Below are 230686 nucleotides of genomic sequence, written 5' to 3' on the forward strand. Positions count from 1 at the left end.
AAATCTTCAATTTCACGAGTGGTTAGCTTCTCTTCTTTCTTTTTCTTATGTTTCTTCTTTACTTCCTTAGATTGCTTTTTCCATTCACGTATTTGATCTTTTAAGTTCTTCATTCTCTACATCCCCTTTCAAAAATAAAGAGGACACCATTTCTTAAAACAGCTTGATTGCTGCTCTAAAAATTGGTGTCCTCTAGTTTTCTAGCCGGACTATATTCAGTTTCTTTTCACTTTAAAATACCAGCTTGTACAAAAATATTTCTCCAAGCGTTTTTAACTCTATATTTTTCAAAGGATTTCGCACGTCGAGCAATAGCTTTTCTGGTTTTCTTTTTCTTTAATTTAGACATTTCTCCTAACCTCACTTTCTATTCCATTTGTTCTTTACATTCTTCAAGGAAATCGATAGCTTCCTGAACATGCTCCCTTTTTGTCATACTTTCCAATACGTATCCTTCATCGTCATACACATTGACCTTATTCCCTTTAAACTCCATTCCCCACATTCCATCTGCGCCTAATAGCTTTAAGTTTTCTTCCATTCTTTTAACCTCACTTTCTATTCAAAGGATTATTTTGTTTAAATTTTGCTTAATTCTCACCAATAATTATCTAAAAATTTAAAAATCGTTATATAATGAATTTAATTTGAAATTAGGAGTGGTTAAAATGCCAGATACAATAAGACTCGTTCTTTTCATCCTTATAGCAATAAGTGCTGTTTTCTCTTTAATAAAAGAGTTTAAAAAACCTGAGAAAAAAGCACTTTGGATTACAATAGAATTTTTAGTTCTATTCTGGGCGATATGGGTAATAGCGAATATCGTAATCTAATTTGTAGATTATAAGCTCCACTGAATAAAAATCAATATTCCGTCAATACTGTAGATAACCCATCTTTAATGTGCTGTAACCATTTAGATCTTCTTTAAGACTGAGCAGCTAGCAAAAGCTAACTGCTCTTTTGTGATTCATCGTCACATTATGATGAAATAGTCATATATTATCTCGAAGTAAAAAACCCTAATTTACTTTTCAACATCTCACTTTTCCCTTAAAGAGCACTATTCAAAGGTGCTCTTTAAGGTTTGCTTGAATAAAACCCAATATTACGTCAATACTATAGATAACCTAGTTGAGACAAGACCTCCATTAGGTGAGCAGTTAGCTTTTGCTAGCTGCTCTTTTAAGTGCGAACAAAGAATGATAAAAATTCAGTGTAACTAAAATGTTCAAAAGTTCCTTTATCATTTTTAACAGCTATACCGACCTCATCTGGTGTTCTGAACATCTTGAAGTCTTCATGATTGAAAAAATATTCTTTATCAGTACTAAATCCTCTTTGATTAGTATGCGGTACTACATACATCCAATTTCTGCACTCTGTCATCAATGAATCTAGTGCGTCCTGTAAAACATCTAAGGTTGCTGCTTTTTTATTTTCAATAATCTTGTCACACCATTTACAAAAAGCTTTTAATATTGGATCTACATTGGAATCACTAAGTTCTCCACCAAATCCAATAAATCCAGTACTGCTAAATGTTATAGCCTCTCTTCTTTTAAAGTAACTACCATCTATTTGAATTCGCGCATACTGCAAACCTTTTTTCAACACTTTTACGTCTTTAAGCCTTAACTTACTCAATTTCATATTCATTTGTTGAGCATATTCCCCTCCGTGCTCAAGATAAGAGGATAATTCTGAAGATATAATTTCTAGCAAACAATTGATATCTTCTTTGTTGATTTTTTCATAACTTAAACCTAAATTTTTAAAATGTGCCCTTGCCATCTCCCTGTCCATTTCAAACATTCCCCTTTTCTACAAAATGAAGTTTTTGTTTAGTTTTTTACTAACTCTGGATTTTCGTAGATATTACCTAAAATCTCTATATTAGTTCCACTTTCATTTCCAAATAACCATCCGCTATTTCCGTTGCATGCTTGATATGTAGCGAAATTTTCATTGTATTTGACAATCCCTAAAGCCACTACATTTCCGCTAAATTTCAAAATATACCCTTCATAAATCTCCTTGCCGTTCTTGTCTTTTAAACCTGTATATTGCATTAAATCAATGCGACTTGTTATATTCAATCCTTCGTAATAAATTTGACCGTTATTCGGGTTAAATGAATATCCGTTGTTATGGAGACTGATCCAACATTTCTTTTCTTTATGCCAAGCGCGAAATTTATTCGTTTTCATTCCCGTTCCCCTTTTCTTATAAAATAGCGTTTTGGTTTAGTTTTCACACAGCAACAACAAGTCATAATTTGATTCAATAAACTTCATGCATAATTTTCTATTCACGTCATTTCCTAAACGATCATAAATCAATAGCATTTCGTGTTTTGTAAAGCCTGTCCCTAATAACTGATTAAAACTTTTTAATATTTTTCTAGCCTTATAATCACTTAAACCTTTGCTTATTGGTCTTGATAACCAAGCAAACATTTTACATTTAAAATCAAGAACTGTTTTTACATCTTCCAATCTAAAATAAAGATTGCTTCTAATATCGAATATCAATTCATTACTACTATTTACAAAAGCCTTTTGGAAAAACATTTTTGTTTGTTCAACTAAACTTTGTACCTCTTTATTCATTTTCCGTTCCCCTCCAAATAACGATTTTATTGAGATTTAAACTAATAACTAATGCCCTATAGTAGTTATTCGCTGTTTCCAAAATAAATTGAATTAATAGTATAAAAATGAGGTATTAATAAAAAATTAAATTTACTATTTTTCTAAACACACAAGTGAGGTGATTTTGATAGATTACAAAAACAAAGATATATTCAATAAATTTCCGCTTATGGATATTAACCATATTATTCTCCCACATTATCCAACTGGTGCTACCGGACCAACACTGGATCGACTGGTGTTACCGGACCAACTGGTGTTACTGGACCGACTGGTGCTACCGGACCAACTGGTGCTACTGGATCCACGGGGTCAACCGGAGAACTTGGTTGTCATCGACTNCACAACTTGTATTACAGGAGCGACTGGTGCTACTGGATCGACTGGTGTTACCGGACCAACTGGTGTTACCGGACCAACTGGTGTTACCGGATCGACTGGTGCTACCGGACCAACTGGTGTTACCGGATCGACTGGTGCTACCGGATCGACTGGACCCGCTGGCGTAGGATTAACAAACTATCTATATGCTTTTGATACTACCAACCAGTCAATTGTAGTAGGAGGTAATGTTACTTTTAATACAAATGGACCTATAATAGGAACCGCCCTTACCCACATAGCAAGTACTGGAAATATTATAATTAATACACTAGGAACATATGTAGCAGAATTTCAATTAGAATCTTCTCGTGAAAACCAATTTTCCTTTGCACTAAACGGTACACCAATTCCAGGCGGACGGTTTGGGACAGGGTCACCCCATTCCTTAAATCAAGGTACTGTTGCTTTTACAGTAACAGTTGTTCCTTCAACATTAACTTTAATAAATAATACTTCTTTAGCGGGTACTATCACTCTCTCAAATAGTGATGGTGGCTCTTTAATAAATGTATCTGCAAATGTAAGTATTTTTCAGGTAGGATGATTAATTAGGTTAGAAACGTGATTCATAAAGCGACTCTACTTAACCTTTATGAATCACGTAGATTAAGATAACTTTTAACCTTCTTACTTTAATTAAAATAACTATTTTGTGGAATTTTCATTGATTCATTTTTCTTATAAACCTTACAAATCTGTAATACTAATGTCACCTAAAAGAATGTTTTCCTGGTTACTAATGGTTTAATATATAGATTGTTAACTTGATTAAACAAAACACCATTGGTAGGTGACAGTTTGTGGAAAGAAAATTATTACGTTATGGCATTGTATGTATAGCTTTTATTACTATCCCCATTTTATTTATACACTTTGTTTCATCTCAATTCGTTCCAAAAGAATACAGTGAAGAATGGCCGGAAGTAAGTAAAACTGCTGAACTAGTAACTATCGGTTACTTTAAAAAAGAAAAGGATCTTGATATTATAATTAAAAAAGTTGAACCTTCAGAAGAATATAAAACACATGAAATCCACCTATACGGACATGTGGCAGATAATAAAAAGCAAAAAGTTTCTGCTGTTGTAAATTTTCGTGATAACTATTCAATTAGAGACACACCTGAAGTTAAAATCAAAGAGCCTTTAAATAAAGGTTGGATGCTCTTTCAGTTAAAATAACGCTTATGTTAAGATCCATGAATCCAATTCTTAGGTGAAAAACTTTTATAGAAGCACCTTTTTTGGACAAATTTACCGGATGAATTAACTGAAATTTCATGTTATTCTTAACGTGTTGAATATCCCAATACATTCAACAATGCTCTTGATTGCATACTTAGTATGCATCCATCCATCCAGATACCTTAGCTAATACGTCCCCCTAATCGTCGTTATTGCTAAGGTATCTTTTAGATGCCCTGTGTGCAGGGCTTTTTTATTTCAGTGATGATGCTCTTTTTCCCATCTAGTTATCAATGCTTTTAGTCCACTTTCTTAATAAAATTCAAATTTGATTAAAGTAAACGTGTTTTTCGTTCTTCCAGACGAATTACTTTTCCACTTTGATATACAAATGATTGTTCACCAAATCCACCTTGGGGTGGTTCTATTAGTTGGACCTGACCATTTTTAACAACATATATTCCGTTTATTTTCAAATCTATTTCAGCTGTCATTTCTACAAGATTTTCTTTTCTAATTCCCACCAAGATCACTCCCATATGTTATAATTACTTTGTCGAAGCAAGTCGGGAGCAATCTCGGCTTTTTTTGTTTGTCTACAAATATCGCACAACATTTTCTGGAACAAATGATTGTTCAAGAGATAAATGAAGCCGTATTGGAATCGGCTCTTTGCTATCCCTTGCTCGCTTACATATCTCTTCAGCTTCTTCCCATACAAATTGTTTATCCTCCACTCGCTTATAACGCCAAATCCCAATTGTATAATCCTCAAATAATTCATAACGCTCATCAGGCGCTGTCGTTGCTTTTAATTCATCAATCGCTTTGGCTTGACGTGGTATTTGTACAACTACATCTGCATACCGTAGTTTTGAATTCAACCGATGTATCTGAGCTTTCTTAGAATCAAATGATACAACTGGTTCCACATCAAAGATTGTTAGTTGCTTTGGCATCATGTGTTCCCTCCAATACCTGCAAGCTTGCGATTAATACTCCCTCTAGCTGCGTTAGTGTTAGTTGATCTAATGTTCGTCCATTAATTTCTGATAATCCAAATCCCAATAATTTACGAATGATTGCTAATTTTCTACGTTCTACTTCCTGACGTAACAACATAATTAAGCCTCCTGTTGATGATTGAACTTTCTCTCTAAATTTACAAACTTACTAAATTCTTTAATAAATGCTAGTTCAACAACACCAACTGGACCATTTCTCTGTTTCGCTAAAATGATTTCCGTTATGTTTTTATTTTCTGTTTCACGATCGTAATAATCTTCGCGATATAAGAATGCGATCAAGTCCGCATCTTGCTCAATTTGACCATTCTCACGTAAATCTGATAGTAATGGGCGTTTATCCTGTCTGCTTTCAACAGCTCGGCTTAACTGTGATAATGCTACCACGCATACATTTAGCTCTCTTGCCATAAGTTTCAACTTGCGACTAATCTCCCCAATCTCCTGCATGCGGTTTCCTCTATGCTTCGAATCACCTACAATAAGCTGCAAGTAATCAATTGCGACTAGCACCTTTTTATCAGGATACTTACGCTTTAATTTCCTAGTCTTTGCGTAAATCTCTTGCATCGTTACATTTGCTTTATCGTAAATTTCTAATGGTAAATCATTTATCAAGCCCATAGCCTGACTAATCTTTTCCCAATCCTTTAAATTACATAGCTTTTTAGGGTTCTTTAATTTCGTAGCATCTATATTTCCAGTACTTGAGATCATACGCTTAAGTAACTGTTCTTCGCCCATCTCTAGAGAAAAGACCCCTGTTGCTGTATGAGCGCTTGCTGCATGGAATGCAATGTTTAATACAAATGCTGTTTTCCCCATCGAAGGGCGGGCACCGATAATAATTAAATCACCTTCTTGCAATCCTGCGGTCATTCTGTTTAAGTCGTCATAACCAGTTGGTATACCGGTTAAATCCCCTACATCAATTTGCATGTTCTTATACAGATCGACTAGGGTTTCCTTTAGGTTAAATTCATCTGAATAACCCGTCTCCTCAATGGCGCTTAATTCATCAATCGATGTACTAATAGCGCTCATATCTCTTTCATGCTGAAGACGATTATATAAATTACCAGCAACCTCTTGAGCATGTCGCATCTTCCAAGCTTCAATCACTAAACCTTCATGATACGAGAAGTTTTTAGTTGTTGTTACAACTTCTGTCAGGTTTACAAAGAATTCAATTCCGCCAATCAGATTCATAAAACTTTCATCGAATTTCCCCATGAGAGCGACAAGGTCTATTGGAACCTCAGCATCTTCTAGCTCTCTCATCGCCTTAAAAATCACTTGGTGCGTTGGTAAAGAAAACTGTTTTGCCTTTAGCTGACAATCTTTAATTAAATCGCCTTCTTGGATAATGCTACCTAAAACACTTTGTTCAGCTTCTACATTACGAATCATAGCGTTACTCATTGGGCCAACCACGCATTTTGTTGGTTAAGTACTGCAAGTTCTTCTTCTGTTGGAATGTTCTGCTCCCATGCTTGTTGCTGCTGTATTACATTTTTAGTAGATGCTGATAGACCTTTATTTTGATAAGGTGCTTGAGTTTGCTGCTGTCCCTTTACTAATCGTTGATTACGAAATGCTTTATCAGCTGCTTCAACGTCCGCTATTGTTTTCAATCCCTTAAGATGCCAATCTCTTAAAATTGTGTTTACGTAATTCATGTTTCTTGTATTTTTCTCTAAAGCAATCTCCATAGCCTTAATAACTAGCTCTGCATTTAAATCATCTATCCAAACATGAATACCATCTGCGATAAAAGGTGTAATGAATCCGAAGTTTTGCTCGTAAAAAGAAATTGGATTAACTTCAACAACTTCTTCCGCGCCTGCGCGTTCTTCTTGTTGTTGTTCTTTTTCTTTTTCTTTTTCTTTTTCTTCTTCCTTCCTAGGGTCTTGGAAGCCCCTTATAAGCCCCTCTAAACGGACTGATAAATACTCCTTAATACGAGGGATTTTAAAATCTTGCTCTCGCTCTAATTGCAAACAAGTTTCATAGAAATCGACTAAAAAATCCTGGTCCTTCACAGATTGAATCTCTTTTAAAACACACTTTTCAATGTTTACATTTTTAATCGGATTGAATTTCAACCAGTTGATTAAGAACAACTCTTTTGTTTTTTGGTTGTAATTAATTTTCCCGTACTCTGCAAAACGTTCTAATAGCTTCATAACAGTTTCGCGGTTGTACCCTGTATCCGTTTCAATGATACGAAGTGGAAGCTCATAGATTCCTGATTGAGACGTCTTACTGTTTGTCATCAAATATAAGTAGAAATACTTTTCCTCCGGTGTAAGATCTAAAACAAATGAATCCTGCCAAAATGAAACATGTACTGGTCTATAAACTGCCATATTATTCATCCTCCCGTTTACATATCGCGAATCCGCCCTCTACACGTAATAAGCGATAATTCTTGTATCCTGTTTTGAGATATTGGTTTACTAAGTAAATTAAGTGTTGCGTTGATGTTGCTCGTTGAAACACTTTAGGATTCAGCAACACTCTATGTGATGATTTGTCTAAAAGCATGCGGCACACTCCGTTGTTATACGAATGCTAATTTGATATAATTAATCCTAAGATCTTTGCAAGACCATTTATCTATCACTCTGCCAAGTGATAGACTTTTTTATTTTCTACGTGTTACCAATGAAGCGTTAACTCCTCTTGCTCTTAAATCTTTAATCACTACACGATAACTCATCGATGCCTCATGTTCCTCTTTTGTATCACGAAGCATTTTAAATTCCCTCATACATCGCTCCAGCTCTTCTTCCCAGTGATTTGATTCTTCGGTTGATTCTGCATTAAACATGTTATAAATACATTCACTCATACAGTTACGAAGTTTATTTGCAAACGAAAAATCCCCAGGAAGAACTAGATCATGAAGATGATTGTTTTTATCGTTCATGAATTACATCTCCTTTCTAATTAAATTGATGCTGTACACATCGTTACAACCAGAAAGGAACATTGTAGGGGTATGGGAGGAACAATCCCTTTCTGGTCATAACGACAAGCACAGTGGCTTGTCCAAATGATTTATATAATGTTATAATTGCTTTACGATATTTTTCAGAGCTACTGTTGTCTAGGCGGTAGCTTTTTCTTTTGCCCATTTATGTTTCAAAATGAATGATGCTTCAATAATTTTGATGCGAATCCCCACTAACTTTTTCTCTTGCTTTAACTCAACTGACTTTGAATCCTCACCAAGTGTTTTTGCTATTTTAATTTCACCAGTTAGTTTTGCATCATAGCGTATTAGTTCCTTATATTCTCTTAAACTTGGTTTCTTATAATCTACTGTCATTTTTCTTCCTCCTTTACAGCATCTTTGTTAAAGTCATTAAGCTATCCACCGATTGAACAATAACGTTCTCCGCCATAGCCTTTTGCAACCAACTTCTTTGTATTTGTTCCATAATGCCGAAATGAACTTGCTCAAGAGCTTGTACTACACATTGAGTAGCTTGGATTGTATCGAAAATTTCTTTTGCATGAACTACGTATTCATGTTTCTTCTTTTCATCAAATTTCCATGATCTTGTTACAACTTGTAGGTTCATGATTTCCTTCGCTGCCGCAATCCCCTCTTCAGCTTGTTTAATGTAGTTCATCAATTGTAGATTTACATCTTGAATTAAACGTGGATCTGTAGGCGGTAATCCAACATCATAAATATGTTTAATCGCTTGTTGATTCAACTTTGCTCCTGTTGCATGGCACCAATCCATCGCAAGCTCAAATTCTGGTTTAGAAAGTCCAGATTCAATACGGGTTAATCTTTCATGTGTAATACCAAGGTACTTAGATAACCCTTTCTTCGTTTTCAGCTGAACATTATCACAACATTCTCTAGCATTCTGTAATAATTCCCCTATTGCTGAATTGCAGTATATGCTTGTTCCCATATCTGTTCGCCTCCATATTTAGTTTTCAAATGGTTACAATGAATTTAGTACATATGTAACTTGTCTATTTTTCATGTAAAAAGAGAGGAACTATTCCTCAATGTTTTCTTTCACTTGCATTTCTTTGATGATGGCCCAACCAGCCTTGTAATATGCTTGAAGGAGTTTATCAATATCTTTTTGCGATTTTGGCTCAGGAGCCACAACATGGACTTTCGTTTTTCCAAATTCATAAGTCGCTGCATATTCTTCTTGTTGGCTCATGGTGTCACCTCTTGAAGTGCTTTTTATATGTTTATGCGACGAATCTGTTGGTACTGCCATGTTAGTTGATGGCATTTTCTCACCTCCCAGAAACATTTCGTTTCCTTTTTAACTAAAAAAAAAGATTATCAATTGTAGTTTTATAAAAATCAGCTATTCTTTTAGCTAATTCTAATGAAGGCGTCCTATCGCCACGTTCAATTGCCCCTAGCATTTGAGGAGTAATTTTCAAATTCTTTGCTACGATTAATCTTGATTGATTACTTCTAAATTCAATCATTTTATTTCTTTTTTTATTCAAAATGCCACCTCCAAAAGAAACATTTTGTTTCCTCATATCTCCAATATATAGAAACGAAATGTTTCTGTCAATATTTATTAGAAACTTTTCGTTTCCTTTGTGGATTTAGAAACTAAACGTTTCTATAATTAATAAAAAGCGCCTATTCTTATTTAGAAAGAAGGAAGAATTTATGCTTGGAAAAAAGATTTCGGAACTTAGAAAAAAACAAAAACTAAGTCAATATGAACTTGCTGATCGCTTGGGCTTTTCAAGAGGAAAATTGGCTAATTATGAGCAAGGTCAGCGTGAACCAGATTATGATACTTTAAAGAAAATCGCAGACTTTTTTGAGGTGTCAACAGATTATTTATTAGATAGAACACAAACAAAAGAAATGATATCGAATAATCCATCTAAATTATCGATTAAGGAAGAACGTGATATCGCACGTGATTTAGAAAAAACCTTAGAAGAGCTAGAAAACAGCGATGAAGCGTTAATGTTTGACGGAGAACCAATAGACGAACATACAAAAGAAATGATTCGTATTTCTCTGGAGAACTCCATGCGTATGGCAAAACAATTAGCAAAACAAAAATTCACTCCAAACAAGTACAAAAAGGATTGAACGGAGCGAGAGATGGAAATTAAAGAATACGCACTCAAAATCGCAGAAAAACATGCAACAACAAATCCATTTGAAATTGCTAGACGAAAAAATATTATAGTGTTGTTTGAAGACCTTGGGAATACTCTTGGTTTTTACAACACATATAAACGCTTTAAATTCATTCATATTAATAATCAAATCGACGAAACTACTCAACGCTTTGTGTGTGCTCATGAACTTGGACATGCCCTATTACACCCAAAAGCAAATACTCCATTTTTAAGAAATAAAACTCTGTATTCTGTAGATCGGTTAGAGATTGAAGCAAATACATTTGCAGTCGAGCTCTTATTAACTGATGAAATGATTTCTGAATATCAAGATACTAATCTATCAATTCAAGAAGTAGCTGAAATCTATGGGATTCCAGAAAATTTTGCTCGTTTAAAAACCTATTAATATGAATTTAAAATACAACTTTATACGTTAGGAGTTACATAGATGAAAATATTTTTCTCATTTCTATTTGCAATAGCAATGATAGCCACGTTCATTTTACTAATTACATCATTGGTATTTCGTTTAAAAAAGAAACCAACCACTAAGAAATACTTTAAGCTTACTGGTATAGCTTTTGTTTTATCTATCATTTCATTAATTGTAGTTAACATGAACATGACACCACAAGAAAAACAAGAAATTCTCGCTAAACAAAAAGCTGAAGAAAAGCTAAAAGCTGAAGAAAAACAAAAAGATAAAGAACAAAAAGAGGCTGATGAAAAGCTAAAGACAGAAGAAAAACAAAAAAATAAAGAACAAAAAGAAGCTAACTAAAAGCCGAAAAGAAACAAAAAGATAAAAAACAAAAAGAACAAAAAGAAGCTGAGGATAAACTAAAAGCCGAAGAGAAACAAAAAGCTAAAGAACAAAAAGAAGCTGAGGAAAAGCTAAAAGCCGAAGAGAAACAAAAAGCTAAAGAACAAAAAGAAGCTGAAGACAAACAAAAAGCTGAAGAGAAGAAATTAGCTGAGGAACAAAAAAAGGCTGAAGAAAAACAAAAAGAATTTACTTCCTATGCCCAAAACATCAGAGGTGGCAATTTTATTAAAGATATGAAACTTAACAATAATGAGGCTGAAATTACATTCCATGATTCATTTGCATCATATAAATCAGCTAACCCTACTAGCTCTAATACAGAAGATCAATATAAACAATATTTTTCAACTGGAGATGCTATTGAAAAAATGTTTGTAAGCGAACCTGCTAGATTACTAAAACAGTTTCCAGATTTAAATACGGTGAAAATGACTCTTCCATTCGATGGGAAAACATATAGCACTAGCTTGGATAGAAATTCTTTGAATTCATATCTTGGATTTAAGATTGAAGATTTAAAAGTTGAAGACAAGTCTTGGGTTAAAAAGTTTAACGATCCATACGTGTATGATAAGGCAAAGCGTAAGGCATTCTTTACGAAATTTGTTACTGTCCAATAATGTATAACGTTTATTACTGATTCTTTACAGCAATAAACGTTTTATTAAATTATCAAAAGGAGTTATGATTTTTATGAGTGATATATCCAATGTACTCAAAGGGTTAGGAGGATTAGCCGCTACCCTTACTTTTCTTGTAGTTATATATCAATTTGTCCTTAAATATAGGACTACAAATGAATTTGATAAACTTTTTATAAGTAAAGCTGAACGAGAGAAACAAAATGATTTTAAATTTATAATGGAGGCCTTATTAATATTTTTTGCTTTTTATCTTTATCCATTGATTACTATTTCACAATTTATTTCCTTATCTAAATCTACTGTTAATGCTATGACTGGTTGGATAAGTATCCTTTTAATCCTTTCAACCATAATGTTTATGTTTACTGTTTATTATGCCAGTAGAAAAACAATTCCTACAGAAAAATACACTCTTGTTAAGAGAATAGGCCTAGTAAATGTAATACTTAGCCTACTTTGGTACATACCTTCATTACTAATTGTAACAACATATAAATCTTGGTCGGCATTATTCATTATAATTCCACTGGTTTTATTATATAGTCTAATTCTAATGAAATCCCTTTATAAGACTAGAAACACACCTCAGAGTAAGTATATCGTAACTACTATAGATGAAGAGGAATTCAGCAAGCTCGAGCTTATCCATGCATATATTATTGATGAAGATCGAACTGTTCTTTATGAAACTTCTGCAACTTCAGAAGAAACATTCTATGTATGCGATTTTTCTTCTGAAGTTTATTTAAAGTATAAAAAATTTGATATGCCAACCGATCAAATTATTGAAGAAAATATAAGCCTAAATGTAAATTCAAATCAACAAAGTAATGAAAGTACCAACACCGAAACAAATGCACGCATAGATATCAATGTAAATATAAATTCAAAATAAATTTATTATAGCTCCTTTTCAGGAGCTTTCTTTTTACTTCTTCCATCTGCCCATTTTTCGTATATTAGATATTAACAAGGAGGTCTAACGATGAAAACCGCAATCTACTTAAGAAAATCCCGTGCCGATCTCGAAGCTGAGGATCGCGGCGAAGGCGAAACTTTAGCAAAACACCGCTCTGCCCTGCTGAAAATTGCCAAGGAAATGAACTTAAATGTTTTATCTGTCCGTGAGGAAATTGTTTCTGGCGAGAGCTTAGTGAAACGTCCTGAAATGTTAGCACTACTTGAAGAAATTGAAGACAATAAATATGATGTTGTTCTTTGTATGGATATGGACCGTTTAGGTCGTGGTGGTATGAAAGAGCAAGGAATCATTTTAGAGACGTTTAAACGCTCGAATACGAAGATTATGACACCTAGGAAGACTTATGACCTTAATGATGAGTGGGACGAAGAATATAGCGAATTTGAAGCATTTATGGCACGTAAGGAGTTAAAGATTATTACACGTCGTATGCAACGCGGCCGTATTGCAAGTGTAGAGGCTGGAAATTACCTTGGTACACATGCACCATTCGGATATGATATACACCGTTTAAATAAGCGAGAGCGCACTTTAACAATTAATTCAGAAGAAGCTTCTGTTATAAGAATGATATTTGATTGGTATGCAAATGAGGATATGGGTGCGAGTGCAATTAGGAACAAGTTAAACGATCTTGGCTATAAGAGTAAGTTAGGGAATGAATGGAATCCTTATAGCATCTTGGATATATTAAAAAACAATGTGTATATCGGAAAAGTCACGTGGCAAAAACGAAAAGAAGTAAAACGTCCTGACGCTGTGAAACGTAGCTGTGCGAGACAAGATAAATCAGATTGGATTATTGCTGATGGTAAACATGATCCTATTATCCCAGAAAGTTTGTTTGAGCAAGTACAAGAAAAATTAAATTCGAGGTACCACGTTCCTTACAATACGAACGGAATAAAGAATCCATTGGCTGGTATTATTAAATGCGCTAAGTGTAGTTATAGTATGGTCCAACGTTATCCGAAAAACCGAAAGGAAACTATGGATTGTAAACACCGTGGTTGTGAAAATAAATCAAGTTATACTGAGTTAATTGAGAAGCGTTTACTCGAGGCTTTAAAAGAATGGTACATCAATTATAAAGCTGATTTTGAAAAACATAAGCAAGATGATAAATTGAAAGAAACGCAAGTTATTCAAATGAATGAGGTTGCATTACGAAAGCTTGAAAAAGAATTGGTGGATGTCCAAAAACAAAAAAATAATTTGCATGATTTATTAGAGCGTGGTGTTTACACTGTCGATATGTTTTTAGAACGTTCGAATGTAGTTTCTGATCGTATTAATGAAATTACTACAACGATGGAAAAATTAAAGAAAGAAATTAAAACAGAAATCAAAAAGGAAAAGGTGAAGAAAGATACAATACCTCAAGTGGAGCATGTTCTTGATCTGTACCTCAAAACAGATGATCCGAAAAAGAAAAACAGCCTCCTAAAATCGGTTTTAGAAAAGGCTGTTTATAAGAAAGAAAAGTGGCAAAGACTTGATGATTTCGAACTTGTGCTTTACCCTAAGCTCCCTCAAGATGGCGACATATAAGCGTTCGTGCTTTGTCGTCACCTTGTTGGTGTAATTAGATTTACTCCATTAAGCCCCAACGCATCATTCGTCGAAACAGCTAACACAACAGGCTTCCCATTTCTAAGCGTCGCTTTTGCTGCCATTAATACTGGAGAGTCTGTCATTGCATTTGCAAATTTACTCATCGAATTCCCTGTTAGTGGTGCGATCACCATGCAATCTAGTGGAATTTTCGGTCCTAGTGGCTCTGCGCCAACGATTGAATTAATTGCCTTAAAACCGGTTATTTCTTCGATCTTTTTAATCCATTCTTCCCCTTCGCCAAATCTAGTATTTGTTGATTGGACAGTATAAGAAACAACGGGACGTACTTCTGCACCTTCTGCAATTAACTTCTCTAAATGTGGCATAACTTCTTCATACGTACAATGTGACCCTGTAAATCCGAAACCAATTCGTTTTCCCTTCAAACTCATTTCTCATCATCCTCCTTTGCGATTGCATCCGCTATTAATAACTGAGAAAGAACATTCGCTAATATTTGTCCTGCTGTTTTCGGTGCAACAATCCCAGGAAGACCAGGTGCTAATAATGCCTTCACTCCACGCTTCTCCGCATAGCGAAAGTCCGTGCCACCTGGCTTAGAAGCTAAATCAATAACTAGCGTATGAGCTGGCATTTTTGAAATAACATTCGCTGTCACAACGAGATGCGGAATTGTATTAATAACAATATCGATATTACCTACTTCTTTCTCTATGTCTTGCATATGAAAAGGAGAAAACATCATTTCTGTAATACGAGCAATATGTTCCGAACGTCTCGCTCCAACTTTGACATGTGCTCCTAATGATTGAAAGGCTCTTGCAACACTCATACCAGTTCTACCAAATCCTAAAACCATTACATTCGATCCATGAATTGTGTAATCAGTATGTTGAATAACCATCATTAGTGTACCTTCTACGGTCGGAATAGAGTTATAGATTGCAACATCATCACGATCAAATAATTTTACAAGTTTGCGATTTGTAGTAGCTACGAGATTTTCCAAGTAAGGTGTACCAATACCTGAATATATAGTGAAGTTTTCTGGTGTCTTTTCAATTTGTTCTTTCGTTATGGAAACTTTCTCATTTGAAAAAATAGTATCTACTTCTCCTCTGGCATTCGTCCCTGCAACCGGCAAAATAATTGCATCTAAAGAAGTGAAATTTAAATCTTGTATACTTTCCTTTGCTGCCCCTGTGAAGCCATGATCTAACTGTTCAAACCCTATTAATGAAAGTTTCGCGTCCAGTTCGACTAGCTTGCGAATTACTTCTAGCTGCCGTGCATCTCCTCCTATGACAGCAATATGCATCTCAGTCAACATTCCCTAATTCACCTTCTTTTTCTTTCATTTATAAGAAAAATGCCTACTTTTTCTTTTTCCTCCACATCATATGTAATGTACGAGTTTGAGGTGATTGAAAAACAAAAAGCACACGTGATTTATCTTCTTTATATAAAGATAAAAAAAAGACAACCAAAATGGTCATCTTTCACTATGATCTTGAATGGTTCGTAAGATCGCAAAGTATCATATCATTTCCAACCTTCTTTATTTTTCTCCATTCTACTCTCACTTCTTGCTGTTCTCTTTTAAAGCCTCCCCATTTCCCAGCAGGTATAATAAGCGCTTGTATTTTTCCATCTCTCTCATCAATTTCTAAATCTGCATGACCTAAAACTCCCATTTTTTCTGCTCTTTCTAAATCCACAATCTCTTTGCCACTTAATTCACTTAAACGCATTAAATCTCCCCCTATCCTACTTTTTATGAAGGTTATCCTATAATAAGTACTTATTCTGCATATATAAAAAAAATAACCGTATCTCATATAAAAGAGATACGGTTATTTCCGAAAGCGAATGAATTACAAGATCGATTAAAGTTTCATTCCTTTTGGCAGTTTTCCATCTGGACTAATAAGTGCCGCAGAGAATTCATCGGTAAACATATTGCGAATTAACTCGTCTACATTTTGCTTTGTTACAGTGTTTACACTTTCAATAATCTCATCAAGAGAACGATGTTTACGAAGAAGCAATTCGTTTTTACCATTACGGCTCATACGACTATTCGTACTTTCTAAACTTAACATTAAGTTTCCTTTTAATTGTTCTTTACTGTTAACAAGCTCTTTTTCTGTAATACCTGTATTTTTCAACGTATTTAACGTTTCTTGCATTGTTTCATACAGTGTATCTAATTGTTTACTACCTGTTCCACCGTAAAGTGTTAACATTCCTGTATCTTCATAAGAAGAGTGATAAGAGAATACTGAGTACGCCAATCCACGTTGCTCACGTACTTCTTGGAATAAACGGCTACTCATACTACCGCCTAAAACATTATTTAATACAATTAAATTATAAATATCTTCGTGTCCCATTTGCAAGCCTTTATATCCTAAACATAAATGAGCTTGTTCTGTTTCCTTCTTACGTGCTACTTTATTGAAATGGAAAATTGGGCTATGTACTTGTTCACGATTTGTTGTCCCTTCGTAACTACCGAAATATTGCTCTACAGTTTGTAAAAATGCTTCATCAATATTCCCTGCAATTGATACAACAACATTTTCAGGTGTGTAATGATCTTTCATATATTGACGTAACGTATCACCTGTAAATGTTTCAAGCGTTTCTTCTGTTCCTAAAATAGGATATCCAAGCGGATGCGTTTCATATGTTGCTTTCGTTAACATATCATGCACAATATCATCTGGCGCATCTTCGTACATTTTTATTTCTTCACATACAACATTCTTCTCTTTTTTCAGTTCTTCCTCATCAAATGTTGAATTAAAGAACATATCTGCTAAAACATCTAATGCATATTTAGCATGCTCATCTAGCACTTTCGCATAGTAACATGTATATTCTTTTGAAGTAAAAGCATTTACTTGTCCACCAATGCTATCAAATGATTCTGCAATCTCTCTTGCACTTCGCGTTTCTGTCCCTTTAAAGAACATATGTTCCAAAAAGTGCGAAACCCCATTATTTTTTTCATTTTCATTTCTTGAACCTGCGTGGATCCATATACCAATCGCAACCGAGCGTACAGTTGGTATATTCTCCATAACAATTCTTACACCATTTTTACACGTATATTTTTTAATCAAAAACTTTCCTCCTAATGCCAGTTTCTCTAAATAATTGCTATTATTTAATGATAACAAGTTTAGAGATGAATGTCATGCAAATGTATTTAATCCACACGTTTTTCATCTAGTAATTCTGTAATATTCCCCACTTTATATCCTTGTTCCTTTAAATTTTTAATCATAGTATCTAGCGCTTCTGTTGTAGATGAAGTAGGATGCATTAGCACAATAGCACCTGGATGTATTTTTCGCATTACTCTCTGCAATAGCACACCCGGTTCTGGCCGCTTCCAATCAATTGTATCTACAGTCCACATAATCGTCCCCATTTGGAAATCATCCGCTATTTTTACTACCTCATCCCGAAAGCTTCCACTTGGCGGAGCAAACCATCTCACTTTCTGATTTGTAGCTGCTTCTATCATTCGATTTGTTTTTTGTAATTGATCTCGTATTTCATCTGTAGACAGCGTTTTCATATTAGGGTGTGTGTAAGAATGATTTCCTACTTCTTGATTTGCATCGACAATCATTTTGGCAAATCGTAAGTTTTCTTTCACCCAGCGTCCTTCTAAAAAGAAAGTCGCCTTCACATCATGTTTTTTCAATATCTCTAATATACGTGGCAAATACTCATTACCCCAGGCCACATTAATTGTTAATCCCACCATCTTTTTATTTGGATGTCCTCGATAAATGGGAGCTGGTGGTAAATCTTCTAAGTGAACACTCGGTGATACTTCCTTAAATTCAAGTTGTTTTTGATCAAACTTCTTGATTTTCTTCATATTATTATAGGACGCTTCTATATCCACTTGTTTTCCATTATACCCAGGCGTCGCCTTCCAAATCTTATCAATCATCGCATTTTGCGGCATAATCTCGTACTGTTTTACATGCTTTTGAATCTCTTCATACAAGTTATCCTGCGCAAAAACGGAATAAGAGCCACAACCCATATATAAAGAAAATATAAATATGTACGCTAATATACGAGCTTTCATATAAACCCTCCCATTAACTATAAAAAAGAAACCATTTTCTTCTTATCTTTGTTAATTTGAGCGTTATGATGAAAACTATACCTATACTCACATAAAAATCTAAATGAATCACATTTTTTACATAACAAAAAAAGCCAGCTATACTGGCTTTCACTTATTGTTGCTCTTGTGCGTTTTCTTCTTTAGCTGCTTCTTCTTTAGCTGCTTCTTTTTCTTGCTCTTCTTTTAGCAATACTTTTCTAGATAAGTTTACACGACCTTGTTTGTCAATCTCGATAACTTTAACTGAAATCTCATCACCGATTTTCACAACGTCTTCTACCTTACCTACACGCTCAAGTGCAAGTTCAGAAATGTGAACAAGTCCATCTTTACCGCTAAATAATTCAACGAACGCACCGAATTTTTCAACGCGTTTAACTTTTCCTAAGTAGATTTCGCCTACTTGTACTTCGCGAACGATATCTTCGATAATTTTCTTCGCTTTTTCATTCATCTCTTGATTAATTGATGAAATGAATACTGTACCATCTTGCTCGATGTCAATTTTAACGCCAGTTTCTTCAATGATTTTATTGATCTGTTTACCACTTGGTCCAATAACATCACGAATTTTATCTGGGTTAATTGCCATTGTAATAATCTTCGGAGCATACGCAGATAACTCAATGCGAGGTTCAGCGATAACAGATAACATGTGATTTAGAATGTGCATACGACCAACTTTCGCTTGTTGTAATGCTTCTTCTAAAATCTCACGAGATAAACCATCGATTTTAATGTCCATTTGTAGTGCAGTTACACCTTTTGCAGTACCTGCTACTTTAAAGTCCATATCACCTAAATGGTCTTCCATTCCTTGAATATCTGTTAAAATTGTATAATGCTCACCAGATTTCACTAGACCCATTGCAATACCAGCAACTGGTGCTTTAAGTGGTACACCCGCATCCATCATCGCTAATGTACTACCGCAAATACTCGCTTGTGAAGTAGAACCATTGGACTCTAATACTTCAGATACAAGACGAACTGTATATGGGAAATCCTTTTCAGATGGAAGTACAGGTTCAAGAGCACGTTCTCCTAGTGCTCCGTGACCAATTTCACGACGACCTGGTCCACGCATTGGTCTTGTTTCACCAACACTAAATGAAGGGAAATTATAATGGTGCATAAAGCGTTTTGACTCTTCTACACCTAGACCATCTAAAATTTGCACATCGCCTAATGCACCTAATGTACAAATACTTAATGCTTGCGTTTGTCCACGTGTGAATAGACCAGAACCATGTGTACGAGATAAAATGCCAACCTCTGATGCTAAAGGACGAATTTCGTCACCTTTACGACCATCTGGGCGGATTTTTTCAACTGTAATAAGACGACGTACTTCTTCTTTTACAATTTTATATAAAATCTCACTTACTTGTCCTAATGTATCAGCATCAGCTTCCTCAGCTTCGTAATGCTCAATTACACGCTTTTTCACTACGCTAATTGCATCTTCACGTGCATGTTTTTCGTGCACTTGAATTGCAGAATGCATATCTGTCTCAGCCATTTCACGTACAGCTTGGTTCAAATCAGCATCCACTTCATAAAGTTTCACTGCTGTTTTCTCTTTACCGACAGCTTGTACAATCTCTTCTTGGAATGCAATTAGACGTTTAATTTCATCGTGTCCAAACATAATTGCTTCTAACATTGTTTCTTCAGGTACTTGATCCGCTCCTGCTTCAACCATGTTAATTGCATCTTTCGTACCAGCTACAACAAGGTGCATATCACTTTGTTCTTGCTGTTCTACTGTTGGATTAATAACGAACTCGCCATTAATACGACCAACTGTCGCACCTGCGATTGGACCTTCAAATGGAATATCTGAAATAGATAATGCTAATGAAGAACCAAGCATAGCTGCCATTTCAGAAGAACAGTCTTGATCAACACTCATTACGATGCTGACAACTTGTACTTCATTACGGAAACCATCTGCGAAAAGTGGACGGATTGGACGGTCAATTAAACGACTTGCTAAAATTGCTTTTTCACTTGGACGGCCTTCGCGCTTAATAAAACCGCCTGGGATTTTTCCAACTGCATATAAACGCTCTTCATAGTTTACTGTAAGCGGGAAGAAATCTACATTTTTTGGCTCTTTTGATGCAGTTGCTGTAGATAGAACTGCTGTGTCGCCGTATCTTACTAATACTGCTCCGTTTGCTTGTTTTGCAAGCTGACTTGTTTCAATTGTTAGCTGACGACCAGCTAAATCTATCGAGAAGACTTGCTTTTCCTGACTCATTTAAGTACCCCTCTCAATTTAAAATATTCAATTCTTCTATGTAAATGGATAGTATATCACAATATTCTTTCCTCTAGTATTGCCGAAAATTAAGTAAGCTATAAAGAGTAGAAGATATATTTTTACCTAACAAAAAAGCGGGAATATTCCCGCTTCTTTGACTATCGACGTAAGCCAAGCTTTGTGATTAATTCACGGTAACGTGTGATATCGCTATTACGAAGGTAAGTAAGTAAGTTACGACGTTTACCAACCATCTTTAATAGACCACGACGTGAATGATGATCCTTCTTGTGAGTACGTAAGTGCTCGTTTAGAGTGTTAATTTGCTCCGTTAGGACAGCAATTTGAACCTCTGGAGAACCAGTATCAGTCTCATGAGTTCTAAATTGTGCAATGATTTCATTTTTACGCTCTTGTGTTAAAGCCATCCTATTTCACCTCCTAATAATTAAACCCCCAGTTACCTAGCAAGCATCGGTGAGTCGCAATGCCAAGTAATGGTTGTCATAAAGTACATAACATAGAATACTACTTTTCATTTGAAAAAGCAAGTATATTCTTTACGCTCGCAAAATATTCTTGGGCAACCTTTTTATCTTGAGCGATTTGAGCAACTAACTCATCAATTCCATTAAACTTTTTTTCTTCTCTTATACGCATGTGCCATTCCACTGTAACACTTTGATCGTATATGTCTTTATTAAATTCAAATAGATGCACTTCAATAGATAATTGACGCTCATTCTCTTTGAAAGTTGGTTTATATCCGATATTACATACACCATCATGCCATTCATCATGAACCTTCAATCTTACCGCATATACACCTACAGGTGGCAACAAATATTCATCACTTAAACCTACATTTGCAGTTGGGAAACCAATTTGACGTCCACGCTTATCACCGTGTACAACTGTTCCTTCTACCGTGTAAGCTCTCCCTAAAATAGATGGAATTTGTTCCATTTCACCGTTTCGAATTAACTTTCGTAATGAAGTAGAACTTACTTTTTCTTCTTGATATTCAACTTTTTCGATCACGGTCTGTGTAAACTCCCCTCTTGCATGAAATGGTAAAGTCTCCATCTTCCCTTTTCCTAAACGTCCATATGAATAATCAAAGCCTGCTACTACATGCTTTACATTTAAACCAATAATATACTCATCGACAAACTGCTGTGGTAATAATCCAGCAAATGGCTCATCGAATTTCACCACATATAAGATATCAATTCCTAAACTTGCGATGATTTCTTCTTTAAGGCGCATCGGTGTAATATACTCCACATGCGCTTCTTTTTTTCCTAATACAACAGATGGGTGTGGATGGAACGTCATGACAGCACTTTTACATCCTCTTTCATCCGCTATTTTTTTCGCTGTTCGAATCACACGTTGATGTCCTAAATGAATGCCATCAAAATATCCTAATGCCATTACAGTAGGTGGTAATTCTATTTTATTTTGTTCATGTGGATGAGTTAAATGAATAAGTTTCACGCTTGAATTCACCTTTTTCTGTAATAATCCTTCCAATAATTCATTATAGCTTTAGTTCTTGATTATTCACAAGTACTTTCATTGGCTTTAGCATTCCAGGGTGTTTTGGGTGATGCTCATAAATTGCTAAGCAACGATCATTTTTATCAAATACTGTAATAAATGGTGCTGTTGTTTCTAATTCATTGTTTAAGAACATACCGTTCTTTATTTTTTCAGCTTGCTTTTCATCTACAACCATTTTTGGAAACTTACTTAGCGCCTCATCAATTGAGATGAAAATAGACTCTACTGTTCCATTTTGCACGTTTTCTTCAATTTCTTCAAATGATATGCAATCTTCTAGTAAAAATTCACCAGATGCTGTTCTTACAAGGTGAGACATATGTGATGGAAATCCAAGTTTTTCACCTATCATTACTGCTAGTGTTCTTACATATGTTCCTTTACTACACGTTACACGGAAACGAAATGAAATATTTTCCCCTTCAAAAACTTCACGTTCATCAAGTAATACAAATTCATGAATTGTAATTGTACGAACTGGACGTTCAACTTCTTGTCCTGCCCTTGCATATTCGTATAGTTTTTTTCCGTTAACTTTTACAGCTGAGAACATCGGCGGCATTTGTTCAATTGTCCCTGTTAATTCCGCTAGTACCTCTTCTACTTCTTTACGTGTAATGACACGATTTACATCTTGTTTCTCCACAACTTCACCAGAAGCATCTTCTGTTGTTGTTGAAAATCCTAATGTCACTTCACCTTCGTATGTTTTTGTTTCACTTGTTAAAAATTGCGCAATTTTTGTTGCACGCCCAACGCAAATAGGTAATACTCCTGTTACATCTGGATCCAGTGTCCCTGTATGACCAATTCGTTTCTCACGCAATATCTTTCTTAATTTGAACACACAATCATGTGATGTCATTCCCTTTGGCTTATGTAATAATACTACACCTTCCATATACTCACCTCATCATTATTCTTTTGTAGTAATTGCAATTATGCAAAACTTATTTTACATTGAAAAAATGGATAGACAAATGTCTATCCATTATTCTTCACGTTTACCGTCTTTATTAATTTCATGTAAAAGTGTATCAATTCGATGACCATATCCGATAGACTCATCAAACTCAAAGGTAATTTCTGGTGTTTTACGAAGACGAATACGTTGGCCAATTTCTGAACGAATAAAGCCTTTTGCCTTCGCTAAACCTTTTAATGTATTTTCTTTCTGTTCTTCGTCACCTAAAACAGAAATGTATACTTTAGCAATTTGTAAATCTCCACTCACTTGTACATCTGTTACTGTAACAAATCCAATACGTGGGTCTTTAATTTTACGACTGATAATGTCGCCTAATTCTTTTTTCATTTGCTCGCCCACACGGTTCGCACGTAATTTCATAACTCTTCACCTCATTCAATACCATTCCAAATGTGTTATCGTACGTTCAATTTCAGGAAATGAATCGATATACTCAAGTACACGATTCATTTCTTTTTCACAGACAACACGATTTGAGGATACGGAAACAATTGCAATTTCTGTACGTTGCCATACATCTTGATGCCCAACTTCAGAAACAGCTACATTATAGCGCTGTTTCACACGAGTTAACACACGTTGCAAAATTGCTCGTTTCTCTTTTAAAGAATGCACATCGTAAATCATACACTCGAATGAGAGTGAAGCGATAATCATCGCTTCACTTCTTCCATAACGTATGCTTCAATGATGTCCCCTTCTTTAAGATCATTATATCTCTCAATTGTAATACCACACTCATAGTTTTGTGCAACTTCTTTTACATCGTCTTTGAAACGTTTTAACGTATCAAGTTTTCCTTCGAAGACTACTACGCCATCACGGATAATACGAACGCCACTATCACGTGTAATTTTACCGTCTATTACGTAACAACCTGCGATTGTTCCAACTTTTGTTACTTTGAATGTTTGACGAACTTCCGCTTGACCGATTACTTTTTCTTCGAATTCTGGATCCAGCATACCTTGCATTGCTGATTCAATTTCTTCGATTACTTTATAGATAATACGGTGTAAACGAACATCAACTTTCTCTAATTCAGCTGTACGCTTCGCATTCACATCAGGGCGTACGTTAAATCCAATTACAATTGCATTAGATGCAGAAGCTAAAATAATATCAGATTCTGTAATCGCACCTACGCCTGTATGGATAATTTTCACTTTTACGCCTTCAACATCAATTTTACGAAGTGATGCTGCCATTGCTTCTACAGAACCTTGTACGTCTGCTTTCACAATTAAGTTAATTTCTTTTACATCGCCCTCTTGGATTTGTTGGAATAAATCTTCCAGGCTGAATTTAGATTTCTCACCACGTTGTGCAACTAATGCTTCTTGTGCACGTGATTCACCGATTTGACGAGCTTTCTTCTCATCAGCGAATGCCATGAAACGATCTCCCGCTTGTGGCACTTCATTTAAACCTGTAATTTCAACAGGAGTTGATGGACCAGCAACTTTTACACGACGACCAATATCACTTACCATTGCACGAACACGACCGAATGATGTTCCAACAACAATTGGATCTCCAACTCGAAGTGTACCATTTTGAACAAGTAATGTCGCGATAGTTCCTTTACCTTTATCAAGCTGTGCTTCAATTACAGTACCAGCTGCATAGCGATTTGGATTTGCTTTATATTCTTCTACTTCACTCACAAGAAGGATCATTTCTAGTAAGTTGTCAATTCCCTCGCCTTGAATCGCAGAAATTGGTACGAAAATCGTGTCTCCGCCCCAAGCTTCTGGAACTAATTCATATTCTGTTAATTCTTGCATTACACGATCAGGATTTGCCGCTGGTTTATCCATTTTATTCACAGCAACAATAATTGGTACTCCAGCTGCTTTCGCATGGCTAATCGCTTCAACTGTTTGTGGCATAACACCGTCATCAGCTGCAACAACAAGAATTGTAATATCTGTTACTTGTGCACCACGAGCACGCATTGTTGTAAATGCCGCGTGACCTGGTGTATCTAAGAACGTAATTTTCTTATCATTTACATCAACTTGGTATGCACCGATATGCTGAGTAATTCCACCAGCTTCGCCAGCAGTTACTTTTGAATTACGGATAGAGTCAAGCAATGTTGTTTTACCATGGTCAACGTGTCCCATAATTGTAACAACAGCTGGACGTTCTTTTAAGTTTTCTTCATCATCTTGCTCATCGATGAATGTTTCAAATTCAGTTTCACTTACAACTACTTCTTCTTCTACTTCAATACCGTAATCAGTAGCAATTAACTCAATTGTATCTTTATCTAAGTCTTGGTTAATTGTCGCCATAATTCCTAGCATGAAGAGCTTTTTAATAATTTCAGATGGCTCTTTGCTTAACTTTTTAGCAAGGTCACCTACTGTAAGGCTTCCAGAGAAAGTGATTTTATCTGGTGTTTCTACTATTGGTGTTTGTTGTCTTCCAGCAAAGTTATCTTGACGTTTATCTTCATTTGCTTTGCCTTTTTTCTTATTCTTATTGCTGTTCTTTTTACTGCGAACAACTTTCTCTTCTACTTCAAACTCATCTGCAACAGAAGGTTTTTCCGCTCCAGCGCTATATTGATTATCTAATTTGTTTACTACTTCATCTTCTAACATTGTCATATGATTCGAAACCTCGATATTCATCTCTTTTAGTTTTGTCATAAGATCTTTACTTGAGATATTATTTTTTTTTGCATATTCATGTACTCGAATTTTACTCATACCTTCACCCCCGGTAATTTGTATCGAGCATGCTACGTAGCTTTTTCGCAAAGCCTTCATCTAAAACAGCTACAACGACTCGCTCGTCTCTCCCAATCGCATGCCCTAATTGTTGTCGATTTTCGACTTTTCTCATTGGTATGTTGTAGTACGTGGTTTTATCAATGATACGTTTTGTAGTGTTCGCTGACGCATCTTCAGAAAGCAATACTAGCTTTGCTTTGCCACTTCGTACTTCTTTTAAAACGAGTTCTTCACCCGAAATAATTTTTCGAGCGCGGTTTGCTAGTCCTAAAAATGATTTCCAATCAGACACTTATTTCGACTCCTTCTCAACAAGCTCAAGAAGCTCTTCGTACAGAGAACTGTCGATTTTCGCTTTTAGATGATGTTCCAAAATGTTTTTCTTTTGGGCTTGAATAATGCTTTCTTTATCTTTTGATAAATATGCACCTCGTCCTGATTTTTTTCCTGATAAATCAATAGACACTTCGCCCTCTTTGGAACGAACAATGCGAACTAGCTCTCGTTTTGATTTCATCTCTTGCGTCGCAATACATTTTCGTAACGGAACTTTTCGATTGCTCATACTCATCACCTCTATTCGATTTCGTCTTCAGCTGAATCGAATCCGAATGCGATTACGCTATCTTCTTCTGTCACAATACCAAGTTGTTTCGCATCAGACTCACTTTTAATATCAATTTTCCAGCCTGTTAATTTAGCTGCAAGACGCGCATTTTGTCCACGCTTACCAATCGCTAATGAAAGCTGGTGGTCTGGAACAACAACAGTTGTTGCTTTCTCTACTTCATCTACAAGTACTTTAACAACCTGTGATGGACTTAAAGCATTTGCAACATATTCAACTGGGTCATTCGACCAGCGAACGATGTCAATCTTTTCACCTTTTAGTTCATCTACAACGCGTTGTACACGTTGTCCTTTCGGTCCTACACAAGAACCTACTGGATCAACATCGATATTCTCTGCATATACAGAAATTTTAGAACGGTCGCCTGCTTCACGTGCTACAGAGCGAATTTCTACAGTTCCATCATAAATTTCTGGAACTTCCATTTCGAATAAACGTTTTAAAAGACCAGGATGTGTACGTGATACGTAAATTTGTGGTCCTTTTGTTGTCTTTTCTACTTTTGTAATAAATACGCGAATACGATCATGTGGTTTATATTGCTCATTTGGCATTTGCTCACTTACAGGTAATAAAGCTTCTACTTTACCTAAGCTTACATAGATGAAACGAGCATCTTGGCGCTGTACAATACCAACCATAATGTCTTCTTCACGATCACTAAATTCTGAATAAATTACACCACGTTCCGCCTCACGAACTCGTTGTGTTACAACTTGTTTTGCAGTTTGCGCTGCAATACGACCAAAATCTTTTGGCGTTACTTCAATTTCTAGTACGTCACCATCTTGGTAGTTTGGATTAATTTGTCTTGCCTCTTCTACAGAGATTTCAAGACGTGGATCAAACACATTATCTACAACGTCCTTACGTGCTAAAACTTGAATTGTTCCCACTTCTGGGTTAAAGCTCACACGAACGTTTTGTGCTTGGTTAAAATTGCGTTTATAAGCAGAGATTAATGCTGCTTCAATCGCATCAATAATAATATCTTTGCTAATACCTTTTTCTGACTCTAATACGAGCAAAGCATCTAACAACTCAGTGCTCATGAAGATCCCCCTTCTTACTAAAACGTAACAGCAAGTCGCGCATTTGCAACTTTATCCATTGGAATTTGGATTTCTTTTTTACGTGTTTTAATTGTTAATAGTAGTGTAATTGTATTACCGTCGTAGGAAAGTAGCTTTCCTTCAAACATCTTCTCACCATCAATCGGCTTATATGTTTTAATTGCCACTTGTTTTCCTACCGCTTGCTGGAAGTCTTTCTCTTTCTTTAATGGACGTTCCGCTCCAGGAGATGATACATCCAAAAAGTAAAGATGAGGAATTGGATCCTCTTTATCTAAAGCTTCGCTTAAACGTTCACTTACCGCACCGCATTCTTCAATTTCGACTCCCTTTTCAGAATCGATGAATACGCGTAAGAACCAGTCTTGTCCTTCTTGCACATACTCTACATCTACAAGTTCAAGATTTAACTCTTCAACGATTGGCTGCGCAAATGCTTCTACAATTTCTGTGACTTTCTTATCCATAAACAGCCTCCTTCCTGCCGCCATGTACCATTTACAAGAAAAGATCCCGTTCATAAAGACGGTCTATCTTATTCTTTCTCGTTAGCTAACAAAAGCCCCTGCCGTTAAGCAGGGAATATCTGTCTTAGTATTACCAAATTTAAGAAGTAAAACTTGTAACAAAATATGTATATACGACAGAAATATCTTTACTATCTACATAAGCAAAATGTAGATAGTAACACGAAAGAGTGGGTTTCCCCACTCTCTTTTTCACAAAATATACATGACATGGTTATCTCGGTTTATAGTATACCATAGCAAATGTTGATTTGCAAAGATTTTTCCTACCTATTAGAACAGTGACAATTGGTTTTGATCCGGTAAATCTCCTAGACAACCTTGACCATCTAAATACTCAATAATCGTTTTAGAAACCTTACTGCGCTGCTGTAAGTCTTCTTTTGATAAGAAATCACCATTTTTACGAGCTTCAACAATACTGAAAGCTGCGTTTGTACCAAGACCGGGAACTGCATTAAATGGAGGAATTAAAGTATCCCCATCAATTATAAATTCGGTTGCATGCGAGCGGTATAAATCAACCTTTTGGAATGAATAACCACGCTCACACATTTCAAGTGTCATTTCTAGTACCGTTAATAAACTCTTCTCTTTCGGTGCTGCATCCAATCCTTTTTGTGCAATTTCATCAATTTTTACACGTATGGATGCTGAACCTTTCGCCATCGCCTCTACATCAAAGTCATCTGCACGAACTGTAAAATATGCCGCATAGAATAAAAGTGCGAAATGTACTTTAAAGTATGCAATACGTACAGCCATAAGTACGTAAGCAGCCGCATGGGCTTTAGGGAACATGTACTTAATCTTCTTACATGAATCAATATACCAACCTGGTACATTGTTATTTCTCATTTCCTCTTCCCATTCTTCTGGTACACCTTTACCTTTACGCACCGACTCCATGATTTTGAAGGCTAATGATGGATCCAAGCCTTGATAAATTAAATATACCATGATGTCATCACGACAACCGATAACTTCACTCAGTGTACACGTACCGTTATAAATTAATTCATTCGCATTACCTAACCATACATCTGTACCATGGGACAGTCCAGAAATTTGGACAAGCTCTGAAAACGTCGTTGGTTTCGTTTCTTCTAACATTTGTCTTACGAATTTCGTACCAAACTCTGGTATACCAAGTGTACCTGTTTTACAGTTAATTTGTTCTTCCGTTACCCCTAAAGACTCTGGACCAGAGAAAATTTTCATTACTTCTGGATCATCCGTTGGGATTGTTTTCGGGTCAATACCACTTAAATCTTGAAGCATACGAATAACAGTCGGATCATCGTGTCCTAATATATCAAGTTTCAATAAATTATCATGAATTGAGTGGAAGTCAAAGTGCGTTGTTCTCCACTCAGCACCTATTGAATCAGCCGGAAACTGAATTGGTGAAAAGTCAAAAATATCCATGTAATCTGGTACAACGATAATACCACCTGGATGCTGTCCGGTCGTACGCTTTACACCTGTACATCCCGCAACTAAGCGATCAATCTCTGCATTTCGAATTGTTAAGTTATGATCATTAGCATAACCTTTCACATACCCATAAGCGGTTTTTTCCGCAACCGTACCAATTGTTCCTGCGCGGTATACATAATCTTCACCGAACAGTAATTTCGTATAGTTATGGGCGCGTGGTTGGTATTCTCCGGAGAAATTCAAATCGATATCCGGTACCTTATCCCCTTTAAATCCAAGGAACGTTTCGAAAGGAATGTCATGCCCATCTTTCACATATGGAACATTGCATGTTGGGCATTCTTTATCTGGTAAATCAAAACCAGAACCTACAGAACCGTCATTAAAGAACTCTGATTGTTTACACTTTGGACATACATAGTGCGGTGGTAATGGGTTTACTTCTGTAATTTCCATCATCGTTGCAACAAATGATGAACCTACCGATCCACGCGAACCTACTAGATAACCGTCCACTAACGATTTTTTCACAAGCTTATGTGAAATTAAATAAATAACGGCGAATCCATGTCCAATAATACTTTTCAATTCTTTTTCCAAACGAGCTTCTACAATTTCCGGTAGTTCATCTCCATAGATACTTCTTGCCATTATATAGCTCATATCACGTGTTTCATCATCAGCACCTTCAATTTTCGGTGTGTATAAATCATCTTTTACTGGACGAACATCACCAATTAATGACGCGATCTTGTGTGTATTTGTCACAACAATTTCTTTTGCTTTGTCTTCACCTAAGAATGAAAAACAATCTAGCATTTCATTTGTTGTACGGAAATGTACAGGCGGTAATGAATGGCGATTTAACGGATTAGCTCCTCCCTGCGAACTGACTAAAATTTTCCGATATATCGCGTCCTCTGGATCTAAATAATGCACATTCCCAGTAGCAACAACTGGCTTATCTAACGTCTCACCTAGTTTTACTAAGTTAGAAATTATTGTTTTTAACTGCCCTTCATCTCGAACGAGTTCACGTTCCACTAAATGACGTAACACTTCTGGAGGCATAACCTCAATGTAATCGTAAAACTGTGCAATTTCTTCTACTTCTTCAGGCGCTTTTTGCATCATAGCTTCAAATACTTCACCTTTGTCACAAGCTGTTCCTACTAAAATGCCTTCGCGATATTTTTTTAATAGTGATCGTGGTACACGTGGTACACGATAAAAGTAATTCAAGTGAGAATATGAAACAAGTTTATATAAGTTTTTCAACCCAACATCTGATGTGGCAAGTAACGTCAGATGACTTGGACGCCCACGTTTATACGCATCCCCTTGTCCCATACTATCGTTTAGTTGATCGTGATATTCAAATCCCTTTTCAATCACATCTTTTAACATCTTCACAAGTAAATATCCCGTTGCTTCTGTATCATAAATCGCACGGTGATGTTGCGTTAATTCAATATCAAGCTTTTTACACATCGTATTTAATCGATGATTTTTCATTTCTGGGAATAAGAACCGTGCAAGTTCTAACGTATCAATAACTGGATTTTTCGTTTTTTCTATCCCAGCCTTTTTAAAACCTACGTTAATAAAGCCCATATCGAAGCTTGCGTTATGAGCAACAAGTGTATGGTCACCCATCCATTCCTCAAACTTTTTAAACACTTCGTCCACTTCTGGTGCATCAGTTAACATATCATCTGTAATACCTGTTAATTCAATAATCGTCGCCGATAATGGTTGATGAGGATTTGCGAAAGATTCAAAGCGATCAATAATTTCTCCACCTTTTACCTTTACAGCAGCTAACTCAATGACTGTATCATATACAGCAGATAACCCTGTTGTCTCAACGTCAAAGACAACATATGTTTCTTCTGCAAGTAGACGATGTGCTTCGTTATATGCTATCGGCACACCATCATTAACTAAATTTGCTTCTACACCATATAGAACTTTAACTCCAGCCTTTTTACCAGCAGAATATGCTTCTGGGAACGACTGTGCAACAGCATGGTCTGTAACTGCAATAGCCTCATGCCCCCATTTTCCGGCTTGGGCAACGAGCTTAGACACAGAAGTAACAGCATCCATTTGACTCATTGGAGTATGAAGATGAAGTTCTACTCTTTTTTCCCCTTCTTTTGCTTTATCTTTACGAGAAGGTCCCGTTATTTCATTTATATCATTTGCGATCATAACTAAATCACGCACGAATGTATCATTTTGAACTGAACCACGCGCTTTTACCCAAGTTCCTTTTTTCAAGGATTGTAACATCGGGATATCTTCTTTATCACGTGAGAACATCTTAATCATAATAGAGTCCGTATAGTCAGTTATCTTTAAAGTTAATAATGTACGTCCACTACGAAGTTCTTTCGTCTCTACATGGAAAACATACCCTTGAACGGTTTTTCTTCTTTCTTCATCTTGAATTTCACGCAGCGGCGTAATCTCTTCATCTGGCTTAATAAGATAACCAAGCACAACTGGTCCTTCATGAACAACATCACTTTCTTCAGCTTGCCTTTTAGCCATCTCTTCCATAGCCTGTATAACTCGTTGACGATCTTCTTCCTGTGTTTGCTCACGAAACTTTTGCATTTCTTCTGCATTTTGCTTTATATGTGTGTCTAACTGAAAACGCGGGAATCCAAAAGCTTCGTATTGATCACCTACTGGTTTCGCAACGTTTTTCTTTAAAGTAGTAGATTCCAGCTCATTATTCACATTTAATAGCAACTTCACGCCATTGACCTGCGGAAGTTGCTTCTTTAAGTACGCGAACATAGGTGAAAATGTAATTCGTTCTGTACAAAGCGGCCAATATGCCCTCACTTCTTCTTCTGTAAATTGTTTATTCTCTGCTTCTAATGCAAATGTTGTTCTTGCAATATGAGAAAATGATTGCTTAAGCTTTGTTTCTAGCAACTCATATAATTCTGTCGGCAAAATACGTGGCACTTGTAAGTCAAAATGCCAACTTTTATTCGCTTTATCAATAACTAGCTTTTCAATACCACCGCCATGTAAATATTGATTTATAAGGTCTTCTGGTATTTGCAACTGTTGGAGCAAAATTTGAAATCGCTCTTGTTGTTCATTTGTTAATGACATAAGCACTCTCCTTCCATTTGCTATTATAAATTGAAACGTACTACAAAGAAAGATTTCTTCCTTCTTCTTTTACAAAATACGTTTACAAAGAAAGAGAAGGTACCTCATTACGAGGTACCTCTTCTTATTTTAAAATATTAGCAATATATGTTTGAAGTTCTTCTACTTTCACTTCTTCAGACTCGCCTGTAGCACGTACTTTCACTTCTACAATACCTTCATCTGCTTTTTTACCAACTGTAACACGAACTGGAAGGCCGAATAAATCTGCATCTGCAAATTTAACACCTACACGTTCTGCACGATCATCTAGTAATACTTCGTATCCTTGCTCTTGTAATGAGTTATAGATATTTCCACCCATTTCACGTTGTGCATCAGATTTCATATTTACTGGAATTACATGCACATGGAACGGTGCAACAGATTTTGGCCAAACTAAACCATTCTCATCATTAAACTGCTCTGCAATTGCTGCCACTGTACGAGATACACCGATACCGTAACAACCCATAATAAGTGGTTTTGTTTTTCCGTTTTCATCTAGGAACGTTGCGTTCATTGCTTCACTATAACGGGTTCCTAATTTGAATACATGACCAACTTCAATTCCACGTGCGAAAAGAATTGTTCCATTTCCATCTGGAGATTGGTCTCCTTCTTGGATGAAGCGTAAATCTGTATATTGATTTACTTTAAAGTCACGTTCTGGATTTACATTTACATAATGGAATCCTTCTTCGTTCGCTCCTGAACATCCGTTGACAATTGATGCTACAGCATGGTCAGCGATAATTTCGATATCCCCTGTAACACCAATCGGTCCTAAAGAACCCACTTCACAGTTTAATAACTCTTTTATTTCTTCATGTGAAGCAAGCTCAACGACTGAAGCTCCGTATACATTCTTCACTTTTACATCATTGACTTCATGATCGCCACGAACAAGTACTACTACTAATTTCGCATCTACTTTAAACACCATAGATTTAATGCATTTTTCCGCTGCGATATTTAAGAATGCAGATACTTCTTCAATAGCTTTTTGATCTGGAGTTGCTACTTTTTCAAGTGCTTTTTCGGCTTCATCACTCTTCGTATACGTAGCAACAACAGGAGCCATTTCAATATTTGCCGCATAATCAGATGTATCAGAATACGCAATTGTATCTTCACCTACATCAGATAACACCATAAATTCGTGTGTATCTTTTCCACCCATTGCTCCAGAATCAGCGATAACTGCACGGAAATTCAAACCACAACGAGCAAAGATATTAGAATACGCTTTGTATAAACCGCTATATACTTCATCCAAACTTTCTTGTGTTGCATGGAAAGAATACGCATCTTTCATTAAAAATTCTCTTCCGCGCAATAAACCGAAACGTGGTCTTTGCTCATCACGGAATTTTGTTTGAATTTGATATAATGTTAATGGTAGTTTTTTGTATGATTTAATTTCATCACGTACAAGATCTGTAATTACTTCCTCATGAGTTGCCCCTAGCGCAAACTCGCGAGCATTACGATCTTTCATACGCATTAATTCTGATCCGTAAGAATACCAACGACCTGATTCTTGCCATAATTCAGAAGCTTGCATAGCTGGCATTAATAGTTCTACTGCCCCTGCGCGCTCCATTTCTTCACGAACAATACGTTCTACTTTGTGTAACACTTTTAAACCAAATGGTAGAAAACTATAAATACCAGAAGCATTTTGACGCATAAACCCTGCGCGAAGTAATAATTGATGACTCTTAATTTCAGCATCTGCTGGAACTTCACGTAATGTAGGACTGAATACCATACTTTGTTTCATTTATTCGCACCTCTTCATTTTACTCTTACACGCAATAAAACCCCTCACCTCGAGTTAGGTGAGGGATTTTATTCTATGAGCTCTATTTCATTATAAACTTCTTCTTATTTTACAAGAAAAACTTACGGATGTCATTCCATGTTACAACTAACATAAGCAACATTAATAATGCAAACCCAATAAAGTGAACCATTCCTTCTTTTTGACGATCAATTGGTTTTCCTCGTAATGCTTCAATTAAGAAGAAGAACAAACGTCCACCGTCTAAAGCTGGGACTGGTAATAAATTAAATAAACCAAGGTTAATACTTAAAACTGCCGCTAAACTTAGTACACGCGTAAATCCATAATCTACAACTTGATCTGTTAGATTATAAATTCCTACTGGACCTGACAACTCATTAATAGAAAATTGACCCGTTACTAATTTCACAAGAGAATCAAAAATTAGTTTCGTCCATTCGTATGTTTGTTCAAACCCTGATTTAATAGAACCCATCACTGTTTTCTCTACAGGAGAATAAACACCAATTCTACCAACTTCGTCTTTTCCTTCTTTATCAAGCGTTGGTGTTACTTTCACATTAAATTGCTCACTATCACGCTTTACATGTAACGTAATTTCTTTATTTGGGTTTTCACGTACAATCGTTACAACATCTTTCCATGTACTAGTGTTCTTCCCATTGATTGCTTGAATCGTATCGTTTTCTTTTAATCCAGCTTGTTCTGCAGCACTATTCTCCATTACTTTTCCGACCATTGGTTTGTCAACAGGAACTCCTTGTACAAATCCAAGAATCACAAAAATAACAAATGCTAGAATAAAGTTCATTGCAGGACCTGCAAAGATTGTTAGAGCACGTTGGCCCAATTTTTTAGAGCCAAATTGTCTATTGTACGGAGCGATTTGAATTTCTTCTCCCGCAGAAATGATACGAGCTTTTTCATTTACTCGGAATGTTTGCAGCTCTTCCTCGTACTCTTCATAACCCAAAATTGTAAGATTATGCTCTAAATCAGCTTGTTCGACTTCAATGACACGAACATTTGGATATTTTTCATGTCCGTCAAAAACTAATTTCACAACTTCGTCTTTTTCATTTAATACAAGTCCAACCTTTTTTCCAGGTTTTAACTCAACTGTGTCCGCATCCTCGCCAGCCATTCTTACATAGCCACCAAGGGGCAGTAATCGAATCGTATACACCGTTTCATTCTTTTCAAATGAGAATATTTTCGGACCAAAACCAATCGCGAACTCGCGGCACAAAATACCTGCTCTTTTTGCGAAATATAGATGCCCTAGCTCATGGAAAAATACGAGTGCACCGAAAATTAATATAAAGGCAATCGCTGTATTCAATTCCATAACCACCTTTGCTAAATTTGTTCCATCACAAACCGTCTTGTGGCTGCGTCAATTTCCTGAATTTCCTCTAAGCTCGGACGTGCAATGACAGTGTGATGGTGCATTGCTTTTTCAATGAGGTCTTCCACTGTTAAGAAACCAATTCTCTTTTGTAAAAAAGCTTCAACAGCTACTTCATTTGCCGCGTTCATTACAGCCGGCATACTTCCACCTGTCTTTCCAGCTTCATACGCAAAACGTAGACAACGGAAACGCTCTTGATTCATTTTCTCAAAATGCAATGTTCCCATTTCCCATAAATTTAACTGTTTCGTGTCTGAAAGAGGCAATCTATCAGGATATGTAAGCGCGTATTGAATCGGTACTCGCATATCAGGTGAGCCAAGCTGTGCCATTACACTACGATCTTCAAATTCAACCATAGAATGAATAATACTTTCTTTATGTAGAACAACATCGATTTGCTCATAAGGGATACCAAAAAGCCAGTGTGCTTCAATTACTTCTAGCCCCTTATTCATCATTGTAGCAGAATCAATTGTAATTTTCGAACCCATTGACCAGTTTGGATGACGAAGTGCATCTTCTACGGTCACTTGATGCAATTCATCTCTCGTTTTATCACGAAAACTTCCGCCTGAAGCAGTTATAATTAAGCGAGAGATTCTTTTTTCATTTTCACCATTCAAGCATTGAAAAATAGCTGAATGTTCACTGTCTACTGGAAGTAACGATACATTATGTTTTCGTGCTGCTTCCATTACAAGATGCCCTGCAGTTACTAACGTTTCTTTATTTGCAATTCCAATTGTTTTTTTCGCCTCAATTGCGCGGAGTGTCGGTAACAACCCTACGCTACCTACAACAGCATTCACTACAATTTCTGTATCTGGGTGCAGCGCTACTTCTAATAAGCCTTCGCTACCATATACTACTTTTGTATTACCAGAAACAGCTTGTAATTTTAAAACATCTTCCTCTCTTTGCACAGAGACAATTTGCGGGGAAAATTCTTGAATTACCTTTACTGCATAATCAACATTTTTCCCTACAGAAAAAGCAACGAGACGGAATTGGTCTGGGTGCGAGCGTAACACATCTAATGTTTGTGTACCGATTGATCCGCTTGCACCTAGTAAACTAATGTTTTTCATGACTCCAACCCCTCGTTCATTTATTAATTGTATTGTAATAAGAAGTATAGAATTGGTAACACAAATAACCAACTATCTGTTCGATCTAAAATACCACCATGTCCAGGTAAAATTGTACCTGAATCCTTTACACCATAATGGCGTTTAAATGCAGATTGCACTAAATCACCAATTTGTCCAAAAATAGAAATGATAATCGTCAGAACGATTAAAACTCCTACATTCGCTTCAACTGGGAAGAACATATTGTAAACAAGTGCAACAACAATTCCACAAACAATACCGCCTAATGAACCTTCAATCGTTTTATTCGGACTAATTTCTGGCCATAATTTTCTTTTTCCAAATGCTTTTCCTATGAAATATGCACCTGAATCAGTTGCCCATATGACAAATAGTGCACAGAACACATATTTGATTCCTAATATTCTCGTTTCATTTAAATATAAGAATCCCATTCCAACATATGTCGTTGCCATAAGTAAAAATGAAGCATTGTCAAAAGTAAATGTATTCTTAGAAAGGACTGTATATGATAAAAGTAATAAAACAATCACAAATGTGATTTCTAATTTACCTAACCCAATCCACGTAAACAGTTCTGATGCACTACTCGGAATTAAAATAATCCACAATAATACTGCAGCTAAAACTGTTGGTACCGAAATAAGCGTAAGCTTGTTCATACGAATTAATTCATATAAACCTATAGAAGCAAGTGCATACACTAAAACTGTAAAAGGCACGCCACCGTAAATTACGATGGGAATGAATAGCGCGGCAGCAATCACTCCAGTAATAATTCTCTGTTTCACTACCAAACCCTCTCTTTCTACACGCCTCCGAATCTGCGCCCTCTATGTTGAAAGTCTGTAATCGCATTTAGCAAATGTTCCTCGGTAAAATCTGGCCAATACACATCTGTAAACCAAAATTCCGAATAAGCAATTTGCCATAACATGAAATTACTAATACGTAGCTCTCCGCTCGTACGGATTAACAACTCTGGATCAGGTAAAGAACTCGTCATTAAGTAAGAAGAAATCTTTTCTTCACTTATTTCTTCCGAACGAATTTTTCCTTCCTCACTATCTTTCATCATATGTTGCACAGCAGAAACGATTTCATCTCGACTTCCATAGTTTAACGCGAAATTAAGAATTAATCCCGTATTCTCTTTCGTATCTTCCATGGCTTTTTCCATCGCTCTGCGCGTATGCGTAGGAAGACGATCTTTTTGCCCTATTACTCGGACTTGTACGTTTTCTTCAATCAACTCTGGTAAAAATGCACCTAAAAATTCTTCTGGAAGCTTCATCAAATAATCAACTTCTTTTTTCGGTCTTTTCCAGTTCTCAGTCGAAAAAGCATAAAGAGTTAATACTTTCACATCAAGCTTACTTGCAAATTTTGTGATTTTCTTCACAACTTGCATACCTTCATGATGACCAGCAATGCGAGGCATGGCTCTTCTCTTTGCCCATCTTCCATTACCATCCATAATAATAGCAATATGTTCTGGGATATATCCTTTTTTCACTTTTTCAATGAGATGATCAAACGATGTGACCTTTTTACTTTTAAAAAAAGGAAACTTTTTAAACATCATTCATACCCTCCAACAAGCAGACGTATGCCTAAAAGTGTAAAAAGACCCCCTTAAGAAGAGGGTCATATTTGCGAAATTATCGCTATTACACTTCCATAATTTCTTTTTCTTTGTTTTTTGCGATTTCGTCAACTTTTGCAATATATTTATCTGTTTCTTTTTGGATATCTTCAGTATATCCTCTTAAATCATCTTCTGTAATGTCGCCAGCTTTTTCAAGCTTCTTAAGGTCATCATTACTGTCACGACGTACGTTACGAACAGCAACTTTTGCTTCCTCAGCATATTTCTTCACAACTTTTACAAGATCGCGACGACGCTCTTCTGTTAATGCAGGGAATGCAATACGAATTACAGTTCCATCATTAGAAGGGTTTAAGCCTAAATCTGCTTTTAAAATTGCTTTTTCAATATCACCGATAGAAGTTTTATCATAAGGTTGAATTACAAGCAAACGTGCTTCTGGAACTGTAATGTTCGCTAATTGCACAACTGGTGTTGGTGCACCATAGTAATCAACTTGTACCTTATCTAATACAGACGAGCTTGCACGACCAGCGCGAACTGTTGCTAATTCACGAGAATAAGCAGCAACTGCTTTTTCCATTTTTTCATTTGAAGACTTCAATACTTGTTGTCCCATAATTTATTTCCCCCTTACAACTGTTCCAATATTTTCGCCTAAAACGGCACGTTTAATGTTACCTTTTTCCATAACCGAGAATACAATTAATGAAATATCATTATCCATACATAAAGAAGAAGCTGTAGAATCCATTACACCTAAACCTGCTTTTAATACATCTAAGTAAGTAAGTGTTTCGTATTTCGTAGCTGTTGGGTCAATAGATGGATCTGCACTATATACGCCATCCACATTATTTTTCGCCATTAAAATAACGTCCGCTTCGATTTCAGCTGCACGTAATGCTGCTGTTGTATCTGTAGAGAAGTATGGGTTACCTGTACCTGCAGCAAAGATAACAACACGTTTTTTCTCTAAGTGACGAATTGCTTTACGACGAATGTAAGGCTCTGCCACTTGACGCATCTCAATTGAAGTTTGTACGCGAGTTTGAATTCCGATATTCTCTAAGCTATCTTGAAGAGCTAATGAATTCATAACTGTTGCTAACATGCCCATGTAATCTGCTCCTGCACGATCCATGCCCATTTCGCTTCCAATTTTCCCACGCCAAATGTTACCGCCACCAACAACAACTGCAACCTCTACATCAAGTTCTGCAATTTCTTTCACTTGTTCCGCAACTGACTTAATAACAGCTGGGTTAATTCCAAATCCTTGCTCGCCAGCTAAAGCTTCTCCGCTCAGCTTTAAAACGACACGATTATATTTCGGTTTACTCATAATGAACCTCCAATTGCTTACATCTTTATTTTAAAAAAGGGAACACAATGTGTTCCCTAATCTGTATTAGTTGTTACCTTTTACTTGGTTCATTACTTCTTCAGCAAAGTTGTCTTCGCGTTTTTCGATACCTTCACCAACAGCGTAGCGAACGAATCCTTTTAATGTTCCGCCTTTAGACTCAACGAATTGACGAACTTTCATGTCAGGATTCTTAACGAATGTTTGGTCAAGTAAGCAAATCTCTTCAAAGAATTTGCCAAGACGGCCTTCTACCATTTTCGCAACGATTTTTTCAGGCTTGCCTTCGTTTAAAGCTTGTTGTGTTAATACTTGACGCTCATGCTCAACTTCTTCAGCTGTTACAGCATCGCGGTCGATGTATTTAGGGTTAACTGCCGCGATGTGCATTGCTACATCTTTAGCAGCTGCTTCATCAGTAGAACCTTCAAGAACTGTTAATACACCAATACGTCCACCCATGTGTAGGTAAGCGCCGAATGCATCAGCATCAGTTTTTGATACGATTTCGAAACGACGAAGTGTAAGTTTTTCACCAATTTTAGCGATTGCTTCGTTGATGTGCTCTTCTACTGTTTTGCCGCCTTCGATTGTTTGAGCCATAGCTTCTTCAACGTTAGCAGGTTTGTTAGCTAATAAGTGAGCAGCTAATTCTTTAATTAACGCTTGGAAACCTTCGTTTTTCGCAACGAAATCAGTCTCAGAGTTTAATTCTAAGATTAAACCTTCGTTACCGTTTGTTTCGATGAAAGTTAAACCTTCAGCAGCGATGCGGTCTGCTTTTTTAGCAGCTTTCGCAATACCTTTTTCACGTAAGAAGTCAATTGCTTTCTCCATGTCGCCGTTAGTTTCTGTTAAAGCTTTTTTGCAGTCCATCATACCTGCGCCAGTTTTTTCACGAAGTTCTTTTACCATTTGTGCAGTGATTGCCATGTTTTTCATCCTCCTAAAATATGTATTTATACCTTAAAAAAGGTGATAAAAGGCCGAACCCCTTATCACCTTTCCAAATTTGTTACGCAGTAACAGTTTCTTCACCTTGTTTTGATTCAAGGATCGCGTCTGCCATTTTAGATGTAAGAAGTTTTACAGCACGAATTGCATCATCGTTTGCTGGGATAACGTGATCGATTTCGTCTGGATCACAGTTTGTATCAACGATACCGATGATTGGAATGTGTAATTTGCGCGCTTCAGCAACTGCAATACGCTCTTTACGAGGGTCTACTACGAATAATGCACTTGGAAGACCTTTCATATCTTTAATACCGCCTAAGAATTTCTCAAGACGCTCTAACTCTTTTTTAAGTTGAACAACTTCTTTCTTAGGAAGTACTTCGAAAGTACCATCTTCTTGCATTCTTTCGATATCTTTAAGACGCTTGATACGCTTTTGGATTGTTTGGAAGTTTGTTAAAGTTCCACCTAACCAACGTTGGTTAACGAAGTACATACCAGCACGAGTTGCTTCTTCTTTAATAGCTTCTTGTGCTTGTTTTTTAGTACCTACGAATAAAATGTCTCCACCTTCAGCAGCGATGTCACGCATCGTTCTGTAAGCTTCCTCAACTTTTTTCACAGTTTTTTGTAAGTCGATGATGTAGATACCGTTACGCTCTGTGAAGATGTAACGCTTCATTTTTGGGTTCCAACGACGAGTTTGATGTCCGAAATGAACACCAGCTTCAAGCAATTGTTTCATAGAAATTACTGACATAATTTAGTTCCTCCTAAATGGTTTTTTGATATCCTCCGTTTACTTCATCTCTAAGCGAAACTACGAACGTAGCACCAACACTTAAATCAGTAAACGTGTGTACTTTGTACTGACACCACTGCTTACTATATCATACTGAAATATTACAATCAAGTCGAAAATGCGAACAATGTAAAACTTTCTTTTTTTCACGCTCAAATTCTAGTATTACCAACCTTCAATTCCTTTAAGCAAGGAATTGAAGGTTAATTAATAGTTTTCTAATGAATGTTGTCATGACGCCTTACGTAAGCAAAATCATTCACTTAAAAAAACAAAAAACTCTCCTCAAGCGAGGAGAGTTTTTTTATAAATTAGTTTGTTTTTAATTTAGCAAGTTCCTGTAGAAACTTGTCGTTTAGCACTTTAATGTATGTTCCTTTCATACCTAAAGAGCGAGACTCAATAACACCAGCACTTTCTAATTTACGTAGTGCATTTACGATTACCGAACGAGTAATTCCCACGCGATCAGCAATTTTACTTGCAACAAGTAAACCTTCTGTTCCATTTAATTCTTCGAAGATATGCTCGATTGCTTCTAACTCACTGTAAGATAATGAGCTAATCGCCATTTGAACAACAGCTTTACTACGTGCTTCCTCTTCGATTTCTTCTGCTTTTTCACGTAAGATTTCCATACCTACAACAGTTGAGCTGTATTCAGCAAGAATTAAATCATCGTCTAAGAACTCTTGACCAAGACGAGCTAATACTAGTGTACCTAGACGCTCACCGCCACCAACGATTGGTACGATTGTAGTTAAACCTTGACCGAATAATTCTCTATTTTCTACCGGGAATGCTGTGTAGTCACTATCCACACCTAAATTTGAAGATGTTTCTGTAACATTGAATAAACTTTGCGTATACTCTTCTGGGAATTGACGCTCTGCAAGCATGTGCTTCATACGTTCGTTTTCGATTTGTTGGTGAATCGCATATCCTAATAATTTACCGCGACGACTTACAACGAACACGTTCGCTTCAATTACTTCACACATTGTGTCAGACATCTCTCTAAAGTTTACAGGCTTTCCTGCTGCGCTCTGTAATAACGCATTTAATTTTCTCGTTTTTGCTAATAATTCCATTTCAAAATTTCCTCCTACATGTTACTTACATATTTTTTCATCACTTGGAAACTAGGGCGAGTCACCTGATGACACTATTACAAAATAAACTGGCTCACATCTTTATTTTTAGCTATTGTCGCTAATTTTTCCTCAACATATTGAGGTGTTATCGTTATTTTCTCTAACGTAATTTCAGATGCCTCAAACGATAAATCTTCAAGGAGCTTCTCCATAACAGTATGAAGTCTTCTCGCTCCAATATTATCTGTATCCTGATTAACTTGATAAGCAATCTCAGCAATCTTACGAATAGCTTCGTCTGAAAATTCAATTTCTATACCTTCAGTCGCTAATAACGCCGTGTACTGTTTAATTAGCGCATTGTCAGGCTCGATTAATATTTTAACAAAATCATCCGCCGATAATTTTGTTAATTCTACTCGAATCGGAAATCTCCCTTGCAATTCCGGAATTAAATCCGACGGTTTAGACATATGGAACGCTCCAGCTGCAACAAATAAAATATAATCCGTTTTTACTGATCCGTATTTCGTTGCTACATTCGACCCTTCTACAATCGGTAAAATGTCACGTTGCACACCTTCACGCGATACATCTACGCTATTCGACTGCTTACCAGCAATTTTGTCAATTTCATCGATAAAAATAATCCCGAGCTGTTCAGCACGATAAACAGCCTCTTGTGTAACTTCATCCATATCAATTAAGCGCTGTGCCTCTTCATTTGTCAAGAGTTTTCTTGCTTCTTTTACAGAAAGTTTACGTTTTTTCGTTTTTTTCGGCATGATACTTCCTAGTGCATCTTGGAAATTCATTCCCATTTGCTCCATGCCAGTTCCTTGCAACATATCAAACATAGAAGACTGTTGTTCCGTCACTTCGATCGATATCACTTCATCTTCAAGAAGGCCTGCCGCAAGCTTTCTTTCCACATCTTGACGTTTCTTTTCGATTTCATCATCTTCCTGTGCATCAGATGTTTGGTTTGAATTTTGATTACCACCAAAAAGCATTTCTAATGGATTTTTAAATCCAGATTGTTTCTCCGGACTCGGCACTAAAATTTCAACAAGACGTTGATTCGCTTGCTCTTCTGCTTTATCTTGAACTTTAACTACCATTTCCTCTTTCACAATGCGAACAGACGTTTCAACAAGGTCGCGGACCATCGACTCTACATCTCGACCCACATATCCAACTTCTGTAAATTTCGTCGCTTCAACCTTAATAAAAGGTGCTCCAACGAGTTTCGCCATTCGCCGTGCTACCTCTGTTTTACCAACACCTGTCGGTCCAATCATTAAAATGTTTTTAGGTGCAATTTCATCACGTAAATTTTCAACTAATTTACTGCGACGGTATCGATTTCGTAGAGCTACAGCAACCGCTTTCTTTGCATCTTTTTGACCGATGATGTATTGATCTAATTTTTCCACAATTTGACGCGGAGTAAAATGTAAATGCATATAAAATGCCTCCCTTACGATTCTACAATTCTTCAACAATTATGTTGTGGTTCGTATAAACACAAATATCGCCTGCAATTTCTAAACTGGCCTTCGCAATTTGTTTCGCTGTTAAATGTTCACTTGCATGTTGCTTTAAAGCACGACCAGCAGCAAGTGCATAATGTCCGCCTGAACCAATTGCTAAAATACCATCATCTGGTTCAATCACTTCTCCTGTACCTGAAACAAGGAGCATCGTTGTTTTATCCATGACAATGAGCATTGCTTCTAGCTGACGTAGCATTTTATCACCACGCCATTGTTTCGCCATCTCAACTGCAGCGCGCTGCAAATTGCCATTATACTCTTCTAATTTTCCTTCAAACATTTCAAAAAGAGTAAATGCATCAGCAACTGATCCTGCAAAACCAGCTAAAACTTTCCCTTGGAAAAGTTTGCGAACTTTGCGAGCTGTATGTTTCATTACAACAGCATTCCCCATCGTTACCTGACCATCTCCAGCCATTGCACATTCTCCATTATGATGAACTGCAAATATCGTTGTAGCGTGGAAATTTCCCATAGAAAAAACTCCTTTATATGTTTTTATAGCCTTAAAAGCAATTTATGCCCGCGGGTGATGCTTCATGTACACAGAACGCAATCTTTCTTTAGAGACATGCGTATAAATTTGTGTGGTTGACAAATTCTCATGACCTAATAGCTCCTGCACAGTACGTAAATCCGCTCCTTCATCCAACATATGTGTAGCAAATGTATGCCTTAACATATGGGGACTTATCCGCATTGTAAGTGAAGCTTTCTTAATGAGTTCGTTCAAAACATAACGTACACCCTGATCTGTTAACGGCTTACCTTTCGCATTTAAAAATACCATATGAGATTGTTCTTCAGTCTTTTGAGCTAACTGTTTTCTCCCGTTCTCTATATAAGTAATTAAAGCATCTTGTGCATAGCTTCCGAACGGAATATATCTTTGTTTTTTCCCTTTTCCCATCACTAAAATTGTTCCCACTGCAAAGTCAATGTCGGTAAGTTGCAAATTAACGCATTCGCTTACACGAATCCCAGTTGCATACATCAACTCTAATAAAGCTTGATTCCTTTGACCTAATGGTGCCCCTGTATCAGAAACTTCAAACAATTCCTCTAACTCTTCAGCATATAAAAACTTTGGGATTGACAATTCTTTCTTGGGAAGTGACGCAAGTGCAAACGGATTATCTTTTTGATAACCTTCACGCATCAAAAAACGATATAAACTTCGTAAGCTTGATACTTTCCTTGCGACAGATTTACGGGCTAACTTCTGATCGTGCAACGTCGTCAAGTATAAACGAACATCCGCGTATGTAACATCTAAAAAAGAGGATATGCCTTCTCGCTCCATAAATTGCACAAAATGTTCTAAATCATTTTGATAACTTGCAATTGTATATTTTGAATAATTTCTTTCAATTTGTAAATATCCAACGAATAATTGTAACAATTTCTTCACATTCACATCCATATAATTCACCTCAATAAAGGCTACTAAATCGTATCACAACTTAGTAGCCTTTGCAAGAAATTTAATTAAATATTTACAAAATTTTGAATTGTTTCCAAAGCGCGTGTAGCATATGCTTCATTTCGCTCTTGTTTCTTTTTAATTTTCTTCTCTAACGGTGTAAATAAACCGAAGTTTGCATTCATTGGCTGGAAGTTTTTCGCATTTGTCGCAGTAATATAATTTGCCATACTTCCCATTGCAGTTACAGGTGGTAATACAACTGGCTCTTCACCTTGTACAAGTCGAGCAGCGTTAATACCCGCTAATAATCCTGATGCTGCTGATTCAACATAACCCTCTACACCAGTCATTTGACCAGCGAAGAATAAATCATCACGTTGTTTATATTGATATGTTGGACGAAGCAAATTAGGCGAATTAATAAACGTATTACGATGCATTACACCATAACGTACAATCTCTGCGTTTTCTAGTCCTGGAATTAGCTGTAACACTTCTTTTTGTGGCCCCCACTTTAAATGTGTTTGGAAGCCTACAATATTGTATAATGTTCCTGCTGCATCATCTTGACGTAACTGAACAACCGCATACGGTGTTTTCCCTGTTTTCGGATCTTCTAACCCAACAGGCTTCATCGGCCCAAATACTAACGTCTGTCTTCCTCTACTTGCCATAACTTCTACTGGCATACAACCTTCAAAGAAAATTTCTTTTTCAAATTCTTTTAAAGGCACTGTCTCAGCAGCAATTAAAGCCTCATAAAAACGATCAAACTCTTCTTCTGTCATTGGACAGTTTAAATATGCCGCTTCACCTTTATCATAACGGGATTTTAAATATACTTTATTCATGTCAATGCTGTCTTTCTCAACGATTGGCGCGGCAGCATCATAGAAATAAAAATAATCTTCACCTGTTAGTTTTTTTAATTGTGCAGAAAGATCAGGAGACGTAAGTGGACCTGTCGCAATAACAGTTGGTCCCTCTGGAATTTCAGTGATTTCCTCATTCATTACAGTTACGTTCGGATGATTTTTCACATATTCAGTCACTTTCGCCGCGAATTCATGACGGTCTACAGCTAAAGCACCTCCTGCTGGTACAGAGCACTCATCGGCTGCACGAATAATGACAGAATCCATTAGACGCATTTCTTCTTTAATAACACCAACAGCATTTGTTAATGTGTTTGCGCGAAGTGAGTTACTACATACTAATTCAGCAAATTTATCTGTATGATGAGCTGGTGTTTGCCTTACTGGTCTCATTTCATATAATTTTACTTGGACACCACGCTTTGCAATTTGGTAAGCTGCTTCGCTTCCTGCAAGACCTGCGCCAATGACGTTTACTACTTGTGTTGTCATATATATCACCTTTCCTTTTCTTCCCGAAAAAAATGTGAGCAGTTACGCTCACATTTGTTGTTCTTCTTCATAATCACACGAAATACATTGTACTTGCACGCCTTTTTTTAACTTTTTCTCTACGAGCATACCTTCACACTTCGGACATTTACGACCAATCGGCTTATCCCAAGATACAAAGTCACATTCTGGATACGTACCGCATCCGTAGAAAAGGCGTTTCTTTTTATTACTACGGCGTTCAATAATTTGCCCTTTATCACACTTCGGACAAGTAACACCGATTTCTTTTACAATCGGTTTTGTATTACGACATTCCGGGAAATTTGAACAAGCCATAAACTTCCCATATTTACCCATTTTAAAGACCATCGGGTGACTACATAATTCACAGTCTTCCCCAGCTGGTTCATCTTTAATTTCCACTTCACGCATTTCTTTTTCCGCTTTTTCTAAGCGCGGTTCAAATCCTACGTAGAAATCATCAACAATTTTCACCCAATTCGCATTTCCTTCTTCTACTTCATCAAGGCTTTGCTCCATATTGGCAGTAAATTCAATGTTAATAATTTCTGGGAAAAACTCTAAAATAAGTTCGATTACTATTCCACCAAGCTCAGTCGGAACGAAGCGTTTATTATCTAAAGCAACGTATCCTCGTTTTTGGATTGTTTCAAGTGTCGGTACATAAGTAGACGGTCTCCCAATTCCAAGCTCTTCAAGTGTTCTTACTAGACGAGCCTCTGTATAACGCGGCGGAGGCTGTGTGTAATGTTGCTTTGGTTCTATATCTTTTGAAAATACAGTTTCACCTACTTCTAACGGTGGCAACATCTTATCCTTTTCTTCCGCACCATCATCTTTCGACTCTACGTACACTTTCATAAATCCTGGGAACTTTACAACTGATCCACTTGCACGGAACTGAACATTGTTATTAATGAGTTTCGCTGTAACAGTATCCATTATAGCAGATGCCATTTGACTTGCAACAAATCGCTCCCAAATCAGTTTATACAAACGGAGTTGATCACGACTTAAGAAACTTTTTAGTTCCTCTGGCTTTCTCATTACCGAAGTAGGACGAATCGCCTCATGCGCATCTTGTGCTTTCGACTTTTTCGTTTCTTTCCTCTTCTCTGTTCCTATGTATTCCGCACCAAACGCCTCAGTAATGTAATCACGAGCCTCTGTTTGAGCTGTTTCTGAGATACGTGTTGAATCAGTTCTCATATACGTAATAAGACCTACAGTCCCTTGTTTTCCAAGATCTATCCCTTCATACAGCTGCTGTGCAAGCATCATTGTTTTCTTTGCTCGCATATTTAACTTACGCGCTGCCTCTTGTTGCAAGGAAGATGTTGTAAACGGTAATGCAGGGTTACGCTTTCGCTCTTTTCGCGTTACATTTTCAACCGAAAACGCATTGTCTTTCATCTTTTCGATTATTTCGTTCACTTGTGCTTCGTTCGTTAATTGAACTTTTTCACCATCTACACCGTAAAAGCTTGCTTCAAATGTGTCTTTCCCTTTCACAAATTCTGTTTTAATTGTCCAGAATTCTTCAGGTTCAAAACTTTGAATTTCTTTTTCACGTTCGATGATTAAACGAACTGCTACAGATTGTACGCGTCCTGCACTTAATCCTTTTTTTACTTTCTTCCATAATAAAGGACTAATATTGTAACCAACAAGACGATCGAGTATACGTCTTGCCTGTTGTGCATCTACTAAATCCATATTAATTGCACGAGGATATTTAAATGATTCTTTTATTGCATCTTTTGTAATCTCATTAAATACAACTCGGCAATCTGATTCAACGTCCACATTTAACGTATTTGCTAAATGCCAAGCAATTGCTTCTCCTTCACGATCCGGATCGGCCGCGAGATAGACTTTCTTTGCTTTTTTTGCCGCTGATTTTAAATCTTTTAAAACGGGACCCTTACCACGAATGGTAATATACTTCGGGGTGAAGTTATTCTTTACTTCTATCCCCATTTGGCTTTTAGGTAAATCGCGGACATGTCCCATGGACGCGACGACTTTGTATTTTTTCCCTAAATATTTTTCAATGGTCTTCGCCTTAGAAGGCGACTCCACGATTACGAGGTAATCTGACATGCTAGTGCCTCCTTAAGAGGTGGATTCAAGTCTTCATCAATCTTATTGATTTCTCTTGTTTTTGTCAATCAAGAATGAATATACCATACAGCGACAATCTACCATTTGTCAATAATTGTTTAATAAAAACATAAAAATATATGGTTAATTTAAAATTTCTTCAAGGATATCCTCCGCATTTCTTACTAGCTTTGCGCCTTGTTGAATTAGATGATTCGTTCCCGCTGCACTCTCTATAAATATCGGTCCAGGAAGCGCAAACACCTCTCTATTTTGTTCTAGCGCAAGGTCTGCAGTAATAAGGGATCCACTTCTCGTTTTTGCTTCTACAACTAAAACACCTTTACTTATACCGCTAATAATTCGATTTCTTTTTGGGAAATACCATTTTTTCGGCACATAATGAGGCGGATACTCTGTCAATAACAATATATAATCTTTCCACGTGTCATACAAACCTCTATTCTCCTTTGGATACATATAAGATAATCCGTGTCCTAATATTGCAATGGTCGGGCAATGCTGCCTTACTGTAACTTCATGAGCAATTGTATCTATCCCTCTTGCAAACCCACTAACAATAAGCCATTCTTTTTCAAGTAAAGGTTGTAAAATAAACTTCATACTCTCCTTTCCATATAAAGACGGTTCTCTCGTTCCAACAATCGCTAATTTATTTACTTTATTTAGAAAATCTCTTTCTCCTTTTCCGTATAAAACAAAAGGGGGATCTTGTATTTCTCGCAGTAATTGTGGATAGTCCTTATCCCATATTGTTATATAAAATATTCTCTTTTTTTCTAACTGGGATACATATTGTTGGAGATTTGAAATTTGAAGAAAATTTACTAGTTCTAAAGATTTTTCCGAGGATATTCCAGCGTAATATTCAAATTGTTCCGGACTAAAAGTGTATATTCCCTTCAGTTCTGGATCAACATATAGTAGTCTCTCCATCGCCTTCCAATGATCCGCCAACATGTAATGAAGGTGCAATAAACGTTCTCTTTTCATCTCAATTCTCCTTACCCATAATTTTTATTATGTAAACAAAAAATGTGTAAAAAGACACCCTCTAATAAGAAGGTGTCTTTCAAAAAGATTAGTAGTTTTTACAAGTCTCAAATAATCCCTTTTCTTTTAAAACAGAGATTAATGTTTCACCCATAACAGCTGGTGTTTCCGCTACTTTAATACCACAAGCTTCCATTGTTTTAATCTTTTCAGCAGCAGTTCCTTTGCCGCCAGAAATGATCGCCCCAGCATGACCCATACGTTTGCCTTCAGGCGCTGTTTGACCACCAATGAAGCCTACAACTGGTTTTGTCATATTAGCTTGTACCCATTCTGCTGCTTCTTCTTCTGCCGTACCGCCGATTTCACCAATCATAATTACAGCATGCGTTTCTTCATCTTCATTAAATGCTTTTAACGCATCAATAAAGTCCGTACCGTTAACAGGGTCTCCCCCGATACCTACAGCAGTAGATTGGCCAATACCTTCTTGCGTTAACTGATGTACAGCTTCATACGTTAATGTACCAGAGCGAGATACGATACCAACATGACCTTTTTTGTGAATATATCCTGGCATAATACCAATTTTACATTCGTCAGGTGTAATGACACCAGGGCAGTTTGGTCCAAGTAAACGTGTATGTTTACCCGCCATATATCTCTTTACGTTTACCATATCTAATACAGGGATTCCTTCGGTAATACATACTACTAAATCAACCTTTGCATCAACAGCTTCCATAATTGCATCAGCCGCAAAAGCGGGTGGAACGTATACAACTGAAGCGTTTGCGCCTGTTGCTTTCACAGCATCTTCTACTGTATCAAATACTGGTACGCCTTCAATATCAGTGCCACCTTTACCTGGTGTTACACCACCTACAATTTTCGTACCGTATTCAATCATTTGCTTTGTATGGAATAACCCTTGAGAACCTGTAATACCTTGAACAATAACTTTTGTATCTTTATTAACTAATACGCTCATTTTTCTCCCCCGCTTTCTATTAGCCCACTAGTGAAACAATTTTTTGTGCACCGTCTGCCATAGATTCTGCTGCAACAATATTTAAACCAGACTCATTTAAAATTTTCTTTCCTAGCTCTACGTTTGTACCTTCAAGACGTACAACTAAAGGCAACTCAAGACCTACCTGCTTCGTCGCTTCAATAACACCTTCTGCGATAACATCACACTTCATAATGCCACCAAAAATGTTAACGAAGATACCTTTTACATTTTTGTCAGAAAGGATAATTTTGAATGCTTCTGTAACTTTTTCAGCTGTTGCGCCGCCACCAACATCTAAGAAGTTAGCTGGGTCACCATGGTAATGTTTAATGATATCCATTGTAGCCATTGCTAAACCTGCACCATTAACCATACAACCGATATTTCCATCTAAAGGAATGTAGTTTAAGTCATATTTAGAAGCTTCAATTTCTTTTGAATCTTCTTCTTCAAGATCACGAAGTTCTAAAATATCTTTATTGCGATATAACGCATTAGAATCAAAGTTTAATTTTGCATCTAACGCCATAACTTTACCGTCACCTGTTGTAACAAGTGGATTAATCTCAGCGATAGAGCAATCTTTTTCGATAAACGCACTGTATAAGCCCATCATAAACTTCACAGCTTGTCCTACAAGTTCTTTTGGAATATTGATGTTAAACGCGATTCTACGCGCTTGGAAACCTTGTAAACCTACTGCTGGATCAATATATTCTTTAAAGATTTTTTCAGGCGTTTTTTCTGCTACTTCTTCAATTTCTGTTCCACCTTCTTCAGATGCCATTAAAACAACTTGAGAAGTTGCACGATCTAATACAAGACCTACATAATATTCTTTTTTAATATCGCAACCTTCTTCGATAAGTAAGCGTTTTACTTCCTTACCTTCAGGACCTGTTTGATGCGTCACAAGTGTAGTTCCTAAAATGCTTTCTGCATATGTACGAACTTCTTCTAAATTTTTCGCAACTTTTACACCGCCAGCTTTGCCGCGTCCACCAGCGTGAATTTGCGCTTTAACTACACATACTTCCGTTCCTAATTCTTTCGCTGCTTCTACAGCTTCTTCTACTGTAAATGCAACCTTCCCGTTCGGAACGCTAACCCCATAGCTTCTAAGGACTGCCTTACCTTGGTACTCATGGATATTCATGGTCCCATCCTCCCCTGTTTTCCTGTTTTACTCGAAAAGTTTTTTAATGTTTAAAAAACATTACATTGCCATTGTATAAGATGATTGGCACGCTGTCTACAATAAAGTGTCAGAAAACTGAAATCGCTTTATTCTTTTTCGAAAATAATAATGTTTATATACCAAAATAAAAAATAAGCTGTGAATATACAGCTTATTTTTGAATCATATCTTTAATTGGCGCGAATGATTTTCGATGTTCCTCTAATACTCCATGTACTTCAATCGCTTCTAAATGCTGTTTCGTCCCATATCCCATATGTTGTTCGAATCCATATGCAGGATACTTTCCTCCTAACTCTTTCATCATGCGGTCTCTCGTCACTTTCGCAATAATAGATGCAGCTGAAATAGAGACACTTTTCGCATCACCTTTAATGATTGATGTTTGCGGAATTGATGTAGGAAGCTTCATCGCATCGATTAATAAATATTCTGGTGTACATGATAAATTAGCAACGGCATCTAACATCGCTTGCTTCGTCGCTTGATAAATATTTATTTCATCAATAACTTGTGGTGATATAATTCCAACTCCAATCGCAATTGCATGATCTTTAATTTCATCATAAAAACGCTCACGTTTCGCTTCACTTAATTTTTTCGAGTCATTTAATCCTGGAATATAAAAGTCTTCCGGAAGGACGACTGCCGCCGTCACAACCGGTCCCGCTAACGGCCCACGACCCACTTCATCAATACCAGCAATGTATGTGAGCCCTTTTTCACGTAACTCATTTTCGTACTTTGACATTTCTAGAAATTTTTCTCTTTCTTTTTGCGCTAACTCTTTTTGTTTATACCACTTCAAAATTAATTTTTGAACACCTTTTCGCTCATCTTTCACTAACATTTGAAAACGCTCGTCTTCTTCATTCATAATTTCTTGCAGCAAACATTCCGCTTCATGAATAGTCATTTTTTGCATCTATTTACACTCCTTTTAAACGTAACCAAAAAGAAAAGACGTACAAACGCACGTCTTATACTTCTTCTACTTTTTCCGCATCTTCTACCTGCTCTGCAAACTCTTCTGGTGTTTCAAATGTCATTTTTCCAAATCTTCCACCACGAAGCTCACGAAGTATAAGCTCAGATGTTTTATCATAATCAATCATTCCGCCGCCCATTAAGCAACCTCTATTTTTTCCAATTGCATCAAATAACTCCACAATTTCTTCTGGAATGTCATTTAAATTATATCGCTCTTTTAAACGTTCTGGATAATGTTTTTCCATAAAACGTAACGCATAAATAGCTACATCCTGTAGATTTAATATAGAATCTTTAATTGCACCAGTCGTCGCTAAACGAAGACCAACTAATTCATCTTCAAATTTAGGCCACAAAATACCTGGTGTATCTAATAATTCCATTTCTTTCCCAACTTTAATCCACTGCTGGGCCGTTGTCACACCAGGACGATCTCCTGTTTTTGCTATATTCTTCTTCGCTAATTTATTAATTAGTGTAGATTTACCAACGTTTGGAATACCTACAATTAAAGCACGAATTGCTCTTGGTCTAATGCCTTTAGCAACCATTTTATCGAATTTTTCTTTGACAAGAACTTTACAAGCTGCTGCAATTTCTTTCATACCTTGTCCAGCTTGCGCATTAATTGAAATTGCCTTTTGACCTCTTTCATCAAAATATGCAATCCACTGCTTTGTAAGACGATCATCCGCCATATCCGCTTTATTTAAAACAACAAGCCTTGGTTTATGTGTAATAATTTCATCAATCATTGGATTACGAGAAGATAAAGGTAATCGAGCATCTACAAGCTCAATTACAACATCAATTAACTTTAATTTTTCTGTTACTTGGCGTCTAGCCTTTGCCATATGTCCTGGGAACCATTGAATTACCATGTTGCCACCTTCTTTTTCTTTTATTTCACAATACGTGCATCTTTTAAAGGCCAATATAGCATATTTGCTTTACCAATCACTTGGTCCATTGAAATTGTACCAATCGAACGGCTATCTTTACTAAAACGACGATTATCGCCTAAAACAAATAATTGACCTTCTGGAACAGTTTTCTTTCCTGTCATTTCTTCAAGAGTAAAATCATATGTAAGCGGTCCGTCAGCAAGTTGTTTTTTCTGCTTATCTAAATACGGCTCCTCATAAGGTTTCCCGTTAACATATAGTTTATCATTACGGTATTCGATTTCGTCGCCTGGCAGACCAATAATACGCTTAATATAATCTTTTTCTTCCGTCGCTCGGAATACAATAATATCAAAGCGTTTCGGATCACCTATGTGATAGCCAATTTTATTAACAATCATTCGATCACGGTCATGTAAAGTCGGCGACATCGATACACCGTCTACGAGAATTGGGGCAAAGAAAAACTGTCTAATTACGCCCGCTAATACAACAGCAATCAAAATTGCTTTGATCCATTCCCAAAGTGAGCTCTTCTCTTTCTTCATGCTTTCCCCTCCACTGTTATGTAAGCTGCTCGTATTATACCAAAATTTCATATAGATTGGAAAAAGGGAGCTTGTGTATTTACAAGCTCCCATACATGTCTTATCGAATTTCTTTAATACGTGCTTTTTTACCGCGAAGGTTACGTAAGTAGTATAACTTAGCACGACGTACTTTACCACGGCGAAGTACTTCGATGTTCGCGATTCTTGGCGTGTGAACTGGGAATGTACGCTCAACACCTACACCGTAAGAAATCTTACGAACTGTGAATGTTTCACTGATTCCGCCACCACGACGTTTAATTACAACACCTTCGAAAAGCTGAATTCTTTCACGAGTTCCCTCAACTACTTTTACGTGTACACGTAAAGTGTCTCCAGGACGGAATGAAGGAAGGTCAGTTTTCAATTGGCCTTTTGTGATTTCTGTGATTAATTGTTGCATATTAAATTCTCTCCTTTAAACAGATGCTCTTATAAAGTCTTATTAAATTACAGCGGAACATCGTTAATACGGCTACTGATTTCAGTAGCACAAATGTTATAATAGCATATTGCTAGGACTGTTGCAATAGAAAATATATCAAGCCCTTATCGGTCTTCTTTAATCTGTTCCAGCCATTTCTCTTCTTGCTTAGATAATTCTCGTTCTTCCAGTAAATCCGGTCTACGTGTGTACGTACGACGTAGTGACTCTTTATGGCGCCATTCATCAATGTTTTTATGATTTCCTGACATTAGTACATCCGGTACCTTCATACCACGAAAATCAGCAGGACGTGTATAATGTGGGTGTTCTAACAAACCTGTGCTAAAAGAGTCTTCCACTTGTGACGTTTGATTCCCAAGCACTCCTGGCAAAAGACGTACAACACTGTCAGTGACTACCATAGAAGCCAATTCTCCACCCGTTAATACGTAATCCCCAATAGAAATCTCATCTGTTACAAGATGCTCACGAATTCGTTCATCGTATCCTTCATAATGGCCACATACAAAAATAACATGCTCTTCTCCAGCAAGCTCTTCTGCCTTCTTCTGCGTGAAACGCTCTCCTTGTGGACACATTAAGACGATTCTCGGCTTACGGTCTGTTTCCTTCGTTAACTCTTCTACTGCGTCAAAGATAGGCTGTGGGGTTAATACCATACCAGCGCCCCCACCATACGGATAATCATCTACACTATTATGCTTACTAGTTGTATACTCACGAAAATTGACAACACGAAGCTCTACCGCTTCTTTTTCTTGTGCTTTCTTTAAAATTGAAGAACCAAATACACCCGTAAACATATCTGGAAACAATGTTAAAATGTCAATTTTCATTATAGTAGCCCTTCCATTACATGAATGGTTACTAATTTATTTTCAATGTTAACTTGAAGTACAACGTCATCAATATAAGGAATTAACAAATCTTGACCCTTTGGACGTTTAATCACCCAAACGTCATTCGCACCAGGAGATAGAATCTCTTTGATTGTCCCTAACACTTCTCCTTCTTCCGTTACAACGTTGCAACCAATAATTTCATGGTAGTAGTATTCACCTTCAGCTAGTTCGCCTAACTGCTCTTCTGGTACTTTTATTAAAGAACCTTTTAACTTCTCTACTTCATCTACATTGTTGTATCCTTCAAGTGTTAATAAATCAAATGTCTTATGTTGACGATGAGAAGTTACCTTCACTGTAAGATAGTCTGTACCTTTCTCATCCCATATGTATAACGTGTTCCCTACTTTATATCGCTCTTCTGGAAAATCAGTACGAGAAATAACACGAATTTCTCCTTTTACGCCATGAGTATTTACAATTTTCCCTACATTAAACCATTTTGTCATAAATAGTATGTCACCCCTGGTTTCTATATAAATTAAGCATTTCCATTTTATATATGGAACATGCAATTTCTCTTTAAATGTTAAAAAAGGGAGAGGAAATAACTCCTCGCCCTTTTTACGTTTATTGAATTTCCAGTGTGACGTTCTCATCATTATGATGTCCCACTGAATACAAGAGCATTCTAATCGCTTTCGCAACTTTCCCTTGCTTTCCAATGACTTTTCCAACATCCTCAGGATGTACAGTTAATCGATACTTTATTTCTCCGTTGCAAAGTTCCTGTGTAACTTTTACATCTCCAGGATGATCCACAAGAGGTTTAACAATTGTCTCGACTAACATTTTCATTGTCATTGCCTCAATTACTTACCTTGTTTAGATAAGTGGAATTTCTCCATGATACCTTGGTTAGAGAAAAGGTTACGAACTGTATCAGATGGTTTAGCACCATTTCCTAACCATTTTAATGCTGCTTCTTCGTTGATCTTAACTTCCGCTGGTTGAGCAACCGGATTGTAAGTACCGATTTCCTCAATGAAACGTCCGTCACGAGGAGAACGAGAATCTGCAACAACTACACGATAGAAAGGAGTTTTTTTAGCTCCCATACGTTTTAAACGAATTTTAACTGCCATTTATAAAGCACCTCCGAATTTATTTCACACAGATAATTATATTAGCAAAAAGACTATTGCTTTGTAAAGTATTTTTTCTTAACAGAGCCATCTTTTTTCCTTACATGAATGGAAACTTCAATCCACCTAGTCCTTTTTTCTTACCTTTTTGCATTCCCGTCATCGTCTTCATCATTTTTTTCATATCATCAAATTGCTTGATTAGACGATTGATTTCTTGTACCGTTGTACCGCTACCTTTGGCAATGCGCTTTTTACGACTAGCATTGATTATTTCCGGTTGTTCTCGTTCTACTTTAGTCATAGAACGAATAATTGCCTCAATATGCCCAATTTGTTTTTCATCAACTTGTGCATTTTTCAGCCCTTTAATTTTATTTGCACCAGGAAGCATTCCTAACAATTCGTCAAGCGGTCCAAGTTGACGCACTTGTCCAAGTTGTTCTAGGAAATCGTCAAGCGTAAACGAAAGCGTACGCATTTTTTGCTCAAGTTCTTTTGCTTTCTCTTCATCAACTGTAGCTTGCGCTTTTTCAATTAATGTTAAGACGTCGCCCATCCCTAAAATACGGGATGCCATACGTTCTGGATGGAACGCTTCAATTGCATCTAGTTTTTCACCCATACCAGCAAATTTAATTGGTGTATTTGTTACAGCCTTAATAGATAATGCCGCACCACCGCGCGTATCACCATCTAATTTCGTTAATACAACACCTGTTAATCCTAACTGTTCATGGAAACTTTGTGCTACATTTACCGCGTCTTGTCCTGTCATCGCATCGACAACAAGGAAAATTTCATCCGGTTTCGCAACTTCTTTGACTTTCGCTAATTCACCCATTAGTTCTTCATCAATATGCAGGCGACCCGCTGTATCGATTAAAACGTAATCGTGATGATCTTCTTTTGCTTTCGCAATCGCTTGTTTCGCAATTTCAACCGGACTTACTTGATCTCCTAAGGAGAAAACAGGCATGTCCAATTGCTTCCCTAATGTTTCAAGCTGTTTAATCGCTGCTGGACGGTAAATATCCGCTGCAACAAGCATCGGTTTACGATTATGCTTTTTACGAAGCAAATTTGCAAGCTTACCTGTCGTCGTTGTTTTACCCGCACCTTGCAGACCAACCATCATTATAACAGTAGGTGGCTTATTAGCAACAGCAATTTTGCTTTGCTCTCCGCCCATAAGTTCTGTAAGTTCTTCCTGTACGATTTTAATTACTTGTTGTCCAGGTGTCAAACTTTTCATTACATCTTGTCCGACAGCACGCTCAGACACACGCTTTATAAAATCTTTTACTACTTTAAAGTTAACATCCGCTTCTAAAAGAGCTAGACGAACTTCTCTCATCATTTCTTTTACATCGGCTTCAGAAACTTTTCCTTTGCCGCGGATTTTTTGCATTGTCTGTTGAAGTCGGTCGGCTAATCCTTCAAATGCCATATTGCCGCCCTCCTAATCTAATTTTTCGATAGCTTCAACAACTTGTTTCATTTCTTCATTTACATGCTCTTCTTCGCTGATTAGCTGTTTTAGCTTTGCAACAAGTCGCTGTCGCTCTTGAAACTTTTGAAGTAATACTAATTTATCTTCATATTCTTCAAGCATCGCTTCAGTCCGTTTAATGTTATCATACACGGCTTGGCGACTTACATCAAATTCTTCCGCAATTTCACCAAGAGATAAATCATCTAGATAATAAAGCGACATATAACTTCTTTGTTTTTGCGTTAACAACGATTGATAAAAATCAAATAAATAGTTCATTCTCGTTGTTTTCTCGAGCATGTTGGATCATCCTTTGTTAAGTGATTTCCCTTTACATGACTTAGTTTACATGGAGTACAAAAGAGTGTCAAGTTTTTTTCTTAACATCACATATTTTTATAAAAAAAGAAGCGGAAATACCGCTTCTTTCACTTACACTTCTTCTGTTTCTACTACGTTCGCAAACAAACCATAAACATATTGTTCTGGATCAAACTGTTGCAGATCATCCATTTGCTCTCCTAGCCCAACAAATTTCACCGGAACATCCATTTCGTTACGAATCGCTAAGACGATACCACCTTTAGCAGTTCCATCTAACTTCGTTAAAACAATACCAGTAACATTCGTGGCTTCACGGAATGTTTTCGCTTGACTTAAACCATTTTGCCCTGTTGTTGCATCAATAACAAGTAATACTTCATGAGGAGCCCCTGGTACTTCACGCTCAATTACGCGCTTCACTTTCTCTAACTCATTCATTAAGTTTACTTTATTTTGTAAGCGTCCCGCTGTATCACATAGCAATACATCCACTTTACGGGCCTTTGCCGCTTGTACAGCATCATACATAACAGCCGCTGGATCAGATCCTGACCCTTGTTTAATTACTTCTACACCAACACGATCGCCCCATACTTCTAATTGCTCAATCGCCCCAGCACGGAATGTATCTCCTGCCGCCAATAGGACAGACTTACCTTCTGATTTAAATTTATGTGCAAGCTTACCAATCGTCGTCGTTTTCCCCACACCATTCACACCAACAAATAAAACTACTGTTAATTGATCCTCTTGTATATTAACTTCATTACTAAAATCGCTGTCACCTTTGTAAATGCCCACTAGCTTTTCAGAAATAACAGCCTGTACTTCTTTCGGATCTTGAATGTTACGACGTTGCACTTCTTCTTTCAACTGATCAATTAATTCCATCACTGTCGAAACTCCGACATCCGCACTAATTAAAATTTCTTCTAATTCTTCAAAGAAATCTTCGTCTATTTTGCGGTAACGGTACACTAAGTCATTTACTTTATCAGCAAATGAATTTCTCGTTTTTTCTAATCCTTGTTTAAACTTCTCTGTTACCGTATCCGTTTGTTTTGAAATTTTTTCTTTTAATTTTTTTAAAAAGCTCATACTTCCCATCCTTCCTATCTACTTGCAACAAGTTCTTCGCCATCATCTAAACGAACAGAAACAAGCTTCGACACCCCTGACTCTTGCATTGTTACACCGTACAATACATCAGACTCTTCCATTGTACCTTTTCGGTGTGTAATTACAATAAACTGCGTTTCATCACTAAATTTCTTTAAATACTGCGCAAAACGAGCAACGTTTGCCTCATCAAGAGCTGCTTCCACTTCATCTAGAACACAGAATGGAACTGGGCGTACTTTTAAAATACCAAATAAGAGCGCAATTGCCGTTAAAGCACGCTCTCCCCCTGAAAGTAAACCTAAATTTTGTAGTTTCTTCCCTGGTGGTTGCGCTACAATATCAATACCCGTATTTAGTAAATCTTCTGGGTTTGTCATTACTAAATCCGCTCTTCCACCTCCGAATAATTCAGAGAATACAGATTGAAACTCTGTTCGAATCCCTTCGAATGTAGTAGAAAAGCGTTTTTTCATCTCTTCATCCATTTCCGTAATAAGTTGATGCAATGTCGATTTCGCTTCTTCTAGGTCATCTCTTTGCTCTAATAAGAATGTATGGCGCTCTGCTACACGTTCATACTCATCAATTGCCCCTAAATTTACTGCGCCTAACTCTTCAATGGATAGTTTAATTAGTTTCACCTTTTTACGTGCATCTTCTGCAGGCATCATCATTGTATACTTAAGTTTTGCTGCTTCAAATGAAATAGTATATGTTTCACGTAAATGTTGCAATCTATTTTCCAGCTCTACATCAAGTCGGTTAATTTTCACTTCTTGATCTTTCAGCATCTCAAGAATATATTTATGTTTACCTATTGTTTCTTTCACACCGCGCTCTAAATGCTCGACTCTTTCTTGCAATGATACGCGTTGTTCACGACGAGAACGAATTAACTCCGAAGTTTGATTACGATCATACGCTTTCTTCTCAATCATATTCGTAATTTGTTCTTCGCCACTTGAATTAGATGTCATCTCTTGCTTTAAGAACGCTAAATCTTCTTTCGTTTTTACAAGCGTCGCATCAGTCTCTTCTTTTTCCTTCGTCAATCGTTCGACTTTTTCTTTTTGATTAGACAAACGTTGTTGTTGTTCAGCAGCTTGTACTTTTAGCTCCGTCATTTCCTTCTGAACTTTTTCTTTTGAAGAATATTGTTCACTTTTTTGTTTCGTTAAAACGACGATTTTGCTATCTAATTCCCCAATCTCAGCTTGAAGAGTCGCTAAAATCTTTTCTAACTCTTCTTTGCGCCCTTGCATTTTTACTTGATCTTGTAAAAATCCTTCAATCTCTAAATCGTAAATCGATAAACGATCATTAATACGATGTTCATCTAATTCTAAACGATTAATTTCTTCTCTTAGCTTCTGTTCATCTACACGTTCGGTCTCTACACCTTGGCGTAACTCTCGTATTTGTACTTCTTTTTCTTGAATCTCTTGCTTTACTGCTTTAACAAAGTTTTCTAGCTTCGTTGTTTTTTCTTCCATGTCAGTTAGTTTTTTAGTCCACTCTTCAAGTTCACGTTGACGTCCCAATAAAGAGGATTTCGCCTGTTTTACAGCTCCACCCGTCATAGAACCACCCGGGTTCACTACGTCACCTTCGAGTGTTACAATACGATAGCGGTATTGCAGTTGTTTCGCTAACTCATTTGCTCCGCGTAAATCTTTCGCAACAACAACTGTACCTAATAAACTTGAAACTACATTCTCATATTTATTATTGTACTGCACAAGTTCTGCCGCTACACCGACAAACGATGGATGCTGATTCACAATGCGTAATTGATCAAATGATAGCGATCGGCTTTTAATAACAGCTTGAGGTAAAAACGTTGCACGGCCATGTTTATTTTGCTTTAAAAATGCAATTGCATTACGAGCATGCTCTTCTGTTTGTACTACGATATGTTGCATCGCTGCCCCAAGGGCGATTTCCATTGCGATTTCATATTCTTTCGGCACAGTCAGAAGTTCTGCAACAGCTCCCTCAATACCTTGTAGTCTATTTTCTCTAGCCTTTAATACTTCACGTACCCCTTGATAGAAGCCAGAGTAGTCCTCTTGCATCTCTTCTAACATTTCTTTCCGAGAGCGCGCCTGTTGCACAAATTGATACGCTTGATACAGTTTCGTTTCATTTTCACTATACTGTGACTTACATTTCCCAAGTGCCGTTTCTGTCTTCTGTATGTTAGAAATAATGCCAGCTATTTTCTCTCTCGCTTGCTCATAACTGTCTACAAGTTTCGCCTTTTTCGCTGTAATTTCCACACGCATCTGTACATACTTTTCATTTTCTTCATCAAGTCGTTCGTTTTTAGAGTTTTGCTGTTTTGATTGTTCTTCAATCATAGATAATTCATTACGAAGACTTGCTTGTTGATTTAAAAGTTCAATATAGTCACCTTTTAAATTCTCAATTTGTTCCTCTAAATTCTCAGCAAAAGTCGCAAGTAATTGCTCGTTATCATGCAATTTCTTCTCCAATTCTTTTACTTGATTCACAAATTGCATTAAAGCTTCTGTACTTGTTTCAATTTGGCCATCATAACTTGTAGTTTTCTCTGTTAACTCAACAATTAGCTTTTCAAGCTGCGCACAATGTGTCGTTGCATTTTGCTTTCTTTCCTTTAACAGCTCGCGTTGCCCTTCTAGTTTTTCTAGTTCTTTACTAGACAGAAGTAGAACTTCTTGTAAGGAATTTACAGATTCATCAACGGCTTGTAATTGCCCGCGTAATTCCTCAAGCTCTTCTTCACTTTTTTGTAAGTTCGCCGACATTTTAGCTTCTTCATCTTTATTATGTCCAAATTGATTTCGAAGCGCTTCCCACTTTTCATGTAATTCTTCAATTTCATGTACAATAAGCGCAGCTTCTACTTTCTCTAATTCTTCTTTTTTCTCAAGATAATCTTTCGCAATAGAAGCTTGTCTTTCTAGTGGTTCTACTTGACTACTTAATTCGTGAATAATATCTTGTACACGATTTAAGTTTTCTTGTGTTTCCGCCAATTTCCCTTCAGCTTTCTTTTTACGAAGTTTATATTTCAGCACACCCGCAGCTTCTTCAAATACACCACGACGTTCTTCTGATTTACTACTCAAAATCTCTTCGACTTTCCCCTGGCTAATAATCGAAAAAGCTTCCCTTCCCATACCAGAGTCCATAAATAAATCAATAATATCTTTTAATCTACAAGATTGTTTATTAATATAAAAATCACTATCACCCGAACGAGATACACGACGCGTTACACACACCTCGTTATACTCAATCGGTAAGCGTTGGTCTTCATTATTTAAAGTTAATGTAACTTCAGCAACATTAACCGCTCTTCTCGTATCACTTCCGGCAAAAATAATATCCTCCATCTTTGCACCGCGTAATGACTTTGCAGATTGTTCACCAAGTACCCAGCGAATTGCATCAGTAATATTACTTTTCCCGCTCCCGTTAGGTCCTACTACAGAAGTTACACCTGGAACAAAATCGACAGATACACGCTCAGCAAAAGACTTAAATCCTGCTATTTCTAATCTTTTTAAAAACACGAAAGGCCTTCCTCCTATTCTCCGTTGTTGTAAACGTTGTCTGTACGAAAACAAACTACTATACGGATTTCCCACTCCTTTTATTTATAAATAAAAGGAAAGTTTCATTCTATGCATAAGGAACCCCCCTTATTCAAAGGGGGATTCCTCATGATTGTTCTTTTAATTTTTTCAATGCTTCTGCAGCAGCTTGTTGCTCTGCCTCTTTTTTTGACTTACCACTTCCAAGACCTAATGCCTCATTATTTAAAGTTACACGGGACACAAATTCTCGGTTGTGGGCCGGTCCTTTTTCTTGCAAAATTTGATACTCAACATTGCCACTACCATCACGCTGAATCAATTCTTGCAATTGACTCTTATAATCCATCACATGAGAAAAAGCACCTTCATTAATTTTTGGATATACAACTTCTTTTAAGTATCCCCAAACTGTTTCTAGCCCTTGATCAAGATAAAGGGCACCAATAAACGCTTCAAAGACATCCGCTAATAAAGCTGGTCGTTCACGTCCACCCGTCATTTCCTCACCTTTCCCTAATAAAACAAGGCTACCAAATGACATTTCGTTTGCAAAACGAACAAGAGATGGCTCACATACAATAGCTGCACGTAGTTTTGTTAACTCTCCTTCGCTCATTGTCGGATATTTTTGAAACAGATACTGTGATACAGTGAGTTCCAATACAGCATCGCCAAGAAACTCAAGACGCTCATTGTCCTCATGCGGTTTTTTTCGATGCTCATTCACATACGATGAATGCGTAAACGCTTGAATCAATAATTTTTCATCTGTAAACGTAATACCTATCTCTTCTTGAAATACTTTAAAAGCTTCACGATATTTTGCTTCGTATTTTTTTTCTCTATGTTTTCGGTACGGCATAGGTCCCTCCAGATATAAGCCGAGAAGCCCCGTTAAAAAACGGGACTTCACTTAAGCATTATAGATGACTCTCTATGTAAGTCACAGCATCGCCAACAGTAGCAATCTTTTCAGCATCTTCATCAGAAATTTCCATTTCGAATTCATCTTCTAATTGCATTACAAGTTCTACTACATCTAGGGAGTCTGCGCCTAAATCTTCTTTGAAGCTTGCAGCTGGTACTACTTCAGTTTCTTCTACTCCTAAACGATCAACGACAATTTTGGTTACACGCTCTAAAACATCTGCCATTCTATTCACCTCCCCTCAAATATTATATAAAATATTGTCCAAAAAAACTAGTTGAAATCGATTCTTTTATTACATTACCATACCGCCATCAACATTTAACGTTTGACCTGTAACATATTTACTTTGATCAGAAGCAAAAAACGTTACAGTATTTGCGATATCTTGTGCTTCTCCAAACTGAGCTGCAGGAATTAATTTTAACATTTCGGCTTTTATATTTTCATCTAATACATCCGTCATATCAGTTGCAATAAACCCTGGAGCAATTGCATTTACAGTAATATTTCGGCTCGCTAATTCTTTTGCTGATGTTTTTGTTAATCCAATTACACCAGCTTTAGCAGCAACATAATTTGCTTGTCCTGGGTTTCCTGTTACACCAACAACAGAAGCGATATTAATAATACGTCCATGACGTTGACGCATCATATAGCGCGATACTGCTTTCGTACATAAGAAAACACCTTTTAAGTTTGTATTAATAACTGTATCCCATTCTTCTTCTTTCATACGCATTAATAAATTATCTTTTGTTACACCAGCGTTATTTACAAGAATATCAACTTGTCCAAACGTATCTACAGTTTGTTTCACCATTGCAGTAACATCATCAGCATTTGCAACATCTGCTCTTACTGCAATGGCATCTGAACCTAATTTCTTTATTTCATCAACTACTTCATTCGCCTTTTGCTCATTACCAGCATAATTTACTACAACATTTGCCCCTTGTTTCGCTAAATCAATAGCAATCGCACGACCAATCCCACGTGAAGCACCAGTTACTAATGCTACTTTCCCTTTTAACATCAGCTTTCTCCTCTCAAATTTGAAATGGTATCTTTTAATGTCTCTTCATCATATACCGCATATGCTTTCACTGAAGAATCAATCGACTTCATAAGACCAGCAAGTACTTTTCCAGGTCCGATTTCAATAAATGTATCTACCCCTTGATTCACCATATACTCAATAGATGGGTACCATAATACAGGCGAATAGAGCTGTTCAATTAGCTTTGCTTGAATATCTGTACCACGCGTAATAACATCTGCCGTAACATTTGCAATAACAGGAATATTCGTGTCTTGAATTGTAATTTCATTTAAAACACTTTGGAATTTCTCAGCAGCTGGTTTCATAAGCGAGGAATGAAACGGTCCACTTACTTTGAGCGGAATTGCTCTTTTAGCACCATTTTCTTTCGCTCTTTGAGAAGCAAGTTCTACTCCTTGCTTTGTTCCAGAAATAACAATTTGCTTCGTACTATTCATATTAGCAATTTGTACTGCATATCCTTCACTTGTTACTTCTTCTGTAACTCGTTTCAGCATATCCGGATCCGCACCTAAAATAGCTGCCATTGCACCTTCCCCGCCTGGAACAGCTTCTTCCATATATTCCCCGCGTTTCCTTACAGCATATACAGCGTCTTCGAATGTTAATGCACCAGCAGCTACAAGAGCGCTATATTCACCTAAACTATGTCCTGCGACAAAATCAGGTGTAATATCATACTCCTTCAAAGCTGTTAAAATTGCAAAGCTCGTTGTTAATAGTGCCGGCTGCGCATTTGTCGTTAATGTTAACTTTTCTTGCGGTCCTTCAAAAATCACTTCTGAAAGAGAATCATGCAAAACCTCATCCGCTTTTGCAAACACTTTCGCAACCTCTTTATTATTCTCCGCTAACTGTCTACCCATTCCAACTGCCTGTGAACCTTGGCCCGGAAAAAGAAATGCTATTTTTCCCATTTCAAATCCTCCTCTTATTGAAGCGGCTCCTTCTCCATTACACTTGAAATTGTAGGAATTACTTCTTTCGCTACCATTTCTCTCGTTTGACGAATCGCACTAAATATCGATTGGTCATTAGAAGAACCGTGAGCCTTAATGACAGGAGCTTTCAATCCAAACAACGCCGCTCCCCCATACTCCGAATAATCCATTTTATCTTTCAATACCATAAGTTTTGGTTTTAATACCGCTGCTGCTAATTTGCTCGTAAACGAACTCATTAATTGTTCTTTTAACATAGAGAATAACGCAAGTGCTGTTCCTTCTAATGATTTTAGCGCTACATTACCCGTAAAACCATCACATACAACAACGTCTGCTACACCTTGCAATAAATCTCTTGATTCAACGTTTCCAACGAAATTAATTGGTGCATCCTTGAGCATAGCAAAGACTTGTTTTGAAAGCTCGTTTCCTTTACCATCCTCTGTTCCAACGTTTAAAAGTCCAACGCGTGGATTTTTAATTCCTCTTACCTTCTCTGCGTAAACAGAGCCCATTACTGCATATTGATATAAATGAATTGGTTTTGCATCAACGTTGGCTCCAACATCTAACATAACAAAACCTTCTCCATCAACAGTTGGCATTGTAGGTGATAAAGCTGGTCGTTCAATTCCTTCCATACGACCAACAACAAACAATCCAGCTGCCATCAAAGCTCCTGTACTACCTGCTGATATACAAGCATCCGCTACGCCGTCTTTTACTTGCTGCGCCGCTAGTACCATTGAAGCTTGTTTTTTTCGACGAACCGCTCTTACTGGTTCGTCTGTCGATTCAATTTTTTCGTCCGTATGAAGTATAGTAATTCGCTCTTCACTCGTTAAATATTGACGAATTCCCTCTTCTTTCCCTACTAACGTAATATGTAAATCTGAGTATTCCTTAATAGCTTTCATTGCTCCTAATACTACAGCCTTTGGTGCATGATCGCCGCCCATTGCATCTATTGCGATTTTCATAAGTTGTTACCTTCCTCACTATAATTACTAGATCGATACATTTCAAAAGTGCCTGTAAAGACAAGTTCTTCTCCAACAAAACTACGCACTTTGACAACCGTCCGTCCTTTATCATTCTCTACATCTTCAACACGTACTTTTGCAACAACACGCTCTCCTAATTTTACAGGACGAATATATCGAATGGTGGACTTTGCAGTTAAAGCTAATTCTTCATCAATAACCGCAACAGCTAGTGAGTTTGCTTGTGCAAACAAATGATGCCCACGAGCAATTTGATTTCTTTTAAATACATGTTCTACCTTTACTTCAAAGATAGAAATCGCATGTCTATCTAATTCTATATCAATAATTTCTCCGACAACCTCTTCTAACGGTAAAGATTTCACATCTTCTTCATGTTGTTTTGTAGCCACATGCTTAATTCGTTCTCTTAATTCAGGAATAGATAATTCCATACGATCAAGACGAACAGTTTGTATGCTCACTTGAAATTTTTCCGCTAAATCTTCATCCGTTATAAAAGGATTCGTTTCTATTGTTTGTTGTAATAATTCTTGTCTTTCTTTTTTACTTCTTCTTTTTTTCATACCGCACCATCCATTTTTATGACTAGGTACTAAAAGTAGTATATAATCATTAAAAGTAGAATGCAACAAAAACTTTTGCAGACTACTTTTAATCGAGCTTCTCTCCCTGGAACACACCTGTCCCATCAAGATAAGTACGCAGCGAAGCATACTGATCATTATGCCAAAACGCTTCTGAATCAACTAGTATCGCTGCATCTTGTCTTGCTGTTTCTAACGCCCGATAATCATGTACCATATCAGCAACCTTAAATTCTGGTAGACCACTTTGCTTACTTCCAAAGAAATCCCCAGGACCTCGTAACTCTAAATCTTTTTCTGACAATACAAATCCATCATTTGTTTCAGTCATAATGCGCATTCTTTCTTTTCCCGTTTCTGATTTCGGGTCCGCAATTAATAAACAATATGATTGTTCACTACCACGCCCAACACGCCCCCTCAGCTGATGGAGCTGTGATAAACCGAAACGTTCCGCGTCATAAATAACCATAACAGTCGCATTTGGTACATTCACGCCTACTTCAACAACTGTTGTCGACACAAGAATTTGCACTTTATTTTCACTAAACTGTCCCATTATCTCTTCTTTTTCTTGAGATGATAGTCTCCCATGCATTAATCCAACTTGGCATTTCCCTTGATAATGATGAGTCAGCATACTATGTAAGTCGATAGCATTTTGTACATCAAGCTTCTCAGACTCTTCAATAAGAGGGCAAATAACATATGCCTGTCTTCCTTTTTTTATCTCTTTCTCCACAAAGCCGAGGACACGATCTAACATATCATGTTTTGCCCAGTACGTTTCGATTACCTTTCTACCAGCTGGCATTTCGTCGATAATAGAAACGTCCATCTCTCCAAATGCAGTGATAGCTAACGTACGCGGGATTGGGGTCGCCGTCATAAACAATACATCTGGACTTTCACCTTTCTCACGTAAAACCCGGCGCTGCGCCACACCAAATCGATGCTGTTCATCGGTAATAACGAGACCTAACCTATGAAATATAACTTCGTCTTGAATTAAAGCGTGCGTTCCAACAAGGATGTCTACTTCTCCCTGTTCTAATCTCGACAAAATTTCTCGACGTCTCGCACCTTTAACAGAACTTGTTAGCAATTCAACCTTCATACCGAAATGTGAAAACGTCTCCGCGAGCGACTGATAATGTTGCTCGGCTAAAATTTCTGTAGGAACCATCAAAGCACCTTGATAATGAGCCAATTTCGCCGCATAAAGAGCAATCGCAGCAACAACTGTTTTCCCAGAACCTACATCCCCTTGCAATAATCGATTCATTCGGTACGGAGATATCATATCTTTCATTATTTCATCTACAACCCGGCGTTGTGCACCAGTTAATGGAAACGGAAGCGCATCAGTAAACTCTTGCAATTCTACTAATGAAATTTCCTTTTTCGTCCCTTTCGAGTTTTCCCTTTCCATTTTCCGTAATGTTTGCATTTTCAACTGAAACAAGAAAAACTCCTCATATACAAAACGGCGACGCGCTTGCTTTAAGTCTTCCTGTCCCACTGGAAAATGTAACCCTCTGAGCGCTTCATAGCGTGATAATAATTTATATCGACTTAACAAACCATCTGGTAACACTTCGACTATAGAATCTCCATACTCCTTAAATGCTTGTGCAACAAACCGGCGCATCTGTTTTACTGTCAGTTTTCCTTTCACTGAATATACAGGTTCTACTTCTTGTTGTCGTACAACCGGTCCAAAATTCAGTTCTGATACAGCAATTGTTTGGCGATGCTGATCCCATTTACCAGTAATCGTTACCGTTTCATCTAAATTTAACTTTTGTTTATAGTATGGTCTATTAAAACATACAGCTGTAATTAAATAACGACCGACGAGAACACGAACTGTAAGACGTGACTTCTTCTTCCCATAATATTGCAGTAAAGGAGCACTATGAACTTTCCCCTCAACCGTTACACGCTCGTCATGCTTTACTTCAGCAAGATCTTTCATCGCATAGTCTTCATAGCGGTACGGAAAATGTTCTAATAGATGAGAAACTGTATAAATTCCCATCTCGTGTAACAACTCAGATGTTTCTCCTCCGATTCCCTTTACATCCGTAACAGGAACTTGTACAACTTCATTCAAGATTCTCACGCTCCGTCACATTATTTTCTTTGATTCATTCTATTGATTATCCATTATTATCATTGACATCTGTAATCGCTCTCTTTCACCTTATATATTCTATCATAGGCATTCTAAGAGAAACTACTCTAATCCCTCTATATAAAGTGAAACTATAATCAGTGGGCGTTTACGGGCAGTTAATCTCCCACTTAACTTCTTTGCTCCAGCCGAATATAGGGGGTGGAAGTTTTACTGCCCACAAATAGCGGGATAAAACAAAGTTGTACAATACGTAAGAAAAGAGCCTCACTATTAGCAGCAAGGCTCTTTTCTATCATCAATATGCTAGCCTTTTGAATAAAAACTAGTAATAAACTTCATATCACTATTTCTTATCCATTAGCAAGTAAGTAACCCATTTATTTTCAAATCGAATCTTTTCTTATTCTACAGAGAAGATGAAAGAATACACCGGTTGGTTCCCTGCATGTACTTCTACTTCTGCATCTTCAAAGTTCTCTTCTACAAACGCAACTAATTTAGCCACTTCTTCATCTGTTGCATCTTCACCTTGTAGAATCGTTACGATTTCAGAATCCTCATCAATTAGCGCTTCTAGTAATTGCTTTGCAGCTCCTACTTTCTCAGCATTTGTAGATACAATTTTCCCATCTGCAATACACATGAAATCATCTTTTTGAATCGCTACACCGTCAATTTCCGTATCACGAACAGCATACGTAATCTGACCTGTTTTCACATGAGTTAAAGCTTCTTTCATGTTTTCTTCATTCTCTTCTAGCGTTCCAACTGGATTAAATGCTAACATTGCAGCCATACCTTGAGGAACTGTTTTTGAACGAATAACAATAACTTCTTGTTCTACAACTGACGCTGCTTGTTCTGCTGCCATCACGATATTCCCGTTATTTGGTAAGATAATGATTTTTTCAGCATTTGCCTCTTCAATCGCCTTCACAATATCCTCCGTACTCGGATTCATCGTTTGGCCACCTTCGATAACTTTCGTTGCACCAATGCTCTCAAATAGAGTTTTAATACCCGATCCCATAGCTACAGTTACAATACCATACGGTTGTTTCTCTATTGGCTGATTCGTTTGTTCAGGTACCATGGTAGGTTCATCTAATAAAGCAGTATGCTGTTCACGCATATTTTCTACTTTAATCTTAATTAGACTACCGTAACGTTGTCCATAGTTCATAGGATCTCCAGGATGTTCCGCATGAATATGAACCTTTACAACCTCATCATCCGATACAACAAGTAGTGAATCTCCGTACACACTAATATCTTCACGGAATTTTTGTTCAGAGAAATTATGTTCCTTCATTTTTCCAGGCTCTAATTTCACCATAAATTCCGTACAATATCCATACTTAATATCTTCTGTACTCAATTGGCTTTGTACACTACGGTGATGTTCTGCACGTACCATGTCATTCATAGATGGTTGGGCAGGCATATTAGAAGAAATCGTTTCTCCTTTTAAGTCAGCTAAAAATCCTTCATATACAACAACAAGACCTTTACCACCGCTATCTACAACGCCAACTTGTTTTAATACAGGTAATAAATCTGGCGTACGATTTAACGATGCGTTTGCTTCTTTTACAACGTCTTCCATAAACAAAACAAAGTCGCGCTGTTTTTTCGCAACTGTCACTGCATATTTACCCGTTTCTCTTGCAACCGTTAAAATCGTTCCTTCAATTGGTTTCATAACCGCTTTGTAAGCTGCCTCTACTCCAGCTTCTAAAGCTGCAGCAAAATCAACTGTCGTTAATTCTTCTTTTTGTTCAATGGATTTAGAGAAACCACGGAATAACTGAGATAAAATAACCCCAGAGTTACCACGAGCTCCCATTAATAATCCTTTGGCTAAACTTACACCGACTTTACCAGCATGCTGCGAAGGATTTGCTTTCACTTCACGTGCGCCTGAAGTCATTGATAAGTTCATGTTTGTACCGGTATCGCCATCTGGAACTGGGAATACGTTTAATGCATCAACAAGCTGAACATTATTTGTTAAATTATTGGCTCCTTGAATGATCATTTGTGATAAACGTTTTCCATCAATTTTTTGAATTGACACAGATTTTCCTCCTTAATGCACATTACAAGTTTATTACTTTAACTCCTTGTACGTAGATGTTTACAGAATCTACTGCTAGTCCTACAGTTTGATCTAATGTATATTTCACTTTAGTCTGCACGTTATGTGCTACTTCTGAAATTTTCGTACCATAGCTCACAATAATATACATATCAATATGTACTTCATCTTCATTTTTACGAACAATAACGCCTCTAGTGAAGTTTTCTTTTCGTAAAATTTCTGTTAATCCATCTTTTAACTGATTTTTTGATGCCATACCTACGATACCGTAGCAATCTACTGCGGCACCTCCAGCAATTGTTGCAATTACATCTGTACTAATATCAATTTGACCGTACTTCGTTTTAATTTCAATTGACATCTCGTTTCCCCCTTCATAAATGGTGAAAGTGAGCTAGACTACTTTAGTTACTATCATATAATCTTTTTAAAGAAAATTCCATCGTTCTTTCTTTTTCACTCTCATATTTTATGTTTTAAATTACATTTTTTTATGATGAGCAAAATAGTCCATTGTTATTATACAACATGTACCACTATAATATGTCAAGCAATTTTTCTTGATTTCACCTTTTCTTCATTGACATATAGTGTCAAGTATTTTTTCTTGATTTCTTTTTCCTACGGTGTTGCATTCTCTTTTTAGTTGTGTTAAATTATAGTAGTGTTTTTAGCATCGCATAAAAGACTAATATTGAAAAATTACGTATGTTACGGTAGTTAAGGGAGGGAAATATAAATGGCTCGTGTTTGTGCTATCACTGGAAGAAAAGCTCGTTCTGGTAACTCTCGTTCTCACGCAATGAACGCTACAAAACGTAAATGGGGCGCTAACCTTCAAAAAGTTCGCGTACGCATCGACGGAAAAGTTCAACGTGTTTACGTTTCTGCTAGAGCATTAAAATCTGGCAAAATCGAACGTGTTTAATAATAAAAAAAAGAGCCGCTAGGCTCTTTTTTTATTATACCATTGGAAAAAGCACCGGTAATAGGTGCTTTTTTTAGTCTTTTTTGAAGGTATTTAACATCGCACGAACAATTCCACCAAGAAATTTAGGTAACTTAATTGTATAAAATCTCATGGTTTCCCTCCTAATCCCCATTACTCCACTTGTTCACTATATGATGCAAGGAGCAAAATTGTTTCTTCAATCAGTGCTTCTTATCATCATTAATATGCCAGAAGTGAATGAAAAAGTACCTTTTTCCTCAACGAGTTCATTACTAATACAAAGTGTCGATCCCCACTCTATTGTTTTATTAGTAAGGGGATACTTAAAACCGTGAAGTGTAATACCTTCTACCCTTTCAGTAACTGGTACAAATGATACGTATGGAAAATGTTCGTTTCCTTCAATTATATACATACCAAACTTTTTCACCATTATTTCATTTTTATTGTCCACAATACACATTTCTATATTTACTTCTAATCCCTTTAAAAGCATCTGAATATTTGCTAAACCATGATCAAGTCTTCCACCAGTAGCACCAAAAATACGAATTAATTTTGGTTTCTGTTCTAAAGCCCAGCTAATTGCAATTTCTAAATCTGTTTGATCTTTTTCTCGCGGGACGATATGTAATTCATTTGTTTGTTGCCTCATCCATGCTAATTCCTCATCAGTAACTGAATCATAATCCCCAAACGCAACAGCCGGAGTGATTCCTCTTTTCAACAAACGGTACACTCCTCTATCAACGGCCGCCCAAACTACTTCTTCATTTTCATACCGCGAAAAATCTGCGCAGTATTCTGCAGGTCCTCCCGCTAAAATATGAATAATCATTTTTCCTTCCCCTTCTATTGTAAAAAGGCAATCTGCCATTCGGTAGATTGCCTTTCTCCTTATTTGCCACTCTAACATGTATAAATAGTGAAGTCTTAATGAACTAGAAGCTTCACTAGGATAAAGGTTCGTTCATTCTTTATCCGCGAATTACACGAATTGCTTCACCGCGGTCTTTTTGATTGTATACTGCTGATCCCGCTACAAGAACATTCGCTCCTGCTTCAATACAAAGTCTTGCCGTTTCAGCGTTGACACCACCATCAACTTCAATTTCCACTTCTAGATTTCGCTCTTTAACCATTTCTGCAACTTGTTTGATTTTCGGTAATACAGAATGAATAAACTTCTGCCCGCCAAATCCAGGATTTACTGTCATAAGTAATACCATGTCTATATCTTCTAATACATGCTCAATCGTTGAAACTGGAGTATGCGGATTTAATACAACCCCTGCTTTAATGTCATGAGATTTAATTAACTGAATTGTACGATGTAAATGAGGACACGCTTCTATATGAACAGTAATAATATCCGCTCCCGCTTTTGCGAAAGTTGGGATATAGTTATCAGGATTTTCAATCATTAAATGTACATCTAACGGTAATGATGTAATCGGACGGATTGCTTCTACAATTAATGGTCCAATCGTAATATTTGGTACGAAATGCCCATCCATTACATCGACGTGAATGTAGTCAGCTCCGCCTTTTTCTACATCTTTAATCTCTTCCCCTAATCTTGAAAAATCTGCTGATAAAATCGATGGTGCAATTTTAATCATGACTAATACCTCGGCTTTCTCTCTCTAATTTCTTCTACGAATTGTTTGTAATTCTTATAACGATATTCGGTAATCTTTCCTTCTTCAACCGCAGCTTTCACCGCACATTTCGGTTCAGCAAGGTGTGTACACCCTCTAAATTTACAGTATTGGCTCGCTTCTTTCAACTCTGGAAAACAATATGTAAGATCTTCTACCTCTATATCTATGAAATCAAGCGAACTAAAACCAGGTGTATCCGCAACAAGTCCGCTTCCAACTGTAATTAATTCTACGTGTCTTGTCGTATGCTTTCCACGTCCTAAATGTGAAGAAATATCATTAGTTTTCAATTCTAAATCTGGACGTAATACGTTTAGCATTGAAGATTTCCCAACACCAGATTGGCCTGCAACGACGGAAATACAACCTTCTAAGAATGGTTTCAGAATATCAATACTTTCCGATGTATTTATTGAAGTAAACAACACATCATAACCCATTTCACGATAATCATTTGCATAAGATTCAACAGTTTCTCTCATTTTTTCATCTACTAAATCCATCTTACTAATACAAATAATTGGTTTAATGTTATGATATTCAATTAATACTAAAAATCGATCTAACAGTCCTGGATTAAAATCTGGTTCTACCGCAGAGAAAACAAGAATAGCTTGATCAACATTAGCAATAGGAGGTCTAACAAGTTCATTTTTCCGATCAAATACTTCTAACACATAACCTTCATTCGGATTATCCGCTTGAAAAACAACTTGGTCTCCTACAAGTGGCGTAATTTTATTCTTCCTAAATACACCACGCCCACGACATTGTGTAATCCCTTCCTCATTCTGCACATAATAAAACCCACTTAGAGCTTTTACAATTTTTCCTTCTGGCATATAATTCTCCTTTATTTTGTATAAAATGAAACTGCAATTAAATATGAATAGACTAGCGTTCTTTAAACAATTAGTTCAAAGCCCACCAAATATATATCCAGGTTCATATATTTAATCTACCATCAAATTTGAAATATTATTTACAACAGTATCACTTTTACAGCTTTTTGAATCATATATTTTTGCCTGTTATACAGTCCACGATGTAGACAGCATAACAGGCAAGAGTAATAAATTCCATCTTCTATATAAGGACGATGGAATTCACTATTATTGAGCTGGATATGGTACTTCCTTGTCCATAATCGTTACTCCATCTCGGACAATTTTATAGTGTCCCTTTGCACCTTCTTGAATTACAAATTCTAAAGAAATAATCGCTGACTCAGTAATTGTTCTCGTTTCAACTGGTTTATCCATTTTTTGCTGCATATCTTCTTTATAAATTTCTATTGTTTGCGGCTTTTTCTCACCTGTTGCAGAAGCTTCATATGGGATAGAAATGTTATCCACTTTTACCGTTTTCGTCACTTTAGGCTTCGGACCATCGGAGATAACAATCGATACTTTATCTCCTTCTTTTAAAGGTGTCCCAGGCTTTGGTAACTGTGAAATAACAAGACCTTTATCAACCGTATCTGAATACTCTCTTTTTATATCAGAAACAAGCTTTCTTTCATTTAAATAACCTTTTACACTATTTTCAGTCCATCCTGAAAAATCACCTGGTCTTATTTGATAAGGTCCTTTACTTACCCAAATTTTCAGTTCTTGTTCTGTCTCTATAACCATTTGATCAGGCGTTGGTATTTGCTCTACAATTTCACCTTTCGGCTTATCATTTTCAATATAATTTATTGTAACTTGTTTATATTCTTCTTCTAACTCAGCTCTTATACTCTCGAAATCTTTTCCTGTCAAATCACGCATCTTACTTTTCTTTTTCCCACCTGATTGATAGATAGTAATTTTAGAGTTTTCTTTCACTACTCTTCCTGCTATAGGATCTGTTTTTATCACTTTTCCGGCTTCAACATCATCTGTATATACAAGATTAGGTTCAGTAACTTCAAAACCTTTTTCAACTAATGTATTTACAGCTGTCGTATATTTCATACCAGCCACATCAGGAACCTTCACATCTTTCGGAATAAAGAAGCCTGGAATAACAGTAAGTGCTAATGTTATCCCTATCGCTAAAAGTAAAAATGTTGTAATTAAAACTTTCAGCCATTTATTATTTCGCTTTTTCTTCTTACCTGATTTGGTCTCTTCTTTTCTTACTTGTTCATCCACTTTACTTCCTTTTAATACAATCGTTTCATCACTTACATTTTGAAATAGTTGTTCTTGTTGAATAATTGGAATCGCTTTCGTTGCTTCCATATCTTCTGGTATGTAAAATGGTTGTTCATTTATTCGTTCTGGGTATAGTGCTGTTTCAATATCTCGTTTCATCGCGTTAGCAGATTGATATCGATGGAACGGATCTTTCGCAGTTGCCTTTAATATAATATTTTCAACACTTTGTGGAATATTGTCATTCCATCTTTTTGGAGATGGCATTTCATTTTGTAAATGTTTTAACGCAATTGCAACAGCAGATTCACCAGAAAACGGTTGTCTTCCTGTTAACAATTCAAACATAACAATCCCAAGTGAATAAATATCTGATTGTTTATTCGCTATACCGCCGCGCGCTTGTTCTGGTGATAAATAATGCACCGAACCGAGCACCGAATTTGTATGTGTAATTGTTGCTGCACTTGTAGCTGTCGCAATTCCAAAGTCTGTTACTTTGACCACTCCGTCATCTCGAATCAAAATATTGTGCGGTTTAATATCACGATGTACAATCTCAAAATGATGGGCGTGTGCCATAGCGGACGTTAACTGCTCCATTATATCAAGAGCCTCTCCTATCGGTAACATCCCTCGATCAATTATGTATTGCTTCAATGTTCGTCCAGGTACATATTCCATTACAAGATAATATATATCATCCTCTTCCCCAACATCATACATATTCACAATATTTGGATGCGACAACGTTGTAACAGATTGCGCTTCTCGATGGAAACGTTTAATAAACTCTTCATTATTTGAATAGTCGAGTCTTAATATTTTTACCGCTACATCTCGGCCGAGTATATCATCATGAGCTAAATATACATTGGCCATTCCTCCACCGCCAATCATTTTCAGCAGCTTATAACGGTCATTTAAGCGTTTTCCAATCAGCACGTTGCACTTCACCTACTTTCGTTTGTCGAATCCGTATAATCAATAATAACGAGGGTAATATTATCTTCTCCACCACGATCATTTGCTAATTGAATGAGATGCTCTCCCTTCGCCTCGAGCTGTTCATTCAATTGTAAAATTTGTTGCATATCAGCAATAGAAACTTTGTTAGACAATCCATCCGAGCAAAGAAGTAATTGATCATCTTCTTCAAGCACCAATGTTTTAACATCTAATCCAACTGTTTCTTCATTTCCTAATGCTCTTAACAAAACATTCTTTTTCGGGTGATATTCTGCATCTTCCTTTGAAATTTCGCCATGTCTTACAAGTTCATTTACAAGCGAATGATCTTCCGTTACAAGCGTCATTTTCCCCTCTGATACCATATAACAACGACTATCTCCTATATGACCTATCGTCACAAAATTCGATGTACAAATGGCTATTATAAGTGTTGTTCCCATGCCATTACATTCTGCATGCTGCTGAGAGTAAGCATATATGCGCTCATTAATAATTCCAACGTTAGTATGTAACCACTTTTCTACCTTTTTAGGCTCATTCATATTATGCGTTTGCTTCCAATAATCATGGAATAATTGAATAGCCATCGAGCTAGCTACATCGCCAGCTCGATGACCTCCCATTCCATCTGCTACTACCGCTAAAATATTTCCATCTAAATTGCGAAAAACTCCTGCACTATCTTCATTATGTTGACGAACTTTTCCTTTATCCGATAGAAACACGGCTTTCATCTAGTCACCTCGTCTCTTCTTTGCGCTCCTTTGCACGCAACTGACCACAGGCTGCATCAATATCATGACCTTGTTCACGGCGAATGGTTACATTCACTCCACGATCTTTTAGCGTCTTTTCAAATAAGAAAATTTGCTCTCGTGGCGTACGTACATAATCACGTTCTGGCACGTAGTTTACCGGAATTAAGTTTACATGACATTTTACACCTTTTAAGAGCGCAGCAAGTTCTTCAGCGTGCTCAACTTGGTCATTTTCTCCTCCAAATAAGCCATATTCAAATGTAATACGACGCCCTGTTCTATTTACATAGTATTTAACAGCTTCCATTAAATCAGGTAGCTTATAAGCACGGTTGATCGGCATTAATTTTGAACGTATCTCTGTATTTGCAGCATGCAATGAAATCGCAAAATTAATTTGCATATCTTCTTCAGCGAACTTATAAATTTTTGGAACAATTCCACTTGTTGAAACTGTCATATGTCTTGCACCAATATGAATTCCTTTTTCATGATTTACAATGCGTAAGAATGACATTAAGTTATCATAATTATCAAATGGCTCTCCAATTCCCATAACAACAAGAGAACTTACACGTTCTTCTGTTTCATCAAGCGCACGCTGAACTTCTACTACTTGCGCTACAATTTCTCCAGCCTCTAAGTTTCGTTTTAACCCACCAAGTGTAGAAGCACAGAACGTACAGCCAATGCGGCAACCCACCTGTGTTGTTACACAAATGGAATTTCCATATTCATGTCGCATTAGTACAGTTTCAATAGAGTATCCATCGTATAACTGGAATAGGAATTTAATCGTTCCATCCGAAGACGTTTGTTTTACTAAAGTGTTTAAAGTAGTAATATCAAAGGAATTCGACAATTTATCGCGCAATCCTTTAGCAAGGTTTGACATATCCTCATAATTTTTTACACGTTTTTTATATAGCCAATCAAAAATTTGTCCTGCACGGAACTTAGGTTCTCCCTGTTCCTTTAACCAATCTTGCATTTCATGAAGTTGTAAAGAATAAATTGATGGTTTCTTTGTTTCTAGATTTTTCTTTTGTTTTTTTACAGTCGTTTCCATGATGCTACACCTTCTTTCTTAAACAAGCAATATAAAAGCCATCTGTTGCAAAATAATGCGGTAAAATTCGTACTTGACCTTCATCAATATACGGATTTAACTTTTCTGGCATGCGATCTTTTATCGTAGTATCCCATTCAAATTCAGGATGCTCTTGTAAAAATTGCTTTATTACTTGTTCATTTTCTATTTTTTCAATTGTGCACGTACTATAAACAAGGCGACCACCTTGTTTTAACAATGGTGCTATTTTTTCTAGTATCGCAAGTTGAATCGTTGATAACCTTTCACTATCGCCCTTATCTTTACCTAACTTAATATCAGGTTTACGTCTAATAACACCAAATCCAGAACATGGTGCATCTACTAATATTTTGTCAAAAGATTCATTTGCAAAATGCTCTTGAACTTTTCTAGCATCTAAAGCCATCGTTTCTACATTTTCTAAACCAAGTCTCTTCGCCTGTTGTTCAATTAAACGTACTTTATGTGCGTGTAAATCAAGCGACATTACCTTACCAGTTCCGTCCAAACGCTCTGCAATATGAGTTGTTTTTCCGCCAGGAGCAGCACAACTATCTAGAACTGTATCTCCTTTATTCGGTTCTAAAGCACGTGCTACAAGCATTGAGCTTTCATCTTGAATAGAAAGGAAACCTTTTTTGAACGCTTCTGTATGTGCGACATTTCCTCTTTCAATTTGAATTGCATCCTCTGACAATTCACCACGTTTTGCTTCTATACCCTCATCAGCTAATAACGCAACCGCTTCTTCTACCGTTACTTTATCAACATTTACACGTGCTGTTGGTACAGGTGGCAACATATTTACTTCACACATTTTCTCTGCTGTCTCTAAACCATATTCGGATGCCCATTCTTGTACAAGCCACATTGGATGACTCGTTGCAATCGCAAGACGTTCTACTGGATTTTCGATTTCTTCTAACGAAGGTACACCTTCTCGCTGAATTGAACGCAATACTCCGTTCACCATGCCTGAAATCCCTTTATGCCCACGACGCTTTGCAATCTCAACTGCTTCATGAATAGCCGCTCTTTCTGGAACTCGGTCTAAATATAGCATTTGATATAGAGATAGGCGAAGCAACACTCTTACCCACGCTTCAACCTTTTTTCTTAAAAATGGTTGTAAATAATAATCTAGTGTGTCACGACGTTGAATTGTTCCATATACCATTTCAGTTAATAAACCAATATCTTTTCTGTCAATTGTATTTTTTTCAATCAAATTATTTAAAAGTAAGTTGCTATATGCACCACTTTTTTCTACTTGAATTAAGCCATCCAGAGCTAACTCACGAACATTTTGTCTCATGCATTTTCTCCTAACTTCGTACCAATTTCAGGTTTTGTTCCACGTAAAAATTGTGAACAACTCATACGCTTTTTACCAGATGGTTGCAATTCAGTGATTTTAACGCCTGTCTCGTTCCCTGTTGCAACAACAAATCCATCTTCTTCAAGAGCTACTATTGTACCTGGTTCAGCTTTCTCTGTAATAGAGACCTTCTCTCCCCACCATACTTTAATAACTTGTCCTGCCAAAGTCGTATAAGCAACTGGCCATGGATTCAATCCGCGAATGTGATTGTATACTTCTTCACCTGTTTTTGTCCAATCAATTATCTCTTGCTCACGTTTTATATTATATGCAAACGTCACTTCAGCTTCACTTTGTTTAATTGGTTCTAGTTTACCCTGAATTAGTAAAGGAACCGTTTTAGATAAAAGGTGTGCTCCTGCTTCGCTTAACTTATCAAATAATGAACCTGTTGTTTCACGCTCTTCAATTTCTACTTCTACTTGCGTTAATATATCGCCCGCATCTAATTTTTCTACCATATACATAATTGTAATACCTGTTTTCTCTTTACCTTCCATGATCGCATAATGAATTGGTGCACCACCGCGAAGTTCTGGAAGTAATGATGCGTGGACATTAATACATCCATACTTTGGCGCTTCTAAAATTTCATTCGGTACGATTTGTCCAAATGCTGCTGTTACAATTAAGTCTGGCTCTAGTGCTAATACTTTTTCATATTCGTCTTTTTCACGAATTTTTAACGGCTGTACTACTGGAATACCATGTTTCTCCGCTTCTACTTTAACAGGAGTAGGTGTTAAAACCTTTTTTCTACCAACTGGACGATCAGGTTGCGTTACAACACCAACTACGTCATATCCGTCCTCGATAAGACGACGAAGCACCGGCACAGAAAAGTCCGGTGTCCCCATAAATACTACTTTCATCATTCAAAAACCGCTCCTTTTAAACCTATTCTAATTCGCCTGCTTCATAATACCTTTTCACTTTAGATGTAAATAAAACACCGTGTAAATGATCGATTTCATGCTGAATTGCACGCGCTAAGAAGTCATCCGCTTCTAATAAAAATATTTTACCGCGACGATTTTGTGCACGTACTTTAATGTAATCTGCACGCTCCACTTCACCATAAAGTCCCGGAAAGCTTAAGCAGCCTTCGGGACCTACTTGTTCACCACGTTTTTCTAAAATAACAGGATTAATTAATTCAATTTTACCTGTATCATCACCTATATCAACAACAGCAACTTGTAAGCTTACACCCACTTGTGGCGCAGCTAAACCAACTCCGTCTGCAATTAACATTGTTTCATGCATATCTTTTAACAATTTCACTAACTTTTTATCAAAGTTAATTACTCTTTCGCATGGTGTTTCTAACACTTCATTTGGATGCTTTACAATTTCTAAAACTGCCATATTTCCCTCCGCTACATTAACATTGTTGGATTAAAATCAATTGAGATTTGTAGCTCTTTTTGCATTTCTGCTTGATAATGTTCATTTACCATTTTGAGCACGTTCTTTAAGTTTGGTTCCCGTTTGTATTTTATCATGCATTGGTAACGATATCTATCTTTTATCCTTGGAATTGCTGAAGCAACCGGCCCTAACACCATTGTTTGCCTTGAACAATGCGTTCGTAAATGACCGACAATTTTTTCCGTCACTTGGACTGCCTTTAATAACTCCGGATGAGATACAGTTACAAGTACAACGTAGTAATATGGCGGATATTGTCTCATTTGCCTCATTTGCATTTCGTGCTCATAAAATACATCATATTGTTGATTCTTTGCTAATTCTACACTGTAATGTTCCGGCGTATACGTTTGAATTACAACTTCACCTGGCAATTCATGTCTTCCTGCACGTCCACTCACTTGTGTCAATAGCTGATACGTCTTTTCACTCGCCCGAAAATCAGGTAGATGAAGCATCGTATCCGCCGTTAAAACGCCAACAAGCGTCACCTTCGGAAAATCAAGCCCTTTTGCAATCATTTGTGTTCCAAGTAATATATCTGCTTTCTCTTCACCAAACGCCTTTAATAATTTTTCATGCATTCCTTTACGGCTTGTTGTATCCACATCCATTCGAATGACCCGCGCCTCAGGGAATAGTTTTGTGATTTCTTCTTCAACCTTTTGCGTCCCTGTACCAAAGAAACGAATATACGTACTATTACAAGCAGGACACTCCGTTGGCATATTTTCCTCATGACTACAATAATGACACTTTAAACGATGGTTCATTTTGTGATATGTCAACGAAATATCACAATGCGGACATTGTACGACATACCCACAATCACGACACATCACAAACGTAGAATGACCCCTTCTATTTAAAAAGAGAACCATTTGTTCTTTCTTTTCTAATCGATCTGCTATTTTTTCATGCAGTGCCTTTGAAAACATTGAGCGATTTCCATCACGAAGCTCTTCACGCATATCAACAATTTCTACAGTCGGCAAAGCTTGTTTGTTCATACGTTTTTCCATTGTAAGCAACCCATAGACACCTTTTTTCGCTCTAGCAAACGATTCAAGTGTCGGCGTTGCACTTCCGAGAACGATTGGACACTTATGGTATTGTCCTCTCCACACTGCTACATCTCTTGCATGATACTTTGGGTTATCCTCTTGCTTATAACTTGATTCATGCTCTTCATCAATAATAATGATTCCTAAATTTTCGAATGGAGCAAAAATAGCTGAACGCGCACCAACTACAACTTTCACTTCTTTTCTTAATATCTTTCGCCATTCATCATATTTCTCGCCAACAGAAAGCGCACTGTGAAGAACTGCAACTTGCGAACCGAACCTACCTTTAAAGCGATCTACCATCTGGGGCGTTAGCGCAATTTCAGGAACAAGCACAATTGCTTCTTTTCCTTTCTCGAGCACCGCTGCTATAGATTGTAAATACACTTCAGTCTTACCACTTCCTGTAACACCATATAGTAAAAATGGATTGTAAGTTTCATTTGTAATTGATGACAAAATCGGTGTAATTACTTGTTTTTGTTCCTCAGTAAGCGGAAATGGTTTCGTTTGTTCAAAATCATCATCGTCATACGGACTCCGGTATACCTCTACATACTTTTCTGAGATTAGACCCTTTTTAACAAGTGCTTTTATTGGAGCATCTGTTATTTGTAATTCTTCTGTTAAATTTTTTAACGGTACACTTTTGTAGTTTTCTACAAAATAATAGAGTACATCTTGTTGTTTTTTACTTTTCAGTTCAAATGCTGCTAATTCCAATTTATCTGCCGGCAACTCCGGTTGAACTACTCTTTGTTTCTTCTTCTGCACTTTATCCTTTACTTGATAAACCACTTCAGTCGTACCATTTTTAATTTCTTGTTGAATAGTGCGATATAGGTGCGGCTGTGCTTCGATAACTTCCCAATCTATCGTTTCCTTCCCTTGAAATAAAGAAAGAATTTCTGGTGCTACTTCTTCTCGGTTACGAAGTTGCAGACGCTTTTTATATGTTGCTTTAATCGCCGTCGGAAGCATCACCTGAAAAGCTGAAATCATATAACATAACGTTTCACTTGTAAGCCAATACCCAAGTTTTAATAATTCATCATTTAAAACCGGAGTGACATCTAATATTTCATACAACGCTTTTAACTTTTTACTTTCTAGTTCAACCGAATCCTTTATGCCAATAATAAAACCTTGCAATTTCCTCGGACCGAATGGGACTACTACACGCATTCCTTTTTGCACGATATCTTCCCATTTTTTAGGGATAATATAATCAAACGGTCGATCTGTTTGACGTGCAGGTACATCAACAATTACACTTGCAAACTTCATACATAATCATCTTCTAACATCATTTCTATTTGCTTTAATATTTCACGAGCCACTTCTTTCTTCGTTAAAAGTGGCAGCTCAATGATTTCTCCATCTTTTCTATACATTGTCACAATATTTGTATCCGTACCAAACCCAGCTCCTTGCGCTTTCACGTCATTCGCAACAATCATATTTGCATTTTTCTCACGTAATTTTCTCGTTGCGTATTCCTCTATGTTTGTCGTTTCAGCTGCGAAACCGATAAGTAACTGTCGGTCCTTCTTCTCACCTAACGTTTTTAAAATATCCACTGTTCTTTCTAATTCAATTACAGCATCGCCATTTTTCTTTTTCATTTTATTATCATGAACATATTTCGGACGGTAATCTGCAACGGCTGCTGTTTTGATGACAACATCCACACTCTGATAATGCTGAAGGACTGCCTCTAACATATCTTGTGCAGATTCCACTTGTATTGTTGTGACATGTAATGGTGACTCTAATGCTGTCGGTCCTGACACAAGTATGACATCAGCACCTAAGCCTGCTGCAACTTCTGCGATCGCATACCCCATCTTTCCAGAAGAAAAATTCGTCATAAAACGAACCGGATCAATCTTTTCACGTGTCGGTCCAGCTGTTATTAATATTCGTTTTCCTTGCAATGGTTGTTGTTCCGAGAAAGCCTCTTCTAATCGTCCAATAATTGCTTCAGGTTCTTCCAGTCTTCCTTTTGCTACATAACCACATGCTAAAAAACCTTCCCCAGGCTCAATAAATGTATATCCTAATGTTTTTAACGTCATCATGTTTTTTTGAACAATTTTATTTTCATACATATGCACATTCATAGCAGGTGCAATCCACACCGGAGCTGTAGTAGCTAACAAAGTAGTTGTAATCATATCATCAGCAATACCGCCAGCTAACTTTCCAATGCAATTAGCTGTAGCAGGTGCAACAAGTACAACATCTGCCCAATCCGCTAAATCAATATGAGCAATAACAGCGGAGTCTCTCTCATCAAACGTATCCGTATATACATCATGGCGAGAAAGTGCTTGAAATGTAAGAGGCGTAACAAACTTCATTGCCGACTCACTCATCATTACTTTTACAAGAGCGCCAGCTTGTGTCAATTTACTTGTTAACGCAGCCGCTTTAAAAACTGCAATGCCTCCTGTTACACATAGAAGTATCTTTTTCCCTTTTAGCATATGACTCGTCCTCTTTCTTTTTCAAACTTATTCTACTGAAATAGAATTTCCAGCTCGTCAGTACCAGTATTTCGTTCCGTCTTTTTCGATTCCTTTTCATCCCTATCGTAAAAAAATAACAACCTACTTGTAAATAGGTTGTTACCGTTACATAGAAAATTATAAAGTCTATGTTTTAATTTGTCGAAAAGAATGTCTTAATCAATTATTGTGTCATCGCTTGGTACATATTTTAATACTTCTAAATCGATTTCTTCTAATGCTTTACCTACACATTTATAAGAAACAGGCTTTTCAATAACACAATTGTCAGCAATTTGCATTTCACGTGCACGCTTTGCAGCTACTGTTACAAGTGTATATTTAGAATCGATTTTTGTTAATAATGAGTCAATTGATGGATTTAACATAATTATAGACCCTCCGTCATTTCTTTATAGTATTTTGCCACTCTTTCGCGGCGGCAATGTTCACCAACCACAATTGCTTTAATTCGGTCGCAAGCTAATTCAACTTGATCGTTTTCTACAACATAGTCATAAGCGTCCATCATTTCGATTTCTTCTTTCGCTACAGTTAAACGATTTTCAATAACATCTTCAGTTTCTGTACCACGGCCGACAATTCGGTTCTTTAGTTCAGATAAACTTGGAGGTGCTAAGAAAATAAATACACCTGCTGGGAAGGCTTTCTTAACTTGAATTGCTCCTTGCACTTCAATTTCTAAGAACACATCTTTTCCTTCTTGTAACGTTTTTTCAACATAATCAATCGGTGTTCCGTAATAATTACCAACGAACTCAGCCCATTCAAGTAACTTTTCATTACGAATCATTTCTTCAAATTCTTCTCTCTCTTTAAAGAAATAATCCACACCATCTACTTCACCTTCACGCGGTTTACGTGTCGTTACTGAAATAGAGTACTGAAAACGTGTGTCTTCATGGCTAAACAGCTCTTTTCGAACCGTTCCTTTCCCGACACCAGAAGGTCCCGAAAGAACGATGAGCAATCCTCTTCTACTTCTCATAAATATGTAAAACCTACCCTTCCTCACTTAAATCTTCTTTATTATTCAAACGATGTGCAATCGTCTCTGGCTGAATTGGACTTAATACTACATGCCCATCATCCATAACAATAACCGCCCTTGTTTTTCTCCCATACGTAGCATCAAGCAAAGCATTATGTTCACGCGCTTCCTGTACTGTCCGTTTAATAGGAGCTGACTCCGGACTTACAATAGCAATAATTCGATGAGCAGATACAATATTTCCGTATCCAATATTTAAAAACCGCATGGCCATAGTTTGCGCCTCCTAGTAAGTCTATCCGATTTCTCCACCACGTATAACTTTATATATTTTTTGAAAGCTACTCAATATTTTGTACTTGTTCACGAATTTTTTCAAGGTTATTTTTCATTTCTACGACATATTTTGAAATTGTTAAGTCATTTGCCTTAGAACCTATCGTATTAACTTCCCTATGCATCTCTTGCACGATGAAGTCCATTTTCCTTCCAACAGGCTCTGTAATTTGCAGTGCTTCACGAAATTGATCTAAATGACTTTGTAATCGAACTAATTCTTCGTGAATATCTGAACGCTCTGCAAATATTGCTACTTCTGTCAGCAATCGTTGTTCATCTAAATCTTGGTTATGTAATTCTTTTAAGCGATTTTCTAATCGTTCACGATATTTTTGTGTAACAATTGGTGCATGTGGAATAATTGCATTTACACAATTATGAATCTCTTGCAAACGATATGCTATATCTTTATGTAATCGTTCTCCTTCGCCATCTCTCATCGTTTTCAACATATGAGCAGCTTGACGAACAGCTTCATATAAACCGGTTTCAAATTGTTCATTTACATTTTCTATTTCTTCAACTGCCGTTACTTCTGGCATTCCCATTAGTTGCCCGAGTGTAATAGAATCTTGTAATTGAAATTTCCCTTTTATATCTTCCATAATGGATTGGTACTGCTTGAGAAGTTCCCAATTCACAGTTAGTTTTCTTTCAACAAGCCCTTCGCCTGTTATACTAATAGACACTTCAATACGTCCACGGCGAACTTGCTTTGCAATTATTTTACGAATCTTGTCTTCAAACGCCATCATTTGCTTCGGAAGCCGAATACTCATTTCTAAAAAACGATGGTTCACCGACTTCATTTCTACTGTTATTTGAAAAGTATCGTTTTCTACCTTCGATCTTCCAAATCCTGTCATACTACAAATCATCTTTATCACATCCAAGCCATGAAATAACTCAATGAAAAAGGCAATAGAGATGCGACTCTACTACCTTCTGTAAATTATATCATATTTTCATATCATTGACTATTTCAAGTTTAATCCCTTCTTATATAACAGCGGCTTTTTCTTTTTCCCCTTTTTTCTTGTTAATAAGGATCCTACTAATAAGAAGGTCGGAATAGATGATAATCCTCCAATTAACAACCAATCTCGTGCTTGTATCGGCATTGTGCTAAAAATCGGCTGTAATGGTGGATAATATATAACTACAAGCATTAACAGTAAAGAAATAATAACCGCCCCTACTAAATATATATTTCCAAACGGGTTGCGGTGAAATATAGAATGTTCACTACGACAATCAAATACATGAATAAGCTGAGCCAGTACTAATGTTGCGAAGGCTACCGTTTGTGCATACTTCAATTCATTCGGATGCTGGTTAAATGCAATAATAAACGCTACTAATGTCACTGCTCCGATTAAAAAACCACGACTTATAATTTTCCACGCAAGCCCTCTAGCGAACACCCCTTCTTTCGGATGGCGTGGTGTTCTCTTCATCACATCTCCTTCAGCCTTATCCAAACCTAATGCCATCGCTGGTAAACCGTCAGTAACTAAGTTCACCCATAAAATTTGAATTGGAACCATCGGCAATGGCAGTGCAAGTAACATCGCAAATAACATAACTAAAATTTCACCAACGTTAGATGCTAACAAATACCGAATAAACTTCCGAATATTTTCATATATGTTTCTACCTTCTTTAATCGCCGATTTAATCGTAGCAAAGTTATCATCTAACAACACAAGTGAAGAAGCTTCTTTTGCAACATCTGTCCCTGTAATTCCCATCGCAATCCCTATATCAGCTGTTTTAATAGCTGGAGCATCGTTCACTCCATCACCTGTCATAGCTACTATATGTCCCTTATTTTGCAGCGCCTTAACGATTTTCAATTTATGCTCAGGAGACACACGAGCGAATACATACGTATCTTCTACAATATCTTCTAATGCCTCTACATCCATATTCGCAAGTTCTACACCTTCAACAACGCGTCCACCCGCCGGTAAAACCCCTAGCTGTTCCGCAATTGCCATTGCCGTCACTTTATGATCTCCCGTAATCATTACCGTTCTAATACCAGCTTCCTTACACTCTTTCACCGCTTGCGCCACTTCTAGTCTTGGCGGATCTATCATTCCTTGTATTCCAACAAGCATAAAATCCTGCTCGACTTCTCTTTCATGTTCAATTGAATCTGTAGCTTTTAACGGTTTAAATGCCACCGCAATCGTTCGTAAAGCTTGACTTCCTAAACTATGAATCGCTGCCTGCACTTCTTTTCGATACATTTCACTTAAAGGCTGCTGCTTATTTCCCCACAAAATTGTTTGACTCATCTGCAAAAGAACATCTGGTGCTCCTTTTGTAATAACAAATTTTTTACCTTCACGATCACGAACGATAACGCTCATCATTTTTCTAGTTGAATCAAAAGGAAATTCACGAATGACTTCAAACTTTCCTTTAAGAGCTTCACGTGATATTCCCGCCTTCATTGCAGCAGCAACGAGAGCTCCCTCTGTTGGATCTCCATCTAACACATACGTCTTTTTCTTTTGAATAACATTCGCATTATTACATAAACAGCCAAATGTAAGTAGTTGATACAGTGATTTCGTCTTAGTAGGGTCAATTACTTCTTCACCTTTCATAAACGAACCTGTTGGCTCATAGCCTTGACCTGTTACTTTCCACAATTCTCCGCCTGACCACATATGTGTTACCATCATTTTATTTTGTGTCATTGTTCCTGTTTTATCTGAGCAAATAACAGAAGCACAGCCTAACGTTTCTACAGCTGGCAACTTTCGCACAATTGCCCTCTTTTTAATCATACGCTGTACACCAAGTGATAGCGCAACCGTAACGATAGCTGGCAATCCTTCTGGAATAGCTGCAACAGCAAGCGAAACCCCAGCCAAAAACATGTGATACACTTCATTCCCTTGATATACACCAGCTAGTACAACAAGAGCCGTCAAAATAAGAGCAACAATAATTAAAATTTTCCCAAGCTGTTCTAATCTTCTTTGTAATGGCGTTTCCATTTGCTCAGCATTTTGCAACATATTTGCAATTTGCCCCATAGCTGTATTCATTCCAGTTGCTACGACTACCCCTGTTCCAGCACCTCTCGTTATCATCGTCCCCATAAATGCCATGTTTTTTTGATCACCAATTGAAACATCTTGACCTTGTAACGCATCTACCTTCTTTTGTACAGGCAATGACTCTCCTGTAAGAGCCGATTCTTCAATATATAAACTTGAAGATTCCACAAGGCGAACATCCGCGCCAATACGGTCACCACTAGAAAATTTAATAATATCACCCAGTACAAGCGCTTTTGACGGTGCTTTTATCCACTTCCCATTTCTTAGTACAGTAACTTGAGGAGCTGCCAATTCTTTTAAAGCTTCCAACGATTTTTCAGCTTTCCTCTCTTGGAAGAAACCGAGGACACCATTAATAATAACAATTGCAACAATTGCAATCGAGTCAATATACTCTCCTAAAAAAGCTGAAATAATTGTAGCACCAAATAAAACAAGTACCATAAAATCTTTAAATTGCGCTAAAAACACCATAAGCGCAGAAGGCCGCTTTGCTTCTTGCAATTCATTTGTGCCAAATTTCTTTAATCGGCCCTCTGCTTCTTGCTCTGTAAGACCTACCTCCACATTCGTATTCGTTCTTTCCTCCACTTCATGTGCTCGCATTTCATACCAGTTCATCCTGCCATCGACCTCCTGATTCCAGACATACTCTAATGAAAGCTTATTCAGCCTCGTCCAAAAAAATGCTATAATTAACTTTTAGTTAGAAAGGAGTGTTCATTCATGGCATTCGATGGATTATTTACAAGAGCAATTACACATGAAATTGCAAATTCTCTTCAAACAGGAAGAATTTCAAAAATATATCAACCCTCAAAATATGAAGTTTTATTACATATTCGAGCAAACGGAAAAAACCAAAAACTAATTCTTTCATCTCACCCTACATATGCGCGTATGCACTTAACAAATCAAAACTACAATTCACCAGCGCTACCGCCGATGTTTTGTATGCTTCTTCGCAAACATTTAGAAGGTGGATTTATTGAAAAAATTGAACAAATTGACTTAGAACGTATTATTCAAATTACAGTCCGCAGTCGCAATGAAATCGGTGACGAATCAGTAAAAACATTAGTAATCGAAATAATGGGACGACACAGTAATATTATCTTAGTAGATACGAAAACAAATGTTATTTTAGATAGCTTAAAACACGTTTCTTTAGCGGTAAACCGACATCGTACTGTATATGCTGGAGCTGAATATGTTGCCCCACCGACACAACATAAAGTTAATCCGCTTCTTATCGAAACAGAAGATGATTTTATTAAACCGCTAGACTTTTTATCTGGCAACATGGACAAACAACTTGTCGGAGCATTCATGGGAATTTCCCCATTATTTGCAAAAGAAGTTGTAAAAAAAGCAGGTATGGCAAATGAAAAAGCATTATCTGAAGCTTTCTTCAGCTTGCAAAAACCTTTGCTAACACATCAGTACGTGCCAGCAATGATAACAGCAAATGGAAAAGAGTTCTTTTACCTATTCCCTCTTTCTCACTTACAAGGAAACGAAAAAACATTTTCATCTGTTAGTGAATTATTAGATCGTTTCTTCTTTGGTAAAGCAGAGCGCGATCGTGTAAAACAACAAGCTCACGATTTAGAACGCTTTATGCAAAATGAAAAAACAAAAAATGAAAAGAAGCTAATTAAACTAGAAAAAACATTACAAGATGCCGGAAAAGCAGATAAATATCAACTATTTGGAGAGCTACTTACAGCCAATATGTACGCTTTGAAAAAAGGTGATAAAGAGATAGAAGTCGTTAACTATTACGACGAAAATGGTGGGACTGTAAAAATCACATTAAATCCTTTAAAAACACCATCTGAAAATGCACAACGCTATTTCCAAAAGTACCAAAAAGCGAAAAATTCAGTTGCTATTGTAGAAGAACAAATCGTAAAAACAAATGAAGAAATTCTTTATTTCGATAGCTTACTTCAACAAATGGAGGTTGCTTCTTCAAAAGATATTGAAGAGATTCGTGAAGAACTGACCGAAGAAGGTTATGTACGTAATCGTAAGAAGAAAAACTCAAAGAAAAAACCGACAAAACCAGTATTGGACAAATATTTAGCTAGTGATGGCACAGAAATTTTCGTCGGTAAAAACAATAAGCAAAATGATTATTTAACAACGAAATTCTCCCGTCGTGATGAAATTTGGTTACATACGAAAGACATACCTGGGTCCCACGTTGTCATTCGTTCTCTTGAACCTACGGAAGAGACTTTACAAGAGGCCGCTAAAATCGCTGCTTATTACAGTAAAGCAAAAGATTCTAGTTCTGTTCCTGTAGATTTCACAAAGGTACGCCATGTCAAAAAACCGAGCGGTGCAAAACTTGGATTTGTTACATATGACAATCAACAAACATTATATGTAACACCAGATGCTGATACAGTAATGAAATTAAAAGCGTAAATATTAAAAAATGCGTTGCTTGCAAGCGACGCATTTTTTATATGGTTTCAATTCAGTTCATATATCCATTCACTCATTCATAACATCTTTCTTCCCTTCAATATTGTCAAAAAAATTGACAGTGTCATTTCACATCTGTATAAATTTTTTTACAGTATGTATATAAAGTGCACCTCCAATCAATATTTTTTCATCCCCCCACTGATTATTGAAGTAATCTTGATTTTATGAACAAACCGCCTCTCACAAATAGCGGGCTAATTTTTCATCTCCCCTAAAACATATGTAGTTCCTACTATCTTTTTTCCTCAAATATATATTTTGGCACGCTATTTGCTTTATTCAATACTGTGAAAAGGGGGAAATTAACATGACTTTAAGAATTAATAAAATCCAAAATCAACTACAAAAATATGAAATTGACGGATTACTTATTACAAAAAAAGAAAATCGCCAATATGCAACAGGCTTTACAGGCAGCGCTGGCGTCGTCTTAATCTCTGCGGATAAAGCGGTTTTTATAACTGATTTTCGCTACGTAGATCAAGCGAAATCACAAATAAAAGACGCTGAAATTGTTATGCATAAAGGAAATTTAGAGAAAGAAGTTGCAAATCAAGTATCGAAATTAAACATTCAAAAACTTGGAATTGAAGAAAATAACATGACATTACAACAATATAAAAACTTACAAAAATACGTACATGCGGAAATGGTTCAAGTGTGCGAAATCATCGAAAATATTCGTATTATTAAAGACATGCCTGAAATAGAAACAATGAAAATCGCAGCTAATATTGCTGACGAAGCATTTCACCACATCCTTACGTTTCTAAAACCAGGAATAAGTGAAAATGATGTACGAGATGAGTTAGAATTTTTCATGCGAAAAAAAGGGGCTACATCCTCTTCATTTCAAATCATTGTAGCTTCTGGTGTTCGTTCTTCACTTCCTCATGGAGTTGCATCAAATAAAATAATCGAACGAGGCGACGTCGTTACATTAGATTTCGGTGCACTTTACGATGGATATTGTTCCGATATAACACGTACTGTAGCAATTGGGGAACCATCAGAAGAATTCAAAAAGATATACAATGTTGTACGAGAAGCGTTAAAACGTGGGACGGAAGCAATTAAACCTGGGGAAACTGCGAAAAGTATCGATGATATAACGAGAGATTACATTACAGAACATGGATACGGTCAATATTTTGGACACTCTACCGGTCATGGTCTTGGGTTAGAAATACATGAACCTCTTCGCCTATCCCAAGAAAGTAAGGCTACTTTAGAAGAAGGTATGGTTGTTACCGTTGAACCTGGTATTTACATACCGAACTGGGGCGGTTGTAGAATTGAAGATGATATCGTCATTACAAAAGACGGATATGAAGTTATTACAAAATCAAATCGGGAACTAATTGTTATCCCTTGTTAAAATCATAGAAAAAAATGCCACCGAATAAGGTGGCATTTTCTTTTATTCATTAGCGAATAGCTTTTCGTTTACTTTTTTAGCGATTACCGCTACCGACATTAATATACATATTAAATATAGCAATTTCGCAATAAATAACCACCCTTGAAACATTACAATTCCATCTATTATCTCATTTCCTTTCAATAACAAAAACGGAATTGTGCTAATTATAATGACAAACTCGATACTGAAAACAATTTTCTTTTTTCGGCTATATGCTTTCCATTCCTTCCAGCGATACATAGGTGCAAAAATCAATACTCCTATACATAATATAACTGGCACCCATTCACTTTTAAGAAATTGCCCTGAAATAACTGATAATAGTAAACAAACGAGCACACCATAATACCGATACGATAAACTTAACTAAATCTATGCAATTCAATCAAATTTACACAAGTTAGTGCTTCATCGTGTTCTCGCAACCCCGAAGGGACGAGGGGTATAACACTCCACACGAGGCAGTATCGTTACCTCCTATTATCAAGCTTTTATTTTACCCATCTTGATAAATTTATCGAAGCATTTAAATCTCTATCATGATGGCTATTGCACCCAACACAACGCCACTCACGTATTTTTAAACTCCACTGTCCTTCTGGTTGAACTGAATGGTCGTATTTTACTCCGCAACATGAGCAAATCTTGCTTGAGGCGAACCATTTATCAGCTTTTACATACTCAATGCCATACTTCTCGCACTTGTATGACAAACATTGAAAGAAGAAGTTTAATTTTTGAAATAAAAATGCTTTCGATAGTTTTTTGTTTTTTAACAGGTTTGAGATAGGTAAGTCTTCCACAACAATTCTCATTGGTTTGGTTTTCACCAATTTAGCTGTTGCTTGATGGATATGGTTATTTCGGATATTCGTAATTTTCCTAGATAACCGCAGGTGCTCAGTTTTAGCTTTTTCATATCCGGCAGATTGAATTTTTACACCTTTTTTAAATCTCCTAGACATATCTCTTTGCGCTGACTTTTTCCTTTTCAAAAGTTTTTTAACCTTAGCATCTTTGTTTATATTTCGTTCTTTCGTACCATTAGAAGCTACAAACAGCTCTTTTAAACCAACATCCACACCAATCGACTCATTGGTTAGTTCTTGAGATTCAAAATCTTCTTGGAACCCTACACTAATCCACCAGTGACGACCATCAAATGTAACTCTTGGATTGGATGGTTTTTTGTTTCTTGGTAGTTGTTGGCTTGTTTTCACTTCTCCAATGGACTGAATATGAACTACTTTCTTTCCTATAATCAGTCTTTCATAATTGGCATAAAATCCTTGGATTAAATCTTTTTTAGATTTATAAGAAGTGTGATAACTATTTTTGTACTTTTTGAACGAATGTTTCCTCGCCGTATCAAAATCTTTTGAAGCCTGTTTGGGAACTTGTGCGTTGATGTCATTTAACCACTCATATCTCTTTCGCTTCTTGATCTTTGTAAATCGTTTCTGTAAAGCTAACTGTGAAACAGATTTTCCAAATAGCTTATAATATCTATCACTCATTCTTTTACAATAGTTATAAGCGAATCTTGCAGCACCAGCATGGTTTCTAAGCACTTTTTCTTGTTCAGGCGTTGGAATCAATCTAACTTTCTTCGCCAATATCATCAGAAGCCTACTCCTTTACTGTGCGATTATTCGAGCACTCACCTTTTAGATAACGAAAGATTGATCCTTCTGAATAGTAGCGTGTTCCATCAGCATTCTCCTAAGACTACTAGGATACAAACCTGTTAATTCCGATACTTGACTAACTCGTGAAAATTTCATTATTATTCTCACCTCATTGAACCTAACACAGAACGTACGTTTGTTATTTTCAATAAAGTTTGATAGATTCAATAAAATTTATCTTGTTCAACTAAGGGCGCAATTCCTTAGCCAGTTCTCTTATGAACTTCTCATGTTTTCACATGAGCGCAGACTATATGTTTATCTACTTAAAGATAGAGGATTTTTCCACCACCATAGGCTTGTGATGTACTCTCGTCAGTTATACGAGATAGTCGTTGAACGTTCATCTTATCCATTTTGACTTAGATGGTTCGAGGCGGAAGACCCATTGTTCTAATGTTTAGGATTTAACCTTGCACGATCTGATTGATTTTTTCTGCTTTCGCGACATTCACGCTCGCTATTTCTAGCCACGTTGTAGTTCAATCAGCTTTAGAGATTGCCCGCAGTTAACCCTCACTACTAGCCAATCACTTGACTAGCAGGGCTTACTGATATATTTAATTAGCTTTGGTTATAATTGGTTAAATAAATCGTAACAGTTAGTTACCCTATTTTCTCTCTCATTCGTACTCCCCCATTCTACTTCTTCTTTAATATGTAACTTGCTATACTTATAACAATTCTTAGCAAAATAACAACTACAATTACAAGATAAAGAGCTTTTGCAGACGACAACCATTGTTGAAAAATAGACATTTTCTCCATTTGCTTCTGACCTTCTATTAAAATAAAACCTACGACAAACGAACTAACAACAATGATACCTATCATAATTCCAATACTTTTCTTGCTATATTGTTTCATATCATCCCAGTTATATAAAAGTACAAATACAAACCCGAAAACAGGTATGATACTGATCCATTCATTGTTTGTGAACAGATTTAAAATGATTAATAGACTACAAGAGAGGATGAATCCCCAAAATCCAATTTGTTTGCGCATATGCCCCCTCAAATTCCATTTTTAGGATTAATTGTATTGTAACATCCATTTACTATTCTTACCATTACAGTACATGAAATTTCACTTTTTCTTTTTCCTATACTCACATACTTTCACTGCTTTCATACAATAAACTACACGAATGCCTAAAGGATGTGAATGTTATGGGAGTTGAATTAACGCTGTTGCATACTCTCTATATTCTTTGTTTACTCACTATTATTACCTTTTTTATTCTCCGGAAAGATACGACGATTATTTGTATCGTTTTTATCTTTTTATTAGCATTAACCGCTACAAGCTCTATCCCTCTTGCTATTAGCGGTATTTTTCACAGTTTCATTTACGCCATTACTGAGCTATTACCAACTATATTAATCATCTCCATTATCGTATCAATGAGCAATCTACTCGTTCATACCGGCATAAATGATACGATGATTTCACCATTTACAAAAATGATTCGTACACCTACCCTCGCCTATTGGATTATCGGACTTTTAATGATGACAATTTCTTTCTTCTTTTGGCCTTCTCCAGCTGTCGCCTTAATGGGGGCTATTTTATTACCCGTCGCTGTACGCGTTGGCCTTCCGCCAATTGGTGTTGCCATTGCTATGAACTTATTCGGACACGGCATCGCCTTATCTGGTGACTTCGTAATTCAAGGTGCACCGAAATTAACTGCAGACGCTGCTGGTCTTCCTGTTTCCAGCGTTGTTTCAGCCAGTGTTCCCCTCGTTATTGTTATGGGTATTGTAACAACTTCCGTTGCATTTTTCTTCTTACGAAAAGAATTTCATATAGGCTTATCTATACAAGAATCTACTCCATCAACTGAGTCTTCTAAAACGCTCACTTCATTATCTCCTCAGACAAAAAAATGGCTCGCTATTTGTATTCCGATCGTATATGCCATAGATATTCTTTGCATGATTCAATTTAAACTACAAGGAAGCGACGCAACTGCACTTATCGGCGGGACGACTGTTATTATGATTATCATCATTTCTCTCATCGCCTACAAAGGTAATGGACTAAATAAAACGACCGATTATTTTATAGAAGGGCTCCAATTTGGATTTAAAATCTTTGGTCCAGTTATCCCAATTGCTGCACTCTTTTATTTAGGAGATAGCGGCTTTGTGAAAATTATCGGGGACTATTTACCGAAAGGTTCACATGGAATCATTAACGACTTAGGAATCGCCTTATCTCAAACTGTTCCTTTAAACCAATATGTATCGGCAGGAACATTAACTATTGTTGGTGTCATAACAGGCTTAGATGGATCTGGCTTTTCCGGTATATCACTTGCTGGTTCGATTGCCAATCTTTTCGGAACAGCACTTGGGCATGGAACAGCTACATTAACAGCACTCGGGCAAATTGCAGCAATCTGGACCGGGGGCGGGACTTTAATTCCTTGGGCGCTTATTCCTGCCGCTGCGATATGCAAAGTAGATCCGTTTGAGCTTGCACGCCGAAACTTTTTACCGGTTGTGATTGGCTTAATCGTCACCACTATCGTTGCGATGTTTATTCTATAACGTAAGCAAGTGTTCTCTTGCTTACGTTTTTTATTGTGAAATCCATCATTTATTACTGACTTTCAAAAGGGGTTATTTATATGTTAGCGAAGTTATATTAGGAGAGTATTTATTTCAAAACGTTTACGAGCAACAGATTACTTCAATTAGAAAAGGGGACATAACTATGAATGAATTGATTTTCGTCTTATTAATTTGTCCATTACTTATCTTTATCGTTTCTGTTATTGGAACACGTAGAACGAAAACGTATTACGTAATGCCGATTGTAACGTTTGCTAGTTTTTTAATAATAGGTGTTTTCGCCTTTACCCCAAAGTTTTTCTTTTGGATTGGTATGTACAGCATCTTCTCATTTATTGTTTCTTATATGACTCTCTTGTTTGTGAGAGGATATGAAGTTGTAGAAAACGCTAAGTAGTTACTAGTAAGGAGATTTTACTATGATTTTCTTTGATATCGATGGAACTTTACTTGATTACGACACTGCTGAGAAAAATGGTATCTCACATTTCTTCCAAAAGTATAATGATATTTTCTCAGGAAACGAATTAGAGGCTACGAAACTATGGCATGAATTATCCGAACAATATTTCAATAAATTTTTATCCAAAGAATTATCTTTTCAAGACCAACAAAGGTTGCGAATGTCTCATTTATTTAAAGTATATGAAGTAAACTTATCACTCGAGGAATCTCAGCACAGATTCAATCAATATATAGAACTATATAAGAAGAACTGGACCACGTTTGAAGATGTCCTCTATACATTGCAAACTTTGCAGCAAAGAGGATACTCGTTAGGTATCATTAGTAATGGTGACTATGAACAACAAATCGAAAAATTAACAGCTCTAAACATTCTACAATATTTCAAATATATTTTTACTTCTAGTGAAATTGGTATATCGAAACCAGACCCTGAAATATTTCACAGAGCCGTATTACAATCGAATCTTGAAATGCAAGACTGCTATTATATTGGCGATCGATTAGAAACTGATGCAATTAGTAGTACAGCAGCTGGAATGCAAGGGATATGGTTAAATCGGGATAACTCGCAACTCAAGTGCGCTGTTCCTACTATATGTTCTTTACATGAATTTTTAACAATGATATAAAAAAAACGACCGCGTTTCCCCCCGCAGTCGTCTTTTTTCGTATTACGCTGTAACCCAAGCTTCGTCAGCTGGATTTTTGCGCCACTCTTGTAATTTTTTCGTTTCAGCTTGTCCGATCATACCTTTTTCTGCTGCAACTTCAGTTAATGCACTGTAATCACTTAAAGAATATGATGCTACGTTTGCTGCTTCTAGTTTCTCTTTTCCTGACTCAAGCTCGTACGTGAAGATTGATACGATTCCTAATACTTCACAGCCAGCTTCGCGAAGTGCTTCTACACATGTAATTGCACTACCGCCAGTTGAAATTAAGTCTTCTACTACTACTACTTTTTGACCTTTTTCAGCTTTTCCTTCGATTTGGTTCCCTTTACCGTGACCTTTTGCTTTACTACGTACGTAGCACATTGGTAAATCCATACGATCGCTTACCCATGCAGCGTGCGCAATACCAGCAGTTGCTGTTCCTGCAATAACTTCTACAGTTGGGAAGTGCTCTTTAATTAACTCTTCTAATCCAGCTGCAATCGCTTGGCGTACTTTTGGATAAGATAAAGTTAAACGATTATCACAATAAATTGGTGATTTCATACCAGAAGACCAAGTAAATGGATCATTCGGTTGTAAAAATACTGCTCCAATTTCTAATAAATGCGATGCGATTTCTTTTTTCATACTGTTACACCTTCCCACTGTTGTTTTACTGTTTTATACGCTTCAAGCGGATTTTCTGCTTTTGTAATACTACGTCCAACTACGATGTAGCTTGAGCCAAGTTCCCTCGCACGTTTCGGTGTTGCTACGCGCACCTGGTCATTTACATCATCGCTTGCAAGACGAATCCCCGGTGTTACTGTTACAAATTCATTTCCGCATACTTCACGTAATTTTGGTACTTCAAGTGTTGAACAAACAACGCCATCAAGTCCACTTTCTTTCGTTAATTTTGCATAATGAGCAACCGCTTCTTCTAACGTTTTCTCAATACCAATCTCTTTTTTCATCATAGCTTCCGAAGTGCTTGTTAGTTGTGTAACTGCAATACAAATCGGTCTCTCTTTTCCTTCTTGCTTACCTTCCTCTAATCCCTCAATCGCAGCTTTCATCATACTACTTCCCCCAGCAGCATGAACATTTACCATATCTACATCTAGACTAGCTAGGCTACGCATAGCGCTTTTTACCGTATTCGGAATATCATGAAGTTTTAAATCTAGAAAAATCTTATGTCCTTTTTCTTTTAAGTACGTAATAATTGCAGGACCCTCTTTGTAAAATAACTCCATACCCACTTTGACAAATAACTCTTCCCCTTCAAAGTGGTGTAAGAATTGTTCTACCTCTTGTTTCCCTGGAAAATCTAGTGCAACGATTAACGACTGTGACATGTTTGCTTCCAGCTCCTTCCTTGACATTCCGAAATATGATCAAATCCTAATTCATCTAGTAATGCTGGTAATTCTTCAATAATTGTCGGACATACAAACGGATCGATAAAGTTCGCCGTTCCAACTGCGACCGCGCTTGCGCCCGCATAGAAGAATTCAATTACATCTTCCGCTGTTTCAATACCACCCATTCCGATAATCGGAATGTTAACCGCTTGACTTACTTCATGTACCATACGAATTGCTACTGGCTTAATCGCAGGCCCTGATAGTCCGCCCGTACGGTTTGCTAAAATTGGTTTTGCAGTTTTTAAATCTAGACGCATACCAAGCAATGTATTAATCATCGTTAAACCGTCCGCACCCGCATTTTCAATTGCTTTTGCAATTTCCACAATGTTTGCCACGTTCGGTGACAATTTCACATATACCGGTACTTCAGAAACCTCTTTTACTCGCTTCGTTAAATCAGCAGCAATTTCAGGATTTGTACCAAAAGCGATACCACCCGTTTTTACGTTTGGACAAGAAATATTTAATTCTAGCGCATGAACATTAGGTGCCTTTGAAATCGCCTTCGCAACCGCTACGTAATCCTCAGCTTGTGAACCCGCAACGTTTGCAATAATCGGAAGATCAAATTGCTCGAGAAAAGGTAATTCAGAATTCATTACCTTTTCTAATCCAGGATTTTGAAGCCCGATTGCATTTAGCATTCCGCCTGGTGTTTCAGCAACACGAGGCGTTGGGTTTCCATAACGAGGTTGTTCTGTTGTCGCTTTAATCATAATTGATCCAAGTACACTTAAATCATAGAACTGTGCATACTCACGACCAAATCCGAAGCAACCAGATGCTGGGATGATTGGATTTTTTAATGATAACCCTGGTAATTCAACTTGCAATCTGTTCATAGTACAACCTCCCCGATTGGAAATACTGGTCCGTCGCTACACACCTTCTTGTAAGAATGCCCACTCGGATCTGCTTGCAAATGGCATACACATGCGAAACATGCTCCGATACCACAGCCCATACGTTCTTCTAATGAAATGTAGGCTTTTCTCTCCTTATAGCGTCCTTCTAATGCACGAAGCATCGCTAAAGGTCCACATGAGTAGAGAATGTCAAAGTCAATTCCATAGCTATCGATTACATCTGTTACAAACCCTTTTGTACCATGTGTACCATCAACTGTTGCAACATACGTATCACCAAGTTCTGCGAATTTCTCTTCATAGAAGACAACATCTTTCGTTTGGAAACCTAAGATGTGAATAACGCGTACTCCTTTTGCTACAAGACGCTGTGACAATTCATATAGTGGTGGTACACCAATTCCCCCACCAACTAATAGAGCCGTTTGTCCAGATTCCGCTTCTTCTACAGGAAATCCATGACCAAGTGGTCCTAACACATCTACAAGTTCACCTTGTTTTCTTTTCGCTAATGTTTTTGTCCCTTGTCCTTCCGCACGATATAGCATTGTAAATTCGTTCTTGTCTTGATCGACATTACAAATACTAATTGGGCGGCGCAGAAGAGGCGTAATGCCCTCTGCTACCTTAATGTGTACAAACTGCCCTGGATCGTTCATTTGCTGCACTAAATCCCCTTGAAGCACTAATTCGTAAATGTTTTTTGCGATTTCTTTTTGGTTAACGACGATCATATTTTGCTTTTGCATCATGCATGTACCACCTCGTGACGCTTCGTTTGCGTAATTTCTTTCATTGAATGAGCTGAGAATGTCATAGATTCTAATACTCTCAAGATTGCTCTCGTTGTATCAAGTGATGTTAAGCAAGCCACACCATTTTCTACTGATTCACGGCGAATGCGGAAACCATCACGCGCTGGTTGTTTTCCTTTTGTTAATGTATTGATTACAAACTGCGCTTTCCCTTGACGGATAATATCAAGTAAGTTGTAGTCTTCAGAATCAATTTTGTTTACAACTTGCACCGGAATGTTTTGTTCTGTTAGCGATTGTGCTGTTCCTGCTGTTGCTAATAAGTTATAGCCGATTTCATGGAAGCGTTTTGCAATTTCCAGCGCTTCTTCTTTATCTTTATCCGCTACAGTGATGATTACTGATCCGTGCGTTGGAATGTTAATTCCTGAAGCAACAAGTCCTTTATATAATGCTTTTTCAAGCGTTAAATCTTTACCCATTACTTCCCCTGTTGATTTCATTTCAGGCCCTAATGTTGTATCAACTGAGCGTAGTTTCGCAAATGAGAATACCGGTGCTTTTACATACACTTCCTTCTCTTCTGGGTGATAGCCAGTTCCATATCCTTGTTCTACAAGGTTTTGACCTAAAATAACTTTCGTTGCGATATTTGCCATCGGTACGCCTGTAATTTTACTTAAGAATGGTACTGTACGGCTCGCACGTGGATTTACTTCAATTACATACACTTCATCTTTGAATACTACAAACTGAATGTTTAGTAATCCAACAATGTTTAAACCTTTTCCAAGCCCAATTGTATGTTCAATAATTTGTTCTTTTAGTTTTTCAGATAAGCTCTGTGGTGGATATACTCCAATTGAATCCCCAGAGTGAACTCCAGCGCGTTCGATATGTTCCATAATACCTGGAATGAATACATTCTCACCGTCTGAAATTGCATCTACTTCAATTTCTTTACCAACCATATAACGGTCGATTAATACTGGGTGATCTGCGTGAACTTTAACCGCATTTTTCATGTAGTGCAGTAATTCTTCTTGACGATATACGATTTCCATCGCACGTCCACCTAGTACGTAAGATGGTCTTACTAATACTGGGTAACCAATTTTGTCAGCGATCGCTACTGCTTGCTCTACAGTCGTTGCTGTTTTACCAACTGGTTGCGGGATACCAAGCTTTGTTAAAGCTGCTTCAAACTTATCACGATCTTCTGCACGGTCTAAATCTTCAAGTGATGTTCCTAAGATTTTTACACCGTGTGCTTCTAATTTAGCCGCTAAGTTAATTGCCGTTTGTCCACCGAATTGGACGATAACACCTTCTGGCTTTTCTAAATCGATAATGTGCATTACATCTTCGATTGTTAATGGTTCAAAGTATAATTTGTCAGAAATACTGAAGTCTGTTGAAACTGTTTCTGGGTTGTTATTAACAATGATTGCCTCATATCCAGCTTCTTTTATTGCCCATACAGAGTGAACTGTTGCATAATCAAACTCAACACCTTGACCAATACGGATTGGACCAGATCCTAGTACAACTACACTCTTACGATCTGTTACAATCGATTCATTCTCGTCACCATATGTGCTGTAGTAGTATGGTGTTGCAGATTCAAACTCTGCCGCACAAGTATCTACCATCTTATAAACAGGAGTCATATTGCTTTCTTTACGCATATCGTAAATTTCACGCTCTGTTTTGTTCCAAGCATTGGCGATGTAATGGTCACTGAAGCCCATTTCTTTAGCAGATTGTAACACTTCCATATTTCCTACATTCGCTTTTACTTCGCGTTCCATGTTTACGATATTTTCAATTTTTTGTAAGAAGAAGAAGTCCATTTCACACCATTCGTTGATTTCTTCTTTCGTTACACCTTGACGGATTGCTTCTGCTACAACGAACAGACGCTCGTCATCAGCTTTTATAATACGCTTTTTCATCGTTTCTTTATCAAGCTCTTTTAAGTGGTCTAACTCTAGGTGATAAACGCCAAGCTCTAAAGAACGAATCGCTTTTAATAATGATTGTTCTAAGTTACGTCCGATTGACATAACTTCACCAGTTGCCTTCATTTGTGTACCAAGTGTTCTGTTTGCTGATTCAAACTTATCAAATGGCCAACGTGGAATTTTTGAAACAACATAGTCTAATGCTGGCTCGAAGCAAGCATATGTTTTTTGTGTTACTGGGTTTATAATTTCATCTAATGTTAAACCGACTGCAATTTTCGCCGCTAGCTTCGCAATTGGATATCCAGTTGCTTTAGATGCTAGTGCAGACGAACGACTCACACGCGGGTTTACTTCGATTACATAGTATTGGAAGCTATGTGGATCAAGTGCAAGCTGAACGTTACATCCACCTTCAATTCCTAATGCACGAATAATTCTTAATGAAGTGTTTCGTAACATTTGATACTCACGGTCACTTAATGTTTGGCTCGGTGCTACAACGATAGAATCACCTGTGTGAACCCCAACCGGATCGATATTTTCCATGTTACATACTACAATCGCGTTATCATTCGAATCACGCATTACTTCATATTCAATTTCCTTACAACCGGCAATACTCTTTTCTAATAAACATTGTGTTACTGGACTATGTTTTAATCCACCTGATACGATTTCAATTAGTTCTTCTTCATTATTACAGATTCCGCCACCTGTTCCCCCCATTGTAAATGCTGGGCGAACAATAACTGGATAACCAATTTCTTTTACAAATTCATGTGCTTCTTCCAGCGTATGAATAATCGTGCTAGATGGAATTGGTTCATTTAATTCCTGCATTAATGTACGGAATAAATCACGATCCTCGGCTTGCTCGATTGCTGATAATTTTGTTCCTAAAATTTCAACTCCGCACTCTTCAAGTATGCCTGATTTCGCAAGTTCAACAGCCATGTTTAGGCCTGTTTGACCACCTAATGTTGGTAGGAGTGCATCTGGACGTTCTTTACGAATGATACGGCTTACGAATTCTAATGTTAATGGTTCTATATATACTTTATCTGCTGTTGCAGTATCTGTCATAATTGTTGCTGGGTTAGAGTTAACAAGGATTACTTTGTAACCTTCTTCTCTAAGAGATTGACAAGCTTGTGTACCAGAGTAATCAAACTCTGCTGCTTGCCCAATTACAATTGGTCCTGATCCGATTACTAAAATTGTGTTAATGTCTAGGCGTTTTGGCATAACTCTTCCCCTTCTTTCTTGAAGTTTTCAATCATTGCTAAGAAATCTTCGAATAAATCATTTGCATCTTCTGGTCCTGCAGAAGCTTCTGGATGGTATTGCACTGTAAATGCTGGGAACTTCGTATGACGAAGACCTTCTACTGTTCCATCATTTAAAGCAACATGTGTAATTTCCAGTTCTGTATTTCCAACTGATTCTTCTTCTACTGCGTAACCATGGTTTTGAGATGTAATTGCTACTTTTCCAGTTGCAAGATTTTTTACTGGATGATTTAAACCACGGTGACCGAATTTTAACTTACTTGTATTCGCACCAGATGCCAGGGCGAACAATTGATGTCCTAGGCAAATCCCGAATAAAGGAACTTTACCAATAATTTCTTTTAACATTTCAATTGCTTCTGGTACATCTTTTGGGTCCCCAGGTCCATTACTTAACATAATTCCATCTGGGCTAAGGCGTAGAATTTCTTCTGCTGTTGTATTGTAAGGTACAACAATTACATCACAATCACGCTTATTTAATTCTCGTAAAATACCATGTTTCATTCCGAAGTCTACAAGTACAACTCGGTGTCCACGGCCTGGACTTGGATATGGATCTTTTGTTGATACGCGTTTCACATGATCTGTAAAGACAGTTGCTTTCAATTGGCTAACGATGTCCTCTACATCCACATCCATATTGCAAAGACGTCCGCGTAAAGTTCCATATTGACGAATTTTTCTTGTTAATTTTCTCGTATCAATTCCTGCTAATCCTGGGATATTTCTTTCTTTCAAGTAATCATTTAGCGAAATTTCATTACGAAAGTTTGATGGGTGATCACAAATTTCGTTTACGATTAAACCATTTACAGATGGGTGAATTGATTCAAAATCATCACGGTTAATGCCGTAGTTTCCGATTAATGGATACGTAAATGTTACGATTTGACCGCAGTATGATGGATCAGATAAAGTTTCTTGATATCCAGTCATCCCAGTTGTAAATACAACCTCACCTGACTTTTCTATTTCTCCTCCGAAACCTTTTCCAATTAATACTGTTCCATCTTCTAAGATAAGTTGTCTTTTCATACTAATGCACTCTCCTTTTGCCATGCGATCTTACCACCAACGATTGTCATAACCGGCCAACCTTGGCATTTCCAACCTGCGAATGGTGTGTTTTTTCCTTTTGATAAGAATGTTGTTGGATCAATTTCTTCTTCTTGTTCTAAATCGATAATTGTAATATCAGCTGTTCTACCTTCTGTTAGGCGCCCTGCTTCTAAACCGAATGTGTCAGCTGGTTTTTCTGTTAAGAATTGAATCAGTTGCTCTAATGTAATGATTCCTTTTTTCACAAGGTTCGTATATAAAAGCGGGAATGCTGTTTCAAAACCAGTAATTCCGAACGGTGCTCTTTCAATCCCTTGCGCTTTCTCTTCTGCAGTATGCGGTGCATGGTCAGTTGCGATCATATCAATTGTTCCATCTAATAGTCCTTCAATTAACGCTGCATGATCTTCTTTTCCTCGAAGCGGTGGATTCATTTTAAAGTTAGGATCAGCCGATGGGATATCATCTTCACATAATACTAAGTGATGCGGTGTTACTTCTGCTGTCACCTTAATTCCAGCACGTTTCGCGTCACGGATTACACGTACAGATCCTTTTGTACTTACATGACATACGTGGTAGTGACAATTTGCAGCTTCCGCAAGTAAGATGTCCCGGGCAATATGTACGGATTCACATACTGATGGGATACCGTTTAATCCGTGTTTCTCAGAAAACTTCCCTTCATGTACACATCCTTTATTAATAAGTGTGTTCTCTTCACAGTGTGCAACAACTGCCATATTTAATTTCGATGCACGCTTCATTGCAGCTAACATCATGCTTGCATCTTGCACGCCTACGCCATCATCAGTGAAAGCAAACGCTCCAAGTTCTTTTAACGTTTCAAAATCGGTCATTTCAGAACCTGCTTGACGTACTGTAATTGCTCCATATGGTAATACATTTACATGTGCTTTTTCTTTAATACGCTTTTGCAGGTCTTCCATATGTTCTTTACAATCTGGTACTGGGCGTGTGTTTGGCATTGCGCAAATTGTAGTAAATCCACCTTTTGCTGCTGCAAGTGTTCCTGTTTCAATTGTTTCTTTATGTTCACCACCTGGTTCACGAAGATGAACGTGTACATCTACTAATCCAGGTGCGATTAACTTTCCATTTACATCGATTACTTCAGCATTATCTGCCGTAATATTTTCTGCTACCTTCGCAATTTTACCGTCTTGTACGAGAAGATCTGTTGCTACGATTGTTCCTTCTGCATTCATATAACGACCATTTTTAAACAAATAATTCATGTTTCATTCCTCCTAATACATTTGGTAATGCGCGTTTTAGTACAGCCATTCTTACGTAGACCCCGTTTTCCATTTGCTTGAATATGCGTGAGCGTTCACACTCGACAAGTTCACTCGCAATTTCAACATCACGGTTTACAGGGGCTGGATGCATAATAATGCTTCCTTCTTTCATACGTTTTTCTCTTTCAACTGTTAACCCATGTTGCTCGTGATACTCTTTCATAATGTCTGTTTCATAATGGTCATGACGCTCATGTTGTACACGAAGTAACATCATCACATCCACTTCTGGAACAAGTTCATCTAAACTCTTGTACGTTCCAAATGTGTTCTCTTCATCTTTCCACTCTTCTGGGCTTGCAAAGTAAATTGTCGCGCCCAGTTTCGTTAATGCTTCTGCATTAGAACGTGCTACTCGGCTATGACGAACATCCCCAACTATTGCAATCTTCAAACCTTCAAATCTTCCAAACTCTTGTTTAATTGTTAGAAGATCGAGTAGACATTGCGTTGGATGATTTCCACATCCATCTCCAGCGTTCAAGATTGGGATATTCACCTGATCTTTTAATTCATCGAAGTAACGATCTTGCTCATGGCGGATGACTACCGCTTTTGTTCCGATTGATTCTAGTGTTCTTATCGTATCGTATAAAGTTTCTCCTTTTTGTACGCTAGATGCATCTGCGGAAAAGTCTAATACTTCAAGTCCTAATCTCTTCTCAGCAACTTCAAAGCTAAATCTCGTCCTCGTACTATTCTCAAAGAACAAGTTCGCAACAAATGTTTGCTCTGTCGTTTTTCTCTCTTTTCCATTCGCGAAATTTTCTGCGTCTTTTAGGATTTCTGAAATTTCTTGTTCCGATAATTCACTCATCGTTAACAAATGGCTCATCGTCATCCCTCATCTTTCTGTTTTTTATGATAACACCATTGAATTTATATAACAATAACTGTATAAAAATACCCTAGTCTTTGAGACTAGGGTGCGTTAAAGTAGCCACCCTTTTCTATCTCACAGGACTGAATTAAAAGGTTATTTTTATGAAGCAATCTGCTTAGATTGTTTTGTTTTATTTGTTTGTTTTGTCTCTGGTAGTAGTAGATTTAATAGTACACCTACAATTGCTGCTAACGCCATTCCTTCTACTTGGAACGATTCACCTACGTGCAGTACCGCTCCGCCAATACCGATTACTAGTATAACTGATGCAATCATTAAGTTTCGTTTGTCACCTAAGTCTGTTTTATCGTCTACCATCATACGTAAACCACTTGATGCGATTACACCGAAGAGTAAGATTGATACACCACCCATAACTGGTGTTGGAATCGAATGAATCAGTGCTGAAATCTTCCCGATAAATCCAAACATGATTGCGAACACTGCTGAACCGATGAATAAGTATACACTGTATGCTCTCGTAATTGCTAGCACACCGATGTTTTCACCGTACGTTGTATTCGGTGGTCCTCCTATTAGTGATGCGATCAATGTTGCTATCCCATCACCGAAGATTGAACGATGTAAACCTGGTTTTTCAATTAAATCTCTTTTAATAACATTTCCAAGTACAATTTGATGTCCAATATGTTCTGAAATTGTTACAAGTGCAACTGGCACCATTAAGAGTACAATTTTCCATGAAAACTCCGGAGTATATGTTACAAACGGTACTGTGAAGTCTGGTATGACAAACCATTTTGCCTCAGCTACTGGCTTTAAATCTACTAGCCCTTGGAAGTAAGCGAATATATACCCGCCGATGATTCCAAGTAGCACTGGTATGATACTGAAAAATCCTCTCCCGAATATGGAGCAAATGATTGTAATTGCTAATGTTACTAATGCTACTGAAAAGTGTGTAATGCTATACTTACCATCCGCACCGTTCATCGCCATGTTCACTGCTGTATGTGCTAAAGATAAACCGATTACCATTACGACTGGCCCAACTACGATTGGCGGAAGTAATTTCATAATCCATTCTGACCCAGATTTCTTAATTCCGAGTGAGATTAAGATGTAAACAAGTCCCGCAAGCATTCCTCCAAGCATCGCTGCTCCAGGTCCACCTGCTGTTTTCGCTGTAATAATTGGTGCAATAAAGGCGAATGATGATCCTAAATATGCTGGTACTTGACCTTTCGTTATTAGAAGAAACGCTAGCGTTCCTAATCCACTTGATATTAAAGCTACTGATGGATTCAGTCCTGTTAAAAACGGAACAAGCACTGTTGATCCAAACATCGCGAACAAATGTTGTATACTTAATAATAACCATTTTCCCGGTTTCGGTACTTCATGAATGTCTAACACTGGCTTTTGCTCCATTGTTACATCCTCCTTCAGTTTTAATTTTTGCAATAAAAAAACTCTTTGTGCCTGTGCACAAAGAGTCCTACACTTTCGTATGCCAAATTTGACATATGAAAGCCAAGACCCTTTGGCAGCCTCACAGGACTACATTTAAAAGGGCTTTACTTATCGTATATGCTTACTCGATCTTGTTGATCTGTCTCTTGCAAATCAACTTCGATACGCTCTTCACTAGATGTTGGAATGTTCTTTCCTACATAATCAGCGCGAATTGGTAATTCACGATGACCTCTATCAACAAGAACAGCCAATTGGATTTGTGATGGTCTACCTAAATCCATAAGAGCATCCATTGCTGCTCGAACTGTTCTACCTGTATATAACACATCATCCACAAGGATAACTTTTTTCTTCGTAATATCTACAGGAATATCAGAACCTTTTACAAGTGGTTCTTTATGTTTCGATTGTAGTGTTAAATCATCACGATATAACGTAATATCTAACTCTCCTACTTCCATCTCTTTTCCTTCAATTTGACCAATTCGTTCTGCCAAACGTTGTGCAATAAAAATTCCACGTGTTTTTATTCCGACAAGAACACAATTATCGACACCTTTATTTCGTTCCACGATTTCATGACTAATTCGTGTTAAAGCGCGGCGAATCATTTGGTCATCTAAAACGACAGCTTTCTCTTGCATGCTCTACACCTCCAAGCTTTTTTTCTTGCGTGAGAGTAATGGTATAAAAAAAGTCCTCTCAGCGTGTGCGAGAGGACTTTTGAAAAAAGGGTACAACATACCCTAAGTATTTCAAACCGTTACCTTCTCAACCTCACGGGGCTGTGTTAAAGGATCATTATTTAACTGTTGTCATTATCTCAGTTTTCTTATGATTTGTCAATACTATTTCCGTAAAACATTTAGCGCTTCTTCAAACACTTCTGGAATCGGTGCCTCAAACTCAATATATTCACCAGTACGAGGGTGATCGAAACCTAAAATCCCTGCATGAAGTGCTTGTCCATTCATATCTAATGTTTTCTTCGGACCATACTTTGGATCTCCTGCAAGTGGATAACCAATATATTTCATATGAACACGAATTTGGTGTGTACGTCCCGTTTCTAAGCGGCATTCTACAAGTGTGAAATCCTTAAATCGCTCTAACACTTGGAAATGTGTAACTGCATTCTTACCATTTTCATCAACAGTCATACTTTGACGTTCTTTTTTATCACGACCAATTGGAGCGTCAATTATTCCTTTATCATGTGGAATTACACCATGTACAATCGCTTTATAACGTCTTGTTACCGTTTTTGCTACAAGTTGATTTACAAGTGATTCATGCGCCATATCATTTTTAGCAACCATTAATAATCCAGATGTATCCTTATCAATACGGTGTACTATACCAGGACGCATTACACCGTTAATACCTGATAGGTCTGTACAATGATGCATAAGTCCGTTTACAAGCGTACCCTTCGTATGCCCTGGTGCTGGATGTACTACCATGCCACGCGGCTTATTTACAACTAGTACATCGGCATCTTCATAATAAACTTCTAAATTCATATCTTCCGGTTGAATATCTAACTCTTCTGGCTCGGGAATTGTTACTGTAATTTCATCATTTCCTTTTACTTTATAATTCCCTTTAACTGATTTCCCATTTACTGTCACAACAGCATCTTTAATCCATTGCTGCACTTGTGAACGTGACCATTCACTGTTTATTTCTGCAACGAATTTATCAATTCGCTCGCTTTTTTGTTCTTCTGCAACTGTTACTTGTACTACTTCACTCATTCAATTACTCCTTCGCTTTCTTTCCTTCTAATACTGTTTGAATAATAATTAATACAACTCCAATACATAATGCTGAGTCAGCTATATTGAATACCGGATAGTTGTACGAGAAAATATACACGTGAATGAAATCCACTACTTCTTGTCTAAATACACGATCAATAAAATTGCCAATTGCTCCGCCTAAAATTAGACCTAATGAAATACCTAGAAGCTTGTCCGTTTTCGCATATTTTTTCATATAAAATACGATAAATGCTACGAAAATGACTGTAATAATGTAGAAAAACCACATTTTATTTTCTAAAATACCCCAGGCAGCTCCTCTATTTCGATGAGATGTTATGTATAATACATTATCGATAATCGGAATGCTCGTACCCAATTCCATGTTCTTTACAATTAGCCACTTCGATATTTGATCGATGGCAATGACAAATAACGCTATTACATAATATATCATTTTCATTTCCCCCACAAAGACAGTGTACCTCAAAATTTTAGCATAGCTGCTACCTTTTCACAATGAACCTTTGTAGAAGAATAAAATAAATTAAAAAAAGGTAACATAATATCGTTGTGCGTATTTCATACATTTACCTTTTCATAGAAAAATTCATGAATAGTACGAGCAGTCGGCATTGTTTTCATTTGTTTTGTAGAAATCGCTCTTCCAGTTTCTTCACAAATACCGTACATATCTATTTCCATTTTAAACAATGCACGTTCTACATCTTTTAAATCCTCTTTTATATCATGTAATAGCAATTTTTTCTTTGTCTCTTCCTTTATTTCGTATCCAAGTTCTTGCCCAAATTCCATATAGTATGTGTGCATTACTTCTTTCGCCAATCTATCTTGCAACTCTTTTCTCATCAATTGCAATTCTTCTTTTATTTCCATATAAATTTCATTCACGTGTACATTCCTCCCAGCTGCAATGTACAATTAGTGTGTCCGAAATTTCCACGCTTACCTCACACACATTTTTCCTTCGTAGGAAAGAGAGTGAAAGTTATTTCGATATATCATCAACAAAAAACTGACTGCTATTATGAGCAGTCAGCTTTTTTTCATTATTTTACATAATTTTCTTTAACAACCGTTGCACAACGCTCACATAATGTTTCATGTTCTGCATCTTTACCAATTGTTTCTGAAACAACCCAACAACGTTCACACGTCTCACCTGTCGCCTGTGCTACAACTACAGCTGTATACTCATACTTTGGTGCTTCTGTTGGCGCTTCTTCAATTGTACCACCAAGTTTATACTCAGAGACGATGAATAATTGCTTTAAGTCTTCGCTAATAGACTCTAACATAGCCTTCATTTCTGCAGTCGGATATAGCGTAATGCTCGCATTTAATGACTTACCAATTACTTTCTCATTACGAGCTACTTCTAACGCTTTTAAAACGTCATCACGTAATGTCATAAATGCATCCCATTTTGCTCTTAACGCTTCTGAACCCTCTACTTCTGTAGCTTCCGGCATATTAGTTAACTGTACGCTTTCTTCTTCTGCACCAGGAACATATGGCCATACTTCATCAGCTGTATGAGGTAAGATTGGCGTTACAAGTTTCGTTAATGCAACAAGAACATCATATAATACAGTTTGAATTGCACGACGATCCGCGTGATCTGCACCTTCAATGTATAAAATGTCTTTTGCAAAGTCTAAGTAGAATGAACTTAGATCAATTGTACAGAAGTTGTGAATTGCATGATATACAGCAGCAAAGTCATATGTTTCATATGCATCTTTTACTTTTGTAATTAAGTCATTTAACTTCACTAACATGTAACGATCTACTTCACGAAGTTCAGCTACCGCTACTGTATTTTCACTTGGATTAAAATCATCTAAGTTTCCTAATAAGAAACGGAATGTGTTACGGATTTTACGATACACTTCTGCTACTTGTTTTAAAATATCATCTGAAATACGTACATCAGATTGATAGTCAACAGAAGATACCCATAAGCGTAAAATGTCTCCGCCTAATTGATCCATAATTTTCTTCGGTACGACGATGTTTCCAATCGACTTACTCATTTTACGTCCTTCACCATCTAGTACGAAACCATGGCTTAGTACGCCTTTATATGGAGCTTTACCAGTTACAGCAACTGCTGTTGATAATGAAGAGTTAAACCAACCACGATACTGGTCAGATCCTTCTAAATATAAATCAGCTGGACGTTGTAAGTCTTCGCGCTCTTCTAATACCGCTTGGTGAGAAGAACCTGAATCGAACCATACATCCATGATGTCTGTTTCTTTACGGAATTCACCATTTGGGCTACCTGTATGTGTAAATCCTTCTGGTAATAAATCTTTCGCTTCACGCTCGAACCATACGTTAGAACCGTGCTCACGGAATAAATCTGCTACATGATTAATTGTTTCATCTGTAATAATTGGATCACCATTTTCTGCATAGAATACAGGAATTGGCACACCCCATGCGCGCTGACGAGAAATACACCAGTCACCACGGTCACGAACCATATTATGAAGACGAGTTTCTCCCCATGCTGGTACCCATTTTGTTTCCGCAACAGCTTCTAATAATTCTTTACGGAACGCTTCAATAGATGCAAACCACTGCGCTGTCGCACGGAAAATAATTGGTTTTTTCGTTCTCCAATCATGTGGGTATGAATGCGTAATGAATGTTAGTTTCAGTAACGCGCCTACTTCTTCTAATTTTTCCGTAATTGGCTTGTTAGCTTTATCATAGAATAAGCCTTCAAATCCAGGTGCTTCATTTGTTAATACACCTTTATCATCAACTGGGCAAAGTACTTCTAAGCCATACTTTTTACCAACAACGAAGTCATCTTCCCCGTGTCCTGGTGCTGTATGAACACAACCTGTACCTGCATCTGTTGTTACGTGCTCTCCTAGCATAACTAATGAGTCACGATCGTAGAATGGATGTTTTGCAACTGTATACTCAAGTTCGCTACCTTTTACCGTTTTCACAACTTCAGCATTTTCCCACTCTAACGTTTTTGCAACTGTCTCAAATAGTTCAGAAGCGATGATATATTTCTCATCATTTACTTTCACAATAGCATATTCAAGTTCTGGGTGAACAGAAATACCTAAGTTTGCAGGTAACGTCCAAGGCGTTGTTGTCCAAATAATGTATTTCTCATCACCTTCTAATACGTTCTTTCCATCTTTTACAGGGAATGCTACGTAAATAGATGCTGATTTTTTATCTTGATATTCAATTTCAGCTTCTGCTAAAGCTGATTCACTTGTTGGAGACCAGTAAACTGGTTTTTGTCCTTTATAGATATAACCTTTTTTCGCCATGTCACCAAACACTTTAATTTGTTGTGCTTCATAAGCTGGCTCTAAAGTAATATATGGATTATCCCAATCTGCACGTACACCTAAACGCTTAAATTGTTCACGTTGACGTTCCACTTGCTCATATGCATACTCTGCACATAACTTACGGAACTCAGCAACTGTCATTTCTTTACGCTTTACACCTTTATTTGTTAAAGCTTGCTCAATTGGTAAACCGTGTGTATCCCAACCTGGTACATATGGTGCACAGTATCCAGTCATTGATTTAAAACGAACAATAAAGTCTTTTAACACTTTATTTAGTGCGTGTCCCATATGGATGTCACCATTTGCATATGGAGGTCCATCATGTAGTACAAATAAAGGACGGCCTTTCGTATGTTCTTGTACCTTTTCATAAATATTCATTTCAGCCCATTTTTCTTGCATTGCAGGCTCACGTTTCGGTAAATTCCCACGCATCGGGAATTCTGTTTTTGGCATTAGTAATGTATTTTTGTACTCCATGCTCAATTCCTCCTTAAATATATAAACGACAGACCTTAAAAAAGGGAATAAAAAAGAGACCTCTCATCCCCAAAAAGGGACGAGAAAGTCTCCCGCGGTACCACCCTAGTAGACCATATACAAATGCATAAGGTCCTCTTTATATTCTTAACGCGAATATACGCCTACGCTTACTAAATTTGTTCAGCGCGGAACTCCAGGGTGATATTCCCATTATCTCCTTATCCTGAGCTTACACCATCCTCAGTTCGCTATATAAGGTATGAAAAAGGTACTTATCCCTATCTTCGTTTTTCTTAATAAATATGCTGTTTAAAATTATATGTAATAATGAGAAAAACGTCAAGCTTACACTGTTTCTTCTTTTTTCAACAGTTCGTCCACTTCGTCTTCTAATTCAATTAGTTTATCCCAATCATCGTTGTTTAACATTTCAAGTTGTGTTTCTAATAACATACGGAAACGAGTTCGGAATACTTTCGCTTGTTTCTTCAACTCTTCAATATCAAAAGCAACTTTTCTTGATTTCACTAACGCTTCATTAATGATACGATCTGCATTTTTTTCTGCTTCACGTACAATTAATTTTGCTTCTTTTTGTGCATTACGCTTCACTTCTTCAGCAGCTTCTTGTGCGACAATGATAGATTTGTTCAGCGTATCTTCAATATTAGAAAAATGATCTAACTTTCCTTCTAATTGTGCAACCTTTTCTTCTAAAGCTTTTTTCTCACGAATGACTAATTCATAATCTTTGATGATTTGATCAAGAAACTCATTTACTTGATCTTCATCGTAGCCACGAAACCCGCGACCAAATTCTTTGTTATGAATATCTAATGGTGTTAACGGCACAACGCCACCTCCAAGTAGTTATCTAAATTTCCTCTTTCAATTATATCTTTTCTTCGACAAAATAAGAGAATTTCCTTCTAAAAAACCAATCATTTTAGTATACCATACAAAACTCTCCATTTGTCGCGCTTCGTTTTACCTTCTACAGAAAATAATTTACTTCGTCCATACCCTCTAACCGAGAAAACATCCCCTGGAAAACATTCATACGAAGTTTGCTCTACTGTTTTCCAATTGACTTTTACTAAGCCACCTTTTATAAGAGGCTGTACCTTCTGCCTAGATATATGTAGCATTTCAGCTAATAAAACATCTAGACGAAGTGACGAAACAGTCCCAGATTTTTCTCCCCATTTTTCACCTACACGCAAAATTTTCTCTACTTGTATAGGAGAGAGTGTGACTTTCATTTTCCCTATTGATTGTAAGTTCATTTCAATATACGATACAACTTCTTTGGCAACTGCAATTTGGGCACGGTCTTCTTGAAGCAAAATATCACCACATTTTTCCCTTGTTAAACCAAGCGACATGAATGCACCTAATATTTGCCTATGTTCTAGCGTAAAAAACTTGGAAGGATAGTCAATTTCTAATACTTCTACTTGAAATTCCTCTTCATTTAATTCTAGATAATCTGGATAAATTAGTGCTCTTTTCCGTTCGGCTTCAGGCATCGCACCATCAAACCGTACAGCTACATCTCCTTGCCCTATTACCATAGAAACAATTTGTTGCTGTCTTGGATCAAGAAAATCTGTTAACTTGACTTGATGGTACTCAGCAGCCTGTTTCCACTCTAATACTTTATCCACAAAGACCTCTTCATCAGGTCTAAAATGCTCATAGATGCTCATGTATTTAACCTCACACTATAAAAAATAGTTGAATAAACTCACTAAACCACCTCTAGCAAGTTTCAAGGCAACAATAGCAACAAGTGGAGAAATATCAATCATACCAAATGGTGGAATAAACCTCCTAAACGGCTCTAAATACGGTTCGCAAATACGCGCAAGAAAATCTCCAAAAGCTGATTCCTTTGCGCCAGGAAACCATGATAGGAGAATGTAAATAATTAGTGCCCACGAGTAAATCTCGATAGCAGTAAGTAACACTGTTAAAACTGTTGTCATGGCGTATTACCACCTCTTTATATTTGTCTCTTCTTCTTCACCGAATAACTCTGAAATCGCACCAACGATATCAACATTTTCAGGTGTACACATAAATGTTTTCGGGCCTATTTTTTGAATATCCCCGCCTATAGCGTATACAGTACCACTTAAAAAGTCAACGATACGTACAGCTTGATCTGTAGACATTCTTTGCAAATTAATTACAACAGCTCGTCTACCTTTTAAGTGATCCGAAATGCCTTGCGCTTCCGAATATGTACGTGGTTCTAGTAAAACAACTTTTGAAGATTGCTTCGCTGTTTCAATACTCACTACATTTTGCTTCGGTTGCACTTTCGCAAACGGAACATCTTGTTGTTCTGGGGGATCTTGTTGCTTTTTCATGTCTGTTTGCTCCTTTTCATAACTATATTGAGCTGCTTCTTTTTCTTCCGGTGTGTCAAAAAAGAAGTATTTTACTTTTGACCAACTCATAATAACTTTCTCCTTCCTCCTACGCTTTTCCTACTAAAACCGTTCCCAAACGAATATATGTAGCGCCTTCCTCAATTGCAATCGTGTAATCATTTGACATTCCCATTGATAATTCTTTACATGGTGCATGTAATAATTCTAGCTCCTGCACCTCTGTTTGTAGCATGCGCAATTCCTTAAAGCAGCGACGAATCTCTTCCTCTTCTCCTGTAAACGGAGCCATTGTCATTAATCCTACCACTTCAATCTTATCCAATTCTTGCAAACTTTGAATAAAAGAAATTGTTTCTTCTATCGCCAATCCTTGCTTTGATTCTTCAGATGATGTTTTCACTTGAATAAAGCATTTAACTTTCTTATCAGCACGTTTTTGAATTTCTTTTGCAAGCGAAAGACGATCTAATGAATGTAAATAATCAATCTCATTAATGATTTCTTTTACTTTTCTCGTTTGCAATGATCCAATAAAATGCCAATTCACTTTTGAACCGAAATGCTCGTATTTTTGTAAGAAACCTTCATTTCTATTTTCACCTAAATCAATAATTCCTGTTTCAATTACTTCGCTTGTTTTTTCAATCCCTACAGTTTTTGTAACTGCAACGAGCTTAATATCTTTCATCGAACGTCCAGCTCGTACACAAGATTCTTTAATTACTTCGTTTACATCTGCTAAATTCCCTTGCACTGTCACTTACTTCACTCCTCCTTAAAACCTATGAAACTCAACATTCTCCCCGTCTTACCTTGATCACGACGATGAGAGAAAAATAATTGTTCTTCACAGCTTGTACAAAGAGATGACATTACAATATGTTCTTCTTTTATGCCTGCTTGTACACATAATATACGATTAACTTCTTTTAAATTAATTGCATACTGACCATCAGAAATTACTTTATGAGGAACAGATCCGTTTACTACTTGCTGTGCTGCTGTTAATACACGATTATCAACAACATAACAACATGATCCGATTGCAGGACCAATTGCGACATGAATTTCATCACTTGAAACACCTTCTGCATTCCACTTTTGAATCATTTCTTTCGCAATCTCTGTTACAGTCCCTTTCCACCCAGCATGCGCAAGTCCTATCATATCATGTGATGGTGCATAAAAATAGAGCGGAACACAATCAGCGTAACAAGATGTTAAGAGAACATCTTTGTTAGTCGTATAAATGCCATCCGTTTTTGGAATACCGTCTTCATATGAATAAACGCCTTTCCCTTTTTCTTGCAGTCCTACTTTCTCAACATGATGGTCATGAACTTGTTCAGAGCAAATCCATTTTTCTAATGGTTTTTGTAACTTATTAGCTAAAATGCGTCTGTTTTCATGAACATTCTCCACGATATCATTCACATGTAATCCTAAATTCATCGCATGAAAGGAGCCTGTACTTACTCCACCATCTTTTGTCGTAAATCCAACAGTAATGTTTCCAAGTTCTTTCCACGCTTGTAAATACAGTATACCGTCCGCATATTTAAATGGTTCTCTCATAAAGCGACTCCTTTTAATTAAAATAACAGAAAAAAGTATGGTACTTCCTGTCTATTTTACCATACTTTTATTTTTTCATAATGACAACAGAAAAAAAAGAGGAATTTGTAATATTCTTTATGAAATTGTCGGTGTTTGTATTGATTCTGTTACAGAATTAACATGATCTACTTTTACAAGTATGACATCTTCTCCAATTTTCATAATTTGCTCCCAAGGAATCACAAATTCTACTTCCTTCCCAAAGAGTCCAAGCATTCGTGCCTGCTTAGAAATAATAACCGCCCTAATCTTTCCTGTGTCTATATCAATATCAATATCTCCAATATTCCCAAGCCTCTTTCCATCTGAAACATTTACAACATCCTTCATTTGAAACTCCGAAATCCGTATCATATTCATCCTCTCCCTTATATCATGAATCGTAAGTACGCTCTCAAATAAAGTGGAACCTTAATCAGTGAGATTATCCCCATCCCTACTGATTATTAACCCATGCCAATCGGACTTTTACGGGCAGTCCCGCTTCCATCTAACTTTTTACTTCAGCCTAATTTCGAAGCGGATAAACAGTATATAACCGCTACTAATAGAACATCCATTTTATTTTCATTATATGAACCTACCCAATCTACTATGAGCGCAAAATATTATATATAAAAAAGACCTCACCATAACTGGTGAGGACCTTATCCTTGAATCGTCTTATTCATTTGCTTAATAGCAGACTTCTCCAAACGTGATACTTGCGCTTGAGAAATCCCAATTTCTTCGGCAACTTCCATCTGTGTCTTTCCTTGAAAGAAACGTTTTCGAATAATCATTTTTTCACGATCATTTAAACGCTTCATTCCTTCTTTCAACGCCAGTTCTTCAACCCACTGCTCGTCCTTTTGTTTTTCATCCTTTAATTGATCCATAACAAAGATAGGATCTCCTCCATCGTTATAAATCGGTTCAAATAATGAAACCGGATCTTGAATCGCATCTAGTGCAAAAACAATCTCTTCATGTGTCACTTCAAGAACTTTCGCAATATCCATTGCTGTTGGTTCTTTTGAATTTTCAGCAATCAATTTTTCTCTTACTTGCAACGCTTTATACGCAATATCTCGTAATGAGCGAGATACACGAATTGGATTGTTATCACGCAAATATCTGCGTATTTCTCCAATAATCATCGGCACAGCATACGTTGAAAACTTTACATTTTGGCCTAAATCAAAGTTATCAATGGATTTCATAAGTCCAATGCAACCAACTTGAAATAAATCATCAACATATTCTCCTCTGTTATTAAATCTTTGGATGACGCTCAGTACAAGACGTAAGTTTCCATTCACTAATTTCTCTCTGGCGCTTATCTCTCCACTTTGCATTTCACGAAATAATTTACGCATCTCTTCATTTTTTAGTACTGGAAGTTTAGCTGTATCAACACCGCAAATTTCTACTTTGTTTCTCGTCAAAGTGTTCCCTCCTATCGGGAGTTGCTGTACAGTGTAAAGTATTTCCTTTGAAGGGGATTTTATGCATACGGTTTTTCCATCATTTTTCACAAATATCATATTTCCTCATGCACAAAAAAAGAATAAGACCAGTCTAGATACCGACTGGTCTTATTCTTCACACCATTTTATTAAATTCTTTTCGTAATCTTTTTATAATTCTTTTTTCCAAACGAGAAATATAAGACTGTGAAATTCCAAGCATATCAGCCACATCTTTTTGTGTCTTCTCTTCGCCACCAGCGAGTCCAAACCGAAGCTCCATAATTTGTTTTTCACGGTCATTTAATTGATGCAATGCTTTCATTAAAAGATGACGATCTACAGTAGCTTCTAAATCTTTTGTAATAATGTCATCATCTGTACCTAAAACATCTGATAGTAACAGTTCATTTCCGTCCCAATCAATGTTAAGCGGTTCATCAAAAGAAACTTCCGAACGATTTTTATTATTTCGACGCAAATGCATTAAAATTTCATTTTCTATACAACGAGATGCATATGTTGCTAATTTAATTTTCTTTTCTGGATTAAATGTATTCACTGCCTTAATAAGACCAATTGTTCCTATACTAATCAAATCCTCAATATTGATCCCTGTATTTTCAAATTTTCTTGCTATATATACAACAAGCCTTAGATTACGTTCAATAAGCATCGACCTCGCAGCTTGATCTCCATTTGGCAATTTATTCAAAAGAACTGCCTCTTCTTCTTTCGTTAACGGCGGTGGCAACGCTTCACTTCCACCAATATAATAAATTTCATCGGTCTTAATTCCTAATTTCAGCAATACTTTATACCAAAGGTATACCAAATAAAATTTAAATTTCACCATATTATCCCGCCTCTCATAATTAAGCAATTACCATCTTTTGCGAAATCAACATTTTCGGATGTACAATGCATTGATACTCTCCATTAGTAGATAATTGTTGTGTATTTAATCCAATCAGTACTTTGTTTACAACAACCGAACTACCTTCATGATAAACTCGCACACAATCTGGCTTAATTGCCCATAAAAATTGATTCTCTACTCCTACTGCTCGGAAAGGAATTAAACGTAGTTTCGTCGCCCATCCAGAATCATTTTCTGGTATTTGAGGAATTTCTGTTTTGGAATAAATTTGTTCTGTTAACCAAGCTGGCAAACAATGTTCTAATGATGAAATATGCATAATCATAACGGGTGTTTTCGTTAACGGGTCATAAAGTTGGTTCCCACTATCAATTAGACCTGCTAATTCTAGTTCCTCTCCAGCTAATTGAATTTCCACTTTCACGATTTGATCATAGTGTATCTTTGTGACCTCTACGCTTTCTATACGCTTTTTAGAAAAATAATAAATTACTGGAAAACCAAAAATAACAAATACCCAACTAATTGGATCACCGTAAGAAACTGATTTAGATTGAACTAATCCATTTACCATTTCGTTCGTTTGCAAAAAGTAATGCGTTCCAATTAATCCTCCACCAACCATAAAGGTTACAAAATAGAAAGTAAAAACAGTTTGTGTATAATTTCTAAATGTCGAAAACCCAAATGCTGTATACACAATAAGTAACGAGTACAATAGTTTCATAATTGGATGTGTCATCATAGAAGCAAAAGGCGTAAAGGCGAAAATAACAATAGTTGAACCTATAAATGCCCCTAACACAAGCCTCCATCTTTTGATTCTCTTTTTTAACACGGTGGCTGTTAATAAAAGTAAAAGAAAATCAATGCAGGCGTTTAACAACCAAACGATGTCGGCGTAAACAACCAAACAATTCACCTCTTTTTTTAAGTTGAGACTAGTATAATGCATATCCAATAGGAAAGTGTGTCAATTGGTGGAGGGATTTTTTTGTTATTTTGTGATTTCTAGACATAATCTGTCGGTAAAAAATAAAAGTGTATTTTTCATAGAATAATATAAATTTTTTACTTGTATACATAATAATTGAATTATATATATACAAAGTTTATCTTGCTATTTGCGGGCAGTAAGACCCTGCCTCAAAATTCAGCTATAAAAAAGTACAGAAGTTAAGTGGGCGTCGGGCTAACAATCATTTTTGGATGAACACCCCCGACTAATTAAAGTTTCAATTTATTTATCACAGCTTATGGTTTAAAAATAGGACTGGGCTCTCCATATGCAAAATAATAAAAAAAGATCTGCTTAGCAGATCTTTTCCATTTAGACAACAAAAAAAAGGAGCATGAAAGCTCCTTTTCTTTTATCGTCTACGACGGTTACGTAAGAATGCTGGAATATCGATGTCATCTGAATCAGTATGACGATCATGCACAACCGGCTCTTCACGTTTCATTTCACGCTTAACTTCACGTTGTTTTGAAGGTTGAGCTACTGGTTGTTGTTGCTGTTGCGTGTGATTCGCAGTCGGACGGATAATTGGTTTTGGTGGTTGTGTCGAAGCACTATCATCAAAACCAGTTGCAATTACAGTGACAACGATATCATCTTTTAATCCTTCATTAATAACAGAACCGAAGATCATATTTACTTCTGGATCCGAAGCTGAAGCTACAATGTCCGCTGCTTCTTGTACTTCATATAAACTTAAGTTTGCGCCGCCCGTAATGTTCATAATAACACCTTGAGCTCCATCAATAGATGTTTCTAGTAATGGACTAGAAATCGCTTTTTTCGCAGCTTCAGCAGCACGATTTTCACCATTACCAGAACCGATACCCATTAAAGCAGAACCTCTATTAGACATAATTGTTTTTACGTCTGCAAAGTCTAAGTTAATTAGACCTGGTGTAGCAATTAAATCAGAAATACCTTGAACACCTTGACGTAATACGTTATCTGCTTCACGGAACGCTTCTAACATTGGCGTATTTTTATCAACAATCTCTAATAAGCGATCATTTGGAATTACGATAAGTGTATCTACATTTTCTTTAAATGACGCAATACCAGATGCAGCTTGAGTTGCACGCTTACGCCCTTCAAATGTAAATGGACGTGTTACAACACCAACTGTTAACGCGCCTAGTTCTTTTGCAACTTGAGCAACAACTGGAGCTGCACCAGTTCCAGTTCCGCCGCCCATACCAGCAGTTACGAAGACCATATCTGCGCCACGAAGCGCTTCTTGAATCTGTTCTTTACTTTCTTCTGCAGCTTTTTTCCCTACTTCAGGGTTTGCGCCTGCACCAAGTCCACGCGTTAATTTTCCACCAATTTGCATTTTCGTTTCAGCTTTTGATAGATTTAATGCTTGTGCATCAGTATTCACAGCGATAAAGTCTACACCTTGTACACCGTGTTCAATCATACGGTTTACAGCATTGTTTCCGCCACCGCCGACACCGATAACTTTTATATTCGCTAATTGATCTTGAGTAGTATCAAACTCTAACATGTCGAAATCCCCCTAGAACCTCATTTTTCGTGTCCAATTTTAATCCCATAAATAACGGAATGCACGTTTTACTTTTGACATCATGCGGTCATCATTTTGATTAGTATTGTTTTGATTACGAGTTTTTTGTTTCGCAGGTTGCTGTTGTACCGGCATTGGTGCTGGTACTGGTTCAAAATGTTCTTGCTTTTCCTGCACATTTTTCCCACGTAATTTAGCTTTTTGATAAGAATGTTTAATTAATCCAACTCCACTTGTATATTGAGGCTCACGAACACCAATATAATCAGGAGTTGCTATACGAACATTTTCATGTAAAATATCGTATGCAAGATCAAGAACACCTGACATAGAAGCTATCCCACCAGTTAGTACATATCCAGAAGCAGCTTGCTTTACTCCTAACTTATGCACTTCATCTTGAACAAACATTAAAATTTCCTCTACACGAGCCTCTATTATATCCGATAATTCCAACTGAGAATATTGTTCTGTTTGATCGCTTCCCATAATAGGAACCGTAAACATCTCTTCTTCAGATGCTGTATCATAAAAAGCATGTCCATATTTCAGCTTAATTTGATCTGCATTTTCTGTTGAAGTTTTCAGCCCAATCGCTATATCCTTCGTTATATGATCTCCACCTAATGGCAATACGCTCGTTGCTTGCAACTCTCCATCTTTAAAAATAGATAAGGTTGTAGATCCTCCACCCATATCAACAAGGGCTACCCCTCTATTTCTTTCATCCGAAGATAACGCAACTGTCGCTGCCGCTAAAGGTTGCAGACAAATATCAACAATTTCAAGACCTGCTTTTTCTACACAACGAAGTAGGTTATGTAGTAAAGTTCTCGAGCCTGTAATAAGTGTACCTTCCATTTCTAATCTTACACCGATCATCCCGCGTGGATCGTTAATCTCGTCAAGACCGTCTACAATGAACTGTCGAGGTACCACATCAATAAATTCACGTTCAGGAGCAATTGACACAACTTGCGCTGCATCTAGAACGCGTAAGACATCTTCATTCCCGATTTCACGATCTTCATTTGAAACAGCGACTACTCCGTGACACGGGAGCAACTGTACCTGGTTTGCATTGACACCTACTACAACTTGCTCAATGTGGATACCCACCATGCGCTCGGCTTGTTCAATTGCTTTTTTAATTGATCGAACAGTTTCATCTATATCAACTATCGATCCCTTTTTCAAACCATTTGATTTTACGTTTCCAACACCAATAATGTTTAAGCTATCATTAACCATTTCACCAATGATGACTTTAACATTGGATGTACCGATGTCAAGACTAACATATATTTCATTGCTGTTCATTCTTTGGCACCTCCTTCTTTATTTATACCATACAACTCAATATATGGAACAACAATCGCAACTTTACTATTTATAAGAAAAATATTCAACGTCTTTGTACGTTTCCCTTTTTTAACCCTATATTTTTCTTATTTTTATTTAACATTCATTTAAGAATATCGCAGTAACCTGTGAATAACTGCTCTATCTTGAAATAATTATATTTCAAGTGTAAAGATTACCGCCAAGTATAAGTCTACACTAAGATGTACTTGTAGAAAAGTGAAACTTGTACCAATCCTAGTATGAATCTAAGAAAATTTACATTTTTTTCATCAAATTAAGCATTCTTGCAAATTAGCATCCATATAAAAGAACGTTTGTTTCATTTCATACGTAATAACGCAGTAAAAACTATCATTCTATTCTTTCTTTTCTTCAGCACCTAGTTCCTTCGTATATGCACCCACTTCTAAGTCAATTAAAACCTTCTTACCAGGTTCAATTGTTTTTAAAATAAGTGGATAAGCTTCCATTCGCTTTGCGAAATTTTGAATAGTGGTGCTCACTTCATATCCTTCATTCATATATAAAGTAAGATGATCTTCATTTGCGTTCGTTGGTGTATAACGAATTTCAGAAATAGACCTTAAAATAGTTGGCGTTAATTTTTCTAGTTCTGCAATTAATTCCTTCATTTTTTCCTCTTTAAATGGTTCAAAAATTGGTGCTGCAACTGGAAGCTTTCCGTTCGGAAGTACATCGAGTGTTTTCCCATTTTCTAATAACGGTTGTAATTTCCCATCTTTGTTTATATAGCCAATTGTTAAATATTCTTCGATATGAACATCAATTTTGTTTGGGAAACGTTTTTTTACATTTACCTCTTTAATTTCTTTTCGTTTCGTTAAGTTTTCTTCTGCTTTATGAGCTGTTACTCGGAAATAACTCGTATCATATGTCACACCTGATTCCTTCATAACTTGTTCATCTGTCATATAATGATTTCCAAAGACACTTATCTTTTTTATATTACTAAGCGGAGACCGAAAATAAATTAAAAAGAGTACTAATAAAAATAAAATCGATATGTATAAAATTAACCGATGATTAACAGGTTTCTTATTTTTTTTATTTTGATTCTTTAATTTTGGTACACGATCTTGTAGTTTAATCACTTTACTATTTTTCATGTACGATCCCCCTATGTAACATAAAGAACGGCATGTTCCTCATGCCGTTCTTATCTTCTTATTATAACATAAATGATAATGAGCGGAACGAACAACCGTTATCTTCCAATTATTTCTACTTCTGTATGCATATCAACACCAAATTTATCTTTAATTGTACGCTTTACCAATGCGATTAAGTCTAATACATCTTGCGCTGAGGCCACACCAGTATTAACAATAAAATTCCCATGCATTTCAGAAATTTGAGCTCCACCTATTGTATAACCACGAAGCCCTGATTTTTCTATTAAATCTCCTGCAAAATAGGGGACTGGATTTCGAAATATACTTCCTGCACAAGGGTGATTCCAAGGCTGCGTTTCACGGCGATACTCTTTATTCTTTTGCATGCTTCTTACAATTCCCTCGCGTTCGCCTACCTCCAATTGGAATTCAGCTTCCAAAACAATACCAGGGCGTTTCATTTGCAATACAGATGTGCGATAAGAAAAGCCCATTTCGGTATTCGTCAACCAATTAATTGTTCCATTGTCAAACAAAATACGAGCTTTCGTTAATACACTCGATATATCGGACTTATGAGCGCCTGCATTCATATACACTGCACCGCCAACACTTCCTGGAATACCACTTGCAAATTCCAGGCCCGCTAATCCCTGTCGACTAAGTAAAGTTGACAATTTAATAAGGGGATATCCAGCACCGACTCTTACTCTATGTTTTTCGACTTCTAAATGGTCTAATCCTTCTCCTAAACGAATAACCACACCTTCTATACCTTGATCAGATACGAGAAGATTTGAACCACGACCAATTGCAGTCCACCCTGTCTTGTACTTCTTTACTAACTCTAGAGTCTTCTCAATACCAGCAACATGCTTTGGTACAATTAAAATATCAGCTGGTCCGCCTATTTTCATAGTCGTGTAACGCGCTAACGGTTCATTAACTAACACGCGACCAACATTTGCTTCTAAAAGCTCTTTTACTAATTGTTCCATAGACAATCTCCCCCATATCAAGTCTCCTTATTACAGTAATATGCAGGGCGTTCACCTAATGTTATTTTTTAATAAGCTTGTTCATTACTTCATATAGCTTATTTGCTGCATCTGGAATACCAAGTTGCTTAGTAGCCAGTTTCATATTTTGTAATGTTTGTGTATCCAATAAAATCTCATCAATGTCACGAATAAGCGTTTCAGATGTTAAATCTTTTTCAAGTAGCATTTTAGCTGCTCCTTTATCAACAACTGATCGTGCATTTTTTTCTTGATGGTTATTTGTTACGTACGGACTTGGAATTAATACACTCGGCTTTCCTAACGCTGTTAATTCTGCAAGCGTTGTAGCCCCTGCCCTTGAAACAACAAGATCTACACCCGTCAGTACCTCTGGCATATTATGAATAAAAGGTTTAATAATAACATTATTCGGATTCCCTTTTTGTTTCACGGCTTCCATAACTTTATCATAATGTACTTCGCCTGTTACATATAATACTTCGTAACTTTTATTCCCAAATTGTTCAATCGCTTCTACAAAAGCATCGTTAATCGGTCTAGCCCCGCGGCTCCCACCAAAAATAAGCACGGATTTTTTAGAAAGGGATAGTCCTACCGAACGTTTTCCTTTCATTCCATTTTGGTCCATTACTTCTGATGCACGTGGATTACCTGTCATAACCACTTTTGACTGTGGAAAATGTTCTGCAGCTGCTTCAAAACAAACTGCAACTTTATCGACATAACGACTTAAAAATTTATTCGTTACACCAGGTACACTATTTTGTTCATGGACAATAGTCGGAATACCTAATTTAGCCGCAGCATATACAACTGGCCCACATACGTATCCACCCGTACCAATCACAATATCAGGGTTAAAACGACGAATATATCGTTTACTATCTTGAACACCTTTTAGGAAACGCATCACTGTTTTTACATTATCAAGAGATATTTTTCGTTTAAATCCACTTATAACAATAGATTGGAACGGAATACCCGCTTTCGGTACGATGGTACTCTCTAATCCATTCTCTGTACCAATGTATAAAAATCTTGCTTCAGGATTTAGTTTTTTTATTTCTCTAATTAAAGCAAGAGCTGGATAAATATGTCCTCCAGTACCCCCACCACTTACTAATACTCGCACTACTGATTCCTCCACTTCCCTGTTCTTATTCAATCGTATTTATTTCTATATACATATTGTATTTTCACACACACACGAAAAACCCTGTCTTTTAAACAGGGTTTAATAGCGAGAATGGCGACTTATATTCAATAATACACCTACCGCCATTAACATTAAGGTCAAACTTGATCCACCATAACTTAAAAATGGCAAAGTAATACCGGTAACAGGCATCAGTCCTGTTACAACACCAACATTAATCATTACTTGAATCGCAATCATCGCCACAATACCTACTGCTAAAAACGTACCATATAAATCTGGCGCTCCTAATGCTATACGAATCCCACGCCATAATAATAGACTAAATAATAATAACACAAATGAACCACCAATAAAACCTAATTCCTCGGATAAGATTGCAAATATAAAGTCTGTTTGTGGTTCAGGTAAATAGAGAAATTTTTGTCTACTTTGTCCAAGTCCAAGCCCAAATAAACCACCAGGTCCAATTGCGAGTAACGATTGGATAATTTGAAATCCACTTCCGAGCGGATCCGACCACGGATCTAAATATGATGTGATGCGTTTCATTCGATATGGCGCTGATGCAATTAACCCTACAAATCCCGCTGCACCAAGCAAACCAAACATTGCAAAGTGAAAGACCCTTGCTCCCGAAATAAATATCATAATAATACATGTCCCAATCATTACCGTTCCCGTACCAAGATCTGGCTGTAACATAATTATCCCAAAAGCAAGAAATACAAAACTAAGAGCCGGTAGTAAACCTCGTTTAAAAGATGTAATTAATTTTTGTCGTTCCGCTAAAAATTTTGCTAAGAAAATAATCATCGCGAATTTCATAAACTCTGACGGTTGGATAGAAAATGCCCCGATTCCAATCCAACTTCGCGCCCCTCCACGAACGAGACCTACTCCAGGAATAAGAACGAGAATAAGAAGAACGAAACAAACTAGTAAAATTACTTTTGAATACGTACGCCATACCCAATAATCAATTTTCATCAGAAAAAACATAGCTACTACCCCAAGACTTGCAAATAACAATTGTCTTTTTGCAAAAAAGAATGAATCCCCCATTTTATAAGAGGCCCAAACCGCACTCGCACTATAAACCATAATCATTCCGATTGTTAACAACGCAAGTGTAACGATGATGAGAATAAAATCAGGCGTTTTCTTCATTACCCATGAACACCACCTCTTTGGGCAGAACCTTTTGCCCTATGTAACAAAACATCAGTAGGTGTTAGCCTACTGATGTTTTGATTTACTTTATATAAGTTTATGCACAGCTTGTATAAAAATGTCTCCTCTTTCTTCAAATGTTTTAAATTGATCCCAGCTTGCACATGCTGGTGAAAGAAGAATAACATCACCATCGGTAGAATGAGCATAAGCCTTCACTACTGCATCATCTAAAGTTTCGACACTTTCAATTACATCTAATCCTGCTTTTTCTGCCGCTCTTACTAATTTTGGTGCAGTTTGTCCAAATGTCACAATCGCTTTGACATGTTTAAAATATGGAATTAAATCATCAAATTCATTACCACGATCAAGTCCACCAGCCAATAATACAATCGGTTGTGTAAATGCAGATAATGCTTTTTCTGTCGCTAGCATATTCGTCGCTTTTGAATCATTATAAAATTTACGATTATTAATCGTTGTTACATATTCTAAGCGATGTTTTACACCTGTAAAACTTTTTAACACAGCAGTAATTGCTTCATTAGAAACACCTAGTAATTTAGCAATACTCATTGCTGCTAAAATATTTTCTAAATTGTGCTTACCAGGTAAAACAATATCACTTACTTTAACTACTTTTTCGCCTTTAAAATAAAGAGCGTTATCTTTTATATACGCACCATCTTCAATTTCTTTCGTCGTCGAAAATAATACTTTCTGTCCTTTACTATATGCCGATAACGCCATGACATCTGCATCATCTGCGTTAATTATACTATAATCTGCTTCAGTTTGGTTTTTGAAAATATTCGCTTTCGCCAAACCATACTCTTTCTTCGTCCCGTGATAATCTAAATGCGCTTCAAATAAATTTAAAAAGGCTGCAATTTTTGGTTGGAACGATTCCACTCCCATCAATTGAAACGATGAAAGTTCCGTAACGACAACTTCATTTTCCTTCGCCAATTGTGCAACTTCACAAGCTACAGTACCTATATTCCCCGCAATAACTGGGTGCTTTTGTCCTTCTTTTAACATTTCAAACGTTAACATTGTCGTTGTTGTTTTACCGTTAGATCCCGTAATCCCAACAAACGGTGCTGCTGAAATGGAATATGCTAATTCAACCTCAGTTACAATTGGAATTTGTTTTTCTTTCGCCGCCACTAAGAGTGGATTAGAATATGGAATTCCTGGATTCTTTACGACAAGTGAAATGTTTCTCTCCAGCAATTCTAATGGATGCCCACCACACACAACATCCATTCCTTCCGCTTGTAACTCAGCTGCAAGCACATTACCCGCTAATGGTTTCCCATCATTTACAATGACGTTTGCCCCTAACTTTTTTAATAAAGTAGCTGCTGCATAACCACTTTTAGCAATACCTAATACAAGAATATTTTTATTTTGATATTCAGTTACAGTTTTCAATTACATCCACACCCCGATATAAATTCCTAGCACAGCTAATAAAAATCCTACAGACCAAAACGTTACAACAACGCGCCACTCTGACCAACCACATAATTCATAATGATGATGTAATGGACTCATTTTAAAGACACGCTTTCCTGTTGTTTTGAACGAAATAACTTGGATAATAACAGATAAAGTTTCCGCTACGAATACACCGCCAATAATAACGAGTAACAATTCTTGTTTTAACAAAATCGCTACAGCTGCGATAGCACCACCTAAAGCTAGAGAACCAGTATCCCCCATAAATACTTTCGCTGGATTCGCATTGAATACTAAAAAGCCAAGTACAGCTCCTACGACTGCCATACAGAAAATCGCTACCCCAAATTGTTCTTGAGCTACAGCAATAATACTAAATGCTCCGAATGCAATAGCAGCTGTTCCTGATAATAAACCATCTAAACCATCTGTTAAATTAACCGCATTTGATCCACCAATAAGCATAAATAATACGAGAACAAAATACGCCCAGCCTAATTCAAATTTAACATCAGTTCCTGGAATCATGATATACGTGTGAAATGCTTGCCCTTTTCCAATTAAAAAGAACGCAATAGCAATTACAAGCTGACCAATCAATTTTTGTTTTGATGTTAAACCAAGATTTCTTTTCTTTACTACTTTTATGTAGTCATCTAAAAATCCGATTAATCCGTACCCAAATGTAACTAATAATAACAATGATACTTCTGCACCTAAATTGTTAAATTTAATCGCCATAATAAGCGTAGTCACCATCATAGATACATATATGACAATACCACCCATCGTTGGTGTCCCTGATTTCTTTTGGTGTGACTTCGGTCCTTCGTCACGAATACTCTGTCCGAACTTTAACTTTCTTAAAAATGGAATAAATAATGGCGAAAGGGCAACAGAAATTAAAAATGCTACCCCAGCCGTTACTAATAAACCTTGTTCAAGCACATGTAGTCCTCCTCTCATGCTGTTACACTTCGTTGTTTAAACGCTCCGTGATTGCTTCTTTAGCAACTTCACGATCGTCAAAATGATGAACTTCTTTACCAATAATTTGATACGTTTCATGCCCTTTACCAGCAATAATAATAATATCTTCTGCTTTTACTTTCGAGATAGCGGAACGTATCGCTTCTTTTCGATCGACAATTACTTCATAATTATTCCCATTCACATCATTTACCATATCATCTAAAATAGCCTTCGGATCTTCACTTCTTGGATTATCTGATGTATAAATTGCATGAGTTGCATATTCGGTTGCGACACTTGCCATTATTGGTCTTTTCGTTCTATCTCTATCACCACCGCAACCAACGATACAATATACATCGCCTTTTGCAAACTGTTTTGCTGTTTTTAGTACGTTCTCTAAGCTATCAGGTGTATGCGCATAGTCAACAATAACTGTGTAATTTTGTCCACCATCTACAACTTCAAAACGTCCAGGAACGCCAGCAAGCTCTTTAATTACATCAATAATTGTTTGTAAGCTCACTCCTGAAACAAGACCTGCTGCTGTAGCAGCTAACACGTTGTATACATTAAACTTACCAATTAATTTCATCGTAACATTTACAGTTTCGTACGGTGTTACAAGTGTAAATGTTGTACCGCCACTCGTCATTACGATATCTCGTGCCATAATGTCGCTTGCAACATCTATACCGTATGTTACAACAGTAGCTGCTGTACTTCTCATATACTCTTCTGCTACTGGATCATCACTGTTTAATATAGCGTATTTTTCACGATTATGATGATAACTATTGCCAAGCTGTGCGAAAAGCAACCCTTTCGCATGTTTATATTCTTCCATCGTTTTATGATAGTCTAAATGATCTTGTGTTAAATTCGTAAATACTGCAACATCATAATCGCACCCGTGTACACGGCCAAGATCTAAAGCATGAGACGAAACTTCCATTACTGTGCTATCCACACCTTGTTCAACCATTTTTGAAAATGTCTGTTGAAGTGTTAGTGCATCTGGTGTTGTATTTTTCACCTCAAATGTTTCATCACCGATTTTCATATTAATCGTTCCAATTAGCCCTGTTTTATGACCATGTGCGCGCATAATTTCATCCATAATATGCGATGTTGTTGTCTTTCCATTTGTACCTGTAATACCGATTAAATGTAACTTGTGTGTTGGTTGGCCATAAAAATAATCAGCTAAAACCGCTAGCGAACGAAAAGTATTTTTCACAAGTACAACTGGAACGTCAACATCAATTGGTCTTTCCGCAACAATAGCAGCCGCTCCTTGTGCGGCTGCTTGCTTAGCAAAGTCATGGCTATCAACCGTATATCCTTTCATACATATAAATAAGCTTCCCTCTTTCACTTTACGTGAATCCGCTTCAATAGATGTTATTTCTGGATTTTCTGTTGGAACAACTGGAAAATCATGCAAACATGATACAAGTGTATGCAACTTCATTTCACTAAACCCTCTCTACATTGTTTATTTATCTCTTATTTTAGCAAGTAACACGTTACCTCCTAGTTATATAAAAATAGGAGGTAAGTGCTACTATAGTCTAATCAATAGATTTATTTATTAATGAGACACTTATCGTCTCAAGTAAAGCAATTTTTCTATAAAGAACTCACTTCCACCAATTGTACCATAAAACACAATCAGTTACCTTTAATTCCCGAAGTAAATTCTAACTTTTGAACCCTCTTTTACTTTAGCTCCTGCTTCTGGTGATTGTTTAATTACTTTCCCACCATCACCACTTATATCAAGCTTCAAGTCTACAAGTTGCGTTTGTAAATCTTTCTTTTTCATACCAATTAAATTCGGAACTTCCACAGTTGGTGTATCGCCCCATTTATATTCTTTCTCAACTTGCTCTTTTCTCGGTTCCACTCCCATTACAGGAAGTGCGTCACGAAGAATATTCCCAACAATAGGTGCTGCTACAACTCCACCAAATTGAGTGACTCCTTTTGGATTATCCACTGCTACATAAACAACAATTTGCGGATCGTCAGCTGGAGCAAAACCGATAAATGATACAATATAGTTATTATCTAAATATTTTCCATCTTTCACCTTTTGAGCAGTTCCAGTTTTTCCACCTACACGATATCCATCAATATAAGCCCCTTTACCCGAACCTTTCGCTACAACATTCTCTAATGCGTAACGAACTTTCTCTGAAGTTTCCTTGGAAATAACTTCCCTTTTCGCAACAGGTGTCTTTTTGCTGACAACTTGATTATTCTTCGGATCAATAAATTCCTTCGCTATATATGGCTGATACAAAGTTCCACCATTTACAGCGGCCGCTACAGCTGCTACTTGTTGAATCGGTGTAACAGAAACACCTTGCCCAAATGAAGTCGTCGCTTGCTCGACTGGACCAACTTTATCTAAATTAAATAAAATCCCGCTACCTTCACCTTGTAAATCAATTCCGGTCTTCTGTCCAAACCCGAAATTGCGAATGTATTTAAACAATCGATCTTTACCAAGACGATCACCGAGTTCAATAAATCCTGGGTTACAAGAGTTTTGAACTACCTCTAAAAACGTTTGGCTACCATGGCCTCCAGCTTTCCAACACCGCAATCTAGCTCCACCAACTTCAGCTGCCCCATCATCATAAAATGTATCTTTCTCTAAGTCTACTAAATTTTCATTCAAGGCTGCAGCTAATGTAATAATCTTAAATGTTGACCCCGGCTCATACGTACTCCATACAGGTAAGTTTCTGTTATATACTTCCGGAGAAACACTTTGGAAATCTGCTGGATCAAAACTTGGTCGACTTGACATACCTAAAATTTCACCATTTTTCGGATTCATTGCAATTGCTATCATACCGTCAGGATTATACGTTGATTCCGCAATATTCATTTCTCTTTCCATAATCCTCGTAATGCGTGAATCAATTGTTAATCCTAAATTCAAGCCGGCTTCTGGTTTTTTGAAATCATCTCCAACGTTAGGCATTCTCTGTCCTTTCGCGTCTGCAAAAAATCGCACATGACCTTTATCACCATTTAGCTCTTTATCATAATATTTCTCTAGTCCCATAAGCCCTTGATTATCACTGCCCGCAAATCCTAATACGTGTGATAAAAAATTACCGAATGGATAGTACCGGATAGAATCCTCTGCGATGTACACACCCTTTAAACTTAATCCGCGTACTTCTTTCGCTTTGTCATGCGATATTTTCCTTCCGCCTTTATCAAGCCTTACAATCGATTCTTTTTTTGTAATCCGCTTATAAACATCATCTTTTTCCACACCTAATACTGCAGCTAACTTCTCTGCAGTCTCTGCTGGTTTTTCAATTTGCCTCGGCACAACAAAGACGGTCGGTGCACTTTTATTCGTAGCAAGCTCCACACCATTTCGATCTAAAATTTTCCCTCGCTCTGGTTCAAAAGTAATATTACGACTCCATGAATCCTTCGCACGATCCGTTAACATATTTCCAAGAAAAAATTGCACATATCCAAGACGAATATCGATAATGGTGAAAATGAGTATACCCGATATAAGTATAAAAATAAGTCGTTTTCTAACTGTTACATTTGATACACGCATATTGGAACAAGCCTCCCTTACGCCTAGCTTGTTCCAATATATGCTTGTACTTATTTAATTAGAACTTCTTCCCTATTACCATTATGGCTTTTCTGCTTCTTGCTGCGGTTCAAGTGGTGGTACGAGTGTTACACCTAATTCTGTACCAGGTTGCAACAATGTCCCTTCCGCTACACTTTGCTCAGTTACATATCCTGTACCAGAAGGTTTTAAGTTAAGCTTTAATGTTTTTGCTAAATTCATAACATCACGCAGTGCCCATCCCTGTATATTTGGCATTGTAGGTTTATCTCCTACTAAGAAGACTCGATCACCCTTTAATGTTTGTTCAGTTGCTTTTGGCACTTGCTGCTGCACTTTACCTTCACCTAATACGATTGGACGAAGTTTTGCTTTATCAATTGTTTTTTTCGCTTCTTCCATCGTTTTTCCGGTTACATCTGGAACGACAGTTTGTTGTTCTTTCACATATTTTTTCGGGTCTTTTACTTCATTCGGCTTAATCTTTAAGTACTCTAAGCTATTTTTCGTTACATATTTAAAGATATCAGCTAAAGGCTTAGCCCCGTTTTCATCATCTTTTAATTTTGGTTGTTTAACTGCCACATACACAACAAGTTGCGGATCGTCCATCGGTGCCATACCTAAGAATGAGAATATATAATTCTCTCTTCCCGTCATATAGCCACCTTTCCCGTCAGGAATTTGTGCTGTACCTGTTTTCCCCCCAACTGAGTACCCATCAATTTTATATGCAGTTCCTGTTCCTTTCGGTGATGTAACAACACGTTCTAGTAATTGCCTTACTTGCGCTGCTGTATCTTTGGAAACAGGTTTCCCTACTTCTTTTGGTTTATGCTCTAGCTGTACTTTACCTGTTATTGGATCCACAATTTTATCAATTGTATAAGGTTTCATCATTTTCCCATCATTTGCAATCGCTGTTGCAGCTTGTACAAGTTGAATTGGTGTAACTGTAGAACCTTGTCCAAACGCTGTTGTTACTTGTTGTATTTGTTGATCAAATAAAATTGTATTTGACCCTTCACTAGGTAAATCAATGTTTGTTTTTTCATCTAATCCAAAATTATGAATATATTTCCGGAAACGATCTGGACCAAGTTTTTGATCACCTAAAATTGCAAACGCTACGTTTGAAGAGCGCTCTACCCCTTCATCAAAAGTAATAGAACCCCATCCAGCGCCGCCGTTGTGATCTTTTATTTTGCGATTACCAACTTGATATGTACCAGACTGATAAAAGTCTTGTCCATTGTATACACCTTCATTAATGGCCGCCGCTAATGTGAAAATCTTCATTGTTGATCCCGGTTCAAATGCATTTGCAATTGCATCGTTATAATAATAATCCATCTTTCCCTGGTTCGGATCATAACCAGGTTTACTAGACATCGCTAATATTTTCCCCGTCTTTGGATCCGCAACAATTCCAATTAAATTTTCTGGTTCATAATGTTTACTCGCTTCTTTCATTGCGTCTTCTAAATAACTTTGAATACGTTGGTCAAGCGTTAAATACACATTATCTCCATTTTTAGGTGCCTTTACATTCACTTTCCCACCGTCAAGAGATACTCCTTTACGGTCCCCTGTATAAGCTACCTCACCATTAGAAGCACCTAAATACTTATCCAAACTCTTTTCTAAGCCAAATTGACCTACTGCGATTCCATTCTCATCAGGGCTGGCATGCCCTATGACGTAAGATGCGAAATCACCGTTTGGATACACTCTCGCATTTTCGGTGATAAAAGAGATTCCTGGCAATTTCAACGCTTCTATTTGTTCTTTCTTTTCTTTCGTCAAGCCCCTACCTAATGTTCCAAATTCCACTTGACTTCTATCTTTATTTAAAGCGGCTAAGATCGCATCTTCGCCCGTTCCGAGTACTCCAGCGATTTTCTTTGCAGTATCCTCTTTATCCTCAACAGGCCTAGCACCTTTTAATTCCGCTACCATTTTATAGGAATTTGCGTCTTGTGCTAGCACATGACCATTTTGGTCATAAATTGTTCCTCGATTCGCTTCGAGAACTCCTTTTTTACTATGTTTCTGTTCAGCAAGTTTCTTCAAATCATGATTGTCCACTGTTCCTGTTGCTTGTATGTAAAAAAATCGGGCTAATAACAGCAAAAAGAGCAGGAGGAAAAATATCATAAAATAACCTGCTCCCTTATTGGTATGAAATTTGGTCATATTTCTCTTCATCTTTTCTTCACACCTATTTGCCTTACTTTAGGCCTTTCACATTATTCGCATTAATTTCTAGCCCGTGTTTTTTTGCAACTTCAGCGATACGTTCATAACGACTTAACTTTTCTACTTCAGCCTGCAATTCTTGATTTTCCTTTTGTTTTTTCACAATTTGTTCTTCTATCGTCGCTGCTTCTACATTAACTTGATATAGACCCGCTTTATTCCCAATAAAAGCTACACAAGCATATAATAAAAATCCAATAAACGTTACGTACAATAGCTTTTCAATTCTTGTAATTTTCGTTTTAACTTTTGGCTTAACCATCTGCTGTGGCGGCGCTTGAATTTGTACCTCTTCTTGCGCCTGTTGTTTATACTTTACAGCTAAATTAGTCATACCTCTCTCTCCTTTTTATCGTTTTTCAGCGATTCTCAACTTCGCAGAACGCGCTCGATTATTTTCTTCTAATTCAATGTCAGAAGGTAAAATCGGTTTCCTTGTAATAAGCTTTAATTTCGGCTTAAATTCATCCGGAATAATCGGTAGTCCCTGTGGTAATTGCGGCGTTGTGCTATTTCGCTTAAACGTCGTTTTACAAATACGATCTTCTAAAGAATGGAATGTTATAACACTAACTCTTCCACCAGGCTTGACCATATCAATTGCAGATTCCAACGCTTCTTCAAATACTTTTAATTCATCATTTACAGCAATACGAATCGCTTGAAATACTCGCTTCGCAGGATGTCCACCTGTTCTACGTGCCGGAGCTGGAATACCTTCTTTAATTAATTCCACTAATTCTCCTGTCGTTTCAATAGCCTTATTCTCGCGATAAGCTTCAATTTTCCTTGTTATTTGCTTTGAAAATTTTTCTTCTCCGTATTGGAAGAAAATTCTTACGAGTTGTTCATATGACCAGCTGTTCACAACATCATATGCTGTTAATGGGGCATCTTGATCCATCCGCATATCTAACGGTGCATCATGATGATAACTAAAGCCACGCTCTGGTGTATCTAATTGTGGGGATGAAACACCTAAATCGAATAAAATCCCGTCTACTTCTGTGATACCTAATTCATGTAGTTTTTCAGATAAATAACGGAAGTTGCTCTTCACTGTTACAAATTGTTCACCATAAGAAGAAAATTTTTCCTTCGCATTTTGAATCGCTATTTCATCTTGATCAAATGCTATTAACTTTCCACCATCTGTTAGCTGAGATAATAAATAAGAACTATGTCCTCCTCCACCCAGTGTACAATCTACATATGTACCACTCGGTTTTATATCTAAGCCATCTACTGTTTCTTTCAAAAGTACTGTTACGTGTTTGAACATTGCTGCACCTACTCTTTTTCCAATTAATTATGTTAAATACATTTCTCACTCTACAAACACAATTTACTACTAGAGGATGAAATGCTACTAAAGAACGACTCATTTAACTTCCAACAAGGTAGTACGCTATACAAATCGCTATTTTATTTTATTATATACTAAATTTTATCATTTTTTGCGGGAATTTAAACAAAAACCTGTCGAAAAAGATATTAATCCGTTTACATTTTGTGCTATTTTGTCATATATATATACCTGATACATAGCGATTCATTACATTAACATAAGATGGATAATTCAGAAATATTTCACTTCACAGTTAATTCAACAGAATAAAAATAAAATCCTGCTCAAAAGAGCAAGATTTTATAGTTTTATTACATGATGTTTTCCATCCCACGAAAAAGATTGTTCCATTACCCGGTCAACAAAATCAAGGCCGAACTGATTTAAATAATAACACACATTCCACACACGTTCTTGCGGTGCTCCTAATGGACGAAGCGCGAATTGTAAACGGCGGAATTTATTCAGTTGAACCTCATGTTTCTTCTCAACATTTCTTTTCAACATTTTTTCTAACAGTTCAATTTGCTCATTAATTTTCAGTTCATTTTTCCCCGCAAACTCATTTAACCCTGGATCTATTTTTTTCACGAATTGTTGTAATGATGTATGAATATCCATTATTTCTTTTTTCGCTTCTATAAATCGCTCGTCTATCGGTTCCTCTATTTGATTAGAAAGCCAATTGTCACGCAGATTATCTATATTATTTAGAAATGGATCAATTTCTTGCAAATCTAAATCATATAAATCTGTCGCTATATCTCGCTCCATATAAGTAATTGTAAGCCGCGGAACAACAGGTGGCATTTGGAAACCTACCGTATGAAACACTTGTTGCAATTCACTCCAATAAGCTAACTCCCCTGGACCGCCAATAAACGCTAACGTAGGAAACACATATTCTTGCATAAGAGGGCGCGTTACAACATTATTACTAAAACGTTCTGGACTTCTTTCCATCTCTTCCATCAATTCTTCATACGAAAATGAATGCACTCCATCTTTTCCAATAAACTTCCCTTGATTCTCTTCAAGCAATACTCGCTCATTATCAATTTCCATAAATATATGCACTGCATTTGTCTTCGTTTCAATAATCGGTTTAAATCCTAATTCCTTAAGTACTTCCTGTTGATTACGAAGCCCTACTTGAATTTCTTTATATTTACTTATAATTTGTTGTAAAAACGGCACTTCTAATTTTCTTAATGCAGGATGATGTGAATCTACAAGAATTAAACCAGAATTTGCGAACATTTTCGTAATAAGGTGCGCAAAGAAATCTACATATGTATGCGATTTACCTAAAGCATCATCAACAAATTGTAATACATCCTTTGTAAAATTCGTTTCCGGATATGTTTTAAAAATCTCTTCGACCCATTTTCTACAGTCTTCAATAGCAAACTCAGACTCAGAAGCACTCGCCTTTTTCGGATAACGATCATGAAAAATGGTCTTTTTTATTTTTTTATTTTTCGTTACAAATGTATGATTAATTTCATCCATATCATGGTCTTCACCAGCAATCCAAAAGACAGGAACAACCCGAACCCCTAAGCTCTCTTCTTTTTCTTTTGCAAGCTGTAAAATTGAAATGATCTTATGAACTGTATAAAGCGGACCAGTTAATAAACCAGCTTGTTGTCCAGCTATAACTACATATGTATTTTCATCTTCAAGCGCTTTTATATTTTGAATTGTAAATTCTCCCGCTTGCAATTGTGTATTATATTCTAATAAATGCGTTACTAAATCTTGACGGAAAAACTCTCTCTCACGTAAATCATGTAAACGCTGTTTAAAAGCATCCTCTGTTAACAGATAATCAAAACATGACTGTATCTCTTTTTTACCGTTCATATAGTCCGCTACAACACCTTGTAGTGGAACAGAGATTTCTTTTATCTCCATATAATTCTTCCTTTCGTATCCTGTTCTCTCACCAACCCACATTGTATTCAATGTTTCACGTAAAAGCAAAGAAAAACACTTATAATTCCATTCCTTTTATTGCATTGAACAAAAATCGAAGTGTCGGAACAGATTGTTGTTGTTCCTTAGCTTCTTCTAATACATATCCAACAATCGCGTTAACTTCCGTTTGTCTATTCGCTCTTACGTCCGCTAACATAGATGAAGTATTATGGGATGTTTTTTCACATACTTGGCATACCATTTTCCATAGCATTTCCTTATCTTCTTCTTTAACAAGAAATGCAACTTCCTGAAATACTTGCTCCATCATTTGATAAAAAAGCGGGTTTGAAATTAACTCCCCGTTCTCAACCCGCAATAATGCCGTCAACGGATTAATACATACATTGACTACTAATTTATTACGCATAATCCCCTTCCAATCATCTTCTATCTGAATCGGAAAATAATCAAAAGGAAAACAATTAAATACCTTTTTAAAACAACTAGATTGACCACGCACTACACCAAACTTTGTAACACCTATTCCAGTATGACGAACTGTATGTCCACCCTCTTTTTTTGCACCATGCTCCACAATCCCGACTGCTATACGTTCATTTCCTATTTTTTGCATAACGTGAAGATGTGACATTCCATTTTGCAAAAAGATTAATGACGATTCTCCCTGCACAAAAGGTAATATATCAGTTACATGATATTGCTTTACAGCAATAAATGTATAATCTAACTGTTTATCCAGCATACTTTCTATCGGCAAAATAGATGGAAATACCGTTTCACGTTCTCCATTCCTAATACAAGTTACACCCGTTAAGTTTAATTCTTCTGCTTGCTTATCGTTTCTTGTAAACAACGTAACATCTTGATTACTTTTTTGTAAATAAAATGTATATAGGAGACCAATAGCTCCCGGTCCAACAATTCCAATTTTCATCTTCACACAAAGAACTCATATTAACAAGTGATATAAGTTCTCTTGCCTTTCCCCCTTTATATCTTATTAAATTACAATTACATAGTTGAGGATTCAATTATCTTTTAACAAATGCAACCTCTTCTTTCACTACGTATATACTACCTATATACATAGTTCTATTCTTAGTTTAGCAAATCCTCAAAAAAATAATGAAAGAAATATTCTATCTTCTTCATAAAAATTTAAAAATGAGTTATAATATTATTATAAATATTTTAACTTTTCTGCATTCAACAAGATAAGAAAAGGACGTGATGTAATGGGATTCCCAAAAGTTGAACGCTTGCTCATCAATTATAAAACATTAGATGAATTTAAAAAATTTAAAGGGTGCGGAGCTCAAGAACTATCCATGTTGGAAGAATTACAAGCAAACATTATTGAAAATGATAGTGAGTCTCCATTTTACGGTATTTATTATGGTGGATCGCTAATCGCACGTATGAGTCTATATATGAAAAGGAACGGTGGAGAACCATTTGAAATTACAGGTACTTACCTAGAACTTTATAAACTTGAAGTATTGCCGACTTTTCAAAAACAAGGATTCGGACAAATGCTTGTTAATTATGCGAAACAACTACAATTCCCAATTAAAACGATAGCACGTATCCAGTCATCTGGTTTTTGGGATAAATTAAGTTTCCAGCCAGTATCAGTAACTGATGGTGATTTTTATATTTGGCATCCAGAAACAAATTCGAATGCGATTACAAACGAAGAATCTGCATAAGAAACAAAAAAAACAGCTGTTACGCAGCTGTTTTTATTTCTTTAATTTTTCTAATTCTCCATTCGAGCGAGCGCCATTTCTTTCCGCTACCATTACACTTCTTTTTTGATCGATATAATCAAGTAATGTTCTATATTCTTCCTCATATACTGATAATCGCTCCAGAAGACGTTCTTTCTCTGTTTGTAACGATTCAATTTGTTGTTGCAACACCATTAAAGAGCTTTCATCTTTATAATTTCGCAAGAATTCAATAACATCATTCAATGTAATTGATGTAGGCTCTACTACCTTTGTCTCTTTCACTTCATAATTTTCTACTTTACGAAGTTGCTTTGCTTCTTCAATACGTTCTTTGTATTGCTTTCTAACATAAGAATTCCATCTAAATCCACATGCTGCTGGTGTGCGAGACAAATGTCTCCCCACTTCTTTAAAGGCAGAAAGTTGCGTTCCACCTTCTTGAATATGCCGGAGTACTACTTCTGCCAGAAGCAAATCTTCATCATCAGTCCAAGCATCTTGTCTTGTTGTCGCCATCTCTCTAGTCCTCCCTATGCATTTTTTATTAAGCATATGCAGTTACTAGAAAAGATAGAATACAACAAATAAAGAATAAGACAAAAAAAATAAACGTAGAAGATATCTTCTACGTTTATTTTCCTGCAATTACTTGCTGATTACTTCTTTACCTTTGTAAGTACCGCATGCTTTACATACACGGTGAGCTAATTTCGCTTCACCACAGCTTGGGCACTCTACCATACCAGGTACTGATAATTTGAAATGCGTACGACGCTTTCTTTTTACTGTTTTAGAAGTTCTTCTAAAAGGTACAGCCATTCTTCCCACCTCCTTAAAAGAAATAGTTATTTTCATATGAAGGCCTAAACCAGTCTTCCGATTATTTGTCAAAAAACTTTGCAAGTCCTGCTAATCGTGGATCAACAGTCTTTTCTTTGTTTTCTTCCGAAATCACTTGCCAGTCTTGACCTTGCATCGGTGCTCCACCAGAAACATCATCACTGAAAATTTGCATTGGAATCTCCAAAAGTATATTTTCCTTGATTACGGGCAGTAAGTCAAGTACTTCTCCTTCTAAACAATGAATTTCAGCTTCTGTTTCAAATTCTTCTTCCGAAGTTTGGAACACCTCAGTTGTTTTAATGTCAAATGGTAATGTCACATCTACTAAAGAGCGAGAACATGGTAAAACCATGCTTCCAGTTATATGTAGATGAAACGTAAACTTACCGGAGCCAAAATCAACTCTTCCTGTTACATGAGCAGGATTAATTTCACGAATATCTTTCTCGACCTCTTTTAGTTCACTTACATCTACCATTTCATTTAATGTCAATCCTTTATTTCTCAATTTATTCAATTGATGGATGGACCATTTCATATCATATCACCTCAAGGCAACAAACAAAATTATAGCTAGCCATTTTATATTTGTCAATGTTTTTTCTTTACACTATAATGAAGTCATCATAGGAAATAATATATAGACTATCACGTTTTCCAAAAAGATGCTACATCGAAAGGAGAGATTACCATAAAATCCAGTGGTATTGTTGTTGAATATAACCCTTTTCATAACGGTCATGCTTATCATGTGCAACAAACAAAAAAGTTAACACAGTCTGATATTATTATCGCCGTTATGAGTGGTCCTTTTTTGCAGCGTGGTGAGCCCGCACTCATCTCCAAATGGTATCGTACCAAAATGGCCTTAACAAACGGCGTAGACCTCGTTGTAGAGCTTCCATATGCATTCGCAACACAAAAGGCCGAAACTTTCGCAAATGGCGCAATTTCGATTTTAAACGCCCTTGGTGTTTCTGAAATTTGTTTCGGTAGTGAAGATGGACAAGCTGAAAATTTCTACAATACCATCGCTATACAAAAAAATGAAGAAGAGACTTTTAATCGTCTTGTGAAGCGATTTATGAATGCAGGTAATAGTTATGCCAAAGCTACATCTGAAGCCTTTCTACACATCTTACCACCCGAAAAAAACGTAGATATGTCACAACCAAATAACATTTTAGGCTTACAGTACATTAAAGCAATTCTCTTACAAAACAGTTCGATGCAAGCACAAACTATAAAAAGATTCGCCTCTCATTATCATGATGAAACATTTCACGATCAACATATTGCAAGTGCAACAAGTATTCGCAAACAGCTATTTAATGAAAACAGTTCCTCTACAACTATTGAGCCTTTTATCCCGAAGATGACTGCTTCTCTTTTAGAAAACTACAAGCAAAACTACGGGACGTTACATAACTGGGAAAAATACTTTTCATTTTTTAAATACAAACTTATGACGATGTCTTCAGAGGACTTACAACATATATATGAAATGGAAGAAGGTTTAGAGCATCGTATTTTATCAAAAATACAAAACAGTTCATCTTTCTATTCATTCATGGAAGCATTAAAAACAAAACGTTATACATGGACTAGATTGCAAAGAGCTTGTACACATATTTTAACAAATACAACGAAGGAAGAAATACACAAAGCAAATATAGAGCAACATGCGCCGTATATCCGTCTTCTCGGAATGTCACAAAAAGGACAAACTTATCTTTCTAGAAATAAGAAAAAAATAGAACTCCCAATCCTTACTCATACAAAAACATTCGAACATCCAACTTTAGACATAGAACGAAAATCAAATGCTGTATATTTCTCCATAATGCAAGAACCTTTGCGGACACAACTGCTAAAACAAGACGCAACGCATCATCCAATTCGTTATGATGAAATAACGAAAAAATTCCTATAAGAAAAACCTCTCTTCTTCAGAGAGGTTTACTTTGTTTTACCCATTTTTTCCAAATAAGTTAATGCATCATCCAGTGTGTCCACCGGTACAATTTTCATCTTCGTTTTAATATCTTTCGCAGCTTCAAGAGCATCTTTATAATTCGATTTCTCTACACCTTTTTCATTTGGCGCAAAAAACACTTCAGCTCCCGCATCACTAGCAGCTACTACTTTTTGCTGAATACCACCAATTGGACCAATTTCTCCTTTATCATTGATTGTACCTGTTCCAGCTATTTCATGTCCGTTTGTTAAATCTTCTTCAACGAGCTGATTATAAATTTCTAGTGTAAACATTAACCCCGCTGATGGACCGCCTATTTCATGGGAATCGATTTTCACTTTCGGATCTACTACTAACTCTCTTTCTGTAACGATAGAGACCCCTATACCGACGCGTCCATTCCCATTAGGGATCGTCTTTACATTTAAATTTTCTTTAAACTGTTTTCCGCCCCGCTTGTATTCAATATTTACTGTGTCCCCTTCTTTTTTCCCTGTCATATACTCAATAAATTGTTCCGTCTTGTCGAATATTTTTCCATCGACAGCTATAATAACATCTCCAAGCTTAAGCTTTCCCTCTGACGGCATACCCTTTGCTACACCAGCAACCAGTACACCTTTATTTTCAAAAGAAACAGAGCGATTTGCACGTTTATAAGCATTATAGATTGCTGCATTTTGCGAATCTTTCATTGCATAATTTTGGCGAAATTGATATTCTTCATCACTCTCGCCTTTTTGCAATATTTCTTCCGCCTTCGAAACGTGTGTATATTTATTAAATTGCGCGGCTATTAAGTTCACCACATTAGCAGGTCCCATTGAGACAGTGACAAGCATGAAATCGCCAGACTCTTTAGTTCCACCGTCAACTTGCACGTACGGCGCTAATTTCGCGGCCATACCTGGTTTTGTCACATAATACGGCAAGCGCACATAAACAAGTAGCATCGCCAATATAACCCCTATTAAAATTGCATATATAAACCGAAAACGCTTAAACATTATGTTTCTCCTTCCACTGCTCAATTAGTAAATAAATGTTTGAAATATGTTTTTCCGCTTCCACTTCTCCGACCCTAATAATGTCTTCAATATGTGTAAAAGCACGCGAACTAAATTGTTCCACTGCTGGCCGCATCATTAAATCTGATGCTATTTGCCGATTCATCACAAGTTCATGTTGCATAATTTCAATACTTTGCATAATTACATCATAAATCGATGTAACCTCTCCATTCACCTTAATTGGAGATACATCAACAGCAATAACAATATCAGCACCTAAATCTTTTACAACCGATACTGGAATACGGTCAATTACCCCTCCATCCACTAATAAGCGGCCATCTATTTTTTCTGGAACAAACACCCCTGGTACAGATATACTAGCTCGAACCGCCTCCGCAATCGGACCACTTGTAAAAACAACTTTCTCCCCCTTCAAAATGTCAGTAGCCACAACAGCTGTCGGGATATCTAACTCTTCTAAATTTTTATTATATGTAAACATTTTAATCATATCTTTAATACGTTTTCCAGCAATAAATCCCATTTTAGGAACTGTAAAATCCAAATAATATTTCCTTTTGAAAACAGCTGCCAATTTATACAGTCTTTCAACGTTACAACTCGCTGCATAAAATGTACCAATTAATGCCCCTATACTACTACCTGCTATCATGTGAATAGGGATGCCAGCTTCCCTCAACACTTTTATTACCCCTATGTGAGCAAAACCTTTTGCACCTCCGGATCCAAGCGCTAAACCGATTTTTGGTTCCTTCATTTTTCTCACCCTTTAATTTTTTTCATTCCTTTTTCATACTTATGGTCTAAATTCACCACATATCCACGTATACTGAAATGAACGTTTTTGGGACAAAGGGGGATTTTCTTACATGTACGAAAAATGGAAAACTGCTTTTCTTACCATATCAATGTTGTTTTTAACCTTTTCTCTTGTACTTCACCCCCAAGATGCTTTGCAAGCTTCAATTCGCGGGTTAAATATATGGTGGGAAGTTGTATTCCCTTCACTACTACCGTTTTTCATCATTGCGGAACTTCTAATCAGTATTGGTATTGTAAAATTTATCGGTGTTATATTAGAACCACTAATGCGTCCACTGTTTCGTGTTCCAGGGGTAGGCGGATTTGTTTGGGCAATGGGAATGGCTTCAGGATTCCCCGCTGGCGCCAAATTAAGCGCTAGACTACGCAAGAGCAATCAACTAACACAAATTGAAGCGGAACGACTCGTATCTTTCACAAATTCTTCTAATCCACTTTTTATTTTCGGAGCGGTTTCTATTGGTTTTTTCAATAATCCGAAATTAGGACTCGTATTAGCAGCAGCACATTATATAAGTAACTTTATCGTCGGATTACTTATGCGCTTTTATGGTAATAACGATACTTACATAAAAGACAAACATACGAATCAAAAGCGTGCCTTTCAAAACCCTTTTTCCATCCTCCACCAAACACGTATGCAAGAAAAAAGACCAATCGGAAAACTACTCGGTGACGCTATCGTTTCTTCTATTCAAACATTGCTCATGATTGGTGGGTTTATTATTTTATTCTCTGTTTTAAATAAAATGATTACTGTTTTCAAAATTACAGAAGCGCTTTCTTTTATTATGCAACATATTTTATCATTCTTCCAACTTACATCCCAATTTAGTATTCCGATATTATCCGGTATTTTTGAAATGACGCTTGGAAGCCAAATGATTAGTCAAATTAATGAATCAACACTTCTTCAACAAGCGATGGTAACAAGCTTCATTTTAGCATTTAGCGGTCTTTCTATTCAGGCACAAGTAGCAAGTATATTAGCGGAGACAGATATCCGCTTTAAACCATATTTTTTAGCTCGAATTATCCAAAGTATTCTCGCTCCTATTTTCACTTTTATATTTTGGGGACCATTTTATGAAAAAGTTCATTCTTTCTCGCCTACGCAAGAAGATCTTCCCGTATTTTTATTGAATCATTCTTATACACTAACTGATATTTGGACATCATTTATACACTACGGACCAATCTTCACCTTATTTTGTTTATATTTGTATGTCATCTTATTGCTTTTACGCATTCATAAAGAAAAACCCCGTTCACTTTAACGGGGTTTTAAACTTTTCTTTTAAAGCACGCTCTACAATCGGAGGAACAAGGTCTACTACACTCCCACCATATCTCGCAACTTCTTTCACAATACTTGAACTTAAAAATGAATATTGATTATTTGTCATAATGAAGAAAGTTTCGATATTTTCGTCTAATTTTCGATTCATTGAAGTAACTTGCATCTCATATTCAAAATCAGAAACTGCTCGCAAACCACGTAATATTGCATTTGCATTACGCATTTTTGCATATTCCACCAATAATCCACTATGTGAATCAACTTTTACATTCGGAATATCCTTTGTCGCCTCTCGAATTAACTCTAGGCGTTCTTCTACCGAAAAGAATGGTTTTTTTGATGAATTGTTTAAAACAACTACATATACTTCATCAAATACTTTTGCTCCCCTTTTAATAATATCCAAATGTCCAAGGGTAATTGGATCAAAACTCCCTGAAGAAATAGCTATACTTGTCATTCTGTCCCCTCACCTTCATACTTATAAATCGAAATTGCTGTAATCCCGTAGTTTTCTGCCCGTACTTTTACAAGCTCTCCTATAGAATCAGGTAAAACCACGTCATCCCCATGCTCTGCCATAATGATGCCATCTTTATTTAACAATCCATGTTGATCCATTACACTAACTAAAGACACAATTTTTTGAGCTTTATATGGAGGGTCTATTAGTATAAGATCGAATGATATTTCACGCTTTATAAGCGCCTTTACCGCACGCTCTGCATCATTTCGGTACACTTCAGCTTGTTCTTGTAGTCTACAGCTTTCTAAATTTTGATGAATGACTTTTATTGCTTTACTATCTCGGTCAACAAAAATCGCTTTATCAATCCCTCTACTTATGGCCTCAATTCCAAGACCACCGCTACCACCAAATAAATCAAGAGCGATACCACCATCATAATAAGGACCTATCATATTAAAAATAGATTCTTTCACTTTATCTGTCGTTGGACGCGTTGTATTACCAGGTACCGCTTTAAGTGGGTGCCCTTTACATTTTCCTGAAACTACTCTCATCTGTTGTCACTACCTTTATTTCAATCTATAGAGCGATTACAGCAAATTCATTTCAATTCGGTAACCGCTACCGATTCATACTATTTCATACATTTTTTCATTAATCTGTTATTTAACTAATTGAAAACCTCAGTTAAAATAATCGCTCGCTATTTCTTTCATATCCATTTCACTATTTGCAAGCAACAACCCTCTATGTACATCAGTTCCACTTTACCTTTTTTATCCTATCATAAAATAAAAAAAAGAAAAATAAAAAGCCTAACATAAATTTTAATTTCATTATGTATATCTTCATTTTAGATTGGACATAAATAAATATAACAACATCATTTTCGATGTTGTTGCCAACCGCGGAGAAGACTTACGTTTCCCCATAAGTTCTTCCTCCGGTTTCTCCTCTCCCTTTGCCTTCTTACTAGTAGTACATACTAGTATTAGAAGGGCCCTGCTTTGCAGGGTTTTTTTATTTGTCTACTTTTCATTTAAAAAGTCAGGTGGTACAGTAAAAGAAAGAGGAGGAAAAAATATGATTCAACGCTTTATAGAACTCGGAGAAGGCTACTCTGACTTATATGAATTACTTGAAATTGCCAAAACAAACCAAGAACGTGTAACACATATGTTACAATTCGAAACTGTAAAAAACGAAAAAAAAGTGTGTTCACTTGTTGTAATACTAAAACCGACAACTACTGGTGATTTCCAACCATTATACATATGTCGTGAAGGCATTCCTGTACTTGAAAATAAAAAAAGTAAACGTGTCGTTTTATTTGAAGAAATGGCGGAACAAATAGGGAAAAAAGTTACTCCCTTTACTGTAAAACCATCAACAACTTTCCCTGAAAAAGAACTATTTTTTAATCATCTAATTGGTATTTTACGAATGAACAATTTCATTCCTCCAATGAAATAACACGTTATTTCAAGTAAAAAAATCCCCTGCTAAATTTAGCAGGGGATTTTTTTACTTAGCTATAATCGTATTCTTTTGCCCGATCAGGACGCGAATTTTCGAATTCCGTTTTTAAAAATGGGCGATACGACTGTTCTACTTTTTTTACAAAAGGAAGTTTATTCAATTTTTGCATCATATGCTCAATTTGTTCCATATCACAATATACAACGGCATATTTCAAACGTTTTGATATGTAATGAATGTTACCATATTTCCTTAAAATCTTGGCATGTTTCAATGAATGTAAATAAACAATCATACTTTGTCGTTGCCCGAACATAATCTTCTCCATCTTCTCCTTTTAAAAACTTATATTCTTATATTTTATGAAAACCAATCATAAATTTATGACATTAAAGAACAAACTCTGTATACGTTTTCTTCTATATTCTAAAAAACGGGGTAAATTACCCCGTTTTTTTACAACCACAACCGCCTCCGGTACCACAACCACCGCCACAGCCACCCGCATCAAAAAACGGATTTCCTGTTGGAACTTTAACGGAAGAAGACACCTCAGAACCAATTGCTACACTAACTTCATCTAATAACTTCTGTAAAGTTGTTTCTGCTCTTTTAAAGGTCGCAACCTTATCATGCATATCTACAGAACGCTTTAATTCCCTCATTTTCGTCGAAACGAAAGTATAATCAGGATGATATTTACCAAAACGTTGCACTTCTTCGTATCGCTCTTTCATCGCTGTAAATTGCTGAATTAGCGTCTGAACTTCTATATCTTCTTGTAAATCCTTATAATACTTACGGTAATCTTCTGCTATATCTGAACAGATGATCGCTTTTGCAAGCTGCTCTGCCTTATCTAAAATCAATACGCTTTCCAGCGTCGCTACAATCATGAGAGACACCTCCGAGTATTCATCATAACACATTTGGAACAGAACTACTAATTGAAGTGTCTCACCTAAAAGAAAGATATGATTCTAATTACTTTTCATACAATCTCCTTGCACTCTTATACACTAATATGCTCCGCAATATTATATTTAAGAACATCCCATTTCCCGCTATTCTCTTTCACGTAGCTAATACATGCGTTTTTTAACGGCGTTTTAAATGTAATTTCATTTGGTGCAATTGCGTGTAAAATAGCTTTTATTGCATGTGAATGCGCAACAATGATAATACGTTTATCTCCATGTGTTGCTGCAACCTGTTGTAAAGCCGTAAAACAGCGCTCTACAATTTCTTCATCCTGCTCCATTCCTTCTACATTACCTTCTGTAATTAACTCTCTAACGGCCGCAACTGGTTTCCCAGAAGCTTCGCCAAAATTACGTTCCATAAATCGCTCATCTAATAAAATAGATGGTAATCCAATAGCCCCAGCAATTTCCTTAGCTGTTTCTTGCGCTCTAATTAACGGGCTACTTATAATTATATCCCACGATTCCGCTTGCAAGGCAGCTGCACTTTGACTCGCTTGCTTCTTCCCAACTTCATTGAGTGGAATATCTTCGCGCCCTTGAATAATCTCTTGAAAGTTCCAATCAGTTTGTCCATGTCGTACTAAACAAATTTCCGTCATGCTGCAACTCCTTTTTTAAATAATCCGATTCTATTGTAACAAAAGTTTTGCATAACGGACATAGTTTTCCCTTCCAATTACGTCGTATTTTGCTGCTTCATATACTGGAACATATCAATCATAATTGAAGCAACGGCCAATTGATTTTGAAATTTTTCCACTTTATCTGGTATCGTTTTTTTGAAATGCTGCATGGCAGCTAACTCGAAAGCTTCTTTTTCTTCTGGGTTACGCGTCAATTTCCGGTACCAGTATGGCTGTTCCCGAATATAGCGAGCTAAATCCTCATCAGCTTTTATAAACTCCATAAGCTCTGCTCTCATTCTCTTTCCCCCTAATCCTTTTGAAAGAAAAAAGGATTATTTTCAGAAGTACTTTGTTCTTGCTGCGCACGGTTTCCTTGAAATTGTTGAATAACTTGTTGCACGCTACCAATCGCACTCGTTACATTTGCTAAATGATGTTGCATTTGTTCTACGTCTAGCTTTTTAAAGAAAGAAAGCATTTGCCCCATCACATCAGCAGTTTTTTCCTCTTCTGTTCGATTTTCTTTTTCTTCTTTATTTTCTTTTACCGAAGAAAAAGCAGGTGCTCCATCAGGTCTATATGCTGTCCATATTTGATCTTCTTCACCAAGTAAGTACCATTCTTCATAAAATTGCTGCCAAGTTTTTTGACCACTTCTAACCTCATGAACCATTTTAGGGTGATGGTTTACAAACTCTTTAAATTGTTGAACCGATGGATGTAACGGCCCTTTTGTTGTTGGCATAATCCTCACCTCTTCATGTATATCTACTATATTGTAAGAAAAAAAAGGCACATGGTTCGCCTATTTTTAGACGATTCATGCACCTTTTTATCTTCCTATTTGTGGACAGTTAAAGCCCGATTGGTGAAGGCTAATAATCATTGAAGGATGTCCCCCACTGATTAAAGTTTCATTTTATTTTCGGATAAAGTTTTGAGTATAAAATTTATCATATACCCCAACACCTAATCCAGTAAATTGCTCATTTAATAAATTCTTTCTGTGACCCTCACTATTTAACCAACCTTGTACCGCCGCAATTCCATCGCTATGTTGCGCCGCTATATTCTCACCAGCAAGTTGAAAAGCCACTTGCCCACGTTGCAAGCGATCTCCTAACGTACCAAAAGTAGGTGAATCGTGTGAAAAATAATTATTATCCTTCATATCTTTACTATGGCCAAATGCAACATCTGCAGTTTGTTGATCCAACGTTAACAACGGTAATTGATGACGACTCCGAATAATATTTGTTAAATCGAGAATTTGTTGCATATTTCCATTTTCTACTTGCTTCATTTTTTCTGGCGTCAGCGGCTGTTCCGCTATTAATTCACCTGAATAAACAAGTTGATATGGTCTTTGTCGTAATAGCGTTTCATCATCCATATAACGAAGACCAACAAGCTCATGTGTAAAGTGATCAAAGTATAATTGTGCCCATCCATCTTCTACAGGTACTAGCGGTTGTTCCATTACTTCCGTATCAGATAACTCAAATTGATAACTATTCTTTCCTCTTTTTAATGAAATCTCATGTGAAAGTGGATTCTTTTTATATACCTCTTCATACTTTTCATTTATATAATAGGGAGCCACCTTAACTTGCTCACCAGCAACATACGCCGTTACAACTTTACGTTCAGCAACTCCAAATTGAACATACTGAGCTAAATCTTGATTATACACCCACCATTCATATCCATAAGCAGACGGCTCTATTCGAGATGGTTCGCCCCACTTCGCTAATAAATTCTCAGAGTCCCCACCGATCATATTTAAAACAGTGTCTGTGGATTCTTCATTTACTTGCTTCTTCTTTTTCACAATTTTATTTTCTTGCTTAGAGTGAGATGGGGTTAATATATATTGTGACACGAGTAACTTCCCGTATAAATCAACAGCTAAAATTAAAAATGTAATCATTACGATACGCAATAATTTCTTCAAACGATATACCTCCTGAACAAAGCATAAAATCGAGATATACACAAATCCTTTTTTTTCCTTTTTTGTGTGTACCGTACTCTTTTCACTATATCATATTTTCACGAAAAAAGTCTGGATTATCCCTTTTCTCGCAATACGAATTGCACTTTCTTATTATTCGTACTATTATAAAAATAATGAACTAACATTAAAACAAGGAGGTATTTTATGCAATTTACAAATACAAACTTTACTGATGCAGTCGTTGATCTAACTCTTTTAACTGAGATTATGGAAAACAATCATTTTGTACTTGCCGGACAATGGGATTACGAACGCGTTACATATGATTATAAATTTGAAATATTAAAGGATATTTATTATTTACGTGTACAAGGATTTGCTGTTGAAGGTGACATCGGCGGCAGACACGCTCAAGTAAAACTATTGCCACCCTTATTAGGAAAACATTATTATCCTCATGGCGTTGAATATGGCGATGATGAGATTTTTCCAACGAATGTACTTCAAAAAAGCGAACAACTCCTACAAAATATTGAAAAAGAGTTAAAAGAATTTCAAATTATTGAATAACAAAAAAACTAGCGCATTAACACGATGCGCTAGTTTTTATTTCGTCTGCAAATAAGGAGGTAACTCTTGCAGCTGCTCTTTATCCTTTTCACGCTCTCTACGTGCCCATTTAAAGAACACATAACCGATAATCGTACCGTACACTATTTCCTGGACAATTTTCATAATAATACCACCTGTTTGCTGGTCTTGTACTACCGGCATCCAATGTAAAAATTCTGGTCCAGTTATATTTAAATCTGATAAAGTACCCGCCGGTACACAGAGTTCCATTGCCTTCATCCAAGCGGCCGGATCTGTATATGTTGCAAATAATGGTGCAGTCGCAAAAATTATTAACGCACAAGCTGGCGTTAATAAAATACCATTAGCAAACATGTAACCAAGCTTCTTAATATCACTTAAAGTTTGATATTCTGGCAGTGGATTTAACATTGGCCACCACATCATCATTGCTGCAAAAAACAATATAGCAAGGCAAATAGGATGCGCTATTTGACTTTGTTTTACTGCATCAAAAACAATTGGCAAATGATAAAAGGAAAACAGGCCATTAAATACAAACAACGCAATAAGCGGCTTAGCAAAAAACTTTATCACAATTTGAACGAACTTAAAAGAAGTAATATAACGATATAACCAAACAGGTATACCAAGCAGTAATAACGGAGGCACCGCAATATACATTACTGCCATCTCAAACATATGTGCACTAAATATGATATGACCAATTAAATCAATAGGTCCTCCCTTTACAACATACAAAAGAACAATCCCGGTCGTAAAATAAAAAATTTGCTTCTTACTTACCTTCGTCGCATTTTCAAATCGCGTTCTATACGGTCCAATAATTAAAAAATAACTAATAAGAATCGAGATCATAAATAATAAAAAAATTGGACTCCATAAAGCTTGAAAACCAAATACCCATAAGTTTTCCATTTCCACACCTACCTTTTCAAAATTCTTATATTTCATATAAAAAGAGGGCTTTGATATATCAGAGCCCCCTACTATCACTGTTTAAATCCACACAATTGTCATAAAGGCTAATATTGTTAATAAACCAATTAACAATCCAGAGTACAAGAAGAAACTCGCCGCTTCATGCCCTTTATGACTCATATGCATGAAATAATATAACTGAAATATAACTTGAATGACTGCTAACAATAATATAAATGGAACCGAAAAAATCGGGCTAAATGTTTTCGGATATGCCACCGCTGCAAATGCAACTAATGTTAAAAAAATCATTAGTGAAAATGTAACAACTTGGTGCTTCATTTCCTCTGCACTTTTTCTCTTCCGATAAACAAGATCCACCTTAGGATTATTCGTTTGCTTAACCGCCATTGTTTATCCCACCATTCCCATCAAATATACTACAGTGAAAATAAACACCCAAACTACGTCAATAAAGTGCCAATAAATTGATGCAACATAAAACTTTGGTGCGTTGTATAAATTTAAGCCTCTCTTCGCGTTTCTAAAGATTAATGTTAAAATCCAACATAATCCAAACAACACGTGGAGCCCGTGTGTACCAACAAGAGCATAAAATGCAGAACCAAATGCACTACTTCTCATAGTATGCTTAAATTCATGCGTATAATGATAAAACTCATATATTTCAAACCCCAAAAATCCTAAGCCAAGCAACACTGTTACAAGTAACCAAAGTTGCATTTTCTTAAAGTTAAAATTTTTCATATGATACATTGCGTATACACTCGTTAAACTACTTGTTAACAAAAGCATCGTCATAATGAAAACGAGTGGCATTTGAAACATCTCTTGAGATGTTGGTCCACCATTTGTAGAGTTCTTTAACGCTAAATATGTGCCAAATAAGGAAGCGAACAACACTGTTTCGCCTCCAAGAAATAACCAAAAACCAACAAACTTATTTTTCCCCTCAAGGGTTGCTTTTTCAGGCTCTGCTGGAAATGTTTCATTCGTTAATTTCTCATCTACATGCATTACGCCTTGCCCCCCTTATCATCTAAATCTTCCTTATGAATATGATATCCATGATCATCAATTACTGAACGAAGGAACATTGTACCAAACGTAATGATTAAACCGATAATCGCTACTAATAACCAAAATTTATCTTTGCCACCCTGCATATACATCGCACCGAATGCTGCTATGAATAAGCCTAGAGAAATGATAAATGGTGAAAATGAAGCATTTGGCATATGAATATCACCAACTGGTTCCGCTGCTGTCATCTCTTTATTACCTTCACGTTTTTCAATCCAAAACGGATCTAACCCGCGAACAAATGGCAATTGTTTAAAATTGTATTCCGGTGTTGGTGCTGGCATTGTCCATTCTAATGTACGTCCATCCCATGGATCACGGCCAGCCTTCTCTTTTGATACCGTTGTTTTTATTACATTGAATAAAAGAACAATCGTTCCAAGAGCCATAAACACAGCTCCGATAGAACTAATCATATTCCCCATTTCCAACCCTTGGCCCTCAAGATATGTGTAGTAACGACGTGGCATACCAATCAATCCAAGGAAATGCTGAATAAAGAATGTTAAATGGAAACCGATAAAGAATAACCAAAATGTTATCTTACCTAATGTTTCATTTAATACTTTATTAAACATAAGTGGCCAATAATAATGCGCACCTGCAAGTAAACCAAATACAACACCACCAACAATTACATAATGAAAGTGTGCTACTACGAAATAATTATCATGAAACTGATAATCAGCTGGTGCAGAAGCAAGCATAACACCTGTAACTCCACCCATAACGAAGGATGGAATAAAAGCTACCGCCCACATCATTGGTGTTGTAAACCTAATACTTCCACCCCACATTGTAAAGAGCCAGTTAAATATTTTAATACCCGTTGGAACTGCAATCGCCATTGTTGCAACCGAGAAGATAGCATTTGCAACAGGCCCAAGACCAACAGTAAACATATGATGCGCCCATACCATAAATCCTAAAAACCCTATTAATACTGTCGCGAACACCATAGAGGAATAACCGAATAATCGTTTTTTCGAAAATGTGGCGAAGATTTCTGAGAATATTCCGAAAGCTGGGAGTATAAGAATGTATACTTCCGGATGACCGAAGATCCAGAATAAATGCTCCCATATAATCGTGTTCCCACCTAGTGCCGGATTAAAGAAACTTGTGCCAAATAAACGATCTAACATTAAAAGTCCTAATCCTACAGTTAATGGTGGAAATGCAAATAAAATAAGTGAAGATGTTACAAATGTTGTCCATGTAAACATCGGCATGCGCATGTACGTCATCCCTGGCGCGCGCATATTAATAATTGTAACAAGGAAGTTAATACCTCCAATTAATGTACCAATACCTGATATTTGCAAGCCGAGTACATAAAAATCAACACCATGTCCTTTAGAGGCTAAAGCTAAAGATGCATACGATGTCCACCCTGCATCAGGCGCTCCTCCTAAAAACCAACTTAAATTTAAAAATAATCCACCAAAGAAAAATAACCAAAATCCGAGCGAATTCAAAAACGGGAACGCCACATCACGTGCTCCAATTTGAAGTGGTACAGCGGCGTTCATAAATGCAAACACGAGTGGCATAGCTGCGAGGAAAATCATTGTTGTACCGTGCATCGTTAATACTTGATTATAAGCATCCCCAACAAGAAAAGCATTGTTAGGAATCGCTAACTGCAGGCGAATAAATAGTGCTTCTATTCCACCTATTACAAAAAACAATCCACCTGCAATTAAATAGAGAATGGCAATCTTTTTATGGTCTACTGTCGTTAAATAATCCCATATGACAGCACCCATCCCCTGTTTTTTTGCTACAGAACTCACGTTTTCAACCTCCCCTTCGCAAATGATCCCTCTTTATTTTTCAATCTTTAACGTTTGTAAATATGCATTTAATGCATTAATTTGATCATCCGTTAAGTTGCCATATTTACCAGTCATTTTATTACCTGGTTTCATATTTTCAGGATCTTTGAGCCATTTTTTTAAGTTCTCTTCATTATTTTCGGCAATACCAGCAACCATATCGCGATCTGCGAAGTTTGCTAAGTTCGGTGCGATACGAGCAGAAGGTGGTCTACTATCATTTGATCCAACTGCATGACAACCAATACAGCTTTTATTAAATATTTCTTGACCCTCTTGCGCCTTTGTAGAAGCTACTTCTTTTTTTCCATCAATCTTCTTCATGTCAGCAAGCCACTTTTTGTACTCGCTTTCATCCAGAGCTTTCACTTTGAACTGCATTAAAGAATGTGATGGGCCACAAAATTCTGTACAAAAACCATTATAAGTGCCCGATTTATCTGCCTTTAACCACATTTTGTTTACATTATCTGTATTTGTATCCATTTTCCCAGCTAAAGATGGAACCCAAAACGAATGTTTAATATCGGCACCCTTCAAATTCAAATACACTTTCTTACCTGTGGGGATAACTAAATCTTGAGAAGTTACTATTTTTTCTGATTTATAAGAAAATTCCCACCAATAAAGATTCGCTGTTACATCAACAACGATAGTATCTTTATCAATATTCTTTTTCTCCATCGCACTTACATCAGCAAGCTTGAATGTATATGTAACAGTCGGAACAGCCAAGATTAACAAAAGAATAATCGGAATGACTGTCCATATAATTTCTAGTTTGTGATTTCCTTCAACTTGCTCTGGAATATAATCTTCCTCACCCTTTTTTTGTCGGAAACGCACAATTACATATAAGAAAATAATAGTAACTACAAGTACTACTCCTACCATGATTGCACTCGCTAGTAAGAGCAAATCATATTGCATTTTTGCTACTTCCCCTTGCGGAATTAAAGTAGACTGAAAAGCTTTACCGCATCCCCCTAACAGTAAAGCCAGCAGTGAAACGAACGAAAGCAGTCGCCACTGTTTCTTCATACAAACAACCCCCACTTTCTTTGTGAATTAGATTGTACTTTATAGTTAAGTAAAGTAAATCTCAACGTAAAGAAATCCAATCATGTCGTTGTCTTAGAAGAATGTAACTACAATCATTGACACAAATAAGATTGTTAAGTAATTCAGGGAATAAACAAACATTTTTACGGACCACTTGATGTCATCTTGCTGACGGAAGCCATAAAGCCCTAATGCGATCCATCCGATGTTAAGCAATGTTGCAATTACCATGAATGTTATTCCAAGTCCACTCATATAAAATGGTAGTGGTAATAAACATACTGTCCAAATCATAATCTGACGTTTCGTAATATCAAATCCCTGTACAACAGGAAGCATTGGGATTCCTGCATTTCGATATTCATCAACACGCTTCATCGCTAATGCGAGGAAATGTGGGATTTGCCAAATAAACATAATTAAAAATAACATCCAAGCAATTGGATGATTTAAAGACGGATCAATTGCCGCCCATCCAATTAAAGGTGGAACTGCTCCTGATATACTACCTACAACAGTATTTAACGTATATTTTCTCTTCGTCCATAACGTATATAAAACAACATATGTGAAGGCACCAATAAATGAGATTAACACTGCCATCGGTGTAGTAAGTAATAAAAATGCAAAGCCCAGAAGTAAAATTACAAGTCCAAATGCAAGTGCAAAGCCAGGTTTATATTTACCTGTTACCGTTGGACGGTTTTTTGTTCTTTCCATTAATGGATCGATATCTCGGTCAATGTAGTTATTTAAACAACATACCCCTGCCATAATTAATGCCGAACCAACGATTGTGAAAAATAACTTATCTAGATTGTCCATAACACTCAATCCATTAAAATGTAAAGCCAACCAAAATCCTGTAAATACAGTAAGTGTATTTGAGTTTACAATCCCCATTTTAACGAGCGCTGATAAATCTTGTAACCGAGTTGTTTCCGGTACAATTGAAACAGCTGACTCATCATGCAGCTCACTTGTTGCATGGTTCATCACTTTAACCCCCTCTTAAACCTATCATCTTTCTAAGCATATATTTCATGTGAAATATTTCGCTTCTATATAGCAATATTATTACAGTAGAAATATTGTTAACCCATTCTACTACTAATCTACGCCCATACTCCAATATATTAAATCACATTTCCCGAACATTTTGTGAAGAAAACATGAACTTTTTGTGTCGAACATTAAAAAACTTTATTCTAATTTATCCTTATCATAACATGATGTTATCTTCTATAATAAACTATTTTGTCATATTTAGCATGTATTCTCCCCATTTCTTTTCAAAATAGCCTAAATTCCTCCTAAAATATGTATTTTAAATCCCATTTTTTTCTTTATAATACGTACGTTGTCCTCGCCCTCCATTTCTTTGCTATTTTATTATTTTTTATATATCATAGGACTGTAGCACGTTTTATTCTATACATAATGGAATGAAAATATTTCGCAATAACTTCATAGCAGAAAGATGGTGAAAGAGATTGCAACGCTTTATTAAATGGTTAGCAGTCATTACAAGTCTCGATTTATTAGTAGTTTTACTAGGAGGCGCTTTAGTTACAAAAACGGGTTCAGGCCAAGGATGCGGCAAATCATGGCCTCTTTGTAACGGTGAATTTGTTCCATCTAATTTATCAATGGAGACTATTATTGAGCTAAGTCACCGCTTAACATCTGGATCAGCAGGAATCCTTGTTACTCTTCTTTGTATCTTGTCCTGGAAATATTATAAACATGTGCGCGAAACAAAGACGTTAGCAATTTTATCCTTCGTATTTTTAGTTGCACAAGCATTAATGGGGGCGGCGGCGGTTGTTTGGGGTCAAATGCCTGCTGTATTAGCTATTCATTTCGGTATTTCCTTAATTTCATTTGCTTCTGTCATCTTGTTAACGTGTCTTATTTTTGAAATTGATCAGAAATTTGATGCACGTTCACTCATTATGGACAAAAAAATGAAATTTCATATTTATGGTGTAACAATTTACAGTTATATCGTTGTCTACACAGGAGCTTTAGTACGTCACGAACGAGCTACCTTAGCCTGTCCAGACTTCCCTTTATGTAGCAAAAATAGACCTATGCCAACTCAACTACATGAGTGGGTTCAAATGGGACATAGAGTTGCAGCGATGTTAATTTTCGCTTGGATACTATATGCGATGATTATCGCTATTCGCCATTACAAGCAGCAGCGTGTAGTATACTGGGGATGGATTATTTCATTTATCCTTGTTACACTTCAAGCTATAGTAGGGATTTTAGTCGTATTTACAAATGCTAGTTTAGCAATGGCATTATTACATTCGCTCTTCATTTCTTGCCTGTTTGCTGTACTATGCTATTTAGTTATGATAGGTACAAGAAGTACAGTCAATGCAAAAGAAACTGAATCAACTTCTAAGCAAACAAAATAAAGTAAAACTTTAATACCTTGCCAATTCGGCAAGGTATTATTTACACACAAAAAAGAGCTGCTTTCGCACAGCTCTTTTTCTTTATTTTAATGATCTAATTCAATGAGTAAATCTCCCGTTTGAATTGCATCCCCATCATTTACATATACTTTTTTCACTTTACCACTAAATGGCGCTTGAACCGTCGTTTCCATTTTCATAGCTTCTGTAATTGCCATGGAATCACCTTTTTTCACTTCATCGCCTTCTTTTACAACTACTTTAATAACAGTTCCCGGCATCGTTGCGCTAATATGATTTGGATTTTCACGATTCCCCTTCACACGCTGTGCAACAGTTGATTTCACGCTTTCATCTTTCACTACGATTTCACGCGGTTGTCCATTAAACTCCAGGTAAAGCACACGATTTCCATCTGGCTGTGGCTCCCCAATGGAAACTAGTTTAACCATCAATGTTTTACCTTGCTCGATTTCCACATCAATTTCTTCACCAAGTCTCATACCATAGAAGAATGTCGGTGTATCAAGCACAGATACATTTCCATAAATCCCAGCAACTTTTTCGTAGTCCATAAATACTTTTGGATACGATGCATATGCGACTACATCAAAAATTGTTACTTCGCGTCCAAGTTTGTGGAATAACTCTTCTTTTAAAGCATCAAAATCTACTGGTTCTAATAATTCACCCGGTCTTACTGTTAATGGCTCTTTCCCTTTTAAAATAATTTTTTGTAATTCTTTCGGGAAACCACCATATGGTTGTCCTAAATCTCCAGAGAACATTTCAACAACAGATCCTGGGAAGTCCATAGCATGTCCACGTTCTAAAATATCTTGTTCTGTTAGGTGATTTTGAACCATAAATAATGCCATATCACCGACAACTTTAGATGATGGTGTTACTTTTACAATATCGCCAAACATATCATTAACACGGCGATACATCACTTTAACTTCATCAAAGCGATCTCCTAAACCAACCGCTTTTGCTTGTTGTTGAAGATTACTATACTGTCCACCCGGCATTTCATGCATATATACCTCTGTGTGAGGAGCATTCATACCACTTTCAAATGGAGCATAGTATTTTCGTACATCTTCCCAATAATGAGATAGTTTTTCTAATGAGTCTATATTAACATCTGGTTGTCTTTCGTTTCCACCTAACGCATAGTATAATGTATTCGCACTCGGCTGTGACGTTTGACCAGCCATAGAACTCACCGCTACATCGACAATATCAACACCTGCTTCAATCGCCTTCGTATACGTTAAAATACCATTTCCGCTCGTATCGTGTGTATGCAGGTGAATTGGAATCGACACCGTCTCTTTTAGTGCTGAAACTAAATCATATGCTGCGTTTGGCTTTAGTAAGCCCGCCATATCTTTAATTCCTAAAATGTGAGCTCCTGATGCTTCCAACTCTTTTGCTAAATTTTTATAATAATTTAAATCATATTTACTGCGTAACGGATCATGAATGTCTCCTGTGTAACACATTGTTGCTTCTGCAATCTTACCAGTATCTCGTACAGCATCAATTGCAACTCTCATGCCTTCTACCCAGTTTAAGCTATCAAAAATACGGAACACATCAATTCCGGCTTGCGCGGAACATTCTACAAATTTTTGAATTAAATTATCTGGATAGTTTTTGTATCCAACTGCGTTTGAAGAACGAAGTAACATTTGGAATAAAACGTTTGGCATTTTTTCACGAAGATCTAGTAATCGTTCCCATGGATCTTCTTTCAAGAAACGATATGCAACATCAAACGTTGCACCGCCCCACATTTCTGCTGAGAATAAGTTTGGTAACATTCTCGCTGTCGGCTCTGCAATGTGATGTAAATCTTTTGTACGAACACGAGTTGCAAGTAATGACTGATGTGCATCACGGAATGTTGTATCAGTTAAAAGTACACGCTTTTGATCTTGTACCCACTTTACTAATCCATCCGCTCCACGCTCATCCAAAATTTGTTTCGTTCCATTTTGCATTGGCTCTGAGTGTATCACATTTGGTATACGAGCATCTGGGAAAATTGGTTTCTCTTTTTTCCCTACTCCCGGGAAGCCATTTACTGTTACTGTACCAATATAATTTAACATTTTTGTTCCGCGGTCTTTACGTTTCGGGAACAAGAATAGTTCAGGTGACGCGTCAATAAATGAAGTGTCATATTCTCCTGATAAGAAGTTTTTATGTTTTACTACATTCTCTAGGAATGGAATATTTGTTTTAATACCACGAATACGGAATTCTTTTAAGTTACGTTCCATTTTTGCAGCGGCTTGTTCAAAAGTAAGTGCCCAAGTAGTAACTTTTACAAGTAAAGAATCGTAGTACGGTGTAATAACTGCACCTTGGAAACTATTACCTGTATCAAGACGAACACCAAAACCACCACCTGATCGGTACGCCATAATCTTTCCTGTATCAGGCATAAAGTTATTAAGTGGGTCTTCTGTTGTTACACGAGATTGGATTGCAAATCCATGCACAACCACTTCCTCTTGCTTAGGAACACCTACCATTTTGCTATGTAATGCATGTCCATCAGCTATTAAAATTTGCGATTGAACGATATCCACTCCTGTAATCATCTCTGTAATCGTATGTTCAACTTGAACACGTGGGTTTACTTCAATGAAGTAAAACTCATCACCTTTTACAAGGAATTCTACCGTTCCAGCATTTAAATAATTTACATTTTTCGTTAACTTTACTGCAGCATCACAAATACGCTGACGCAAATCATCTGAAAGCGACACGCTCGGTGCAATTTCAACTACTTTTTGATGGCGTCGTTGTACAGAGCAATCACGCTCATACAAATGAACAACATTACCTTCTTCATCTGCTAAAATTTGTACTTCTATATGTTTAGGTTTTTCAACGAATTTTTCAACGTACACTTCATCATTACCAAAGGCTGCTTTTGCTTCTGATTTCGCGCGATTATACGATTCTCTTAATTCTTCACTAGCACGTACAATACGCATACCGCGACCGCCGCCACCAAGGGATGCTTTAATAATAATCGGGTAATCATACTTTTCAGCAAATTCTTCAACTTCTTCTATTGAATTTACTGGACCATCACTACCAGGAATAATTGGAATTTGTGCTAGCTGCGCTTGTGTTCTTGCTTTAACTTTATCTCCAAACATGTCTAAATGCTTACTTTTTGGACCGATAAAGATAATCCCTTCTTCTTCACAACGTTTTGCAAATTGAATATTTTCTGACAAGAAACCATATCCAGGGTGGATTGCATCTACATGATTACTTTTCGCAATCTCAATAATGCCTTCAATATCTAGATAAGCATCAATTGGCTTTTTCCCTTCCCCAACTAAATAGGACTCATCGGCTTTATAGCGATGATAAGAACCGCTATCCTCTTTAGAATAGATCGCAACTGTGTTTAATCCAAGTTCTGAACATGCTCGGAACACACGAATTGCTATCTCTCCACGGTTAGCTACCAATACTTTTTGAATACGTTGCAGCTTTGTCATGATTTTCCCCCTCTATTTTCCTACCACTCTAGAGATAAAATACATACACACTCTAAAGAGCGTGAAGTTCTTCACTTTCTACATTATATTATACTTAGAAAGCTTCACTTTATTTTTATCCATCATACCTTATTTTTCAACAAATGATAAGTTTTCTGATCGATTTGTTTCACAAAAATAGTATAGCATACCTCTTCCTTTTCTAACAACAATATTGTATATCACATTCACTTAAATGTAATATACTTTTCGTTTTATAACAATCAATATTGTATCACATTTAAAATCTAACAAAATAAAAAACACATTGAACTCTAGAGCTCAATGTGTTTTTTATTTTACAACAACAAGATGCGGTCCACCTTGTTCTATTTCGTTAGTCAATTTGTTTTGTTGTTTCTCTTGTCGTTTTACATAACTAGCAATATTTAACAGTATACCCATTGCAAGCAGATTAGCTAACAAAGAACTCCCACCATAACTAACAAATGGTAATGGCACCCCTGTAAGCGGTATTAACCCAGACATACCACCGACATTAACAAAAGTTTGAACTCCAAACAAACTTGCAATTCCAATTGCTATTAAACTTCCAAATGGATCTTTACACTTTTGTGCAATTCTAAATGCCCGAATAATAATAAGTAATAAACAAATTAAAATGACAGCTACACCTATAAAACCAAGCTCTTCAGATATAATTGCCATAATAAAATCTGTTTGCGGTTCCGGTAAGTATCCATATTTTTGCACACTGTTCCCTAATCCTCGACCATTTAGCCCTCCTGAAGCAATTCCAATAAAAGAATTTATTAATTGGAATCCATCATTCTGAGGATCATTAAATGGATCAAGAAAAACGGAAAAACGTGCCTTTTGATACTTGCTTAATGCATAATTCCCGAGAAAATATAGTGCCGGAATCCACACTATGGCAGTTAAAACGATTCGTTTTATCCATAAATTAATCCGTACCCCCGAGCAAAGAAACATAATTCCAACCGTTCCCGCAATTAATAAATCGGTACCTAAGTCATTTTGCTTTAAAATTAAAAACATTGCCAATCCAACAAAACCAAGCGTAAGTCCCGATCCTTTAAAAACAGGAGTATCTGTCTCTTGTCTTCTCGCAAAAAAACGAGCTAATATAATAATAATCGATATTTTAACAAATTCAGCGGGCTGTATACCTAATATCCACCCTTTTGCACCGTTTACTTCCTTACCGAAAAACAAGGCTGCTGCTAATAAACCAACACTACCTATTCCCATTGCTATTAAAACTATACGCTTCCTCCAAAGTTTATAAGGAATAGCAATGATAATTGCTAACATTATCGCTCCAACAGCTAGAATTAATACTTGCCTATTAAAAAAGAAATCCGCTGGTTTCCCATGCTTCGAAATCGCAACAATGGAACTAGAACTATATACCATTATTACTCCCAGCACACATAAGATAACAAGAGGAAGTAATAAGGAATAATCCATCGATTTCCATACTTTTTTCATTTCATTTCCTCTTTCTGTTTCAATTTAATTATTGTTGTATTCCATATGTATATAGGTTCTTCCTTCTTTATTATACAAATAAAAAGCCCAAACTATTTCAGTTTGAGCCCCCTTATTTGAACCCGTTATTGTTGTTTGTTTGTAAATGCTTCATGAAGTGCAGACAACTCACGTTCGAGCTCTCCTAACATTGCTTTCCCTTGTTCTTCTGCAATAAGACCAAGGCGAACCGCAAAATCGACCTCGCGGGATAGTCCAAACATTTGTGTGTCTAAAACTTCTTCATATAATGGACATTGCGGCATTGTAAGATTGTCCATTTGTACCTTAATAAGTCTTAAAATCTTCTCTGCATCCGCTTGTAGAAGGGCTAGTGCCTTTTCCTGATGATTTGATACTGTCTCAGACGCCAAATTGATTCCCTCCGTTTCCGTCCTACTCTCTCATATCTATTAATATTAGCGATAGTTTTAATAAATTGCAATAGAAACATTTTTTGTGACAACAGTGTCTAATACTATTATACTGAAAAGTGGGAGTATAATACAAATGGGGGAACAACAATGAGCGAAATTTTATTTATTAATGGAAAAGTTCGTTTTCCAATCACTATCGATCCAACTGTATGGATTTTCGATGATCGAAAAATAGATTTGACAACCTACTTTGATGAAACTAGAGAAGAATCATCCGAATTAGAAACATACTTAAAACATACTTCAGAGCATTGGGATCGCGAAATCCGTGATGGTGCTGCCTTCCCGCCAATACAACAAAGTGTAAAGAAATATAAAAAAGAACAGCTTATTAACGGGACCTTTGGCATACCACTTCATCCATTTCTAAAAAATGCTGAAATTTTAGAAGATGCTACTCATGTCGAAATTGAAACCACAGACAATACAATTACACTTCCGTTAGAAACAGCCCATAAAGCTATTCTCGGTTTTTCAAAAGAAGGTAAACCATTACGAGAAGACGGGCCTGTTCATCTATATTTCCATGATGGATCTAATAGACAAAATCCGATTCGTAACATCCGTAAATTTACAATCATTTAAATTGTATAATTAAAAGGCAAAAAAGGAGTGAGCTTAAGCTCACTCCTTTTTATAATAAATCCGCTGCTAGTTGTGCTAAATTAGAACGCTCTCCTTTAACAAACTTTACATGACCACTAATACGTTGTTCTTTAAACTTCTCTACAACATATGTTAAACCGTTATTATATTCATCTAAATACGGGTGATCAATTTGCTGAGGATCCCCCATTAATACAATCTTACTTTTTTCGCCTACCCTTGTTAGTATCGTCTTTACTTCATGCTTCGTTAAATTTTGTGCCTCGTCAATTATAATGAACTGGTCTGGAATACTTCTCCCGCGTATATAGGTAAGCGCTTCTACTTCAATCGAACCCATTCCAGCTAAAATAGCATCTAGCTCCCCAGGCTTTTTCGTATTGAATAAATACTCTAGATTATCAAAAATCGGCTGCATCCACGGTCTTAATTTTTCCTCTTTCTCTCCTGGTAAATAGCCTATATCTTTCCCTACCGGTACAATTGGTCTCGCGACAAGTAGTTTTTTATATAACCCTAAATCTTCCGTTTGCATTAGTCCCGAAGCTAATGCAAGTAACGTTTTTCCTGTACCTGCTTTCCCTGTTAACGTTACAAGTGGAATATCTTCCCGAAGTAGCAATTCTAATCCCATAATTTGCTGCACGTTTCGTGGGCGTATCCCCCACACTTGTTCATTGTGAAAAATAAGTTTTTTTACCTTCTTACCTAAATGATCCACAATCCCAAGTGCAGAACTAGAACCCCCTAGTGCATCTTTCATTACAACAAACTGATTTGGATAAAAAGGATGATTTGCGATTTCAGATAAAGGTAGTTCACCTTTTTCATAAAAATAATCTAACTGTTCTTTTGATATATACCCTTCTAAAAATCCTGAATATATATTTTCCACTTCGATTACTCGGTCACTTAAATAATCTTCGGCCTGCAATCCGATTGCATCAGCTTTTACCCTTACGAGTACATCTTTACTTACTAAAATAACTGATTTCCCGTCCTCTTTTTCTTGTTCTTCTAAAGAGAGGTTTTTCGCTACCGCTAAAATTCGATTATCATTTGTTTTTTCTACAAAAATATCTTGCAGTTGAACAAATGAGCGATGATTTAATTCAATACGAAATGTACCGCCGTTTTCTAACGGAATACTTTCATGCAGCTTTCCTATTTCGCGAAATTTGTCGATTAACTTAGATACATAGCGAGCATTTCGTCCTACTTCATCCATATAACGTTTTTTCGAATCAACCTCTTCTAATACAACTGCTGGAATCACTACTTCATTTGTTGCAAATGAAAAAATAGATAAAGGATCCTGCAAAAGTACATTCGTATCTAACACATAAATTTTATCCAACCTGTTACCCCCTGACTCCACTTTTAAATTTGTAGAACAAGGGTTTCATCCATAAAATATGGACGAACCATTGTTATAATTATATGTACCGTAAAAACGAGGTAGAATCGAAATTCATAGAAATTAAACCTTTTCTTTATTTTTTATTCATTTCTATTCAATATATTACTTTTTATTATAATTTTTCACATTAAATCACAATACTCACTTGTAAAAGTTTATGAACGATGTTCCTATTCATCTTCTTTATAATTCTTTCATTCCTACTAATACTTGGTTATCAAGCTTTTTAGCTGCTCGAAGATCATATGTTTTTTCATATGTTGGTTCAGTAGCAAGTTTCGCACCATAAAACATAACATCACGAACTTCTTGTACATTCACTTCTACTACCGTTAATTTTAGAGGAATCCCTTCCATTCTATCTGTTAAAATTTCACTTTCACCACTTATGGAAAATACGGATTCATTCGCCATTATAGTCAATACAACCCCTGCACTATGCCGTATATTCCCCACAATACGTGAGCGTTGATCTACCGCAAATCGAATACTAGTTTCACTCACTGCATATACCCAAGAAATAGCACTTACGTTAGGAATTTGTTTTTCGAAATCTGTTGTTGCTATCATAACGATACACTCTTTACGCAAAGATTGTACTAAATCACCTGTCAATGTAGGCTCAACTACATTCGCCATATTTCCACCTCCAAATATTATTTATATATCCTTATCATAACCTATTTTTCGAATTGCGAAAATATTATTTTTTCCCGCTATTATTCAAAAACATTATGCTTCCATGATATACTTATACTGATAGAATTCGTATTGAGGTGACGAAATGAGAGTCAGATGTATGATTTGTGATAAAAAAGATATGTTAGATGACGAAAATCCTATGGCAAAAAAACTGCGTAATCGCCCTATTCATACATATATGTGCATGGAATGTACGGAACGAATTGCAGAGCGTACTATGGAACGCCATGCGAGTGGTAATTTCCGATTATATCGTGATAAAAAAGTAGAAGACGATTGGTAAACCGGAAATAAGTCCTTAATCATATAGATAAGGACTTATTTGTATTTTTCTGGTTCACGATTCATCTGATCCAAAAAACAATCAATGGCTTCTACCGGAAATCTTGCACACCTTATTTCTCCATCAATTTCATATGTAATCAAATACATTTCCTCGTTCTTTTCAACTTCTACATTTCGTAATTTATGCTCTTCATATATCATATTTTGAAATAATACATACGTTTCTTGTGCAGCTCTATCATCTGGACGTGCTTCCGCAACCGTTTTAATTGTTAACCAATTATATAATGCATCTTGTACTGAGCGCATGAAAGCCCCTCCTTTTTTCACCCTGTTTTTTGTTGTTTAGCTTGACGTAAACGCAGTCTATAAATTCCAAGTACAATTGCCGCTACAACGAGCCCCTCTCCAACGGGTAAAAAAACTGCAAAAAAAGTTAATACCGTGCATCCAATTGCTAAAGAAATATATATCACTATATTTTTTAGTACCGATAGCTTCCTTGCAAATCCTAAATTATATACAAGTGCACTTAATAAAATTATTGTTCCATAAAGTAACCACATCCCTAACTCTGGATTTTCATCAACTTTACAAAGTTTCGCGAAAAATGACATTCTTTCTAACACTATCTTTCACCCCTTCTCATGAAACAAATTCTCTTTATGTACTTAATACAAGAGTAACTCGCAAAAAAAATACTGTCTACAAAAAAGAGTAAATATTCTAAAAAAATAAACATAAAACAAAAAAACAGCTACCTTTATAAAAGGTAGCTGTTCTATTATTTTATGCTTCAACAGATTTCTTTTTCTTAGCAGCTCTTTCGCGCTCACTCTTATCAAGAATCTTTTTACGTAGACGAATTGATTCTGGAGTTACTTCACAGAACTCGTCATCGTTTAAGTACTCTAATGACTCTTCTAAAGTCATTAAGCGTGGTTTTTTCATTGTTGAAGTTTGATCTTTCGTCGCAGAACGAATGTTAGTTTGTTGTTTCATTTTTACAACGTTAACTGTTAAATCATTCTCACGTGTATGTTCTCCAACGATCATACCAGCATATACTTCTGTACCTGGTTCAACGAAGATTACACCACGGTCTTCAACTTGCATAATACCGTATTGTGATGCTTTTCCTGCTTCAAGTGAAACTAGAACACCTTGACGACGTCCACCCACTTGTCCAGCATGTACTGGTTGGTAGCAATCAAATGTGTGGTTTAAAATACCATAACCACGAGTTAATGTTAGGAATTCTGTTGTGTAACCAATTAACCCACGTGCTGGAACCATGAAAGTAAGGCGAACTTGACCGTTTCCGTTATTCACCATATCTAACATTTCACCTTTACGTGCGCCCATTGATTCCATAATAGAACCAGTGTATTCTTCAGGAACATCGATTTGTACGCGCTCTACAGGCTCACTTCTTACGCCATCGACATCTTTAATAATTACTTCAGGCTTAGATACTTGTAGTTCATAACCTTCACGACGCATGTTTTCAATTAAGATTGATAAATGTAACTCTCCGCGTCCAGATACGATCCATGCATCAGGAGAATCTGTATTATCTACACGTAAACTTACATCTGTCTCTAATTGTGAACGAAGACGCTCTTCAATTTTACGAGAAGTAATGAATTTACCTTCACGACCTGCAAATGGGCTGTTATTTACAAGGAATGTCATTTGTAATGTTGGCTCATCAATACGTAATAATGGTAAAGCCTCTTCATGCTCAACCGGACATACCGTTTCACCTACGTTAATGTCTTCCATACCTGAAACAGCTACTAAATCTCCAGCTTTTGCTTCTTCAATTTCTTGACGTTTTAATCCAATGTAACCAAATAATTTAGTTACACGGAATTGTTTTACACTTCCGTCAACTTTCATTAATGCAACTTGTTGTCCTACTTTCATTGTACCGCGGAATACGCGTCCAACCCCAATACGACCAACATAGTCATTGTAATCAAGAAGTGCTACTTGGAATTGAAGTGGCTCTTCGCTGTTATCAATTGGTGCTGGAATATGTTCAATGATTGTGTCAAACAATGATTTCATATTCTCTTCTTGATTTGCTGGATTTGAATCTAAGCTTGCTGTTCCGTTCATTGCTGATGCAAATACAACTGGGAACTCTAATTGATCTTCGTTTGCACCAAGTTCGATGAATAAGTCAACTACTTCATCAACTACTTCATCAGGGCGAGCGAAGTCACGGTCAATTTTGTTTACAACAACGATTGGAGTTAAGTTTTGCTCAAGAGCTTTCTTTAAAACAAATCGTGTTTGTGGCATACAACCTTCATATGCATCAACTACAAGTAGAACACCATCAACCATTTTCATGATACGTTCTACTTCTCCACCGAAGTCAGCGTGACCAGGTGTATCTAAAATGTTAATTCTTTTATCTTCATAGTGAATCGCAGTATTCTTCGCTAAAATTGTAATACCACGTTCTCTTTCTAGATCATTTGAGTCCATTGCGCGTTCTTCAATATGTTCATTCGCACGGAACGTCCCCGCTTGACGTAATAACTGGTCAACAAGTGTTGTTTTACCATGGTCAACGTGGGCAATAATTGCTATATTTCGTAAATCTTGTCGTTTTTTCAACATGTCCAACTCCTAATGTCTTTTTAATCCTTCTCTATTATAAGAGCGAAGGGGATACAATGGCAATCAAAATAAAATCAAGAATGAAAATATAGTTGTATTCTTACTTTTGTGAAAGTAAAATAAGATTGGAGGGTGAAGAAATGGAACACATTCAATATCGCTTTTTATTAACAGCAATTATCGGTGTTATCTTCTTAATTGGTATCGGAATTATGATTGCTGAAAATAGTCCCATCGGCATTATTATTTGCATTATCGGCACATTTGTTACAGTTGGATACGGTTTTGTAACAAAAAGAAAAATGCGTAAATCGCAATAACATTAAAAAGTAAGAAGCTTCTTTATGCCTCTTACTTTTTTCATTATTGCGATACAAATGGTAATAATTCTTCGTATACTCCTGGTTTTGCAACTAACACACTGCTTTTCTCTACAATAGAAAGAGGCGTTCCCAAGAACGTTGTCACTTTACCGCCAACTTCCTCTACAATAATCTGTCCCCCGCCAAAGTCCCATGGCGATAAGCGCGGTGTTACATATGCGTCTAATCTTCCCGTGGCAACATATACCATTTCTAACGCTGCACAACCATATGACCTCGTACCTCTCGCCTTCTTAACGAGCATCATCATTTTTTCCATATTAAGCAATGGATTATCAGTAAGCCATATCGCATTCAAAGCTATAACTCCATGCTCTACCGTTCCTTTTTCCAACATGGGAATAGCTAAATCATTGCAAAAAGCCCCTTCTCCCTTTACCGCATGATATAGTTCGTCATGAACTGGATCATAAATAAGACCAATCTTTCCGATACCGTTCTCATAAATCCCGATTGAGATTGCGAAATTTCTTTTTTGATGAACAAAGTTCATCGTGCCATCAATTGGATCAATTAACCAAACAACCCCATTAGAAGAGGTAATCTCATCTCCATAGCCTTCTTCTCCTAAAATGTTATGAGCCGGGAATGTTTCTTTAATTTTCCCAATTAAAAACTGCTCCGTTTCTCGGTCCATATTTGTTACTAGATCAGCTGCATTTGACTTTGTTTCTATAATAAGTGTTTTTTTCAGTGACGCCATTAATTGTTCTCCGGCTTCTCGAATCCACTGTTTCGCGTGTGTATCGATGTCTTTCCATACTTCTTGCATGTTTAAACACTCCGATCTATACTGTTCACAGAAAAAACGAACCCTTTATAAGGTTCGCACCAACTAATTATTTATACATATACTATTATTACGCTTCTAAACGGATCATTTCAAGTCTTAACACTTCTAATTTTTGTACGCACTCTTCTTTTTTCTGTTTGTCGTTATCCATCATCGCATCATATAAAGTTGCTAATTCATAATCTAGCTCCAAACGTAGCACCGGAATTCTCTTTTCAGCATCTGTTCTCTTTAACGCATTAATCACCTGTCTCATTTTTTTGCCTCCTCCCAATATTCGTCTGCCCTCGGACTAGAATTGATTCAATTTTCTGATTTTTTGTTTTATACTATACTATGTTGGATAAATCATCTATGCAACAAAATTATATTTTTTTATTTAAATTTTTTTGTGCTGTTTTTTTTATGAATAGTACAAGCTATGCTAAAATTAAAACAAAATAGGAGTTGGAGGAACAATCATGACACTACAAACATTCACATCAACTGATTTTGAAGTCTTTACTGTTGATGGTCTTGAAGAACGAATGAGCGCAATTAAAACGAATATTCATCCTAAGCTAGACGCTTTAGGGGAACAGTTTGCAGAATATTTATCACAACAAACTGACGAAAACTTTTTCTACCATGTAGCAAAACATGCACGCCGCAAAGTCAATCCACCAAACGATACTTGGGTTGCTTTTTCAACAAATAAACGTGGATATAAAATGTTACCACACTTCCAAATTGGTTTATGGGGTACTCATGCCTTCATATACTTTGGTTTAATCTATGAGTGTCCACAAAAAGTGGAGACGGCTCACGCCTTCTTAGAACATTTAAATGATTTAAAAACAAATATTCCAAATGACTTCGTTTGGTCCATTGACCATACTAAACCAGGTGTAAAATTACATGAAACGCTTGAAACGGAAGACTTACAAAAGATGATTGAACGTTTAGCTACTGTGAAAAAAGCAGAATTATTAGTCGGTATTCATATATCACCAGAGGAGTTTTCAGCAATGACCAACGAACAATTCCTTGCTAAGATTGAATCTACGATGCAACCACTCCTTCCTTTATATGCACTTTGTAATCGATAGTAGAAAACGGACAATTTATATTGTCCGTTTTTAGTTGTTATCACATTATAGCACTTTGCATTTTAATTTTCAAAATATTTTTACATTTTTACAATCTTTTTTTCTGCTACTTCTTTTGCTCTTTGAATCGTACGATATATAGAATATCCACTTACTTCTTGAAATTCTTTATCAATTTTTTTCTCCGCTGCCTTCGATGGCACAATCTCTTTAAAACGACGATATAATTCCATCAAATCTTCTCTCAAAACTCCTTTTTCATATACCTTTTCAATCGCTTCATAAAACTTTACAACTGCTACCATTTCTTCATTTGACCAATCGTAATCAAGTGGATATTGATATTCCATTTTTGCACCTCATTCAGTATTCTTTCTTTTTCCATTATGCTACCTTTAAAAGAACCTTTTATTCTTCACTATAGCCACTCTGCATTATACACCATTTATCCATTTCAATGGAATTGTCTTCCTCTTTGCAGCATTTAAAATATAACTATTAAACATACTCACCTTGAAAATGAGATTTTTCTATACATCTATAATTATTGGTGATATAATGCTTTTGTTTTATAGAAAATAAAGTGAGACTACCATCCCCAAAAAGGCTTTTGCGAATGGCAGAAAAACAAGTCAAGTTCTAAAAGTTTGTCATCTTAATTTCCTTTTAGAATGAGATGAAATCATATAAAACAAACTCTAATAAATATTACGAAGAAGAAGGGGTGTATAGATTGTCCCAATACGAAACACCATTGTTTACCGCTTTAGTTGAGCACAGTAAGCGAAATCCAGTTCAATTCCATATTCCTGGTCATAAAAAAGGACAGGGCATGGATCCTACATTTCGCGAATTTATTGGGCATAATGCATTAGCAATTGATTTAATTAATATTGCGCCGCTCGATGATTTACATCATCCAAAAGGTATGATTAAAGAAGCACAGGATTTAGCAGCCGCTGCTTTCGGTGCAGATCATACGTTCTTTTCTATTCAAGGTACAAGTGGTGCAATTATGACAATGGTGATGAGCGTGTGCGGTCCTGGGGATAAAATCCTCGTGCCACGGAATGTGCATAAATCAGTAATGTCAGCTATTATTTTCTCAGGTGCAAAACCAATTTTCATGCATCCTGAGATTGATCCGAAGCTCGGTATTTCACATGGGATCACAATTCAATCTGTCAAAAAGGCTCTTGAAGAGCACTCAGATGCGAAAGGCTTACTTGTTATAAATCCAACATATTTTGGGTTTGCTGCAGATTTAGAGCAGATTGTAGAATTAGCTCATTCTTACGATATTCCTGTACTTGTTGATGAAGCTCACGGTGTTCATATCCATTTTCATGATGAACTACCAATATCAGCTATGCAAGCAGGTGCAGATATGGCAGCAACAAGTGTTCACAAATTAGGTGGGTCTTTAACCCAAAGCTCTATTCTTAATGTAAAAGAAGGTCTTGTGAACGTAAAGCATGTCCAATCCATTATTAGCATGCTTACGACTACATCAACTTCTTACATTTTGTTAGCATCCCTTGATGTTGCTAGAAAACGTCTTGCTACAGAAGGAACAGCTCTCATAGAACAAACAATACAATTAGCTGAGCATGTTCGTGATGCTATTAATGCTATTGAGCATCTTTATTGTCCCGGAAAAGAAATGCTAGGAACAGATGCTACTTTTAACTATGATCCTACAAAGATAATTGTATCTGTAAAAGATTTAGGTATTACAGGCCATCAGGCTGAAGTATGGCTTAGAGAACATTACAACATTGAAGTAGAACTCTCTGATTTATATAACATACTTTGTCTTATCACATTTGGAGATACAGAAAGTGAAACAGATACACTTATTACAGCATTACAAGATTTAGCAGCAACATATAGAAATAGAGCAGACAAAGGTGTTCAAGTACAAGTAGAAATACCAGAAATACCTGTGCTAGCACTTTCTCCTAGAGATGCTTTTTATTCAGAAACAGAAGTCATTCCATTTGAAAACGCAGCAGGTCGTATTATAGCTGATTTTGTTATGGTTTATCCGCCAGGGATTCCAATCTTTACTCCGGGGGAAATTATTACACAAGATAACTTAGAGTATATTCTTAAAAATTTAGAAGCTGGGTTACCTGTACAAGGTCCTGAAGATATGACATTACAAACATTACGTGTTATTAAAGAGTACAAGCCTATCAGTTGATAGGCTTTTCTTTCACCTTTTTTCTCTTTTTTTCATACGATACTAAAGAATTTGACATTCCCACCCTAATGGGGCAAGCTGACTAACATCAGTGGAATTCTTGCTACCTAAGGCGAAGTCCATTTCTGGTATCGCTGACGTGCAAGATTGCGGTGTGCCATCACCACTCTCACAACAAATCGTATAGGTTCGTGAGCTACGGTACTTATACCATACCGTACAGATTCGTGTTCAGGTGTTTTAGCGTCTTGTTCTTGACGACACATATCATTTTACCGATAGCTTGAATTCGGCTATCGAACTCCCTATGCTATCTTTTTTCAAAGAACACATTGGCGTTTTAAAGACTTGTACTTGTCTGTAGTTAAAGTCTACCAAAATATAAAGTGAAACTTTAATCAGTGGGATTTTGTTCATCCCCACTGATTATTAGCCTTCACCAATCGGGCGTTTACGGGTAGCAGGGCTCCAGCCGAATTTTGAGGTGGAATTCTTACTGCCCGCAAATAGCGGGATAAATGTTTTTCTATGAAAAAGCGATACTTTCATCCTATGTCTAAAGTCCAATATAGGCTTTCCCGTATCGCGAAATCTGTAACGTATAGGTGGGGATACCATTATGATTGTGATAGGCCGTTCTATTGTACACCCTTATATCACAAATGAATATGAGCCATTTGCAGCTGAAAAACAACAGATTTTATCCATAATGGCGGGAAATCAAGAAGTTTATTCCTTCCGAACAGCCGATGAACTCAGCTTTGATCTTAATTTACGAGTTAATATTATTACTTCCGCGCTAGAACTTTTTCAAAGTGGATTTCAGTTTCGTACGTTTCAACAATCTTTTTGCAATCCTCAGTTTTGGGAAAGAACATCACTTGGCGGATTTCAACTACTTCCAAACATAGCCCCTTCCATTGCCATCCAAGATATTTTTAAAAACGGAAAACTATATGGAACTGAATGTGCCACCGCAATGATTATCATTTTTTACAAAGCATTACTATCATTATATGAGGAAAAAACTTTCAACCGTCTATTCGCAAACCTCTTACTTTATACATGGGACTACGATCGCGACTTAAAGCTCATAACAAAAACGAGTGGCGATATCGTTCCAGGTGACCTCGTTTACTTTAAAAACCCACAAGTTAATCCAGCTACGATTGAGTGGCAAGGAGAAAATACAATCTATCTAGGAAACTTCTTTTTTTACGGACATGGCGTAGGCGTAAAAACGAAAGAGGAAATTATTTATTCATTAAATGAACGAAGGATCCCTTATGCTTTTATTTCAGCTTATTTAACCGATTTTATTACTCGTATTGATAGCCGTATGATGAGTCAATATGCCCCTCCTAACACGCCACAAACATCAATTGGATTTATTCCTATTAGAGATGATGCAATTGTTGCAACAGTCGGACATACAACTACAATCTATTAAAAAAACGCCTACATGTGTAGGCGTTTTTTCTTAATTATTAAGCTTTTGTATGTTCTTTATGGTCACATTCGCAATGAGATCCACATTTCCCATAAAGTACTGTTGATTTTTCATCTTCAAAATGTGCGATTGTTCCTTCACAAACTTGGCATACGATTGTTCCCATCTTCATTTCCCCCTGATTTTTAAGAATAATCTACTTATATATGATTAAGCTTTCGCATTGTCTCTACTAGCACAGTCACAATTGGAACCACATTTCCCATAAAGTACTGTCGTTTTCTCATCCTCAAAATGTCCGATTGTTCCTTCGCAAACTTGACATACGATTGTTCCCATTTTTCATTTCCCCCTAAGTTTATGGTCCTAAAAACTTTTAGCTGTCAATTTCCTATCAATTATTGGGCTTTTGTATGTTCTGTGTGATCACATCCGCAAGATCCACATTTCCCGTAAAGTACCGTTACTTTCTCATCCTCGAAGTGTGCAATTGTACCTTCACAATCTTGACATACGATTGTTCCCATTTTTCATTTCCCCCTAAGTTTATAATCCCAAAAACTTTTGTAACCGCTTAACTTTCTGTCTTTATTTTAATATGTTATACTTTTTACGTCAATAGGTTTTTAGTATAACACATTAAATATTTTAAAATTAAATTAGTATGCGATATTAACACAAAAAAACAGCCATATCTCATACGTACGACTGTTTCTTGTTAATTATTCTTCATACTCCGCATGCAAAGAAGTAGACGGAACAAGAAATTTAAAAAATTGAGCTAACTCCTCCGCCTCCTCTTCCGATCCTAACTTAAAAGTTTCCTGTATATATGGAACATTTTCTACATCATCTCTCCCAAGCAAAGTAGATCTCCCTGTTTGCATACAAACAATAAGTGGCTTTCCAAAAAACATATTTGTATAAATAACTCCAAAATCATAACGTGTATCATGCGTCATAAATCCTAAAAATCGTACCTTCACACTTTCATGCTCATCATACAATTTTTCAAACATGAGTTTCCACCTTTCTAAATAACACTTCCTACTCATTAATATATTAAACAAAAAAAGTAATACTCCTTTTAATTGTCAAAAAATTCAGTAGGATGTAGAATGATATTATTCTACTAAGCTAAGGGGGAATTTGTATGCAACACGCCTTTATCACACTTGTACCTAAATCCAATCAACAATCTGTTTCAATAGAAGATGTTAAACACCTTTTTCATAACTATAAAACCGTTACTTCCAAGACTGGTAATCAAATTAATTATGCTTATACAAATACAGCTTTTCCTTATGAAATATTAGATACATCAGCAACAACATTAAAACTCCAATCGAGTCACGATCGATATGATTCTATTTATGTTGGGATTGGAATAGAAAAGGAACAATCTTTTATTCAGGTTTCTTTGCCTACTACAGCAACATTTGGTGATAAAGGAAAAGCAAATGAATTTAGCCGTTTTCTAGCGAAGAAATTAGAAGGAGAGTTACAACTATTTAATGGAAGAACAATGTATTTCTATAAACGTTAATTTAAAAAATAGAGAATATGATTAAAAAAAGTATGCAATTTGAACACGTAAGGAATAATGCCTGCTTTCTTACGTGTAATACAAAACATGCAATCACATATGCCAAATAAAGAAATACGAAAAAGAGAATTACTTTATAATGAAACTTATCACCATTCGATAATGTTAATACAATGGAAAAACCACTCCATAATAGAAAATGATAAAATATAACATGTAATATTCTCATGGAACCTTCTCCTTTGACATGCTCTATTTTATTAATATATGGGATTAAGTTTGAATCAATTACATATTATATAACGGCATATATGCTAACGGTTCATTTAAAGTATTATATATTCATTCGACAAGTACATATAAAGACCTTGCAAGTCATTTTATGAAAATAAAAATACCCCATCTCTTTAAATAAGAGATGGGGTATTTACATTACTTAAATTATTTTACAATGTGAATTGGCATTCCAAGAGCAACTTCAGCTGCTTCCATTGTGATTTCACCTAATGTTGGGTGAGCATGGATTGTTTGAGCGATATCTTCAGCTGTCATTCCAGCTTCGATAGCTAAACCAATCTCAGAGATAATATCAGAAGCACCTGCACCTGCAACTTGCGCGCCTACAAGAAGACCATCTTCTTTACGCGTTACAAGTTGTAAGAAACCGTCAGTGCTGTTTAATGATAACGCACGACCGTTTGCAGCGAATGGGAACTTAGATACAGCTACTGTCATTCCTGCTTCTTCAGCTTGTTTCTTAGTGTAACCAACAGATGCTAATTCTGGATCAGTGAAGCATACTGCAGGAATTCCGATGTAATCGATTGCTGATGCATGGCCACTAATTACTTCAACAGCTACTTTACCTTCGTAAGAAGCTTTGTGAGCTAATGGTGGTCCAGGAACGATATCACCGATTGCATAGATGTTTGAAATATTTGTACGGCATTGCTCATCAATTTCGATAATGCCACGGTCAGTCATTTTAATTCCAACTTGCTCAAGACCGATTTCTTGAGTGTTTGGACGACGACCTACAGTTACTAATACGTAATCTGCTTCTACAGTTTGGATTTCACCGTTAACTTCAAAGCTAACTTTTACGCCAGTTTCTGTTTCTTCAACGCCTTTAGCCATAGCTTTTGTATGGATATTTACGTTACCTTTTTTCTGTAGAGCACGTTTAACAACAGAGCTCATAGCTTTTTCGAAACCAGCTAAGATTTCGTCGCCAGCTTCTACTACAGTAACTTCTGTACCGAAGTTAGCATATGCAGTACCTAATTCCATACCGATGTAACCGCCGCCGATTACAACAAGTTTTTTAGGAATTTCAGGTAAGCTTAAAGCGCCTGTAGAGTTGATAACACGTTTAGAGTATTTGAATCCTGGAATTTCGATTGGTGTAGAACCAGTTGCAAGAACAGCATTTTTAAACGTATAAGTTTGTGCTGCATCTTCAGTCATTACGCGTAATGTGTTAGCATCTACGAAGTAAGCTTCACCGCGAATGATTTCAACTTTGTTACCTTTAAGAAGGCCTTCAACACCGCCAGTTAATTTCTTAACTACGCCGTTTTTCCATTCTTGAACTTTTGTAAAGTCAACTTTTACGTTCTCTGCAGTGATACCCATGTCATCAGAATGCATTGCATTCTCATAACGATGACCTGCATTGATTAACGCTTTTGAAGGAATACATCCAACGTTTAAGCATACGCCACCAAGGTTAGATTTTTCAATAATCGCTACCTTTTGACCTAATTGTGCTGCACGAATTGCCGCAACGTATCCACCAGGACCTGCACCAACAACGACTGTATCTAATTCAATTGGGAAATCTCCTACTACCATTGTTATTACGCCTCCATTACTAATAATTGTGGGTCATTCAATAGACGTTTAATTTGGTTTAATGCTTTTTGAGCAGTTGCGCCGTCAATTAAACGATGGTCAAAGCTTAGAGATAATGCTAATACTGGAGCTGCAACGATTTCACCGTTTTTCACAACTGGTTTCTCAGCGATACGGCCGATACCAAGGATTGCTACTTCGGGGTGATTGATAACTGGAGTGAACCATTGTCCACCTGCAGAACCAATGTTTGTAATTGTGCAAGAAGCACCTTTCATTTCAGTTGGAGCTAAACGACCATCACGTGCTTTACCAGCAAGTTCATTGATCTCGTTAGAAATAGTAAAGATAGATTTACGATCTGTATCTTTAACAACTGGTACTAATAGACCTTTGTCTGTATCAGCTGCGATACCGATGTTGAAGTAATGTTTATGAACGATTTCTTGAGAAGCATCGTCTAAAGCAGTATTCAACATTGGGAATTCACGTAATGCAGATGTTAAAGCTTTTACAACGTATGGAAGGTAAGTTAATTTAATACCTTTGTCAGCTGCAACAGCTTTGAACTTCTTACGGTGAGCAACAAGTTCTGTTACATCTACTTCATCCATTAATGTTACGTGAGGAGCTGTATGCTTAGAGTTAACCATTGCTTTCGCAATCGCTTTACGGATACCACTCATTTTCTCACGAGTTTCTGGATATTCACCAGCTGGGATTGGTTGTGCTTTTGGTGCTTCTTCTTTCGCTGCTGCTGCTGGAGTAGCTTCTACTGCTGCTGGAGCCTCAGTTGCTGCTACAGTTTGTCCACCATTTGCAAATGCATCGATGTCAGTTTTCACAACACGGCCGTTCTTACCAGAACCAGCTACTTTATGAATATCTACACCTTTTTCACGAGCATATTTACGAACAGATGGCATAGCGATTACACGCTCATTTACTACTTCTGCAGTTGCTGCTGGAGTAGTTTCCGCTGCTGGAGCTTCTACTGCTGCTTCTTCAGCTTTTGGAGCTTCATCATGATCGTCACCTTTAAATTTAAGGTTTTCGTATCCAGGAGCATCAAATTTAATTAATGTATCTCCTACAATTGCAACTGTTCCTTCTTCTACAAGTACTTCAAGTACTTTACCTTTAACAGGAGAAGGGATTTCTACTACTGCTTTATCATTTTGTACTTCAAGAAGTACATCATCTTCATTTACTTCATCGCCTGGTTTAATAAACCATTTTACGATTTCACCTTCGTGGATACCTTCACCGATATCTGGTAGTTTAAATTCAAATGCCACGGAATTCAGCCCCCTGATTCATTTCATTATTATGGAATATGTACAAAAGAAACCAGCATGTGCTGATTTCTTTTGCACATGAAAAACTAAAAATTAGAAGTTCATTACTTTGTTAACAGCTTCAACAATATCTTTATGGTTTGGTAACCATACGCTCTCAGCTTGAGAGAATGGGAATACTGTATCAGCAGCTGCAACACGTACAACTGGAGCTTCTAAGTTTAAGATTGCACGGTCGTTAATTTCCGCTACAACGTTAGCTGCAATACCAGCTTGTTTTTGAGCTTCTTGAACTACAACTACGCGGCCTGTTTTTTCAACAGAAGCGATGATTGTTTCGATATCTAATGGTTGAACTGTACGTAAGTCAACAACCTCTAAAGAGATACCTTCTTTTTCAAGTTCTTCAGCAGCTTTTAATGCAGCATGAACCATAGCACCATAAGCGATAACAGATACATCTGTACCTTCACGTTTGATGTCAGCTTTGCCTAAATCAATTGTGTAATCACCTTCTGGTACATCTTGACGGAATGAACGGTACAATTTCATATGCTCTAAGTAGATAACTGGATCGTTGTCACGAATCGCAGAGATTAAAAGACCTTTTGCATCGTATGGAGTAGATGGAATAACAACTTTTAGACCAGGTTGTTGTGCCACTAATCCTTCTAAGCTATCAGCATGTAGTTCAGGAGTATGAACACCACCACCGAATGGAGAACGAATTGTTACTGGAGCAGTCCAACGTCCACCAGAACGGTAACGCATACGAGCTAATTGACCAGAAACTGAATCCATTACTTCATAAATGAAACCGAAGAATTGGATTTCTGGAACTGGACGGAAGCCTTCAAGTGCAAGTCCAACTGCAAGTCCACCAATACCAGACTCTGCAAGTGGAGTATCCATTACACGATCTTCACCGAATTCAGCTTGTAAACCTTCAGTAGCACGGAATACTCCGCCGTTTACACCAACGTCTTCACCAAACACAAGTACGTTAGGATCATTTTTCATTTCAACGCGTAAAGCATCAGTGATTGCTTGAATCATTGTCATTTGAGCCATGGCTTACTTCGACTCCTTTTCTTTGTAAATTTCATATTGTTCAGCTAAGTTGTAAGGCATTTTTTCGTACATGATTTCCATTAAATCAGTAACTTTTTGTTTTGGAGCTTGGTCAGCCTTAGCAATTGCTTGTTTGATATCTTCTTTTGCTTCTTCGATAACTTTCTCTTCAACTTCTTGAGACCATAGGCCTTTGTTTTCTAAGAATGCACGGAAGCGTACGATTGGATCTTTTTGTTCCCATTCGTTTTCGATATCTTTTGTACGGTAACGAGTTGGGTCATCACCAGCCATTGTATGTGGACCATAACGGAATGTTAAAGTCTCGATTAAAGTAGGACCTTCGCCATTTACTGCGCGCTCACGAGCGAAAGCAGTTGCTGCGTATACAGCTAATGGATCCATACCGTCTACTTGAATTCCGTAAATACCTGCTGCTACTGCTTTTTGTGCTACAGTTTTAGCTGCAGATTGCTTTTCTACTGGAGTAGAGATTGCATAACGGTTGTTTTGTACAACGAAGATTGCTGGAGCTTTGAATGCACCCGCAAAGTTCATACCTTCGTAGAAGTCACCTTGTGAAGCACCACCGTCACCAGTGTAAGTAATTGCAACAGATTTTTTACCACGTAATTTCATACCTAACGCAACACCAGCAGTTTGGATGATTTGCGCACCGATAATGATTTGTGGAGCAAGTGCATTTACATTCTCAGGCATTTGGTTACCCATGAAATGTCCACGAGAGAATAAGAATGCTTGGTATAATGGTAGACCGTGCCACACTAATTGTGGAACGTCACGATATCCTGGTAAGATGAAATCTTCTGCTTCAAGTGCGAAATGACTTGCTAATTGAGAAGCCTCTTGTCCAGCAGTTGGTGCGTAGAAACCTAAACGTCCTTGACGGTTTAAAGAAATAGAACGTTGATCTAGTACGCGAGTATACACCATACGGCGCATTAATTCTTTTAATTGATCATCAGATAATTCAGGCATAGCTGCTTCATTCACAACTTCGCCTTTTTCATTTAAAATTTGTAATGTTTCAAATTGAGCTGCGATAGCTTTCATTTGCTCATCAACATTAAATAGGGTCTTTTTTGTTTTAGTACCCATTCCGTTCACCTCTTCCTCTCTTGAACCATATTCTGAAACGCTTTCACTATCTATTAGCTAGACTGAAAGCGCAACAATGTAAACCAACAAATTTGTTTGTCGGTTGAGAATAATTTTGTGTACCTAACAATCTGTACTAATGTTTTTTCAAAAACATATTAATACAATCTTGATCACGTTTTTTAGTTTACAACTATTCTAATTACGATGTCAATTACTTTGAATACGTTTTTTTATAAATAATATGCCGGTTTCCTCTACACAAACGTGTTTTTATTTTTCACATCTGTATTAGTAAGCAATAACCTGCTGTTATATTATTCCCTTTTTAACTTATTTTTTCTCTTAGAATAATATGTAAACGATTTAATTCTCCTTAGTTTTTCTCTCTTCTCAAGAAAATTATACAAACACTTCTTCCTTTTATAGGTAAATACCTATACATTTCTGATCATTCCTCCATACATTATAGTAACCGCAGTATTAGCGGGAAATGATAAAGGAGGTCATCTCATGTACGGATACTCATATTGCTATCCAACAACTTGTTCATATCCTTCCTACGGTTATGGCGGTTCTTGTGGCGGATCTGGAAGCGGCTTCGCCTTAATCGTTGTGTTGTTTATCCTTTTAATTATCGTTGGTGCTGCTTGCATTCGCTAATTAATGTAAAATGAAACAACTATGGAAAGAAACAGACGGCTTTGTCGTCTTTTCTTTTTATTACATAACTTATCTGTAGAAGATTTGTTTCCAAGTAGCTCTTCCTTACTTGCCGATGACTTTTTTTATCTCCTTTGGTAGACTAAAGGAGAAAGGAGAGATTACATATGCTTACAATGAATGAGGTAATTCGTGAAGGAAATCCTATTTTGCGCGACGTCGCAGAAGAGGTCTCCTTACCTGCTAGCGAGGAAGATACAAATACTCTTAAAGAAATGATTGAATTTGTAATAAATAGCCAGGACCCTGAAATGGCTGAAAAATATAATTTACGCCCCGGAATCGGATTAGCGGCTCCGCAAATCGGTATTTCAAAGAAAATGATTGCGGTTCATGTAACTGATACGAACGATACGTTATATAGCTACGCATTATTTAACCCAAAAATCATTAGTCATTCTGTTGAACGTACATATTTACAAAATGGTGAAGGCTGTCTATCTGTAGACCGTGAAGTACCTGGTTATGTCCCTCGTTACACGAGAATTACAGTAAAGGCAACAACGATTAACGGTGAAGACGTAAAACTGCGATTAAAAGGTTTACCAGCAATTGTATTCCAACATGAAATCGACCATTTAAACGGTGTTATGTTCTATGACCATATTAATAAAGACAATCCATTTGTGGCTCCCGATGATTCAAAACCTCTCGAGCGATAATAGTAAAAAGGCGGAAGTTAATCTTCCGCCTTTTTATTATGTGAAATGGGTTCCACACTTACTTATAACAAGCCAGCCCACTTTAATCCGTGATAAATACCGTCTTCATTAACATCTTTTGTCACATAATTAGCAAGTTTTTTCAAATCCTCATGACCATTCCCCATCACAATGCCCGTTCCTACTGCTTCAATCATTTCTAAATCATTTAATCCGTCCCCAAATGCATATACTTGTTCACGATTAAATCCTATTTTCTCAATAAACTTCTCAATCCCTTTTGCCTTAGAACCACCATTAGGGATAATATCCATTGAATATGCATGCCAGCGTATAAAATGAAAATCTGGATAATGATGAATAAACTTTTCTTCTTCATTTACTTCACAAAAAAGAAGCGTTTGATAAATATCGCGTTTCTCATAAAAATCAGGTTCATATGCCGGATGCTCGAATTGTAAGCTTCCAAAACCTTCTTTTACATAATCATGATATTCCACTGACGCTCTCATTTCTTGATGGTCAAGATATACAAGTGGATATCCTTCTTGTTTTGCAAACTGAGTAAACTTATGTAGAGCATCAGGATGTAATGGATTATTAAATAATACCTCATCCTCAAATACAACATACTGCCCGTTAAAACTAACATAATTATGTATATTGAGTTCCTCACGAATATCTTCAAACATAAATGGCGCACGCCCTGTTGCAATCGCTACATGCACACCTTTTTCTTGTAAATCTCTTACTGCATCTCTTGTAGATTGCGGAATTTTCTTATCATGATCTAATAATGTTCCATCAATATCAAAAAAGACAATTTTATCATTCATTTGTCAAAATCCTTTCTGGCACTCTATATTCCTATTTTGATTATCACTTTTCAAATTTCAAAAAAAAGTATAACATATTAAACATCTGTGAAGAAAGCGTTCACTTTCTGACCTTATTTATGAAATGTGCATATACTATTAGTGAAAAAATGTGGATACTTGTTCGGATGAATTTTCTTTTCTATTCTTCCTCATACTATATCTATAACTAACGGCTACTAATCGTTACTACAAGATAACTTACACTATACTAAAAAGAACAAGATTCACTATTCACTTCTAATCTTCTTTCTTGTATGGGAGACAGAGTTATCATTAGTAATATGCATGTTTTAAATAAGGAAAGGAAGGAGTAATCATGCTGAAGAAGCTGAAGAAAAAGCTCAAGCGTTATTTAAACGATTTAGTCCGTAAGAAGACAATCGCTTAAATTGTGCCCATTTCGGGCTTTTTCTTCATTCTCATTCGAAAAAACATGAAAATCGTGACTGTTTGCTTTATAATAAGTAACAGATAATGCAAAACATAGACAAGGAGAGGTTTTCCCAATGATTTTTAAAGTATTTTATCAAGAAAAATTAACTGAGGTCCCAGTACGTGAAAATACAAAAGTTTTATATTTAGAGGCTACGTCTCAAAAGGATGTTCGTAAAAAATTAAATAAGTTCGCATATAATATCGAGTTCGTTCAGTCTGTTACTGGTGCTCATCTTGAATATGAAAAACAAAACGCTGATTTAATATTAGCGGAGATCGTATAGTCATATGAAATTCCTAAAAAATGATCAAGCTGCCGTTTTTGCACTCGGTGGTCTTGGTGAAATCGGTAAAAATACATATGCTGTTCAATTTCAAGATGAAATTATTATAATTGATGCTGGAATTAAATTTCCAGAAGACGAACTCCTCGGGATCGATTATGTAATACCAGATTACACTTATTTTGTGCGAAACGAAGATAAAATTAAAGGGTTATTCATTACACATGGTCACGAAGATCATATCGGTGGAATTCCTTATCTATTACGTCAAGTAAACATTCCAATTTACGGTGGAAAATTAGCAATTGCCCTAATAAAAAACAAATTAGAAGAGCACGGATTACTTCGTAAAGCAAAACTTTATGAAATTCAAGAAGATGATGTTATTAAATTTAAAAAGACATCTGTTTCCTTCTTCCGTACAACTCACAGTATTCCGGATTCATACGGAGTTGTTGTGAAAACACCTCAAGGACAAGTCGTTCATACAGGTGATTTCAAATTTGATTTCACACCAGTGGGTGAGCCAGCAGATTTAACAAAAATGGCCGAAATCGGAAAAGACGGTGTACTTTGTCTCTTATCTGATAGTACAAACAGTGAAGTGCCAAACTTTACGATGTCTGAGCGCCGCGTTGGTGATAGTATTCAAGATATATTCCGCAAAGTAGACGGTCGTATTATATTCGCAACCTTTGCATCGAATATCCATCGCTTACAACAAGTTGTTGAGGCTGCTGTTGAAAACAATCGTAAAGTAGCTGTATTCGGTCGAAGTATGGAAGCGGCTATTGAAATCGGACAAAACCTTGGTTATATCCGGTGTCCAAAGGATACATTCATAGACACAGCTCAGCTAAACCGCCTACCAGCTAATAAAGTTGTTATGTTATGTACAGGTAGTCAAGGGGAACCGATGGCAGCACTTTCACGTATTGCCAATGGTACACATCGTCAAATTCAAATTATCCCTGGCGATACAGTTGTTTTCTCTTCTTCACCAATCCCAGGCAATACAATTAGTGTAAGTCGTACAATTAACATGTTGTACCGCGCTGGTGCTGATGTAATCCATGGTAAACTCTCAAATATTCATACGAGTGGACACGGTGGACAAGAAGAACAAAAGTTAATGCTACGTCTTATTAAGCCGAAATATTTCATGCCAATTCATGGTGAATATCGTATGCAACGTATGCATATGAAATTAGCGAATGATTGTGGTATTCCAGAAGAAAATTGTTTCATTATGGATAATGGAGATGTTCTTGCTTTACGTTCTGATGAAGCAAGCGTAGCTGGGAAAATCCCATCTGGCTCTGTCTATATCGATGGAAATGGTATTGGAGATATCGGTAATATCGTATTACGTGATCGTCGCATTCTTTCTGAAGAAGGACTTGTTATTGTAGTTGTAAGCATTGATATGAAAGAATTTAAAGTTGCAGCAGGACCTGATATCATCTCGCGTGGTTTCGTTTATATGCGTGAAAGCAGCGATTTAATCAACGATGCTCAAACATTAATTACAACACATTTAGAAAAAGTAATGGAGCGAAAAACAACACAATGGTCTGAAATTAAAAATGAGATTACAGACACATTAGCACCATTCCTATACGAAAAAACGAAACGTCGTCCAATGATTTTACCAATCATTATGGAAATATAAGAAAAAGGACAATGCCTCCTCGGCATTGTCCTTTTCTCTTATCTTAAAAAATGCTTAAAACGATCTACTTCATCGTCATGACCAATTACAATTAATATATCTCCCGCCTGAACATTTTCTGTAGCTCGAGGAGATACGATAACTTCTTTTCCACGTTTAATTGCTACAATGTTCAAACCAAACTTCGCACGAATATCTAATTCAATTAAAGAGTGCCCATCAATTTTTTTATTTGCGATAATCTCTACAATACTATGCTCATCTGAAAGCTCTAGGTAATCTAACACATTACTTGATGCGATATTATTAGCAATCCTTTTTCCCATATCTCGTTCTGGATGCACAATATGATCTGCCCCTATTTTACTTAACACTTTTTCATGATAGTCATTTTGAGCTTTTACAGTAATATTTTTCACACCTAATTCTTTCAAAATTAACGTTGTTAAAATACTTGAATTCAAATTATCTCCAATAGCAACGACTACATGATCAAAATTACGAATACCAAGACTTTTTAATACCATCTCATCTGTTGAATCTGCAATTACAGCATGCGAAGCTATATTTGCAAACTCATTAATTTTATCCTCATCTGAGTCAATTGCCATTACTTCCATACCTAATTGAGCTAATTCACGGCAAATACTTCCACCAAAACGGCCAAGCCCAATAACAGCAAATTCTTTCTCTTTTTCGCCCACAGGAATTCCTCCAATAACATCAAATACTATGTACTTTTATTGTAACATACTTTAAATTCGCTACAAAAACCTGTATATACTTCTTATTTTTGTTTTTGCATATAAAAATACTGTTGTAAATAAAACGCGATACCGAAAATTAACATACCAAATACAAATATATTTCCAAATGAACTAAATGTTTCAAAAACGAACAATAGCGTTTCTTGTCCGAAAAAAGCAAATAAAAGTTGTGTAAATGCGAATAACAGTGCCAATATGTAATGATGTTGATGGAATAAATAATGTGTTGCGCCTAAAAAAGCTACAAGCGAAACAATGAAGATCCACCAAGTTTCTAAAAACAATTGCCAATTAGTAAATTGATATCCATTTACTAATATCGCAATAATTCCTATAACTGCCATCGTCGGCACACTCCATAATAATGCACGCCCTCTAAAGAAGTGCGCACCTTTTGCATCTCCTTTTTCATTTGCGATGTATGTTAGCACGACAGTACTTATATACAAAACAGAGAGGATTGTTAAAACAATGATAAGCCAAAAATGTAATTGATAATATTCATGTTCTATATTCGTCACAATTGCAGCTAACATACATGGAATAAACATCCCTGTCCAACCATCTATTTTCCTTTCGTTCCAAAACACCGTATTACCAATCCGAATTCCTAATAGCATAAAAATAATGATACCTAGTACAAATAACGTAGTCTTATTCCCTACTAAACTCGTTGAGAAAGCAATTAATCCAATAAATAAAAAAAGAACAAATCCATTCATAATTTCTAGTACAGGTGACAAATATCTTTTCACCCATTTGTATGTTTCTTCATATTCACTATTATTTGCTAAACGATAGGCGTAAAAACTTATCCCAAAATAAACCGCCGCAATAATAACATATGCATATAAGACGAAACATAAAATCGCACTGCTAATTTGCACGTAATTCCCCACCCTTTTTTCTATGTATCACATTGATTTTACACACTTTTCATACTAAAAGTAAACATATATAGGGTAGTTAAATAATTATCTTCCCTATTAGCAATAATTAATAATGAGCAGTGGCTAAAAACCCCCTGCTCATTATTAAGACGTCAAATTTAACTTTACTCATTTGTATGAAGATGTCTAACACTAACGAATACGAAAGATGTTTTCGTCTCTGAACTAAGAAGTCCCCACTCTAAACTATTGCACAATTAGCGAGTAAGTTCACTTTCTATTTCCCTTCCACTTCACATATTGATTTAAAAATACAATTGCTTTCTCAATAACCTCTTCGTCTGGTTTTAATTTCGCATGATGTAAACCATATTCTGAATTTACTCCAAGCCAAAACATAAATCCAGGTATCTCTCGAAGCATATAACCAAAGTCTTCACCTGTCATTGCCTCCGTACACGTAATTACGTCCATAGTCGTTTGTTCAAGTGTAAATTGCATAAACTCTCTCGTTAGCTCCTCATGGTTATACACTTGATGATACATCGCTCCGTAGTCAATAACAGCTTCACATTGAAAAGAAGCTTCTATTCCCGCAACAATTGCCTCAATTCGGCTTTTAACACGTTTCATTGATTCCACTGATAGCGTTCGAATTGTTCCTTCTAAACGAGACTTTTCTGCGATAATGTTTTGAACTGTACCACCTGTAATTTTCCCAATTGTAATTACCGCACTGTCAAGAGGGTTCACATTACGACTAATAACTGATTGAAGTTGTGTAACGAGATGACTCGCTGCAACAATCATATCATTTGCTGTATGCGGATATGCAGCATGTCCACCTTTTCCTTTTAAATCAACGTATAGCTCTGATGTATTCGCAAATAATAAACCTTCTTTTGTCGCGATTGTTCCCACAGAGTATTCAGGCGCAATATGAAGTCCAAGAATCATATTAGGCTTCCATTCTTTTAACTCATCGCTTTCTAACATAGGAAGTGCACCACCTGGACCTTCTTCAGCTGGTTGGAATATAAACACAAGATCATCATCTATTCTTTCGCTTACAGCCGCTGTTAGAAGTCCTAAACCGATTGTTGCATGCAAATCATGTCCACATGCATGCATCATTCCTTCATGGACAGAAGAGAATTCATATCCAGTTTCCTCTGTAATTGGTAGACCGTCTATATCTGCACGATAACCTATTATTTTTTCTGGATTTTTTCCATTTACTTTAACAATTACACCTGTTTTCCATGTTTTCACTTCCAAATATTCATTAGGAAGCGTTCCTATATAATCTAAAATATACTGTTGTGTTTTCCACTCTTTAAATCCAATCTCCGGAATTTTATGTAAATCTCTACGAACTTGGACAAATTTGCTTACTGTCATTTTTGCACCTCTATCTATAAAAAGCGTAAGAGCACATTCATGCTCTTACGCTTTTTATTTTTTATTTCTCTGGGTTTAATTGACGAAGCTCTTGTTTAATTTCAGTTTTTGCTTTTGTCTTCTCATCAATTTCTTTAATTACACGTGCCGGAGTTCCCGCAACAACTGTATATGGAGGCACATCTTCTGTTACAACAGCTCCTGCTGCTACAACTGCACCTTTACCTACTGTAACGCCTTCTAGAACAACTACATTTGCACCAATTACAACATCATCTTCAACGATAACTGGTTTTGCAGAAGGTGGCTCAATAACACCGGCAAGTACAGCACCTGCACCTACGTGACAGTTCTTACCAACTGTTGCACGTCCACCAAGCACTGCGTTCATGTCGATCATAGTACCTTCACCAATTACAGCACCGATGTTAATTGTTGCATTCATCATGATAACAGCGTTGTCACCAATTTCTACATGGTCACGAATAATCGCGCCTGGCTCAATACGAGCTTTAATACCTTTTAAATCAAGCATTGGAATTGCAGAATTACGACGGTCATTCTCAACTACATAGTCAACAATGTGCTTGCTATTTTCATCAAGAATTGTCTTAATTTCAGACCATTCTCCGAATAATACACCAGATTTTTTATTTACAAATGCTTGTACTGTTTCAGGGAATGTTACCTCTTTTAAATCCCCTTTTATGTATACCTTTACAGGAGTTTTCTTTTCACTGTTTTGAATAAACGAAATAATTTCGTTAGCGTCCATCATTTTCATTCTTGTTGCCTCCTAAATCCATTTATAATGTTACTCTACCAAACGATAGAGCGAGTAGCAAGACAATAATCTTATTTTCCCATTTGAATTTCTTCTATAATTTCTAAAAATGCTTGTACTTGCTTCAACTGCCTTGCCGAGTCACTCGTCAATAACCATGTTTCTCTCGTTAATTGAACAGGTGTTTTATACATATTTTCCTGCACTTCTTTTAAAACAGTCGAAGGTAAAAGAGCATAACCTATTCCATTTAAAACAAGCTGTTTGCACGTTTCAATTTGGTCAACTACAATCGTTCGCTTAGGTGGATTTGAAAATAATCCATACCACCAATTTTGTATTTGTCCATAGTAGGTCGAATCACTTTTAAATTGAATAAATGGTCTATTTGTCTCTTTTAACATCGAAATATCTTTTATTTCTTTATCAACTAAATATAATTCATCTTCAAATAATTGTTGTTTCTGCCCTTTGTATTCTTGTGATCCTCTCAGTATAGCAACATGAACGTCTCCTTCATAAAATTGCTTTTGCACTTCACTACTCCAGCCAGTAAACAGAGATATCTTCACAGAAGGATACTTATGCACAAATTTTTTCAAAACAGGTGGAAGCCAATATTGCCCAATGACTGATGCAACAGCTATTTTTAACGTACCGTATGTTTCGGTTCTAAAAAGAGCCAGTTCACTTTTAATACCCTCTTCCCGTTGTAACATTTCTTTTGCATAATTTGCAACTTTTTCCCCTTCAGGTGTAATTGTTAATCCTTTTTGTGAACGAATAAAAAATTTCATTCCCCATTGTTTCTCCATAGATTGTAATCGTTGACTAAGCGCAGGTTGGGAAACAAATAAACGTTCCGCCGCTTTTCTCATATTTGATTCCTGAGCTAACACAACCATCATTTGAAAATCATCAATTTGCAACTTTCTCCCTCTTTCCTTAGCTTCCATACACCTAATTTTAATAAGTATTTCATCCTTAATTTAATTGCATACTTTTATACATTAGAACGGTTTGTTAGTTCAAACTTTTCTTATGCTTTATGTCTTTTTAAATATAATACATACACAACTGATATGCACGAAAAAAAGTGACTTCGCCTTTTCTGTGAAGTCACTTTCCCTACGTTATCGATTATGCTGTCTCACTTTTTTATTCAACAATTTTAAAATAGCCCGCCGTGTTAAAATACCCTCGAAGTAACCTTCTTCATTGACAGCGCAAATAAAAGGATGATCAATTGTCATTTCTAAAGCTTTTGCAAAAGAATCTTCTAACATAAGAACTGGAATCTCTTCCTTCATCACTTGTTCCACTTTCATATTCTCAAGTCTTTCAAACTCAATGCGCTCTAATCCTAAAATACCATCTAAAATCATAGCAGTACTAATTAATCCATGTAATTTATACATAGGGTCTAAAACAGGAATCGCCGAATATCCAGATTTCACAAGAACGAGTAAAGCATGTTCTAGACCATTCCCTATTTGTACATGTGCTACTTTATCTGATGAAATCATTAAATCCTTCACAAGAATTTGTTGAAACTCGTCTTTCGGAATACTAATCATGTTACATCCCCCATTTTCCCTTTTTCCTGCTAATATTCTCCGGTCCTATTCACATTTTATGATAGCGTTTTCACATTATTATTTTGTCCTGACATTCTTCTAATAAAAATACATAACTATTTTAGCATATAACATAAAAAAAAGACTACCATTCCGGTAGTGCTTAATACCCTTTATTTTTTAATCGGTAAAACAATCTTGTGATTTTTTTATATTGCGTCACATCTATCTGTTTTAAACCATTCTCAATGTCTGTAAGCTCCACCGCTAAAATTTCGCTCGCGTAATTTTGCTGAAACAGAATATCCAACAATAAATTTTCTTCTTCTCTTGTTAAAACAAATTCCTTTTCCATATGCTCCTCTCCTTGCACTCGCATCATCACTCTCATTATATAAATTTTTCAGTCTATTTAACAGATGTAATATTCAGTTTTTGTTAGAAATACTTAACGACTGCGAATATATAGACATCATTTCACATTATTTTGTATATCTGTTTGCGTAACTAAATGCCGCATAAGCATCTGGTTTAATTTTTGCTGTTAATCCCATTGCTTGAATTTTCATCGTCATATCTAAAATAAATTCTTTTGTTAAACCATCATTCCCGATATCTAAATGAATCTCCATTATGAATCCTGCTCCATCTTGAGCGTATGGGTGCAATAAATCCCATATCGCTTGTATATGATTGGGAGTAAATAGATAGGCGATTTCTTGACTAAACTGTGTTTCTAAATATATTTTCTCTCGCAACGTTGCTGGCTTATTTTTCACTGATTTATGATGCAAACATCCCCATGCTCCTTTTCCAACACGATGAATATGTATCGCTGTAATAAACCTCGTATCCTTTTGATGCGCTTGTGAGTCTGTCCCAATAGATAATCGATATAAATTTCGCGGATCCTTTTCAATGAAACTACAAATACGGTTAAATACCATATCAAAATTCAAATGTCTCTCTGAAACATTATAAAATGTATGCTCACCGTCCACATAGTCACGTCCTTTCAATTAGACAGACTTTTCGTATTCTCATTGTATGGGACAAAAACAAAAATTATAACTTACTACCCTTTATTCGTTTCAATATTTCGAATTACATAATTACAAAACCTACATGTATATATTACATTTTGATTAGATTGGGCGGTTAATACGTGATTAATTTCAGCATGACTGTGACAATTAGGACAAATAACAATCGGTAAGCGTTCCATCCTTTGCACCTCCTATTAATATTTACTATCATTGTAGGAAAAATGAAAAATTCCTATACATATACATTTATAAAAACTCTTTTATTTAATCGCGACTTAAATTGAAACTTCTACTACCTATATAGCCCATTAATTAATATAACTAAAAAAGGTACCGCCATTTGGCAGTACCTTTTTTATATGTATCAAGAAATGATATCGTAAATCTCAATTGCAACCATATCGATGTTATCGAATTGATACACTTGAGGTTTTTCACCTTGTTGATACACTTCTAACTCATACATTTCACTTTTATCGAAAAATTTCACGCTACATTTGCGCTCACCGTTCACTTCAAAATAGCGTTGTGCTACTTCACCGCTTTCAGCTTGTTCTTGTAGACTAACAAGTCGAGTTAAAATTCCTTGGAGTAGAGACATGAAATCTCTCCTTTCTCTGATCTTCCTACCAATAGGTTTTACAGCTATACTCATTCTATCCGTCATAACAGAAAAAACGTTCCACAATCTAGGATAAAGGTTCTTGGCAAGAAACTCAACTAAAATTTGTCGAAATAAGAAGTAAAAAGATGAAAGAGCATCTTTTTACTTCTTTATTGCGCTTTTTATACTGGCAGAATATAATAAACAACAGAAAAAGGGAGGAATTACAATGAAAAAAATTGAGGTTTATACACAACCTGATTGTCCGCCTTGTACCATTGTAAAAGAATTTTTAAAACATAATAACGTTGTATATGAAGAATTTGACATAAAAAAAGACGCTGCTGCACGCAATCGTCTTTTATATGACTATGAATCCTATTCAACTCCAACAGTTGTAATTGACGAAGAAGTTGTGGCAGGTTTTCAAATTGAAAAATTACAACAGCTACTCGGTATAGAATAGGAATAGGCGACACCTATTCCTATTCTCATAATTGTTGTAACCTTTTTATTTCAGTCAACAGTTCCTGACTTTCATGATACCCTGCTAATTTCCATTTTCCATTATCCTTTTGCAATGTCACAATTTGATATTGTCCACTCTTTGTCCGCTCATAGACATATAAATTTTTATGTTCTTCATCATAAGACATTTTTGTTTCTGAATTAAAAGAAAATGGAGCTTCTTTTGCTGGAAGTAAATATTCACCACTTTGTTTTTCATTTCTACTGTTTTCATCTGTAAAAACTTGAAGGAAATTATTTGTAAAATATGGTGATAACGTCTCTATCATCTTATTCGTAGGTATTTGCTTCCCGCGGATTGAAAATTGCGTCTCATAACCTTTTTGTATCGTTGTAAACACTTCTTTCCGATCCACTTTCACTTCTTCTTTTCCTAAAACAGTTGTGACACTATAGCCAACTAGAAAGGCAACACATATAAATAGAACAAACCATATTCCATATTTCTTCATTTTTTCACCTTCCTTTTAAAAGAGCTTGTCTTTGTAGTATTCATTGTAACAATGATTATGCAAAGAAAGGGATGATTTCGTTCGTAAAATCTTTACAACGATAGACAGCATTTTCATCACCATTTTCACTATTACCAATTTATGATAAAAACAAACAAAAAATGCACGAATCTCTTCGTGCATTAAAATAAAACATCTTCTTCATATAAATATTCATACGATAAATCTATAAATAAAAAGTTTTCATCATCAATTGGGAAGGAAAATGTCCGTACCATCTCACCGGTTTCAATATCAGCATATAAATCTGAAAGTCTTGCCTTATTCTCAAAACGCATTTTCATAATATTTTCTAGAAAATACGGACGCCAACTCCAGTTCTTCATATAATACTCAGGCATCACAATCCATTCCCCATCTTTTTTCATAACATTTCCTGATTGTTGGAAACCATCTTCGTTACAAATAAATATGCGGAAACTACACTGTGATACACTTTGGCTAAATTGTAATAACCAATCATTTATATCTTCATTCTTTTTCTGTTTAGCTAGAACATCACCAATTCGATCACGTAACAGTTCTGTTAAATTATAAATTTTTTGTAATTTCTTCTTCTCATGTTGAATAAATTGATGACACTCATTACCAAGTCGTTCTTTCAAAACGTTCGTTTCAATAAAATCAGGTAAGCACTCTTTCAAATAATTCCCTTGATAATATCTACCACCGTTTTTCCAAGCATATTGTAGTTGATAAAAAGCATCTATTTCTTCATATAACAATGTTGCACCAATTCTTCTAGCAAGTAAAGATAAGGAATATAAAATATCTTGATAAGATTGTAAAAGTGCAGTTTGCCTTAAATTTGTTAAATCTACTTTTAAAATATCCGGTGCTAACACGCTAATACGCTCTAAATTACTTGTACCCGTTCCGACTTTATTAATCGAAATTTGAATACCATATGTACGATAATACATGAGTAAATGATTAAATTGTTCTATATCTTCTTTACATTCATGTTCTGTTATTTCCAGAACAATGCGTTGTAAGTTCAAACCTTGTTCTTCATACATCAGCAAAAGTTGAAGTAAACTTTCATCTTCATCATTCATTAATACATTAGCATTCCGATGTATAAATAATAATAATTTTTGATCCGTTTCTAAATACCTATTTAACGCTTTTTCTACGATGATGTTATCCGCTTCAAGTTGGAACTCACTCGGAATAGAATCATCATGGAAGAAAGATGCTAAACTTTGTATGCCCTCTTCTGTTTGAATACGTCCTACAACTTCATATCCAATTACTGTATGCTCATCAGCACTAAAAATAGCTTGATAATAAGGAAGGACTTTATCCAAGTTACTCATTACATCTAATGCATCTATCAACGTGCTTCCCTCCCTTTACTTTTCAAAAATTATAACACGATATTTACGGAAAAATAATAAAAAATCCCTTCAGTTTTCCTGAAGGGATTAGAGGGGTAAAATGCTAAGGGGAATTAGCAATTCTACTATGAAGAAAAAAGAGGTCTTAAATATAACCTATATATTCCCCTTTGTAAACACATTTCTCTCACGTGTCACAACTTCGTCACATTTCACCAAAGAAAAATTAATGAATCATTCATTTTTCTTTCCTTTTAAAATGGATATTGATGCAAATGCTGGCCACCATCCATTGTCATACAAGTTCCATTTATGTATGCAGCTTCATCTGAACATAAATAATAAGCTAGACCCGCAATTTCTTCTGGTGTACCCATTCTACCAAGTGGAACACTTTGCAATGTACGCTTAGCCATTTCTTCTGAAATCCATAATTTATCGGCACCACCTGTACGCTCAATTGGTCCTGGTGCGATAGCGTTAACTCGTATTCCATATTTACGTCCCCACTCAACAGCAAGAGTTTTTGTCATCGCTAGTACACCAGCTTTAGCTGCTGCCGAATGGATAACCCCTGGGCCTGCATCCCATGCATATGTTGCCACCATGTTAATAATATTTCCTTTTATACCTTTTTCAATCCAATATTTCCCAATAGCCTGACTGCAATAAAATGTACCATTTAATACAATATTAATTACCGAATTCCAGCCATTCACAGATAAGTCCTCTGCTGGACAAATAAAGTTTCCAGCTGCATTATTTATTAAAATATCAATTCGTCCAAACTTCTCATCAATATTTTCAATCATTTTTTGAATATCATCAGTATTTCGTACATCCATTTGTACAGATAATACTTGCCCTGGAAACTGTTCAATTTCTAACTTTGCTTCTTCTAGCTTTTCTTTTGTACGCCCTGTAATAACAACACGTGCCCCTTCTTTCGCAAAACGTATCGCCATCCCTTTTCCCATTCCACTTGATCCACCTGTTATAATAACTACCTTCTCTTTCACATACATCCCCTCCAAAAAATGAATACATATTCATTTTATCACTTTATTTGATAGAAATCTTTATATTTTTCAATTTTTCTGATATTTTAACGTAAAGAGGTTTCTTTTCGTTCATTTTTTTCGTAATCTATACTACTTTTTTAGTATTTAAAATATATTTTTAAAAAACTGAAGGGAGGTTCGAGTAACCTGTATATGAAGAAAATTACAAGAAGAAATTTTTTAAAATCTGGAATACGCACTTGTCTATATTCATTTATAACCGCAAGCATCGGCTATTATTATGCTAAATATATAGAGCCCTATTTACTTTCTTTTACGCAACACTCACTTAAATCACCGCTCATACCAAAAGGTTTTCATGGTATGAAGATCCTTCAATTTAGCGATTTACATCTAGGATACTATTTCTCTCTCCAACATTTATCTCAAATCGTTTCCAAGATTAATGCTGAAAAGCCAGATATTGTCCTTTTTACTGGTGACCTCATTGATGATTACCAAACATATACCGAGGCTTCTTTTGTTGCATCCATTTTAAAGAATATACAGGCACCCTTCGGTAAATTTTCTATTTATGGTAACCACGACCATGGCGGATATGGAACTGAATACTATGATCACATCATGCGCGAATCTGGATTTGAACTTTTGCAAAATAGCGAAAAGCGAATTCGTTTACTGGATAATAGTGAAATTTCTATTTTCGGACTCGATGATATGCTACTGGGTAAACCAAAAATAGCGGAAACTTTACAACATGCAAAACAAAATATTTATACAATTGTTCTCGTTCACGAACCAGATATCGCGCCACAAATCGCTACATATCCAATCAATCTTCAACTTTCTGGTCATAGCCATGGCGGACAAGTACAAATTCCTTTTTTAGGTGCTATTATTACCCCGTCGCTTGCAAAAGAATATATTGAAGGTTTCTATAACATTCAAGGTTTGACTCTCTATGTCAATCGAGGTATTGGAAGAACACGTGTCCCATTCCGCTTTATGTCAAAACCTGAAATTACACTCTTCATCCTACAACATTCGTAACAATTCGCCTATTTCCTTACATATCCTTCCTTGTACGCGCTCATCCACGCTTGGTCCACCATATGATAAAAATGAGTCCAGTAAAGGAGGTTTGTTCATGTATCCATATTATCAACCGATCCCAGTTCGTTCAGCACCTTTTGGCCCAGCAGGCGACTCACGCTTCTTTCCATTTTTCGGTGTTCCATTTCTAGCTGGAATTGCTGGAGGATTGCTCGGTGGAGCATTAGCTTTCGGGCCTAGACCGTTTTATCCGCCTTATCCACCGCCTTTCCCACCACCAGCACCTTTTCCTTGTTACGGAGGGCCTTGTCAACAACCATACTATTATTAATTTAAACCAACCATTCTTCTAATGTTTTTCTCTCAACGAACCAACTCATCACACGCCTATAATAAAAACTATTCTCTCTACTCATCCTTCCATTTTGAGAATATATGAGTAGAGAAAAAAAGTAAAAACCTCTTAAATTCAATAAGAGGTTTTTACTTTTTTCACACTATTCAGCGTCTGTATTTTGATACGCCATCTTAAATAAATTCACTTGGCTATCAATTTCTTCTATACTACTATTAATTATATAATAATAGTCACCATCTTTATTTTGTTCACGTGTTTTCACATTATCAGCTAAAACCAGCTGTAAAATTGCCTTTATTCTCGCTTTCATTTCAATATCTAAAATTGGGAAGGATATTTCTACTCGTTTTTCCATATTTCGCGTCATCAAATCAGCTGAAGATAAATATATTTTTTCATCTCCATTATGATGGAAATAATAAATACGACTATGTTCTAAATATCTTCCAACAACACTAACTACACGAATATTTTCACTTACATTCGGAATCCCAGGTCTTAAACAACATGTCCCTCTAACGATGAGCTCTACCCCTACCCCAGCTTGTGATGCTTCATACATTTTTTTTATTAATGGTTTATCTGTTAACGAATTCATTTTAGCGATAATATATCCATTTCCATATTGTCTATGATAACGGATTTCCTCATCTATTAACTCCATAAACTGCTCTCTTATATCAAACGGGGCAACAGATAAATGATGAAAATGCGGTTTTTTTGTATAACCACTCAAATAATTAAAGAAATTTGTTGCATCTACACCAAAGTCTTTTCGCGATGTAATATATCCAAAATCGGTATACAACTTCGCTGTTGCATCATTATAATTTCCGGTTCCAAGATGTACAAACCTTTCAATTTTTCCGTTTCTTCTTCTTACAACTAACGTAATTTTACTATGCGTTTTCAAGTGACTTACTCCGTAAATAACGTGACATCCGGCCTGTTCCAATTCTTTAGCCCAATGAACATTATTCTCTTCATCAAACCTTGCCTTTAACTCAACCAATACCGTCACTTGTTTTCCTTTTTCAGCTGCTACCTTCAGCGCCTGAATTATTGGAGAATCTCCACTTACACGATATAATGTTTGTTTGATCGCAAGTACATTCGAGTCATCTGCCGCATCACGGACAAAATCAACGACTGGCTGAAACGACTCAAAAGGATGGTGTAATAAAATATCATGTTCTATCGCTTTTTCAAATACATCTTCCTCATCACCTAAATCTTGAGGAGGTTGAGGAATAAGAGCCGGATATACTAGATGTTCATATAAAGGCGCTAATTTTTTATATAAGGAGAATAAACATGTTAAATCTAACGGTCCATCCATCATGTACACATCTTCATCTTTTACTTCTAACACATCATACAATAACGCTAACACTCTTTCATCAATGTGTTCTTTACCAACTTCTAAACGAACGGCAGCTCCCCACTTACGCTTTTTCAATTCTTTTTCAATTACTTTTAATAAATCGCGTGCACCTTCTTCATGGATCGTTAAATCCGCATTACGTGTAATACGGAAACGAGTAACAGGTGATACGTTATATCCTGTGAATAGTTTATGAGTAAAACCACTAATTACATCTTCTAATAAAATAAATTTATGTTTTTGCCCTTCACTCGGTAAAAATATGAAACGCTCCAGTAATGAAGGCACTTGTACAATTCCTAACTTCGTACGATTTTCTTCCTCAGCCTGTTGCTCATCATATAAAATAGTAGCTAAATTCAAACTTTTATTTAATAACATTGGAAATGGACGATACGCATCAATAGATACAGGGGTTAAAACCGGAAATATTTGTTCATCAAAATACTCCTCGATAAATTCCCTTTGCTCTTTCGTCAAATCATGAAATGTTAAACGCTCAATCCCCTCTAGTTCAAGCGCTGGCAATACATAATTTTTAAACGTTTCATACTGCACAGTCATTAACTCATGCGATTTTATCGCAATCTTATTTAACTGTTTCTTTGGTGTTAAACCTGCTTTATTTTCTGGCTGATTAAATCCCGCACTTACTTGATCTTTCAAACCTGCTACGCGCACCATAAAAAATTCATCTAAATTCGAACTAAAAATACTAATAAACTTTAGTCTTTCTAATAGTGGATTATTTTCATCTTGCGCTTCTTGTAGTACACGTTCATTAAATGCTAGCCAGCTTAATTCACGATTATTATAATACGCTGTATCATTTAAATTTACTAAATTCCCCTTTAGCAATTCCATTCTCTTCACACTTCCCTTTGAAACTTTTTCACTATAATTTAGTTACTTTCATTTTATCAAATTACAATATTCCAAAGTGTTAATTTTCTGTAAAGACATCCGTACAACTTAACGTTTTGATTCGAATGATAAGTGAATATTTGTTTTCAATACTCTTTCTAGCTGCTTTTTTTGTTTTTCAGCTTGTACTTTTTCTGCTAATGCCGATTGCTCACATAAAATTCTAAACGTTAATCCTTCTTTATTTTCTGTTATGGATATCGTATCAACAAGCGATCTTTGTCTTACATTTAAAGCAGCTGAAAATTGTAAAACAGCGCCTAATAGGCGGATTTTTTTTTGTTCGCTTTTATCAAACCACCCTTCAAATGGAGATAAATGTTGTTTAAATAGCATTTTTGATTTATAAGATGCAATAAGCGCTAACCTCACTCGATCTTTATGCATCATGCCGTCAATTGTTTTATTTGCCAATAAATAAAACGTGTGTAAACGACTCGCTTCTTCGTCTATATATTTTCCAATATTAAATACTTTCGCTGCTTGATGGAATGCTTCCCAGTCTTTTATTGAAACAGAAATCAGTCCCATTTCTTCGAGTTGTTTACAAATCAATCTTCCATGTTTAATAAGTTGAATGACAAATTCCATATCCATTTCATATTCGTGTGATAACAAATGTAAGCTTTCTTCAACTACATTCGGATAATATGAAATCCCTAAATCTTTCGTCAACTCTTCATAGAAAACACCTTCTCTTAATCCTTTTTTGCTTAATACAAATGCCGTTGCTTCTGTAATATTTACAAGTTTATGAAATACTTCAACCGCTGGAATAATTGTATCAGCTCGATCTTTTGCCAATCCTTCCATTTTCTGAAGTTCGATAAACGATTGTTTTTCCAATGCACCTTTTACATTTTCAATATCTTCTTCTTTCATTTTGTATAAATGTACTCCCGCTATAGGATAGTTTGTTAAATTTTGGTGGATTTTCGCTAAGTTTCTCGCACTACCACCAATTGCAATAAGAGGCAATTTCTTATCAATTAACCATGGTAACGTTCGAAATTGACACTCTAAATACTCTCGAATTTCCTCTAATTCATCTTTAGTAGGAATATCACCTTTAATAAATAGATGTTTTAAAGAAAGCGCACCAAAAGGAAAACTATGGTACTCTAAAATCTCTCTATTTTTAATATATGTAACTTCCGTACTTCCGCCACCAATATCTACTGTTATTCCTTCCGAAAACGAAGTAGAATTCATAACTGCTAAATAGCCGTAACGTGCTTCCTCATATTCTGATAATACTCTAAGAGTAAAGTCTGTTTGTCCTTCAACAAGTTTTTTAATCTCCTCTTGATTCTCAGCCTGTCTAATTGTTGCCGTTGCAACACAAAGTACATGATGCAACTGATGGAATTTTGTACTTTCTTGAAATTGAAATAATGTTTGTAACAATACTTCTTTACCTTCTTCATTCAAAACACCCTCGATTAAATAATTTCTTAACCGAGCAACCACTTTCGTATTTTCAATTTCTTTATAAAAACCTCCATTTTGCTTTTCATAAATAACTAAACGCATTGTATTAGATCCAATATCTATAATGGCATATTGTAATTTTAATATTTCTTTCAAACTTCTCACTCTTTCATTATCAAATTTCTGAAACATATTCTATCACTATTATACAAAATAGTTGTTTTTTGTAACAATATTGCTTTAATATTGAAAATATATACAATTACTTTTTGCATATAATAAAAACCCATTTTATTTATGCTATAATAAGGAAAAATTGAAAGGAGAGTCAATATGAAACCTTCACAACCACAATCTCCATTGCATAATCAACATTCTATTAATAGACTAGCTCAATCTATTTTCGTTGTGAATCGTCATGCTAAAGCTGCAACTAACCCTAAGTACTTATATTGGTTAAAAAAGACTGCTTTAGAACGCTTAATTACTGAAAAAAAGGCTATCAAAGAAGGATTACATTTTTCTAGAAATCCACGTTTTAGTCAACAACAATCCGATGTTCTTATACGTTTAGGTGATTATTTTTTCCATATCCCTCCTACGAAAGATGATTTTCGCATCCTACCGCATCTTGGTCACCTTGAATCCTCCTATCGAAATCCGAAAACAACCTTATCTTTAACAATAGCAAAAAAAACACTTCAAGATTATATTGGTCCTGAAGCATTAAAACAGGAAAAAAAATTAAGCGAACCAGTTCCATGGTATAGCCGTACCTATACAAAAAAATAAAACAGTTTGGCCTAATATTAGGCCAAACTGTTTTATTTTTTATCTTCCTTAATTTTAATATTAGCTTGTTTATAGAATGCAACTTTTTCTGTATTATATGATTTCGTATATTCATTAAACTTATCTTTTTCTGTCTCAATATCTTTATATGCTTGGTTTACTACCTTTACTTTCTCGCTAATATCTTTTAATTTTGTACCTTTATCTTGTAGCATTGTATATAATTCTTTTTCTTGCTTTAAAGATTTATTATAGCTATCGTACATCTTTTGGAATGAATCATGTCGTTTCTCATAAGTACTCTTTACTTTATCAGCCTGTTCTTTTAATTTATTATCTTCAATTTTCTTCACATGCTTATCAGCCGACTTCACTTCTTCTTGCGCTTTATTTAACGCCTCTTTTTCTTTAATAAGAACTTTTTCTCGTTCAGCTGTATTTTTCACCGCTTGATCAAGCTTATCCTTAACAGCCTGATTATTATCTTTTCCTTCTTGGACAATTTGATTATATAATACTTGACCCTCTTTCTCTAATGACTCTAATTTTTTCGCATCTTCAAACATTGTTTTTTCTTGCTTGGCAGCATTTTCAAATGCAACATATAGCTCCTCTTCTGGTTTTGGGCCAAAACAACCAGCTAGTAAAGTCATTGATAATGCAGTTACAATTGCTAATTTATTATATTTCAACATCTTTTCCCCCTATTAATAAACGACCATCGTGCCAAAAATCCCATGAAAAACATGTAACTTCGTTAGCTATTTCACGCTCGCATCTTTTTACGAAGATCATCAATAATTATTTATACTGCTTGTACAATTTTCGTACTTAAAATTATGTAATGTCTTAAAACATAAAGGTATTTTCCTTAATCTTACCTACTGCAAGAAACACTATAATGTTTCACCTGATAAAAGATGATCGTTGACCTCTCACGTCTATCATTCCCTTTCTCACTTTCTATCAAATAACCTCTTTGTCCATTTTACATAGTGCAAAGGGGACCTCGCAACTCTTACAAAGATTCTTTTAATTTCTTAAAAAGGAAAAGTGTAGAGCATGTTTTCCTCTACACTTTTAAACTGAAAACATTGTGCAAAATGCATTGACACATCCACACACAATTATATGCTGATTTCATATATTTTTAAAGACTTTTGTTACAAAAAAAAGTTTTCTTGTAACAAAAGACAAAAAAATGTTACAAAAAATCTTTATATCATACTTCTTTAAATCAAAGTTTCATTCATGACTTTGCAAGTTTCTATAATTATACAATTGATTTTGTGCCTTTCTAAACAAATCTTCAAAAGTTTTCCCTTCTATAGGATAACTTGCAGCCCCAAATAATAGTGTGACACTTAATAAATCATTCGCTATTTCATTTTGAATATTTTTGATTAATCTACTTGTTATTGTTGACTTTTCATAGCCATTATCAACAGCTACGATAACATATTTATTTTCATCCCACCTCGTAACTACATCGCCTTTTCGAACTGTCTTTACAATTGTACGTTCTACTCTTTGGACTAGCTCATCTAACTTTTTTTCTTGCACTGTGTCTTTTAATACATCCCATTCTTTTACGGAAAGAATATACACTGTAATATTACGAGAATCTCTTTCTGATAAAGCAGCTACTTTTCCAAAAAAATCAACGACAAAATCGTTATTCGTCATTCCTCCTACTTCAATATTTACACGCGTATTCGTTCTTTTATCGTACCAATGTCCAAAATAATAGCTTAGTATCATTTGCAATATATAAATAATAAAGACGGTTAAAAATGATCTCGAATCTAGCTTAGCAATTACATCCTGAAGTGCAATCCATTCTGTAACCGCAACTGTGTTCCCAAGTAATAACCCACTAATTTTCCCTTTATGTTTCATACTCTCCCCCTTTTATACCAATATATGTTTCTATAACAATAATGTTTTTCTATAAAATAAAAAATGTACATATTTAATGTACATTTCTACTTAAGCTTGTATACCTTTTCTATTTTATTTCATATATATACTATATATCGTTTTTAGGAAGGAGTGACCTATATGCCTCAAAAAGAAAATCTATTAGATATTATGCGCTTACTAGCTGGCTTTTTGTTATCATTAAAATTACTATTTAACTCTTTCGGAATAAACTTCATTACAAACGATCAAATTGACGCTATAGTAAATGTTATTTCATTTCTATTCATTCTATATTTTGGATACAAAAATAACTATATTGGAAAAAAGGGAGTGGAACAAAAGAAATTACTCAAGAAGCACAATCTTCATTAAAGAAGGAACCTTTCGCACAGGTTCCTTCTTATCATTTTCTGACAACCACTTCATTTGTTTGTAGCGGTCCATATGATACACCTTTATATTGAAATGTATATGTAGCCTGAAATAATGAATTGGGAGGAGCTTTATCTTTATTTGCTTTTATTTGACAAATTAATTCTACCTTTTCATTCGGTGATAAATTATCGATTCGCCACCTTACAAGCTGAAATAAAAACTCACTTATTCCCTTATCTGCTTTTAAAGAGTTTGGGATATACGCGAAATAATCACGAATCATATGACTTACAACTACTCGCGAAATCATTTCAACGCCTTTATTTTCAACTTCAAGTCGAATAATTAGTATGTCATTAACATCATAGATCATCTCATACGAAAATTTTTCTTTATACATACTACGGATTTGCAATGTGACTGCTACATCGGATGCTTCCGTGTCCTTTTTAGAACCATCAATCCACAAAACCGGCTGTAACGGTATAGAATACCTTCCTTGATCCGAAATTCGTTTCCATATTTTCATAATATATTCACCTCATTCCAGATATATCATCTATACAACTGTATTCTGCCTCTCGATGCAATGAACTACACTTAGAAAAAATATTTAGCTTGTTACAAATCATATTAAATTTTTCTTTTCCTTTTATCCTATTCGACAATATAAAGAAAAAACCATTTTTAATAGGTTGACACAGGTTATACTTTATTAAATATTTTTTTACAATTTCCTTCCTTGACTACATAACAAAATAAATTCTTACTCTCTTTTGGTCAATATAATAAAGTGAAACTTTAATCAGTGGGGGTTTTGTCCATCCCCCACTGATTATTAGCTTTTACCAATCGGGCTTTAACGGGCAGTTAAAGCGGGATAAAATAATTTGGCGGTAGAAAACATTTGCCTTTTAGTCAAATTTGACTATAATATAATTTATGATTTCCATCCTTTATATCATGTCAGTGCAATTTTTTATAAAATGAAGAGGAACTATACAAACTGTACATAAAGTTTTTTTATGCATTGCACTAAAAAACTTAAGTTAGTTTAATTTTTATTAAAGGAGGGCTACTTTTGGAAGCACAACTATCAAAAAACGATTCAAGTAAAACAAAATTTGTTGTTGCTGGTTTACTACTTGGTATTCTAATGGCAGCAATGGATAACACAATCGTCGCAACTGCGATGGCAACGATTGTCGGAGACTTAGGAGGGTTCGACAAATTCGTTTGGGTCACATCCGCCTACATGGTAGCAACAATGGCCGGAATGCCTATTTTCGGTAAGCTGTCTGATATGTACGGACGGAAACGCTTTTTTATTGGCGGATTAATTCTCTTCTTATTTGGTTCTGCACTTTGCGGGACAGCATCAAGTATTGAACAACTAAGTATTTATAGAGCCATTCAAGGAATTGGTGGCGGCGCTCTTATGCCTATCGCATTTACAATTATGTATGATATATTCCCGCCTGAAAAACGAGGAAAAATGACCGGACTATTTGGTGCTGTTTTCGGAACATCTAGTGTTTTCGGACCTTTATTAGGTGCTTACATTACAGATTATATAAGTTGGCACTGGGTCTTCTATATTAATATTCCGTTAGGACTTATTTCCTTCTTCTTCATTACTAAATACTATAGCGAGTCTCTAGAATATCGAAAACAAAAAATTGACTGGGCTGGTGCTATTACGCTTGTCATTAGTATCGTTTGCTTAATGTTTGCTTTAGAACTTGGTGGTAAAGAATATGCATGGGACTCTAATGTGATTATTGGTTTATTTTCAACTGTTGTTATTCTGCTTATTATTTTCTTCTTCGTAGAAAGAAACGCAACCGAGCCTATTATTTCTTTCCATTTATTTAAAAAACCTTTATTTGCAGCTAGCCAAGGTGTTGCCTTTTTCTATGGCGCAGCTTTTATCATCTGTACAGTTTATATTCCAATCTTCGTTCAAGGTGTTCTCGGTGGTTCAGCCTCAAATGCTGGGTTAATTTTGACACCTATGATGGTAGGATCTGTAATCGGAAGTCAAACTGGTGGACAATTAGCTTCACGAACAAGTTATCGTAACATCATGACAGTATCTGGAGTTTTCTTCGTTCTTGGTATTTATTTACTAAGTACTTTAACTATGGAAACACCTCGTACACTCGTAACAATGTTTATGGTGCTTGCTGGACTTGGAGTTGGATTCTCCTTCTCAGTTTTAAGTATGGCATCTATCCACAAATTAGAAATGAGAGATCGCGGTTCTGCTACATCCACGAACTCATTCTTCCGTTCACTTGGAATGACCCTTGGCGTCACGATTTTCGGTACGATTCAAAATCATGTTTTCACTGATAAATTAAAAGCAGTCTTCCCTCCTGAACTAGAAAAAATGGCTCCTAAAGGTGGAGACACAAGCTTTTTATTATCACCAAATGCTACTGAAAAGCTACCTCCTGAAGTACTGAGCGGAATTAAAGAGGCTCTTGCAACATCTATTGCTAATACATTTTTCTGGGCACTTATCCCAGCTACGCTAAGTATAATTTGTATTTTACTTATGGGAAATGAACGTCTTTTAACAGGACCAAAAACAAAGCAAAAACAAAAACAAGTAAGCTAATATAGAAAAACGAAACGGTATATCCCTTTATGAAAGAGGATATACCGTTTATAATATATATAAAGTTTCTATATACAGGAGTTGAGACAGCATGAGCATGAAGTTAGTCATTCTCGGCTTGTTACTCGAAGGAGATAAACATCCCTATGAAGTGCAGCACATAATGAAAGAAAGACAAATGGATTGTTATATTAAATATGCCAAGGGATCGCTATACTACGCCTTCGAGCAATTAGAAAAACAAGGTGCGATTAGCATTACCAATATTGTTAGAGATACGAATAGACCAGATAAAACAATCTTCCATATAACAGAGGAAGGAAAAGCCCTTTTCCACACCTTATTATTAAAACAATTTGAAGCGAAAAACCAAATATATAAACCTATTTATTCAGCGCTCTCTTTCGCTCACTTTAGCGACGAACAAGCTCTAGTTCCTATTTTGAAAAAAAAGAGAGATGATACAATGCTCTATTTACATACAATGCAAACGATATACGATCATAATAAACAACTAGTTCCTCGTGCTCAACTATATATTCTACAAAGCGTCATTGAGCATATTAATGTTGAATTACGTTGGCTAAACACGCTCTTACAAGATGCAACTGCAGGTCGTCTTTCAGAAATAGGTGTAGATAATGATTAAGTTTTTCTAAAAGAGGTGCCTCCTCTTCTAGAAAAACTTAACACTATAATTATTCCTCGCAACTCAAAACACCCTCATTTTAATAATAAATAAACATTAAAAAACTTAATTTTCCGAATAAAAAGAAATGAAAAACTTTAGAATTTTCTTATTTTAAAACAGTGGACAAAATTCCGAAAATTGTGTTAGAATTTGTTTCAATATCATATCGCTTGTTAAATTCCTTTCAAAAGGAAAATAGGTACACGAATATTTCACTTCGTGTTTAAAAGGGAAGTTTGGTGAAACTCCAACACGGTCCCGCCACTGTAAATGCTGAGATTTCTTTTTTGTGCCACTGTGAAAACGGGAAGGTGAAAGAAATTATATGAAGCATAAGTCAGGATACCTGCCTATTTTAACAACACTGATAGACTCACGGATGATGATGAGGTGTTAAGAACAAAAAGGAAGGCTTATTTTTCTATGCCTTTATGCTTTTTGTTATAGGTATTTCCGAGTAAACGGAAATGCTTACTTTCAATTAGGGAGGAATTTAAAATGGCAATTCAAACAAGTAACTTAGGTTATCCACGTATCGGACTACAACGAGAGTGGAAAAAAACATTGGAAGCTTTTTGGTCCAATAAAATTGATGAAGAACAATTTTTAACGACAATGAAAGAAATTCGCCTTCAACACGTCAAAGTACAGCAAGAAAAGGGAATTGAATTAATTCCAGTTGGCGATTTTACATATTATGACCACGTTCTGGATACGGCCTACATGTTAGGATTCATCCCGTCACGTTTTTCAGAGTTTACCTCTTACCTTGATGTATATTTTGCAATGGCACGCGGCTCTAAAGATCACGTTGCTTCTGAAATGACAAAATGGTTTAACACAAACTATCATTACATTGTTCCTGAATATGAAGAAGGATTACAAATCTCTTTAAAAGACAATCGTCCTCTTCGTTTATATGAAGAAGCGAAAAAAGAGTTAGGCGTTGATGGAAAACCAGTTATTTTAGGCCCTTATACATTCCTAAAACTAGCAAAAGGTTATAACGAAGAGCAATTTGCCACTATTTTAAAAGAGCTAGTTGCACCTTATGTACAATTATTCTCTGAATTACACGCAGCTGGAGCACAAATTATTCAAGTTGACGAACCAATCTTCGCCTCTTTAACAAAAGATGAAATTAATCAAGCGAAAGAGCTTTACGAAGCTATTCATAAAGAGGTTCCAAATGCTAATCTTCTTCTACAAACATATTTTGACAGTGTAGAAGAGAACTATGAAGAAATTATTGCATTCCCTGTTTCTGGTATTGGATTAGACTTTGTTCATGGCAAAGAAGGTAATGTAAATGCTATTTCAAAATACGGATTCCCAGCTGATAAAATTTTAGCTATCGGTTGTATAGATGGACGTAACATTTGGAGAGCTGATCTTGATGATGTACTTTCTTTATTTACAACATTACAAAATCAAATCACAGCAAAAGGTTTAATTGTTCAACCTTCTTGTAGCTTATTGCATACTCCAATTGATAAAACGGAAGAAACGCACTTAACAAGTGAATTATTTGATGCACTTGCATTTGCTAATCAAAAATTAGAAGAACTAGTCCTTATCCATTCTGCTCTTACTAAAGGTGTAGAAAGCATCAGTAGCGATTTAACAACATATCGTAATGCACATCATGCAATCCGCTCATCAGCTGCACGTAATCGTGAAGATGTAAAAGTGGCACGTACATCACTTAAAGAAGATGATTTCTCACGTCCTCTTCCATTTGAAAAACGATATGAACTACAGCAAGTAGCTTTACAATTACCGTTGTTACCAACAACAACTATTGGTAGCTTCCCGCAAACATCTGAAGTTCGTCAAACACGTAAACAGTGGCGTAACGGCGATATTACAAATGAACAATATAATCAATTCATTGAAAAAGAAACTGCAAAGTGGATTCGTTACCAAGAAGATATTGGTCTTGATGTACTAGTACATGGTGAATTCGAAAGAACTGACATGGTGGAATATTTTGGAGAAAGACTTGCTGGTTTCTCCTTTACTAAAAACGGATGGGTACAATCATACGGTTCTCGTTGCGTAAAACCACCTGTTATTTATGGTGATGTTGCCTTTATAAGTGGAATGACTATTAAAGAAACTGTATATGCACAAAGCTTAACAGAGAAAGTAGTAAAAGGTATGCTAACTGGACCTGTCACTATTTTAAATTGGTCATTCGTTCGAAATGATATTTCAAGAAAAGAAGTTTCATATCAAATTGCATTAGCACTTCGTCATGAAATTGAGTTACTTGAATCTTCCGGAATTAGAGTAATCCAAGTCGATGAACCTGCACTTCGTGAAGGTATGCCGTTAAAAGAAAAAGATTGGGATGCATACATTACATGGGCAGTTCAATCATTCCTTTTAGCAACATCTTCTGTAGAAAATGAAACACAAATTCATACTCATATGTGTTATAGTAACTTCGAAGATATTGTAGATGCAATTCGAGCGTTAGACGCAGATGTTATTTCTATCGAAACATCAAGAAGTCATGGAGAATTTATTAATACATTAAAGCATACAACATATGAAAAAGGAATTGGTCTAGGGGTATATGATATTCATAGCCCACGTGTCCCAAGTAAAGATGAAATGTTCACAATCGTAGAACAATCTTTACAAGTATGTGACCCTAAATATTTCTGGATTAATCCAGACTGTGGTTTAAAAACACGAAGAACTGAGGAAGTTATACCTGCTTTAGAGCACATGGTTCAGGCAGCAAAAGACGCTCGTTCTCTCCTAAAAACAAACGCATAATAAAAAAACGTGTTATCCTTCAAAAAGGATAACACGTTTTTTTATTCTACACTCTCAAAATAGAAGTCGTATTGTACTTTATACAATTCATCGTCTGATGGCTCTTCAAGAGGAGTTGCCTGCAAGACTATCATATATTCCCCGTTCGGAATAGGAATATGATATTTATTAGAAAGAATACTTGTTATATATACTTCTTCATTCTTCACTGTGAAAGGAACTGATATCGTTCTAACCACTTCTTCTTTCTCAATATGATTTCCACAAGTAACTTCCACTTCACAAGTATAGTCAGAGATTGCTTCAAAAATAATAGCTCCATCCACCTCAGCATAGCCTCTTTCAAAATCTTCAGGAGTCCAATCTACATAAGGCTGCTGACCATCATAGTTCATTATCATTAATTGCGAATATGAAATTGTTAATTCCATAACTATCCCTCTCTCCACTATGAAATGTATGCCAATTACTATTTCACTTCAAATTTCACACGCGTACCATCTGGATATTTGTCTAGCTTATTCCCTACCCAAGAACCTGCACCGCGGTTATCTGCTGGACTTATATATTCAATATGAGCTCCTTTTCCGCCTTCCTTACACATCGCCATCGGCCATTCATCACGATCATAACCTTTCTTCGTCGGATATGGCGCTAACGATAATTTCCTTCTATCCGCTGCACCATTACGATCAATTGTACACATTTCCGAATGTCCTTCTTTTATAGCATCCGTTATATGTTTCCCGGTCTCTGGATATCGTTCTTTCGGGAACTCTAGAATTTGATCATACGTAGTTGTTTTTTTAGTACTTGTCTCCTCTGGCACAAGTACTTCATATACCGCTACCAAAAGAGAAAGAATTGCAATAATTGAAATGATAATACCTTTAAATTGCTTCATGTGTACCTCCGTGTTCCTACCAATTTCTTTTCCTCAGTTATTATAACAAACTTCTTCTATGTATGTTTTCAGACATTATTTTAGCTCTTCCTCTCCATTCCGCCAAAAACATTCATTTTTCTTCATCTTTTCACTAATGCTGTAGAAAACTAATAACCTTCCGACATTCTTTTTCAAAGGAAGTCCACATAAAAGGTTGAAATGATATATACGATACTTTTTGGGGAGGAACTATCATGGAAGCTATTTATAAAACGAAAGATGTTACAAATAAAACAGGTATCCCAAAACATATAGTCCGAAAATATAGCCAACTCTTAGAGGAACACGGTTATATCATTTCAAAAACAGCTGATGCTCGTATTTATAAATTGGATGATTTAAAACTATTGAAATCTATACATGAAAGAGCTGCTACATTACAAGAGGACATTTCAGAAACAATACCTATTATTTTAAAAGAAAAAGAGGCCCCACCTGTACCTGTTATTCAAGATAAGCAAGAAGTGCAACCAAAAGAAGATGGGCGTAACTTTGAGGAGTTCATGCTAAAACTTGAAATGCTTGCTCAATTAAATGAAGCAATTATTCATCAAAACTCTACTCTCATTACACAAAATCGTTTAAAAGACGAGAAATTAGATGAACTAATGCAACAAGTTTATGTAAAAGAAGGCTCACAAGAAAAAATGTTACAAGATCTAGTTGTTCACGCCGCTCAAACAGATGCACTCCAAAAAGAAAAGATGGACTTATTAATGAATCATATGTATAAGCGAGAATCCAAACAAGAAGAAAAAATGAATAAACTTGTCAATCAAATTTACAATAAAGATAGCAACCGTGATACACAACTTATGCAAGTTATTCGCGAAATTCAAGAAACAAAAAGATTAGTCGCCGCCTCAAAAGAGCAAAGCTTCTTTCAATCATTTAAAAGTTTATTCGTTCGAACAAAACAAGAAAAAATAAATGAATGAAATTTTGTATCTTTTTCTAATGCACGATAAAATAAAAAGTTACCTTCTATCGGTAACTTTTATTCCTTATATCGTACAGCTGGCAATATAATAATAGCTTCAGTTCCTTTTCCGCTTTCACTTTTATATTCCAATGTGCCATTATGCGCTTGTAAAATACTAAATGTTACCATAAGGCCTAATCCTGTTCCTTTTTCTTTTAAAGAATAATACGGTTGTCCAAGCCTTACTAACTGTTCTTTTGTCATTCCAACACCACTATCTTTAACTCTTATTATTATCAATTCATCTTTTTGAATAGCTGTTACTTTTAAATACCCTTTGTTTCCTTGAATTGCTTCAATACCGTTTTTAACAACATTCATAATAGCTTGCTTCAATTTCGTCTTATCGCCGATAGTATAAAGGCTCTCAGAAATCTCAACTTGCAAATAAACGCCCTGCATCGCTGCAAATGATGACATAAGAGTTGTCATTTCAATTAATTGTGCTGATAAACAAATATGTTCTTTTTTTTCAATTTGAGGCCTTGCTAAATTTAAATAATCTGAAATAATCTGTTCAGCACGATCCAGTTCAGCTAATACGAGACGCATATAATCTTTGTTTTTTACGTCTTCCGTACTCTCTAGCAATTGAATAAACCCTCGTACAACAGTGAGAGGGTTTCGAACTTCATGTGCAACACTTGCAGCTAACTCACTTACAATATTAAGTTTTTCTGATTTTTGCATTTCTGTACGCAATAATGCATTTTCGTTTAAATACTCAGTCAAATACACTTGAAATACCATTGTCATAACCATAATAAGTGATGCAAATATATACCCACTATATAGATTAGATATGTACGGTGTAAAACCTGTTTCTAAAAGGACATTCAACATCCCGACTACTAATGAAACAAGAACATAAAATGATGCAATCATAAAAGCTAATATTAGCTTCTTATCTCTTGAAAAAAGAGACCATTTCTTTGACAAAAATAATGGAATTATCGAAAGAAATATAACTTCTACCATAGGCAACCAACTAAGCCCCTTAAAAATCCATTCATATGCAACATAAATAATGGCAGGGATGAGCCCAACAATCCCACCATATAAAAAACCACTAACAATTGGGACTGGATGAAAATTGTATCCGCAAACGGTACCAAAACAAATAGAGTATGTCATGGAGAGAACGAGTGTAACGCTAGATAAAAACATAATAAAGTAGCGATTAGGCTTCGGAAGCATTCCTTGATAACGATTTAAACGAATCGCTTCATATAAAAATAGTGGTAAAATAATGATGGCAATTTGGATCATTAAATCACGAATCAGCTCCATAGCCTCTCATCCCCTATATGTATTTTGATATGATTATATCATTTTATAAGTCTATTTGTTTCAAAATTTTGATTTTTCTTAACATCTTTGTTAATTATTTGTTAACAACTAATAATAAATGTTACAAATTTCCGAAATGATTGTAAACCCTGTACCAAATTTCCTTCGTGCAGTATACAATGAATACGGATTACAAAGAAAATAAAAAACACTTCACTAGACGGACAACTATCGCAAAATACAGCATATAATCCATACTATCTATGTTTACAAATAAGTGATCATTACTTTAGTAGGAGGAAGATAAATATGGCGGGTACTACGCTTGTTTTAAAAGAAGAAAATTTGGTTGTGCTAGAAAACGTTGAAAAATCAGTATACGAAGAATTGCAACATAAAGCAGGGGACGAAGACTGTACATGTGCTGTAAATGAATCCGTTGTCCATCTTGGCAAAGTATCTTCCGTACTTTGGAACGAAGATGAAATAGATTGGGAATACGGTTATTAAAAAGTCGCTTGCAGCGGCTTTTTTTGTGTTTATGCTTAAGTGAAACTTTAATTAACTCACACAGCTTATACTCTTATAGACATTTGAACCCTCACATAATTTCTTACTTCCACTGAATTTTAAGATACGATTCTTATCTTTCACAAATAGCGAGGGAAATTTTATAAACAAAGCGTAATAGTTGAAAATATGATAAAATGAACTTAATTTTCAAACGGAAGAAAGGGAGATACAATGGAACAATTCATTAATCCTAGAGTGAAGGACATCCAAATTTCTGGAATCCGTCAGTTCTCTAATATGATTCAAAACTATGATAATCTTATCTCTTTAACAATTGGGCAACCCGATTTCCCTACACCTTCTCTAGTAAAAGAAGCAGCTAAACGGGCCATTACAGAAAATTATACAAGCTATACACATAACGCTGGTTTACTAGAATTACGCAAGGCAGCTTGTAACTTTGTAAAGGACAACTACAATTTACATTATTCACCTGAAAACGAAACCATTGTTACAATCGGTGCTAGTGAAGCGATCGATGTTGCATTCCGAACTATTTTAGAACCAGGAACGGAAGTAATTTTACCTGCTCCTATTTACCCTGGTTACGAGCCGATTATTCGACTATGTGGTGCAACTCCTATTTTTATAGATGTTCGCGAAACTGGATTTCGTTTAACAGCTGAAGCATTGCAACATGCAATTACAGAACGAACAAGATGCGTCGTTTTACCGTATCCTTCTAATCCAACTGGTGTTACCTTATCAAAAGAAGAATTAGAAGATATTGTATCTGTCTTAAAAGATAAAAATATTTTCGTTCTTTCTGATGAAATTTATAGTGAACTTGTATATGAAGAAAAACACACATCTATCGCTCATTTCCCAGAAATGCGTGATAAGACGATTGTCATTAACGGCTTATCAAAATCACATTCTATGACCGGCTGGCGTATCGGACTTTTATTTGCTCCAGAATATTTAGCAAAACACATATTAAAAGTTCATCAATACAATGTTACATGCGCTACTTCAATCGCTCAGTATGCTGCAATCGAAGCTTTAACAGCTGCTAAAGATGCCCCGAAGATGATGCGCTATCAATACAAAAAACGCTGTGATTACGTATATAATAGACTCATTCAAATGGGTTTAACGGTTGAGAAGCCAACAGGTGCATTTTATTTATTCCCATATGTTGGACATTTAACATCTTCATCATTTGATTTTGCACTTGATCTTGTAAAAGAGGCTGGGCTAGCCGTTGTTCCTGGAACCGCATTTTCCGAATACGGTGAAGGCTACCTTCGCCTTTCCTATGCTTACAGTATTGAAACTTTAAAAGAAGGCTGTGACCGTTTAGAAGCCTTTCTAAAGAAAAAAGCTAAGAGTTAAACTCTTAGCTTTTTGTTGCATAATGATCACAAGTTTGACGCTTCAATAATTTATGCGGAATAATAATGCATTTTGAAGTAGATTCAGAATGCTCCACCTTATCAACTAAAGCTTTTGCCGCTTCATACCCTAATTGATAAATATTCACATCAACTGTCGAAAGTGGTGGACTAGCAATTTCTGATAATAAAGCATTGTTAAAGCTTACAATCGAAACATCTTTCGGTACAACAAATCCTTTTTTAGAAAGCGCACTTAACACGCCAAGTCCAATTAAATCATCCGTTGCCATAATTGCCGTCGGTGGTTGCTTTAGTCCCATTAATTCCTCAACAGCCTGTTGACCACTCTCTCTTGAAAAATCAAAGTGTAAAATATACTCTTTCGGCAATAGAATATCTGCTAGTTTCAAAGCATCACTCATCCCCGCCAAACGATCTCTCGTTACAAGTAAATCTGATCCACCGCCGATGAATGCGATTTGTTTATGGCCTAATGAAATCAAATATTCCGCTACTTCTCTTGCAGCTGTATAATTGTCATTATCTACATATGTAATTTCATCTTTTCGATCATATGGTTTTCCAATTAAAACAAACGGGAAGTTTTGGTCATGCAAGTATTGAATAATCCGATCGTTCTCTCTTGAATATAAAAGAATAATACCACCGATTTGACGCCCTTGTACCATTTTTACAACACCATTAAAAATTTCATCTTCCGTTTCACCAGTTGACATATAAAGCGCATACCCTTCCACATGTGCAAATGAACTAATTCCTCTTATAACTTCTGGGAAAAATGGATTTTGAAAAGCTTTACTTGCAGAACTCGGCATAACAAGACCAAGTGTCTTCGTCGTTTGGTTCGCAAGGTTTCTTGCATTTAAATTTGGATGATACCCTAATTCACTCATTACTTTTCGAACACGGCGCTTTGTCTTTTCACTTATACTTGGATTATCAGCAATTACACGAGAAACAGTTGATGGTGCTACGTTCGCCTTCTTCGCCACATCTTTAATTGTAACTGTCATAAAAATCCCCTCCTTTCACTTCTCTGCCATTTTCATATATTTTATCTTGCACCCGTTGCAAGTCATAGGAGAAGTCATAAACTGTCATTTATTTATTCTATCTTGCAAAACTTATCATATTCTCCCTCTCCATGTATTGTAAGGGATATAGCTCTTTTTTCCTATACTATAATATACTATTTATTTCACTTCTTTTCATATGCGATGTCAAATCTCTTTTCATCTCTCTATAATTTTTTTATAGAGAGATGAAAAGAAAAATGGGACATAATGTCCCATTTCTCATCCTTTCGTACCTCCAGCTGTTAAACCAGAAATAAAGTATTTTTGTAGTGATAAGAATAAAATCGAAATCGGGATTGCAATTAATACGGAACCAGCCGCAAACGTCGTAAATTCATTACCAAATTTCTTCGCTACCATTTCATAGAGTCCAACTGCTAAAGTGTAATTTTCCGGCGTGCGTAAAATAATACTTGCTAAAATGAAATCTGTAAATGGACCGATGAAAGTGAATAATGCTACAACCGCTACGATTGGCTTTGCAAGCGGCATAATGATTTGCCAAAAAATACGGAAGTGTCCCGCTCCATCCATGCGGGCTGACTCATCCAACTCTTTCGGAATCGTATCAAAATACCCTTTCATAAGCCAAGTATTCATTGGAATTGCTCCACCTACATAAATTAAAATTAATGCAAGATGTGTATCAATTAATCCTGTTAACTGCGCTAATACATATAGTGCGATTAACGCTGCAAAGTTCGGAATCATTTGTAGAATTAAAAATGTTAATAAACCATTTTTTCTTCCGACAAAACGATATCTCGAAAATGCATAAGCAGTAAAGCTAATTGCTAACACCGAAAAAATCATCGTCATAACACTAACTTTTAACGTATTTTTATACCAAAGTAAGTAATTACTTGAATCAAGATCAAGTAGCTTACGATAATGATCTAACGTAGCATTTTTTGGAATAATGCTAGAACCAGACAAACTATCTCCTGGATTAAACGATGAACCAATAATCCATAGTAATGGATAGAAAATAATCGCACACATTATGAAGATAACCAAATAACTTAATGAAAGACGTAACATCTTTTGTCGTTTAATATTCATTTACATCATATCCTCTTCTTGGAATGATTTTGTTCTCTTAAATTGCCATAACGCAACTGTAATAACGATTAACGATAAAATCATTGTAAGAGCTGCTGCTTTTCCGTACTGCGCTGAAGTCATCGTTAACTTATAAATCCATGAAATTAAAATATCCGTTCCACCTGCATCTTGCCCCGCTACAGCAGGACCTCCGCCGTTAAATAGATAAATGATACTAAAGTTATTAAAGTTAAACGTATATTGTGTAATTAAAATTGGTGCTGTTGCGTATAAAACAAGTGGCAATGTAATTTTGCGGAACTGTTGCCAAGCAGTTGCTCCATCTACTGTAGCCGCTTCATATAATTCTCCTGGAATCGATTGCAATATACCTGTTGTCATTGCAAATACGAATGGGAAACCGAGCCACGTTTGGATCATAATTAAAGCAATCTTCGCCCAAAACGGATCTGTCATCCAAGCAATCTTTTCAATCCCGAATAAAGCTAATACTTGATTATTAATTGCTCCAAATGTTTCATTAAACATACCCGAAAAGACAAGAATAGATACGAATGCTGGAACAGCCCACGGTAAAATGAAGATTGTTCGAATAATTGCCTTACCTTTAATACCAGGCTGATTTACGATAATCGCTAAGAAAATACCAAGTGCAACTTGTAATGTTGTTGCAACAAATGTCCAAATGACAGTCCAAGAAAATACACTTAAAAATGTCTCTCTCCACATTGGTAATGTGAAAATATCAATAAAGTTTTTAAAGCCCACCCAATCTACTAATTTAGCTGGAGGAGAGTGATATAAGTCATAGTTCGTAAATCCAATTAAGATTACAAAAATGATTGGAAATACAACTACAAAGATTAGTAATAGAAATCCTGGTGAAACCATTAAATATGGAAAACCTTGATCTAATAAGTTACGGTATTGCTCTTTTACTGAGTTTAATGGTGTTCCTATATCACGTTTCTTCCCATTTTGGTATGCATCATATAAGTTAAATCCATATATTCCGAGTCCAAACACTATGACGATAAGTGCCAAAATCCCTTCTACTAATAGAAAGACAGAATGGTCACGTGGAACTTCTGTACCGAGCGTTACAATTCCCCATAATCCCATATTTAACAAATCAGCAAATGCTACAATAAATGAACCTGTTAATACTAGAAAAATAAGACCTTTTACAAATTGTTTATTATATATTTGGCCCATGCCTGGAATAATAGATAACATGGTCGCCATTTTCCTATGTTTCGAACCATTCATATCTTTCATTGGTTCCATAGATGTTTGCATGTTCCTTCCCCCTTTTTTCTTCCTACTTGGAAGGGAGAGAATTCGTGCCTCTCCTATTAGAGGCACGAATTTCACCTTATTTTTTCTTACTATGATTTGCCTCAATATTTCCTTTAATTTGTTTCACTGCACTATCAAGCGCGGATTTTGGTTCCTCTTTTTCTGTAACAACTAACTGAAGAGCGTCTCCAGCTGGTTTCCATACTTCTTGCATTTCTGGAATATTCGGCATTGGAATTCCATTTTCTGATTGAGTTGCAACTGCTTTTGCAGCTTCATTATCTTTAATAATTGGATCTTCCATTACTGATTTTACTGGAGGAATCTCTTTTGTCTTCTCAAATCGAATTTTTGCATTTTCTTCATTTGTTACCCACTCAGTGAACTTTGTAGCTAAATCATTTTGTTTAGAGAAGCTTGTTACATGCCATCCTTTTACCCCAACAAATGTTTTCATCGGTTGACCATTTGGTAATTTCGGCATTGGAGCAACACCATAATCAATTCCGTTCTTTTCCATCGCTTGGAACGCCCACGGTCCATTCATAATAGATGCTGCTTTTCCTTCATTGAATAATCCGTCAGCAGCAGGTCCACCAGATTCACCGATAATACCTTTCGGGAATAACTTTTCTTTGTACCATTTTTGAAGATATTCAGCACCTTGTACTGCTCCGCTATTATTTAATCCAACATCACTTGCATTTGGCTTTCCGTCTTTCTCACCAAATACATATCCGCCCATACCTGCCATAAACGCGTTAGCAAAGTAGAAGTTATCTCCTAATGTTAAAAATCCGTACTTGCCATCCTTCGTAAAGTCTTTTGAGAAGTTAAATAGCTCGTCCATCGTTTCTGGAGCTTTTTGCATTAATTTTTTATTGTAAATAAAAATTGGTGTTTCAATTGCTTTTGGTAAACCATATAATTTCCCGTTGTATGTTTGTGCCTTTATTGATAAGTCAGTAAATTTACTCTTCACAGCATCATCTGCTTTTACTTCAGAAATTAAGCCTTCTGTTACTGCATTTCCGATTTGATCGTGTGGCAATGTTACAACATCTGGTCCCGTCCCCGCTGGTCCATCAAGACGTAACTTTTTCACTTGATCTGTCATTTGCATTTCAACAACTTTTACTTTTACTTTATATTTTTCCTCAAAGCTTTTCACTGCTGGTTCTAAACCAACACCTTTTTTATCATCTTCCCAAACGAGAAGATCATAGTCTTTCTTCGCTTTACTTTCCTCTTTTTTTCCTGAATCTTTCGGTCCACATGCAGATAACATGCCAATTGACAATGCTGAAATCGTTAATAGTGATAATGCTTTCTTCATCCCAAAAACCTCCCTAAATTGTCTATGTACCTCTTTAATTGAAAACGTTTGCATTTGATTGTTTAATAGAAGCGCAAACAATATCTAAATCTATGAAAACGTTTGCGCTATTTGTCTATCATTATACATCCTTTTATTCATTTTGCAAATATTAATTTTCAAAATAATCTTATCATACTCTTTATTCATTGACTTTACATAAAATGAATACTACTCTTATAAGCAATATTAAAGTTATGTGGAAGGCAATCGTTTGCAACATAATCTTTATTATTTCGTTTAAGGGAACTATATGTATAGAGATATTAAAGGGGGATTTTCTATATGCTTAAAGAAGCGATCTATCATAGGCCAAAAGATAATTATGCATACGCTTACGACGAAAAAACAATTCACATCCGAATACACACAAAAAGAGATGATGTTCACAACGCCGCTCTCATCTACGGTGACCCGTACGAATGGCAGGACGGGAAATGGATTACAGCGAGTACACCGATGAAAAAAACTGGATCTACTGAGTTATTTGATTATTGGTCCGTTTCAATCAAACCAAAATTTAAACGCTTACGTTATGGATTCGAATTAAAAAACGACGTAGAAACTTTTATTTATACAGAACGAGGATTTTTTTCTAATATCCCAAATGACGATGTCGGTAACTTTTTCTGCTTTCCATTTGTTCATGCAAAAGACGTTTTCAGGGCACCATCCTGGATTAAAGACACAGTATGGTATCAAATTTTCCCGGAACGATTCGCTAACGGGGATAACACATTAAATCCAGCAAACACCCTCCCTTGGGGAAGTACCGAACCAACTCCAACTAATTTTTTCGGCGGAGATTTTGCTGGTATTATTCAAAACCTTGATTACCTTGTGAAGCTTGGAATTTCCGGAATATATTTCACTCCTATTTTCAAAGCTCATTCGAATCATAAATATGACACAATTGATTACATGGAAATCGATCCACAATTTGGGACGAAAGAAACTTTCAAAGAACTCGTTCAGGAGTGTCATAAACATGGTATAAAAGTAATGCTCGACGCTGTTTTTAATCATAGCGGGTACTTCTTTGATAAATTTCAAGACGTGCTGGAACAAGGTGAAAATTCCGCCTATAAAGATTGGTTCCATATTCATGAATTTCCAATTATAACCGAGCCACTTCCCAATTATGATACTTTCGCATTTACACCGTATATGCCTAAATTAAATACAGCACACCCAGATGTAAAAGAATATTTACTTGAAGTAGGGCGTTATTGGGTAAGAGAATTCAATATAGACGGTTGGCGCCTTGATGTAGCAAATGAAGTCGATCACAGTTTTTGGAGAGAATTCCGAAGTGAAATAAAAGCATTAAATCCTGAAGTATATATTTTAGGTGAAATTTGGCACGATGCACTCCCATGGCTACAAGGTGACCAATTTGATGCTGTAATGAGCTATCCTGTTACAAACGCTCTACTTTCTTACTTTGCTAACGAATCCATTCATGCAAGTGAATTTATGAAACAAATTACCGATTCTCTACATTCCTACTCTATGAATGTAAATGAAGCGGCATTTCATTTATTAGACAGTCATGACACACCTAGAATTTTAGCAACATGTAACGGGGATAAAAATAAGTTAAAGTTACTCTATGTATTTCACCTTTCTTTCATCGGTTCTCCTTGTATTTATTACGGCGATGAAATCGGTATGGATGGTGGAATGGATCCTGACTGCCGCAAATGTATGATATGGGATGAAAAAGAACAAGATACTCTTTTATTTACACATATACAAACATTAATTTCATTACGGAAACAACATAAAGCATTTGGAGGAAATGGTACTTTTCAATTCATTGAGGCAAATGATGAACATAATTATATTTCTTATACAAAAACATATGAAGATGAAACTATCTTTTTCGTTTTAAATCCTACTAACAGTGAAGTTACAACTTCACTCCCTCTTCATATTACCAGGAAGAAAATAATTAACATTTATACAAACGAAGAATTTTCAGCGGAAGCAAGTGTATTACAAGTTACACTTCCACCGTATGGATTCTCTATTTTAAAATGGTAATAGTAAAAGCCTTATGCCAGGGTGGCATAAGGCTTTTCTTATTTCAATTTAAATACCATTGCTTCATACGGTCGTAATGTAATGTTTTCTATCAATACATTTTCTACATCATAATTGTGTATTAATAACTCTGCTTCACTATAAATAATGTCCTCAGGCAATTCAAATACACATTCATCTGCAGTAAAGTTTGCAATCACCAGAAGCTTTTCTTCTCCATATGTTCTTACATAAGCAAAAATAGAAGGGTTATTTTCTAATATTAAATCATATGTTCCATACACAACTATTTCATTGTTTTTACGTA

Annotated in this window: 238 protein-coding genes, 2 pseudogenes, 1 riboswitch and 1 other annotated feature (1 of these 242 cut by a window edge); of the genes and pseudogenes, 44 read left to right on the forward strand and 196 right to left on the reverse strand. The window is 36.3% G+C overall.

The window, feature by feature from the left end; all coding sequences use genetic code 11:
• Positions 1–226 precede the first annotated feature (226 nt).
• Positions 227–349 (reverse strand): DUF3983 domain-containing protein, encoded by a 123-nt coding sequence (locus DN408_RS08000; RefSeq protein ID WP_002010097.1) that lies wholly within the window; start codon positions 347–349, stop codon positions 227–229.
• Positions 350–367: 18 nt separating this feature from the next.
• Positions 368–541: a hypothetical protein gene (locus DN408_RS31335; protein WP_179957889.1), complete on the reverse strand. Its 174-nt coding sequence runs from the start codon at positions 539–541 to the stop codon at positions 368–370.
• A gap of 127 nt (positions 542–668) precedes the next feature.
• Between DN408_RS31335 and DN408_RS31340 the strand changes: the two genes are divergently transcribed.
• The gene (locus DN408_RS31340) at positions 669–833 is read left to right on the forward strand and encodes a hypothetical protein (RefSeq protein ID WP_088122214.1); all 165 of its coding nucleotides are present in this window, start codon (positions 669–671) and stop codon (positions 831–833) included.
• A gap of 352 nt (positions 834–1185) precedes the next feature.
• Here DN408_RS31340 and DN408_RS31925 read toward each other — a convergent pair whose 3' ends face one another.
• The 3 genes from DN408_RS31925 to DN408_RS08020 are packed head-to-tail and all read right to left on the reverse strand — an operon-like array spanning position 1186 to position 2612.
• Complete coding sequence (locus DN408_RS31925; protein WP_242489462.1) at positions 1186–1806, reverse strand: hypothetical protein; 621 nt, start codon at positions 1804–1806, stop codon at positions 1186–1188.
• 38 nt (positions 1807–1844) lie between these two features.
• Entirely contained in the window at positions 1845–2210 is a 366-nt protein-coding gene (locus DN408_RS08015) for a YopX family protein (RefSeq protein WP_147740044.1), read from the reverse strand.
• Between the two features lie 36 nt (positions 2211–2246).
• The gene (locus DN408_RS08020) at positions 2247–2612 is read right to left on the reverse strand and encodes a hypothetical protein (RefSeq protein ID WP_147740045.1); all 366 of its coding nucleotides are present in this window, start codon (positions 2610–2612) and stop codon (positions 2247–2249) included.
• Between the two features lie 211 nt (positions 2613–2823).
• Here DN408_RS08020 and DN408_RS32320 point away from each other — a divergent pair.
• Positions 2824–3582 (forward strand): annotated as a pseudogene (locus tag DN408_RS32320) (collagen-like triple helix repeat-containing protein).
• A gap of 256 nt (positions 3583–3838) precedes the next feature.
• Positions 3839–4219 (forward strand): phosphoglycolate phosphatase, encoded by a 381-nt coding sequence (locus DN408_RS08030; protein WP_147740047.1) that lies wholly within the window; start codon positions 3839–3841, stop codon positions 4217–4219.
• A gap of 335 nt (positions 4220–4554) precedes the next feature.
• Here the strand turns inward: DN408_RS08030 and DN408_RS08035 are convergent, their stop codons facing one another.
• The 10 genes from DN408_RS08035 to DN408_RS08080 form a co-directional block, all read right to left on the reverse strand.
• Complete coding sequence (locus DN408_RS08035; protein ID WP_147740048.1) at positions 4555–4746, reverse strand: DUF3954 domain-containing protein; 192 nt, start codon at positions 4744–4746, stop codon at positions 4555–4557.
• Between the two features lie 72 nt (positions 4747–4818).
• Positions 4819–5181: a cell division protein SepF gene (locus DN408_RS08040; RefSeq protein WP_147740049.1), complete on the reverse strand. Its 363-nt coding sequence runs from the start codon at positions 5179–5181 to the stop codon at positions 4819–4821.
• Complete coding sequence (locus DN408_RS08045) at positions 5156–5344, reverse strand: hypothetical protein (RefSeq protein ID WP_016100726.1); 189 nt, start codon at positions 5342–5344, stop codon at positions 5156–5158. The genes DN408_RS08040 and DN408_RS08045 overlap by 26 nt, the downstream gene beginning before the upstream one ends.
• A gap of 2 nt (positions 5345–5346) precedes the next feature.
• The gene (gene dnaB / locus DN408_RS08050) at positions 5347–6669 is read right to left on the reverse strand and encodes a replicative DNA helicase (RefSeq protein ID WP_147740050.1); all 1323 of its coding nucleotides are present in this window, start codon (positions 6667–6669) and stop codon (positions 5347–5349) included.
• Positions 6666–7616, reverse strand: coding sequence for a DnaD domain-containing protein (locus DN408_RS08055; RefSeq protein ID WP_147740051.1), 951 nt, complete (start codon positions 7614–7616; stop codon positions 6666–6668). Before DN408_RS08055 ends, dnaB begins: the two co-directional genes overlap by 4 nt.
• Positions 7617–7894: 278 nt before the next feature.
• Positions 7895–8179 carry a hypothetical protein gene (locus DN408_RS08060; RefSeq protein WP_147740052.1) on the reverse strand — a complete coding sequence of 95 codons (285 nt, stop codon included), beginning with the start codon at positions 8177–8179 and terminating at the stop codon, positions 7895–7897.
• Positions 8180–8359: 180 nt separating this feature from the next.
• Positions 8360–8581 (reverse strand): hypothetical protein, encoded by a 222-nt coding sequence (locus DN408_RS08065; protein WP_016092216.1) that lies wholly within the window; start codon positions 8579–8581, stop codon positions 8360–8362.
• 13 nt (positions 8582–8594) lie between these two features.
• Positions 8595–9182 (reverse strand): sporulation sigma factor-processing peptidase, encoded by a 588-nt coding sequence (locus DN408_RS08070; protein WP_147740053.1) that lies wholly within the window; start codon positions 9180–9182, stop codon positions 8595–8597.
• A gap of 90 nt (positions 9183–9272) precedes the next feature.
• Positions 9273–9521: a hypothetical protein gene (locus DN408_RS08075; RefSeq protein ID WP_070146872.1), complete on the reverse strand. Its 249-nt coding sequence runs from the start codon at positions 9519–9521 to the stop codon at positions 9273–9275.
• Positions 9522–9558: 37 nt separating this feature from the next.
• Positions 9559–9747, reverse strand: a complete 189-nt coding sequence (locus tag DN408_RS08080; protein WP_147740054.1) for a helix-turn-helix transcriptional regulator — start codon at positions 9745–9747, stop codon at positions 9559–9561.
• 172 nt (positions 9748–9919) lie between these two features.
• On the opposite strand from DN408_RS08080, the gene DN408_RS08085 reads away from it, so the two are divergent.
• From DN408_RS08085 to DN408_RS08110, 6 genes are all read left to right on the forward strand, one after another.
• A complete protein-coding gene (locus tag DN408_RS08085) occupies positions 9920–10357 on the forward strand; it encodes a helix-turn-helix domain-containing protein (RefSeq protein WP_078177820.1) in 438 nt (145 codons plus the stop codon).
• Between the two features lie 12 nt (positions 10358–10369).
• A complete protein-coding gene (locus DN408_RS08090; RefSeq protein WP_098085054.1) occupies positions 10370–10798 on the forward strand; it encodes an ImmA/IrrE family metallo-endopeptidase in 429 nt (142 codons plus the stop codon).
• Between the two features lie 42 nt (positions 10799–10840).
• Positions 10841–11173, forward strand: a complete 333-nt coding sequence (locus DN408_RS08095) for a hypothetical protein (protein ID WP_147740055.1) — start codon at positions 10841–10843, stop codon at positions 11171–11173.
• Between the two features lie 278 nt (positions 11174–11451).
• Positions 11452–11838 carry a hypothetical protein gene (locus tag DN408_RS08100; RefSeq protein WP_147740056.1) on the forward strand — a complete coding sequence of 129 codons (387 nt, stop codon included), beginning with the start codon at positions 11452–11454 and terminating at the stop codon, positions 11836–11838.
• Between the two features lie 73 nt (positions 11839–11911).
• The gene (locus tag DN408_RS08105) at positions 11912–12757 is read left to right on the forward strand and encodes a hypothetical protein (RefSeq protein ID WP_002142909.1); all 846 of its coding nucleotides are present in this window, start codon (positions 11912–11914) and stop codon (positions 12755–12757) included.
• Positions 12758–12847: 90 nt separating this feature from the next.
• Positions 12848–14395 (forward strand): recombinase family protein, encoded by a 1548-nt coding sequence (locus DN408_RS08110; RefSeq protein WP_147740057.1) that lies wholly within the window; start codon positions 12848–12850, stop codon positions 14393–14395.
• A gap of 32 nt (positions 14396–14427) precedes the next feature.
• Here the strand turns inward: DN408_RS08110 and dpaB are convergent.
• From dpaB to DN408_RS08390, 56 genes and pseudogenes are all read right to left on the reverse strand, one after another.
• Positions 14428–14853, reverse strand: a pseudogene (gene dpaB / locus DN408_RS08115) (dipicolinate synthase subunit B); the annotation flags it as partial.
• The gene (dpaA, locus tag DN408_RS08120) at positions 14850–15752 is read right to left on the reverse strand and encodes a dipicolinic acid synthetase subunit A (RefSeq protein WP_002128797.1); all 903 of its coding nucleotides are present in this window, start codon (positions 15750–15752) and stop codon (positions 14850–14852) included. The pseudogene dpaB and the gene dpaA, both read right to left, overlap by 4 nt.
• 172 nt (positions 15753–15924) lie before the next feature.
• Positions 15925–16173 (reverse strand): YlmC/YmxH family sporulation protein, encoded by a 249-nt coding sequence (locus DN408_RS08125; protein ID WP_050000361.1) that lies wholly within the window; start codon positions 16171–16173, stop codon positions 15925–15927.
• A 135-nt stretch (positions 16174–16308) separates the two neighbouring features.
• Positions 16309–17550: a M16 family metallopeptidase gene (locus DN408_RS08130; protein WP_002088150.1), complete on the reverse strand. Its 1242-nt coding sequence runs from the start codon at positions 17548–17550 to the stop codon at positions 16309–16311.
• A gap of 86 nt (positions 17551–17636) precedes the next feature.
• A complete protein-coding gene (locus tag DN408_RS08135; protein ID WP_002128798.1) occupies positions 17637–18536 on the reverse strand; it encodes a polysaccharide deacetylase family protein in 900 nt (299 codons plus the stop codon).
• A 154-nt stretch (positions 18537–18690) separates the two neighbouring features.
• Complete coding sequence (pnp, locus tag DN408_RS08140; protein WP_002033682.1) at positions 18691–20844, reverse strand: polyribonucleotide nucleotidyltransferase; 2154 nt, start codon at positions 20842–20844, stop codon at positions 18691–18693.
• 161 nt (positions 20845–21005) lie between these two features.
• Entirely contained in the window at positions 21006–21275 is a 270-nt protein-coding gene (gene rpsO, locus DN408_RS08145; RefSeq protein ID WP_001229392.1) for a 30S ribosomal protein S15, read from the reverse strand.
• Between the two features lie 100 nt (positions 21276–21375).
• Positions 21376–22347, reverse strand: coding sequence for a bifunctional riboflavin kinase/FAD synthetase (gene ribF / locus DN408_RS08150; protein ID WP_002128800.1), 972 nt, complete (start codon positions 22345–22347; stop codon positions 21376–21378).
• A 43-nt stretch (positions 22348–22390) separates the two neighbouring features.
• Positions 22391–23314 (reverse strand): tRNA pseudouridine(55) synthase TruB, encoded by a 924-nt coding sequence (gene truB / locus DN408_RS08155; protein ID WP_002014562.1) that lies wholly within the window; start codon positions 23312–23314, stop codon positions 22391–22393.
• A gap of 90 nt (positions 23315–23404) precedes the next feature.
• Positions 23405–23761 (reverse strand): 30S ribosome-binding factor RbfA, encoded by a 357-nt coding sequence (gene rbfA / locus DN408_RS08160; RefSeq protein WP_000776437.1) that lies wholly within the window; start codon positions 23759–23761, stop codon positions 23405–23407.
• 15 nt (positions 23762–23776) lie between these two features.
• Complete coding sequence (locus DN408_RS08165; RefSeq protein WP_002088157.1) at positions 23777–24058, reverse strand: DUF503 domain-containing protein; 282 nt, start codon at positions 24056–24058, stop codon at positions 23777–23779.
• Positions 24055–26121, reverse strand: a complete 2067-nt coding sequence (infB, locus tag DN408_RS08170; RefSeq protein ID WP_002014558.1) for a translation initiation factor IF-2 — start codon at positions 26119–26121, stop codon at positions 24055–24057. The genes DN408_RS08165 and infB overlap by 4 nt, the downstream gene beginning before the upstream one ends.
• Before the next feature lie 4 nt (positions 26122–26125).
• On the reverse strand, positions 26126–26437 hold the full coding sequence (locus tag DN408_RS08175) for a YlxQ family RNA-binding protein (RefSeq protein ID WP_001286519.1): 312 nt from the start codon (positions 26435–26437) through the stop codon (positions 26126–26128).
• Positions 26438–26710 (reverse strand): RNase P modulator RnpM, encoded by a 273-nt coding sequence (rnpM, locus tag DN408_RS08180; protein WP_002088161.1) that lies wholly within the window; start codon positions 26708–26710, stop codon positions 26438–26440.
• Positions 26711–26721: 11 nt separating this feature from the next.
• Entirely contained in the window at positions 26722–27828 is a 1107-nt protein-coding gene (gene nusA / locus DN408_RS08185; protein WP_147740058.1) for a transcription termination factor NusA, read from the reverse strand.
• Between the two features lie 17 nt (positions 27829–27845).
• Positions 27846–28316, reverse strand: a complete 471-nt coding sequence (gene rimP / locus DN408_RS08190; protein WP_002088165.1) for a ribosome maturation factor RimP — start codon at positions 28314–28316, stop codon at positions 27846–27848.
• Between the two features lie 333 nt (positions 28317–28649).
• Complete coding sequence (locus DN408_RS08195; RefSeq protein ID WP_078177815.1) at positions 28650–32951, reverse strand: PolC-type DNA polymerase III; 4302 nt, start codon at positions 32949–32951, stop codon at positions 28650–28652.
• A 124-nt stretch (positions 32952–33075) separates the two neighbouring features.
• Positions 33076–34776, reverse strand: coding sequence for a proline--tRNA ligase (locus DN408_RS08200; protein ID WP_078177814.1), 1701 nt, complete (start codon positions 34774–34776; stop codon positions 33076–33078).
• 109 nt (positions 34777–34885) lie between these two features.
• Positions 34886–36142 (reverse strand): RIP metalloprotease RseP, encoded by a 1257-nt coding sequence (gene rseP, locus DN408_RS08205; protein WP_002088169.1) that lies wholly within the window; start codon positions 36140–36142, stop codon positions 34886–34888.
• Between the two features lie 17 nt (positions 36143–36159).
• The gene (gene dxr, locus DN408_RS08210; protein ID WP_002014547.1) at positions 36160–37302 is read right to left on the reverse strand and encodes a 1-deoxy-D-xylulose-5-phosphate reductoisomerase; all 1143 of its coding nucleotides are present in this window, start codon (positions 37300–37302) and stop codon (positions 36160–36162) included.
• Positions 37303–37325: 23 nt separating this feature from the next.
• Complete coding sequence (cdsA, locus tag DN408_RS08215; protein ID WP_002088171.1) at positions 37326–38117, reverse strand: phosphatidate cytidylyltransferase; 792 nt, start codon at positions 38115–38117, stop codon at positions 37326–37328.
• 17 nt (positions 38118–38134) lie between these two features.
• On the reverse strand, positions 38135–38911 hold the full coding sequence (locus DN408_RS08220) for an isoprenyl transferase (protein ID WP_002014545.1): 777 nt from the start codon (positions 38909–38911) through the stop codon (positions 38135–38137).
• Between the two features lie 85 nt (positions 38912–38996).
• Entirely contained in the window at positions 38997–39554 is a 558-nt protein-coding gene (gene frr, locus DN408_RS08225) for a ribosome recycling factor (protein WP_000531506.1), read from the reverse strand.
• A gap of 3 nt (positions 39555–39557) precedes the next feature.
• A complete protein-coding gene (gene pyrH / locus DN408_RS08230) occupies positions 39558–40280 on the reverse strand; it encodes a UMP kinase (protein WP_002014544.1) in 723 nt (240 codons plus the stop codon).
• 66 nt (positions 40281–40346) lie between these two features.
• Complete coding sequence (gene tsf, locus DN408_RS08235) at positions 40347–41234, reverse strand: translation elongation factor Ts (RefSeq protein WP_002088177.1); 888 nt, start codon at positions 41232–41234, stop codon at positions 40347–40349.
• An 82-nt stretch (positions 41235–41316) separates the two neighbouring features.
• The gene (gene rpsB, locus DN408_RS08240; RefSeq protein ID WP_002185070.1) at positions 41317–42018 is read right to left on the reverse strand and encodes a 30S ribosomal protein S2; all 702 of its coding nucleotides are present in this window, start codon (positions 42016–42018) and stop codon (positions 41317–41319) included.
• 353 nt (positions 42019–42371) lie between these two features.
• On the reverse strand, positions 42372–43151 hold the full coding sequence (gene codY / locus DN408_RS08245) for a GTP-sensing pleiotropic transcriptional regulator CodY (RefSeq protein WP_002014541.1): 780 nt from the start codon (positions 43149–43151) through the stop codon (positions 42372–42374).
• Between the two features lie 77 nt (positions 43152–43228).
• On the reverse strand, positions 43229–44620 hold the full coding sequence (hslU, locus tag DN408_RS08250) for an ATP-dependent protease ATPase subunit HslU (protein ID WP_002014539.1): 1392 nt from the start codon (positions 44618–44620) through the stop codon (positions 43229–43231).
• A gap of 22 nt (positions 44621–44642) precedes the next feature.
• Positions 44643–45185 (reverse strand): ATP-dependent protease proteolytic subunit HslV, encoded by a 543-nt coding sequence (hslV, locus tag DN408_RS08255; RefSeq protein ID WP_002014538.1) that lies wholly within the window; start codon positions 45183–45185, stop codon positions 44643–44645.
• A gap of 42 nt (positions 45186–45227) precedes the next feature.
• A complete protein-coding gene (gene xerC, locus DN408_RS08260) occupies positions 45228–46127 on the reverse strand; it encodes a tyrosine recombinase XerC (protein ID WP_078175468.1) in 900 nt (299 codons plus the stop codon).
• Positions 46128–46198: 71 nt separating this feature from the next.
• A complete protein-coding gene (gene trmFO, locus DN408_RS08265; protein WP_002066796.1) occupies positions 46199–47503 on the reverse strand; it encodes an FADH(2)-oxidizing methylenetetrahydrofolate--tRNA-(uracil(54)-C(5))-methyltransferase TrmFO in 1305 nt (434 codons plus the stop codon).
• A gap of 48 nt (positions 47504–47551) precedes the next feature.
• Positions 47552–49630, reverse strand: coding sequence for a type I DNA topoisomerase (gene topA / locus DN408_RS08270; RefSeq protein WP_002088184.1), 2079 nt, complete (start codon positions 49628–49630; stop codon positions 47552–47554).
• A 144-nt stretch (positions 49631–49774) separates the two neighbouring features.
• Complete coding sequence (dprA, locus tag DN408_RS08275) at positions 49775–50644, reverse strand: DNA-processing protein DprA (RefSeq protein WP_002167750.1); 870 nt, start codon at positions 50642–50644, stop codon at positions 49775–49777.
• A gap of 88 nt (positions 50645–50732) precedes the next feature.
• Positions 50733–51635 (reverse strand): succinate--CoA ligase subunit alpha, encoded by a 903-nt coding sequence (sucD, locus tag DN408_RS08280; RefSeq protein WP_002033796.1) that lies wholly within the window; start codon positions 51633–51635, stop codon positions 50733–50735.
• A 19-nt stretch (positions 51636–51654) separates the two neighbouring features.
• Positions 51655–52815: an ADP-forming succinate--CoA ligase subunit beta gene (gene sucC, locus DN408_RS08285; RefSeq protein WP_002014529.1), complete on the reverse strand. Its 1161-nt coding sequence runs from the start codon at positions 52813–52815 to the stop codon at positions 51655–51657.
• Positions 52816–53008: 193 nt separating this feature from the next.
• Positions 53009–53782 (reverse strand): ribonuclease HII, encoded by a 774-nt coding sequence (locus DN408_RS08290; protein WP_002142917.1) that lies wholly within the window; start codon positions 53780–53782, stop codon positions 53009–53011.
• 55 nt (positions 53783–53837) lie between these two features.
• Positions 53838–54728 carry a ribosome biogenesis GTPase YlqF gene (ylqF, locus tag DN408_RS08295; protein WP_002128821.1) on the reverse strand — a complete coding sequence of 297 codons (891 nt, stop codon included), beginning with the start codon at positions 54726–54728 and terminating at the stop codon, positions 53838–53840.
• Between the two features lie 20 nt (positions 54729–54748).
• Entirely contained in the window at positions 54749–55300 is a 552-nt protein-coding gene (gene lepB / locus DN408_RS08300; protein WP_002066791.1) for a signal peptidase I, read from the reverse strand.
• 100 nt (positions 55301–55400) lie between these two features.
• Complete coding sequence (rplS, locus tag DN408_RS08305; RefSeq protein ID WP_002014524.1) at positions 55401–55745, reverse strand: 50S ribosomal protein L19; 345 nt, start codon at positions 55743–55745, stop codon at positions 55401–55403.
• A gap of 146 nt (positions 55746–55891) precedes the next feature.
• Positions 55892–56626, reverse strand: coding sequence for a tRNA (guanosine(37)-N1)-methyltransferase TrmD (trmD, locus tag DN408_RS08310; RefSeq protein WP_002014522.1), 735 nt, complete (start codon positions 56624–56626; stop codon positions 55892–55894).
• A complete protein-coding gene (rimM, locus tag DN408_RS08315) occupies positions 56626–57141 on the reverse strand; it encodes a ribosome maturation factor RimM (RefSeq protein ID WP_088040045.1) in 516 nt (171 codons plus the stop codon). Before rimM ends, trmD begins: the two co-directional genes overlap by 1 nt.
• Before the next feature lie 121 nt (positions 57142–57262).
• Positions 57263–57490, reverse strand: coding sequence for a KH domain-containing protein (locus DN408_RS08320; RefSeq protein WP_002088196.1), 228 nt, complete (start codon positions 57488–57490; stop codon positions 57263–57265).
• A gap of 14 nt (positions 57491–57504) precedes the next feature.
• Entirely contained in the window at positions 57505–57777 is a 273-nt protein-coding gene (rpsP, locus tag DN408_RS08325; protein ID WP_000268750.1) for a 30S ribosomal protein S16, read from the reverse strand.
• A 100-nt stretch (positions 57778–57877) separates the two neighbouring features.
• A complete protein-coding gene (ffh, locus tag DN408_RS08330) occupies positions 57878–59227 on the reverse strand; it encodes a signal recognition particle protein (protein WP_002014519.1) in 1350 nt (449 codons plus the stop codon).
• A gap of 12 nt (positions 59228–59239) precedes the next feature.
• Entirely contained in the window at positions 59240–59572 is a 333-nt protein-coding gene (locus DN408_RS08335) for a putative DNA-binding protein (protein ID WP_000891061.1), read from the reverse strand.
• A 132-nt stretch (positions 59573–59704) separates the two neighbouring features.
• Positions 59705–60694, reverse strand: a complete 990-nt coding sequence (ftsY, locus tag DN408_RS08340; protein ID WP_002088200.1) for a signal recognition particle-docking protein FtsY — start codon at positions 60692–60694, stop codon at positions 59705–59707.
• A gap of 14 nt (positions 60695–60708) precedes the next feature.
• Positions 60709–64278, reverse strand: a complete 3570-nt coding sequence (gene smc / locus DN408_RS08345; RefSeq protein ID WP_147740059.1) for a chromosome segregation protein SMC — start codon at positions 64276–64278, stop codon at positions 60709–60711.
• 148 nt (positions 64279–64426) lie between these two features.
• Entirely contained in the window at positions 64427–65164 is a 738-nt protein-coding gene (gene rncS, locus DN408_RS08350) for a ribonuclease III (RefSeq protein ID WP_002033792.1), read from the reverse strand.
• Positions 65165–65222: 58 nt separating this feature from the next.
• Entirely contained in the window at positions 65223–65456 is a 234-nt protein-coding gene (acpP, locus tag DN408_RS08355) for an acyl carrier protein (RefSeq protein WP_002014515.1), read from the reverse strand.
• A gap of 69 nt (positions 65457–65525) precedes the next feature.
• Entirely contained in the window at positions 65526–66266 is a 741-nt protein-coding gene (gene fabG / locus DN408_RS08360) for a 3-oxoacyl-[acyl-carrier-protein] reductase (RefSeq protein ID WP_002014514.1), read from the reverse strand.
• Positions 66266–67210, reverse strand: coding sequence for an ACP S-malonyltransferase (gene fabD / locus DN408_RS08365; protein WP_002128825.1), 945 nt, complete (start codon positions 67208–67210; stop codon positions 66266–66268). The genes fabG and fabD overlap by 1 nt, the downstream gene beginning before the upstream one ends.
• Before the next feature lie 14 nt (positions 67211–67224).
• A complete protein-coding gene (gene plsX / locus DN408_RS08370) occupies positions 67225–68217 on the reverse strand; it encodes a phosphate acyltransferase PlsX (protein ID WP_002128828.1) in 993 nt (330 codons plus the stop codon).
• Positions 68214–68807 (reverse strand): transcription factor FapR, encoded by a 594-nt coding sequence (fapR, locus tag DN408_RS08375; protein ID WP_000747354.1) that lies wholly within the window; start codon positions 68805–68807, stop codon positions 68214–68216. Before fapR ends, plsX begins: the two co-directional genes overlap by 4 nt.
• Before the next feature lie 88 nt (positions 68808–68895).
• Positions 68896–70944: an ATP-dependent DNA helicase RecG gene (recG, locus tag DN408_RS08380; protein WP_002014510.1), complete on the reverse strand. Its 2049-nt coding sequence runs from the start codon at positions 70942–70944 to the stop codon at positions 68896–68898.
• 424 nt (positions 70945–71368) lie between these two features.
• The gene (locus tag DN408_RS08385) at positions 71369–73045 is read right to left on the reverse strand and encodes a DAK2 domain-containing protein (RefSeq protein ID WP_002128829.1); all 1677 of its coding nucleotides are present in this window, start codon (positions 73043–73045) and stop codon (positions 71369–71371) included.
• 22 nt (positions 73046–73067) lie between these two features.
• A complete protein-coding gene (locus DN408_RS08390; protein ID WP_002014507.1) occupies positions 73068–73430 on the reverse strand; it encodes an Asp23/Gls24 family envelope stress response protein in 363 nt (120 codons plus the stop codon).
• A gap of 378 nt (positions 73431–73808) precedes the next feature.
• Here DN408_RS08390 and rpmB point away from each other — a divergent pair, with 378 nt between their 5' ends.
• Positions 73809–73997, forward strand: coding sequence for a 50S ribosomal protein L28 (rpmB, locus tag DN408_RS08395; RefSeq protein WP_000124776.1), 189 nt, complete (start codon positions 73809–73811; stop codon positions 73995–73997).
• A gap of 73 nt (positions 73998–74070) precedes the next feature.
• Here rpmB and spoVM read toward each other — a convergent pair whose 3' ends face one another.
• The 17 genes from spoVM to DN408_RS08480 form a co-directional block, all read right to left on the reverse strand.
• Positions 74071–74151, reverse strand: a complete 81-nt coding sequence (spoVM, locus tag DN408_RS08400; RefSeq protein ID WP_001213599.1) for a stage V sporulation protein SpoVM — start codon at positions 74149–74151, stop codon at positions 74071–74073.
• Positions 74152–74217: 66 nt separating this feature from the next.
• A complete protein-coding gene (locus tag DN408_RS08405) occupies positions 74218–74898 on the reverse strand; it encodes a thiamine diphosphokinase (protein WP_002014506.1) in 681 nt (226 codons plus the stop codon).
• Between the two features lie 100 nt (positions 74899–74998).
• A complete protein-coding gene (gene rpe / locus DN408_RS08410; RefSeq protein WP_147740060.1) occupies positions 74999–75643 on the reverse strand; it encodes a ribulose-phosphate 3-epimerase in 645 nt (214 codons plus the stop codon).
• A gap of 2 nt (positions 75644–75645) precedes the next feature.
• Positions 75646–76527 carry a ribosome small subunit-dependent GTPase A gene (rsgA, locus tag DN408_RS08415; RefSeq protein ID WP_002014503.1) on the reverse strand — a complete coding sequence of 294 codons (882 nt, stop codon included), beginning with the start codon at positions 76525–76527 and terminating at the stop codon, positions 75646–75648.
• Between the two features lie 270 nt (positions 76528–76797).
• Entirely contained in the window at positions 76798–78771 is a 1974-nt protein-coding gene (gene pknB, locus DN408_RS08420) for a Stk1 family PASTA domain-containing Ser/Thr kinase (RefSeq protein WP_002014502.1), read from the reverse strand.
• Between the two features lie 8 nt (positions 78772–78779).
• Entirely contained in the window at positions 78780–79532 is a 753-nt protein-coding gene (locus tag DN408_RS08425; protein WP_002066780.1) for a Stp1/IreP family PP2C-type Ser/Thr phosphatase, read from the reverse strand.
• A gap of 4 nt (positions 79533–79536) precedes the next feature.
• On the reverse strand, positions 79537–80625 hold the full coding sequence (gene rlmN / locus DN408_RS08430) for a dual-specificity RNA methyltransferase RlmN (RefSeq protein WP_002014500.1): 1089 nt from the start codon (positions 80623–80625) through the stop codon (positions 79537–79539).
• A 4-nt stretch (positions 80626–80629) separates the two neighbouring features.
• On the reverse strand, positions 80630–81964 hold the full coding sequence (gene rsmB / locus DN408_RS08435; protein ID WP_002128834.1) for a 16S rRNA (cytosine(967)-C(5))-methyltransferase RsmB: 1335 nt from the start codon (positions 81962–81964) through the stop codon (positions 80630–80632).
• A complete protein-coding gene (gene fmt / locus DN408_RS08440) occupies positions 81961–82905 on the reverse strand; it encodes a methionyl-tRNA formyltransferase (protein ID WP_002014498.1) in 945 nt (314 codons plus the stop codon). Before fmt ends, rsmB begins: the two co-directional genes overlap by 4 nt.
• 22 nt (positions 82906–82927) lie before the next feature.
• On the reverse strand, positions 82928–83398 hold the full coding sequence (def, locus tag DN408_RS08445; RefSeq protein ID WP_002014496.1) for a peptide deformylase: 471 nt from the start codon (positions 83396–83398) through the stop codon (positions 82928–82930).
• Between the two features lie 11 nt (positions 83399–83409).
• Positions 83410–85815: a primosomal protein N' gene (gene priA / locus DN408_RS08450; RefSeq protein WP_147740061.1), complete on the reverse strand. Its 2406-nt coding sequence runs from the start codon at positions 85813–85815 to the stop codon at positions 83410–83412.
• Positions 85812–87017 carry a bifunctional phosphopantothenoylcysteine decarboxylase/phosphopantothenate--cysteine ligase CoaBC gene (gene coaBC / locus DN408_RS08455; protein ID WP_002014494.1) on the reverse strand — a complete coding sequence of 402 codons (1206 nt, stop codon included), beginning with the start codon at positions 87015–87017 and terminating at the stop codon, positions 85812–85814. Before coaBC ends, priA begins: the two co-directional genes overlap by 4 nt.
• Positions 87018–87214: 197 nt before the next feature.
• Positions 87215–87427, reverse strand: a complete 213-nt coding sequence (gene rpoZ, locus DN408_RS08460; RefSeq protein ID WP_002014493.1) for a DNA-directed RNA polymerase subunit omega — start codon at positions 87425–87427, stop codon at positions 87215–87217.
• Between the two features lie 2 nt (positions 87428–87429).
• Entirely contained in the window at positions 87430–88047 is a 618-nt protein-coding gene (gene gmk / locus DN408_RS08465; protein WP_002014492.1) for a guanylate kinase, read from the reverse strand.
• A 13-nt stretch (positions 88048–88060) separates the two neighbouring features.
• Positions 88061–88324 carry an extracellular matrix/biofilm regulator RemA gene (gene remA, locus DN408_RS08470; protein ID WP_001251456.1) on the reverse strand — a complete coding sequence of 88 codons (264 nt, stop codon included), beginning with the start codon at positions 88322–88324 and terminating at the stop codon, positions 88061–88063.
• Between the two features lie 67 nt (positions 88325–88391).
• Positions 88392–89267 carry a YicC/YloC family endoribonuclease gene (locus tag DN408_RS08475; RefSeq protein ID WP_002088227.1) on the reverse strand — a complete coding sequence of 292 codons (876 nt, stop codon included), beginning with the start codon at positions 89265–89267 and terminating at the stop codon, positions 88392–88394.
• Between the two features lie 99 nt (positions 89268–89366).
• Positions 89367–92090: a calcium-translocating P-type ATPase, SERCA-type gene (locus DN408_RS08480; protein WP_002014490.1), complete on the reverse strand. Its 2724-nt coding sequence runs from the start codon at positions 92088–92090 to the stop codon at positions 89367–89369.
• A 105-nt stretch (positions 92091–92195) separates the two neighbouring features.
• Between DN408_RS08480 and DN408_RS08485 the strand changes: the two genes are divergently transcribed.
• Entirely contained in the window at positions 92196–93905 is a 1710-nt protein-coding gene (locus tag DN408_RS08485) for an Rqc2 family fibronectin-binding protein (RefSeq protein WP_147740062.1), read from the forward strand.
• Between the two features lie 370 nt (positions 93906–94275).
• Positions 94276–95346, forward strand: coding sequence for a M24 family metallopeptidase (locus tag DN408_RS08490; RefSeq protein ID WP_002128840.1), 1071 nt, complete (start codon positions 94276–94278; stop codon positions 95344–95346).
• 42 nt (positions 95347–95388) lie between these two features.
• Here DN408_RS08490 and DN408_RS08495 read toward each other — a convergent pair whose 3' ends face one another.
• The 3 genes from DN408_RS08495 to DN408_RS08505 form a co-directional block, all read right to left on the reverse strand.
• On the reverse strand, positions 95389–95730 hold the full coding sequence (locus DN408_RS08495; protein ID WP_002014486.1) for a YoqO family protein: 342 nt from the start codon (positions 95728–95730) through the stop codon (positions 95389–95391).
• Between the two features lie 152 nt (positions 95731–95882).
• Positions 95883–97013 carry an RNA-guided endonuclease InsQ/TnpB family protein gene (locus DN408_RS08500; protein WP_050000356.1) on the reverse strand — a complete coding sequence of 377 codons (1131 nt, stop codon included), beginning with the start codon at positions 97011–97013 and terminating at the stop codon, positions 95883–95885.
• A gap of 708 nt (positions 97014–97721) precedes the next feature.
• Complete coding sequence (locus tag DN408_RS08505) at positions 97722–98087, reverse strand: YoqO family protein (protein WP_002128842.1); 366 nt, start codon at positions 98085–98087, stop codon at positions 97722–97724.
• Between the two features lie 164 nt (positions 98088–98251).
• Here DN408_RS08505 and DN408_RS08510 point away from each other — a divergent pair, with 164 nt between their 5' ends.
• From DN408_RS08510 to DN408_RS08520, 3 genes are all read left to right on the forward strand, one after another.
• Positions 98252–99637, forward strand: a complete 1386-nt coding sequence (locus tag DN408_RS08510) for a hypothetical protein (protein ID WP_002014700.1) — start codon at positions 98252–98254, stop codon at positions 99635–99637.
• Positions 99638–99803: 166 nt separating this feature from the next.
• On the forward strand, positions 99804–100058 hold the full coding sequence (locus DN408_RS08515) for a YbeF family protein (protein ID WP_002014701.1): 255 nt from the start codon (positions 99804–99806) through the stop codon (positions 100056–100058).
• 22 nt (positions 100059–100080) lie between these two features.
• Complete coding sequence (locus tag DN408_RS08520; protein WP_002014703.1) at positions 100081–100758, forward strand: HAD family hydrolase; 678 nt, start codon at positions 100081–100083, stop codon at positions 100756–100758.
• Positions 100759–100800: 42 nt separating this feature from the next.
• Here the strand turns inward: DN408_RS08520 and pyrE are convergent, their stop codons facing one another.
• The 39 genes from pyrE to panE form a co-directional block, all read right to left on the reverse strand.
• A complete protein-coding gene (gene pyrE, locus DN408_RS08525; RefSeq protein ID WP_000711455.1) occupies positions 100801–101433 on the reverse strand; it encodes an orotate phosphoribosyltransferase in 633 nt (210 codons plus the stop codon).
• The gene (gene pyrF, locus DN408_RS08530; protein ID WP_000083510.1) at positions 101430–102146 is read right to left on the reverse strand and encodes an orotidine-5'-phosphate decarboxylase; all 717 of its coding nucleotides are present in this window, start codon (positions 102144–102146) and stop codon (positions 101430–101432) included. The genes pyrE and pyrF overlap by 4 nt, the downstream gene beginning before the upstream one ends.
• Complete coding sequence (gene pyrD, locus DN408_RS08535; RefSeq protein ID WP_002088238.1) at positions 102131–103060, reverse strand: dihydroorotate oxidase B catalytic subunit; 930 nt, start codon at positions 103058–103060, stop codon at positions 102131–102133. Before pyrD ends, pyrF begins: the two co-directional genes overlap by 16 nt.
• Positions 103057–103836, reverse strand: a complete 780-nt coding sequence (gene pyrK / locus DN408_RS08540) for a dihydroorotate oxidase B electron transfer subunit (RefSeq protein ID WP_002088239.1) — start codon at positions 103834–103836, stop codon at positions 103057–103059. Before pyrK ends, pyrD begins: the two co-directional genes overlap by 4 nt.
• Positions 103833–107051 carry a carbamoyl-phosphate synthase large subunit gene (carB, locus tag DN408_RS08545; protein ID WP_002128845.1) on the reverse strand — a complete coding sequence of 1073 codons (3219 nt, stop codon included), beginning with the start codon at positions 107049–107051 and terminating at the stop codon, positions 103833–103835. Before carB ends, pyrK begins: the two co-directional genes overlap by 4 nt.
• Positions 107036–108133 carry a carbamoyl phosphate synthase small subunit gene (locus DN408_RS08550; protein ID WP_002111416.1) on the reverse strand — a complete coding sequence of 366 codons (1098 nt, stop codon included), beginning with the start codon at positions 108131–108133 and terminating at the stop codon, positions 107036–107038. Before DN408_RS08550 ends, carB begins: the two co-directional genes overlap by 16 nt.
• Entirely contained in the window at positions 108130–109416 is a 1287-nt protein-coding gene (gene pyrC / locus DN408_RS08555) for a dihydroorotase (protein WP_002088243.1), read from the reverse strand. Before pyrC ends, DN408_RS08550 begins: the two co-directional genes overlap by 4 nt.
• The gene (gene pyrB / locus DN408_RS08560) at positions 109400–110314 is read right to left on the reverse strand and encodes an aspartate carbamoyltransferase (RefSeq protein WP_078177809.1); all 915 of its coding nucleotides are present in this window, start codon (positions 110312–110314) and stop codon (positions 109400–109402) included. The genes pyrC and pyrB overlap by 17 nt, the downstream gene beginning before the upstream one ends.
• Before the next feature lie 147 nt (positions 110315–110461).
• A complete protein-coding gene (gene uraA / locus DN408_RS08565; protein ID WP_002014712.1) occupies positions 110462–111754 on the reverse strand; it encodes a uracil permease in 1293 nt (430 codons plus the stop codon).
• Positions 111755–111900: 146 nt separating this feature from the next.
• On the reverse strand, positions 111901–112443 hold the full coding sequence (gene pyrR / locus DN408_RS08570) for a bifunctional pyrimidine operon transcriptional regulator/uracil phosphoribosyltransferase (protein WP_001156489.1): 543 nt from the start codon (positions 112441–112443) through the stop codon (positions 111901–111903).
• Positions 112444–112647: 204 nt separating this feature from the next.
• Entirely contained in the window at positions 112648–113556 is a 909-nt protein-coding gene (locus tag DN408_RS08575) for an RluA family pseudouridine synthase (protein ID WP_002128848.1), read from the reverse strand.
• 4 nt (positions 113557–113560) lie between these two features.
• Positions 113561–114019, reverse strand: a complete 459-nt coding sequence (gene lspA, locus DN408_RS08580; protein ID WP_002128849.1) for a lipoprotein signal peptidase LspA — start codon at positions 114017–114019, stop codon at positions 113561–113563.
• A 125-nt stretch (positions 114020–114144) separates the two neighbouring features.
• Positions 114145–114474, reverse strand: a complete 330-nt coding sequence (locus DN408_RS08585) for a TraR/DksA C4-type zinc finger protein (protein WP_002014715.1) — start codon at positions 114472–114474, stop codon at positions 114145–114147.
• A gap of 158 nt (positions 114475–114632) precedes the next feature.
• Positions 114633–117398, reverse strand: a complete 2766-nt coding sequence (gene ileS2 / locus DN408_RS08590) for an isoleucine--tRNA ligase (protein WP_147740063.1) — start codon at positions 117396–117398, stop codon at positions 114633–114635.
• A gap of 72 nt (positions 117399–117470) precedes the next feature.
• Positions 117471–117695, reverse strand: a binding site (T-box leader).
• A gap of 51 nt (positions 117696–117746) precedes the next feature.
• Positions 117747–118253, reverse strand: coding sequence for a septum site-determining protein DivIVA (gene divIVA, locus DN408_RS08595; protein WP_001131609.1), 507 nt, complete (start codon positions 118251–118253; stop codon positions 117747–117749).
• An 89-nt stretch (positions 118254–118342) separates the two neighbouring features.
• A complete protein-coding gene (locus tag DN408_RS08600) occupies positions 118343–119110 on the reverse strand; it encodes a YlmH family RNA-binding protein (protein WP_002033759.1) in 768 nt (255 codons plus the stop codon).
• Positions 119111–119125: 15 nt separating this feature from the next.
• Positions 119126–119389 (reverse strand): YggT family protein, encoded by a 264-nt coding sequence (locus tag DN408_RS08605; protein WP_002014720.1) that lies wholly within the window; start codon positions 119387–119389, stop codon positions 119126–119128.
• Positions 119390–119395: 6 nt separating this feature from the next.
• Positions 119396–119866: a cell division protein SepF gene (locus DN408_RS08610; RefSeq protein WP_002014721.1), complete on the reverse strand. Its 471-nt coding sequence runs from the start codon at positions 119864–119866 to the stop codon at positions 119396–119398.
• A 19-nt stretch (positions 119867–119885) separates the two neighbouring features.
• The gene (locus tag DN408_RS08615; protein WP_002033757.1) at positions 119886–120560 is read right to left on the reverse strand and encodes a YggS family pyridoxal phosphate-dependent enzyme; all 675 of its coding nucleotides are present in this window, start codon (positions 120558–120560) and stop codon (positions 119886–119888) included.
• A gap of 5 nt (positions 120561–120565) precedes the next feature.
• Complete coding sequence (pgeF, locus tag DN408_RS08620; RefSeq protein WP_033731206.1) at positions 120566–121375, reverse strand: peptidoglycan editing factor PgeF; 810 nt, start codon at positions 121373–121375, stop codon at positions 120566–120568.
• A gap of 117 nt (positions 121376–121492) precedes the next feature.
• On the reverse strand, positions 121493–121771 hold the full coding sequence (locus tag DN408_RS08625; RefSeq protein WP_012261605.1) for a YlmC/YmxH family sporulation protein: 279 nt from the start codon (positions 121769–121771) through the stop codon (positions 121493–121495).
• A gap of 293 nt (positions 121772–122064) precedes the next feature.
• A complete protein-coding gene (sigG, locus tag DN408_RS08630) occupies positions 122065–122844 on the reverse strand; it encodes an RNA polymerase sporulation sigma factor SigG (RefSeq protein ID WP_002014725.1) in 780 nt (259 codons plus the stop codon).
• Between the two features lie 157 nt (positions 122845–123001).
• Positions 123002–123721: an RNA polymerase sporulation sigma factor SigE gene (gene sigE / locus DN408_RS08635; RefSeq protein ID WP_002128857.1), complete on the reverse strand. Its 720-nt coding sequence runs from the start codon at positions 123719–123721 to the stop codon at positions 123002–123004.
• 19 nt (positions 123722–123740) lie between these two features.
• Complete coding sequence (gene spoIIGA, locus DN408_RS08640; RefSeq protein WP_002165147.1) at positions 123741–124658, reverse strand: sigma-E processing peptidase SpoIIGA; 918 nt, start codon at positions 124656–124658, stop codon at positions 123741–123743.
• 457 nt (positions 124659–125115) lie between these two features.
• Positions 125116–126270, reverse strand: a complete 1155-nt coding sequence (gene ftsZ, locus DN408_RS08645; RefSeq protein WP_002014730.1) for a cell division protein FtsZ — start codon at positions 126268–126270, stop codon at positions 125116–125118.
• Positions 126271–126309: 39 nt separating this feature from the next.
• Complete coding sequence (ftsA, locus tag DN408_RS08650; protein ID WP_144512850.1) at positions 126310–127611, reverse strand: cell division protein FtsA; 1302 nt, start codon at positions 127609–127611, stop codon at positions 126310–126312.
• A 401-nt stretch (positions 127612–128012) separates the two neighbouring features.
• Entirely contained in the window at positions 128013–128783 is a 771-nt protein-coding gene (gene divIB / locus DN408_RS08655; RefSeq protein WP_002014733.1) for a cell division protein DivIB, read from the reverse strand.
• Between the two features lie 98 nt (positions 128784–128881).
• The gene (gene murB, locus DN408_RS08660; RefSeq protein ID WP_002014734.1) at positions 128882–129787 is read right to left on the reverse strand and encodes a UDP-N-acetylmuramate dehydrogenase; all 906 of its coding nucleotides are present in this window, start codon (positions 129785–129787) and stop codon (positions 128882–128884) included.
• A gap of 61 nt (positions 129788–129848) precedes the next feature.
• Positions 129849–130943 carry an undecaprenyldiphospho-muramoylpentapeptide beta-N-acetylglucosaminyltransferase gene (gene murG / locus DN408_RS08665; RefSeq protein ID WP_002088269.1) on the reverse strand — a complete coding sequence of 365 codons (1095 nt, stop codon included), beginning with the start codon at positions 130941–130943 and terminating at the stop codon, positions 129849–129851.
• A 102-nt stretch (positions 130944–131045) separates the two neighbouring features.
• Positions 131046–132137, reverse strand: coding sequence for a stage V sporulation protein E (gene spoVE, locus DN408_RS08670; RefSeq protein WP_002014736.1), 1092 nt, complete (start codon positions 132135–132137; stop codon positions 131046–131048).
• Between the two features lie 90 nt (positions 132138–132227).
• The gene (gene murD, locus DN408_RS08675; protein WP_147740064.1) at positions 132228–133580 is read right to left on the reverse strand and encodes a UDP-N-acetylmuramoyl-L-alanine--D-glutamate ligase; all 1353 of its coding nucleotides are present in this window, start codon (positions 133578–133580) and stop codon (positions 132228–132230) included.
• Positions 133581–134555, reverse strand: coding sequence for a phospho-N-acetylmuramoyl-pentapeptide-transferase (mraY, locus tag DN408_RS08680; RefSeq protein ID WP_002014738.1), 975 nt, complete (start codon positions 134553–134555; stop codon positions 133581–133583).
• Positions 134556–134577: 22 nt separating this feature from the next.
• Positions 134578–136053: a UDP-N-acetylmuramoyl-L-alanyl-D-glutamate--2,6-diaminopimelate ligase gene (gene murE, locus DN408_RS08685; RefSeq protein ID WP_002014740.1), complete on the reverse strand. Its 1476-nt coding sequence runs from the start codon at positions 136051–136053 to the stop codon at positions 134578–134580.
• A gap of 210 nt (positions 136054–136263) precedes the next feature.
• Positions 136264–138180: a stage V sporulation protein D gene (locus DN408_RS08690; protein WP_002014741.1), complete on the reverse strand. Its 1917-nt coding sequence runs from the start codon at positions 138178–138180 to the stop codon at positions 136264–136266.
• A gap of 81 nt (positions 138181–138261) precedes the next feature.
• Positions 138262–140409 (reverse strand): penicillin-binding protein, encoded by a 2148-nt coding sequence (locus DN408_RS08695; protein WP_087944711.1) that lies wholly within the window; start codon positions 140407–140409, stop codon positions 138262–138264.
• Between the two features lie 22 nt (positions 140410–140431).
• The gene (gene ftsL, locus DN408_RS08700) at positions 140432–140794 is read right to left on the reverse strand and encodes a cell division protein FtsL (protein ID WP_002014745.1); all 363 of its coding nucleotides are present in this window, start codon (positions 140792–140794) and stop codon (positions 140432–140434) included.
• Between the two features lie 15 nt (positions 140795–140809).
• Positions 140810–141742, reverse strand: a complete 933-nt coding sequence (gene rsmH / locus DN408_RS08705) for a 16S rRNA (cytosine(1402)-N(4))-methyltransferase RsmH (protein WP_002014746.1) — start codon at positions 141740–141742, stop codon at positions 140810–140812.
• A 366-nt stretch (positions 141743–142108) separates the two neighbouring features.
• On the reverse strand, positions 142109–143725 hold the full coding sequence (bshC, locus tag DN408_RS08710) for a bacillithiol biosynthesis cysteine-adding enzyme BshC (protein ID WP_002185043.1): 1617 nt from the start codon (positions 143723–143725) through the stop codon (positions 142109–142111).
• 79 nt (positions 143726–143804) lie between these two features.
• Positions 143805–144692: a 2-dehydropantoate 2-reductase gene (gene panE / locus DN408_RS08715; RefSeq protein WP_098632795.1), complete on the reverse strand. Its 888-nt coding sequence runs from the start codon at positions 144690–144692 to the stop codon at positions 143805–143807.
• A 295-nt stretch (positions 144693–144987) separates the two neighbouring features.
• Here panE and DN408_RS08720 point away from each other — a divergent pair, with 295 nt between their 5' ends.
• Positions 144988–145461: an N-acetyltransferase gene (locus tag DN408_RS08720; RefSeq protein ID WP_002014751.1), complete on the forward strand. Its 474-nt coding sequence runs from the start codon at positions 144988–144990 to the stop codon at positions 145459–145461.
• A gap of 33 nt (positions 145462–145494) precedes the next feature.
• Here DN408_RS08720 and DN408_RS08725 read toward each other — a convergent pair whose 3' ends face one another.
• The 3 genes from DN408_RS08725 to DN408_RS08735 all read right to left on the reverse strand — a co-directional run bounded on the left by DN408_RS08725 (position 145495) and on the right by DN408_RS08735 (position 146866).
• The gene (locus DN408_RS08725) at positions 145495–146001 is read right to left on the reverse strand and encodes an RsfA family transcriptional regulator (protein WP_002185042.1); all 507 of its coding nucleotides are present in this window, start codon (positions 145999–146001) and stop codon (positions 145495–145497) included.
• Between the two features lie 129 nt (positions 146002–146130).
• Positions 146131–146304, reverse strand: coding sequence for a 50S ribosomal protein L32 (gene rpmF / locus DN408_RS08730; RefSeq protein ID WP_001984764.1), 174 nt, complete (start codon positions 146302–146304; stop codon positions 146131–146133).
• Positions 146305–146365: 61 nt separating this feature from the next.
• A complete protein-coding gene (locus tag DN408_RS08735) occupies positions 146366–146866 on the reverse strand; it encodes a YceD family protein (protein WP_002014753.1) in 501 nt (166 codons plus the stop codon).
• Between the two features lie 153 nt (positions 146867–147019).
• Here DN408_RS08735 and DN408_RS08740 point away from each other — a divergent pair, with 153 nt between their 5' ends.
• On the forward strand, positions 147020–148261 hold the full coding sequence (locus tag DN408_RS08740; protein WP_175491553.1) for a nucleotidyltransferase: 1242 nt from the start codon (positions 147020–147022) through the stop codon (positions 148259–148261).
• Positions 148262–148287: 26 nt separating this feature from the next.
• Here the strand turns inward: DN408_RS08740 and DN408_RS08745 are convergent, their stop codons facing one another.
• Positions 148288–149313, reverse strand: a complete 1026-nt coding sequence (locus DN408_RS08745) for a SepM family pheromone-processing serine protease (protein WP_002088283.1) — start codon at positions 149311–149313, stop codon at positions 148288–148290.
• A complete protein-coding gene (locus DN408_RS08750; RefSeq protein ID WP_002088284.1) occupies positions 149306–150097 on the reverse strand; it encodes a patatin-like phospholipase family protein in 792 nt (263 codons plus the stop codon). Before DN408_RS08750 ends, DN408_RS08745 begins: the two co-directional genes overlap by 8 nt.
• A gap of 112 nt (positions 150098–150209) precedes the next feature.
• Here DN408_RS08750 and ylbJ point away from each other — a divergent pair, with 112 nt between their 5' ends.
• Complete coding sequence (ylbJ, locus tag DN408_RS08755) at positions 150210–151439, forward strand: sporulation integral membrane protein YlbJ (RefSeq protein WP_078177798.1); 1230 nt, start codon at positions 150210–150212, stop codon at positions 151437–151439.
• Here the strand turns inward: ylbJ and coaD are convergent.
• Together coaD and rsmD are read right to left on the reverse strand one after the other, a co-directional pair.
• Positions 151431–151922: a pantetheine-phosphate adenylyltransferase gene (gene coaD, locus DN408_RS08760; RefSeq protein WP_147740065.1), complete on the reverse strand. Its 492-nt coding sequence runs from the start codon at positions 151920–151922 to the stop codon at positions 151431–151433. The genes ylbJ and coaD overlap by 9 nt on opposite strands.
• Positions 151919–152485 carry a 16S rRNA (guanine(966)-N(2))-methyltransferase RsmD gene (rsmD, locus tag DN408_RS08765; protein WP_001266992.1) on the reverse strand — a complete coding sequence of 189 codons (567 nt, stop codon included), beginning with the start codon at positions 152483–152485 and terminating at the stop codon, positions 151919–151921. Before rsmD ends, coaD begins: the two co-directional genes overlap by 4 nt.
• Positions 152486–153014: 529 nt before the next feature.
• Here rsmD and DN408_RS08770 point away from each other — a divergent pair.
• Positions 153015–153404 carry a DUF7147 family protein gene (locus tag DN408_RS08770; protein ID WP_002014762.1) on the forward strand — a complete coding sequence of 130 codons (390 nt, stop codon included), beginning with the start codon at positions 153015–153017 and terminating at the stop codon, positions 153402–153404.
• Positions 153405–153459: 55 nt separating this feature from the next.
• Here DN408_RS08770 and DN408_RS08775 read toward each other — a convergent pair whose 3' ends face one another.
• From DN408_RS08775 to DN408_RS08800, 6 genes are all read right to left on the reverse strand, one after another.
• Positions 153460–153726, reverse strand: a complete 267-nt coding sequence (locus DN408_RS08775; protein WP_002088292.1) for a YlbG family protein — start codon at positions 153724–153726, stop codon at positions 153460–153462.
• 127 nt (positions 153727–153853) lie between these two features.
• Positions 153854–154306, reverse strand: coding sequence for a YlbF/YmcA family competence regulator (locus DN408_RS08780; protein ID WP_002128868.1), 453 nt, complete (start codon positions 154304–154306; stop codon positions 153854–153856).
• Positions 154307–154422: 116 nt separating this feature from the next.
• On the reverse strand, positions 154423–154995 hold the full coding sequence (locus tag DN408_RS08785) for a histidine phosphatase family protein (protein WP_147740066.1): 573 nt from the start codon (positions 154993–154995) through the stop codon (positions 154423–154425).
• 77 nt (positions 154996–155072) lie between these two features.
• On the reverse strand, positions 155073–155318 hold the full coding sequence (locus DN408_RS08790; protein ID WP_002014770.1) for a YlbE-like family protein: 246 nt from the start codon (positions 155316–155318) through the stop codon (positions 155073–155075).
• An 11-nt stretch (positions 155319–155329) separates the two neighbouring features.
• Positions 155330–155767 (reverse strand): YlbD family protein, encoded by a 438-nt coding sequence (gene ylbD, locus DN408_RS08795; RefSeq protein ID WP_002088296.1) that lies wholly within the window; start codon positions 155765–155767, stop codon positions 155330–155332.
• A 174-nt stretch (positions 155768–155941) separates the two neighbouring features.
• Positions 155942–156976: a CAP domain-containing protein gene (locus DN408_RS08800; RefSeq protein WP_002088298.1), complete on the reverse strand. Its 1035-nt coding sequence runs from the start codon at positions 156974–156976 to the stop codon at positions 155942–155944.
• Positions 156977–157183: 207 nt separating this feature from the next.
• On the opposite strand from DN408_RS08800, the gene DN408_RS08805 reads away from it, so the two are divergent.
• Positions 157184–157549, forward strand: a complete 366-nt coding sequence (locus DN408_RS08805; RefSeq protein ID WP_002014773.1) for a YugN family protein — start codon at positions 157184–157186, stop codon at positions 157547–157549.
• A 36-nt stretch (positions 157550–157585) separates the two neighbouring features.
• On the opposite strand, the gene ctaG is transcribed toward DN408_RS08805, so the two are convergent.
• The 6 genes from ctaG to cyoE all read right to left on the reverse strand — a co-directional run bounded on the left by ctaG (position 157586) and on the right by cyoE (position 163494).
• Entirely contained in the window at positions 157586–158491 is a 906-nt protein-coding gene (ctaG, locus tag DN408_RS08810) for a cytochrome c oxidase assembly factor CtaG (RefSeq protein ID WP_033708188.1), read from the reverse strand.
• An 81-nt stretch (positions 158492–158572) separates the two neighbouring features.
• Entirely contained in the window at positions 158573–158905 is a 333-nt protein-coding gene (gene ctaF, locus DN408_RS08815) for a cytochrome c oxidase subunit IVB (RefSeq protein WP_002014776.1), read from the reverse strand.
• A gap of 3 nt (positions 158906–158908) precedes the next feature.
• On the reverse strand, positions 158909–159532 hold the full coding sequence (gene ctaE / locus DN408_RS08820; RefSeq protein ID WP_000557861.1) for a cytochrome c oxidase subunit III: 624 nt from the start codon (positions 159530–159532) through the stop codon (positions 158909–158911).
• Complete coding sequence (ctaD, locus tag DN408_RS08825) at positions 159532–161367, reverse strand: cytochrome c oxidase subunit I (protein WP_002014777.1); 1836 nt, start codon at positions 161365–161367, stop codon at positions 159532–159534. Before ctaD ends, ctaE begins: the two co-directional genes overlap by 1 nt.
• Positions 161368–161427: 60 nt before the next feature.
• The gene (gene coxB / locus DN408_RS08830) at positions 161428–162477 is read right to left on the reverse strand and encodes a cytochrome c oxidase subunit II (protein WP_002088304.1); all 1050 of its coding nucleotides are present in this window, start codon (positions 162475–162477) and stop codon (positions 161428–161430) included.
• Positions 162478–162570: 93 nt separating this feature from the next.
• A complete protein-coding gene (gene cyoE, locus DN408_RS08835) occupies positions 162571–163494 on the reverse strand; it encodes a heme o synthase (RefSeq protein WP_002033731.1) in 924 nt (307 codons plus the stop codon).
• Between the two features lie 497 nt (positions 163495–163991).
• Here cyoE and ctaA point away from each other — a divergent pair, with 497 nt between their 5' ends.
• Complete coding sequence (gene ctaA / locus DN408_RS08840) at positions 163992–164927, forward strand: heme A synthase (RefSeq protein WP_002014781.1); 936 nt, start codon at positions 163992–163994, stop codon at positions 164925–164927.
• 86 nt (positions 164928–165013) lie between these two features.
• Here the strand turns inward: ctaA and pyc are convergent, their stop codons facing one another.
• The 3 genes from pyc to DN408_RS08860 form a co-directional block, all read right to left on the reverse strand.
• Positions 165014–168460: a pyruvate carboxylase gene (pyc, locus tag DN408_RS08845; protein WP_147740067.1), complete on the reverse strand. Its 3447-nt coding sequence runs from the start codon at positions 168458–168460 to the stop codon at positions 165014–165016.
• A 333-nt stretch (positions 168461–168793) separates the two neighbouring features.
• A complete protein-coding gene (locus tag DN408_RS08855) occupies positions 168794–169972 on the reverse strand; it encodes an FtsW/RodA/SpoVE family cell cycle protein (protein ID WP_002128874.1) in 1179 nt (392 codons plus the stop codon).
• A gap of 125 nt (positions 169973–170097) precedes the next feature.
• On the reverse strand, positions 170098–170385 hold the full coding sequence (locus DN408_RS08860) for an Fpa/YlaN family protein (RefSeq protein ID WP_000135698.1): 288 nt from the start codon (positions 170383–170385) through the stop codon (positions 170098–170100).
• 150 nt (positions 170386–170535) lie between these two features.
• On the opposite strand from DN408_RS08860, the gene DN408_RS08865 reads away from it, so the two are divergent.
• Positions 170536–171033, forward strand: a complete 498-nt coding sequence (locus tag DN408_RS08865) for a molybdopterin-binding protein (protein ID WP_002014789.1) — start codon at positions 170536–170538, stop codon at positions 171031–171033.
• A gap of 49 nt (positions 171034–171082) precedes the next feature.
• Here the strand turns inward: DN408_RS08865 and DN408_RS08870 are convergent, their stop codons facing one another.
• Both DN408_RS08870 and DN408_RS08875 read right to left on the reverse strand, forming a co-directional pair.
• Entirely contained in the window at positions 171083–172411 is a 1329-nt protein-coding gene (locus DN408_RS08870; protein WP_002088317.1) for a PhoH family protein, read from the reverse strand.
• A gap of 246 nt (positions 172412–172657) precedes the next feature.
• Positions 172658–173113: a PNPOx family protein gene (locus DN408_RS08875; protein ID WP_002014791.1), complete on the reverse strand. Its 456-nt coding sequence runs from the start codon at positions 173111–173113 to the stop codon at positions 172658–172660.
• 145 nt (positions 173114–173258) lie between these two features.
• Here DN408_RS08875 and DN408_RS08880 point away from each other — a divergent pair, with 145 nt between their 5' ends.
• Positions 173259–173459 (forward strand): YlaI family protein, encoded by a 201-nt coding sequence (locus DN408_RS08880; protein WP_002094429.1) that lies wholly within the window; start codon positions 173259–173261, stop codon positions 173457–173459.
• A 35-nt stretch (positions 173460–173494) separates the two neighbouring features.
• Here DN408_RS08880 and DN408_RS08885 read toward each other — a convergent pair whose 3' ends face one another.
• The 3 genes from DN408_RS08885 to typA all read right to left on the reverse strand — a co-directional run bounded on the left by DN408_RS08885 (position 173495) and on the right by typA (position 176095).
• Positions 173495–173770 (reverse strand): hypothetical protein, encoded by a 276-nt coding sequence (locus DN408_RS08885; RefSeq protein ID WP_002014793.1) that lies wholly within the window; start codon positions 173768–173770, stop codon positions 173495–173497.
• A 17-nt stretch (positions 173771–173787) separates the two neighbouring features.
• The gene (locus DN408_RS08890; RefSeq protein ID WP_002014795.1) at positions 173788–174090 is read right to left on the reverse strand and encodes a YlaH-like family protein; all 303 of its coding nucleotides are present in this window, start codon (positions 174088–174090) and stop codon (positions 173788–173790) included.
• Between the two features lie 160 nt (positions 174091–174250).
• The gene (gene typA / locus DN408_RS08895) at positions 174251–176095 is read right to left on the reverse strand and encodes a translational GTPase TypA (RefSeq protein ID WP_002014867.1); all 1845 of its coding nucleotides are present in this window, start codon (positions 176093–176095) and stop codon (positions 174251–174253) included.
• A 140-nt stretch (positions 176096–176235) separates the two neighbouring features.
• Between typA and DN408_RS08900 the strand changes: the two genes are divergently transcribed.
• Positions 176236–176415: a DUF5325 family protein gene (locus DN408_RS08900; protein WP_000400127.1), complete on the forward strand. Its 180-nt coding sequence runs from the start codon at positions 176236–176238 to the stop codon at positions 176413–176415.
• 43 nt (positions 176416–176458) lie between these two features.
• On the opposite strand, the gene DN408_RS08905 is transcribed toward DN408_RS08900, so the two are convergent.
• A complete protein-coding gene (locus DN408_RS08905) occupies positions 176459–177250 on the reverse strand; it encodes an inositol monophosphatase family protein (protein ID WP_002033721.1) in 792 nt (263 codons plus the stop codon).
• A gap of 88 nt (positions 177251–177338) precedes the next feature.
• Complete coding sequence (locus DN408_RS08910; RefSeq protein WP_002121995.1) at positions 177339–177527, reverse strand: hypothetical protein; 189 nt, start codon at positions 177525–177527, stop codon at positions 177339–177341.
• A 205-nt stretch (positions 177528–177732) separates the two neighbouring features.
• On the opposite strand from DN408_RS08910, the gene DN408_RS08915 reads away from it, so the two are divergent.
• Positions 177733–178359, forward strand: a complete 627-nt coding sequence (locus tag DN408_RS08915) for a YktB family protein (RefSeq protein ID WP_002185037.1) — start codon at positions 177733–177735, stop codon at positions 178357–178359.
• Positions 178360–178439: 80 nt separating this feature from the next.
• On the opposite strand, the gene DN408_RS08920 is transcribed toward DN408_RS08915, so the two are convergent.
• Complete coding sequence (locus DN408_RS08920) at positions 178440–178709, reverse strand: UPF0223 family protein (RefSeq protein ID WP_003191110.1); 270 nt, start codon at positions 178707–178709, stop codon at positions 178440–178442.
• Positions 178710–179092: 383 nt separating this feature from the next.
• Between DN408_RS08920 and speA the strand changes: the two genes are divergently transcribed.
• Together speA and DN408_RS08930 are read left to right on the forward strand one after the other, a co-directional pair.
• Positions 179093–180565 (forward strand): arginine decarboxylase, encoded by a 1473-nt coding sequence (gene speA, locus DN408_RS08925; protein WP_002128878.1) that lies wholly within the window; start codon positions 179093–179095, stop codon positions 180563–180565.
• Between the two features lie 619 nt (positions 180566–181184).
• Entirely contained in the window at positions 181185–182015 is an 831-nt protein-coding gene (locus DN408_RS08930) for a protein-glutamine gamma-glutamyltransferase (protein ID WP_002066931.1), read from the forward strand.
• A 37-nt stretch (positions 182016–182052) separates the two neighbouring features.
• Here DN408_RS08930 and DN408_RS08935 read toward each other — a convergent pair whose 3' ends face one another.
• The 4 genes from DN408_RS08935 to DN408_RS08950 all read right to left on the reverse strand — a co-directional run bounded on the left by DN408_RS08935 (position 182053) and on the right by DN408_RS08950 (position 183034).
• Positions 182053–182181: a GapA-binding peptide SR1P gene (locus DN408_RS08935; RefSeq protein WP_000536785.1), complete on the reverse strand. Its 129-nt coding sequence runs from the start codon at positions 182179–182181 to the stop codon at positions 182053–182055.
• Between the two features lie 44 nt (positions 182182–182225).
• Positions 182226–182354, reverse strand: coding sequence for a GapA-binding peptide SR1P (locus DN408_RS08940; RefSeq protein WP_002033839.1), 129 nt, complete (start codon positions 182352–182354; stop codon positions 182226–182228).
• Positions 182355–182413: 59 nt separating this feature from the next.
• The gene (locus DN408_RS08945) at positions 182414–182542 is read right to left on the reverse strand and encodes a GapA-binding peptide SR1P (protein ID WP_000536778.1); all 129 of its coding nucleotides are present in this window, start codon (positions 182540–182542) and stop codon (positions 182414–182416) included.
• A gap of 195 nt (positions 182543–182737) precedes the next feature.
• Entirely contained in the window at positions 182738–183034 is a 297-nt protein-coding gene (locus tag DN408_RS08950; RefSeq protein ID WP_000462037.1) for a DUF3055 domain-containing protein, read from the reverse strand.
• 134 nt (positions 183035–183168) lie between these two features.
• On the opposite strand from DN408_RS08950, the gene DN408_RS08955 reads away from it, so the two are divergent.
• A complete protein-coding gene (locus tag DN408_RS08955) occupies positions 183169–183561 on the forward strand; it encodes a DUF1885 family protein (protein WP_002128879.1) in 393 nt (130 codons plus the stop codon).
• Position 183562: 1 nt separating this feature from the next.
• Here the strand turns inward: DN408_RS08955 and DN408_RS08960 are convergent, their stop codons facing one another.
• The 5 genes from DN408_RS08960 to pdhA all read right to left on the reverse strand — a co-directional run bounded on the left by DN408_RS08960 (position 183563) and on the right by pdhA (position 188903).
• Positions 183563–183790 (reverse strand): hypothetical protein, encoded by a 228-nt coding sequence (locus DN408_RS08960; protein ID WP_002088334.1) that lies wholly within the window; start codon positions 183788–183790, stop codon positions 183563–183565.
• A gap of 212 nt (positions 183791–184002) precedes the next feature.
• Positions 184003–185415, reverse strand: coding sequence for a dihydrolipoyl dehydrogenase (gene lpdA / locus DN408_RS08965; RefSeq protein WP_002014851.1), 1413 nt, complete (start codon positions 185413–185415; stop codon positions 184003–184005).
• A gap of 5 nt (positions 185416–185420) precedes the next feature.
• Entirely contained in the window at positions 185421–186713 is a 1293-nt protein-coding gene (pdhC, locus tag DN408_RS08970; RefSeq protein ID WP_002033838.1) for a pyruvate dehydrogenase complex dihydrolipoyllysine-residue acetyltransferase, read from the reverse strand.
• Positions 186714–186806: 93 nt separating this feature from the next.
• The gene (gene pdhB / locus DN408_RS08975; RefSeq protein ID WP_000068162.1) at positions 186807–187784 is read right to left on the reverse strand and encodes a pyruvate dehydrogenase complex E1 component subunit beta; all 978 of its coding nucleotides are present in this window, start codon (positions 187782–187784) and stop codon (positions 186807–186809) included.
• A gap of 3 nt (positions 187785–187787) precedes the next feature.
• A complete protein-coding gene (pdhA, locus tag DN408_RS08980) occupies positions 187788–188903 on the reverse strand; it encodes a pyruvate dehydrogenase E1 component subunit alpha (RefSeq protein ID WP_000536893.1) in 1116 nt (371 codons plus the stop codon).
• A gap of 513 nt (positions 188904–189416) precedes the next feature.
• Between pdhA and DN408_RS08985 the strand changes: the two genes are divergently transcribed.
• Both DN408_RS08985 and def (DN408_RS08990) read left to right on the forward strand, forming a co-directional pair.
• Positions 189417–189566, forward strand: coding sequence for a YjcZ family sporulation protein (locus DN408_RS08985; RefSeq protein ID WP_002014847.1), 150 nt, complete (start codon positions 189417–189419; stop codon positions 189564–189566).
• A 167-nt stretch (positions 189567–189733) separates the two neighbouring features.
• Positions 189734–190288, forward strand: coding sequence for a peptide deformylase (def, locus tag DN408_RS08990; RefSeq protein ID WP_002014846.1), 555 nt, complete (start codon positions 189734–189736; stop codon positions 190286–190288).
• Positions 190289–190350: 62 nt separating this feature from the next.
• Here def (DN408_RS08990) and DN408_RS08995 read toward each other — a convergent pair whose 3' ends face one another.
• A complete protein-coding gene (locus tag DN408_RS08995; RefSeq protein ID WP_002014845.1) occupies positions 190351–191124 on the reverse strand; it encodes a Cof-type HAD-IIB family hydrolase in 774 nt (257 codons plus the stop codon).
• Between the two features lie 548 nt (positions 191125–191672).
• Between DN408_RS08995 and DN408_RS09005 the strand changes: the two genes are divergently transcribed.
• Together DN408_RS09005 and rnjA are read left to right on the forward strand one after the other, a co-directional pair.
• Positions 191673–191885, forward strand: coding sequence for a DNA-dependent RNA polymerase subunit epsilon (locus tag DN408_RS09005; protein WP_000576436.1), 213 nt, complete (start codon positions 191673–191675; stop codon positions 191883–191885).
• Between the two features lie 4 nt (positions 191886–191889).
• Positions 191890–193557 (forward strand): ribonuclease J1, encoded by a 1668-nt coding sequence (gene rnjA / locus DN408_RS09010; RefSeq protein ID WP_002033834.1) that lies wholly within the window; start codon positions 191890–191892, stop codon positions 193555–193557.
• A gap of 38 nt (positions 193558–193595) precedes the next feature.
• Here the strand turns inward: rnjA and DN408_RS09015 are convergent, their stop codons facing one another.
• The 10 genes from DN408_RS09015 to DN408_RS09060 form a co-directional block, all read right to left on the reverse strand.
• Positions 193596–194261 (reverse strand): potassium channel family protein, encoded by a 666-nt coding sequence (locus DN408_RS09015; protein WP_000504033.1) that lies wholly within the window; start codon positions 194259–194261, stop codon positions 193596–193598.
• 83 nt (positions 194262–194344) lie between these two features.
• Complete coding sequence (locus tag DN408_RS09020) at positions 194345–195211, reverse strand: hypothetical protein (RefSeq protein ID WP_002014843.1); 867 nt, start codon at positions 195209–195211, stop codon at positions 194345–194347.
• Positions 195212–195484: 273 nt separating this feature from the next.
• A complete protein-coding gene (locus DN408_RS09025) occupies positions 195485–196615 on the reverse strand; it encodes an N-acetyldiaminopimelate deacetylase (protein ID WP_098632794.1) in 1131 nt (376 codons plus the stop codon).
• Between the two features lie 61 nt (positions 196616–196676).
• Positions 196677–197399, reverse strand: a complete 723-nt coding sequence (gene dapD, locus DN408_RS09030) for a 2,3,4,5-tetrahydropyridine-2,6-dicarboxylate N-acetyltransferase (protein WP_002128886.1) — start codon at positions 197397–197399, stop codon at positions 196677–196679.
• A gap of 71 nt (positions 197400–197470) precedes the next feature.
• Complete coding sequence (locus tag DN408_RS09035; protein WP_003191095.1) at positions 197471–198355, reverse strand: LysR family transcriptional regulator; 885 nt, start codon at positions 198353–198355, stop codon at positions 197471–197473.
• Positions 198356–198532: 177 nt separating this feature from the next.
• Positions 198533–198976 (reverse strand): cyclic-di-AMP-binding protein CbpB, encoded by a 444-nt coding sequence (gene cbpB / locus DN408_RS09040; protein ID WP_002066926.1) that lies wholly within the window; start codon positions 198974–198976, stop codon positions 198533–198535.
• Between the two features lie 163 nt (positions 198977–199139).
• Positions 199140–199331: an antirepressor AbbA gene (gene abbA / locus DN408_RS09045; RefSeq protein ID WP_033708000.1), complete on the reverse strand. Its 192-nt coding sequence runs from the start codon at positions 199329–199331 to the stop codon at positions 199140–199142.
• A 127-nt stretch (positions 199332–199458) separates the two neighbouring features.
• On the reverse strand, positions 199459–199977 hold the full coding sequence (locus DN408_RS09050) for a ribonuclease H-like YkuK family protein (RefSeq protein ID WP_002033829.1): 519 nt from the start codon (positions 199975–199977) through the stop codon (positions 199459–199461).
• Between the two features lie 74 nt (positions 199978–200051).
• Positions 200052–200201, reverse strand: coding sequence for a hypothetical protein (locus DN408_RS09055; RefSeq protein ID WP_002033828.1), 150 nt, complete (start codon positions 200199–200201; stop codon positions 200052–200054).
• A gap of 185 nt (positions 200202–200386) precedes the next feature.
• Positions 200387–200623 (reverse strand): YkuJ family protein, encoded by a 237-nt coding sequence (locus DN408_RS09060; RefSeq protein WP_000055151.1) that lies wholly within the window; start codon positions 200621–200623, stop codon positions 200387–200389.
• Between the two features lie 232 nt (positions 200624–200855).
• On the opposite strand from DN408_RS09060, the gene DN408_RS09065 reads away from it, so the two are divergent.
• A complete protein-coding gene (locus DN408_RS09065; RefSeq protein WP_002014835.1) occupies positions 200856–201092 on the forward strand; it encodes a glutaredoxin domain-containing protein in 237 nt (78 codons plus the stop codon).
• A gap of 25 nt (positions 201093–201117) precedes the next feature.
• Here DN408_RS09065 and DN408_RS09070 read toward each other — a convergent pair whose 3' ends face one another.
• The 3 genes from DN408_RS09070 to fadH all read right to left on the reverse strand — a co-directional run bounded on the left by DN408_RS09070 (position 201118) and on the right by fadH (position 204025).
• Entirely contained in the window at positions 201118–201606 is a 489-nt protein-coding gene (locus DN408_RS09070) for a DUF3993 domain-containing protein (RefSeq protein ID WP_002128890.1), read from the reverse strand.
• A 182-nt stretch (positions 201607–201788) separates the two neighbouring features.
• The gene (locus DN408_RS09075) at positions 201789–203006 is read right to left on the reverse strand and encodes an EAL domain-containing protein (RefSeq protein ID WP_003191087.1); all 1218 of its coding nucleotides are present in this window, start codon (positions 203004–203006) and stop codon (positions 201789–201791) included.
• A 254-nt stretch (positions 203007–203260) separates the two neighbouring features.
• A complete protein-coding gene (gene fadH / locus DN408_RS09080; RefSeq protein ID WP_147740068.1) occupies positions 203261–204025 on the reverse strand; it encodes a 2,4-dienoyl-CoA reductase in 765 nt (254 codons plus the stop codon).
• A gap of 195 nt (positions 204026–204220) precedes the next feature.
• Here fadH and DN408_RS09085 point away from each other — a divergent pair, with 195 nt between their 5' ends.
• Both DN408_RS09085 and DN408_RS09090 read left to right on the forward strand, forming a co-directional pair.
• Positions 204221–205078 (forward strand): metallophosphoesterase, encoded by an 858-nt coding sequence (locus DN408_RS09085; RefSeq protein ID WP_078177794.1) that lies wholly within the window; start codon positions 204221–204223, stop codon positions 205076–205078.
• 97 nt (positions 205079–205175) lie between these two features.
• Entirely contained in the window at positions 205176–205412 is a 237-nt protein-coding gene (locus tag DN408_RS09090; RefSeq protein WP_002014830.1) for a hypothetical protein, read from the forward strand.
• A gap of 166 nt (positions 205413–205578) precedes the next feature.
• Here the strand turns inward: DN408_RS09090 and DN408_RS09095 are convergent, their stop codons facing one another.
• Entirely contained in the window at positions 205579–207687 is a 2109-nt protein-coding gene (locus DN408_RS09095; RefSeq protein ID WP_147740069.1) for a polyphosphate kinase, read from the reverse strand.
• A 108-nt stretch (positions 207688–207795) separates the two neighbouring features.
• On the reverse strand, positions 207796–209370 hold the full coding sequence (locus DN408_RS09100; RefSeq protein WP_098632793.1) for a Ppx/GppA family phosphatase: 1575 nt from the start codon (positions 209368–209370) through the stop codon (positions 207796–207798).
• A gap of 141 nt (positions 209371–209511) precedes the next feature.
• On the opposite strand from DN408_RS09100, the gene DN408_RS09105 reads away from it, so the two are divergent.
• On the forward strand, positions 209512–209970 hold the full coding sequence (locus DN408_RS09105) for a YkyB family protein (RefSeq protein ID WP_147740070.1): 459 nt from the start codon (positions 209512–209514) through the stop codon (positions 209968–209970).
• Positions 209971–210002: 32 nt separating this feature from the next.
• Here DN408_RS09105 and DN408_RS09110 read toward each other — a convergent pair whose 3' ends face one another.
• Both DN408_RS09110 and DN408_RS09115 read right to left on the reverse strand, forming a co-directional pair.
• Positions 210003–210665 carry a YkyA family protein gene (locus tag DN408_RS09110; RefSeq protein WP_002014826.1) on the reverse strand — a complete coding sequence of 221 codons (663 nt, stop codon included), beginning with the start codon at positions 210663–210665 and terminating at the stop codon, positions 210003–210005.
• Positions 210666–211215: 550 nt separating this feature from the next.
• Entirely contained in the window at positions 211216–211869 is a 654-nt protein-coding gene (locus tag DN408_RS09115; protein ID WP_002033822.1) for a diguanylate cyclase domain-containing protein, read from the reverse strand.
• Positions 211870–212031: 162 nt separating this feature from the next.
• Between DN408_RS09115 and DN408_RS09120 the strand changes: the two genes are divergently transcribed.
• Positions 212032–212265: a phage holin gene (locus DN408_RS09120; RefSeq protein ID WP_002014824.1), complete on the forward strand. Its 234-nt coding sequence runs from the start codon at positions 212032–212034 to the stop codon at positions 212263–212265.
• A 31-nt stretch (positions 212266–212296) separates the two neighbouring features.
• On the opposite strand, the gene DN408_RS09125 is transcribed toward DN408_RS09120, so the two are convergent.
• Complete coding sequence (locus DN408_RS09125; RefSeq protein ID WP_002033821.1) at positions 212297–212797, reverse strand: hypothetical protein; 501 nt, start codon at positions 212795–212797, stop codon at positions 212297–212299.
• A 552-nt stretch (positions 212798–213349) separates the two neighbouring features.
• Here DN408_RS09125 and DN408_RS09130 point away from each other — a divergent pair.
• The 3 genes from DN408_RS09130 to metE all read left to right on the forward strand — a co-directional run bounded on the left by DN408_RS09130 (position 213350) and on the right by metE (position 218369).
• A complete protein-coding gene (locus DN408_RS09130) occupies positions 213350–214891 on the forward strand; it encodes an MDR family MFS transporter (protein WP_002014821.1) in 1542 nt (513 codons plus the stop codon).
• A gap of 91 nt (positions 214892–214982) precedes the next feature.
• A complete protein-coding gene (locus DN408_RS09135) occupies positions 214983–215540 on the forward strand; it encodes a PadR family transcriptional regulator (RefSeq protein ID WP_002128898.1) in 558 nt (185 codons plus the stop codon).
• A gap of 222 nt (positions 215541–215762) precedes the next feature.
• A riboswitch (cobalamin riboswitch) is annotated at positions 215763–215950 on the forward strand.
• 130 nt (positions 215951–216080) lie between these two features.
• On the forward strand, positions 216081–218369 hold the full coding sequence (gene metE / locus DN408_RS09140) for a 5-methyltetrahydropteroyltriglutamate--homocysteine S-methyltransferase (RefSeq protein WP_002014819.1): 2289 nt from the start codon (positions 216081–216083) through the stop codon (positions 218367–218369).
• A 41-nt stretch (positions 218370–218410) separates the two neighbouring features.
• On the opposite strand, the gene comJ is transcribed toward metE, so the two are convergent.
• On the reverse strand, positions 218411–218800 hold the full coding sequence (gene comJ, locus DN408_RS09145; protein ID WP_002088359.1) for a competence protein ComJ: 390 nt from the start codon (positions 218798–218800) through the stop codon (positions 218411–218413).
• A gap of 38 nt (positions 218801–218838) precedes the next feature.
• Positions 218839–219273, reverse strand: a complete 435-nt coding sequence (nucA, locus tag DN408_RS09150; RefSeq protein WP_002014817.1) for a DNA-entry nuclease — start codon at positions 219271–219273, stop codon at positions 218839–218841.
• A 236-nt stretch (positions 219274–219509) separates the two neighbouring features.
• Between nucA and DN408_RS09155 the strand changes: the two genes are divergently transcribed.
• Positions 219510–220253 (forward strand): DUF3967 domain-containing protein, encoded by a 744-nt coding sequence (locus DN408_RS09155; protein ID WP_002014816.1) that lies wholly within the window; start codon positions 219510–219512, stop codon positions 220251–220253.
• A 59-nt stretch (positions 220254–220312) separates the two neighbouring features.
• On the opposite strand, the gene DN408_RS09160 is transcribed toward DN408_RS09155, so the two are convergent.
• Positions 220313–221587 (reverse strand): sensor histidine kinase, encoded by a 1275-nt coding sequence (locus DN408_RS09160; protein ID WP_002014814.1) that lies wholly within the window; start codon positions 221585–221587, stop codon positions 220313–220315.
• Positions 221588–221896: 309 nt separating this feature from the next.
• Between DN408_RS09160 and DN408_RS09165 the strand changes: the two genes are divergently transcribed.
• On the forward strand, positions 221897–222097 hold the full coding sequence (locus DN408_RS09165) for a hypothetical protein (protein WP_000929276.1): 201 nt from the start codon (positions 221897–221899) through the stop codon (positions 222095–222097).
• Positions 222098–222331: 234 nt separating this feature from the next.
• Complete coding sequence (locus DN408_RS09170) at positions 222332–223495, forward strand: aminotransferase A (RefSeq protein ID WP_002128899.1); 1164 nt, start codon at positions 222332–222334, stop codon at positions 223493–223495.
• A gap of 4 nt (positions 223496–223499) precedes the next feature.
• Here DN408_RS09170 and malR read toward each other — a convergent pair whose 3' ends face one another.
• The 4 genes from malR to DN408_RS09190 all read right to left on the reverse strand — a co-directional run bounded on the left by malR (position 223500) and on the right by DN408_RS09190 (position 228294).
• A complete protein-coding gene (malR, locus tag DN408_RS09175; protein WP_002014809.1) occupies positions 223500–224531 on the reverse strand; it encodes a maltose operon transcriptional repressor MalR in 1032 nt (343 codons plus the stop codon).
• Between the two features lie 282 nt (positions 224532–224813).
• The gene (gene malD / locus DN408_RS09180) at positions 224814–225656 is read right to left on the reverse strand and encodes a maltosaccharide ABC transporter permease MalD (protein WP_002088365.1); all 843 of its coding nucleotides are present in this window, start codon (positions 225654–225656) and stop codon (positions 224814–224816) included.
• On the reverse strand, positions 225657–226958 hold the full coding sequence (gene malC / locus DN408_RS09185) for a maltosaccharide ABC transporter permease MalC (RefSeq protein ID WP_002088367.1): 1302 nt from the start codon (positions 226956–226958) through the stop codon (positions 225657–225659).
• A 76-nt stretch (positions 226959–227034) separates the two neighbouring features.
• Positions 227035–228294: an extracellular solute-binding protein gene (locus DN408_RS09190; RefSeq protein ID WP_050000347.1), complete on the reverse strand. Its 1260-nt coding sequence runs from the start codon at positions 228292–228294 to the stop codon at positions 227035–227037.
• A gap of 324 nt (positions 228295–228618) precedes the next feature.
• On the opposite strand from DN408_RS09190, the gene DN408_RS09195 reads away from it, so the two are divergent.
• Complete coding sequence (locus DN408_RS09195; protein WP_002128901.1) at positions 228619–230379, forward strand: alpha-glycosidase; 1761 nt, start codon at positions 228619–228621, stop codon at positions 230377–230379.
• A gap of 38 nt (positions 230380–230417) precedes the next feature.
• Here DN408_RS09195 and malL read toward each other — a convergent pair whose 3' ends face one another.
• A protein-coding gene (gene malL / locus DN408_RS09200) for an oligo-1,6-glucosidase (RefSeq protein ID WP_002128902.1) crosses the window boundary here: on the reverse strand, positions 230418–230686 show its 3' end. 1408 nt of this gene lie beyond the right edge of the window; 269 of the gene's 1677 nt are visible here — the last part of the coding sequence; its start codon lies beyond the right edge, outside the window — the gene reads right to left on this strand; the stop codon is at positions 230418–230420.

This window comes from Bacillus sp. AR13-1, assembly GCF_008042285.1.
In the GTDB taxonomy this organism is placed as follows: domain Bacteria; phylum Bacillota; class Bacilli; order Bacillales; family Bacillaceae_G; genus Bacillus_A; species Bacillus_A mycoides.

Coding starts and splice junctions, on each gene's coding strand:
- DN408_RS08000 (WP_002010097.1), bottom strand. CDS start 349: ATGTCTAAATTAAAGAAAAAGAAAACCAGAAAAGCTATTGCTCGACGT.
- DN408_RS31335 (WP_179957889.1), bottom strand. CDS start 541: ATGGAAGAAAACTTAAAGCTATTAGGCGCAGATGGAATGTGGGGAATG.
- DN408_RS31340 (WP_088122214.1), top strand. CDS start 669: ATGCCAGATACAATAAGACTCGTTCTTTTCATCCTTATAGCAATAAGT.
- DN408_RS31925 (WP_242489462.1), bottom strand. CDS start 1,806: ATGGACAGGGAGATGGCAAGGGCACATTTTAAAAATTTAGGTTTAAGT.
- DN408_RS08015 (WP_147740044.1), bottom strand. CDS start 2,210: ATGAAAACGAATAAATTTCGCGCTTGGCATAAAGAAAAGAAATGTTGG.
- DN408_RS08020 (WP_147740045.1), bottom strand. CDS start 2,612: ATGAATAAAGAGGTACAAAGTTTAGTTGAACAAACAAAAATGTTTTTC.
- DN408_RS08040 (WP_147740049.1), bottom strand. CDS start 5,181: ATGCCAAAGCAACTAACAATCTTTGATGTGGAACCAGTTGTATCATTT.
- DN408_RS08045 (WP_016100726.1), bottom strand. CDS start 5,344: ATGTTGTTACGTCAGGAAGTAGAACGTAGAAAATTAGCAATCATTCGT.
- dnaB (WP_147740050.1), bottom strand. CDS start 6,669: ATGAGTAACGCTATGATTCGTAATGTAGAAGCTGAACAAAGTGTTTTA.
- DN408_RS08055 (WP_147740051.1), bottom strand. CDS start 7,616: ATGGCAGTTTATAGACCAGTACATGTTTCATTTTGGCAGGATTCATTT.
- DN408_RS08060 (WP_147740052.1), bottom strand. CDS start 8,179: ATGAACGATAAAAACAATCATCTTCATGATCTAGTTCTTCCTGGGGAT.
- DN408_RS08065 (WP_016092216.1), bottom strand. CDS start 8,581: ATGACAGTAGATTATAAGAAACCAAGTTTAAGAGAATATAAGGAACTA.
- DN408_RS08070 (WP_147740053.1), bottom strand. CDS start 9,182: ATGGGAACAAGCATATACTGCAATTCAGCAATAGGGGAATTATTACAG.
- DN408_RS08075 (WP_070146872.1), bottom strand. CDS start 9,521: ATGCCATCAACTAACATGGCAGTACCAACAGATTCGTCGCATAAACAT.
- DN408_RS08085 (WP_078177820.1), top strand. CDS start 9,920: ATGCTTGGAAAAAAGATTTCGGAACTTAGAAAAAAACAAAAACTAAGT.
- DN408_RS08090 (WP_098085054.1), top strand. CDS start 10,370: ATGGAAATTAAAGAATACGCACTCAAAATCGCAGAAAAACATGCAACA.
- DN408_RS08095 (WP_147740055.1), top strand. CDS start 10,841: ATGAAAATATTTTTCTCATTTCTATTTGCAATAGCAATGATAGCCACG.
- DN408_RS08100 (WP_147740056.1), top strand. CDS start 11,452: ATGAAACTTAACAATAATGAGGCTGAAATTACATTCCATGATTCATTT.
- DN408_RS08105 (WP_002142909.1), top strand. CDS start 11,912: ATGAGTGATATATCCAATGTACTCAAAGGGTTAGGAGGATTAGCCGCT.
- DN408_RS08110 (WP_147740057.1), top strand. CDS start 12,848: ATGAAAACCGCAATCTACTTAAGAAAATCCCGTGCCGATCTCGAAGCT.
- dpaA (WP_002128797.1), bottom strand. CDS start 15,752: ATGTTGACTGAGATGCATATTGCTGTCATAGGAGGAGATGCACGGCAG.
- DN408_RS08125 (WP_050000361.1), bottom strand. CDS start 16,173: ATGCGTTTAAGTGAATTAAGTGGCAAAGAGATTGTGGATTTAGAAAGA.
- DN408_RS08135 (WP_002128798.1), bottom strand. CDS start 18,536: ATGAAAGCTCGTATATTAGCGTACATATTTATATTTTCTTTATATATG.
- pnp (WP_002033682.1), bottom strand. CDS start 20,844: ATGAGTCAGGAAAAGCAAGTCTTCTCGATAGATTTAGCTGGTCGTCAG.
- rpsO (WP_001229392.1), bottom strand. CDS start 21,275: ATGGCTTTAACACAAGAGCGTAAAAATGAAATCATTGCACAATTTAGA.
- truB (WP_002014562.1), bottom strand. CDS start 23,314: ATGGAAGGTGTAGTATTATTACATAAGCCAAAGGGAATGACATCACAT.
- rbfA (WP_000776437.1), bottom strand. CDS start 23,761: ATGAAATTACGTGCGAACCGTGTGGGCGAGCAAATGAAAAAAGAATTA.
- DN408_RS08165 (WP_002088157.1), bottom strand. CDS start 24,058: ATGATTATCGCTTCACTCTCATTCGAGTGTATGATTTACGATGTGCAT.
- infB (WP_002014558.1), bottom strand. CDS start 26,121: ATGAGTAAAATTCGAGTACATGAATATGCAAAAAAAAATAATATCTCA.
- rnpM (WP_002088161.1), bottom strand. CDS start 26,710: ATGAGCAATCGAAAAGTTCCGTTACGAAAATGTATTGCGACGCAAGAG.
- nusA (WP_147740058.1), bottom strand. CDS start 27,828: ATGAGCACTGAGTTGTTAGATGCTTTGCTCGTATTAGAGTCAGAAAAA.
- rimP (WP_002088165.1), bottom strand. CDS start 28,316: ATGGATAAGAAAGTCACAGAAATTGTAGAAGCATTTGCGCAGCCAATC.
- DN408_RS08195 (WP_078177815.1), bottom strand. CDS start 32,951: ATGTCATTAACAAATGAACAACAAGAGCGATTTCAAATTTTGCTCCAA.
- DN408_RS08200 (WP_078177814.1), bottom strand. CDS start 34,776: ATGAAACAAAGTATGGTATTCAGTCCTACATTACGTGAAGTTCCAGCA.
- dxr (WP_002014547.1), bottom strand. CDS start 37,302: ATGAAAAACATTAGTTTACTAGGTGCAAGCGGATCAATCGGTACACAA.
- DN408_RS08220 (WP_002014545.1), bottom strand. CDS start 38,911: ATGATGTTTAAAAAGTTTCCTTTTTTTAAAAGTAAAAAGGTCACATCG.
- frr (WP_000531506.1), bottom strand. CDS start 39,554: ATGGGACAACAAGTATTGAAGTCTTCAAATGAAAAAATGGAAAAAGCA.
- pyrH (WP_002014544.1), bottom strand. CDS start 40,280: ATGAGTAAACCGAAATATAATCGTGTCGTTTTAAAGCTGAGCGGAGAA.
- tsf (WP_002088177.1), bottom strand. CDS start 41,234: ATGGCAATCACTGCACAAATGGTAAAAGAACTTCGTGAAAAAACTGGC.
- rpsB (WP_002185070.1), bottom strand. CDS start 42,018: ATGTCAGTAATTTCTATGAAACAATTGCTTGAAGCTGGTGTTCATTTC.
- codY (WP_002014541.1), bottom strand. CDS start 43,151: ATGGAATTATTAGCAAAAACGAGAAAATTAAATGCGTTATTACAGAGC.
- hslU (WP_002014539.1), bottom strand. CDS start 44,620: ATGCATTTACATTTTACTCCGCGTCAAATTGTGGAAAAATTAGATCAA.
- hslV (WP_002014538.1), bottom strand. CDS start 45,185: ATGGGAAATTTCCACGCTACAACGATATTTGCAGTTCATCATAATGGA.
- trmFO (WP_002066796.1), bottom strand. CDS start 47,503: ATGACAACACAAGTAGTAAACGTCATTGGCGCAGGTCTTGCAGGAAGC.
- topA (WP_002088184.1), bottom strand. CDS start 49,630: ATGTCAGATTACCTCGTAATCGTGGAGTCGCCTTCTAAGGCGAAGACC.
- dprA (WP_002167750.1), bottom strand. CDS start 50,644: ATGAAAAGAGAACGTTTATTGCACCTTCATTACATGTTGGCGGATCAT.
- sucD (WP_002033796.1), bottom strand. CDS start 51,635: ATGAGCGTATTAGTTAATAAAGATACAAAAGTTATTGTTCAAGGTATT.
- sucC (WP_002014529.1), bottom strand. CDS start 52,815: ATGAATATCCATGAGTACCAAGGTAAGGCAGTCCTTAGAAGCTATGGG.
- DN408_RS08290 (WP_002142917.1), bottom strand. CDS start 53,782: ATGCAAAAAATGACTATTCATGAAGCGGAATGTTTGCTGCAAGAAATT.
- ylqF (WP_002128821.1), bottom strand. CDS start 54,728: ATGGTAATTCAATGGTTCCCAGGACATATGGCAAAGGCTAGACGCCAA.
- lepB (WP_002066791.1), bottom strand. CDS start 55,300: ATGAAGAAAGAGAAGAGCTCACTTTGGGAATGGATCAAAGCAATTTTG.
- rplS (WP_002014524.1), bottom strand. CDS start 55,745: ATGCAACAATTAATCACAGAAATCACAAAAGGCCAATTGAAAACTGAC.
- trmD (WP_002014522.1), bottom strand. CDS start 56,626: ATGAAAATTGACATTTTAACATTGTTTCCAGATATGTTTACGGGTGTA.
- rimM (WP_088040045.1), bottom strand. CDS start 57,141: ATGACAAAATGGTTTAATGTAGGGAAAATTGTAAATACTCATGGCGTA.
- DN408_RS08320 (WP_002088196.1), bottom strand. CDS start 57,490: ATGAAAATGTTAGTCGAGACAATTGTTAAACCTCTTGTGGATCATCCT.
- rpsP (WP_000268750.1), bottom strand. CDS start 57,777: ATGGCAGTTAAAATTCGTTTAAAACGTATGGGAGCTAAAAAAACTCCT.
- ffh (WP_002014519.1), bottom strand. CDS start 59,227: ATGGCATTTGAAGGATTAGCCGACCGACTTCAACAGACAATGCAAAAA.
- DN408_RS08335 (WP_000891061.1), bottom strand. CDS start 59,572: ATGCTCGAGAAAACAACGAGAATGAACTATTTATTTGATTTTTATCAA.
- ftsY (WP_002088200.1), bottom strand. CDS start 60,694: ATGAGCTTTTTAAAAAAATTAAAAGAAAAAATTTCAAAACAAACGGAT.
- rncS (WP_002033792.1), bottom strand. CDS start 65,164: ATGCCGTACCGAAAACATAGAGAAAAAAAATACGAAGCAAAATATCGT.
- acpP (WP_002014515.1), bottom strand. CDS start 65,456: ATGGCAGATGTTTTAGAGCGTGTAACCAAAATTGTCGTTGATCGTTTA.
- fabG (WP_002014514.1), bottom strand. CDS start 66,266: ATGTTAAAAGGGAAAGTAGCATTAGTAACTGGTGCTTCACGTGGGATT.
- fabD (WP_002128825.1), bottom strand. CDS start 67,210: ATGGGAAAAATAGCATTTCTTTTTCCGGGCCAAGGTTCACAGGCAGTT.
- plsX (WP_002128828.1), bottom strand. CDS start 68,217: ATGAAAATCGCAATAGATGCAATGGGCGGCGATCATGCACCAAAGGCT.
- fapR (WP_000747354.1), bottom strand. CDS start 68,807: ATGAAAAAAAGAAGAAGTAAAAAAGAAAGACAAGAATTATTACAACAA.
- DN408_RS08390 (WP_002014507.1), bottom strand. CDS start 73,430: ATGTCAATTGAAATTAAAACGAAGTACGGTCAAATTGATATTAGTACA.
- rpmB (WP_000124776.1), top strand. CDS start 73,809: ATGGCTCGTGTTTGTGCTATCACTGGAAGAAAAGCTCGTTCTGGTAAC.
- spoVM (WP_001213599.1), bottom strand. CDS start 74,151: ATGAGATTTTATACAATTAAGTTACCTAAATTTCTTGGTGGAATTGTT.
- DN408_RS08405 (WP_002014506.1), bottom strand. CDS start 74,898: ATGGCAGATTGCCTTTTTACAATAGAAGGGGAAGGAAAAATGATTATT.
- rpe (WP_147740060.1), bottom strand. CDS start 75,643: ATGATTAAAATTGCACCATCGATTTTATCAGCAGATTTTTCAAGATTA.
- rsgA (WP_002014503.1), bottom strand. CDS start 76,527: ATGCCAGAAGGAAAAATTGTAAAAGCTCTAAGTGGGTTTTATTATGTG.
- DN408_RS08425 (WP_002066780.1), bottom strand. CDS start 79,532: ATGAAAGCCGTGTTTCTATCGGATAAAGGAAAAGTTCGTCAACATAAT.
- rlmN (WP_002014500.1), bottom strand. CDS start 80,625: ATGGAAACGACTGTAAAAAAACAAAAGAAAAATCTAGAAACAAAGAAA.
- rsmB (WP_002128834.1), bottom strand. CDS start 81,964: ATGAGACAAAATGTTCGTGAGTTAGCTCTGGATGGCTTAATTCAAGTA.
- fmt (WP_002014498.1), bottom strand. CDS start 82,905: ATGATGAAAGTAGTATTTATGGGGACACCGGACTTTTCTGTGCCGGTG.
- def (WP_002014496.1), bottom strand. CDS start 83,398: ATGGCAGTTTTAGAAATTGTAAAGCATCCAAATGAAGTGTTAGAAACA.
- priA (WP_147740061.1), bottom strand. CDS start 85,815: ATGAAGTTTGCAAGTGTAATTGTTGATGTACCTGCACGTCAAACAGAT.
- coaBC (WP_002014494.1), bottom strand. CDS start 87,017: ATGCTAAAAGGGAAAAAGATACTTCTATGTGTAACAGGAGGCATTGCA.
- rpoZ (WP_002014493.1), bottom strand. CDS start 87,427: ATGTTAAATCCATCAATTGACTCATTATTAACAAAAATCGATTCTAAA.
- gmk (WP_002014492.1), bottom strand. CDS start 88,047: ATGAGAAGTAGAAGAGGATTGCTCATCGTTCTTTCGGGACCTTCTGGT.
- remA (WP_001251456.1), bottom strand. CDS start 88,324: ATGGCCATGCGGTTTTTAAATATTGGATACGGAAATATTGTATCTGCT.
- DN408_RS08475 (WP_002088227.1), bottom strand. CDS start 89,267: ATGATTTGTAGTATGACAGGATTTGGAAGATCGAAGGTAGAAAACGAT.
- DN408_RS08480 (WP_002014490.1), bottom strand. CDS start 92,090: ATGAACTGGTATGAAATGCGAGCACATGAAGTGGAGGAAAGAACGAAT.
- DN408_RS08485 (WP_147740062.1), top strand. CDS start 92,196: ATGGCATTCGATGGATTATTTACAAGAGCAATTACACATGAAATTGCA.
- DN408_RS08490 (WP_002128840.1), top strand. CDS start 94,276: ATGACTTTAAGAATTAATAAAATCCAAAATCAACTACAAAAATATGAA.
- DN408_RS08500 (WP_050000356.1), bottom strand. CDS start 97,013: ATGATATTGGCGAAGAAAGTTAGATTGATTCCAACGCCTGAACAAGAA.
- DN408_RS08505 (WP_002128842.1), bottom strand. CDS start 98,087: ATGCGCAAACAAATTGGATTTTGGGGATTCATCCTCTCTTGTAGTCTA.
- DN408_RS08510 (WP_002014700.1), top strand. CDS start 98,252: ATGGGAGTTGAATTAACGCTGTTGCATACTCTCTATATTCTTTGTTTA.
- DN408_RS08515 (WP_002014701.1), top strand. CDS start 99,804: ATGAATGAATTGATTTTCGTCTTATTAATTTGTCCATTACTTATCTTT.
- DN408_RS08520 (WP_002014703.1), top strand. CDS start 100,081: ATGATTTTCTTTGATATCGATGGAACTTTACTTGATTACGACACTGCT.
- pyrE (WP_000711455.1), bottom strand. CDS start 101,433: ATGAAAAAAGAAATCGCATCGCATTTATTAGAAATTGGAGCAGTATTT.
- pyrF (WP_000083510.1), bottom strand. CDS start 102,146: ATGTCACAGTCGTTAATCGTTGCACTAGATTTTCCAGGGAAACAAGAG.
- pyrD (WP_002088238.1), bottom strand. CDS start 103,060: ATGAACAGATTGCAAGTTGAATTACCAGGGTTATCATTAAAAAATCCA.
- pyrK (WP_002088239.1), bottom strand. CDS start 103,836: ATGATGCAAAAGCAAAATATGATCGTCGTTAACCAAAAAGAAATCGCA.
- carB (WP_002128845.1), bottom strand. CDS start 107,051: ATGCCAAAACGCCTAGACATTAACACAATTTTAGTAATCGGATCAGGA.
- DN408_RS08550 (WP_002111416.1), bottom strand. CDS start 108,133: ATGAAAAGACAACTTATCTTAGAAGATGGAACAGTATTAATTGGAAAA.
- pyrC (WP_002088243.1), bottom strand. CDS start 109,416: ATGAATTATTTGTTTAAAAATGGTCGTTATATGAATGCAGAAGGAACA.
- pyrB (WP_078177809.1), bottom strand. CDS start 110,314: ATGAGCCATTTGTTAACGATGAGTGAATTATCGGAACAAGAAATTTCA.
- uraA (WP_002014712.1), bottom strand. CDS start 111,754: ATGGAGCAAAAGCCAGTGTTAGACATTCATGAAGTACCGAAACCGGGA.
- pyrR (WP_001156489.1), bottom strand. CDS start 112,443: ATGCAAGAGAAAGCTGTCGTTTTAGATGACCAAATGATTCGCCGCGCT.
- DN408_RS08575 (WP_002128848.1), bottom strand. CDS start 113,556: ATGAGTGAAGTAGTACAAGTAACAGTTGCAGAAGAACAAAAAAGCGAG.
- lspA (WP_002128849.1), bottom strand. CDS start 114,019: ATGATATATTATGTAATAGCGTTATTTGTCATTGCCATCGATCAAATA.
- ileS2 (WP_147740063.1), bottom strand. CDS start 117,398: ATGGAGTACAAAAATACATTACTAATGCCAAAAACAGAATTCCCGATG.
- DN408_RS08600 (WP_002033759.1), bottom strand. CDS start 119,110: ATGAGCATCTATGAGCATTTTAGACCTGATGAAGAGGTCTTTGTGGAT.
- DN408_RS08605 (WP_002014720.1), bottom strand. CDS start 119,389: ATGACAACAGTTTTAACAGTGTTACTTACTGCTATCGAGATTTACTCG.
- DN408_RS08610 (WP_002014721.1), bottom strand. CDS start 119,866: ATGAGTTGGTCAAAAGTAAAATACTTCTTTTTTGACACACCGGAAGAA.
- pgeF (WP_033731206.1), bottom strand. CDS start 121,375: ATGAGAGAACCATTTAAATATGCGGACGGTATACTGTATTTACAAGCG.
- DN408_RS08625 (WP_012261605.1), bottom strand. CDS start 121,771: ATGATACGGATTTCGGAGTTTCAAATGAAGGATGTTGTAAATGTTTCA.
- sigE (WP_002128857.1), bottom strand. CDS start 123,721: ATGGTGAAATTTAAATTTTATTTGGTATACCTTTGGTATAAAGTATTG.
- ftsZ (WP_002014730.1), bottom strand. CDS start 126,270: ATGTTAGAGTTTGATACTACTCAAGATCAATTAGCGAATATAAAAGTT.
- ftsA (WP_144512850.1), bottom strand. CDS start 127,611: ATGAACAGCAATGAAATATATGTTAGTCTTGACATCGGTACATCCAAT.
- divIB (WP_002014733.1), bottom strand. CDS start 128,783: ATGAAAAATAGTAAAGTGATTAAACTACAAGATCGTGTACCAAAATTA.
- murB (WP_002014734.1), bottom strand. CDS start 129,787: ATGGAACAATTAGTAAAAGAGCTTTTAGAAGCAAATGTTGGTCGCGTG.
- spoVE (WP_002014736.1), bottom strand. CDS start 132,137: ATGAAGAAAACGCCTGATTTTATTCTCATCATCGTTACACTTGCGTTG.
- murE (WP_002014740.1), bottom strand. CDS start 136,053: ATGAAGTTGCATACACTTGTATCATGTTTGCATGATTTTCCAGTTGTT.
- DN408_RS08690 (WP_002014741.1), bottom strand. CDS start 138,180: ATGCGTGTATCAAATGTAACAGTTAGAAAACGACTTATTTTTATACTT.
- DN408_RS08695 (WP_087944711.1), bottom strand. CDS start 140,409: ATGAAGAGAAATATGACCAAATTTCATACCAATAAGGGAGCAGGTTAT.
- ftsL (WP_002014745.1), bottom strand. CDS start 140,794: ATGACTAATTTAGCTGTAAAGTATAAACAACAGGCGCAAGAAGAGGTA.
- rsmH (WP_002014746.1), bottom strand. CDS start 141,742: ATGTTCAAACACGTAACAGTACTTTTGAAAGAAACAGTAGATGGCTTA.
- bshC (WP_002185043.1), bottom strand. CDS start 143,725: ATGGAGATAAAAGAAATCTCTGTTCCACTACAAGGTGTTGTAGCGGAC.
- DN408_RS08720 (WP_002014751.1), top strand. CDS start 144,988: ATGGGATTCCCAAAAGTTGAACGCTTGCTCATCAATTATAAAACATTA.
- DN408_RS08725 (WP_002185042.1), bottom strand. CDS start 146,001: ATGGCGACAACAAGACAAGATGCTTGGACTGATGATGAAGATTTGCTT.
- rpmF (WP_001984764.1), bottom strand. CDS start 146,304: ATGGCTGTACCTTTTAGAAGAACTTCTAAAACAGTAAAAAGAAAGCGT.
- DN408_RS08735 (WP_002014753.1), bottom strand. CDS start 146,866: ATGAAATGGTCCATCCATCAATTGAATAAATTGAGAAATAAAGGATTG.
- DN408_RS08745 (WP_002088283.1), bottom strand. CDS start 149,313: ATGTTTAAGCGTTTTCGGTTTATATATGCAATTTTAATAGGGGTTATA.
- DN408_RS08750 (WP_002088284.1), bottom strand. CDS start 150,097: ATGAAGGAACCAAAAATCGGTTTAGCGCTTGGATCCGGAGGTGCAAAA.
- ylbJ (WP_078177798.1), top strand. CDS start 150,210: ATGTACGAAAAATGGAAAACTGCTTTTCTTACCATATCAATGTTGTTT.
- coaD (WP_147740065.1), bottom strand. CDS start 151,922: ATGACAAGTATAGCTATTTCTTCAGGGAGTTTTGATCCAATTACCCTT.
- rsmD (WP_001266992.1), bottom strand. CDS start 152,485: ATGAGAGTAGTTTCAGGAAAATGTAAAGGGCACCCACTTAAAGCGGTA.
- DN408_RS08770 (WP_002014762.1), top strand. CDS start 153,015: ATGATTCAACGCTTTATAGAACTCGGAGAAGGCTACTCTGACTTATAT.
- DN408_RS08775 (WP_002088292.1), bottom strand. CDS start 153,726: ATGTTCGGGCAACGACAAAGTATGATTGTTTATTTACATTCATTGAAA.
- DN408_RS08780 (WP_002128868.1), bottom strand. CDS start 154,306: ATGATTGTAGCGACGCTGGAAAGCGTATTGATTTTAGATAAGGCAGAG.
- DN408_RS08785 (WP_147740066.1), bottom strand. CDS start 154,995: ATGACGGAAATTTGTTTAGTACGACATGGACAAACTGATTGGAACTTT.
- DN408_RS08790 (WP_002014770.1), bottom strand. CDS start 155,318: ATGAGAGCAGAGCTTATGGAGTTTATAAAAGCTGATGAGGATTTAGCT.
- ylbD (WP_002088296.1), bottom strand. CDS start 155,767: ATGCCAACAACAAAAGGGCCGTTACATCCATCGGTTCAACAATTTAAA.
- DN408_RS08805 (WP_002014773.1), top strand. CDS start 157,184: ATGCAATTTACAAATACAAACTTTACTGATGCAGTCGTTGATCTAACT.
- ctaG (WP_033708188.1), bottom strand. CDS start 158,491: ATGGAAAACTTATGGGTATTTGGTTTTCAAGCTTTATGGAGTCCAATT.
- ctaF (WP_002014776.1), bottom strand. CDS start 158,905: ATGGCGGTTAAGCAAACGAATAATCCTAAGGTGGATCTTGTTTATCGG.
- ctaE (WP_000557861.1), bottom strand. CDS start 159,532: ATGCATGTAGATGAGAAATTAACGAATGAAACATTTCCAGCAGAGCCT.
- ctaD (WP_002014777.1), bottom strand. CDS start 161,367: ATGGGTGCTGTCATATGGGATTATTTAACGACAGTAGACCATAAAAAG.
- coxB (WP_002088304.1), bottom strand. CDS start 162,477: ATGAAGAAACAGTGGCGACTGCTTTCGTTCGTTTCACTGCTGGCTTTA.
- cyoE (WP_002033731.1), bottom strand. CDS start 163,494: ATGAACCATGCAACAAGTGAGCTGCATGATGAGTCAGCTGTTTCAATT.
- pyc (WP_147740067.1), bottom strand. CDS start 168,460: ATGACAAAGCTGCAACGTATTCAAAAAGTATTGGTAGCTAACCGTGGA.
- DN408_RS08855 (WP_002128874.1), bottom strand. CDS start 169,972: ATGAAAAAAGTATGGAAATCGATGGATTATTCCTTATTACTTCCTCTT.
- DN408_RS08865 (WP_002014789.1), top strand. CDS start 170,536: ATGAGCGAAATTTTATTTATTAATGGAAAAGTTCGTTTTCCAATCACT.
- DN408_RS08875 (WP_002014791.1), bottom strand. CDS start 173,113: ATGGCGAATGTAGTTGAGCCTACATTGACAGGTGATTTAGTACAATCT.
- DN408_RS08880 (WP_002094429.1), top strand. CDS start 173,259: ATGAGAGTCAGATGTATGATTTGTGATAAAAAAGATATGTTAGATGAC.
- DN408_RS08885 (WP_002014793.1), bottom strand. CDS start 173,770: ATGCGCTCAGTACAAGATGCATTATATAATTGGTTAACAATTAAAACG.
- typA (WP_002014867.1), bottom strand. CDS start 176,095: ATGTTGAAAAAACGACAAGATTTACGAAATATAGCAATTATTGCCCAC.
- DN408_RS08900 (WP_000400127.1), top strand. CDS start 176,236: ATGGAACACATTCAATATCGCTTTTTATTAACAGCAATTATCGGTGTT.
- DN408_RS08905 (WP_002033721.1), bottom strand. CDS start 177,250: ATGCAAGAAGTATGGAAAGACATCGATACACACGCGAAACAGTGGATT.
- DN408_RS08910 (WP_002121995.1), bottom strand. CDS start 177,527: ATGAGACAGGTGATTAATGCGTTAAAGAGAACAGATGCTGAAAAGAGA.
- DN408_RS08915 (WP_002185037.1), top strand. CDS start 177,733: ATGACACTACAAACATTCACATCAACTGATTTTGAAGTCTTTACTGTT.
- DN408_RS08920 (WP_003191110.1), bottom strand. CDS start 178,709: ATGGAATATCAATATCCACTTGATTACGATTGGTCAAATGAAGAAATG.
- DN408_RS08930 (WP_002066931.1), top strand. CDS start 181,185: ATGATTGTGATAGGCCGTTCTATTGTACACCCTTATATCACAAATGAA.
- DN408_RS08935 (WP_000536785.1), bottom strand. CDS start 182,181: ATGGGAACAATCGTATGCCAAGTTTGTGAAGGAACAATCGCACATTTT.
- DN408_RS08940 (WP_002033839.1), bottom strand. CDS start 182,354: ATGGGAACAATCGTATGTCAAGTTTGCGAAGGAACAATCGGACATTTT.
- DN408_RS08945 (WP_000536778.1), bottom strand. CDS start 182,542: ATGGGAACAATCGTATGTCAAGATTGTGAAGGTACAATTGCACACTTC.
- DN408_RS08950 (WP_000462037.1), bottom strand. CDS start 183,034: ATGTTTGAAAAATTGTATGATGAGCATGAAAGTGTGAAGGTACGATTT.
- DN408_RS08955 (WP_002128879.1), top strand. CDS start 183,169: ATGCAACACGCCTTTATCACACTTGTACCTAAATCCAATCAACAATCT.
- DN408_RS08960 (WP_002088334.1), bottom strand. CDS start 183,790: ATGAGAATATTACATGTTATATTTTATCATTTTCTATTATGGAGTGGT.
- lpdA (WP_002014851.1), bottom strand. CDS start 185,415: ATGGTAGTAGGAGATTTCCCAATTGAATTAGATACAGTCGTTGTTGGT.
- pdhB (WP_000068162.1), bottom strand. CDS start 187,784: ATGGCTCAAATGACAATGATTCAAGCAATCACTGATGCTTTACGCGTT.
- pdhA (WP_000536893.1), bottom strand. CDS start 188,903: ATGGGTACTAAAACAAAAAAGACCCTATTTAATGTTGATGAGCAAATG.
- DN408_RS08985 (WP_002014847.1), top strand. CDS start 189,417: ATGTACGGATACTCATATTGCTATCCAACAACTTGTTCATATCCTTCC.
- def (WP_002014846.1), top strand. CDS start 189,734: ATGCTTACAATGAATGAGGTAATTCGTGAAGGAAATCCTATTTTGCGC.
- DN408_RS08995 (WP_002014845.1), bottom strand. CDS start 191,124: ATGAATGATAAAATTGTCTTTTTTGATATTGATGGAACATTATTAGAT.
- DN408_RS09005 (WP_000576436.1), top strand. CDS start 191,673: ATGATTTTTAAAGTATTTTATCAAGAAAAATTAACTGAGGTCCCAGTA.
- rnjA (WP_002033834.1), top strand. CDS start 191,890: ATGAAATTCCTAAAAAATGATCAAGCTGCCGTTTTTGCACTCGGTGGT.
- DN408_RS09025 (WP_098632794.1), bottom strand. CDS start 196,615: ATGACAGTAAGCAAATTTGTCCAAGTTCGTAGAGATTTACATAAAATT.
- dapD (WP_002128886.1), bottom strand. CDS start 197,399: ATGAAAATGATGGACGCTAACGAAATTATTTCGTTTATTCAAAACAGT.
- DN408_RS09035 (WP_003191095.1), bottom strand. CDS start 198,355: ATGGAAGCTAAGGAAAGAGGGAGAAAGTTGCAAATTGATGATTTTCAA.
- cbpB (WP_002066926.1), bottom strand. CDS start 198,976: ATGATTAGTATTCCGAAAGACGAGTTTCAACAAATTCTTGTGAAGGAT.
- abbA (WP_033708000.1), bottom strand. CDS start 199,331: ATGGAAAAGGAATTTGTTTTAACAAGAGAAGAAGAAAATTTATTGTTG.
- DN408_RS09055 (WP_002033828.1), bottom strand. CDS start 200,201: ATGGAACGCTTACCGATTGTTATTTGTCCTAATTGTCACAGTCATGCT.
- DN408_RS09060 (WP_000055151.1), bottom strand. CDS start 200,623: ATGTCTCTACTCCAAGGAATTTTAACTCGACTTGTTAGTCTACAAGAA.
- DN408_RS09065 (WP_002014835.1), top strand. CDS start 200,856: ATGAAAAAAATTGAGGTTTATACACAACCTGATTGTCCGCCTTGTACC.
- DN408_RS09070 (WP_002128890.1), bottom strand. CDS start 201,606: ATGAAGAAATATGGAATATGGTTTGTTCTATTTATATGTGTTGCCTTT.
- DN408_RS09085 (WP_078177794.1), top strand. CDS start 204,221: ATGAAGAAAATTACAAGAAGAAATTTTTTAAAATCTGGAATACGCACT.
- DN408_RS09090 (WP_002014830.1), top strand. CDS start 205,176: ATGTATCCATATTATCAACCGATCCCAGTTCGTTCAGCACCTTTTGGC.
- DN408_RS09095 (WP_147740069.1), bottom strand. CDS start 207,687: ATGGAATTGCTAAAGGGGAATTTAGTAAATTTAAATGATACAGCGTAT.
- DN408_RS09100 (WP_098632793.1), bottom strand. CDS start 209,370: ATGTTTCAGAAATTTGATAATGAAAGAGTGAGAAGTTTGAAAGAAATA.
- DN408_RS09105 (WP_147740070.1), top strand. CDS start 209,512: ATGAAACCTTCACAACCACAATCTCCATTGCATAATCAACATTCTATT.
- DN408_RS09110 (WP_002014826.1), bottom strand. CDS start 210,665: ATGTTGAAATATAATAAATTAGCAATTGTAACTGCATTATCAATGACT.
- DN408_RS09115 (WP_002033822.1), bottom strand. CDS start 211,869: ATGAAACATAAAGGGAAAATTAGTGGGTTATTACTTGGGAACACAGTT.
- DN408_RS09120 (WP_002014824.1), top strand. CDS start 212,032: ATGCCTCAAAAAGAAAATCTATTAGATATTATGCGCTTACTAGCTGGC.
- DN408_RS09125 (WP_002033821.1), bottom strand. CDS start 212,797: ATGAAAATATGGAAACGAATTTCGGATCAAGGAAGGTATTCTATACCG.
- DN408_RS09135 (WP_002128898.1), top strand. CDS start 214,983: ATGAGCATGAAGTTAGTCATTCTCGGCTTGTTACTCGAAGGAGATAAA.
- metE (WP_002014819.1), top strand. CDS start 216,081: ATGGCAATTCAAACAAGTAACTTAGGTTATCCACGTATCGGACTACAA.
- comJ (WP_002088359.1), bottom strand. CDS start 218,800: ATGGAATTAACAATTTCATATTCGCAATTAATGATAATGAACTATGAT.
- nucA (WP_002014817.1), bottom strand. CDS start 219,273: ATGAAGCAATTTAAAGGTATTATCATTTCAATTATTGCAATTCTTTCT.
- DN408_RS09155 (WP_002014816.1), top strand. CDS start 219,510: ATGGAAGCTATTTATAAAACGAAAGATGTTACAAATAAAACAGGTATC.
- DN408_RS09160 (WP_002014814.1), bottom strand. CDS start 221,587: ATGGAGCTGATTCGTGATTTAATGATCCAAATTGCCATCATTATTTTA.
- DN408_RS09165 (WP_000929276.1), top strand. CDS start 221,897: ATGGCGGGTACTACGCTTGTTTTAAAAGAAGAAAATTTGGTTGTGCTA.
- DN408_RS09170 (WP_002128899.1), top strand. CDS start 222,332: ATGGAACAATTCATTAATCCTAGAGTGAAGGACATCCAAATTTCTGGA.
- malR (WP_002014809.1), bottom strand. CDS start 224,531: ATGACAGTTACAATTAAAGATGTGGCGAAGAAGGCGAACGTAGCACCA.
- malD (WP_002088365.1), bottom strand. CDS start 225,656: ATGAATATTAAACGACAAAAGATGTTACGTCTTTCATTAAGTTATTTG.
- malC (WP_002088367.1), bottom strand. CDS start 226,958: ATGCAAACATCTATGGAACCAATGAAAGATATGAATGGTTCGAAACAT.
- DN408_RS09190 (WP_050000347.1), bottom strand. CDS start 228,294: ATGAAGAAAGCATTATCACTATTAACGATTTCAGCATTGTCAATTGGC.
- DN408_RS09195 (WP_002128901.1), top strand. CDS start 228,619: ATGCTTAAAGAAGCGATCTATCATAGGCCAAAAGATAATTATGCATAC.